This is a genomic window from Brevundimonas sp. EU05-FHT14B11 (assembly GCF_058790835.1).
Map to the genome: position 1 here is coordinate 712,675 of NZ_JBYTCY010000001.1, position 226,771 is coordinate 939,445.

The following is a 226,771-nucleotide window of genomic DNA, read 5'->3' on the forward strand; positions in this document are numbered from 1 at the left end:
AAGTTCCAGGAAGCCGTCACCGGTGGCGACGCCACCGCCGCCAAGGGCGCCTTCGTGGAGGCTCAATCGGAGCTGATGCGCGCCGTCTCCAAGGGCGTGGTTCACAAGAACACGGGCTCGCGCAAGGTGTCGCGTCTGGCCGCCCAACTGAAGAAGATGTCGGCCGCCTGATTTTTCGGGCTCCGGACGGCCTTTCATAGGCCTGTCATGGTAAATAGCAGTGAATTCAACGGCGAGGGCGCACACGCTCCCTCGCCGTTTGCACGTGTCGCGGTAACCGTTGTCACGCGAATTCGCGCTCGCGTCTGTGGCGAAATCAGGATTTCCCAAGGCCGCGACGCGCTTTAGCGGAGTCAACAATTTTAACTGCATTTTGAGTCGCGAATCAGCGTTGACCCACCCTTCGCCGAGCGTAAGTTCAAGGGGCTGACGCACTTCCATCCCCACACGGATGAAGACGGCGCGGAACCCTGTTTCGCTCCGGCGTGAGCCGTCTGATCGAGAGAACGACCCCAATCCGGGCGGCGGTTGCGCCGCACCGGGCAGGAGAAGTCGTCCCTGCGCCAGCCGGCTCTGAAGGGTGTCACGGTGATGGATTTTTGCGGCGGGTGGCTGACCGATGATGGGGAGCGCGAGGATGGCGGGGATGACGGATCCGGATCATATCTGGACCGAGGCGGCCGGTCGGCTGCGCGGCGAGATCGGCGAGGGGGCGTTCAGTTCCTACATCGCGCCGTCGGCTGTGCGCGTGGACGGCGCCGGCCAACTGATCCTGGTCACGCCGACCGCCTATGCGCGTGACTGGGTGCGCAAGAACGCCCTGCGCCGCATGAACGAGCTGTGGCTGGGCCTGGATGGCCTCAACCGCCGCCTCGACGTGCGCTGCCGCGCCGAAATGGGCTCGGTCGCCCCGGCCTCGCAGGTCGCCGCCGGCCGCGCCGCCTCGGCGATCTCGGGCAATGTGGTGGCCATGCCCCACGCCTCCATGCCCCTGGCCACGGTGCCCCCGGTCGCCGACGGCGCCCGTGCTGTGCGCGCCGCCGGCCTGCAGGACCGCCTGACCTTCGACAGCTTCGTGGAAGGGCAGGGCAACGCCTTCGCCCTGGCCATCGCCCGCCAGGCCGCCGCCTGGGCCGACGGCCACTTCAACCCGATCTTCTTCTGCGGCCCCTACGGCTACGGCAAGACCCACCTGCTGAACGCCGTCGCCTGGGAGGCCCAGCGCCTGCGTCCGGACGCCAAGGTCGTCTACCTGACCGCCGAACGCTTCCTGTCGACCTTCGTGCGCGCCATGCAGGACCGCTCGACCGCGGCCTTCAAGGACAGCCTGCGCAGCGCCGACATGCTGCTGATCGACGACGTGCAATTCGTCGGCGGCAAGACCTCGACCCAGGAAGAGCTGCTCTCGACGCTCACCGCCCTGATCGAGGACGGCAAGCGCATCATCCTGTCGGCCGACAAGCCGCCGATGGCCCTGACCGAGATCGAGCCGCGCCTGCGCAGCCACCTCGCCTCGGGCCTGACCTGCCCGGTCGAGCCCGCCGACCGCACGCTCAAGCTGGCCGTGGCCCGCAACCGCATCGAGGCGCTCGCCAAACTCGGCGTCGTCTCGGGCGAGGTCCGCCCCGACGTGCTGGAGCACCTGGTCGATCGCACCCCCGGCTCGATGCGCGAGCTGGAAGGCGCGGTGAACACCCTGGCCGCCGTCGCCGCCACCCGCCTGTCGGCCCTGACCGTGGACGAGGCCCAGAGCCTGCTCGGCTCGGCCCTGCGCGGCGGCCCCGAGCGCCGCATCACCGTCGACGAGATCCAGAAGACCGTCGCCGAGCATTTCACCCTCAAACAGGCCGACCTGCTGTCGGAGCGCCGCACGCGCTCCGTCGCCCGTCCGCGCCAGATCGCCATGTGGCTGTGCAAGCAGCACACGACCCGGTCCTATCCGGACATCGGCCGCCGGTTCGGCGGGCGCGATCACACCACGGTCCTGCACGGCGTGCGCAAGATCGAGGAACTGATCGCCCAGGACGAGCAGATCGCCCGCGACGTCGAAGCCCTGACCCGCAAACTGCGCGGCTGACCGAAGGCTCTCCCTCCCTTTATGGGGAGGGTGGTCGCGCAGCGACCGGGTGGGGAATTCCAGACTTGCCCCACCCTGTCGCCGCTGCGCGACGACATCCCTCCCTATAAAGGGGAGGGAGAAGTCTGTGGACCGCGTTCCAGACCGTTGCTCCGCCCCACCAATCCGCTAGTGTCCAAGGCCCTCTATTCGCGGTGACGCTTTGAGTCGCCGCACCCCGGGCGAGACGACATGCAGCTGACCATCGAACGATCCGCGCTCCTGAAGGCCCTCGGCCACGTCCAGAGCGTCGTCGAGCGCCGCAACACCATTCCGATCCTGTCCAACGTCCTGCTCAGCGCGGGCCGGGACAAGCTGGCCTTCGCGGCCACGGACCTGGACATGGAGATGGTCGATGAGGCCGAGGCGACGGTGAACGTCGAGGGCCAGATCACCGCCCCGGCCCACACCCTGTACGAAATCGTCCGCAAGCTGCCGGACGGCGCCGAGGTGTCCCTGTCCTATTCCGGCGATGACCCCCGTCTGGTGGTCCAGGCCGGCCGGTCGAAGTTCAACCTGCCGGTCCTGCCGGCCGGCGACTTCCCGGTGATGTCGACCGAGACCTCGGGCTCGCGCTACGCCCTGTCCAAGGAAGACCTGGCCCGGCTGATCGACAAGACCCGCTTCGCCGTCTCGACCGAAGAGACCCGCTATTATCTGAACGGCCTGTATCTCCACACGGTGGCCGAGGGCGGCATTCCGCTGCTGCGCGCCGTGGCCACCGACGGCCATCGTCTGGCCCTGGCCGAGACCCCGGCCCCCGAGGGCGCCGCCGGCGGCCCGGGCGTCATCGTCCCGCGCAAGACCGTGGATCAGGTCCGCCGCCTGCTCGACGACGGCTCGGGCATGGTCGAGGTCCAGGTCAGCCCGCAGAAGATCCGCTTCGAGTTCGGCCAGGCCTCCCTGACCTCCAAGGTCATCGACGGCGCCTTCCCCGACTACATGCGCGTCATCCCCAAGGGCAACGACAAGCAGGCCGACATCGACAACGCCGTCTTCGCCTCGGCCGTCGACCGCGTCGCCACCATCTCGGCCGAAAAGAGCCGCAGCGTGAAGCTGGCCTTCGAACTGGACCGCGTCACCCTGACGGTGCGCAACATGGAAGCCGGCCAGGGCGTCGAGGAGGTCGAGATCGGCTACTCCGAAGAGCCCTTCGAGATCGGTTTCAACGCCCGCTACCTGCTGGACGTCGCCGGCCAGATCACCGGCGAAACCGCCCACTTCAAATTCGCCGACCCGGCCAGCCCGACCCTCGTCCTCGATCCGGGCGATCCCGGTGTCCAGTACGTGCTGATGCCGCTGCGGGTGTGAGGCGAAGTGATTGGTGGTTAGTGATTAGTGGTTGCTGGACCGCAGACAGGATCAGTCCTGCCGCCAGCGGTGACGCGCCAACCACTAATCACTAACCACTAATCACTCCCTTGATCACCGCCCTCACCCTCACCGATTTCCGCTCCTACGCGAGCGCGACCCTGCCCATCGCGGCGGGGGCGGTGGTGCTCCACGGCCCGAATGGGGCGGGCAAGACCAATCTGCTGGAGGCCCTCAGCCTGTTCACCCCCGGCAAGGGCCTGCGCGGGGCCTCCGCGCCCGAGATGGGCCGGCGTGAGCCGGGGGAGGCGACCGGCCGCGCCTGGGCCGTCGCCGCGGTCCTCACCGGCGACGGCGACGAGACGAAGCTGGGCACCGGCGTGCAGTCGCCCGGCGCCGCCCGTCGCATCGTCCGCATTGACGGCGAGACGGCCCAGCCCGGCCGCCTGCTCGACTATCTGCGCCCCGTCTGGGCCACGCCCGAGCAGGACCGGCTGTTCTCCGACGCCCGGGCCGAGCGGCTGAAATTCTTCGACCGGCTGGTCTTCGCCGCCAATCCCGATCACGCCGCCGCCGTCTCCGGTTACGAGAAGGCCCTGCGCGAGCGGTTGCGCCTGCTCACCGACGGCGCAGAGGGGCGGCCCGCCGACCCCCTGTGGCTCGACGCGCTGGAAATCCGGCTGGGCGAGGCCGGGGCCGCCGCCGCCATGGCCCGCGCCGCCGCCCTGACCACGCTCCAGGCCGCCATCGACACCCGCGGCGACCGCCTCTTCCCCCAGGCCGATCTCGGCCTGGCCGGCGAGGCCGAGGCTTTGGCCGCCTCGGGCGCCGACGCCGACGCCATCGCCGGCTCCATCCGCGAGGGCATGGCTCGCTCCCGTCCGCGCGACGCCGCCGCCGGCCGCTCCCTGTTCGGCCCGCACCGCTCCGACCTGACCGCCCTGCACCGCGAGAAGAACCGCCCCGCCGCCGAAGGCTCCTCGGGCGAGCAGAAGGCGCTGGTCCTCAATCTAATCCTGGCCCAGATCGCCCGCCTCTCGGGCCAGGCCGCGGCCCCCGTCCTGCTCCTGGACGAGGCCCCGGCCCACCTCGACACGGCCCGTCGGGCCGCCCTGTTCGACGAGATCGAGGCGCTGGGCCTGCAGGCCTTCATGACCGGCACCGAGGCCGATCTGTTCGCCCCTCTCCAGGGCCGCGCCCAGTTCGTGCCGGTGGCGGACGGCGGCTTCGGCTGAGCGTCCAGGCCAGACCCGGAAGGCTGGCGCCGGCGTTCTCCCTCCCCTCCTGGGGAGGGTGGCCGAGCAAAGCGAGGACGGGTGGGGAGCGGCCGCACAAATGAGGCTGGCCAGACTTGCCCCACCCTGTCGTCGCTGGCGCGCCGACATCCCTCCCCACAAGGGGGAGGGAGATCCGGACGTGCATCCTCGAAAGATACGCGGCGGTTCATCCTGAACCCGCACATCCGGGCCGCGCAGGCCTCTGTTATCAAAGCGGAAATTTTCCACCCACCGACCTAAGTCCGCCTTGGGAGCGGGCTCCGCTAGACTCCGCCCATTCCCTCCGTCGCGGATGTCGTAGTTTATGTTTTAGCCGACTTTGGAAACGCGTTTTCACCGCCCGAACCCTCGACGATCCGATGCACGGGCGCGGGGCCCCGGCGCCGGTCCGAAGGGGGCGGATCCGCCCACCGGAAACGCCCTTAAAACCTCGCATTCCCGTGGAAATTTCCTATATTCTGACTGCTTCGGCGCGGATCGGATTCGCGCCGCCTTCCGGGCCCTTCGCCGGGCCGCTTTACCGACCGATTGAATGACCGATCAGACCCCCGACGACGCTGTCGCCCCGGCCGAATACGGCGCCGACTCCATCAAGGTCCTCAAGGGCCTGGACGCCGTGCGCAAACGCCCCGGCATGTATATCGGCGACACCGACGACGGCTCCGGCCTGCACCACATGGTCTATGAGGTGGTCGACAACGCGATCGACGAGGCCCTGGCCGGTCACGCCGACCTGGTCGAGGTCATCCTGAACGCCGACGGCTCGGTCACCGTCACCGACAACGGCCGCGGCATCCCCACCGCCATCCACGCCGAGGAAGGCGTCTCGGCGGCCGAGGTCATCATGACCCAGCTGCACGCGGGCGGTAAGTTCGACCAGAACTCCTACAAGGTCTCCGGCGGCCTGCACGGCGTCGGCGTCTCGGTCGTCAACGCCCTGTCCGACTGGCTGAAGCTGGTCATCTTCCGCGAAGGCAAGCGCCACGAGATGCGCTTCGAGCGCGGCGACACCGCCGAGAGCCTGAAGGTCACCGGCGACGCCCCCATCCGCACCGAGGGCGCCAAGGCCGGGGAGCTTCTGACCGGCACCCAGGTCACCTTCTTCCCGTCGCTGACCACCTTCTCGCACATCGACTTCGACCTGAAGACGCTGGAGCACCGTCTGCGCGAGCTGGCCTTCCTGAACTCGGGCGTGGTCATCAAGCTGCGCGACGACCGGCACGCCGAGAAGTTCGAGGAGATCCTGCACTACGAGGGCGGCGTCGAGGCCTTCGTGCGCCACCTGGACAAGTCCAAGTCGCCCATCCTCAAGGACGTCATCGTCATCCGCGGCAAGAAGGAGGGCATCGAGCTCGATCTCGCCCTCTGGTGGAACGACAGCTACCACGAGACCATGCTGTGCTTCACCAACAACATCCCGCAGCGGGATGGGGGCACCCACCTGTCGGCCTTCCGCGCGGCCCTGACCCGCGTCATGGGCGGCTATATCGAGGCTGCCGGCGCGGCCAAGAAGGAGAAGGTCTCGGTCTCCGGCGAGGACGCCCGCGAAGGCCTGACCTGCGTCCTGTCGGTCAAGGTTCCGGATCCCAAATTCAGCTCCCAGACCAAGGACAAGCTGGTCTCGTCCGAAGTCCGCCCGGCCGTCGAGGGCCTGTGCCAGGAAGGTCTCGCCACCTGGTTCGAGGAACACCCGGTCGAGGCCAAGCTGGTGGTCGGCAAGATCATCGAGGCCGCCGCCGCCCGTGAGGCCGCCCGCAAGGCGCGCGACCTGACCCGCCGCAAGACGGCGATGGAGATCAGCTCCCTGCCCGGCAAGCTGGCCGACTGTCAGGAACGCGATCCGGCCAAGTCCGAACTGTTCATCGTCGAGGGCGACTCCGCCGGCGGCTCGGCCAAACAGGCCCGCAACCGCGAGAACCAGGCCGTCCTGCCCCTGCGCGGCAAGATCCTGAACGTCGAGCGCGCCCGCTTCGACCGCATGCTGTCGTCGGAACTGATCGGCACCCTGATCCTGGCGCTCGGCACCGGCATCGGCCGCGACGACTTCAACGCCGACAAGCTGCGCTACCACAAGATCATCCTGATGGCGGACGCCGACGTCGACGGCGCCCACATCCGCACCCTGCTGCTGACCTTCTTCTACCGTCAGATGCCGGAGCTGATCGAACGCGGCCACGTCTACATCGCCCAGCCGCCGCTCTACAAAGTCTCCAAGGGCAAGCAGTCGCGCTACCTCAAGGACCAGACGGAGATGGACTCCTACCTCATTGAGGAAGGCTCCTCCGACGCCGAGCTGGACCTGCCCACGGGCGAGCGCCGCACTGGCCTGGACCTGCAGGCGCTGGTGCGCGAGGCCAAGGCCTTCAAGGCCGGGGTCGATCGCCTCAGCCAGCGCGCGCCGACCTTCGCCATCGAACAGTCGGCTCTGGCCGGCCTGTTCGCGGAAGCGGGCGGCGATCCGGTCAAGGCTGCCGCCCGCCTGAACCTCTATGCCGAGGAGGGCGACGGTCCGTGGACCGGCGGTCCGGGCGCCCAGGGGGCTGTGGCCTTCGAACGCGTCCGCCGCGCCGTCACCGAGCGCATCGTGCTGGAAGAGGCCCTGATCCGGTCGCTGGACGCCCGCCGTCTGGCCGAACGCGCCACCGCCTTCGAGGGCCTGTTCGACAAGCCCGCCGTCTTCCGCCGCAAGGACAAGTCGGTGACCATCCGCGGTCCGCTCGACCTGCTTGAGGCCGTTCTGGACGCGGGCAAGAAGGGCATCGCCATCCAGCGCTACAAGGGCCTGGGCGAGATGAACCCCGAGCAGCTGTGGGAGACGACGCTGGACGTCAACGCCCGCACCCTGCTGCAGGTCAACGTCGCGCACGAGGAAGAGGCCTCCGACCTCTTCGCCAAGCTGATGGGCGACGTGGTCGAACCGCGCCGCGAGTTCATCCAGGAAAACGCCCTGGACGCCGCCGTCGACGCCTAACGAAATCGGCCTCGATGGGCAGTGTCCATCGAGGCCTGGATTCCGTTCCGCTCAGAAGGGCTACGGCCGTCCGGCTTCGATGAAGGCCCGGATCGTCGGGAAGGAGCCTGAGCTCGACCGCGAGCCGTCGCAGGCGATCTGCTTCAGGAAGTCGGGATTGGTGTTCGGCCGCAGGGGCTCCCAGGCGGCGCCCTCTTCGGGATAGTCCTCGTGGGTGCCGTCGGCCTCGAACTCGCTGGACCCGGCGGTCCGCCATTTTCCGGCCGCGCAGTCGAACTGATAGGTCTCTTCGGTATGGGTCAGGTCGCCCGGCGGCGCCGTCATCGGCACCGAGGCGGCGCGGATCGACGTGATCGCGTCAGTGACGACGATGCTGTCCACGTCTGTCAGATAGGCCCGCGCCGCGGTCCTCGAATAGGGTTGCCAGTTTTCCGCCAGGACAGGCGTCGCCGTCGTGGCCAGGGCGACCGCGGCAATCAGCATGAATTTCATTGGATGATCTCCCCAGATCCTCTTTGTCCGCCATGATGCGCCAGACGCGGCGTTTGGCAAGCGGAGTGAGCTCAGGCCGCCTCGCGGGCCGCGCCTTTCGTTCCCGCCAGCGGTTCGAAAAGCCAGCGGGCCAGATGCCGCACCACCGGCGCGGCCACCCCGTCTCCGGTCAGCTTGCAGGCGGCGCTGTACGAGCCGGGCAGGCGATAGGCGTCCGGCAGCCCCATCAGCCGGGCGGTCTCCCGCGCCGTCATAAGCCGCGAACGCACCCGCCCCGCCTCGATCACCAGCAGGGTTTGGCGGCTGGAGCCGCCGCCCGGCGTGCGCAGGCAGCCGGCCATGTCGAAGCGCACCTCGGCCCGCTGCAGCCGGCGGCCGTCCGCGTCGCGCCGGGTGCGTCGGTACAGGGCGCCGACCTGACGCCCGCCCGCCGCGCGCGCGGCCTCGACCTTGGCCCGGTTGACCGGCGACATCAGGCTCAGCAGCCGCGCCGTCTGCGCCTCGGAATGCCAGTTCAGGTGAGCGCCCTCCGTTTCGGTCACGGCGGCCAGGCCGGCCACCGGTTCGACCGGCTCGGGCAGCCGCCACCACAGCATCCGCCGGCGCAGGGCCTCGGGCAGCCGCTCCGTCGCCCGCCGCAGATTGGCCGGGTGGAAGGGCGCTTCGGGTCCGTCGGCCAGCAGGGCCGGGTCGATGGCCACGTCGCCGCGCACCCCGATCACGAACAGGCGCGGCCGCGACTGGGGCACGAAGCGGTCGGCGTTGATCACCAGGGCCCCGACGGCGTAGCCCGCCTCATCCCAGGTCCGGCACAGGATCTCGAAATCCCGCCCGCCCCGCGAGGTCAGGGCGCCGCAGACATTCTCGATGGCCACGATCCTGGGGCCTCGGCCCTCGCGCGCCAGGCCTCTGGCCAGATCCCAGAAGGCGTGGAAGGTCCCCGAGCGGGCTCCGCCCAGCCCGGCCCCCGCGCCCGCCAGCGACAGGTCCTGGCAGGGGAAGGAGCCCCACATCAGATCGGCCTGCCCCGGCAGGTCGGCGGGCGTCACCGCGCCGATGTCGCCGACCGCCAGTTCCTCGCCGCCCCAGTTGGCGCGATAGGCGACGGCCTTCTGCGGGTCGATGTCGTTGGCGAAGGTGCAGCGCCAGCGCTCGCCCAGCCCGGCGCGGAGCATCCCGCCGCCGGCGAAGAACTCATAGGCCTCGAAGGCGGCGGAGCGGGGCGATTCGATCATTCGGCGCACAGTCTGCGGCCTCGGCGGCGCCGGGTCCACCAGAGCGCCCTCCAAACCCGCCCGGAAGGCGAAGTGCGTTGATCCGACAACGGAAACGTGGCTTTCTCGGCGCGTTCTGGAGTCCCCTGTGCCGGTCGACGATCGCTCCCGCCCCGTCTCGTATTCGTGGGACGTCACGACGCAGTCCGACCCGGATGCGTTCGACGGCTATCACCAGAGCATGCGTGACATCTACGACGTCGAGGGCGTCGACCCGGACGCCCGCGCCGGATTCGTCAGCCGCACCATGGGCTCGGTCTTCGACAACGGCAGCATCGCGCGCGGCTATTCGGTGCCGCAGACCCTGCGCCGCACAGCCGGCACGGTGCGCGCGTCCGGGCTGGACGCCATCAACGTCTTCGTCCTGTTCGCGCCGCTGGTCGGCGACGCCGACGGCGCCGATATCCGCTCTTCGGCCGGATCGATCCATTTCCGCGATCTCTCGCGGCCGTCGGTGTCCCGGGCCGAGGCCATCGATCTGGTCACCCTGATGATCCCTCGCATCGCCGCGCCGCTGTGGATGCGCGACGGCGGGATTCACGGGCTGGCGATCTCGCCCGACAATCCGATGGGCCGGCTTCTGGCCAGCCATCTGTGCCTGCTGGCCGATACGGCTGCGAACCTGCGCCATGACGAGGGCGCGGCCGCCGTCGAGGCCGCCCTGCTCATCGCCGAGCGCGCCGTGGGCCGTCACAGCACCGCCACGCCCGAGCAACTGTCCGCCATCCACGCCACGGTTCGCCACCGCGCGACCCGCTTCATGCGCCAGCGGCTGCTCGACCCCCAGGTGACGGTGCAGGACATCGCGGCCGCGTCGGGGGTGTCGCGCACCACCCTGTTCCGCGCCTTCGCCCCAGGCGGCCTGCGCCGCTACATGCTGGACCTGAGACTGGACGGCGCGCGCGCGGCGCTCGGCGGCCGGGACCCGCGCCGCCAGACGGTGGCCGAGGTCGCCTATCGCCACGGCTTCGCCAGCGCGGCCCATTTCGCCCGCCTGTACCGCGAACGGTTCGGCCATGCGCCGGGAGAGATGGCGGCGCGCCGGCTCGAGACCCGGGCCCTCGCCGAGACCCCGCGCGGCCCCTTCCGGCACGACATGGTGGTCAACTGGCTGCGCGGCCGCACGACGCTCGGCGCGCGCGCGCCGCGGGTCCTGCGCTCAGCCTGACGGTTCGCTCTCGCGCCGGGCGCCGGGCGACGAGCCGAAGGCCTTGCGAAAGGCGCGGCTGAAGTGGGAATCGCTGGCGAAGCCGCAGGCCTGGGCCACCTCGCTCACGGTCGGACGCGGTCCGGTCCGGCGCATCAGCAGGTCGCGGGCATGCTCAAGCCGCCTTTGCCGGATGTAGGCCTGCACCCCGCCGACGGGTTGAAACGCCCGATACAGGCTGGAGCGCGAAAGGCCGAGGGCGTGCATCAGACTGCCGGCGTCCAGGTCCGGATCCAGCAGCCGCTCCTCGATCAGCCGCGCGGCGGCCAGCATCTCCGGATCGCCCGCCATCCCCGCTGGGGCGGCCGGCTCCGGAGGCCGCTCCAGGGCGGTTCGCGCCAGCATCAGGATGGACTCCACCACCACGGAGGCGTCGTCGGCGCGGGGGCTCGCGGCCAGCCCGGCCAACTCCTCGATCAGGTTGATGATCAGGGTGGTGAAGGCCGAGGGCGTAACCGGGCGCGGGGGCTTCAGGTCCGCCAGCCATTTCGGCGCCGAGGCGCGGTCCGTGGCGAGGATCAGCCGCCCGCCGCCGTCGGGTCCGGGCTCCAGCGCCGACAGCGCGCCCATGCGCAGCCGCGCCGTATCGCCGCGCCCGTCGACCACCAGGCCGACGCGCTCTTCCGACCCAGCATCCGGCGCGGAGAGGGCCTCGCGATCGAGGAAGACCCAGGAGGTCGGTCCGGCGTCGGCCGACGCCGTGGAAGCCTCCTGATACGCGCTCATGCTGCTCCCCATTCATCAGGCCGCCGTGGCCGCGGAACGGGTCCCCGCCCGATGCCGGCGGGGGACCATGCCGGACGCCGCGGGATCCTCGCAAGTCCTTATGCTGAAACAGGAAAGCGAGGCGCCGACGGTGGAACGCCGGGACAAGCGGTTGGGACGGACGGGCATGGCGAGCGGCTCGGCGAGGCGTCTGGCAAGGCCTGTGTTCTCCCGCTGTCCGGACCCCATCTCCAGCGCCTCGCCGCCCGGCGCGCTGACGAGATCGACAACACCCTCATCGCCGCCGCCGCATAGCCTTGGTCGCGTGTCCCGGCGGACGCCGCCGGGACACCTTCAGAACGCGATGCGCTGAAGGCGTGAGCCGGGATCGTCATGTCTGGAAGGGATGGCTCCGGCCTGGATCACGGATCCAGGAGAAGCGAATGGCGCACCCGAAGAGATTCGAACTCCTGACCCCCAGATTCGTAGTCTGGTGCTCTATCCAGCTGAGCTACGGGTGCGCACGGCCGCGAACGGCGAGGGCGGGTCTCTACCCCACGTATGCCGGGGGGGCAAGACCCGGATCGACTGTTTTCCGGGACGATTTCATGGCGGGCGCGTCAGGGGTTTCGTTCGGGGCGTTGAAGCGGCAGGGTGCCGCCCCGATTTAGGGCGTTCCTCCCCGCCGCATCAGCCGAGTTCTCCATGCCGTTTCGTCCGACCCGTCCCCTGCGTGTGCTGGCGGCGACCGCCGTCGTTCTCGGGATGGCGCTGTCGGGCTGTACGGGCTGGACCGCTCCCGCCGCCCCGGCGCCCGCGTCCGTGGCGGCGGTCCAGGCTCCCGTCGCCCCGCAGGCCAAGGGGCCGTTCATCGCCGCCGCCAATCCGTTGGCGGTGGAGGCGGGCATGCGGGTCCTGAACGCGGGCGGCTCGGCGGTCGACGCCGCCGTGGCCGTTCAGGCGGTGCTGGGCCTGGTCGAGCCCCAGTCGTCCGGCCTGGGCGGCGGCGCCTTCATGATGGTCTATGACGCCGCCACGGGCGAGGTGACCAGCTACGACGGCCGGGAGACCGCCCCCGCCGCCGCGACGCCTGAACTGTTCTACGAGAACGGTCAGCCGCTCGACGTCATGTCCGCCGTGCTCAGCGGCCGCTCGACCGGCGCGCCCGGCGCGGTGGCCATGCTGGCCATGGCCCAGAAGGAACACGGCCGCCTGCCGTGGAGCGCCCTGTTCGGCGACGCAGAGCGTCTGGCCCGGGACGGCTTCACGGTCAGTCCGCGCCTCGCCGGCATGATCGCCCTGACCCGGGGGCAGGCCCGCACCCGCTGGGCCGACGCCTATTTCACCAAGGCGGACGGGTCCCGCTACGTCGCCGGCGACACCCTGAAGAACCCCGAGTACGCCCGCACCGTCGCCGATCTGGCGGCGCAGGGGACGGAGGTCTTCTACCGCGGCCGCATCGCGCGGGAGATCGCCGCCACGGTGGCGCAGGACCCCCGCCCGGGCGCCCTGACCGCCGCCGACATCGCCGCCTACCAGCCGATCGAGCGGGGGGCCCTGTGCCGCCCCTACCGCATCTATGTGGTCTGCGTGCCGCCGCCGCCGTCCTCGGGCGTGGCGGTGCTGCAGCTGCTGGCCATGGCCGAGCGGACGCCGGACATCGACGCCGGCCCCGACAGCGTCGCCGCCTGGACCGCCTTCGCCCAGCTGCAGCGGCTGATGTACGCCGACCGCGACCGCTATGTCGGCGATCCGGCCTTTGTCGGTGTGCCGGTGCAGGGGCTGCTGGACCCGGCCTATGTCGCCTCGCGCGCGGCCCTGGCCCCCGGCCTGACCGGCGCCGCCCAGCCGGGCACGCCGCCGGGCGGAGCGCTGACCGGACCGGACGCCACGCGTGAGCCCGCGGGCACCAGCCACATGGTCATCGTCGATGCGGCCGGGAACGCGGTCAGCATGACCACCACGGTCGAGAGCATCTTCGGCTCGGGCCGGATGGCGGCGGGCTTCTTCCTCAACAACCAGCTGACCGACTTCTCCTTCTCGCCCGCCCGCGCCGACGGCGGCCCCGCGGCCAATGCGGTGGCGGCGGGCAAGCGGCCGCGCTCGTCGATGTCGCCCATCATCGTGCTGGACCGCGAAGGCCGGCTGGTCGGCGCCTTCGGCTCGCCCGGCGGTCCTTCGATCCTGGCCTACAACACCAAGGCCCTGATCGCCGTGCTGGACTGGAACATGCCGGTCGCGGAGGCCTTCGCCCTGCCCAATCTGGTGGCGCGCGGCGACGGCTTCGGCGCCGACACGGACCGCTTCAGCCCGGCGCTGCGGGACGGCCTGAACGCCGGCGGCATCACCCTGCGTCCCAACGCCAGTGAGAACTCCGGCCTGCACGGCGGCCTCTGGCGGCAGCGGGCGGACGGCCAATGGGCCTGGGACGGCGCGGCGGACGACCGGCGCGAGGGCGTGGCGAGGACGCAGTAGGAGGCAATAGGCAGTAGGCGGATAGGCGATAGGGAAGGCCGAGGCGGACGAGCAGCGGGCCTACAGCCTACTGCCTCACTCGGGCTTGATGCTCAGCTGGAAGGCGATCAGCCCCTCGGACACGTCGGTGTCCACCCCGGGCCCGGCCCGCAGGCCTTCGACGCCGATCTCGCGATAGACCAGGCCGACCGAGCTCTGGACCGCGCCCCGGCGCATGGCCACGCCGATGGAGGCGTCGCCCATGAAGTTGCCGCTGTCATGGCTGACGCCCGAGCGGGCGTAGTCGCCGTCGCGGTTGCGGGCGAAGTTGTAGCCGACGGCCCGGCCCGAACCCGCGGCGTAGATGTACCAGCGCTGGCGTTCGCCGAAGGCTTCCGTCCCGTCGGGCACCATCCGATCCAGATCCGGCCCGATGCGCAGAGTGGCGCCGGCCTCGGTCGAGCCGCCGCGGCTGCCCACGCCCACGCCGATATGCGGCGTCAGGGTGACGTCGAGGCCCGAGCCGGTCTGGCCCAGGGTCTCGGTCCAGCCGCGCACATAGGTCAGGTCATAGTGCTCGGCGTCATAGGCGGCGGGATCCAGCGGTCCCGGAGGCAGGGGCGCGCCGTCCTCGCGGCGGACGCGGCCCTCGGTGCGCAGGCGCAGGCGGTCGTTGTAGGCGCCGCCCTCGAACCAGACGTCCCGGTTGGACGCCGCCCAGGGCGAGGCGCGGTCGCGCGGCGCATAGCCGGTGCGGTCGGCGACGGTGTCGAACCCGCGCGCGTCCGCCTCGGCGAAGCGCTCCTCGCGGTCCAATTGGGTCAGAAGGTCGGAGACGTTGGTGGGCCGGTCGCGGGCCACGGCCCAGGGATCCGGAACGGCGACCTGTCCGGACACGGCTTCGCCCGCGACGGCCGGTGCCGTGCAGGCTGCGAACACCAGAAGTCCGGCCATGGCCGTAATACGCATCAACGGTCCCCTCAGTCCGTTAACAGCCTCGACCCTGCACGATCCGGGGCGGCCCGCCAACAGACATTTTCACGACACTCTTCCGCCCCTTGAACGTCAGCCTTTGGACGCGGTTCCTGACGGCCGCCGCTTCCCGTCAGGGCGACAAGAGAGAACCCGCCGCGGCGGGGCCGGGCGGGTTCCTGTCTCATGGCGATGTCGGAGGCCTTACTGGCAGGCCAGGCACTCGTCGTAGTCGGTGCGGGCCGCCGAGAAGAGGTCCGGCTGGTTCGGATCGACCTCGGCCTCGACCTTGTCTTCCGAGCCCGCGAAGGACGCGCGCTGCACCGACTTGGAGCGCAGGTAGTAGAGCGACTTCACGCCGGTCTCCCACGCGCGCCAGTGCAGCATGTGCAGGTCCCACTTATCCACGTCGCCGGGGATGAACAGGTTGATCGACTGGGCCTGGCAGATTTCCGGGGCGCGGTCGGCCGACAGTTCGACGACCCAGCGCTGGTCCAGTTCGAAGGCGGTCTTGAACACGCCCTTCTCGTCCTCGCTCAGCTGGTCCAGGTGCTGCACCGAACCTTCGTGTTCGAGGATCGAGTTCCACACCGCCTCGGTGTCGATGCCCTTCTCGCCCAGCAGGCGCTGGAGGTAGGGGTTCTTGACCGCGAACGAGCCCGACAGGGTCTTGTGGGTGTAGATGTTGGCCGGGATCGGCTCGATGCCGGCCGAGGTGCCGCCGCAGATGATCGAGATCGAGGCGGTCGGGGCGATGGCCAGCTTGTGCGAGAAGCGCTCCATGACGCCGCGCTCGGCGGCGTCCTCGCAGGCGCCCTTCTCTTCAGCCAGCAGGCGGCTGGCCTTGTCGGCCTCGCGGCGCAGGTGCTTGAACAGGCGCATGTTCCACGACTTGGCCATGGCGCTTTCAAAGGCCACGCCCTGACCCTGCAGGAAGGAGTGGAAGCCCATCAGGCCCAGGCCTACCGAACGCTCGCGCTTGGCCGAATAGACGGCGGCGGCCATGGCGGGCGGGGCGCGGCGGATGAAGTCTTCCAGCACGTTGTCGAGGAAGCGCATCACGTCCTCGATGAACTTGGGCTCTTCGCGCCACTCCAGGAAGGTCTCGGCGTTGACCGAGGACAGGCAGCAGACCGCGGTGCGGTCGACGCCCAGGTGGTCGCGGCCGGTGTGCAGCATGATCTCGGCGCACAGGTTGGACTGCTTGACCGACAGGCCCAGGTCCTTCTGGTGCTGCGGCATCTGCCGGTTCACCGTGTCGGAGAAGATCAGGTAGGGCTCGCCGGTCTGCAGGCGGATCTCGAGGATCTTCTGCCACAGGGCGCGCGCGTCGACCGTCTTCATCACTTCCTTGTTCTTGGGCGACAGCAGGTCGAAGGTCTTGCCGTCGCGAACCGCCTCCATGAAGGCGTCGGTGATCGAGATGCCGTGGTGCAGGTTCAGGGACTTGCGGTTGAAGTCGCCCGACGGTTTGCGGATTTCGAGGAACTCCTCGATCTCCGGGTGGTGGATGTCCAGGTAGACGGCGGCCGAGCCGCGGCGCAGCGAGCCCTGCGAGATCGCCAGCGTCAGCGAGTCCATCACACGGATGAAGGGGATGATGCCCGAGGTCTGGCCCGCGCCCTTGACCTTCTCGCCGATAGAGCGGACGCCGCCCCAGTAGGTGCCGATGCCGCCGCCGTTCGAGGCCAGGGCCACGTTTTCGTTCCAGACGCTCTGGATGCCGTCCAGCGAGTCGCCGACCGCGTTCAGGAAGCAGCTGATCGGCAGGCCGCGATCCGCGCCGCCGTTCGACAGCACCGGCGTCGCCGGCATGAACCACAGCTTCGACATATAGTCGTAGACGCGCTGGGCGTGCTCGGCGTCGTCCGAGAAGGCCGTGGCGACCCGGGCGAACATGTCCTGGTAGCTCTCGCCGGCCAGCAGATAGCGGTCCTCGAGGGTCTTCTTGCCGAAGTCCGTGAGCAGATCATCCCGCGAACGGTCGATCTGGATCGAGGGAACGACCGACAGATGCGGGCGGGCTTCGCCGTCGGCGTCCGCAACCGTCTGGAATTCCATCGTCTTCAACGCTTCGCCGCCAGCCATTTGATCGTCGCCCTGAACAAAAATCTAAGAGGTATCCCCGCACTCCGAACCACAAGACCTAGTGGCTGAAGCGCTCCCCAAGCCCACATATGGGGCGCAGATGGCTAACCAACCGTCAACGGGCTTGACGATCACTTTCTATCCGAATCGGCTTCAAGGCGGGGGATGAGCCTGTGGACAGGCCGCGACGCGGGCATGACAAGGCGCTGTAGATTTGAATCACGAACGCGTGAGGGGAACGTCCCACAAACGGGACCGTTAGCTTGGCCATGACCGGGGAACAGCAAGTCGTTTTTTGGCGCCGCGCACTGCGCATCGCCCGCACCGAAATCGCCGCCTTGAGCGCGCTTCTGATCATCGCCTTGGGCGTCATGACCTTTGTCGAGGTCGCCGACGACATGACCGAGGCGGACGGCCAGATGTTCGACCAGGCGGTGCTGCACTGGCTCCAGCCGGTCGCGGGACAGCCGCGCGGGCCGTGGTGGCTCCAGGAGGCGGCGGCCGACCTGACATCCCTGGGCGGCATCTCCGTCCTGACCCTGTTCGCGGTGATCGCCTTCAGCTTCCTGCTGATCCAGCGCAAGCGGCTGTCGGCCCTGCTGCTCGTCGTCGGCCTGGCCGGCGGCGTGGCCCTGAGTGAAGGCCTCAAGGCCCTGTTCGAGCGCGCCCGCCCGCCCGCCGTCTATCAGGCGGTCGAGACGCTGAACGCCAGCTTCCCCTCGGGCCACGCCCTGCTGTCGACGGTCTTCTACCTGACGCTGGGCGTCATGCTGACCCGGGCCTTCCCCCAGAAACGATTCAAGGCCTTCGTGCTGGGCAGCGCCATCCTGATCGCCCTGCTGATCGGCCTGACCCGCGTCTACCTCGGCGCCCACTGGGCCACCGACGTGCTGGCCGGCTGGTGCGCCGGCGCCGCCTGGGCCATGGCCCTGTGGCTGGTCGCCTATGCGGTCGAGCGCCGGCAGGTCGTCCACCACGCGCCGCTGCAGGACGATGAGCCGGGCTGAGCCCTAGACCTGGAACACCCGATAGGGCTGATCCCCCAGCGTTCGCAGCACCGGCAGGGCCACGTTGTAAACCGGCACGCCCTTGTGGGTCCGGCCCTCGGGCGCGCCGCGGTGGGCGTGGCCGTGAACGACCAGGCTGACGTTGTCATAGCGGTCGATGGTCTCGCCCAGACGCGAGGAGCCGAGGAAGGCGTGGATCTCGGGCGGCTCGCCCATCACGGTGTCGACGACGGGGGCGTAGTGCAGCAGCACCACCGAGCGCTCGGTGCGCAGCATGCGGATCGAGTTCTCGATCTGGTTGGCGTCCTCGACCGCCTCCTGCACGAAACTCTTGATCGTCGCCTCGCCGAAGGGGCTCAGCATGTAGCGGCCGAAGCCGCCGACGAAGCCCTTGCCGCCCGCGAAGCCGACGCCCTCGATCTCGAAGGCCTGGCCGGTCAGCATCTGGACCCCGGCGTCGCACAGCATCTTGGTCACATGCTCGGGCTGGCCGCATTCGTGCTCGTGATTGCCCAGCACCCCGACCATGGGAATCTTGCAGGCGCGGATGTCCTCCAGGAGGATCTCCACCTCGCGCGTCTTGCCGAAATTGGTCAGGTCGCCGCACAGGCACAGCACGTCGGCGTCGTCGGACACGCGCTCGAACAGTTCGCGGTGCGGCCGCTCATGGTTTTCGCCCACATGCAGGTCGCCGACGGCGGCCACGCGCAGCTTTCTGGTCGGTCCCGGCTCGAGGCCGGGCTGGGGCGTCTGGGGATCGACGGGGGCGTCAGTGGATGGGGTCATGCCGCTCCTCAAGCCCCTTGCCGACGATGTCGCCGAAGCCCCATTCGGTGATGTCGGCGATGTAGTCGCGCGGACTGAACAGGCGGCCGCGGCAGACCTTCACCCGCGGCGCCGGCAGGTCGACCTGGGCGCGCAGCCGCTCGTTCAGCTCGACGATCAGCCAGGCCGGAACATTGTCCCGCTCGGTGGGGTAGGCGAAGCGGAAGTTCAGCAGATGGGCGAACAGCACCTCCCAATAGAGGTCCATCTGGTCCAGCAGGCTCTTCCAGTCGATGGCCGCGGACTGTTTCAGGATGACGTGGTTCACATCGGCCCCGTCGTAGCGGTAGCGGTCCTGGATGAAGACCTTGGACAGGATCAGGGCCGTCGGCGGGGTGATGCCGACCGTGTGGCCGTAGACCTCGATCGTGTCGCCGCCGAACCAGCTGTCGTTCACGGCGATGGTGCCGTTCGACATGGCGAAGATCACGTCGAAGAAATGCTTCTCGTCCTTCCAGACCTTGGCGATCCAGCGCTCGTCCTCGACGTCGGTGCGGTACCCGCGCGCCTGGAAGTAGGCGAGGATGCGCGGGTAGTCCCCGGGCTTGCAGAAGACGTCAAGGTCCTTGGTCGGGCGGCTGATGCCCGTATAGGCCGTCACCGCATAGGTGCCGGACAGCAGGAAGGGTATGCCGCTCTCCTGCAGCAGCCGAAGCGACTCCTCGTAGAAGGCCAAGGCCTCCTTCGGCGGATGGAAGCTCGGGTCGGCGACGGTGTCTGACATTCACGCACTCCTCCCGCGACGGGGAACCGGCGCGGCGAAAAAACGGCTCCGCCGGTCCGGGGGTTCCGTCTCGTCGGGGGACTCCCGCGTTACGTGAAGTCCCTCATTCGCCCTCAGGCCAGTTTGTTTACGGATTGACCTTAACCGTAGTCGCTCGGGTTGGAGCCGGGAGGGCTTCGGGTTGAAGGGTCGTTGGCGTCTGTTCAGACATGAGGCAGGCCGGGTCGCAGGCCCGCCGCCCTGGCTCTATGTGCTGCTCTTCGCCCTGTCGCAGCTGATCGGCCACTGGAGCGTCGCGACCTACGGAACGGTCGCCGTCTGGTTGTCCAACGGCGTCATGGTCGCGGCCCTGCTTCAGCTGCACCGTCGCCCCGCGATGATGGTGCTCACCGCCTGTTTCGCGATCAACCTGCTCTCCAACACCTTCCGGGGCGATCCCGGCGTCTTCCTCTGGATCAATGCGGTCCTGAACCTGGGCGAAGCGGTGCTGGCCGCCCTGATCGCCCGCCGCTACTGCGGCGCCGCGCTGGACATGCGCCGCCCGTGTCGGCTGTTCCGCTTCATGGCCATCTCCGTCACCGCCGTGGCGGCCACCGCCATGGTCGGCTTCAGCCTGGCCTGGGCCCTGCGCCATCCGCCGCTGACGATCTGGCTGTTCAATCTGCAGTCCTTCCTGATCATGGAGGTGATGGGTCTGCTGCTGGTCACGCCGGTGCTGCTGCTGTTCGCCCGCGCCCATCGCTTCAAGGGCTTGGCCCGCGCCTCGGCGCCCGAGGCCGTCGTCCTGATCGCCGTGATGACCGTCGTCACCGCCGCCGTCTTCCTGCAGAACGACTACCCCCTGCTGTTCCTGACCCTGCTGCCCATGCTGCTGATCGGCCTGCGCCTGTCGCCGACCATGACGGCGACGGCCCTGATCATCACGTCGGCCATCAGCGGCGCCGCCACCCTGACCGGCTATGGACCCGTGCAGCTGGCCCACCTGCTGGACATTCCGGGGCTGGAAGCCGTTCCGGACCTGCTGCGCCGGCTGGGCATCTACAACCTCTACATGCTGGCCATGGTGGCGACCGTCCTGCCGCTGTCGACGGTGATGAGCGAGCGCCGCCGGCTGGAGGCGCGCCTGCGGGCCCGCACCCTGGTCGCCCAGGAGGCCCGCCGCCGGGCCGAGGACGCGGCCGCCGCCCGCTCGCGCTTCCTGGCCGTGATGAGCCATGAGATGCGCACGCCCCTGAACGGCGTCGCGGGCTTCGCCGACCTGCTGGCCGCCCGCCCCGGCCTGGACGCCGAGGCCCTGCGTCAGATCCGCCAGATCCGCGAGTCGAGCGATGGCCTGCTGATGCTGGTCGAGGACATTCTGGATTTCGCCCGCGGCGACGACGCCCTGTCGCCCGAGCCGCTCGACCTGGCCGCCGTGGCGCGCGAAGCCATGACGCCCAGCCGCGCCGCCGCCGACGCGCGCGGCCTCACGCTGACCGTCGATGACCGCCTGCCGATCCGGGCGCGGTTCGCCTGCGATCGCCGCGCCCTGCGCCAGGCCGTGCATCCGCTGATCGCCAACGCCGTGAAATTCACCGAGGCGGGCGAGGTCTCCGTGCGTCTCGACCGCGTGGCCGACGGCGTCGTCATCCGTGTCGCCGACACCGGCTGCGGCATCCCGCCTGAAGTCCTGCCGGACCTGTTCGAAGCCTTCGCCCAGGGTGACGCCTCGATCCGCCGCCGTCACTCCGGCGCCGGCCTGGGCCTGGCGCTCGCGGCGCGTCACGTGGGCCGCCTGGGCGGCCGCATCGACGTGGACAGCGTTCCCGGCGAGGGCGCGACCTTTACCCTGCACCTGCCGCTGGTCCGTCTGGCCGACGCGGAGCCCGAGCCGGCTCCGGTGGTCGAACTGCGCCCGGTCCCCGAGGTCGAAACCGAAGCGGCGATCGAGCGGGCGCCGCGCATCCTCGTCGTCGACGACCATCCCGTGAACCGCGAGATCGCCCGCATCATGCTGCAGGCCTTCGGTTGCGAGGTGATCGAGGTCTGCGACGGGGTCGAGGCGGTCGAGGCCGTTCAGGCCGAGGTCTTCGACCTGGTGCTGATGGATGTCCGCATGCCGCGCATGGACGGGCTGGAGGCCACCCGCCGCATCCGCGCCCTGCCGGGCGCCGCCGGACAGCTGGCCGTCGTCGCCATGACCGCCGACGCCATGCCCGAGGACGTGGTGCGCTGCCTCGCCGCCGGCATGAACGCCCACCTGGCCAAGCCGGTGAACCAGGCCGGACTGTTCGACGCCGTCAACCGCGCCCTCACCGGCGCCCTGCCGCAGGCCCGCGTCAGCCGGGCGGCCTGATCTATTCCGCCGGAAACCGTTCGGCCCAGAACGTCTGAAGTTCGGGCAGGGCGTCGACCCGTCTCACGACCTCGGCCATTCCCGGCGCGACCTCGGCGAACCGGCCGCGGCCCGGGGTCCAGCGGCTGGCGGTGGCGACATACAGGTCCAGCACCGTCAGCTCGTCGCCCAGCAGCCAGCGGCCGGGCGCAAGCTGGCTGTCCATCACGCCCCAGCAGTCCGCGATCCGTTCGGCGGTGCGGGTCCGGATCGTCGTCTGCGCCGACGGATCGTCGCCGCCCAACCGGGACGGGACATCCCGGACCCAGAACATCGAATAGATCGAGGCGGGGATGAAGCTCATCCAGCGCAGGAATTGCGCCCGGCGCGGGTCGCCGGGTTCGGGCGCCAGCACCGCCTCCGGGTGCTGCTCGGTCAGCCAGATCAGGATGGCCGCGCTCTCGGTGATCGTCTCCCCGTCGGGGGTGACCAGAGCCGGGATCTGCCGCATCGGATTGACCGGGGCGACCTTGTCGCGCTCCCGGTCGCCCTCCCAGGTGACCGCCTCGATCACCTTGTAGGGGGCGCCGATCAGGGTCAGGGCGGCCTCGACGGGCACCGAGCCCGAGCCGGCGGCGCCGTAGACGGTGTAGGTCATGACAGTCCTCCTTGGGTCGGAAACCTGCACCCGGCGGCGGGGCTCCGCACCCAAGTCCTTGGCCTGGCGGCATAAGTCCGGCTTGAGACTGTCCCCGGCTCCATCCCCAGAAGACTATGGCTCAGCTACTACATCTAGCGTCTGTGAAAAATGTGATCGCAAAATAGCCTTGTTTCGGCTTGGCGCCGGGGCCGCTCGCCCGCATGGTGAAAACCACTTCCACGGATTCGCCGTCAGAGCTCCCACGATGAACGCGCATGTCTCGCCCACCGGTCTGATCTCGCCGGGCCTGTTGACCCCTTCGGCCGCCTACAAGCCGTTCCGCTACCCGTGGGCGTTCGACATGTGGAAGAAGCAGCAGCAGGTCCACTGGATGCCTGAAGAGGTGCCGCTGGGCGAGGACATGAAGGACTGGGCGGTCAATCTGACCGACAGCGAGCGCAATCTGCTGACCCAGATCTTCCGCTTCTTCACCCAGGCCGACATCGAGGTGCAGGACAACTACATGGAAAAATACGGTCGGGTGTTCAAACCGACCGAGGTCAAGATGATGCTGGCGAGCTTCGCCAACATGGAGACCATCCACATCGCGGCCTACGCCCTGCTGCTCGAGACCATCGGCATGCCCGAGAGCGAGTTCGGCGCCTTCATGGAATACGAGGCCATGCGGGACAAGCACGACTACATGGGTCAGTTCGGGGTCGAGACGAACGCCGACATCGCCCGCACCCTGGCCATGTTCGGCGGCTTCGCCGAGGGGCTGCAGCTGTTCGCCTCGTTCGCGATGCTGATGAACTTCCCGCGCCAGAACAAGATGAAGGGCATGGGCCAGATCGTCAGCTGGTCGGTGCGCGACGAGAGCCTGCACTGCGAAGGCATCATCAAGCTGTACCACGCCTTCAACAAGGAGACGGGCGCGGTCACCCCCCAGGTCGCCGCCGACATCGTCGAGTGCTGCCGCACCGTGGTCGAGATGGAAGACAAATTCATCGACCTGGCCTTCGAGATGGGCCCGGTGAACGGCATGGTCGCCGACGACATCAAGCAGTACATCCGCTTCATCGCCGACTGGCGCCTGCGTCAGCTGCACCTGCCCGAGCTGTTCGGCGTCAAGGAAAACCCGCTGCCCTGGCTGCAGTCGCTGCTGTCGGGCGTCGAGCACGCCAACTTCTTCGAAGCCCGCGCCACCGAATACTCCAAGGCCGCGACCAAGGGCTCGTGGCACGGCGCCGAAGGCGTCTGGGGCTCGTTCGACGCCCTGATGAAGAAGCGTCAGGAAGAGACGGAGGCCTGAGCCTCCGTCTAGCGGCTCGCCGCCGCCGTCACTCCCCGGTGACGGCTTCCGGCAGTTCGGTGCTGCACGAATAGGCGGCGCAGTATTCGGTCCGCATCCGGGCGGCCATGCGCTCGTTGGCGGCGAAGAACTCGGGGCTCTGGGCCTCCATCTGGTGCAGCGTCGGGAACATCACGTAGCCGGTCGGCTTGGCCAGCTCGCGCCGGTCCGCCGGCAGCAGGGTCTGCACCACGGCCAGCGGCATGACCGCCCGCCGGGCGGCGCCGTCGGCGGCGTAGGCCCGGTCGACCATCCCGCCCACGGCGGTCATCCGATCCAGATCGACGCTGCGGCTGGCCCGATACTGGGCCGACCGGTTCTCGGCCTCGCCCATGTAGGACAGGCTGCGGCGGACCACGGCCACGTCGGCGTCGCGCACCGGCTCGCCGGCGTAGGGGCCGGGCGCCGGCGGCGGGGTGAAGCTGATGACGAAGGTGATGGGCGCGGGCGCCGGACGGCCGTCATAGGTCTGGGGCAGGACCGTGTATTTCGACAGCAGGCGCGGCACGCCGGCCTCGAAATTCAGCCCTTCCGGCGCGACGGCGACCTGGCGGCAGCGCTGCAGCGTGCCCGAGATCGAATATTCGCAGCGCATCTTCACCTTGCCCGGAATGCGCGCCATGCGGGCGAAGGCGGGATAGGCCTCGGCCAGTTCGTCGGCCGACGGCCGGGCGGTGAATTTCGCCGGGACGATCTCGGGCCCCTTCTCGCATGCGGTCAGGCTCACGACGACCGCCAGCGCGGCCAGTCCCGGAAGCGTCCGGTTCAGCATGGATGTCCCCCTTGAGCCGGCGCCGTCCCCTCCGGCGGCGCGGTCCGGTTCCTTATCGCGTCGATATCGCCGCTCTGGCAAGCCGGACATGGCGCCGAACGTGACCCCCGCCGGGGCGGCGGCTGCGCTAGAAAGGCGATCATGACCGCACCCAACGTCGCCCTCGTCGGCTTCGGCTACGCCGGACGGACCTTCCACGCCCCCCTGATCGCCGCCTGCCCGGGTCTGCGCCTCCACACCATCGTGACCAGCCGGCCGGCCGAGGTCGCGGCGGCCTGGCCCGGCGCCCGCGCCGTCCCGGCCTTCGAGACCGTGCTGGCCGATCCGGAGATCGCCTTGGTCGTCCTCGCCACGCCCAACGCCCTTCACGCGCCGCAGGCCCGGGCCGCGCTGGAGGCGGGCAAGGCGGTGGTCGTCGACAAGCCCTTCGCCCTGTCGCCGGCCGAGGCGCGCGCGGTGGCTGATCTGGCCCGGGCGAAGGGGCTGTTCCTGTCGGTCTTCCACAACCGTCGCTGGGACGCCGACTTCCTGTCGCTGCAGCAGCAGATCGCCTCGGGCGTTCTTGGGGCCGTCCGCACCTTCGAGAGCCATTTCGACCGCTTCTGGCCTGAGGTCCGCGACCGCTGGCGCGAGCGGGACGGCCCCGGCGGCGGCGTCTGGAACGACCTGGGTCCCCATCTGATCGATCAGGCCCTGGTCCTGTTCGGCCGCCCGCTGGGCGTCTCCTGCGACCTGGCCGTGCTGCGCGAGGGCGGTCAGGCCGTGGACTGGGCCCACGCCGTGCTGCGCTATGCGGACAAGCGGGTGATCCTGCACGCCGACATGACCACCCCGGCGCCCGACCTCCGCTTCGCCGTCCACGGCGCGAAGGCGAGCTGGCTCAAGTCCGGCCTCGACGTGCAGGAGGACCAGCTGAAGGCGGGCCTGCCCGTCGGCGGGCCCGGCTGGGGCGTTGATCCCCGTCCCGCCATGGTCGTCGACGGCGCCACGGGCGCGCGGGCGCCGGCGCCCTGTCCGCCCGGCGACTATCCCGCCTACTACGCCGCCGTCGCCGCCGCCCTGACCGGCCAGGGACCGAACCCCGTCCCGCCCGAGCAGGCGCTGGCCGTCATGGAGGTGCTGGAGGCGGGGATCGAGAGCGACCGGCTCAGGGCCGAGGTTGCGCTCGCCTAGGGGCGGACGGAATCGGCGGGCGGGGCGGACAGGACCGGGCACTCGAACTGGGTGCAGTACAGGGCCCTCAGGCGATCCATTTGCGCCCGGCTGACTGCTTCGGACTGATCGCTCGCGCTGGCGATGGCCTCGTCGGAGGGAGTCGTCGGAGGCGGGCCTCCGGCAGCCATGACGGCCAGCTGGGCGGGTGACAACAGACGGGCCATCGTGAGGACGGTCGCTGTCTTGTCGCGTTCGAGGAACTCCTCGTGGGCCTGCACCAGCATCGCGCGCACCTTGTCGACCCGATCCGCATCGACGTCGATGTGCTCCAGCGAGTCGAGGAAGTCGGCCCGGATCGCCGGCGCCAGACGGTCGGCGATGACCCGGGCCGCGGCAAGATGCGCGGTGTCGGGTTCGGGGCCTGTCCAGGGCGCGATGGGATCATACGGCCGCGTCCGGAAGCGGATGGGGAATTGGACGGTCGACTTGGTGTCCTGGCCGTCGACCACCCGCGGGTTCACGCGGTACAGCGACGACAGCGACAGACCCGCGCGATCAAAGCCCAGACCTCGCGGCTTGACGTCCACGACCTCGCAACGGTCCAGCCCGCCGCTGGCCAGAGCCGTGCAGCGTAATGTCACCTCGCCCTCCTGGCCGATCGCAGTGGCGAACTCCGGATAGGCCGCGCTCAGCTCTTCTCCGCTGGGAACTGAGGCCCAGGTCGGATCGGTGACCGTCGCGGGGCGCGGCGGCGCGGGCGGCGGCGTCTGGGCGCTCGCCGTTCCCGTCATCAGCATCAGACCGGCCGGCAGGGCCGCCATCCACGTCGCACGCATTCCTTCCCCCTCAGGTCCCCGGCTGGATATAGGGGATTCGGCCGAAGAAGCGCCGCTCGTCACCGCGCGGATCGTTCTCCATCCGCGAGGCCCGGTCCAGCACCATCGTCTCGCGGCGTTCCAGCGAATAGGGCGTCCAGCGCGGCAGGCCGGGATGGTTGGGGTCGCCGGTGCGGGCGAAGGTCAGCAGGGCGTCGGCCATCCGGTCGGCCATCGCCTGTCCCTCCGGCCCGGAAGCGCCAGAGCCTTCGGCCTCGACATTGTCCAGCATCAGCGGGATGTCGGAGGTGTGCCAGGCTCCCGTGCGGCCGTTGCTCCGGCGGCTGGGGAAGTCCAGCTGGTAGACATACGCCGGCGCCCCCTGCGCGGCCCGCGCCTCGGCCTCGATCACCGCCGCGCGCCACGACCGCGCCGCCGTCGTGGCCCGGATCAGCACGTCGTCGGGGCTCAGCTCGGGATGTTCGGCGCGGTACCAGGCGACGACCTCCTCGGGCGCCACGTCGATGCGCATCTGCGACGGCGTCAGCCTGGCGGGCAGGCTTTCCCACGTCAGCCCGGCGTTGGCCGGATCGTCGCCGAGGAAGGCCAGGGTCTCCTCGCGGCAGTTGCCGATCATCATCGGAATTGACGCCGACTGCGCCGGGGCGTCGGGCCAGAACGGGTGCCGCGTCAGGCTGCGCCCATCCAGCACCGGCCCGAAATAGAGGGAGCCGCCGAGGATGGGGTCGGTCGCGCCCGCCGCCTCGATCAGCCGCTCGACCGGCAGGGTGCGCACCTCTTCGATCCGGTCAGGCGTCAGCCCCAGCGCCTCCAGCCAGACCTGCCCGCGCCGGGTGGCGTTCAGCGGCCCGGACGCCGTCACCTGCTGACCGCTCATGGTCACGGCGCGGTGAAACAGGCCCGCCGCCGCGGGCATGGCCATCAGGGTGGCGATCTTGGCCCCGCCGCCGGACTGGCCCACCAGGGTGACGCAGCCCGGGTCGCCGCCGAAGGCCGCGATATTGTCCCGCACCCACTCCAGAGCCAGCACGAGATCAAGCTGGCCCAGATTGCCGCTGTCCTCGAACCCCGGCGCGATCCGCGCCAGAGGCGCGTAGCCGAACGGACCCAGCCGGTGGTTGACCGTGACCACGACCACGTCGCCCCGGGCCGCCAGCCGCGCCCCGTTGGTCAGCGGACTGGAGCCTGAACCGGTCGAATAGGCCCCGCCATGGATATAGACGATCACCGGCCTCGCTCCGGCGTCGGCGGCGGGCGTCCAGACGTTCAGACGCAGGCAGTCCTCGGACTGGAAGGGCTCGGCGCCGCGCTGGGGCGAAGCCGGACCGTAGCGGGCGACGACCAGATCGCCTTGCCAGGGGACGGCGGGACGGGGCGGCTTGAACCGCTCGGCCTGCCCGTAGGCAACGCCCTTGGCCGACAGGACGGCGCCGTCGCGGACCAGCCGCATCGCGCCTGCGCGCGTACGCACGCGCGGGCCGGGAGTCTGCGCCACCGCCGGTCCCGCGATCAGCACGACCCCCGCCGCCAGCCCCAGTCCTTGCCCCAGTCCCCGACGGGTCAGATCCCCGCGTACCACTCGTACCCCCGGTCTTCCCAATAGCCGCCCTTGCCCCGGCCGAGGTGGGCGAAGCTCTCCACCACCTCGATGCGGCGGATGTATTTGGCGTGCTTGTAGCCCAGCTGCCGTTCGACCCTGAGCCGCAGCGGCGCCCCGTGCGGCACGGGCAGGGTCTCGCCGTTCATCAGGTAGGCCAGGATGGTCTGCGGATGTCGGGCGTCGATCAGGTCGATGCTCTCGTAATAGCGCTCGCCGTCCTCGCGTTGATCCAGCGCGTCGAAACAGTGGAAGACCACATAGCGGGCCTCGGGCTTCAGCCCGGCCTCGTCCAGCAGGGTTTCCAGCCGCACGCCCGTCCATTCGGCGATGGAGGTCCAGCCCTCGACGCAGTCATGCTTGGTGATCTGGGTCTGGGCGGGCCGCCGCTTCAACTCCGCCAGCCCCAGCGACAGCGGCCGTTCCACCAGCCCGTCGATGACCAGCCGGTAGTCGCTGAAGCCGTTCGCCTTCAGCGCCAGATAGTCCGACGCCGCCGGATCGACCGAGCCGTTGGGCCGGAAGTCAGGCGAGATCTCGGCCTTGCTGTAGGTCGGCGCCAGGGCGTCCCGGGGCACCACCAGCCGCTGCGCCCGTCGGGTCAGCCCCTCGGCCATCCGCCGCGCCTGATCCGTCACGGCGTAGACGGCGCGGTCGCAGGCCGACAGGGCGGCGGCCCCGGCGGTCGCCAGCGCTCCGATGAGCCATCGGCGGCGGTTCATTCCCTGTCTCCGGCGCTGGGCTCGATCCGGAACCAGCCCGTGACCATCGCCCGCATGTTGTTGGCCAACCCGGTCCAGATCACCAGCCCGACGTGGACCAGGATGAAGCCGACGATCAGCCCGGCGGAGATGAAATGCAGCGTCCGCGCCGACTGCCGTCCGCCCATGATCTCCAGCAGCACCCCGCCGATGGCGTTGAAGCCCGGCGACATGGACAGGCCGGTGATCAGCATCATCGGCAGGACGATCAGGACCATCGCCAGATAGGTCAGCTTCTGGATCACATTATAGACCCGCGCCCGGTCGTCCTTCGGGAAGTCGAATTTCGCATGCTCGATCACCGAATGCGGCAGGTCGCGGATATCCGCCTTCGTCGGCCACAGCCGGCGGGCGAACCGGCGCGAGAGGAAGCCCCAGGCCAGATAGACCAGGCCGTTGGTCACGAAGATCCAGGCGAACAGGAAATGCCAGCTGCGCGCCGTGGCCAGGTCCCGCACCGACGGCAGCATCAGCCATCCGGGCGGCGCCGGCGGGCTGAACCATGGATCCGCGAAGGTCGAGCGCAGGCCCCAGTACAGGTGCGGATGCGCCTGCAGGATGTTCAGCCCCGTCATCAGCAGCACCACCACCGCGACGACGTTCAGCCAGTGGGTGATCCTGACCCACGCCGGATGTCGGAACGTCTCGACCCGCCCATCCGCCAGCAGGCGGTCGGCGTACGGATCAGGCGGCGGGGCCGGGGTCTCGGTCATGTGGGCCGGACGGTGTCACGCCCCAGCGGCGTGTTCAATCGGTTCAGTACCGAGGCGCGACCGGCGCGGCGGGCGTGATGCACTGGCGGCGACTGGCGCGGCAGGCGGCGACTTCGGCCTCCCAGGCGGCGCGGTCTCGCTCCCACTGGGCCTGGGCCGCGTTGGCGGCGGCCACGTCGGCCTCCCACTGGACGCGGGCGGTGCTGGAACGGGCGCTGTCCGCCTCCCAGCGCTGGGTCTCGCTGTCGAAGCGGGCCTGATCGGCGGCCTCGGCCTGTTCGGCGGCGGCGTTGCGGGCCGCGATGCTCTCGTTCAGCTTGGCGGTGGCTGAAATCTCGGCCGGATCCTGAGCGGACTCCGGGGCCGAGTGATAGGTCTCGCCGCGCAGGCGCAGCCACTCGTCCGAGCCGGGCGCCGGCGCGGCCGCCTGCGGTTCCGCGACCGGCTTTGCGGTCTGGGCTGCGGTCTGGGCCACGGCGGGGGCGGCTGCCATCGTCAGGGCGGTAATACAGGTCAGGACGATACGGATCATGTCAGGTCTCCTGAAGCGGGACGTCGCGGACAAGCTGGACCGTTTCGAGGCGCTCCGCGAGCGATAACGCCGGTCACGCGATTTGGCTCAGTTCGGCAGGCGCAGTTCGAACGTCGTGCCCGACGGCCCAGTCTCGACCAGGGTCAGGGTTCCGCCGTTGTTGACCGCCAGCTCGCGCGAGATGGTCAGGCCCAGCCCGCTTCCGCCGGACGCCTTGCCGCTGACGAAGGCCTCGAACAGCTTCTCCGACAGGCGCGGCGGGATGCCCGGCCCATCGTCGCTGACCAGGATCACGCAGTCGCCGTCGGCGGTCGAGCCGCTCACCCGCACCGTGCCGCGCTTGTCCGTCCGCGTGGCGTCGCCCTCGATGGCCTGCCGGGCGTTGCGCATCAGATTGACCAGGATGCGGTACAGCTGGTCGGGATCGGCGTGGACGTTGAACCGCGGGGGCAGGCTCTTCACCAGCCGCACTCCGTCCGGGGACAGCCCCGCATCCTCGGCGGCGAGCGTCAGGGCGGCGGCCAGCGGCGCGCGCACCTTCTGCGGCTCCGGCTCTTCGCTGCGCCCATATTCCAGCACGTTGCGCGACAGGGCAGCGGCGCGGCTCAGCGCCCGTTCCAGCCGCGGCAGGGCCTTGGCCACCGCCGGGTCCGGCGAGTCCGCCAGCCGCTCGGACGCCATCTGGGCCGAGGTCAGCATGTTGCGCAGGTCATGATTGATCTTGGCCACCGCCTCGCCCAGGGCGACCAGTCGGGCGCGCGAGCGCAGGGAGTGGCGCACTTCTTCCTGCATGCGGGCCAGTTCGCGCTCGACCCGACCGATCTCGTCCTGCCGGTCGCTGGGCGGATCGCCCTCGCTCTCGGGGTCCTCGGCGAAATGCTCGATCGAGCGGGTGACCCGCCGCAGCGGCTGCAGCACCAGGAAGGCCAGGCCGGCGTACAGCAGGGCGCCCGCCACCAGGGAGACGAACAGCGAGGTGATCAGGCTGTTCAGCAGGAAGGTCTTCAGCTCCACCTTCAGCGGCTGGGCCGGGGCCAGGATCTCGATGAAGTCGCCCGAGCGGTAGCGCGGCCGCGCCTGCACCCGGATCGAGCGGTCGGGGTGGCCGAACAGGGTCTGCCACGGGTCGATCAGCCGCGCGACGGGCCGTTGCCTGCGCAGGTCGATCAGGTCCGGCGTGCGGGGCAGGTTGGGGGCCTGCAGCAGCAGCCGCCGCACGCCCTGATCGCCGACCACCACGGCCTGCACCCCGCCGATGGCCAGCAGCTGTTCGGCCGTGTCGTCCTCGACCGCCGAATAGGGCAGGGCCTCGACGCCCACGGACGCCAGCTCCGCCGACTGCAGCCGGTCCAGCAGCCAGCGCTCGTGGAAGCTGGCGGCGCTCGGCGCGATGATCAGCACCTCGACCGAGGCGGCGAAGACGAAGGTCAGCAGCAGCAGCCGCCACGCCAGCGCGTCCGGCGCGTGGAATTTAACGTGCTCGCGCCAGTCGGCGGGAACACGCAATCCCTTGCGGACATCGCTCAGAAGGGCGCGCAGGCGCGTCATGCTCCCCCTAACGCAAGGCTTGGCTGAAGGGCTGCTTGTCTCACGTCGCGGCCTTCCGGCCCAGAGCCGCCTGCAGCCCCTTCATCGCGAACGGCAGCACCACCGCCAGCACGAAGACCCCGGTCATGGGCGCCCAGAACTGGCCGAACAGGGCCTGGAAGTCCGGGTTGGGGTCGGTGGCCAGCAGGCTGTTCAGCCGGGCGCCGATCCAGCAGTAGATAATGTGCGCCGGCAGCAGGCCGATCACGGTGGCGATGGTGTAGGGCGTCAGCCGCACCGCCATGACGCCCGCGGCGATGTTGATCATGTGGAACGGCACCACCACCGCCAGCCGGCTGGCCAGCACGTACCAGAACGTATCCTTGTCGATGGCCGCGCAGACCTTCTGCATCAGCCCCTGGTCGCGCTCGGCCTTCTCCCGAAGACTGCGGCCCAGCGCCGTGCGCGCCACGCCATAGACGATCAGGGCGCCCACCGTGGCCGCGATGGAGGTCGACACCCCGCCCACCCACGGCCCGAACAGATAGCCCGCGGTGATGGTGACGAAGAAGACGCCGGGCACCACGCTGGCGGTCAGAATGGCGAACACGGCCATCAGGGCCAGCAGGCTCAGGATGTAGTTGTCGGCGGTGAAGGCCCGGAATTCGGCCCCGTGGTCTCGGATGGTATCCAGGGACAGGTAGCGATTCCAGCCCATGCCGAAGATCAGGGCGATGACGGCTCCGAGCACGATCAGGGGCAGGAAGCGCTTCAGGCGGGCCATATTCTCTCCGTACAGGGGCGGCTGGAGGGACGCTACGGCGTTGACTCCGGCGGATCGTCCCCTTATACGCCCGCCCTTCCTGCGGCGGACGCGTTCCGTCGTATCTCAGTCACTTAATCCCAGGAGCCGACCGTGAAGCGGACCTATCAGCCGTCGCGACTCGTGCGCAAGCGCCGTCACGGCTTCCGTTCGCGGATGGCCACCAAGAACGGTCAGAAGATCGTTCAGCGCCGCCGCGCCAAGGGCCGCAAGCGCCTGACGGCTTAAGTCGTCGGCGCTCGCGCGGGCGCATGACCGATGACCTCAAAATCCATCGCCTGACGTCGCGGCCCCAGTTTCTGGCGGCCGCGAAAGGCGTTTCAGAGGCCCGCGGCGCCGTGGTCGTGCAGCGCCTCGACCGCGCCGACGGAAACGCGGCCGTCGGCCTCGGCTTCACCGCCACCCGCAAGATCGGCGGGGCCGTGGTCCGCAACCGCGCCAAACGCCGTCTGCGTGAAGCCGCCCGCGCGCTTGCGCCGCAGTTTGGCGTGGCCGGAAGCGACTATGTCTTCATCGCCCGCATGGGGACGGCCGACCGCCCCTGGGACCGTTTGCTTGACGATGTGAAATCGGCGCTTACAAGGCTGGCGACCCCGCGGTCGGCGCCTCAACCCGCGCCCTCGACGCCCGCGCCCGCCGGCCAGGATTCCTGATCTCCATGCCCCCTCAGTCCAATAGCCGTAACACGATCATCTTCTTCGTGGTCGCGGCGCTCCTGTTCGCCGCCTACGTCATGCTGGTCGTGCCCGCTCAGACGGCTCAGCGCCGCCAGGCGCAGCAGGCCGCCGCCGAGAAGGTCGGCGACGCTCCGGCCGCTGGCGGAGCCGCCGGCACGGCGTCGCCCCCGCCCGCGACCTTCGTCGCCGATCGCACGGCCGCGCTCGGCGCCGGCCCCCGCGTCCGCATCCAGACGCCGACCCTGACCGGCTCGCTGTCGCTGACCGGCTCGCGCATCGACGATCTGTTCCTGACCAAATACCGCGAGACGATCGACAAGGACTCGCCGCCGGTGGAGCTGTTCCGCCCGCAAGGCATGCGCCACGCCTTCTTCGCGGAATTCGCCTGGGGCGGCCCGAACATCCCCGGCGGGGTGCCGACGGCCGCGACCGCCTGGCAACTGACCGAGGGCTCGGTCCTGACGCCGACGACCCCGATCAAGCTGGTGTGGGACAACGGTCAAGGCCTGCGCTTCACCCGCCAGATCACCGTGGACGAACAGTATCTGTTCACCGTCACTGACACGGTCTCCAACTTCAGCCCGCGTCCGGTGACCTTGAACGCCGTCTCCGGCATTCAGCGTCAGGGCATCCCCGACGACCTGGGCAAGAACCAGGTCCTGCACGAGGGCGCCATCGGCACCTTCGGAACCGACGGTTCGTACACCACCACCCAGCTCAAGTACGGCGCCTGGGCCAAGAAGCCGAACCAGGAGCACAGCTCCACCGGCGGCTGGATGGGCATCACCGACAAATACTGGCTGGCGGCGCTGATCCCGAGCCAGGACGAGAAGATCGAGGGCGCCTTCCGTGTCGTCGATTCGGCCCATGCCGACATCCACCAGGCCAACATGGTCGGCGAAGCGCGGACCATCCAACCGAACGCCACGATCACCGAGACGACCCGCCTGTTCGCCGGCGCCAAGCGCAACGAGATCCTGGCCGGCTACGAGAAGAGCCTCGATCTGCCGCGCTTCATCTACGCGATCGACTGGGGCTTCCTGTTCTTCCTGACGCGGCCGATCTTCCTGCTGGTCGAGTTCTTCTACGGACTGGTCGGCAACTTCGGGATCGCCATCCTGCTGCTGACCCTGACCGTGCGCCTGATCATGTTCCCGCTCGCCAACAAGAGCTACGAGAGCATGTCCAAGATGCGGAACCTCCAGCCCAAGATGGAGGAGATCAAGAAGAAGCACCCTGACGACGCGCAGAAGCAGCAGCAGGAGCTGATGGCCCTGTACCAGAAGGAGAAGATCAATCCTCTGGCCGGCTGCCTTCCGCTGCTGCTCCAGATCCCGGTCTTCTACGCCGTCTATAAGATGCTGTTCGTGACCATCGAGATGCGGCACGCGCCCTTCTTCGGCTGGCTGCGCGACCTGTCGGCGCCGGATCACACCACCATCTGGAACCTGTTCGGCCTGATCCCCTGGGATCCGTCGACGGCGCCCCTGATCGGCAATCTGCTGGTCAGCCATCCGGGCGGCGGCTTCAGCCTGGGCCTCAGCGTGCTGGCCATCGTCTACGGCGCGACCATGTGGCTGCAGATGGCCATGAGTCCGCCCGCGCCGGATCCCATGCAGCGCAAGATCTTCCAGTTCATGCCGGTGGTGTTCACCTTCATCATGGCCAACTTCCCGGCCGGCCTGCTGATCTACTGGGCCTGGTCCAACGTGCTGACCATCTTCCAGCAGTACATCATCATGCACCGCTTCAAGGCCGAGAACCCGATCGACACCTTCCTGGCCCGGTTCCAGAAGGCGAAGGTCTAGTTGGACGCTTTCACCCCAGAGGAACTGGAACAGGCGCGCATCCTCTTCGCGCGTCCGGCGACCTTCGTCATGGGCTGCGCCAAGATCGAGCAACTGCCCGATCCCGACCTGCCCGAGATCGCCTTCGCGGGTCGGTCGAACGTGGGCAAGTCCAGCCTGATCAACGGCCTGGTCGGCATGCACAAGCTGGCCCGGGCGTCGAACGAGCCGGGGCGCACGCGCGAGGTCAATTTCTTCGACCTCGACGGCAAGATGCGCCTGGTCGACCTGCCCGGCTACGGCTGGGCCAAGGCGTCCAAGTCGACGGTCAAGAAGTTCCAGGACCTGGGCCGCGACTACCTGCGCGGCCGGGTGACCCTGAAGCGGGTCTATCTGCTGATCGACGCCCGCCACGGGCTGAAGTCGGTGGACACCGAGGCGCTGGACGCCCTCGACCTCGCCGCCGTCAGCTACCAGATCGTCCTGACCAAGGCCGACAAGCTGAAGAAGGGCGAGGCCGAGAAGGTCCAGGCTGAGACCCTCAAGGCCATCGCCAAACGCCCCGCCGCCTTCCCGGCGGTCATCGTCACCTCGGCGGAAAAGGGCGACGGCATGCCCGAACTGCGCGCCGAGATCATGCGCACCACGGGCGTCGAGCTCTAAACGGCTTGCGCCTGTTCGCGCCCGGTGATCGGGTGCGTCCATGCAGACCCGCCACATCCAGACCGACGGCCTGACCCAGCAGATCCTCGAGGCCGGCTCCGGCCCGCTGGTCCTGCTGATCCACGGCTTCCCCGAACTCGGGATCAGCTGGCGCGCCCAGGTGCAGGCCCTGGCCGGGGCCGGCTATCACGCGGTCGCCCCCGACATGCGCGGCTATGGCGGGACCGACAAACCCGCCGAGCGCGAGGCCTATTCCATCCTCCATCTGGTCGGCGACATGGTCGATCTGGTCCGGGCGCTGGGCCATCAGGCCTGCACCGTCGTCGGGCACGACTGGGGCGCGCCGGTGGCCTGGCACTGCGCCCTGATGCGGCCCGACGTCTTCACCGCCGTCGCCGCCCTGTCCGTGCCGCTGCAGCCGCGCCGGGCCAAGGGGCCGCCCACCGTCGCCATGGCCGCCATCACCAAGCGCGCGGGCCTGGGCGAGCTCTACATCAACCAGTTTCAGGCCCCGGACGCCCACGCCGTCTTCGAGACCGACGTGGCGGCGGGCCTGCGCAAGGGCTTCTGGGCCTATGACGGCGCCACCCCGCCGGAGCTGCAGTCGACCGGCTTCATCCAGCCCGGCGAAAACTTCATCTCCACCGTCCCCGAGGACGCCCCCCTGCCGCCGTGGATGAGCCCGGAGCATTTCGCGGAATACGTCGCGGCCTTCTCGGCGGGCGGCTTCCGCGCCCCGCTGGACTGGTATCGATGCATCGACCTGAACTGGTCGCTGACGGCCTTCCTGCAGGAGGCGCGGGTCCGCGTCCCGGGCGCCTTCATGGTCGGCGACCGCGACCCTGTCCGTCATTATTCGGGCCAGCACGAGGCGGGACTGAAGGACATCGTCCCCGACCTGCGCTCGCAGGTCGTCGTCCCCGGCGCCGGCCACTGGATCCAGCAGGAACGGCCCGAGGCGGTGAACGCCTGGCTGATCGATTTCCTGAAGGGGCTCTAGAGCCCGCCGATCGCCTCGGCCGTCACCTCGAGGCTGTGCAGCCGGGCGTCCAGATCGTGGATCATGCCGGTGACCATCACCTCGTCCACCTTGGTCAGGGCGATGAACTCGGCCAGCTTGGTCCGCACGGTCTCCACCCCGCCGACGGCGGCGTAGGTCAGGCGGCTCTCGACCGCCGCGATCTGACGGGCGTCCAGCACCGTGGTGATGTCGTCCACCGCCGGCTTCAGCTTGCCGGGCTTGCCGGTGACCACCGCGGCGAAGGCCTGCTGCATCGAGGTCGAGACGCGCTGCGCCTCCGCGTCGCTGTCGGCGGCGAAGACGTTGATGGCGGCCATCGCATAGGGCGCGGCCAGTTGCTTCGACGGCCGGAACCCGGCGCGATAGGTCTCCAGCGCCTGGAGCAGAAGCTCGGGCGCGAAATGGCTGGCGAAGGCGAAGGGCAGGCCCAGGTGGGCGGCCAGTTCGGCGCTGAACAGGCTGGAGCCCAGCAGCCAGACCGGCACCTTGGATCCCGCCCCCGGCCAGGCGGTGACCCGCTGACCCTCGACCGGATCGCCCAGGAAGTTTTGCAGCTCCATCACGTCGCGCGGGAACTGGTCGGCGGCCTCGAAATAGCGGCGCAGCGCCCGGGCGGTCTCGCCGTCGGTGCCGGGCGCGCGGCCCAGCCCCAGGTCGATCCGGTCCGGATAGAGGGCGGCGAGGGTCCCGAACTGTTCGGCGACCACCAGCGGCGCATGGTTGGGCAGCATGATCCCGCCCGATCCGACGCGGATGGTTTGGGTCTGGCTCGCCACGAAGCCCAGCGCCACGGCCGTGGCCGCGCTGGCGATGCCGGGCATGTTGTGGTGTTCCGCCAGCCAGAAACGCTTGAACCCCGTCCTTTCGGCGGTTCGGGCCAGTTCGGCGGTTTCCAGCAGGGCGCGGCGGGCGTCTCCGCCCTCCACGATGGGCGACAGGTCGAGCACGGAGAAAGCGGTCATGGCCGACAGATCGGGTCCCGCCGTCGGCTTTCAAGACCCGGGGCGGTTACGGATTGCGATCATCGCCATTCCAAGCGTCGCGCCTTGGCGACCGGCGGCCCGCCGCCTAGGTTCGGCCCACGGAGGACTCCATGACCATTCTCGCGCTGACCCTCGCCGCCGCCGTGTCCATCGCCGGGGCCCAGACCCCCGCCGGAGAGCTGGCGGGCCGCTGGGAAGGCCGCGTGAACGTCGGCGGCCAAAGCCTGCGCGTGGTGCTCAACGTCGACGCCGTCGGCGGGGCGACGATCGACAGCCCGGACCAGGGCGTCAACGGCCTGCCGGTCAGCGGCCTGTCGGTGCAGGGCGGGGTGGTCCGCTTCGCCGTGCCCGCCGCGGGTGGAAGTTTCGAAGGCACGCTGACCGACGCCGGCCGGACCGTGAACGGCGTGCTGAGCCAGGGCGGGGCCAGCCTGCCGCTGGTCCTGACCCGGGTGATGGAGCTGGCGCCGTCCGCGCCGCCGCCGCCGGTGATCACGCCCGCCGCCGCGCCGTCACGGCCGCAGACGCCGGTCCCGCCCTTCCCCTATCGCAGTCAGGACGTGGTCATCGCGACCCCGACCCCGGGCGTGCAGCTGGCCGGGACCCTGACCCTGCCGGAGGGCGCCGGCCCTTTTCCCGCGGTCCTGCTGATCACCGGTTCGGGCCAGCAGGACCGCGATGAGACCGTCTTCGGCCACAAGCCCTTCCTGGTCCTCGCCGACGCCCTGACCCGGCGCGGCGTCGCCGTGCTGCGCGTCGATGACCGGGGTGTGGGCGGCTCGACCGGTCCGGTCGCGGAGGCCACCAGCGCCGACTTCGCCGTCGACGCCGAGGCCTCGGTGGCCTTCCTGGAGGCGCGCGCCGACATCGCGCACGACCGCATCGGTCTGATCGGCCACAGCGAGGGCGGGACCATCGCGCCGCTGGTCGCCGGGGCCGATCCGGACGTGGCCTTCCTCGTCATGATCGCCGGGCCGGCGGTGTCCGGCGGCGACCTGCTGGTCGAACAGTCGCGCGCCATCCAGCAGGCTTCGGGCCTGCCGCCCGCGACGGTCGAGGCCAATGTCGCCCTGCAGGCCCGGATCATGGCGGCCGTCGCGGCCAACGCCGGATCGGCGCGGGATGTCGCGGCGGCGGTCGATCCCATCTTCGCCGAAGCCGGCCTGCCCGAGGCCCAGCGCCAGGCCGCCGCCGCCCAGGTCAGCGCCCCGTGGACCCGTTGGTTCGTCGCCCACGACCCCCGGCCGGCGCTGGCGGCGCTGCATATCCCCGTGCTGGCCCTCTACGGCGGCAAGGACGCCCAGGTCCCGGCCGAACAGAACGCGACGGCCCTGCGCGCGATCCTGCCCTCGGCCGAGATCGTGGTCCTGCCGAACCTGAACCATCTGATGCAGCCGGCCGTGACCGGGCTGCCGGCGGAGTACGCCGGCATCGCCACCACCCTCGACCCCCAGGCCCTGAAGACCATCGTCGACTGGGTGGCGGCGCGATAAACGCCGCGCCCTGGATGGCGGATCAGACGGGGTGGGTCGGTTCCGGCTTCGTCGGCGCGGGCTCCGGCGTCGACGGCGTGTCGGGCAGGGGGATGAACTCCAGGTCGTCCTCGGCGGGCAGGGCCATCCGTCCGGCCTTCCAGTCTTCCTTGGCCTGGTCGATCCGGGCCTGGGTGGACGAGACAAAATTCCACCAGATCACACGCGGCCCGACCGGCTCGCCGCCCAGCACCATGACGGTCGAGGGGCGGATCGCCTTGACCGTGGGCTCGGCCGTGGGCTCCAGCACGATCATCTGGCCTTCGTGGAAGACCCGGTCGCCGACCTCGATCTCGCCCTTGGCGACATACAGGGCGCGCTCGGAATAGCCGCCGGCTCCCGTGCCCGGCGGCGGCGCGGTGCGCACCCCCTCGGCCAGCTCCCAGTGGACGTAGAACAGCGGCGACGAGATCGGCGCGGCGGCCTTGGCGCCGTAGGCCTCGCCGGCCACCAGTCGCGCGAACAGGCCGCCGTTCTCATAGGCGGGCTGGCCGTCCTCCCCCAGGTGGTGGAAGGCCGGAGCCGTCTCCTCATGCTCGGTCGGCAGGGCGATCCAGGCCTGCATCCCGTGCATGGGACCGCCCTGGCTCTTCTTCAGCGGATCGGTGCGTTCGGAGTGGACGATGCCGCTGCCCGCGGTCATCCAGTTGACCTCGCCGGGCCGGATCGCCTGCGTCACGCCGGTGTTGTCCCGGTGCATGATCTCGCCCTCGAACAGATAGGTCAGGGTCGACAGGCCGATGTGCGGGTGCGGCCGCACATTGATCGCCTCGGCCCCCGGCGCGAACTCGGCCGGCCCCATCTGGTCCAGGAAGATGAACGGGCCGACCATGCGGCGCGAATGGAACGGCAGCACGCGTCCGACCTCGAACCCGCCCAGGTCCTTGCGCCGCGCGTCGATCACCATCTCGATCATGTCAGTCTTCCCCGTCCGGCCCTGTCGAGCCGAACGGCACTATCCGACGTGCGGGGTCACGATGCCAAGAGGCAGGGTGGTCACATTCTTCACGCCGCGCGTGACGATGTGGCTCTCGCAGTCCGACACGATGGCCAGGCTCAGCAGCTTCTCGCGCAGGAATTTGTCGAAGGCGTGCATGTCGGAGGTGATGATCCGCAGCACATAGTCCTCGCGGCCGGTGATGGTGGCGCACTGCACCACCTCGGGCCAATGGGTCACGGCGGCCTCGAACAGGTCCAGGTTCTCGCGCGACGGCAGGCTCAGCTTGACGATGGCGTAGACCTCGAAGTCCAGGCCCAGCTTCTCGGCGTCCAGCAGGGTCACCCGCTTGCGGATGAAGCCCGTATCCTCCAGCCTCTTGATCCGGCGCCAGCACGGCGAGGCCGACAAACCGACCCGGTCGGCGACCTCGGCGACCGACAGGCCGGCGTCCTGTTGCAGGATGTCAAGAATCCGGGCGTCGACGGGATCCAGCTCTTCGGCCAAGGCGTTTCTCCACTTGTTATTATGACGCAATAAAATACCCCTGATCGGCATAGTGCAAGGTCGAAATCGAGCGAGCCTTGGCACGGGCCTCGTGCTAGATCGAGGCTTGAGGAAAACGCGGTCGGATCAACCGGACAGCAGGACGGAATGAAGAAGCCCAATACCCCCCAATTGTCCCTGCGCGTGCCCGAGCCTTCGGGCCGTCCGGGCGACGCCCCTGACTTCAGCCATCTGCGCTTCGACCCCGCCGGCGCGGTCGACCGCCCGGACGTGGCGACCACCCCGTACGAGATGCGCGACCACGCCTTCAAGCTGGTCCGTGTCCTGGACGACGACGGCAAGGCCGTCGGTCCGTGGGATCCGAAGCTGGACCCGGAGACCCTGCGCAAGGGTCTGAAGGCCATGATCCTGACCCGCGCCTTCGACGACCGGATGCACCGCGCCCACCGTCAGGGCAAGACCAGCTTCTACATGAAGTGCACGGGTGAAGAGGCCATCGCGGTCGCTCAGGGCATGATCCTGGGCCGCGAGGACATGGGCTTCCCGACCTACCGCCAGCAGGGCCTTCTGATCGCGCGCGGCTATCCGCTGGTCGAGATGATGAACCAGATCTATTCGAACGCCGCCGACCCCATCAAGGGCCGCCAGCTGCCGATCATGTACTCGTCCAAGGAGTACGGCTTCTTCACGATCTCGGGCAATCTGGGCACCCAGGTGCCGCAGGCCGTCGGCTGGGCCATGGCCAGCGCCTACAAGGGCGATGACAAGATCGCCATCAGCTGGATCGGCGACGGCGCCACGGCCGAAGGCGACTTCCACAACGCCCTGACCTTCGCCGCCGTCTACCGCGCCCCGGTGATCCTGAACGTCGTCAACAACCAGTGGGCCATCTCGTCCTTCATGGGCATCGCCGGCGGGCTGGAGACGACCTTCGCCTCCAAGGCCATCGGCTACGGCCTCCCGGCCCTGCGCGTGGACGGCAACGACTTTCTCGCCGTCTGGGCCGCGACCAAGTGGGCCGAAGAGCGCGCGCGCACCAACCAGGGCGCGACGGTCATCGAGCTGTTCACCTACCGCGGCGCGCCGCACTCCACCTCGGACGACCCCAGCCGCTATCGCCCGGGCGACGAGCACGAGAAATGGCCGCTGGGCGATCCGGTCGAGCGCCTGAAGCAGCACCTGATCGCGCTCGGCGAATGGTCCGACGACCAGCAGGCCGAGGCCGAGAAGGACGCGGTCGAACAGGTCCGCGCCGCCGGCAAGGAGTCCGAGGCCATCGGCACGCTCGGCCAGTCGCGCCCCAGCGTGAAGACCATGTTCGAGGAGGTCTATGCGACCGAGGACTGGCGCCTGATCGAGCAGCGCCGCGAGGTGGGAGTCTGATCATGAGCGAGCAAACCACCTTCACCGAAGCCGACCGCAACGACGGCGTCGAACCCGACATGGTCACCGCCTCCAACGCCCCGGCCTCGACCGCGCCCAAAGGCGACGTCGTGCCGATGAACATGATCCAGGCCCTCAACTCGGCCATCGACACCAAGATGTCGGAAGACCCGAACGTCCTGTCGTTCGGCGAGGACGCCGGCTATTTCGGCGGCGTCTTCCGCGTTACCGACCAGCTGCAGCAGAAGCACGGCCTGACCCGCAGCTTCGACGCCCCGATCAGCGAATGCGGCATCGTCGCCGCCGCCATCGGCATGGGCGCCTACGGCCTGCGTCCGGTCGTGGAGATCCAGTTCGCCGACTACATCTACCCGGCCTACGACCAGATCGTCTCGGAAGCGGCCAAGCTGCGCTACCGCTCGGGCGGCCAGTTCACCTCGCCGATCACCGTCCGCAGCCCCTACGGCGGCGGCATCTTCGGCGGCCAGACGCACAGCCAGTCGCCGGAAAGCCTGTTCACCCACATCGCCGGCCTGAAGGTCGTGGTGCCGTCCAACCCCTATGACGCCAAGGGCCTGCTGACGGCCTGCATCGAGGACGACGACCCCACCATCTTCTTCGAGCCCAAGCGCCTCTACAACGGCCCCTTCGACGGCTGGCACGAGAAGCCGGTTTCGCCGTGGAAGGCCCAGGACCTGGCCCAGGTCCCGACCGGCAAATACGTCGAGCCGATCGGCAAGGCGCGCATCATGAAGGAAGGCCCCGACGTCACCATCCTGGCCTGGGGCACCATGGTCTGGGTGAGCCTCGCTGGAGCCGAGCACGCGGGCGTGGACGCCGAGGTCATCGACCTGCGCACCCTCGTGCCGCTGGACATCGAGGCCATCGAGGCTTCGGTGAAGAAGACCGGCCGCTGCGTCATCGTGCACGAGGCCCCCAAGACCTCGGGCTACGGCGCCGAGCTGTCGGCCCTGGTGCAGGAGCGCTGCTTCTACCACCTGGAGGCCCCCATCGCGCGCGTGACCGGCTGGGACACCCCCTATCCGCACGCCTTCGAGTGGGAATACTTCCCCGGCCCGCAACGCGTGGCCGACGCCCTGAAAGCCACCATGAGCGGAGGTCGCTGACATGGGTCGTTTCGTCTTCAAACTGCCCGACGTGGGCGAAGGCACCGCCGAGGCCGAACTGGTCGGCTGGCACGTCAAGGTCGGCGACGTGGTCGCCGAGGACCAGATCGTCGCCGACATCATGACCGACAAGGCGACGGTGGAGATCACCGCCCCGGTCAGCGGCAAAGTCCTGGCCCTCCACGGCCAGCCCGGCGAAATGGTCCCCGTGCGCGGCCCCCTGGTCGAGTTCGAGGTCGAGGGCGCCGGCAATGCGTCCGACGCCGAACCCGCCCCGGCGCCGAAGGCCGAAGCCGCGCCGGCCCCGGCCGCCAAGGCCGATCCGGCGCCCGTCGCCGCCGCTCCGGACGTGCAACCGGCCACCGGCGCCAACTATGTCTTCAAGCTCCCGGACGTGGGCGAGGGCACCGCCGAGGCGGAGCTGGTCGGCTGGCACGTCAAGGTCGGCGACAGCGTGTCCGAGGACCAGATCCTCGCCGACATCATGACCGACAAGGCCACCGTCGAGATCACCTCGCCGGTCACCGGCGTGGTCGTGGCCATCCACGGCGAGGCCGGTCAGCAGGTCCCCGTCGGCGGCCCGCTGGTCAGCTTCCAGGTCGAGGGCAAGGGCAATGTGGCCGCGGCCGCGGCCCCTGCGCCGCAACAAGTCGAGGCCGCGCCGGCGCCCGCCGCCAAGCCCGCGCCTGCGCCCAAGGCCGCCCCGGCTCCGGTCGCCTCCGACAGCAAGCCGCGCACCCTCTCCGACCGCAACCAGCGTCCGCTGGCCTCGCCGGCCGTGCGCAACCGCGCCCGCGACCTGGGCGTCGAGCTCCAGTTCGTGCCCGGCTCCGGCCCCGCCGGGCGCATCGAGCACGCCGACCTGGACGCCTTCGTGGCCTCGGGCGGTTCCGCATCGTCCGCCTCCGGATCGACCGGCTCGACCTACGCCAAGGCCGAGGGGACGACCGAGGTCCGCATCATCGGCCTGCGCCGCAAGATCGCGGAGAAGATGGCCGAGAGCGTCAGGCGCATCCCCCACATCACCTATGTGGAGGAGATCGACGTCACGGCGCTGGAGGAGCTTCGCGCCCACTTGAACGCGACGAAGTCCAAGGACCAGCCCAAGCTGAACGTCCTGCCCTTCATCGCCCGCGCCATCGTCGTGGCCCTGCGCGACCAGCCGCAGATCAACGCGACCTACGATGACGAGGCCGGGGTCCTGACCCAGCACGCGGCCGTGCATCTGGGCATCGCCGCCCAGACGCCGAACGGCCTGATGGTGCCGGTGGTCCGCCACGCCGAGGCGCGTGATCCCTACGATACCGCTCTTGAAATCGCCCGCGTCTCGGGCGCCGCTAAGGACGGCTCGGCCAAGCGCGACGAACTGTCGGGCTCGACCATCACCATCACCTCGCTGGGCACCCTGGGCGGCCTCGTCCACACCCCCATCATCAACCACCCCGAGGTGGCCATCGTCGGTCCGAACAAGATCGAGGAACGCGTCGTGGTGCGGAACGGCCAGATGGTCGTGCGCAAGATGATGAACCTGTCCTCCAGCTTCGATCACCGCATCGTCGACGGCCACGACGCGGCGGTCTTCGTGCAGCGGATCAAGGGGCTTCTGGAGCATCCGGCGACGTTGTGGATGGGGTGAGGGCGCTACGCTCTCACGATGGAGGCTTCGATGCAGTTAGAGCAATATACTCCTGACGCGGTCTGTCGCGCTCTCGGCCTTCAGGGGTTCAATGAGCCTTGGCAGAGGGGGAAGCCCCTTCGCGCGTTGAGGCTCTTGCTTCAACCGTCATTCTCGCCGGAATGCTGCATAGACATCTTCGAGGAAGCTGATCAGACGATCGTGGAGCTTCGGGTCGCGCATACGCACATATGGCATCTGGTCGCGCCGCGGCTCGTCGCGGTGGATCGTTACCGACTGGTGATCGCTGAGCGAATGGAAGACATTGCGGCTTCCTTTCGACAGGTTGCGGTCAATCCGGCTCACAGGGTGGTCATGCTCGACGGGATGCCTGTACACGGCGTGTTCCGGAGCCCTGACGAGACGATCTCGACCTCGGACGGTCCCGGGAAAGGTACACCGTTCGGCGACCTCATTTCGCACCTATTGAACCAGATGTTCGCCGCATGCGACGTCGCTTCTGGTCGAAATGCCATCGCTGAGGTCGGGAAGTATGTCGGGCTAAAACTTCCGCAGGAAGCTGAGCCGGAGCGACCTGTCAAAACCACCATCACCATGCTTGGCGATGTGGTTGAACAGGAGGCGTTGCTCGGAGCTCTGGATGCAGTTTCGAGGCGCCGCCTCAATCAGCCGATCGATTAAAAAAGCTTCTCATGACCCAGACCCTCAAAACCAAAGTCCTCATCATCGGCGCCGGCACCGGCGGCTATGTCGCGGGCATCCGTTGTGGCCAGCTGGGCCTGGACACCGTGCTGGTGGACGGCGGCGACGGCCTGGGCGGCACCTGCCTGAACGTCGGCTGCATTCCGTCCAAGGCCATCATCCACGCCGCGGGCAAGTTCGAGACCGTGTCCAAGGCCGCCGCGGGCGGCACCCTGGGCATCACCGCCGCCACGCCGGCGATCGACCTCAAGCAGACGGTCGCGTGGAAGGACGGTATCGTCCGTAAGCTGAACAACGGCGTCGCGGCCCTGCTCAAGAAGGCCAAGGTCAAGGTCATCAACGGCTGGGCGACCTTCGCCGACGCCAAGACCTGCACGGTCAAGACGGCCGACGGCGACATCACCATCACCGCCGAGCACGTCATCCTGGCCACCGGCTCCGAGCCGGTCGAGCTGCCCTTCCTGAAGTTCGGCGGCGACGTCATCTCCTCCACCGAGGCCCTGTCGCTAGATGCTGTGCCGACCAAGCTGGTCGTCGTCGGCGGCGGTTATATCGGGCTGGAACTGGGCATCGCCTTCCGCAAGCTGGGGGCCGAGGTCGCCATCGTCGAAATGGCCGACCGCCTGCTGCCGCTCTATGACAAGGCCCTGACCGACCCGGTCGCCAACTGGCTGAAGAAGCACGGGGTCGAGCTGCATCTCGGCGCCAAGGCGGGCTCCTTCGAGAACGGCGCGCTGAACGTCACCGGCGCTGACGGCCAGGCGATTAAGATCGCGGCCGACAAGGTCCTGGTCACCGTCGGCCGCAAGCCGCGCACCCAGGGCTGGGGGCTGGAGAACATGGGCGTTGCCATGGCCGGGCCGTTCGTGAAGATCGACGACCGCTGCGCCACCAGCATGAAGAACGTCTGGGCCGTCGGCGACCTGACCGGCGAGCCCATGCTGGCCCACAAGGGCTCGGCCCAGGGCGAGGTGGTCGCCGAGATCATCGCCGGCCATGACCGCAAGTTCGACCCCGTCACCATCGCCGCCGTCTGCTTCACCGAGCCGGAGATCGTCTCGGCGGGCCTCGGTCCGCAGGACGTGGCGGGCCGCGACGACGTCATCCAGGCGGTCTTCCCCCTGATGGCCATCGGCCGCGCCCTGGCCATCGAGGCGGGCGACGACGGCGGCTTCGTGCGCGTCATCGCGTCGAAGGCCGACCACCGCCTGCTCGGCGTCCAGGCCGTCGGCCAGCATGTGTCCGAGATGGCCAACAGCTTCGCCCAGATGCTGGAGATGGGTGCGGTGCTGGAAGACGTCGCCGGCGTCATCCACGTCCACCCGACCCTCGGCGAGGCCTTCCACGAGGCGTCCCTGCGCGCGCTGGGACACGCCATCCACATCTGACAGCTTGACCACGCGTCAGGTCTCATCAGCCCGTACGGGTCCCCTGAGGCCTAGGATGGCGGCTTAAAGGAGATCGCCATGCTGATTCTCATGCTTGCCGCCCTCGTTCAGGACCCCGCTCCAGTCAAAGGCCCGTGGGTGGATTTTTCGACAGGGGCGAACCGCGTCCATGCGGACAGGGCCTCGATTTTGACTCAACACGACCGCGTCCGTCTGACCCTGACGGTCCAGGGTCCCGATGGCGCGCGACGTGAACGGGACTACTGGTTCGATTGCGCGGCGAGAACCTATTCGTCCGCGACCTGGCGAACGCTGAACGCGGCGGGCGAGGTGGACATGCGCGGTCATAGCCAGCTCCGGCCCGCCTACCGCCCCGTCAGCGGCGAAGTGGAATCCTATCGCGCCCTGGCGTGTGACGGTGACGACGGCGGCCGCCCGACGGTGGCGGAACTGCCGCGCTGAACCTTCGCCCAACCGTCACAAACCTCTGGTCTAAGCGGCGCACCTCACCCGTTGTCCGGAGACTGACGATGACCCGCACCCTGCTCGCCGCCGCCTCGGCGGTCGCCCTTCTCGCCCTCGGCGCCTGTGGCGACAACGCCGGCGCCCCCGGTTCGCAAGCGCCGCGCGCGGGCATCTGGGCCGCCGGCTCCTCGACCGTCTTCCCCTTCTCCACCCGCGTGGCCGAAAACTTCCAGCGCACCTCGGGCGGCGCCGCCCCGCGCGTCGAATCGCTGGGCACGGGCGGCGGCATCCAGGCCTTCTGCCAGGGCGTCGGCCCCTCGACCCCGGACATCGCCAACGCCTCGCGTCCGATGAAGAAGTCGGAGTTCGAGCTGTGCCAGAAGAACGGCGTCACCGACATCGTCGAGATCAAGATCGGCTTCGACGGCATCGTCATCGCCACCGCCCGCAGCGGCAATAGCTTCAACTTCCGCCTGGAAGACCTCTACCTCGGTCTGGCCAAGGAAGTTCCGGGCGCCGGCGGCGCCCTCGTCGCCAACCCGGCCACCACCTGGCAGCAGGTGAACCCGGCCCTGCCGGCCCAGCGCATCCAGGTCTACGGCCCGCCGCCCACCTCGGGCACCCGCGACGCCTTCCTGGAGCTGGGCATGGCCCCGGGCGCCAAGGAGATCCCGTCGCTGGCCGCCCTGGCCGCCGCTGACAAGGACCGCTTCGAGACGCTGGCCCACACCGTCCGCGAGGATCAGCTGTGGATCGACTCGGGCGAGAACGACAACGCCATCGTCCAGACCCTGACCCGCACCCCGGGTTCGCTGGGCGTGTTCGGCTTCTCGTTCCTGGAGCAGAACATGGACACGGTGAAGGCCGAGACCATCGACGGCGTCGCCCCCTCGGCCGACACCATCGCCGACGGCTCCTACCCGCTGGCCCGCAGCCTCTACATCTACGTCAAAAAGCAGCACGTGGGCGTGACCCCGGGCCTCGAGCAGTTCGTGATGGAGTTCATGTCCGAGGCCGCCGCCGGTCGTGGCGGCTACCTGCAGGACCGCGGCCTGGTGCCGCTGCCCGAGGACCAGCTGGTCGCCCAGCGCGCCATCGCCCAGGCGCTGACGGTCATGACCGCGCCGACGAAGTAGGATCGGCCTCGCCGATACGAGAAAGGCCCCGGAGCGATCCGGGGCCTTTTCTGTCTCTGGTCTTCGCCCGTCGCCCCGGGTGACCATCCATGTAACTAAAGGATGTGTCGTTAACCTGACGCGTGCTATAGGTTGTGTGCGGCTCGTTTGCCGATGGGCCGGCCCGTCGGCGTCGTCTCGAACTCCCCCCTGACCGCGAGGCGGCGCCGACGGAAGGGGCCGGCGCTTTTACGCCGCCGCCTTGCGCCGCAGCCGCGCGATCCGGCGCAGCCGTCGCCAGAAGCGCCCGCGATCCGGTTCCGGATAGGGCTGCAGGTTCTCGATGAATTGCTCGGCCGAGGCCCGCCAGCTGAATTTCTCGGCATAGGCGCGCACCGTGGCCCGGTCGCACTTCAGCGCCTCCAGGCATGCGGTCCGCAGGTCCTTGTCGATCGCCCCGGCGTCGGAGCCCGGGATGATGTCGATCGGGCCGTGCGCCGGATAGGCGGCCACCGGCGTGCCCGTGGCCATGGCCTCCAGGATCACCAGGCCGAACGTGTCGGTCCAGCTCGGGAAGACGAAGACGTCCGCGTCGCGGAAGCACCGCGCCAGCTCCTCGCCGAACCGGGCGCCCAGGAATTTGGCCTCCGGGTATTTCTCCTGCAGCTCGGCGCGGGCCGGGCCGTCGCCGACCACGATCTTGGTGCCGGGCAGGTCCTGCTCCAGGAAGGATTCGATGTTCTTCTCGACCGCCACCCGGCCGACGTTCAGGAAGAAGGGGCGCGGCCAGTCCTTGCCGCCCAGCTCGTCATAGATGCGCGGCAGGTCGGGGTTGAACTGCTCGGTGTCCACGCCCCGCGTCCACGGCGAGACGTTGCGGAAGCCGTGCGCCGTCAGCTCGTCGCGCAGGGTCGGGGTGGCGACCATCAGCCGTCCCGACGGCTTGTGGAACCACTTCATGTAGGCGTAGCCGACCTGCACCGGGATCGGGAACCGGGCCGAGACGTACTCGGGGAATTTGGTGTGGTAGCTGGTCGTGAAGGGCAGCTTCCATTCCACGCAGATGCGGCGCGTGGCGATGCCGATTGGGCCCTCGGTGGCGATGTGAACCGCCTCGGGCTCGAAGGCGCGCAGGCGTTCGCGGATCTCTTCCTCGGCCCCCAGCGCCAGCCGGATCTCCGGATAGGTGGGGCAGGGGATGGTCTTGAACTGGCTGGGCTCGACGACCTCGACCTCATGGCCCATGGCTCGGCATTCCGCCGTGATCCGGGACAGGGTGCGGACGACGCCGTTGACCTGGGGCTCCCAGGCGTCGGTGGCCAGAACGATGCGCATGTGGGCCGGAAGGCTCCGCCGTTGATCGGGCAACCGGTCTAGCGGTTTGCGACGACGTTGGCGAGACGCGGTTAAAGCGGCAACGCCGTCGTCGCCTTCACCTCTTCGAGAACGGCGTAGGTTCGGGTCTCGCGCACGCCGGGCATCCGCACCAACACGTCGCCCAGGAAGGCGCGGTAGGCGTCCATGTCGCCGACCCGGGCCTTGATCAGATAGTCGAAGCCGCCGGCGACCATGTGGCACTCCAGCACCTCGGGTTGGCGGCGCACGGCCTCGGCGAAAGCCTCGAACATGTCGCCCGTGGTCCGGTCCAGCAGCACCTCGACGAAGATCATCAGCCCCCGCCCGACCTTGGCCGGATCGATCAGGGCGGCGTAGCCGGTGATCACTTTCTTTTCGCGGAGCCGCCGGACCCGCTCGAAGCAGGCCGCGGCCGACAGATTGCACCGCCGGGCCAATTCCGCGTTGGACAGACGGCCGTCCTCCTGCAGCGCCTTGAGCAGCCGGCGGTCCACCGAGTCGAGATTATCCATCGTCAGAACAGTCCTTGTGCCGAACGATCTTCGGCTCCCGAGAGTATCATACGATGCACATTCGGCAGTGTCCGCCATATATGCGCTTCAAGCTCAGGACATCCCGCCCATGACGACCGCCTTCTCCCCCTCCAGCGTCGCCGGCTGGGACACCCTGGATCACGGCAAATTCGCCGACGAGACCGCGACCGTCCGCGGCCTGCTGGACCGCATTCCCCTCGACACGGGCGAGCGCGCCGCCGTCCTGGCCTCCGCCACCGACCTGGTGGAACGCGCCCGCGCCAGCGTGAAGAAGCAGGGCGTGGTCGAAAGCTTCCTGCAGGAGTTCAGCCTCGGCACCCGCGAAGGCCTGGCCCTGATGTGCCTGGCCGAGGCCCTGCTGCGCACCCCGGATGAAGAGACCCGCGACCGCCTGATCGCCGAGAAGATCGGCTCCGCCGACTGGGCCAGCCACCTGGGCCAGTCCGACAGCCTGTTCGTCAACGCCTCGACCTGGGGCCTGATGCTGACCGGCAAGCTGGTCGACGTGGACGAAGAGGCCCGCACCGACCTGCCCGGCTTCCTCAAGCGCATCGTGGGCCGCCTGGGCGAGCCGGTGATCCGCGAGGCCGTCGCCGCCGCCGTCCGTATCATGGGCGAGCAGTTCGTGGTCGGCCGCACCATCGAGGGCGCGCTGAAGCGGTCCAACAAGGAAGGCTGGCTCTGCTCCTTCGACATGCTGGGCGAAGGCGCCCGCACCGCCCACGACGCCGAGCGCTACGAGAAGATCTACGCCGACGCCATCGAGGCGGTGGGCAAGACCTCCAAGGGCCAGGGGCCCGAGGTCGGCCACGGCGTCTCGGTCAAGCTGTCGGCCCTGTCGCCCCGCTACGAGGCGACGCATGAGGCCCGCGTCTGGTCCGAGCTCTATCCGCGCATCAAGCGCCTGGCCCTGATCGCGGCCAAGTACGACATCAACTTCACCATGGACGCGGAGGAGGCCGACCGCCTCGCCCTGTCGCTGAAGCTGCTGGACCGTCTCGCCCGCGAGCCCGAACTGGGCGGCTGGACCGGTCTGGGCCTGGCGGTGCAGGCCTATCAGAAGCGCTGCCCCGAGGTGATCCGCCGCGTGGCCGAGCTGGCGAAGTCGTCGGGCCGCCGCCTGATGGTCCGTCTGGTCAAGGGCGCCTACTGGGACACCGAGATCAAGCGCGCCCAGCAGTTCGGCCGCACCGACTATCCGGTCTTCACCACCAAGGCCGCGACCGACCTGAACTACCTGGTCTGCGCCCGCCTGATGATCGAGGCGTCGCCGCACATCTACAGCCAGTTCGCGACCCACAACGCCCACTCCCTGGCCGCCGTCTACAAGATGGCGTCCGAGCGCGGCGTGAAGATCGAGTTCCAGCGCCTGCACGGCATGGGCGAGGCCCTCTACGACGCTGCCCGCGACGCCTTCGGGCCCGTTACGGTGCGCGCCTACGCTCCCGTCGGCGGGCATGAGGACCTGCTGCCCTATCTGGTGCGCCGTCTGCTCGAGAACGGCGCCAACTCCTCCTTCGTCCACGCCCTGCTGGACGAGCGCGTCCCGGCCTCCGCCGTCGCCGCCGACCCCATCACGACCGTCGAGGCCCATCCCGACCGTCACGCCAAGATCCCGACCCCGAAGGATATGTACATGGACCGCCAGAACTCGCTGGGCCGCGACTACAGCCAGGCCGCCGACCGCGAGCGCCATGCCCGCGCCCTTGAAAAGGTCGACAGCGAGAAGCTGACCTCCGGCCCCCTGATCGGCGGCAAGCTGAAGGCCGGGACCCACGCCCAGGACGTGACCAATCCCTTCGACACGACCCAGGTCCTCGGCCACGTCTCCGAAGCCACGGCCGCCGACATCGACGCCGCCGTCGACGCCGCCGCCCGCGCCCAGGTCGCCTGGGACCGCAAGGGCGGCCTGGGCCGCGCCCCGGTGCTGCGCGCCATGGCCGACGCGCTCGAGGCCGACATGGATCGTCTGGTCGCCCTGCTGTCGCGCGAAGCCGGCAAGACCCTGAACGACGCCGTCGCCGAAATCCGCGAGGCCGCCGACTTCTGCCGCTACTACGCGATGCTGGCCGAACGCGACTTCGGCGGCCCGACCGAGCTGAAGGGCCCGGTCGGCGAGATCAACCAGCTGGTCCTGCATGGCCGCGGCGTCTTCGCCTGCATCAGCCCGTGGAACTTCCCGCTGGCCATCTTCACCGGCCAGATCGCCGCAGCCCTGGCCGCCGGCAACGCCGTCCTGGCCAAGCCCGCCGAACAGACCCCGCTGATCGCCGCCGAAGCCGTGCGCCTGTACTACAAGGCCGGGCTGAACCCCGACCTGCTGGCCCTCGTCCCCGGCCGGGGCGAGACGGTCGGCGCGACCCTGGTCTCGCACCCCGGCATCGACGGCGTCGCCTTCACCGGCGGCACCGACACCGCGACCCTGATCAACCGCTCCCTGGCCGCCCGCCCGGGCGCCATCATCCCCTTCATCGCCGAGACCGGCGGCCTGAACGGCATGTTCGTGGACACCACGGCGCTGAAGGAACAGGTCATCGACGACGTCATCCTGTCGGCCTTCGGCTCGTCGGGTCAGCGCTGCTCGGCCCTGCGCCTGCTCTATGTCCCGCATGACGCCGCCGACGCCCTGATCGAGGGTCTGAAGGGCGCGCTGGCGGCCCAGGTCGTGGGCGACCCCTCCGATCCCGCCACCGACATCGGCCCGGTCATCGACGCCGACGCCAAGGCCGCGCTCGAGGCCCACCTGACCCGTCTCGGCGGCGACGCCAAGATCATCGCCCGCGCCGAACTGCCGGCGGGCGCGGAGAAGGGCCACCTGTTCGCCCCGACCATCGCCGAGATCCCGACCCCGGACTATCTGGAGCGCGAGGTCTTCGGCCCGATCCTGCACGTCTGCCGCTACGAGCCTCCGAAGCTGAAGGAGACGGCGTCCAAGCTGGCCCAGCGCGGCTACGGCCTGACCCTCGGCGTCCACAGCCGCATCGAGGCCTTCGCCGACGAGGTCGCGCGCCTGGTCCCCGCCGGCAACGTCTACATCAACCGCTCGATCATCGGCGCGGTCGTCGGCGTCCAGCCCTTCGGCGGCGAAGGCCTGTCGGGCACCGGTCCCAAGGCGGGCGGCCCCTACAGCCTGATCCGCTATGCGTCGGAAAAGGCCATCAGCAACAACATCTCCGCCCAGGGCGGCGACCCGGCGCTGCTGAACCTGTAGGCGCGAGGCGTCAGTTCCCGGCGCCTCATGGCGGCTTTCCGGTCACGGCTTTCCTCCCTAGTCTGGAGACAGTCCCACGGAGTTCGTCATGAAACGTCTGGTCGCCGCCGCCGCCTTCGCCGTCCTGGCGTCCGCCTGCACCGCCGCTGAAAGCGAAGCGCCCGCCGCACCCGCGGAACCCGCCCCGCCGGCCGCGGCCGCGGCCGGCGCTCCTGTCGCCCAGGCCGCGCCGCCGCTGTCGGCCTATGTCGGCAAATATCCATTCGACGAAGTGGACGGGGTCGCCTTCATCGACCATCCCGACGTGCGCCGGGCCCTGGAGACGTCGGGCGCTCCGGCGGAGGCGATCGCGCTGGCGCGTGACCGCGACACCGTGGTGGTTCCGATCTTCCGCACCGAGACCGCCCTGGTCGCCTCGGGCTACGACCCACGCGCTGGCGGCAGCGTGAACTGGAATCTGGCCATCACGCCGAACGGCGAACAGGCGGTCGTCTGCTATCAGTCCGAACCGATCGGCCACATGTACGAGAACGGCCGCCGCACCCATCCGGTGCAGCCGCGATGCGCCAGCGACCTGGAGTCGGCCGGCGACCAGCTGTTCGAGTGGCCGTCGAACTGAGCGGGCCTGCGCTGTCCATCTTGAACTGGATCGGCGGGGATGGGGCTCAGCTCTCCGCCGACCACGGCGGCGGCGTGTTCGCGGGGCGCCAGCAGGGTTCGATCACCGCCGCCAGATCCACGGCCCAGCCAGCGGGCGTGCCTTCCCCGGCGTCCCCGATGTAGGTCGAGCGCCTGAAGTGTTGCTGGAACTCCACCCGGACAGCGTCCGCGTGGAGCGTAAGACCCTCCAGGTAGTCGGCCACAGTGGGATCGTGATCGAAACGGGTGACGGCATTGGGCGTCCACCGTGCATCGGATGCGCGCCCCAGCGCCGCGACGGCCCCGGGGCAGGCGCGCAGGTCGGCCTCCAGCCACTCCGTCCCGAGCTCAGCCAGGGCGGCCCGGATCAGCGGGGTAGAGGTCGCGCCCCGTTTGCCCAGCTCATTGAGGAGGTAAAGGCCCCGTTGGCGGAGCCGCTCCATCCCGGGCGGGGCGGGCGCCCGCACCATGCGGGCTCTCAACCGCGAAGCGCACTGATCCCCGACCGCTTCTCCGTCAACGCAGCCTTCGGCGACGGCGATGGCGTAGACAGGCCATCCATAGTCGTCCCCGGTGTAGACGATCCTGATGATCGAACGATCCCGGATGGATGGGGACGGAAAGTATGCGGTCGGGTCGAACGCCAGCGCCCGAACGGGATCGCGGAGGTCGAAGACGGAGACGCTCTGCTGATCCTGCGCCAGAACCGGCTGCGCGAGGGCGCCGAGGACTAGTGGCCACAGGGCGATATGGAGCGGAAAACGCATGGCAGGCACCCTGCCTCCGACGGCCGGTATCCGCAACGCGGCGTGGGCGGCCCCGCCCTTGGCCCGCGTCAGCGTCGGAACATGTCCATCGTGCCCAGATGGATGCTGCCGACGGGGATCAGGTTGGCGCTCAGGCGGACGTTCCCGGTGAAGCCGCCGGTCCGGCGTCCGTTCAGGGTGTAGATCATCCGGGCGCCGTCCGTCCGCATGGTGACCACCAGCCCGCCCCGGCGCAGCTGGCAGTCCGTCGGCGCGCCGTCGAGCGCGCAGGCGATACCGGACGGTCCCCGCGGGGTGACGCTCAGGGCCATCTCCACGCGTCCGCTGTCGGTCTTCACCGTGACGTTGGCGCCTTCCGCCGGCGTCATCCGCAGGGTCCAGTTTCCCAGGACCTCGGTGCGATGCAGCGCCTGAGCGTTCGCCGCTCCCGCCGCCATGCAGGCCGACAGCAGCACCGCCACGCCCCGTCGCCGGTATCCCGCCATGCCCGTTCACCCCTGCGTTCAACCGAAGGCTAGGGCGCGCGCTGACGTTGTGGCGAGTTAACTTTTGGACAGGCCCCTCGGCGGGTCAGACCTTCGGCCAGCCCCCCGCGCGGCTGAGGGCGCTGGGGGCCGGGCGGCCGATCTTCTCGCCGATCCAGCGGGCGGTTCCGATCAGGGCGTCCAGGTCGTAGCCGGTCTCGAACCCGGCCCGTTCCAGCATGTAGACGAGGTCCTCGGTGGCGATATTGCCCGTGGCGCCCGGGGCGAACGGACAGCCGCCGATGCCGCCGACCGAGGCGTCGAGGATATCGACCCCGGCTTCGATCCCGGCATGGGCGTTGGCCAGGCCGGTGTTGCGGGTGTCGTGGAAATGCAGGCGCAAGGTCGCGTCCGGCGCCGCCTTGCGCGCCGCCTCGACCTTGCGGGTGACGGCCCAGGGGTCGCCGACGCCGACGGTGTCGGCCAGGGCGATCTCGCCGACGCCCAGCGCCGCGATCCGGCCCACCAGATCGGCGACCTGATCGACCCCGACCTCGCCGTCGAACGGGCAGCCCCAGACGCAGGACAGGGTGGCGGACAGGGACGGCGCGGCGCCCGAGGCGGCCCCGGCGTTGGCCCGGCCGGCCACGATGGCGGCCAGCATCTCGACCTGCTGGTCGACGGTCAGTCCCTGGTTCTTCAGGCCGAAGCCGTCGGTGGCGGACATGGCGACGTTGACCTCGTCCACCGCCGTGCCCAGCGCCCGGTCATAACCCTTGCCGTTCAGGACCAGCCCGATGCGGCTGCGGCCCTCCTGATGGGGCAGGGCGGCCATGACCTCCTCGGCCCCGGCCATCTGGGGCACGTATTTGGGGTGGACGAAGCTGACCGCCTCGATCCGCCGCGCCCCGGCCGTCTCCAGCCGCGTCACCAGGTCGGCGCGGACGGCGGGCTCCAGGATGGCCTTCTCGTTCTGCAGGCCGTCGCGGGGACCGACCTCGACGATGGTGATCCTGCGGCTCACCGGACGGGCTCCGCGGGGTTCAGGGTCGGGGCGGGCCCGTCGCCGGGCGGGGCGTAGACGAACAGGTCCACGTCGTCGCCTTGCGAGTAGTTGTAGCCTCGGACCTCGCCGACGGCCCGGCCGGGGACGCCCGTACGCGCGGTGGCGGCGCGGAAGGCCTCAGCCTCGCGTTCCTCGACGATGGCGGGGCGGCCCTCGGCCAGGGCGCGGGCGGCGCCCTCGGCGTCGGTCAGTTCGGTGTCCCGACCGGTCAGGAAGACGAAGCTGGGCTCATGATAGCCGGCGATGGCCACGGGGCCGGGCCGTCCCTGACGCGGGTGCAGGTCGGCGCGGTACAGGACCTTGTCCAGCTGGGGCGAGACCGACAGCGGGCGCAGCTGACGCAGCGTCCCGGCCAGCGCCCCGTGGGCGACGACGCCCAGCACGATGCTGACCAGAACGGCCGTCACCGCCGCCCGGTGCATCAGCAGGAAGGCCCCGATCAGGGCCGCCAGCACGGCGAAGACGATGGTGATCGTGGCCCAGGTCTGGGCGGTCGACTTGCCGTATTCGGTCAGGCCGTAGACCACCCCCGCGGCCAGCAGCACGCCGACCAGCACGGTCAGGGCGGCGCCGACGTAGCGCGACAGGTTGCCGATCGGGCGGGTCAGGGCCGCGCCCGCCAGCAGGGCCAGGGCTCCGTAGGCGGGCAGGGTGTAGTGGGCCAGCTTGGTCGGGGTCAGCTCGAAGATGATCCAGGCCGGGACCAGCCAGCACACCAGGAAGCGGATCGCCGGCTCGGCGCGACGGCTCCACCCGGTCGACAGGGCGGCGGGCAGCAGCAGGGTGGCGGGGAAGAACATCACCAGCGCGCCCAGCACATAGTAGCCCGGAGGCGCGCCGTGGCTCTCGTGGCCGCCCGCGATCTTGGGCGCCAGGTCGCCGGCGATGGCCTCGCGCCAGAAACCGCCGTCGGTGGCGATGGTGATGGCGATCGCCCAGGGACCCACCAGCAGGGCCACCAGCGGCAGGCCCCAGCCCCAGCCCAGCCGCTTGAGCCAGCGGAAATCCCGGTCCCATGCCGAGACCGCCAGCATGGCCGGTGCGATGACGATCAGGCCGATGGGTCCCTTGATCAGGATCGACAGCCCCAGGCCCAGCCAGAACATCAGCTTGTGCGGTCTCTGTGGCGTCTCCCCGGCCCGGGAGGCCAGGTAGATGCGCGCCAGCCCCGCCATGGCCAGGGTCACGGCTCCGCACAGCATGGCGTCGGTCTTGGCGATCCCCGCCTCGGTCGACAGCAGGAAGGAGGCCCCCATGATGGCCCCGGACAGGAAGCCCGCCCGGGCGCCGAACATGGCCTGCCCCACCCAGGCGATGGCCGCCGCGGCCATCATGGCCCCGAGGATGGAGGGGATGCGGTAGGGCTGGATGTCCCGGTTCTCGACCTGGGAGGTGGCGGCCACGGCCAGGGCCTGCATCCAGTAGATGCCGACCGGCTTCTTCCAGCGCGGATCGTCCTGGAAGCGGATGTCGACATAGTCGCCGCTCTCCAGCATCTGCGAGGTCGCCTGGGCGTAGCGGCTTTCGTCGCGGTCCAGCGGCGGCAGTAGGGCCAGGACGGGCAGGCCGGCGAACAGCGCGATCAGCGCCGCCAGCACGGGGCCCCGCCATCCGGCGATGTATCGGTCGAGGTCAGGGCGCGTGATCGGAAGCGTCATGCGAGCGTCTTATCACGCCGGTTCCGCCGCCGTCATGCGTGTGCGGAGCATGTCTCCCGCGCGGCGTCAAAACCGGCTAGACAGCGGTCATGACCGAAGCCGTTCCCGACATCTCCGTCGTCGTCCCCGTCCATGACGAACAGGGCGCCGCAGGCCCGCTGGCGCGCGAGATCGCCGCCGCCTTCGCCGGGCGTTCGTTCGAGATGGTCTTCGTCAATGACGCCTCCAGGGACCGGACGCTGGAGGAGCTGCGCGCCCTGCAGGCCGAGCTGCCGCAACTGCGGGTGCTGAGCCACGGCTCCAACGCGGGCCAGAGCCGCGCGGTGCGCACCGGGGTGCTGGCCGCCCGCGGCGCCATCGTGGTGACCCTGGACGGCGACGGCCAGAACCCGCCGGCCGACGCGCCGAAGCTGGCCGACCTGCTGGCGGCCTCGCCGCCCAACGTCGCCCTGGTCGGCGGCGTCCGGGCCAAGCGGCAGGACTCGGAGGCCAAGCGCTGGGCCTCGCGCTGGGCCAACCGGATCCGCAAGAAGCTGCTGGGCGATGACGCCGACGACACCGGCTGCGGTCTGAAGGCCTTCCGCCGCGACATCTTCCTGCGCCTGCCCTACTTCGATCACATCCACCGCTACCTGCCGGCGCTGATGATCCGCGAGGGGTATGAGAACCGCTACCTGGACGTCGATCACCGCCACCGCGAGACGGGCCAGTCCAAGTACACCAACTGGGGCCGGCTGATGGCCTCGTTCTCGGACCTGCTGGGCGTGATGTGGCTGAAGTCCCGCTCGCGCCGCCCCGGGGCGATCAGCGAGTTCTAGGCCTCCGCGCCGGGACGTTCGCCTGTCAGGCGACCGGGCGTAGCCGTATGGAGCGAACCGGGTTATCTATCGTTAACAAGCGCGGCCGTTACCGGCCGTGGATGCTGGAGCCCCGCCCATGTTGGTCGCCCTGCCGCTGCTGGTGATCCCGGTGATCCTGTACAACATCGTGGTGCTGTCGAGCCTGTTCACCGGCGGCGACCACGTGAACCTGGCCGCGGGCGGCGCCGACGCCATCCTGCGCGATCCGATGTTCTCGATCCCCATGGCCTCGGGGACCAGCTGGAACGTCGGCGTGGGCGACCTGATCCTGTTCCTGTCGCTGATCCTGCTGTTCTTCGAACTGCTGAAGTCGACCTCCAGCCAGAAGGTCGCGATCGTCAACCACGCCCTGTCGATGGTGCTGTTCATCGTCGTCCTGGTCGAGTTCCTGCTGATCAAGGGCTTCGCCACCTCGACCTTCTTCCTGATCGTGGCGATGGTCATGCTCGACGTGCTGGCCGGCTTCATCGTGACCATCATCTCGGCCCGCAAGGATCTTGATTTCGGTGGGGCGGCGTAGCCACTCCTCGAAGGGGCCTAACGCTCGGCTCGCGGAGCCTCGCTGCTTGAGGCCGGCCCCCTCCACCACCCCTCGCCTGCGGCTACGGATGGTCCCCCTCGCCCGGTGGGTGAGGAGCGGCTGCGATCGCGCTCAAGCAGCGAGCCGCCGCGCGGCGAGCGGTAGCGCCCTCTCTTATGAGAACCCGACGAAGATCAGGGCGACGACGGTGATGTCGAAGGCGCGGGTCAGGAAGGTCAGCATGGCGGGGTCCGGAAACGGGTCGATCTGACCCGGTTTCAGCAAGGACCGTGCCGGTTTCCCTAGATGTCCGTGTCTTCCGTCCGACCCGGTTTGGGGCGGCGTTCGCCGGCGCCGGAATACTCGGCGCCGAGGTAGGCGCTGCGGGCCGCGTCGAGGACGGGCGGGCCGCCCTTGAGGCCGCGCCGCTGGCCTGTCTGACCGATCACCTGGGCCGCGAAGATCGCCGCCGACCCGTCCGAGGGCGGGGTGGGGGCAGGTCTTGCCGGGGGCTCGGCGTCTTCTGCCGGAAACGCGACCGGGACCAGGGCGCGCGAGGCCGAGGCCGCGCGACGTTCGGCCGCCCGGCGGTCCGCGGCGCGGCGATCACGGCCTTCGACCGGGCCGACGCTGCGGATCTCGTCCGTCATCCCTTGGACAGCTTGTCGAGCTGGGCGCGCATCTCGTCCATCTGGCGGCGCATCTCGTTCAGCGGATCGGCGGCCGGAGGCGGCGTTTCAGTCTCGGCCGGGGCCGGCTGGCGGGCCACGGCGCTGAAACCCGGCCACATCTTCATCGCCTCGGTGAACAGGGCCATGTTGCGCTTCACCGCCTCGTCCATCAGCCCGGCGCCCGGCGTGCCGCCGAAGGCCCGCGAGAACTGGCCGCGAATCTGCTCCTGCGAGCGCGAGAAGTTGTCGAGCGACATCTCCAGATACGAGGGCAGCACGCCCTGCATCTGGCCGCCGTAGAAGCCGATCAACTGACGCAGGAACTGGACGGGCAGCAGGGCCTCGCCGCGGCTCTCTTCCTCGAAGATGATCTGGGTCAGGATCTGACGGGTCAGGTCATCGTTGGTCTTGGCGTCATAGACCACGAATTCGGTGCCCTCGCGGACCATCCGCGCCAGGTCTTCCAGTGTGACGTAAGCCGAAGTCGCCGTGTTGTAGAGCCGCCGGTTGGCGTACTTCTTGATGACGACGTTGTCTCCCGCACCGGACTTCTTGTCAGCCACGCGCTGTCCCCGTTCCTGTTGCAACGCCACAGTGTCCGCGCTGCGCGTGCGAAAGTCTAGCCGACCCCGGCGGCGGCGGGCGCGAGGACGACGCCGACCAGCACGGCGGCCCAGTGCACGGTCGCGCCGGTGACGACGAAGCCGTGCCAGATGGCGCGGCGGTACTTCACCTTCGGGCTGACGAAGACGAAGACGCCGGCGGTGTAGATCAGCCCGCCGATCACCAGCAGGGCCAGGGCCGCGGGGTGGACGGTGTCGACCATGGGCTTGAGCGCGACGACCGCCAGCCAGCCGAAGGCGACGTAGACGCAGCTCCAGAAGACATCGGACAGGCGCGGCAGCAGCACCTTGGCGAAGGCCCCCGACAGGCCCACGGCCCAGACCAGAAGGGTGAAGCCGACGGCCCAGGCCCCCTCGAACCGCTGGGTGGTGAAGGGGGTGTAGCTGCCCGCGATCATCAGGAAGATGGCCGCCTCGTCCAGCCGGCGCAGGACGGGCCGCGCGGCGCAGGGGCGGATCTGGTTGTAGACGGTCGAGGCGGTCAGCATGGCGACCAGGCACAGGGCGTAGACCGCGATGGCGACCGCGGCGCCGACGCCCGCATAGAGGGCCGCCAGCACCGCCAGCAGGCCGCCGCCGACGACCGCCAGGGTCAGGCCGACCACATGGACGATCAGATCCGCGGTCTTCTCGGCGGGTGACAGATAGTGCTCGATCATGTCGAGTTCGTCCGGCGTGCAGACGTGGCTCAGCAGGCGTTTCAGACGCATCTTCATGGTCCCTTCTAAGACCGGACGTCGTACTTCGTTCCGGGAAATGTAAGCCTGGGCCAGTGACCATCAGGTGAATGGCGGGAAGGGGGCTGACGAAGCGACGGCGATGCGGCAAAAGCGCCACAAGATTATTCCCCGTGGAGTGAAATCATGTCCCAGGTCGTCATCGTCTCCGCCGCCCGCACCCCCGTGGGCAGCTTCATGGGCGCGCTGGCCGGCCTGCCCGCCTCGCAGCTGGGCGCCGTCGCCATCAAGGCCGCGCTGGAGCGGGCCGGGGTGGCGCCGGACGAGGTCGACGAGGTCATCCTGGGCCATGTGCTGCAGGCCGCCGCCGGGCAGGGACCGGCGCGTCAGGCCGCCATGGCCGCGGGCCTGCCCAAGGAGGTCCCGGCCTGGAGCCTGAACCAGATCTGCGGCTCGGGCCTGCGCGCCGTGGCCGTCGGCGCCCAGCAGATCGCCACGGGCGACGCCCGCATCGTGGTGGCCGGGGGCCAGGAGAGCATGAGCCAGGCGCCGCACGCCCAGCAGTTGCGCGCCGGCCACAAGATGGGCGACGTGGCCTTCGTCGACACCATGATCAAGGACGGCCTGTGGGACGCCTTCAACGGCTATCACATGGGGCAGACCGCCGAGAACGTCGCGGCGAAGTTCGACATCACCCGCGAGGCCCAGGACGCCTTCGCCCTGGCCAGCCAGCACAAGGCCGAGGCGGCGCAGGCGGCGGGCCGCTTCGACGAGGAGATCGTCCCGGTGGTGATCGCGGGCCGCAAGGGCGAGACCGTGGTCGACAAGGACGAGTACATCCGCCCCGGCGCGACCCTGGAGGCGATGGAGAAGCTGAAGCCCGCCTTCAACAAGGAGGGCAGCGTCACCGCCGCCAACGCCTCGGGCCTGAACGACGGGGCGGCGGCCCTGGTGCTGATGAGCGCCGAGGACGCGAAGGCGCGGGGGCTGACGCCGCTGGCCCGGATCGTCTCCTCGGCCACGGCGGGCGTCGATCCGGCGATCATGGGCACCGGCCCGATCCCGGCCTCGAGGAAGGCGCTGGAGAAGGCCGGCTGGACGGTGGCCGACCTGGACCTGGTCGAGTCCAACGAGGCCTTCGCGGCCCAGTCGCTGTGCGTGGTCAAGGAACTGGGCCTCGACCCGGCCAGGGTGAACGTCAACGGCGGCGCCATCGCCATCGGCCACCCCATCGGGGCGTCGGGCGCGCGCATCCTGACCACGCTGCTGTTCGAGATGAGGCGCCGCGACGCCAAGAAGGGCCTGGCGACCCTGTGCATCGGCGGCGGCATGGGCTTGGCGATGTGCGTCGAGCGCGACTGAGGTCCGATCAGTCGGGGTCGCGGGCGAAGACCTCCAGCCGGCGTCCCGCATGGTGCAGCTCGACCCGGCTGTAGTCGCGGGTCAGCAGCAGGCGGACCCGCGCCAGCTCGCGCGCCTCGGCCTCGTCGCTCGCGTCGAGCGGTTCCTCGATGGGGGCGCCGCCCGACAGGTGATGCAGGCGCAGGCTGTATGCGGACATGAGGCTTTCGCGCGGCGGAGGCGGAGGATCGGTGAAGTCGTGGTCGAGGACGCCGCGACCCGTGTCACGGGGACACCTCAGCTCACGACCCGCCCAAGCTGCGGCATTCCGGAATGAATAGATAGGGAATTCCGTCCCGTATAACTACTTACATTTCTGTGTGTCAACCTGACCGGCCCAGGGCGGACCAGCCGAAGTCGAGCAGGGGGCGGGTGTCGGCGGCGAAGGCCGCCAGGGTGTCGGGCAGGTCCGGCGAGGCGATCTCGGGGCCGGTCAGCGGACGGGTGACCAGCCAGCGGGTACGCTTTAAAGTCGTATCCAGCGGGCCGCCGGCCTGGGCCTCGAAGCCCTTGGGCATGCGCTTGACCGGGTCGCCCGGGCCGAGCGCCAGCCCCGCCTTTGCCAGGGCGGCCTCGACCGCCGCCCAGCGGGCCGGGTGGGCGACGATGGCGCGGCGCATGGCGTCGATGTCGGGCCGCTCATCCAGATAGAAGCCGGCGGCGGCGAAGGGGCCCTTGCCGAACGGCCCGTCATCCGCGCCCGCCGCCTCGGACGGGTGGGTCGAGGGATCCAGCGGGTCGATGGCGTCGGGATCGAAGCCGGGCCGCGAGCCGCCCTCGGGCTCGATATGGATGTAGATCATGCCCGGGCTCATCCTGGCCCCGTCGCGCGTCAGGGTGGCCGAGACGTGGGTCTTGTAGGGACGCTTGTCCCTGGAGAAGCGGGTGTCGCGGTGGATGCGGAACACGCTCTTCTTCGGATCGCCCGACAGGGGCAGGCCGCGCGCCTCGCAGGCCGCCGAGGTCGCGGCGATCAGCGCCGCCAGGGCGGGCTTGAGCCGCGCGTCGTAGGTCCCGCGATGGGCGGCGAACCAGTCGCGGTCGTTGTGGGCGGCCAGGCCGCTCAGGAAGGTCAGGTCGGCGGGGTCGAAGCCGTGGAAGGGGTCGGTCATGGCGCGATCCTGATCCTTTCCGGCCTTCAGGAGAAGATGGGGATGGCGCCCGGCGGAGCGGCTCCCATATGTGATCGACACCGTTGCGGAACCCGGAGGCCCGACCATGACCCAGCCCCTGAAGATCGATTTCGTCTCCGACGTCGTCTGTCCATGGTGCGTCGTCGGACTGGGCGGGCTGGAGACCGCGCTGGAGCATCTGAAGGCCGAGGGCGTCGAGGCCGAGGTGGCCTTCCGCCCGTTCGAGCTGAACCCGCAGATGGCGCCCGAGGGCGAGAACATCGTCGAGCACATCGGCCGGAAATACGGCTCCACCCCCGAACAGTCGGCCCAGAACCGGGCCATGATCACCGAGCGCGCGGCGTCGGTGGGCTTCGACATGCGCATGACGTCGGACAGCCGGATCTGGAACACCTTCGACGCCCACCGCCTGCTGCACTGGGCGGGCGAGACGGCGCCGGACAAGCAGGCGGACCTGAAGAAGGCCCTGTTCCGCATCCACTTCACCGAGGGCCGCAACCTGACCGACGCGGGCGAGCTGACCACGGCCGCCGAGGCCGCCGGCCTGGACCGCGCCGAGGCCGCCGAGGTGCTGACCTCGGGCCGCTATGTGCAGGCGGTGCGGGCCGAGCAGGACCTGTGGCGCTCGCGCGGCATCAGCTCGGTCCCCGCCGTGGTGGTCGAGGGCAAATACCTGATCTCGGGCGGCCAGCCGCCGGAGGTGTTCGAGGACGCCCTGCGCAAGATCGCGGCGGAGACGCGGGGCGAGGCCGTCCAGGCCTGAGGTCTTCGCCGGGGCGCCGGCCTTCGACGCCGCGCGCCCGACCTTTCACGCAGCCGCTTTTCGCCGCCGTCGCGGCGCCGCCGGGTCCCGGCCTTCGCCGGGATGACGATAGCGTTGGAGGCGGGTCGAAGGCCCTCACGGAGGGCCGGCGGGGGCCTTTCCAAAGGGCAGGCCGGGCAGGATGAAGCCGGCCGAAGGCTCGGCGGCCGGGCCGGATGGAAAAACACCGTCCGATGCGTCCGATGCGTCCGATACTTCCGCCAGCGCGGCTTCGTAATCGGCCCGGGCGGCGGCCACGATGGCGTCGCCCAGCGCGCGGGTCTCGCGGCTCTCGGCCTTCCGGCGCTCGCTCTGGGCCTTGTCGTAGAGCCGGTTCAGATGCGCGTCCTCGGCGTCAACGGCCATGCGGACGCGGCGCCAGCGCAGGGCCTCGGCCGCGTCGCCGTGCAGCACCGCCCGCATCATCCGGCGGAAGGCGACCAGCGCCAGCTCGCCCAGCGGGATCTGGTCCAGGTCGCCGTTGACCCGCTCCTCCAGCGCCAGCCCCTCGTCGTCGGGATCCAGCCGCGCATTGGGCGGCGTCCACGGCTGGTCGATCCGCCGCCAGCCCTCGTCCGCGGCCCGCGCCCGCAGGGCGCTCAGGCCCACGCCGTGCCGGCGGCAGCATTCAGGCGCCGAGACCCCGGACAGATAATCGTCGCGGACCTGTTCCCAGACCTCGTCGGGAGCGGTTCGGCGGCCGTCGCCGGAGCCGGTGAAGAGGGGGGCGTCGTCCATGAGGGGCTCCCGTGGGTGGATACGGGGCGGAGTATGGAACGGCGGTACGTCAGATTTGGACGGGGGCTGCCCCTAGCCGCAGGCGCAGACGGCTTCCCGGACGCAGGTGGAGGCGTTGCCGGACCCCGGCGCGGCGTAGCGGGTCACGCCGGAGGCGCACCGGGCCGGACTTCCGACGGCGCAGGTGGCCGTGCAGCCGCCGCAGACGCCGGTCGGGGCCGCGGTGCAGACGCCGCCCTGGCCCGCGCCGGCGCCGGCGTCGACCCGGGTGATGACGGCGTTCGCCTGCGAGGGATGACTGTCCGTCGGCTGGCCAAAGGTGCCCATGAATTCGAGGCCGGGAACGCCGCCGGCGGGCACACAGCCGGCGAGCGCCAGGGCGAGCGTTGCGATAGCCAGGACGCGTTTGAACATCTGATCCTCCCCAGGATGGTCCTTAAGGGGTAGGCGATCACGGGTATTCGAGCAAGGCGGAGGGATGAGGGGGCGCTGACCTCAACATCGCGCTTGATCCGCCCAGTCCAACCGCTGGCGCGACCCCTCATCCGTCAGCCCCCCGATCAAGTCGGAGGGCTGCCACCTTCTCCCGCAGGGGGAGAAGGGAAGGATCGTCCGGATTTACGACCGGAACGCCTCCGCGCGTTGGCGCAGGAAGCGGTTGATGAAGGTGGTCTTCCCGGCGCCGTCGGGGCCGGCGAGGAGGACGAGGGTGTGCATGGCTGACTAGTGTTTGGCGCGCGACTGCCTTCTTCGAGCGATGGTCAACCCTTGTCTGTGAAACTCAGCTGACTACGCCGGTTACTACTGATTTGACCGATAGCGTCAGAGATCTCTGACAACCCAGACGGCCCCGCGTAGGCCGAAGAGGTAGCTATTCCTGCGAGCCTTTCGGTGGGTATTTGCAGCAGTACAGTCAGCACTTGCTTGAAGGCATCTGAACGATCTTTGATCGCTTTCGGTTTTTTGCCTGCCAGGATGAGAAATTCTCGAGCGTCTGCCGAGGTGGGTAGGAACGCCCGTTGATCGAAGCGTTTAGCAATCTCTTCCACGTGGGTCCGTCGAGAATTTGGGACGGTCACTTTCTTCGCGAGCTCAAGCGCGGACAGCTTGGGGCTGCGCTTTCGTTGCTCCAAAGATGGCATCGACCCATCGGCCCGACGGGACTGTGCGGTGTCTCCGCGCAACCCGCTTTGGGTGCCGTCCAGAGCCTGCCGTACAGCGTCCCGACCATAGGCGCTGATCAGGACTTGGATCATATCGCTTAGAAGGCGATCACTGTTCGTAGCCATAGCGCGCAGTCTACACTCCGATCGCGGCAAAAATCTCGTCAGCCACCCAAGGAAAATACTTTGCGTCGCCTGAGTAGGAGTTATCACCCCGCATAATTTTGGGGTAGCCGCGCGAGTGGTACATTTCGCGCTGGAAAACCGGCCATCCGTTTTTGGCGGCCTCAACGTGAATCTCAGCCATCGCACGGGCCTTTTCCGGCCCGCCGTCATTTCCGCCATGATAGAAATTGTTATTCACGACGATGCCGCACACGTCGATTGTGTGCCCGCGGTTCTGGTTGCGGAAATTGACCAGGGACTGGTTGAGAAGCGGAAAGCCGATGGTGGCGAAGTACTCTGGCTTCACCGGAACCAAAACCTTCCCGCTGGCATGGTACGCCGCCAACGTCAGAACCGACTCTGTCGGCGTGCAGTCGATTATGATAAGATCTTTGTGCTGATAGTTCGCCGCGAGGTGTCTGGCTAGGACCCGAGGATCAGGCCTCACCGCTCCAATAAGGTTGTCTGAGAAGTCAAACCTTGAGGGGATGAGTTCGAAAGAGCGGCCTCCGACAGAGCCGAGGACTTCAGAAGGCGCGGCCGTCAACGCGCTCGCGCTTGAAGAAATCGCTGAAGGCGGCACGTATCCGGCAAAAATTTCGACAATCGACGGACGTTTAGCGTTGAGAAATGCAGCATAGCCGCCGTGCATCAAGCCTTGGCTTAGATTGGCTTGTGGGTCGAGATCGATCGCGAGAACGTCAAGTTGTCTGTGCGTGAAGGCTCGTCGAGCCAACAACGCAGATATTGTGGATTTTCCCACACCACCTTTTAGGTTGATTACGCACAGCGTGATTGGTCCGTTCGGTCTTGCCATATCGCCCCCCTTAGTTATGCAGCTCACGCTACACGTGTGGATGACTGATGCAATCAACTCACGCCTTCGCCTCCACCACCCTGCCCCCCGGCTCTAAATTTCGCGCTCATCTCCGCCGTCCCGCCGTCCCGGCGTCCGCTAGGCTCGCGCCCGCATCTTTCTGTGTGCCCCGCCGGATGTTCTGACAGATCTTCATTGAGCAAAATTTCGGGCCGTACATGCTGTAGAAGTAGAGGCGGATCAGGCCCCCACCCCGCCCGCCCTACGGCTAGGGATCGCCGGCCGCGCGGGCGATGAAGTCGTAGTGGAAGGAGTCCTCCGCCGCGTCGGCGAAGGAGACGCCGTCGGCGCCGAGGTCCAGCCGGTCCGCCGCGACGGCCCAGTCCAGATGGGCGAGGACATCATGGACGGCGGCCTGGCGTTCCGCCTCCAACAAGCGGGCGATGATCTCGCGGCTGTCCCGGTCCAGCGAGAGGAGCAGGGCCTTGCGGGCCTGTTCCTCGGGCGACAGGGGCAGGTCGCGGGTGTTGGTCCGCTCGGCGTGGCCGTTGGCGCGGATCTGGTCCGCCTCGACGTTGAGGCGCGAGACCTCGACCAGGCCGTCGATGAAGGCGCGATAGGGGGTGCGGTCGGTCATGGCGGGAGCGTGCACCGGGATGGGGGCGGCGTCAGCCCCCCTATGCTGCGCGGGTTCCCCCTCCACCACGCTGCGCGTGGTCCCCCTCCCCCAGAAGGGGGAGGAGACGCGGGTCTTCCTGGTGGACTCCGGGCGCCGCCGCCTCAAGCCTTCCTTAGCGCCGCCGCCCCCACACTGCGTCCATGAGCAACGACTCCTTCATCCAGGGCCTGATGGCCGCCTTCGTCGCGGCGGATCATCTGGTGGTCTGGGCCTCGATCGCGGGGGTGGCGGCGCTCGTGGTGCTGGGGGTGGTGCTGGCGGTGAGGCGGGTGTGGGTCGGGGCGGCGGCCTGCTTCGCGCTGGCGGCGGCGCCCTATGCGATCCATGCGATGATGACGGCGCGGCAGACGGACGGGCTGGATCGACGGGCGGCGTATCTGGCGGGGCTGGAGCGGACGCCGCTGACGGCGGACCATCCGCGCGTGCTGGAAGTCCAGATGGGTCGCGGGATCGCGGCGGAGGTGCTGTGGAGGGGCTGGTTCGACGCCGTCCATGTGCACGGCCAGGCGCTGTGGCCGAACGACGAGCCCGGCGCACGGGTGATCTATCGGTGGAAGCAGACGCCGGCGTGCGCGGCCCAGGCCGAGGCGACACGGGCCGGACGGCGTGCGCAGGGGGAGGCGGCGCGGGCGGATTGCGTGACGGAGGAGAACGTCCATTGGACGGGGCCGCTTCCGGACGCGGTGATCCTGATGCGCGACGGCGAGACCACGCTGCGGACGCCGGGCGGAAACCACTGGATGAACGGGGCGCTGGAGCTGCGCGTGCGGCGCGGCGGACGGGACACGCTGGTGGACTATTGGGAGACGCCGTACGTGAAGCGGCCCACCTCGCCGGCCCTGGGTCAGCGGATGCTGGAGACCCGCGCCGAGCGGCCCGAGGCGCGCGATCCCCTCGACTTCCTGAGGGACGCCCTCCCGGGCGCGGAGGGAACGCCGGCCCCCACGGAGTAGGGGCGCGGTTCCCCCTCCACCATCCTTCGGATGGTCCCCCTCCCCCAGAAGGGGGAGGAGACGCGACGGACGCTAGACCTTCACCTCGATGGCGCCGCCGCCGGCGCGGAATTTGGCGCTCATCTCCGCCATCCCGGCTTCCGCATCCGCCAGCGAAGCCCCCGCGTCGTTCTGCGCCTGCGCGTCCCGGCGGATGTCCTGGCTGATCTTCATCGAGCAGAATTTCGGGCCGCACATGCTGCAGAAGTGGGCGGTCTTGTGGGCCTCTTTCGGCAGGGTGGCGTCGTGGTATTTGCGGGCGGTCTCCGGGTCGAGGCCGAGGTTGAACTGGTCTTCCCAGCGGAACTCGAAGCGGGCGCGGGAGAGGGCGTCGTCGTGGGCGCGGGCGGCCGGGTGGCCCTTGGCCAGGTCGGCGGCGTGGGCGGCGATCTTGTAGGTGATGACGCCGTCCTTGACGTCCTGACGGTCGGGCAGGCCGAGGTGCTCCTTGGGCGTGACGTAGCAGAGCATGGCCGTGCCGAACCAGCCGATCATGGCCGCGCCGATGGCGCTGGTGATGTGGTCGTAGCCGGGGGCGATGTCGGTGGTCAGCGGCCCGAGCGTGTAGAAGGGCGCCTCGTGGCAGTGCTTCAGCTGCTCATCCATGTTGGCCTTGATCTTGTGCATCGGCACGTGGCCGGGGCCTTCGATCATGACCTGGCAGCCCTTGGCCCAGGCGATCTTGGTCAGTTCGCCGAGGGTGCGCAGCTCGGCGAACTGGGCTTCGTCGTTGGCGTCGGCGATGGAGCCGGGGCGCAGGCCGTCGCCGAGGCTGAACGACACGTCGTAGGCGCGCATGATGTCGCAGATGTCCTCGAAGTGTTCGTAGAGGAACGACTCCTTGTGGTGGGCCAGGCACCACTTGGCCATGATGGAGCCGCCGCGCGAGACGATGCCCGTCACGCGCTTGGCCGTCATCGGCACGAAGGGCAGGCGCACGCCCGCGTGGATGGTGAAATAGTCCACGCCCTGCTCGGCCTGTTCGATCAGGGTGTCGCGGAACACCTCCCAGGTCAGGTCCTCGGCGACGCCGTTCACCTTCTCCAGCGCCTGGTAGATGGGCACGGTGCCGATGGGGACCGAGCTGTTGCGGATGATCCAGTCGCGGATGTTGTGGATGTTGCGGCCCGTCGACAGGTCCATGACGTTGTCGGCGCCCCAGCGGGTGGCCCAGACCAGCTTGTCGACCTCGTCGTCGACGGAGCTGAGGACGGCGCTGTTGCCGATGTTGGCGTTGATCTTCACCAGGAAGTTTCGGCCGATGATCATCGGCTCGACTTCGGGGTGGTTGATGTTGTGCGGGATGATGGCGCGGCCGCGGGCGATCTCCTGACGCACGAACTCAGGCGTCACGAAGTCGGGGATGGCGGCGCCGAAGTCCTCGCCGTCGCGGATGCAGGGGGCGTTCTGCTCGCGGCGCAGGTTCTCGCGGATGGCGACGTATTCCATCTCGGGCGTGATGATCCCAGCCTGGGCGTATTCGTACTGGGTGACCGGACGGCCCTCGACGCCCTTGAAGACCTGGTGGTTGGAGACGTCGAAGCGGGGGGCCAGATGCTTGCCGCTGGCGTGGCCGTTGTCCTCGGGCTTGACCTCGCGCGGGTGCTCGACACGGGCGATGTCGCCGCGGTCCAGCTGCCAGCTGGACTTCACCAGGGGCAGGCCCTTCTTGATGTCGATCGTGACGGTCGGGTCGGTGTAGGGGCCGGAGGAGTCGTAGATGGTCACCGGCGGCTCATTGGCCGACGGGTGGACGGCGACCTCGCGGAAGGGGACGCGGATGTCCGGGTAGAGCTGACCCGCCACATAGACCTTGCGCGATCCCTCGCGCTCGCCGGTGGGGATGGACCCCGTCTCCTTCATCACCGCCTCGCGGGCGTCTTTCAGAGCCAGCTCGACATTTGGTTCGTGGCTATCGCTCGCGACGCGGTCGCTCGCTGCTCGAGCCAGGTTGGGCTCTTCGGGCAGGGCGGTCCCGGTCTTGGGGGGCGTGACGGAGATGTTCATGGCGGCCTCGAATGTGGAGGTCCGCCGACGTCGGGCGCGGTGGTCCTGTCGCGTGGACCAGAAGCGTACTCATCCCTTCGCCGGCATGACCCGGATCAGGTTCGACGGGTCAGAGGAGAAACCTCTATCTCAGCCGCTCGCTTGCGACCCCCCGGAGAACGGAAGCAGCCTTACGCCTCCGGGGGGATCGGTTCAACGGTCGGGTCAGTTGCGGCTGGGGAAGTTCCCCTCGATGCAGATGCAGTAGCTCAGCGTCAGATAGGGCTGCATCAGCGAAAGGGGCTGGGACATGCCGGCCAGGCCGATGGAGTCGGGCGCGAGCGGGCCGCGAGTCCCCTTCTCCCTGGGCGCATAGATGTTGATGTCGTTGCCGCTGGAGTCGGCGGCCTTGCCCAGGATCAGGCCAGGTCCCGGCGCGGCGGATTCGGCCGAGGCGTCCGTGGTGACCAGGCCGTGGGTGTGGCGCGGCATCTGCGCCTCCTGCAGGGTGGTCTTTTCCATGCCGCCTATCGAGGCCATCAGATAGTCGCCTCCGCCCAGGGAATGGCCGTCGCCGAGCACGGTGCGGCCGGCGAGGTTCGGCAACATGAAGGTCTGCCGTCCATCGCCGCCGTACATGGTGCCGAGCAGCGCGAACAGGGCGCTCTGCTGCGAGATGCTCATGATCTGTCCCTGGCATTTCTGCCAGCCGCGCGGCGCGAACGTGAACGCGAACGATTGAACCGTGCCCATAAAGGCGTCCATTGTGTCTTCCCCCTGCCGGATGCGGGCGCGCCCGTCCGGCCCTGACGTCGATGTAACGTCCAGTTGCCAAAGGCTTATCCCAACACGCCAGCCGGGTCCCGGCAATGCCCGGGCGTCCCAGGGGTTGCGAATTCAGACCCGCCGGGCAGGGTGAGGCATGGATATCGCCCGCCCCTATGACACCGCCGACCGCGAGGCCTGCCTGGCCCTGTTCGACAGCAATACGCCGCGCTTCTTCGATCCGTCGGAACGGGCGGACTTCGAGCGGTTCCTGGACGAGATGCGCTGGCCCTATCAGGTGATCGCGCGTGACGGGCGCGTTGTGGCCTGCGGCGGCCATGCGATGGAGGCCGACGGGAAGACCGTGGCGCTGTGCTGGGGCATGGTCGAGCAGGGACTGCACGGGCAGGGGCTGGGGCGCAGGCTGACCGAGGCGCGGCTGGCGGCGGCGCGGGCCGAGCCGGGCGCGACCGGCGCGCGGCTGAACACCGGGACCTTGACTACCGGCTTCTACGAACGGTTCGGCTTCGTCGTGGAGCGGGTGGTCAAGGACGGATACGCGCCGGGCAGCGACCAGCACGACATGACGCTGAGCTTCTGATCAGTTGCGGCTGGGGAAGAAGCCCTGGACCGCGATGCAGTAGTTGTTGACCAGGAAGGGCTGCATGATCGGCGCGGGCTGGTTGCCGCCAGCCGGCCCGACGCCCTGCAGAGGCTCGGCGGCTCCGGCGGGGGCGTAGACATGGACGGTGACGGCGTCGCCCGAGGTCGGGTCGCTGCCGTTCGCTGTGCTCAGCCACTCGTTGGAGCCCGGCGCCGACGCGGTGGAGCCGTTCACGGAGGCCATCATCAGGTGCATGTGCGCGGGCAGGTTCTGCACGGTCAGGGTCACGGCCTCCGACCCGCTGGACTCGCCGATGGTGTAGGTGGAGCCCCCCGGCAGGCGGCCCTGCCCCAGGAGGATGCGGCCGCGGGTGTCGGGGATGGCGAAATTGGTCGCGCCGTTCCCGCCGTAGGTGGTGCCGATCAGCGCGAACAGCGTCTGGTACTGGGCGATGGGCAGCAGGGAGCCGTCGCAGATCTTCCAGTTGCGGGGCGCGAACGGGAAGGCGAACGGCTGCAGCACGCCGATAAAGACCTCACTCATGGATCGTCTCCCTGGACAGGACGAGGGGGGTCAATTGCGGGACGGGAAGATGCCCGAGATCGCGATGCAGTAGTTGATCACGAGGTAGGGCTGCATGATGTTGAACGCCTGAGAGCCGCCGGCGATGCCGATCGACTGGGGCGCCAGGGTCGTGTTGGCCGGGCCGGGGCCGTAGACCTGGACGGTGAGGGCGTCGCCGCTGGTCGGGTCGGACCCGTTCGCGGCGGCCAGCATCAGGCTGGAGCCGGGCGTGGCCGAGGTGGCGGCGCCCGTCGCGGCCATCAGGCCGTGGGTGTGCTGGGGCATCTGCGACTGCAGCAGGGTTTCACGTTCGACGCCCGCCGCTTCACCCATGACATAGCTGGCGCCGGTGGTGCTGGTCCCCTGGCCGGTGGCGGTGCGGCCGTTGAGGTTGGGCAGGGCGAAGGTGGTGACCCCGTCGCCGCCGTAGGTGGTGCCGATCAATGAGAACAGCGCCGAGTTCTGCGCGATGGACAGCAGCTGGCCGCTGCAGAACATCCAGCCTCGCGGCGCCCACTGGAAAGCGAACGGCTGGATCGTACCGAGGTAGACTTCCATAGACCCTCCCTGCCGGGACGCTTGAATGCGTCCTTCCGGCGCCTGGCGTCGGGTAACGTCAGGTTGCTGTGGAGCATACGAACACCCGAATTCCGCGCACGGCAATGCCCGAAAGGCCCGCAGTGCGTGAATTCGTACCGGCGTTACTCGGGGAAGGCGATCAGAAGGCGGTCGAGCGCGGCCTCGATGCGGGCCCAGCCGGCGTCGTCCAGGGCCACGCCGCCGACGCCGGGACGGGCGTCCGCCGACAGGGCCAGGTGCTGGACGGCGGCCAGCAGCACGGCGTTGAGGGCGACGGGATCGCCCTCGGGCGGGACGCGCAGGCGCGGACGGCGCTCGCGCATCCAGGCCTGCAGAACGGTGGAGCGATCGGCCTCGATCCGGTCCAGCAGGGGCGAGGCCTCGACCAGGGCCCAGGCCATCAGGCGCAGGGTCAGGGGACTGGCCCGGAGCGCGGCGACCCAGGCCGACAGGCTGAGCCGGGCGAAGGCGCGCAGGGACTCGGATTCAGCCGCCGGCGCGGCGTCCAGGCTGCGGACCAGGGCGCCGTGGGCGCGGGCCGCGATGCGCGTGACCACGCCGTCGACGCCCTCGAAATAGCGATAGACCAGCTTGCGGTCGCAGCGCGCCTCGGCGGCCAGGGTCTGGACGTTCAGGCCGGGAAAGCCGTCGCGCAGCAGGATGCGCTCGCCCGCCTCGACGATGGCGGCTTCGGTGGCGCTTCGGTCGCGCAGTCTGATCGGCGATTCGCCCATGGGGGCAGTCTCGGACCGGTCGCCTGAGTCGGACAAGGGGCCGATGACAAGGAAGGGGGAGAAGGTGCGGCCCCGGTCTGCGTCGGGGGGCGTGGCAGAGACCGGGGCCGCGAAAGGACTCTGTCGAGCGCGCATCGCCGCAAGGTCCAATGCGATAACAGGGATCGCAAAGAACGGTTCCGGACATACGAATCATTTTTCGCGCGGGGTGCGCGGCGCGGTAGAGAGGGGCCTCGCCACGGAGCCGCCCCATGCATCTCGCCCGTTTTCCCCGCGTCCGCCTCGCCCACCTGCCGACCCCGCTGGAGCCCCTGCCCCGACTGTCGGAGGAGCTGGGCGTCGAGCTGTGGATCAAGCGCGACGACTGCACCGGCCTGGCCGGCGGCGGCAACAAGACCCGCAAGCTGGAGTTCCTGCTGGGCGAGGCCTTCGAGCAGGAGGCCGACACCCTGGTGACCCAGGGGGCGGTGCAATCCAACCACGTGCGCCAGACCGCGGCCGCCGCGGCGGCGCACGGGCTGAAGTGCGAAGTCATCCTGGAGGAGCGGACCGGGTCCAGGGCGACCGACTATGTCGACAACGGCAACGTCCTGCTGGACCGGCTGTTCGGGGCGGTGATCCGCCGCGTGCCGGGCGGGACGGACATGGCGGCCGAGCTGGAGAAGACGGCGGCCGAGGTGAGGGCGCGCGGCGGGCGGCCCTATGTCATTCCGGGCGGCGGCTCCAATCCGGTGGGGGCGCTGGGCTATGTCGACTGCGCGCGCGAGATCGTGGTCGGCGCCGACGAACTGGACCTGAGGATCGACCGGATCATCACCGCGACCGGCAGCGCCGGGACCCACGCGGGCCTGGTGGCCGGGCTGGCGGTGATGGGGGCGGACATCCCGGTGCTGGGCATCGGGGTGCGGGCGCCGAAGGCCAAGCAGGAAGAGAATGTGCTGAAGCTGGCGCGCGAGACGGCGGCCCTGCTGGGGCGGCCCGATGCGGTGACGGCGGAGATGGTCGTGGCCGACTGCGACTACGTCGGGGAGGGCTACGGCCTGGTGGACGATGCAGTGATCGAGGCGCTGAAGCTGGCGGCCCGGACCGACGGGATCGTGCTGGACCCGGTCTACAGCGGCAAGGCGATGAAGGGCCTGATCGCCCTGGCCAAGGCGGGCCGGTTCGAGGGCGAGACGGTGGTCTTCCTGCACACCGGCGGGGCGCAGGGCCTGTTCGGCTACGAGAGCGAGATCGGGGCGTCGCTGTGAAGACCCTCGGCGTCCTGGGCGGCATGGGGCCCGCCGCGACGGTGGCCTTTCTGGCGCGGGTGCAGGCGCTGACGCCGGCCGAAGGCGATCAGGACCACATCCGCATCATCGCCGACATCAATCCGCAGGTGCCGGACCGCAACCGCGCGCCGGACGCCGCCGAGGCGGTTCTGGCGGGGATGGCGTTGCGGCTGCGCGACGCCGGGGCGCGGGTGCTGGCCATGCCGTGCAACACCGCCCACGCCCAGGCGGCGGGCATCCGCAAGGCGGGCCTGCCCTTCATCGACATGATCGCCGAGACGACGGCGGCGGCGACCGCAGGCGGGGCCAAGAAGATCGGCGTGCTGGCCACCCCGGGCGGGGAGGCGCTGTACACCCGGTCGCTGCAGGCGACGGGGGTGAAGATCGTGCGGCTGGGCGGCGCGGACCGCGAGGCCTTCATGGGCTGCGTCTATGCGGTGAAGCGCGGCGACGTCGGCGAGGGCCCGCGCGCGGAGATGAAGCGGCTGGCGGCGGCGCTGGTCACGGCCGGGGCCGAGGTGGTCATCGCCGGCTGCACCGAGGTGCCGCTGCTGCTGGGGACGGATGACGTGACGGTCCCGCTGGTGGACTCGGCCGAAGTGCTGGCCGCGGCCTGCGTGAAGGCCTGTTTGTGAGCGAGACCGGGACGCGTGCGGCCCGCAAGCGGGCGGCGGCGGTGCAGGCCCTGCTGACGCCCGGCGAGACCGTGGTCTGGGCCGGCGCGCCGCAGGGGCGGCTGTTCCTGTCGCGGCGGCAGGGCGCGGCGATCGCCTTCAGTCTTGTGTGGTGGTTGGTCCTGCTGTCGGCGGCCTGGTCGATGCGGGCCTTCGCCGACAGCCCGCTGCTGATCGTCATCGGCCTGTTCGTGGCGATCGGGGCGCTGCAGGACAGCTGGCGGACCGGAAAGTGGTTGGCCGGCCGGATCGGCGAGCACTATGCGCTGACCGACCGGCGCGTGCTGGTGCTGGACCGCAAGGGCGGGCTGAAGGCCGAGGTCGTCCTGCTGACGGCGCATCCGTTCCGCGCCGCTCCCGCCACGGGCGCCCGGGGCGCGATCCTGCTGGGCGAAGACGCGCCGCTGGTCGACCTGACCCAAGGGCGGGTGTTGCGGATCAATCCGGAAGAGGACGCGCCCCGGCTGTCGGACCTGGCGGGGCATCTGGCGGTGCTGGAGCTGATCCGGACGACGGCGGCGGCGTGGGAGGTCCAGTGGGCCGCATCCAGCGACGAGGCGACGACCGAGGCGCCATGACCGGCTTGAGGCCGGGCGGTTTCGGCGGCATCGTCCGGGTTTCACGGGAGCCGTCCATGCGCATCGCCCTCGCTATCCTGACCCTTGGCCTGAGCGCCCCGGCGGCGTCGGCGCAGGACTATCCGCGCCGCATTCCCAGTTCGGGCGGCGAGGTGATCATTCCCTCGGCGCCGCATCAGCGCGGCTATGACGAGGTCGGCTACGCCCCGGCGCGGCGCGCGGGCGACGTGCTGTACGTCTCGGGCGCCATCGTCGGCAGGGCGCCGGACGAGGGGGCGGACGTGGCCGCGTTCGAGACCCAGGTGCGGCGCACCCTGCGCCAGCTGGACGCGACGGTGCGGGCGGCGGGCGGGACGCTGGACGACGTGGCGATGATCCGCAGCTTCCACGTCTGGGAAAGCCCGAACTTCACCGGCGACCGCATGCAGCAGATCGAGGTGATCGCGAAGGTCTGGCGCGAGTTCGCGACCGGGCCGCATCCGGCCTGGACTGCGGTGGGGACGACGGGCCTGCTGGCGCCGAACGGGATCGTGGAGATCGAGCTGATGGTGCATTCGCCGGCGCCGGCGAACTGATCGACCGCTTGCCCACGGACGCGGCGCGCGGCAGTGATGCCCGGGTGAACAGACAATCGCTGATTATCGACTGCGACCCCGGCGTGGATGACGCCGTGGCGCTGATGCTGGCCTTCGGGGCCGAGGAATTCGAGCTGCTGGCCGTGACCACGGTGGGCGGGAACGTGCCGGTCGAGAAGACGGCGCGGAATGCGCGGATGCTGCGCCAGATCGCCGGTCTTCAGAATCCCGAGCGCGAGGACGTGCCGGTGTTCATGGGCGCGGAGGAGCCGCTGCGCCGGACCCTGGGCACGGCGGCGGAATTCCATGGGCCGGAAGGGACGGGCGACCTTGAGCCGTTCGAACCCGACGCGCCGGTCGCGGACGGTCATGCGGCGGACGCCATCATCGCGCTGGTGAACGGGCGGCCGGCGAAGTCGGTGGCGCTGGCGGTGCTGGGGCCGCTGACCAATCTGGCGCTGGCGCTGCGCAAGGATCTGGCGCTGGCCGGGCGGCTGGGGCCGGTGGCGGTGATGGGCGGGGCGCGGTCCGAGGGGGGCAACATCACCGCCTCGGCCGAGTTCAACATCTGGGCCGATCCGGAGGCGGCGGCCGAGGTGCTGGCGACCGAGTGCGATGTCGTGATGTTCGGACTGGACGCGACCCATCAGGTGCGGGCGACGGACGAACGGATCGCGGCCCTCGAGGCGCTGAAGACGCCGATGGGCGGCACGGCGGCGGCGATGATGCGTTTCTCGCAGGCGGTGGAGCGCCGGATCGTGGGCTGGGACGCGCCGCCGGTGCACGACCCCTGCCCGGTGGCCTGGCTGCTGAAGCCGGAGCTGTTCGTACTGCAGCCGTGCCGGATCCGGGTGGAGACGGACAGCGACCTGACCCGCGGCCATACGGCGGTCGAGTTCCGCGAGGGCGTGGCGGGCGAACCGCTGCGCCACCGCTGGGCGGTCAGCGCGGACGCGGACGGGGTGTTCAGCCTGATTGCGGAGAAGTGTGCATGAGGATCACCGTCGTCGGGTCGATCAATCTGGACTTCGTCGCCTCGGCGCCGAAGCTGCCGCGCGCGGGCGAGACCGTGACGGGCGCCGAGCTGGCGCGGCATCCGGGCGGCAAGGGCGCCAACCAGGCGCTGGCGGCGCAGCGGCTGGGGGCGGAGGTGTTCCTGATCGGCCGGGTCGGGCGCGACGCCATGGCCGAGGAGGCGCTGGCGCTGCTGCTGGCCGACGACGTGGACGCCGGCGGGGTGGTCGCCGACGCCGAGGCGCCGACGGGCGTGGCTCTGATCGCCGTCGCGCCGGACGGCGAGAACCAGATCGTGGTGGCGGCCGGCGCCAACCACAGCGCCTTCCCCGAACAGCTGCCGCAGCGGATCGAGACCCCTCTGATCCTTCAACTGGAGTTGCCGATCGAGACGGTCGAGGCGGCGGTGGGGCGGGCGACGGACTTCGTCTGCGTGAACCTGGCCCCGGCCCAGCCGGTGTCGGACCAGCTGCTGCGCCGGGCCGACCTGATCGTGGTCAACGAGACCGAGGCGGCCTTCTACGGCGATCTGCTGCATCACGGCGGCGGACGGGTGGTGGTGACCCTGGGGGCCGCCGGCGCGGTCATGTACCAGCGCGGGGCCGAGATCGCGCGGGCCGCCCCGCCCCGGGTGCGGGCCGTCGACGCCACCGGCGCGGGCGACTGTTTCGTCGGCGCGATCTGCGTCGCCCTGCTGGAGGGGATGGAGCCCGAGGCGGCGCTGCGCTTCGCCTGCGCGGCGGGGGCCGTCGCCGCGACCCGGCCCGGCGCCCAGCCCTCGATGCCGACGCGGGACGAGGTCGAGGACCGGCTCTAGCCCCCCGGGGATGGAGCGACGGACTTCCGCCCGCCCCCGCGTGAAAGGATCGCCGGTCAGGATCCGGCGGCCGACCTTTTCATTACGAACTTGAAATCCGACCCGGGCTTCGCCGCTGTTAGGGTCGCGAGGTTCAGATCACTGTCCTTGGGGGACCCCATGATGACCCGCACCGCCGCCCTGCTGGGCGCCTCGCTGCTCGCCCTGACCGCCCCGGCCTTCCCGGCCCTCGCGCAGGACGCGGCGACCATCACCGTGCCGCCGCTGCAGTACACGCATCGCCAGCTGGCCAACGGGCTGAATGTCTATTCCATGCCCGACGCGACCGCCGGAACGGTGACCGTGCAGGTCTGGTACGACGTGGGCGGCAAGGACGATCCTGAGGGCCGCTCGGGCTTCGCCCACCTGTTCGAACACATCCTGAGCCGCAAGACGGTCAACCTGCCCTACGGCCAGATCTCGACCCTGGTCGAGAACGCGGGGGGCAGCCGCAACGCCTCCACCGGCCAGGACATGACCAACTACTACGAGACTGTGCCGCCGCAGTATCTGGAGACGATGCTGTGGACCCACGCCGAGCGGATGGCGCGGCCGGTGGTCGACCAGGCCGTGTTCGACGCCGAGCGCTCCATCGTGAAGGAAGAGCTGCGCCAGCGGGTCTATGCGCCGCCGTACGGCCGGCTGGACCGCTTCGTCATCGGCGACAACGAGTTCGACCGGTCCATCTATCGCCGCAGCGTGATCGGCTCGATCGAGCAGCTGGACAGCGCCACCATCGACGACGCGCGCGCCTTCCACGAGGCCTATTACCGCCCGGCCACGGCGACCCTGATCGTGTCGGGCAATTTCGATCAGGCCCAGCTGGACCGCTGGGTCGACCAGTATTTCGCCGACATCCAGAACCCCGCCCGCCCGGTGCCGGTGTTCGAGCGTCCGGTGTCGCCGCCGCGCACCCAGCCGCGTCTGGTCGAGGCCTATGCGCCGAACGTGCCCCTGCCGGCGATCGCCGCCATCTTCCCCGGCGTGAAGGCGTCGGACCCGGACGCGGCGGCGCTGGACGTGCTGTCCGGCATCATGTCGCGTGGCGACAGCTCGCGCCTGCACCAGGCGCTGGTCTACGGCAGCCAGCTGGCCACCAACGCCAGCTTCGGCGCCGACCAGATGGAGGAGGCGGGCACGATCACCGTCCAGGCGACCGTGGCCCAGGGCAAGGCGATCCCCGACGTGGAGGCGGCGCTGAACGCCCAGCTGGCGCGCATCCGCGACCAGCCGGTGACCGCCGCCGAACTGGCCGAGGCCAAGATGGAGATCGTGGCGTCGGCCCTGCGCCAGCGCGAGACGGCCTCGGGCCGGGCCTTCATCCTGGGCCGGGCCCTGGTCGACGAGGGCGATCCCACGGCGCCGGACGCCAACCTGGCCGCCGTGCAGGCGGTGACCGCCGCCGACGTGCAGCGCGTGGCCCGCAAATACCTGGACGAACAGGCGCGGGTCTCGATCCGCTATCAGGACGAGAGCCAGCGTCCGGCGGGCGTCAGCGAGGACAGCTATCGCAACCCGGTTCCGGTCCCGACCTTCCTGAGCGTGCCGCCGGCCGTCCTGCCGCCGAACGAACTGCTGCCCGAGGGCCAGCGGATGGCGCCGCCGGCCGCCGGCGCGCCGCGTCCGATGGCGACGCCGCATGTGGTGGAGCGGACCCTGTCCAACGGTCTGCGGGTGATCGTGGCCAAGTCCACCGACCTGCCGATCGTCAACGCCCAGCTGGTCATCGGCGGCGGCGCGGCGGCGGATCCGGCGGACCGTCCGGGTCTGGCCTCGATGACCGCCGGCCTGGCCACCGAGGGCGCGGGCGGACGCTCGGCCCCCGAGATCGCGCGCACCCTGGAGGCGCTGGGCGCCAACATCGGCGGCGGCGCGGGACAGGATGCGTCGGCGGTCTTCATGTCGGCGCCCGTGGCCGCGGCCGATCAGGTCGGGGCCGTGCTGGCGGACGTGATCCAGCGCCCGGACTATGCGCCTGAAGAGGTGGCGCGCAACCGCACGCGGGCGGTCAACGCCCTCAGGGTGAACCTGCGCCAGCCGGGGCCGCTGGCCAATCTGGTGCTGAACCGCCTGGCCTTCGGCGCCTCGCCCTACGGCGCGCCGACCTCGGGCACGCCGACCTCGATCGGGGCCGTGACCCGCGAGGAGATCGTCGCCTTCCACGACCGCTGGTGGCGGCCGGACAACGCCGCCCTGATCATCACCGGCGGCATGGAGCCGGAGGCGGCCTTCGCCTTCGCCGAGCGGACCCTGGGCGGCTGGGAGCGGCCCTCGGGCGCCGTGCCGGTCACGGGACCGCGCGCGGGCGCCGTGCCGGGACCGCGCGTCGTCGTGATCGACCTGCCGGGCGCCGGTCAGGCGGCGGTGGCGGCGGCGGTGCGCGGCCCGCGCCGGGCCGACGACAGCTACTACCCCCTGTCGGTGGTCAACAGCATCATGGGCGGCGGCCAGAACGGCCACCTGTTCCAGGAAGTGCGGGCCAAGCGCGGCCTGAGCTACGGCGCCTATTCCTCGCTGGGCGCGCGGCTGGACGGCGGCATGCTGAGCGCCACCACCCAGACCAAGAATGAGAGCGCCGCCGAGGTGGTCGGCCTGGTGCTGGCCGAGTTCGACCGGCTGAAGACCGAGGCAGTGACCGAACAGGCCGTGACCGACCGCGAGGCCTTCCTGACCGGCGGCTTCTCGCGCAACGTTGAGACCACCGGCGGTCTGGGCGGGGTGCTGGCCGAGGCCGTGACCTACGGCCTGCCGCTGACCGAGATCGGGACCTACGCCGGCAAGATCAACGCCACGACGCCGGAGACGGTGCGCGCGGCGGCGCAGGCCATCGGCTCGGACCAGGCCTATGTGGTGGTGGTCGGCCAGGCCTCGATGTTCATCGACGCCCTGCGCGCGGTCCATCCGGACGTGGTGGTGATCCCGGCGGCGGAGCTGGACTTGGACAGCGCGACGCTGGGGCTGTGAAGCCAGTGGTTGGTGATTAGTGGTTCGTGGCTGGTAGGCAGCGGGGTGTCGTCGGGTGCGGCGCTGCCCCCCGTCCAGACCATCCGCTGATCACTAGCCACTAATCACTTTCAGCTAAGCGACTGACCGCAGGGTGGGCGGCGGCGTTGCGCGTCGTCCACCGGGTGCGAAATCCTGCGAATGGGAAATTGCGTTCGGACGGAAACTGGGGCTGTCTGAGCTCCGGAGGCGCCCCTTGATCAACCGCCCATCGCCGGTCCTGGTTTCGCTCGCGACGTTTGCGATGCTGGTCGGCTGCACGGCTGAAGAAGGACGGGCGGGAGGGCAGGCCGACAAGGCGGCGCCCCGCCGCGTGGCGCCTATCGCCCCGGATCAAGTCAGGTTCTACCTGGCGGGCGCGACGATCCCGCCGCCGGAAACCGTTTCCGACTTCCCCACCGAAATGTTCTTCGACAACGGCCACTACCGGCTCCAGGGCCGCGGAGCCGAAGAGGGGGTGTACGACGTCTCGGGGAACCGGGTCTGTGTGAGGCTTCAGGCGGCCGACGACCCGGTCTGTCGGTATGCCTATCTGATCGACGGCAGGGCCGTCCTGTCGACGGCCGCCGAGGCGGCGGCGGTGACGGCTGAGAATTCCGGATACCTCAAGCGGGGGCCGCCCTCGTCGGTCCGTCGGGGGGCTTCAGGGCGGTCCGCCGGGGCCGTTCCGATCAGCGAGGAGCGGGCGCGCGCCACCCTGGTCGGGCGGACCATCTCCAGATCGCCGGAGGTCACCGAGAGCGGATCCGAAAGGTTCGCCGCGGACGGCGGCTGGCTGCTGATGGCGCTGGATGGCGCCGAGGGCCGCTACACGATCAGGGACAACCAGGTGTGTGTGAAGGTGGCGGTCGGCAATGCCCGCCCAGGCTGCCGCTACCTGTACGCGGCGGACCGCGGGCTGGTGCTATCGACCTCGCCGGACCCCGCCGAAATCGCGCCGTCCAACTCCATCCCCATCGTTTACGACAGTCCCGATTGAGCAAGGAAAACGCATCGGGGGTCGGCCCGAGTGGCTGGTGGGTGGAGGGCGCAGCCGGACGTGGTCGTGATCCCGGCGGCGGAGCTGGATCTGGGCAGCCCGACGTTGGGGCTGTGAGAGCGAGTGAAGAGTGAGTGGTGAGTAGTGATTAGAGACGAGCGGGGCGGCTCCGAAGGGCGCGCCGCTCTTGGGCCAGCCGCCTCACCACTCACTACTCACTAGCACTCTTCACTTCGACGCCCGGAACGCCGCAATGGCGTCGACCGTCTTGCGGACCTGCGCCTCGATGCCCGTCCAGTCGCCCGACTTGACGGCGGCGTCGGTGATCAGTTTGGAGCCCATGCCGGCGGCGACGATGCCGCTGCCGAACCATTTGGCGATGCTGGCCTCGTCGGGATCGACGCCGCCGGTGGGCATGATCTTGGTCCAGGGCATGGGGCCGAGCACCGCCTTGACGAAGTCGACGCCGCCGACGGACGCGCCGGGGAACAGCTTGACGATCTCGCAGCCCAGCTCGTGCGCCTGGCCGATCTCGGTGACCGAGCCGCAGCCGGGGAAGTAGGCGGTCATGCGGCGGTTGCAGACCTTGGCCACATCGGGGACCAGGCAGGGGCTGACGATGAAGCGCGCGCCCCGGTTCAGATAGAGGCTGGCCGTGCCCGCATCGATCACCGAGCCGATGCCCAGGATGATGTCCGGATCGGTCTTCTGCAGCTCGCGCGCGATGTCGCCGAACAGGTCGACGGCGAAGTCGCCCCGGTTGGTGAACTCGATGGCCTTGGCCCCGCCGCGCGAACAGGCGCGGATGACGTTCAGGCAGACCTCGGGGTCCGGGTTGTAGAAGACGGGGGCCACGCCCTGCGCTTCGAGGGCGGTGAGGACGGCGAGGCGGTCGTGGCGCATTTCAATCTCCGCTCATCCCGGCGAAAGCCGGGATCCAGTCCTTTGGGCGACCGGTAGAGCCCATGATCCGTCATGCTTATCCCACCCGGACCGCAAGGCGAAAGCACTGGGTCCCGGCTTTCGCCGGGATGAGCGGAACTTATTGTTTCGCCAGCGCCACGATCCGCCGCACCAGCGCGCTCTCCGGATCGAACAGCGGGCCCAGGACGGTGAAGTGGTTCAGGCCGGGCAGGGCCTCGTACCGGGTCTGGACGCCGTTGTTTCCCCAGTGGTCGGCCATCATCCGCGACTGGCGCAGGAACTCGGGGCTTTCGTCGGCGCCGACGACGCAGTCCAGGATCGTGCCGCCCGGCGTCGAGCCGTCGGGAATCGGCCAGAAGATCGGCGACAGGGCGGCGGCCTCGTTGGCGTCCAGGTCCAGCGCCGTGTTCAGCGAGGTGTGGATCAGGGGGCGCAGGTCGAAGACGCCGCTGATGGCCACGGCGGCGGAGGCGCGAGCCTCGGAAAGCATGCAGGCCGCCATGTGGCCCCCGGCGGAATGGCCGAAGACCACGGGGCGCTTGCCGCCGTTGCGGGCGCGGATCAGGTCCACGGCGGCGCGTACCTGCTTCAGGATGGCGCCCAGCCGCACGGCGGGGGCGAGATCGTAGGAGGGAATGGCGAGGCTGACGCCGTGCTGAAGGAAGGCGGGGGCGATCCCGCTGAACCAGTCCTTGTCCAGCGCCTGCCAGTAGCCGCCGTGCAGGAAGACGGCGACGGGAGCGTCGGGGCCGGCGGAGAACAGGTCCATGACTTGGCGGTCGCCGGGGCCGTAGGCGAGGGTCTCGGGCGCATGGGCCGCGACGGCGGCCTCGGCGGCGGCCTTCCAGCGGTTCAGGACGGCCGGATGGTCCGGCACGCGGGCGCGGTTATTGTACTCGGCCTCGTAGTCGATCTCGCCAACCGCCTTATCAGCCACGTCGCCATCCGCTAGACCACCCCCGAACCGCCAGGAGAGACAGCCGCCATGATGACCGCCATCTTCGTCTTCATCAAATGCGAGCTGGGCCACGCCAACGACGTGGCCGCCGACATCGTGGACAATGTCGAATACGTCTCGGAGGTCTATTCGACCTCGGGCCAGTACGACCTGCTGGCCAAGTTCCAGCTGCCGAAGGATCTGGACATCGGCACCTTCGTGACCCGGTCGGTGCAGACACGGCCGAACATCCGTGACAGCTTCACCGTGATCACCTTCTCGCCGTTCCTGCCGACCAAGGGCTAGGGTCCTGCAGGCATTCGGAGGACGTCGCGCGTGAACCGTATCCTCCTGAGTGTGATCGCCGTCGCCATGATCGGCTGCGCGCCACCGTTCGGGGGACCCGACCCGGTCTTTCCGATCAGCGCGCGGGACCGGGAGGGCGCGGCCTGGTTTCCGCAGGCTCTACAGGAGACGATCCTGCGATGCGGTCCGTTCGGACCGGGCGCCCGGCGGGCGCTGATGGACGAGCACAAGGCCGCCTGGTACGGCGGACATCTGGCCGCCGCGGGGGAGGCGCCGCTGTTCCGGAGCAACGGGCGGAGCCTGCGCTTCACCTGGCTGAGGACCTTCGATGCGCCGGTGGTGATCCGTCTGGACACGGGTGCTGACGGCGCGGTGACGATGGCGGCGACCGAACTGTCCGGGCACGGCGGCTATGAGCCGGGGACGATCGCGAGGCGGATCGAGCGCCGCCTGTCCACCGGCGAGGTCGCGGCCCTGAAGCGGGTGGTGGAGCATACCGGGGTCCTGAAACAGACGGCCGCCACGTGCGACGCAGGGCTGGACGGCGCTCAATGGGTTGTCGAGTCCAACGGGCCGGACGGCTATCGCTTCGTGGAACGGCAGTCGCCTGAGAGCGGGCCGGTGCGCGTGTTCGGGCTGCACCTGGTCGGGCTGACGGGCTGGGCCTACGACAGCGTGTACTGAGGCCAGGTCGTCAGGTTTTCGCCCGTTCAGGCCTGGTGCGGGCAGGGCGGGCGGGACGACCCTCGTCGCGGGCCTCTTCGGCGTCATCGTCGTCGCCGACCTTTTCCTCCACCGTGGCCGAGAGGCGCTGGAACACGCCGAGCCCGACCAGCACGAGAACGGCCGCGACGATCAGGGCGGTCGGATAGAGCATCTGGGTGATGTCCTCCCGGGCGGTCTTGAAGACCATGACCAGGCCTTCGAGGAAGAGGGCGATGATGATGGTGGAGAGGAATTTGGTCAGGCTGCGGCGCGCCTCGGAGGCGCTGCGCCGTTCTGACCCGCGACGGACCTCGTCCTCGAACAGGTATTTGGCCACGTCGAAGACGGCGATGGCGACGATGACGTAGCCCAGGGTGTCGAGGATGGCGTCCGCCGAGCTGTCGCCGGATGAGGTGAAGGCCCCCGCCGCTTCCCTGAGACCGAGGACGACGAGGCCGATGGCGAGCAGCATCAGCAGCAGGCTGGCCGCCGCGAAGACGGCGCGGGTGATGTAGGTCATGCAGGCTCCTTCTTCGGCGTAACGCGATCACGGGTTCGAGCGTTGCCGCGACGTCACCCGTGGTCAAACGCAACGGAGTGCTGCTAGCGTCGTCGAAAGAGGAAACGCGGCCCCCGCCTGCGGGGGGATGACGGGGATTCAAATGACCGATCTCGAGACCTTCCGCGCGGAGACCCGCGCCTGGCTGGAAGAGAACTGCCCGCCGGAGGTGCGCGGGCCGCTGGACAATGACGAGGACCGGGTCTGGGGCGGGCGCAATCCGACCTTCAAGACGCCGGCCCACAAGCTCTGGATGGAGCGGATGGGCGCGCGCGGCTGGACCGCGCCGGAGTGGCCCAAGGAATACGGCGGCGGGGGGCTGAGCCGCGAGGAGGCCAAGGTGCTGGGCTCCGAGCTGCGCCGCATCGGCGCGCAGATGGCGCTGTCCAGCTTCGGCATCTGGATGCTGGGCCCGGCGCTGCTGCAGTTCGGGACCGAGGAACAGAAGAAGCGCTTCCTGCCCGAGATCGTGCGCGGCGAGATCCGCTGGTGCCAGGGCTATTCCGAGCCGGGCGCCGGGTCGGACCTGGCCAATGTGCAGACGAAAGCAGAGGACAAGGGCGACCACTGGATCGTCAACGGCCAGAAGATCTGGACGTCGTACGCCGACAAGGCTGACTGGATCTTCTGCCTGGTGCGGACCGATCCGGCGGCGCCGAAACACCTGGGCATCTCGTTCGTGCTGTTCGACATGGCCACGAAGGGCGTGACGACCAAGCCGATCACCCTGATCAGCGGCAAGAGCCCGTTCTGCGAGACCTTCTTCGACGACGTGCGCGTTGAGAAGGAGAACCTGGTCGGGACGCTGAACCGCGGCTGGGACGTGGCCAAGGCGCTGCTGGCCCATGAGCGGACCATGATCGGCGCCATCGGCGAGGCGGGCGGCGGACGGCCGCTGGGCCAGGTGGCGACGGACTCCATCGGCAGCGACGACGAGGGCCGGCTGGACGACCTGATGCTGCGCGCGCGGGTGGCCGAACTGGAGATCGACGCCGCGGCCTTCCGTCTGGCGATGGAGCGGGCGGGCGATCAGATGAAGGCCCGCCAGGCCCATCCGGCCATCGCCTCGATGCTGAAATACTACGGCTCGGAGCTGAACAAGCGCCGCCACGAACTGCTGATGGCGGCGGGCGGCGCCGAGGCGCTGGAGTGGGAAGGCGAGCGGTCGCGCAACGGCACCGCGGCCCGCGACTGGCTGCGCACCAAGGCCAACTCGATCGAAGGCGGCACCAGCGAGGTGCAGCTGAACATCATCGCCAAACACCTTCTGCAACTGCCGGGAGCCTGACGCCCATGCCGCTGATCCTGACGGAAGAGCAGACCATGCTGAAGGAAGCCGCCGACGGCTTCCTGAGCGAGAACGCGCCCATCGCCCACCTGCGGAAATTGCGCGACAGCCGCGACGCCGACGGGGTGTCGCGCGACCTTTGGAAGGCGTTCGGCGAGATGGGCTTCGCGGGCGTGATCATCCCCGAGGAGCACGGCGGCTCGGGCCTGGGCGCGGTCGAGGCCGGGGTGGTGGCCGAGGCGTTGGGGCGGACCCTGACGCCGTCGCCCTTCATGGGCTCGGGCGTGCTGTCGGCCAAGGTGCTGACCGACGGCGGCTCGGCTGAACAGCAGGCGCTGTGGCTGCCGAGGATCGCGGCGGGCGAGGCGATCATGTCGCTGGCCGTCGACGAGGGCGCCAAGCATGCGCCGTCCAGGATCGCGACGGTGGCCGAACGCGCGGGCAACGGCTTCAAGCTGAACGGCGCCAAGGGCTTCGTGCTGGACGGCCACGTGGCCGACGCCCTGATCGTGGCGGCGCTGACGGAGACCGGCCTGACCCTGTTCCTGGTCGATCCGAAGACCCAGGGCGTGGAGATCGAGCGCACGGTGATGGTCGATGCGCACAATGCGGCGCGGGTGACCCTGACCGATGTCGAGGTCGATGCGGACGCGGTGATCGGTTCGGTGGACGGCGGCGAGGCCCTGCTGGAAGGCGCGCTGAACCTGGGCCGGGCCTGCGCGGCGGCGTCGCTGAACGGCGCGGGCGACCAGGCCTTCCAGGTCACGCTGGAGTACCTGCGGACCCGCCAGCAGTTCGGCAAGCTGATCGGCGAGTTCCAGGCCCTGCAGCACCGGGCGGCCCATCTGTACAGCGAGATCGAGATCGCCCGGGCGGCGACGATCGGCGCCCTGCAGGCGCTGGACGCCGGCAAGCCGAACGCGGCGCTGGCCGTGTCGGTGGCCAAGGCCAAGGCGGGCCGGGTGGCCGAACTGGCGGTGCAGGAAGCGGTGCAGATGCATGGCGGCGTGGGCATGACCGACGAGTTCGACGTCGGCCTGTTCATGAAGCGGGTGCGGGTGCTGAACGAACTGCTTGGCGACGCGGGATTCCACCAGGAGCGGATGGCGCAAAGCCAGGGGTTCTGAAGCCCCGAAAGCGTCACAATGGCGGGCGGAAGTAGGGCCCAGGGGGACTCTCATGCGCGCCTTGCTGCTTTCCATCATCCCGACGCTGATCGGGGGCGCCGCACTGGCCCAGGCCGGTCCGGGCCCGGCCGAAACCTTCGCCGAGGCCAAGGCGATCTGCGAGACCGACGGCGGAGCGCTGTGGGGCGCGCCCCTGTGCACGCCGGTGCTGCTGGTCGATCCGGCGACGCGCACCGTCCATACGGCCCGGCGCGGCGACAGCGACGCCCTGAAACCCGAGGGCGGTCTGTTCGTCGGAACCCTGCCGGAGACCGTCAACATCGCGAACACGGCGGTGGACTGGGACGGCGTGCGCTGGGCCATGCTGATCCGGCCCCTGCCCGAGGATCCGACCGAGCGCCGGGCGCTGCTGGCCCATGAGATCTGGCACGGGGTGCAGAGGGACCTGGGCCTGCCGGCGGGATCGCCGACGCCGGAACACCTGTCGACGACCGAGGGCCGGGTGCTGATGCGGCTGGAATGGCGGGCGTTGGCGGCCGCCTTGCGCGCCGGGGACCCGGCCGCCCGGGACCAGGCCGTGGCGGACGCGCTGGCCTTCCGCGCGGCGCGGCGGACCCTGACCGCGCAGGCCGGGGACCAGGAGCGGCAGCTGGAGATGAACGAGGGGCTGGCGCAGTACACCGGCGTGCGCCTGTCGGGCGGCGACGCCGTGGCGGAGGCGCTGAAGGGGCTGGCGCTGGCGGAGGAACAGAACAGCTTCGTACGCAACTTCGCCTATTTCTCGGGCCCACCCTACGGCCTGCTGCTGGACGCGGCCGCGTCCGACTGGCGGCGGGGACTGGGCGCCGGGGACGACCTGGGCGCCCTGCTGGCCGCGCGGACCGGCGCACCGGCCGTCGAGGCCCCGGCGGCGGAGGCCCGCTATGACGGCGTGGGGATCCGGGCCGACGAGGCGCAGCGCGCCGAACGGGCCCGCGCCGTGGCGGCGGCCTGGACGGCGAAGCTGGTGGACGGACCCCGCCTGACGCTGGCGTTCGAGGACATGAACATCAGCTTCAACCCGAGCACCATCGTGGTGCTGGGCGGCAACGGCGCCGTCTATCCGACGCTGCGGGTGGTCGACAGCTGGGGCGTGCTGGAGGTGACGGACGGGGCGCTGATCGACCCGAACTGGAAGCGCGTCACCGTCGCCGCGCCGACCTCGGCGGATGGGCGCGAGGGACCGGGCTGGACCCTGCGGCTCAATCCGGACCGGGCGCTGGAGCCGGGCGATCGTCCCGGGGACTTCCGGCTGCGCGCGCGATGACCGATAGGGGAAGTCAGCGATTCTGGAGAGGCGGGTATGGGCAGGATGATCGGCGCATTCGCGATCCTGACGTTGACCGGTTGCGCCAGTGCGCCGCCGGACGCGGTTCAGGACTCGAGACCGACGGTCATCGTCGAATGCGTCATGCGACCCAATCCGTCGCGCGATCAGCCTGCTGAGCGGTGCAAGGTGATATCGGTCAGCCCGGACACGCCGCACACCCGCCGCCTGGCGCAAGACCTCCTAGAAAAGCTTCCCGTAGCCGAGCGTCGATCGCCTTCGGAGGCGCTGATCGACGCGCAGACCATGCGGTTCAGGGTGCGCCTGAATCCGGACGGAGCGGTCGAAGAGACGACGACGGGTGACGAACCCGACGCGCCCCGCTAAACGTCCCGCAAGGGAGAACGCCACATGACGACGCGAGCCAACGCGCCTCAGTACCTGACCGGCTTCGGCAATCATTTCGCGACCGAGGCCGTGCCCGGCGCGCTGCCGGAGGGGCGGAACTCGCCGCAGCGGACGCCGATGGGGCTGTACGCCGAGCAGCTGTCGGGGACGGCCTTCACCGCGCCGCGCAGCGAGAACCGCCGCAGCTGGCTGTATCGCCTGCGGCCCTCGGCCCAGCACCCGGCCTATAAACCGTTCGCGCAGGGGCGGGTGCGCTCGGGGCCGTTCCATGAGGCGCCGCCGTCGCCCAACCGGATGCGCTGGGACCCGCTGCCGATGCCGGGCGAGCCGACCGACTGGGTCGAGGGGCTGGTCACCTACGGCGGCAACGGCGATCCGGAGGCCGGGATCGGCACGGGCATCCACCTGTACGCCGCCAACCGCTCCATGACCGACCGGGTCTTCTACTGCGCCGACGGCGAGCTGCTGATCGTGCCGCAGGAGGGGGCGCAGGCCTTCGTCACCGAGATGGGCCGGATCGACGCCCGGCCCGGCGAGATCGTGGTCATTCCGCGCGGGGTGCGGTTCCGTGTCGAGGTCTCCGGACCCGTGCGCGGCTATGTGTGCGAGAACTACGGCGCGGCCTTCCGCCTGCCGGACCTGGGGCCGATCGGCTCGAACGGCCTGGCCAATCCGCGCGATTTCGAGACGCCCGTCGCCTGGTTCGAGGACGTGGATCGGCCGACCGAGTGCGTGCAGAAATTCGGCGGGCGGCTGTATGCGACGACCTTTGATCACAGTCCGCTGGACGTGGTCGGCTGGCACGGCAACTACGCCCCCTGCAAATACGATACGGCCAGGTTCAACACGATCGGGACTGTCAGTTTCGACCACCCGGACCCCTCGATTTTCACGGTGCTGACCTCGCCCAGCGACACGCCGGGGACGGCCAACTGCGACTTCGTGATCTTCCCGCCGCGCTGGATGGTGGCCGAGGGCACGTTCCGGCCGCCGTGGTTCCACCGGAACGTCATGAGCGAGTTCATGGGTCTGGTGACCGGCGAGTATGACGCCAAGGAGGGCGGCTTCGCCCCCGGCGGCGCGTCGCTGCACAATTGCATGAGCGGGCACGGGCCGGACCAGGCCAGCTATGACAAGGCGGTCGCCGCCGAGCTGAAGCCGGTGAAGATCGAGAACACCCTGGCCTTCATGTTCGAGACGCGCATGCCGATCCGCACCACGGAATGGGCGCAAACCAGTCCGACGATGCAGCTGGACTACGACGACGTCTGGACCGGATTCACCAAGGGAGCCGTTAAATGAAACGACTGATGATCGCCGTGACGGCCCTGCTGGCCGCCGCCTGCCAGCCGATGCCGGCCACCGACGGCGCCGCGACCGCCGCGCCGCAACAGTCCCAGGCCAGCGCCGCGGGCAGCACCGACGCGGCCCTGTGCGCCTCCCAGGGCGGCAAGATGCTGCCGCAGGGCCGGATGCAGACCGTGCGCTGCGTGATCACCTACGCCGATGCGGGCAAGCGCTGCACGACCGGCTCGGACTGCCAGGGAGACTGCCGCATCGAGGACGTCGCCGGAACGCCGAACGCGGGCGCCCCCGCCGTCGGCCAGTGCCAGGCCGCCAGCGGCCGTTTCGGCTGCTACACCACGATCGAGAACGGCAAGGCGGAGCCGACGATCTGCGTCGACTGACGCGCTGAGCGCCGCGCAAGCAAAAGGCCCCGTCGCGAGAGCGGCGGGGCCTTCTTCGTTCGTCCGTGGACGGAACGGCTTAGTGGGCCGGAGCCGGGGCCGGCGGGGCGGTCATCTCGCCCGAGGGGGTGGTGCTCGGGGTGTTCGAGGTGGTCATGCCGCCGTCGGCGTTGCCCGCCTGTTGCTCGATACGGTCGGCTTCGGTGTTGAGGGCCTTCTCCTGGGCCTCGTTCGGGGTCGCGGCGGCCTGGGCCTCCAGCGCGTCGGCCTGGGTTTCGGCGGCCTTGTCGGCCGAGCTTTCCCCGCAGGCGGCGAGGCCCACGACGGCGAAGGCGGCGACGGCGGCGATGGTGAACTTGCGCATGTGAACTAACTCCCTGTGTTCGGGGAGGTAAACACCGTTAGGTCCGGAAGGTTCACGCGGCCGTGACACTTCCGTGACCTGTCAGGCCGCGAAGGCGACCCGCGCGGCGCCCAGAAGGGCGGCGTGCTTGTGCAGGATCACCTTCGTGGGAATGGCCGCCATATAGTCCTGGAACCGGCCCTTGCGCTCGAACCGCTCGCGGAAGGGACTGGCCTTCAGGAAGGGCAGGATGCGCGGGGCGATGCCGCCGGCGATATAGATTCCGCCGCGGGCGCCGGTGGTCAGGGCGATGTCCCCGGCCACGGCGCCCAGGATGGCGCAGAAGCGGGCCAGCGTGGCGCCGCACTGGCTGCGCGGATCCTCCAGCGCCTCGGCGGTGATCTGGGCCGGGTCGTCGATATGGGTCTCGCGCCCGTCGATCTCGGCCAGGGCCCGGTGCATGTTCAGCAGGCCGGGGCCGCAGATCAGGCGCTCGATGGAGACCCGATCATAGCGGCGGCGCAGGATGCGCAGGATCTCGTCCTCGACCGGATCGCCCGGGGCGAAGCAGGCGTGGCCGCCTTCGGAGGGCATGGCGATCTCATTGCCGTGCTGGTCCCGCACCAGGGCGGAGACGCCGAAGCCGGTGCCCGGCCCGAGCACGGCGATGGCCGAATGAGGGGCGCCCTCTTCCGGGCCGCCCAGCGAGGCCAGCTCGGACGGCGGCACGATCGGCGCGCCCCAGGCCAGGGCCTCGAAATCGTTGATCAGGCGCACCGGCTCCAGGCCCAGCGTGCCCAGTTCGGTCTCCGACACCCGCCAGGGCGAGTTGGTCAGGTCGATCTCGCCGTCGGTGACCGCGCCGGCCACGGCGATGACGCCGCCGGTGGGCTTCACCTCGCAGCCGTCGATGAAGGCCTTCACGCCTTCGAGGAAGGTCGGATAGCGCTCGGCCGGGAAGCTTTCGTGATGCTCGAGCACCGGCCTGCCCTCGATCATGTGGGCGATGGCGAAGCGGGCGTTGGTGCCGCCGACGTCTCCGACGAGCAGGGTGCGGTCCCAGTTGACGGTCATGAGCGCTGTCCTTGAATCCCTTGCCGCGCGGCGGCTTCTTCTTGATTGGCGTCAGGCATCGACGGCGCGGTCGACGATATTCGGGTCGGGCGGGGTGTCGATGCTGACCGGGCTGCCGGTCGGCGTGGTGAAGCAGACCGAGGCCCCTTCCTCGGCGGTCGAGACGGTCTGGCGGAAGACGCTGAACAGCTCGCGGCCATAGCCCCAGGCCGAGCCCTCGGCGTGGGCCTGGGTGCGGTGGGCGGCGGGGCGTTCGCGCAGGCCCGCGACGCCGATGGTGGTCAGCACCCCGGCCTCGGCGTCCAGCCGGATGATGTCGCCGTCCTTCACATGGGCCAGGGGGCCGCCGGCGAGAGCCTCTGGCGAGACGTGGATGGCGGCGGGCGTCTTGCCGCTGGCGCCCGACATGCGGCCGTCGGTGACGAAGGCGACCTTGAAGCCCTTGTCCTGAAGCACGCTGAGGGCGGGCGACAGGCTGTGCAGCTCGGGCATGCCGTTGGCCTTGGGGCCCTGGAATCGCAGGACCACGACCACGTCGCGGTTCAGCTTGCCGTCCTTGAAGGCCTGCAGCGCCTCTTCCTGGGATTCGAAGACCGCGGCGGGGGCCTCGACGATGCGGTTCTCGGGCTTGACCGCCGAGACCTTGATAACGGCCCGACCCAGGTCGCCCTGGACGAGGCGCAGGCCGCCGTCCTTCTGGAACGGGTCGGAGGCGGGACGCAGGATGTCGCGGTCCAGGCTCTCGGTGACGCCGTCGCGCCAGACCAGTTCGCCATCGACCAGCGAGGGCTCCTGGAAATAGTGCTGGATGCCCTCGCCCATGACGGTCGTGACGTCGGAGTGGATGTGGCCCGCCTGGGCCAGTTCGCGGGTGACGAAGGCGACGCCGCCGGCGGCCTGGAAGGCGTTCACGTCGGCTGAGCCGTTGGGATAGACGCGAGCCAGCAACGGGGTGGCGGACGACAGCTGGTCCATGTCGGTCCAGTCGATCAACACGCCCGCGGCGCGCGCCATGGCGACCAGGTGGATGGCGTGGTTGGTCGAGCCGCCGGTGGCCAGCAGGGCCACGATCATGTTGACGACCGACTTCTCGGAGATGACGTCGGCCATGCGGCCCCGGCCCGTGCGGGCCAGCTCGACCGCGCGCTTGGCGGCGGCGGCGGTCAGGGCGTCGCGCAGGCCGGTTTCCGGATGGACGAAGGCGGTCGACGGCAGGTGCAGGCCGCCCAGCTCCATCATCATCTGGTTGGAGTTGGCGGTGCCGTAGAAGGTGCAGGTGCCGGGCGAGTGGTAGCTGCCGATCTCGCTTTCCAGCAGGGTCTGACGGTCGACCTGGTTCTGGGCGTAGAGGGCGCGGACGCGAGCCTTCTCGGCATTGGGTATGCCTGAGGGCATGGGCCCGGCGGGGGCGAAGACGACCGGCAGGTGGCCGAAGGCCAGGGCGCCGATGAACAGGCCGGGGACGATCTTGTCGCAGACGCCCAGCATCATGGCGGCGTCGAAGGCGTCGTGGGTCAAAGCGACGCCGGTGGACATGGCGATCACGTCGCGGCTGAACAGCGACAGCTCCATGCCCGGACGGCCCTGGGTGACGCCGTCGCACATGGCGGGGGTCCCGCCGGCGACCTGGGCGGTGGCGTCGACCTCGCGCACGGCGGCGCGGATGATCTCGGGGAAGCGCTCGAACGGCTGGTGGGCCGAGAGCATGTCGTTGAAGGCGGTGACGACGCCGACGTTGGGGCGCGACCCCGACATGGCGTTGAGCTTGTCCTTGATCGGGGCGCCGGCGAAGGCGTGGGCCCAGTTGGCGCAGCTGAGCTTGGCGCGGCCGATCCCGCTGTCGCGGGCGGCGTCCATGCGGCGCAGGTAGTCGGCGCGGGTCGCGTGGGAGCGCTCGGTGATGCGGGCGGTGACCTGAGCGACGACGGGATGGAGCTTGGGCATCAGACGGTCTCCGTCCACAGGACATCGAGCGGGACGTTCGCGGCGATCAGGGCGGCGATGGGCTGGGTCGCCGGGTCGCCCGCGGCCTCCCGTTCGAACACGGCGCGCTTCTGCTTGCCGGTCAGGGCCAGGACCACGCGGCGCGCCTGCATCAGATAGGGCAGGTTGATCGACAGGCGTTCGAGGCTGGGAGCCATGCCGTCGCGGCCATGGGGCACGCCCAGGACGGTCGGCGCCAAGGTCGGGGTGAGCAGGGTCTTCAGCGTCGGGCTTTGGGGGAACATGGAGCAGATATGGCCATCCTCCCCCATGCCGAGAAGGACGGCGTCGAGGCGGCCGCCCTCGGCGGCCAGCGCATGGGCGGCGACGATGGCGGCGCGATCGACGGTGACCTCGGGCGTATAGAGGGGCACGAAGCGGGCGGCGGCGGCCGGACCGATCAGCAGGGTGGTCTTGAGCAGGGCCGCGTTGGAGTCCGGCGAGGTCTCGGGGACATAGCGTTCGTCGATCAGGGTGACGGCGACCTTGGACCAGTCGATACCGGCGGCGGCCATACGGGCGTAGATCGGCGCGGGGGTCGAACCGCCGGAACCGGCGAACACGGCCTTACCGGTTTCGGCGACGGCGCCCGACAGGGTTTCGGTCAGCCGGGCGGCGCAGGCCTCGGCCCATGTCGCGCCGTCGGCGAAGACTTCAATCTCAGGCATCCGACGAATTCCATTCCCGGCCGGTGCGGGCCATCAGCATGTCGGCGTCCGCGGGACCCCAGGTTCCGGCGACGTACTCCTGGGGCCTGATGTCGCCGTCGGCCCAGGCCTCGGAGACTTCGTCGACCCATTTCCAGGCCTGTTCGGCCTCGTCGCGGCGGACGAACAGGGTGGAGTCGCCGTGCAGGGCGTCCAGCAGCAGGCGCTCGTAGGCGATGCGGCGGCGGGGCGGCTTGTCGCCCTTGCCGCCCACGCCCCACGACAGGCTCATCTTGATCGGCTGCAGCTGCATGCGCTGGTCGAGGCCCGGCTTCTTGTTCATCACCGTCAGCGAGATGTCTTCCTCGGGCTGCAGCTCGATGACCATGCGGTTGGCCTGCACCTCGCCGCGGTCGTCGCGGTCGAAGATGGAGTGCGGCAGCGGCTTGAACTGGATCACGATCTCGGTGCGCTTCTCGGGCAGGCGCTTGCCGGTGCGCATGAAGAAGGGCACGCCCGCCCAGCGCCAGTTGTCGATGTCGGCGCGGATGGCGACGAAGGTCTCGGTGTCCGACGGCTGGCCGCGTTCCTCGTCATAGCCCTTGGCCGGCTTGCCCTCGCTGGTTCCCGCCACGTACTGGCCGCGCACGGTGACGCGCTCGGCCTCCTCGTGGGTGATGGGGCGCAGCGAGCGCAGGACCTTGACCTTCTCGTTGCGGACCGAGTCCGGGTCGAGGTCGGACGGCGGCTCCATGGCGACCAGGCAGAGCAGCTGCAGCATGTGGTTCTGCAGCATGTCTCGAAGGGCGCCGTACTCGTCGTAATAGGGCCAGCGGTCGCCGACGCCGACCGTTTCACCAATGGTGATCTGGACGTGGTCGATCGACAGGTTGTTCCACAGCGGCTCGAACACCGTATTGCCGAAGCGCAGGGCGATCAGGTTCTGGACCGTCTCCTTGCCCAGGTAGTGGTCGATGCGGAACACCTGGTTCTCGCGGAAGGCGTGGGCGACGGCGTCGTCGATCTCCAGGAAGGATTTCAGGTCGCGGCCGACGGGCTTCTCCAGCACCACGCGGTCGTTCGGCCCGGCCATGCCGGCCTCTTTCAGGGCGGTGACGATGCGGCCGTAGAGGGACGGCGAGACGGCCAGGAAGGAGGTGACTCCGGCGTCGCTGACCTTGGCCTTGAGCGGCTTCAGGCTTTCGGCGCTGGTGGCGTCGACCGGCAGATAGTCGAGGCGGGCCTCCATGCGGGACCAGGCGGCCTCGGACCAGGCGTCGTCGGCGCGGGCCTTGCCCTCGACCGAAGCGCGGACCTTTTCGACGTACTCGTCGCGGCTCTCGTCCGAGCGGGCGGCGCCGATGATCTTCAGATCGTCGGGCAGCAGGCTGTCATGCTCGAGGAAATAGAGCGAAGGCAGAAGCATCCGCATGGCGAGGTCGCCGCCGCCGCCGAACAGCACCAGGGCCGCCATTCGTGCTCCTTCACTTGTTGAACCCTTCGGGATGAAGGGTCTTTGGCCGCTTACGCCCGCCTAGCCAACAGTGGCGCGGCGGGCTGAAACACCATGTGACGGCCAAGGTGGAAAAGCGAAACGGGCGCCGGGTCAATCCCCGGCGCCCGCAGCGGTTCCGATTAGGGAGGCGCCGGGCCTACGGCACTTCGGTGATCAGCAGGGTGGCGGGCTGGTTGCCGCCGCCGTAGGTGCCGACCCAGATGTCGTAGGTGCCGGACGCCGGCTTGGCGAAATAGACCTGGGCGTTGGTGCCGCCGCCGCTGTCGTCGTCGCAGTACCACTGGCCGTCGGGGCCGTTGACCACCAGGGTGGTGTCCGTGTTCGCCTCGGTGCGGATGGCCAGCGGCAGCGAGCCGGCGCTGTAGGTGATCTCATAGTCCGGCGCCGTGGCGATCGAGCCCTGGCAGGACGAGGACACGTTCGAGGCCGAGAGGGAGCCGCCGGCCGTCAGGCTGACGCGGTGCGGATCGGGGGTGAAGCCCGAGCTCAGGCTGACTTCGCCGAAGGTCGCGGTCAGGGTGGTGTCGGGAGAACCGCCGTCGCCGCCTCCGCGGTCGCCGGACAGCTCGGTGATGTTCAGGGTCGCCGAGGTCGTGCCGCCGCTGAAGGTGCCGACCCAGATGTCATAGGTGCCCGAGCGCGGGCTGTTGAAGGTCACTTGCGGGTTGGTGCCGCCGTTGGAATCGTCGTCGCAGTACCACTGACCGTCCGGACCGTTGACCACCAGCGTCGTGTCCGAGCTGGACACCGCGTAGATGTAGAGCGGCAGCGAGCCGGAGCTGTAGGTCAGCTCGAAGTCGGGGGCGCGGGCGATCGAGCCGCGGCAGGGCGAGCCGATGGTCGAGGCGTCGATGGAGCCGCCGGCGGTCAGGGAGACCGAGTGAGGATCGGGGGTGAAGCCCGAGCTCAGGGAGACGTCGCCGAAGGTCGCCTTGGCGGACGGATCCTGCGCCTGGGCCGCGGGCGCAACCAGCAGCAGCGCGGCCGTGGCGGCGATGAGAGACCGGATCAGCATTTCCTTATTCCCCAGGAATAGTTTGAACGAACAGCGTTGCACGACAGCATCTGTCCGGCAAGGCGAGCGGCCTGTGCAGGGAGACTCTTGGCGTAAGACCCTGGATCGCACTACTTGCGAAACATGACAAAGGTTCTGATCATCGGCGCGGGGCACGCGGGCGGCACGGCGGCGGCGCTGTTGCGCCAATACGGCCATGAAGGCCCCATCGTGCTAGCGGGCGAGGAGCCGGCGCCGCCCTATCAGCGACCGCCGTTGTCGAAGGCCTGGCTGAAGGGCGAGGCCGACTTGGAGGCGCTGCTGCTGCGCCCCGAGAGCTTCTACGCCGAGCAGGCCATCGAACTGCGCACCGGGACGACCGCGACGGCCATCGACCCGGCGGGCAGGACGGTCGCCTTCGCGGACGGGACGGTCGAGACCTATGACGCGCTGATCCTGGCCACCGGATCGACGGCGCGGCGGCTGGCCCTGCCGGGCGCTGACCGGGCCGATCTGCTGGAGCTGCGCACCCTGGCCGACGCCGAGCGGCTGAAGGCGGCGCTGGGTCCGGGCAAAAAGCTGGCGGTCGTGGGCGGCGGCTATGTGGGTCTGGAGGCGGCGGCCTCGGCCCGGGCGCTGGGCGCCGACGCGGTGGTCATCGAACGGATGGACCGGGTGCTGGCGCGCGTCGCCTCGCATACGCTGTCCGAATTCTTCACCGGCTATCATCGCAAGCACGGCGTCGAGATCCTGACCTCGGCCGAGGTGACCGGGTTCGAGGATGCGGGCGTGCGGCTGGCGGACGGGCGGCTGATCGAGGCCGACGCCGTGCTGGTCGGCGTCGGCGCCCTGGCGCGCGAAGGGCTGGCGCGGACGGCCGGGCTGCACTGCCTGAACGGGGTGGTGGTGGACGGCGAGGCGCGAACCTCGGATCCGGCGATCTGGGCCGTCGGCGACGTGACCTACCGGCCCGTGTCCGTGCACGGCGGGACGATGCATCGGCTGGAGAGCGTGCCCAATGCGCTGGAACAGGCCAAGCAGGCGGCCTCGGCCATCGTCGGCCGGACGGCGCCGACGCCGGAGGCGCCCTGGTTCTGGTCCGACCAGTATGACCTGAAGCTGCAGATCGCCGGCCTGCCCGACGGGGCGGACCGTCAGGTGGTGCGCGGCGACGTGGAGGCGGGCGCCTTCGCCGTCTTCCACCTGGCTGGAGACCGGATCGTCTGCGTCGAGGCCGTCAACGCGCCGGCCGAGTTCATGGCCGGGCGGATGATGATCGGCAAGGCGACGCCGGTGGACGCGGACCGGCTGGCGGACCTGTCGGTGTCGATGAAGGCGGTGGCGGCGGGCTGAGGCCTGTTTCCATCGCGGCGACGCCGCGGCGATACAGTGACCAGAATTATGCGAATGTGTCGCAAAAGCGGTTGCGACATCCGGCAAAGATGATACTGCGAGCCGCTCGCAATATCTTCCTCCCCGGAATCGCTCCCATGACCCAACGCGCCGACGCGCTCCGCTCGCTCCTGTTCGCCTCCAGCGCCGCCGGCATGCTGCTGGCCGCCGCCCCCGCCGTGGCCGGCGATCCGGATCCGGCCGCCGATCCGCAGCAACAGGACACCACCACCCTGGGCACCGTGACGGTGACGGGCCAGCACGTCCGCCGCGAGCCGACGTCGCCGGAGTTCGTCGCGCCGCTGGTCGACACCCCGCGCGCGGTGACCATCATCCCGCAGCAGATCATCGAGCAGACCGCCGCGACCTCGCTGCAGGACATCCTGCGCACCTCGCCTGGCATCACCTTCGGCGCCGGTGAAGGCGGGCAGCCGCTGGCCGACCGTCCGTTCATCCGCGGCCAATCCTCGGGCAACAACATCTTCGTCGACGGCATCCGCGACTCGGGCGGCCAGCAGCGCGAGGTCTTCAACCTGGAACAGGTCGAGGTCGTAAAGGGTCCGGACTCGGTCTACTCGGGCCGCGGCTCGGGCGGCGGCAGCATCAACCTGGCCTCCAAGGCCCCGCGCCTGCAGGACTTCACCCACTACGGCCTGGGCGTCGGCACCGACGGCTACCTGCGCGGCGCCATCGACCAGAACTGGAACCTGGGCGGCACCGCAGCCCTGCGTCTGAACCTGATGGGCGCGGAGGGCGATGTGCCGGGTCGTGACTCGGTCGACTACGACAAGTGGGGGCTCGGCCTGTCGCTGGCGGCCGGCCTGGGCACGCCGACCACGGCGACCATGAGCTACTACCATCTGGAATCGAACCAGATGCCCGACTACGGCATCCCGCTGTTCACCAAGATCAACATCCGCACGACCGACAGCGGCGTGCTGGATGTGCCGTACGACAGCTTCTACGGCCTGCATTCGCGCGACTATCTGACCAATACGGTCGACACCTTCACCTTCGACGTGAAGCACCGCTTCGGCGAGCACGCGGAACTGCGCAACGTGACCCGGGTGTCCCGCACGCTGAACGACTATGTCGTCACCAATCCCGGCGACGGCGGCAGCATCACCGCGACGCCTCCGGGCGTGGCCCTGATCGGCGGCGTCTACTGGATGAAGCGCGGGACCAAGTCGCGCTGGAACCCGAACGACACGATCGCCAACGTCACCGACCTGCACGGCCGGATCACCACGGGCGGCCTGCGTCACAGCTATGACATCGGCCTGGAACTGGGGCGCGAGAAGAACCGCAACGCCTCCTACACCGTCACGACGATCAGCGGTTCGGCCTGCCCGGCGCCCCTGACCGGCTTCGACTGCACGCCGCTGTACGATCCCAATCCGCAGGATCCGTGGACCGGCACGATCACGCGCGGCCTGATCAGCACCAACACCACCGATACCGTGGGCCTGTACGCCCTTGACTCGATCGAGATCGGCGACCGCTTCATCGTCAACCTGGGCGTCCGCTATGACGACTATTCGGTCGAGGGGATCAACGCCACGGGCACCGTGGCCGCGCCGGTATACACGCCGGTCGCCGCCGACTGGGACTTCGTCAACTACCAGGTCGGCCTGGTCTACAAGCCGACCTCGAACTCCAGCGTCTACGTCTCCTACGCCACCTCCTCCACGCCGCCGCTGATCGCCGCAGGAGACCAGAACACGGGCGGCAACGGCACGGGCTCGGGCACGCTGACCGGCGTCCTGGATCCGGAAGAGACCGCCAGCTGGGAAATCGGCGCCAAGGCCAACCTGTTCGGCGACCGCCTGGCCCTGTCGGCCGCGGCCTTCCACCTGACCCGCGAGAACGCGCAGATCCTGGTCGGCCCGCTGCCCACCGACTTCGCCCAGGCCGGCGAAGTCGAGGTGCGGGGGATCGAGCTGGGCGTGTCCGGCAACATCACCCGCGAATGGCAGGTGTTCGGCGGCTACAGCTGGATGGACTCCGAACTGGTGAAGGGCGCCGTGACGATCGTCGGCGGCGTGCCCGTGCCGAGCGCCTTCGAAGGTCTGCCGCTGGCCAACACGCCGGAGCACTCGTTCAGCCTGTTCAGCACCTACCGGGTGACCCCGAAGCTGAGCCTGGGCGGCGGCGCCTATTATGTGTCCAAGAGCTTCGGCGGGAACCAGGGCGGAGCGGGCGGCGGCGCCAACCGCGTCTTTGCGCCGGAGTACACCCGGGTGGACCTGTTCGCCTCGTACGACATCACCGACACCGCGTCGCTGCAGCTGAACGTCCAGAACGCGGGCGACGAGGAATACATCCTCCGCACCAACGGCGTGCACCACGCCGATGTGGCGCCGGCCCGTCAGGCGATCCTGACGCTGAACCTGCGCTACTGAGGTCGCTGAATCTGCGCGGCGGGCTATTTCGGCCCGTAGGTCCGTTCGCGTAGAACCGGGGGTTCAGGTTGGTCTTCCCTGATGGCCTGACCCCCCGGGTCTTTCCGTGTCCGGATCTCGGGCGCGACCAAGGAGGCGGCGCATGCTGCTGCACATTCCAGAGGTGTTCTCCAAGGCGGAGGCGGCCAGCCTGCGCGCGACGCTGGACGCCGGGCCGTGGGCCGACGGCAATGTCACCTCCGGCCATCAGTCGGCCACCGCCAAGGTCAACCGCCAGCTTCCCGAGGACTCGCCCCAGGCGCGCGAGGTCGGGGCGCTGGTGCTGCAGGCGCTGAACGCCAATCCGATGTTCGTGTCGGCCGCCCTGCCGCACACGATCTTTCCGCCGCTGTTCAACCGCTATGAGGGCGGCGAGCATTTCGGCGTCCATGTCGACAACGCCATCCGCCAGCGCGGCGGGCTGCGCATCCGCAGCGACCTGTCCTGCACCCTCTTCCTGTCCGAGCCCGACGAATACGACGGCGGCGAGCTGATCATCGAGGAGATGTACGGGCCGCAGTCGGTGAAGCTGTCGGCGGGGGACCTGGTCCTGTATCCGTCCAAGAGCCTGCACCGGGTCACGCCGGTGACGCGCGGCGCGCGGGTGGCCAGCTTCTTCTGGCTGCAGAGCCTGATCCGTGACGACGCCGACCGCGAGACCCTGTTCCGGATGGATGTGGCCATCCAGCGGGTCAACGCCGAGAAGGGCCCCAAGGACCCCGCCGTACTGGAGCTGACGGCGGTCTATCACAACCTGCTGCGGCGGTGGGCTGAGGTCTGAGGGGCGGCTGGGGCCGTTGGCGGGGCGCGCAGTCGGTGGGGCCGGAGCGTGGGAAGTGATTAGTGGTTAGTGATTAGTGGGTGGCTGACCCGACGGCCTGAGTCAGAACCACCACCGCTCGTGACGCCGCGAACCACTAACCACTAACCACTAATCACTTGCTGGGCTCGCCGCCCGCCACATGAGCTGGGTCAAGCCGTCAGTAAACGTCCCGCCGGTACCGCCCGGTCTCGGTCAGATCGCGCAGGGCTTCGACGCCGACCACGGCTTCCAGCGCCTCGTGCACGCCCCTGGACATGCCTTCCAGGCTGCCGCAGACCATGAGGGTCGCGCCGCGCGACAGCCAGTCCCGCAGGGTCTCCGCCTGCTCCGCCACGACCGCCTGCACATAGCGGCCCCCCTCGCCATTTGGGCCGGCGTCGCGGGAGAAGACGCGGTCCAGCCGGGTCAGCAGGCCCGAGGCCTGCATCGCCTGAAGCTCGTCATCCAGGAAGGCGTCGTGGGCGCGGGTGCGCTCGCCGAACATCAGCCAGGCGCCGCCGTGGGCCTGACCCTCGCGGGCCTTCAGGTGGGCGCGCAGCCCGGCCAGGCCGGTGCCGTTGCCGATCAGGATCAGGGGCGTGGCGGCGTCGGGGCCGTGGAAGCTGCGGTTGGTGCGGATGCGCATGCCGACCTCGGCGCCGGGGGCGAGGTCGCGGGTCAGCCAGCCGGAGGCGAGGCCGGGCGTGCCGTCCGGGCGAGTCATCCGGCGGACGATGAACTCGGCGCGACCGGTCGAGGCCAGGGAGGCGACGGAGTATTCGCGGCTGCCCTGGGCCGGGTCGGGCAGGCCGATCTCGGCGATATCGCCCGCGGCCCATGACGGCGCGTGATCGATCGGCTCGAAGGCCAGCAGGTGCGCCTCCCCGCCGGGGCTGCCGGGATTGAGCAGGCGGCGCTCGGCCAGACGCCAGCGGTCGTAGGCGGGCGGGGTCCAGTCGGCCTGGACGGCCTGGCCGGTGATCAGGCCCAGGTGGTGCTGCCAGTGGCGGATCGCGCCGGTGTCGCCGTTGTCGACCTCGACATGGTCAAACAGGGGCGCGGCGCCCGAACGGCGCAGCCAGCCGTCCAGCGCCCGGCCGAAACCGCAGTAGTCGGCGTAGGTGCGGTCGCCCAGCGCCAGCAGGCCGTAGGACAGGCCCTGGAGGTCGGCGGGGGCCTTCATCACCTGACGCACGAACCACGACATGCTGTCGGGGGGATCGCCCTCGCCGGTGGTGGAGGCGACAACCAGCAGGCGGCCGGCGGCCTTCAGCTCGTCGGGCTCGAGATCGCCGAGCAGGGCGACGCGGGCCGGGGTTCCGGCGTCGGACAGGCTCTTGGCCGTCATCCACGCCAGCTCCTCGGCGAGGCCGGTCTGGCTGGCGAAGGCGACGAGGACGGCGTCCGCGCCCGCCGGCGGCGCCAGCGCGGCGGCCTTGCGGGCGGCGGCGCGTTTGGCCAGCGCCCGGCTGACGATGACCCAGAGGACGCTCAGCAGCCACAGGCCGACGGCCACGGCGGCCCATGTCAGACGCCCGGGATCGGTGGTCACGCGCCCTCGTCCAACATGGCGGCGAAGGCGGGGGTGACGATCTCCGTGACGCCGTCGTAGCCGCGCACGACGAAGGCGGCGGCGATCTTCATGGCGGTGGCGAAGGCGGGGCCTTCCGTCGGCCCCATGACGGTCAGGGCCGTGGCCATGGCGTCGGCGTACATCGCCGTTTCGGCCAGGACGGTGACGGAGGCGACGCCGTTGTCGACCGGCTGGCCGGTGCGGCCGTCGATGGTGTGGCTGTAGACCCGGCCGTAGGATTCGAAGCTGCGGATCCAGTCGCCGGAGGTGGCGACGGCGAGATCGAACAGGGCCGCGACGGTGCGCGGGCCGGGGGCGTCCGGCCCCTGCTGCAGCTCGACCCACCACGGATGGCCGTCGGGTTTCACACCCCGGCCGCGCAGCTCGCCGCCGATCTCGACCAGGTGATGGGCGGCGCCCAGCTCGGCCAGGCGGTCGGAGACGCGGTCGACGGCGTGGCCCTTGGCGATGCCGGACAGGTCGAGCTTGAGGCCGCCGATCTGCTGCACGGCGCGGCGGTCGCGGTTCAGGCGCAGGCGGCCCCAGCCGGACAGGGCCAGGGCGGCGGCGATGTCTTCCTCGTACGGCGTGGTCGGACCGGTGCCGAAGGCGTTCAGCGGGCGCGGGCCGGGCGGGCCGAAGCCCCACAGATTGACCAGGGCGCCCAGCGTCGGATCGACCGCGCCGTCGGTGTCGTCGGCGACGTCCATGGCCTGGTTGAGCAGCAGCCAGAAGGGCTCGGACACCGCCCAGAAGCCCTCGGGCGCGGCGTTGAACCGGGCCAGTTCGGAGCGCGGGTCCCAATGGCTGAACAGGCTGACGATGCGGGCCAGTTCGGCGTCGATGGCGGACTGGAAGGTCGCCCGCTCGGCGCCCTCGGGCGGAACCAGGCGGACGGACCAGTCGGCGCCCATGCTCGTGCCCGCGAAGTCCCAGATCAGCGTCGAGGGCGGGCGGGCCGGCGTCTGGCCGTGGGTCGGGATGAGGACCCGGTTGTCCGGGCGCGGCGCAGCGTCGCCGCCCACGATGACCGTGGGCGGCGCGCTTTTGCTGGACAGAGGGCCTCCGGGCCGGGTCAGGGCAGGACTTCCACGACGCCGTTGTACTGGGCGTTGTACGCCAGCTGCTGGCCCTGGGCGGGGATGCGGACCGAGGCGTTGACCCAGTACATGCCCGGCTCGGGCCAGGTGACGGTGAACGCGCCGTCGGCGCCGGTGCGGACGGTGATCTCTTCCGGATTGTCGCGGTAGCGGGTGCCGCCGCGGGCGATGGTGACTTCCAGGTCGGCGGCCGGCTGGCCGTCGCGCACCAGCTTGAAGGTCGCGGCCTCGCCGGCGACCAGGTCGTTCGGATGGGTCACCGGGACCAGCTCGATGCCCTGGCCGGTCGGGGCCAGCGCCGTGGTCGAGGTCGCGCCGAGGGTGACGAAGGTCTCGATGCGGCTGTTGTTGCGGGTGGCGACGACCTCGGTGGCGTCGGCCGGGATGTTGGCGGCCATTTCAGCCTCGGTCCCGCGCCAGCGCTTCTGCTCGCCGCCCTGCTTGTAGCTGACGATGACGCCGCCCATGACGTTGGCGACGCGGTAGGTGCCCTGCTGGGTCAGGTGCAGGTCGAAGGTCGAGCGGTAGCGGGCGCGGCCCATGTTCTCGGGCGCGACGGTCGAACCGTCCGGCGCGGTGATCACCAGGCCGGCGAGGTTCATGGCGGCGTGATCGGGGATGAAGACGCCGTTGGACATGCCGGCGTCGAAGCCGACCCAGGCATCGGTTCCCGACAGGCTGGTCGAGGTCGGGGCCAGCCAGGCGCGGTGGGCCTGGGCGGACATCGGCAGGGCGAGGGCGGCGAGGGCCGCGATGATGGCGATGGACTTCTTCATGGCGGCTTCCTTTAGCGGGTGACGGCGACGCTGACGGCGCCCAGTTCGGTGCGCCCGGTTCCCTGGGCGGTGTTGGCGCGGCCCCAGACGAAGGGCACGCGGACGACTTCACGGCCGCCCAGTTCGCGGGCCGCCTCGACGACCACGGAATAGTTGCCGGCGGGCAGGTCCCGCAGGCGGGCGGCGGGGATGCTGACGGTGTGACGGCCCGGAGCCTTGGTGGCGCTGGAGACGCCGTCGGCCGGCAGGGTCATGCCGCGCCCCAGACCGCGCCACCAGGTGCGCATGTCCTTGAGCCAGTCCTTGCCTTCGGCGACGTTGGAGACCTCGTACCAGACGGCCAGGGTGCGCACCGGCGTGGCGGCGGCTTGCCCGGCGCCCGCGCGCTCGATCCACAGCGCGACATAGGGGCGGTGATAGGCGGCGCCGGTCTGCTGCGGCACGGTCACCGTGACGTTCAGGTCGGCGGCCATCGCCGGGGCGGCGAAGGTCCCGAGGGCGGCGGCGGAGGCGGCGAGGGTCAGGGGACGCATGTCGGACTCGTCAGTGAATGAAGATCAGGGCGATGATGACGGGGATCAGCAGACCCAGACCCAGAAGGGGCCAGGTCGAGGGGCGCTGCTTGGCGTGCATCCAGGTCAGGGCGAAGCCGGTGACGGCGAAGACGATGCAGGCGGCGGCGAAGACGTCGATGAACCAGAACCACACCTTGCCGGTGTTGCGGCCCTTGTGCAGGTCGTTGAGGTAGGCGATCGGGCCGCGGGTGGTGCGCTCGCGCGCGGCCTCGCCGGTGGCGCGGTCGATGGTCAGCCAGCCGTCGCCGCCGGGCTCGGTCAGGGCGATGTAGACCTCTTCCGGCGTTGTCTCGGTGGGACGGCCCGCGATGGAGACCTTGAAGTGGTCCGAGGCCCAGCGGGCGACATAGTCGGGGGCGGGATCGGTGGTCTCCTGCGGGAAGGTCGACAACCGCTCCAGCAGGGGGGCGGGCAGGGTCCCGGCGGTCTCGACGGTGGAGACCTGACCGGGGATCGAGGCCGCGTGATTCAAGGTGATGCCTGTGACGGCGAACAGCATCAGCCCGATCAGGCTGACGGCCGCCGAGATCCAGTGCCACTGATGCAATTGCTTCAGCCAGAACGACCTTGCGGCGTTCAGGGCCTTCTTCGGCTTCGGAGCTGTCGCGGCGGCGTCGGTCACGCCCCGGCTTGTGCCGAAGTTGAGAACCGTTTGCAAGATGGCGCGCGTGCGACCTTTGGGAGCGCTTTCCGAGAGGCGAGGAGCATCGATCTCCATCAGTGGTTGATCTTGCCGCTGCTTTGGATTGAATCGGGGCGACGGGACGGATGCGGGAGGCGGCCTTGACCCATTGGACGGATCGTTTCGGCGGGAAGCTGGTGCTGGTCCTGCTCGACAACAAATTCAGTCCGTCGATCAAGAAGGGGCGCAGCCTGTGGGGGCTCCAGCGGGACCTGACGTACAGGACCGGGGACGGAGACGACCTGATCACCGTGCCCGCCGGCTTCGTGACCGACCTGACCTCCATACCGCGCTGGGGCTGGATTCTGCTGCCGCCCGACGGCCCCTGGGTGAAGGCGGCGATCGTCCACGACTTCCTCTACGCCACCTCGGGCACGGGACAGTGGAAGCGTCGCCAGGACGGGCGGACCCGCGCCGAACCCTACGACCGGGCCGAGGCCGACGGCGTCTTCAGGGAGGCGCTGGAGAACCGCGGCGTCGATCCCGTGCGCCGCTTCGTCATCTGGGCCGCCGTCCGGGTGGGCGGAGCCAAGGGGTGGGGAACGGACGATTCGCGCCAGCCGGTCTCGGCGGCCGACGAGGCCTTCGTCCTGGACCGATAACGGCTCAGCGCGTGAACCGCACGCCCGCGGCCAGGGTACGGGGCGGGGCGAAGCCGGCGACGCCGGTTCCGGTCTCGGACACCTCGATCTCCGCGTCGAACAGATTGGAGGCCGCGACCCACAGGACGGCGGCGTCGGTCAGGCTCCAGTCGGCGCGCAGATCGACGGTTCCGCCGGCGTCCAGCACCCGGCTGTTGAGGTCGTCCTCGAACCGGTCGCTCTCCCAGCGCAGGTCGGCGGCGAGGGTCAGGCGGTCCGTGGCCCGCCAGTCCGCCCCGGCGACGGCGCTGAACCGCGGGGCCTGGGCGGGGCGAAGGCCGGTCAGCTGGGCCGCGGCGGACCCCCCGTCCACCTCGGCGTCGGTCAGCGACAGGGCGGCGCGCAGGCTGAGGGCGTCGGTCAGGGTCAGGCGGCCGTCCAGCTCGATCCCCGTCGCCTCGATGGTCCCGGCGTTCTGGCGCTGGCGCAGGACGCCGCCCGCCGGAACGAAGCCGGCGCGTGGGAAGGTGGCCGGGCCGGTCCCGATGGTGACGTTGACGATGGCCTGGTCCAGCCGGGTCCAGAAGGCGGTGGCGGTCAGGGAGGCCCGGGCGCCGGTCCAGCTCCAGCCCGCCTCGACGCCGCTGAGGGTCTCGGGCTCAAGGGCGGCGTTGGCTTCGGTCAGGTCGTTGCCGACCCGGAAGGGACGGTGCAGCTCATTCAGGGTGGCGGGGCGGAAGCCGGTGTAGGCGGCGGCGCGCAGGGCCTGACCGCCACCGATGTCGCGCCGGACCCCGAGGCGGGCGCTGACCACCTCGCCCGAGCGGTCGGGGTCGGTCTCGTCCAGGGTCGGCAGGCCGGTGGCGAGGTCGCGCTCGAGGCGATGGCCGTCGGCGCTCTCCCAGCGGTCGGCGCGCAGGCCGCCGGCGACCAGCCAGGGGCCGTGGGTCCAGGAGCCCTCGGCGTAGAGGCCCATCACCGAGGTCTCGCCGCCGGCGATCCGGTCGCGGGTGAACTGGCCGCCCATGTAGCGGAAGCGCTCGTGGGTCTCGCCCTCGGTGAAGCGGGCGTCGGCGCCCAGCTCCCACTCCAGCCGGGCGACGCCGCTGAGCGTGACATGGCGCAGGGCGGCGTTGACGCCCCATCCGGTCGCCGGGGTTTCGTACTGGTCGTTGGCGGGGGTGGTGGTCGCGCGGTCGGCGGCGACGGCGACCGAGGTGTTGGCCAGGTCGCTCTCGCGGCGCCAGGCCTGCAGTCGCCAGCCGGGACGGTCGGCGGAGGGCTGGACGGCGGCGGTGGCGGACAGGGCGTTGCCGCTGGCGGTCGAACGGGCCCCCGCGAGGCCGGAGCCGCGATCCTCCTCGAAGGCGGAGGCGCGCAGGGAGACGACAGCCGGACCGACGGGCAGGTCGGCGCGCACCGCGCCGCTGCGGACCTCCAGATCCAGGGGCGTGTCGGCGGCGCCCGCGGCCGCGCCGCGCACCGGGACGTAGCCGTCGCTGGTCTCGTAAAGACCTGAAGCGACGATCCGCGCGGCGCCGACATTCGTCGCGCCCGAGGCCGACAGGCGCGCGCCGCCGCGTTCGGCCACGGAGGCGTCGATGGTCCAGCCCATGTCGCGCTCGCGCAACTGGATGACCCCGGTCAGGGCCCCCGCGCCGTAGGGACCGGCGCCGGCGCCGCGCACGATGTCGAGCCCGGCGAGGCTTTCGGTCGGGACCTGGGACCAGATCACCCAGCCGCCGAAGGGGTCGTTCAGCGGCGCGCCGTCCAGGGTCACCAGCGTCCGGCCCGCGCCGGAGGGGGCGATGGCGCGCAGGCTGATGCCTTGCGTGGTCGGATTGGCCGCGAGGCTGGAGGTTCGGCGGAACAGGGAGACGGCGGGAACGGAGGCCAGGGCCTCGTCCAGCCGCTGCTCGGCGCGCAGGTCGCGGCCGTCCAGGCGGATGACGGCGAAGGCGGCCTCGCCCGCCGCCGGGGGCAGGCGCGCCCCGGTGACGACGACTTCGGGCAGGTCGGTGGGCGGGGGCGGGGGAATCTGCAGCATGAAGCGCTACAATACGCCGGCGGCGTCGGGGTTGCGCCCCCTCAGGCCGCGACCGCCGCTTCCGCCCCGGGTGTGACCGACATCACGCGGCGGATGGCGTTGAGCAGGACGTCCGGCTGGATCGGCTTTTGCGCCACCCCGTCCATGCCGGCGGCCAGATAGTCGGCCTCGTCGCGGGGATCGGCGTTGGCGGTCAGGGCGAGGATGGGCAGGCCCGAGATCGGACCGGGCAGGGCGCGAATGGCGCGGGTGGCCTGGACCCCGTCCATCACCGGCATCTTCACGTCCATCAGGACCAGGTCGAAACGGGCGACCTGGACCCGCTCCACCGCCTCGCGTCCGTTCTCTGCGGTCTCGGAGGTGCAGCCGAACAGCTCCAGCACCTTGCCCGCGACGAAACGGTTGGTGGCGTTGTCGTCCACCACCAGCACATGCAGGGTCTCGTGCGGCGTCGGCGGGAGGGGGCTGTCCTGCGCCGTCGCGACCTCGGCGGAGGCCAGCGGCAGCCGCAGGTCAAAGGTGAAGCGGGCTCCGCCACACGGCGACCGCTCCACGGCGATCCGGCCCTCCATGCGCTCGACGATCTGGCGGCAGATGGCCAGGCCCAATCCGGCCCCGGCGCCCGCGCGGCCCGCGCGGCCTGTGTTGAAGGGGTCGAAGATGGAGGCGGCGGCGTCCTCGGTCACGCCCGGGCCGCTGTCGTCGACGGTGACGACCATGTGGGCGTCGCCGCCCTCGGGCGCCGCGGCGATCCGGACGGCGACCTGGCCCGCGGGGGTGAATTTGATCGCATTGCCGATCAGGTTGTTCAGCAGTTGCTTGAGGCGCACCTCGTCCGCGACGACGTGGCCGGCGTCCGGAGCGTCGCAGATCACGGTCAGGGTCAGCGCCTTCTCTTCCGCGCGCGGGCCCCACAGGGCGGTCAGGTCCCGGGCCACGGCCTCCAGCGACACCGCCCCGGTCTCGAAGGTCATCAGCCCGGCCTCGGCGCGGGACATGTCCAGGGCGTCGGTCAGCAGGCGCAGCAGGCTCTGGCCCGAATCGAGGATGGTGCGGACGTAGGGGCGCATGGCCTCCTGCGTCAGCTCGCGCTCCATCAGGGCGGCGACGCCGAGGACCCCGTTCAGCGGGGTGCGGATCTCGTGGCTCATGACCGCGAGGAATTCGGACTTGGCGCGGCTTGAGGTACGGGCCTCCTGCTCGGCGCGAGCCAGATCGCGGGCCAGGACGCTCATGGCCTGGGCGCGCTTGCGGTGGATGGCGCTGCCGGCCTGGAGCAGGTGGACCCCGGCGCCGACGCCGCTGTAGCGCCCCTTGGTCACCACCACGAAGCCGTTCAGCAGGGCGCCCAGGTTGGCGGCGTCGATCGACTCGAACAGGGTCTCGGCGTCCGCGTCGGCGTCGAGCACCCGCGGGGCCGGGTCCATGAAGCTGGAGGCCGGGCGGCGGGCGTAGAGGGCGCGCCCGAACTCGGCGGCCATGCGCAGGGTGAAGGCGTTGCGCTCGACCAGGCCGACCGGGCGCTGTTCCGCATCGACGACGGCGATGGCCAGGGTGTCGGGTTCGCGCTCGAAACGCTCGAAGACATGGGCACCCGGAGTCTCCGGAGAGATCGGCTCGGCGCCGTTGGCGAAGTCTCCGATTCTGGCCATGCACGCATACTCCCGATGTCCGGGAGTCCGATACGGGCCGCCACTTAATACGAGCTTTGCCGTACGTGAATGTTTCGAGATATTCTCTTGAAAATCAGTCCGTAAGCGGAGTTTAGAGCCGCGCCAGCAGGTCGGCGGCGAAGACCGACAGGGTGTCGTCGCGGGCGCCCATGACGATGACCCGGTCGCCGGGCCGGGCCAGGTCGACGATGCGGTCGCCGCAGGCGTCGCGGGTGGGCAGGGCCTCAGCCTTGCGGCCGGCGGCGCGGGCGCCCGAGGCGATGTCCTCGCTGTTCACGGACCTGTCGGTGGTGCCGCCGTAGTAGACGGGCTCCGGCATCAGCAGGACGTCGTCCTCGCGCATCAGGCCGGCGAAGCCGTCGATGAACTCAGACTTCATCAGCTTCAGCGGGCCGAAGCCGTGCGGCTGGAACAGGATCAGCAGGCGGCCGTCGAAGGCGTGCAGCGTCTTCAGGGTGGCGGCGATCTTGTCCGGGTTGTGGGCGAAGTCGTCGATGACGGTGACGCCGTTCGCGGTCCCGACCACCTCCATGCGGCGGCGGATGCCGGAGAAGGTTTCGAGCGCGGCGGTCGCCTGATCCAGCGGCACGCCCAGCGCGCGGACGGCGCCGAGGGCGGCCAGGGCGTTGGCGACATTGTGGGCGCCGGGGACGTTCAGGGTGACCGGATGTCTGGCTCCGCCCTGCTCGGTCAGGGTGAAGCGCATGCCCGTCGGCCGGGGCTCCAGGTCATGAGCGTTCAGGGTCGCGCTCTCTTCCCCCAGCGCGAAGGTGACGACCTTCTCCGGCGGCAGGGTCTGGGCCAGGGCGGCGGTCTCGGGATTGTCGAGGTTCAGCACGGCCATGGTCGCGCGGCCGGTGAAGCCGCCGAACAGGTCGCGCAGCTCCTCCATCGACTTGTGGTCCAGCGAGATGTTGGAGACCACGGCGACGGTCGGGTCGTAGCGGGCGATGGAGCCGTCTGACTCATCCACCTCAGACACGAACAGGTCGGGGCCGCCGACCAGGGCGCTGGCGAAGGGATGGTCGGCGTCGGCGAAATTCTTCATCACCGCGCCGTTCATGACGGTCGGCGCGCGGCCCGCCTCGTGGAGGATCCAGGCGATCATGCCGGTGATGGTCGACTTGCCGCTGGTGCCCGCCACGCCGATGGAGGTTCCGCCGGCATTGAACAGTTCGCTGAGCAGTTCGGGCCGGGTCTTGATGGTCGCGCCGGCGGCCCTGGCGGCGCCGATGTCCGGGACCGTGTCCTCGATCGCGCCGGTGGCGACGACGATCTGGTCCGCGCGGGTGACGCCCGAGCCGTCCTGGGGGTGCAGGGTCACGCCGTGCGCTTCCAGCCAGGCGAACTTGTCCGGCGTGCGGTTCTGGTCGCGCGAGCGGTCCGAGCCCTCGATCCGGTTCCCGCGCGCCTGCACGATCATCGCCAGCGGCAGCATCCCCGAGCCGCCGATCCCGCAGAAGAAATAGTCGTTCGCCATGAAGGCTGAGTAGAGGGCGAAAGCGGAGAGGGGAAGGGATTGGTTCGCGGGCGCGGCGCGGACTATGAAGGAGGTCGCACAGTCCGGGGATCGCGTCTTGAAGATCGGCATCGTCAACGCCAGCTCGCGCTTCTCCAAGGAACGCGGCGAGGCCATTCAGGCGTGGTTCGCGGCCAATGTGCCGGAGGACTCGATCAAGGTCGTCTTCCATCCGGCGACCTTCCAGAAGCACGGCCATTTCGGCGGGGACGACGCGACGCGCGCCAACGCCTTCGTCGAGTTCGCCAACGATCCGCGGCTGGACGCCGTCTGGTTCGCGCGCGGCGGCTACGGCTCGTGCCGGATCGCGGAGGCGGTGCTGCCGCGCCTGACGGATGAGGCGCGCAAGAAGCGGTATCTGGGCTATTCCGACGCCGGCAGCCTGCTGGCCATCCTCTACAAGGCGGGCTTCCCGCATCTGGCGCACGGGCCGATGGCCTCGGACGCGGTGCGCCATGACGACACCGCCTGGCGGGCGCTGAACTGGCTGAAGAGCGGGGCCTCGTCGTCGTGGGAGCCGTCGCTGCGCACGGATTCCCGCCCGGCGGTCGCCTTCAACCTGAGCATCCTGGACGCCCTGGTCGGCACCGCGCTGGAGCCGGACCTGACCGGCCATGTGCTGATGCTGGAAGACGTGTCCGAGCCGCTGTACCGGATCGACCGGATGATGTTCCACCTGACCGGCCAGGCCTCGATCCGGCGCGTGGCGGGCATCCGGCTGGGCCGGGTGTCGGAGATCGTGGAGAACGACCCGGACTTCGGCCTGACCGCCGAGGAGATCACCCGCTACTGGTGCCAGCGCTCGGGCATTCCCTATCTGGGCGCCGCCGACATCGGCCACGACGGGGCGAACAAGGTGGTGCCGTTCGGACACCGTTAGGACACATTTTGCTCGCGTCGGCGGCGAAGAGGATGGACAGCGGTGTCAGTCCTGGGCCATTAACGCGCCGGTAACCCTGAGGTCTTGGATCCGGGGTTCGCGGGGGTACGGGGGATGCCGGCCTCGCAGGCGGGCCGGTCGGCGTCGGGGGGCGCCGGCCGGTTCGTCGTTTCAGGACACGATCAGCGCGGCGTCACGCCGCTGGCGCCGGCCGTCCGCACGGGCCATCTTGGGCTCCGATGAACCGCCGCACCCTTCTGATCCGCGCCGCCGGGCTGCTCGCTGTCGCCGGCGGAGCATGGTGGGCGCGCGATCACCTGCTGTGGCCCAAGCCGCGCCTGACCTTCGGGCCCGAGGGGGCGACGCCCTGGCTGCCCTATGCGCGGCGCTCGCCCACGCCGACGGTGCGGATCGAGGTGGGCGGCCGCACGGTGCTGGCCCTGATCGACACCGGCGCCCAGTATTCCGTCATCGACCGCGCCCTGTTCGACGCTCTGCCCAGCGAGGGCCGCTCGCTGTTCGACATGCCGCTGGTGGCCTATGGCGTCGGCGGCGGGGCGCAGGTGGGGCGCGGGACCTCGCTGGACCTGACCCTGCCGGGCCTGTCGATCAAGGGACTGCGGGCGGCGATCCTGAACCTGGGGCCGCTGGCCTCGGAGGAGGGCCTGCGGACGCCGCTGATCCTGGGGCAGGACGTGCTGGGCGAGGCGGTGCTGGCGCTGGACCCGGCGCGCCGGTACGCGCGGCTGGTGCGCCGCGAGGCCTTCGTCCGTCCGCCTGACCTGATCGAGGCGGCGGTGCGGCGGCAGGGGACGGCCCTGGTCGCCGAGCTGACGGTCGAAGGGGCCGCCGTGAGCGCCGTGGTGGACACCGGCGCCTCGTCCCTGCTGGGGCTGAGCCGCGAGGCCGCGCACACGGCTGGACTGCTGGACGGGCGGCCCCAGCGCGAGGGGGTCAGCCTGGTGCTGGGCGGCTCGATGCGCTCGACCATCGTGGAGGCGCGGACGGTGACCTTCGCCGACCAGCTGTATCACCGCGTGGACGTGGGCGTGTTCGACCAGCCGCCGCTGCCCAACTTCCCGGGCGGCCTGGTGGGGATGGAGGCGTTCAGGGACCGGCGCGTGGCGCTGGACCTGGGCAAGGGCACGCTGCACCTGTCGCGGGCGCTGGACCTGACGGTGGGTTAGGGGCGGGTCTGGCCCGTGCCGCGGACCACGTATTTGTAGCTGGTCAGCTGTTCCGCCCCGACGGGGCCGCGAGCGTGCAGGCGCGAGGTGGAGATGCCGATCTCGCCGCCGAAGCCGAACTCGCCGCCGTCCGCGAACTGGGTGGAGGCGTTCCACATGACGATGGCGCTGTCGACGGCGTTCAGGAAGGCGGCGGCGGCCTGGGCGTCCTCCGTCACGATGGCCTCGGTGTGGCCCGAGCCGTAGCGGCGGATATGGTTCACCGCCTGATCGAGATCGTCGACCACGCGCACGGCGAGGACGGGGGCCAGGTATTCCGTGGTCCAGTCGCCTTCTTTCGCCGCCGCGATGGAGGGAACCAGCGCCCGGCTGTCGGCGTCGCCGCGCAGGCTGCATCCGGCGGCTTCGAGCGCGCTGGCCAGTCGAGGCAGCAGGGCCGAAGCGCAGGCGCGGTCGACCAGCAGGGTTTCGGTGGCGCCGCAGACCGAGACGCGGCGCATCTTGGCGTTCAGGACGATCCGCTCGGCCATGCCCGGATCGGCGGCGGCGTGCACATAGGTGTGGCACAGCCCCTCGAGGTGGCCGAGCACGGGCACGCGCGCCTCGGCCTGCACCCGGGCGACCAGGCTCTTGCCGCCGCGCGGGATCAGCAGGTCGACGGTTCCCTCGAGCCCGGTCAGCAGGGCGCCGACGGCGGCGCGGTCAGGCGTGTCGACCAGCTGGACCGCGTCGGCGGGCAGGCCGGCGGCCTGAAGCCCCTCGACCATCGCGGCGTGGATGGCCAGCGACGACGACAGGCAGTCCGAGCCGCAGCGCAACAGGGCGACATTGCCGGAGCGCAAGCACAGGGCGGCGGCGTCCGCCGTCACATTGGGGCGGCTCTCATAGATGATGGCCAGCACGCCGATGGGGGTGGAGACGCGGGCGATGTCCAGGCCGTTGGGCCGGGTCCAGCGGGCGGTCTCGCGGCCCAGCGGATCCGGCAGGCCCGCGACCTCCGCTACGGCGTCGGCGATGGCGGCGATGCGGGCGGGGCTTAGCGCCAGCCGGTCGATCAGGGCCTCGGACAGGCCGTTGTCGCGGGCGCGGGCGATGTCCTCGACGTTGGCGGCCAGGATGGCGTCCGAGCGGGCGCGCAGGGCGGCGGCGGCGGCGTGGAGCGCGCGGGTGCGGACCTCGGGCGGGGCCATGCGGATCGCCTCGGCGGCGGCCCTGGCGCGGCGGCCGCGCTGAAGCATCTGTTCGGCGATGGCGGTCATGCGTCGCCCTCCAGCACCAGGTCGTCGCGGTGGATGGCGACCTGAGGCCCCCTGTAGCCGACCAGTCCCTCGATCTCGCCGGTCTGGCGGCCCTGGATCAGGGTCATCTCCTCGGCGGAGAAGGCGGCGAGGCCGACAGCGGCGGACCGGCCGTCGGGGGTGACGACGCGGACGCTGTCGCCCCGGTCGAAGCGGCCCTCGACGGCGCGGACGCCCGAGGGCAGCAGGCTCTTGCCGGCGCGGAGCGCGGCCACGGCGCCGTCGTCGACGACCAGCCGTCCGGCCGGATCGACGCTGCCCGCGATCCACGACTTCCACGCCGCCATCGGACCGGCGGGGGCGGGGATCAGGGTGGCCCTCGCGCCGTCCAGGACGGCGGCCAGCGGGCGCTCGGTCAGGCCCGAGGCGATGACGGTGGCGCAGCCCGCCGAGCGGGCGATGCGGGCGGCCTCCAGCTTGGTGCGCATGCCGCCCGTGCCGACCGAGGCGGAGGCGTTGGCCTCGCCCGCCATGGCCATGACCTCGGGCGTCAGGGTCTCGACCAGCGGCAGGTGGGCGGCGTTCGGATTGGACCGGGGGTCGGCGTCGTAAAGGCCGTCGATGTCGCTGAGCAGGACCAGCAGGTCGGCGCGCGCCAGCTGGGCCGTGCGGGCGGCCAGGCGGTCGTTGTCGCCGTAGCGGATCTCCTCGGTGGCGACGGTGTCGTTCTCATTGACCACGGGCACGGCCTTGAGCCGCAGCAGGGCGTCCAGGGTCGAGCGGGCGTTGAGCCAGCGACGGCGGCGCTCGGTGTCGTCGCGGGTCAGCAGGACCTGGGCCGGGATCAGGCCGTGGGGCGACAGGGCGGTCTCCCACGCCTGCATCAGCAGGGACTGGCCGGCGGCGGCGGCGGCCTGTTTCTCATCCAGCCGGGCGGACTTGGACAGGCCGAGACGCCCGCGTCCCAGCGCGACGGCGCCGGAGGAGACCACGACCACCTCCACGCCCCGGGCGCGCAGGTCGGCGATCTCCTGCCCCAGCGCGGCCAGGCGCGGGCCGTTCGGCCGCCCGTCCGCGATCAGCAGGGCGGAGCCGACCTTGAGGACAAGGCGGCGCGAGGCGGCGAGGGCGGAGGCGGCGGAGGAGGACATGGATCGACCTTGCCGCGCCGTGTGCGCCGCAACAAGACGTTCTAGAGGTTGCTGAACGTGTCGCAGACCGCCGGATCGCCGCTGTCATAGCCGCGCCGCAGCCAGGCCATGCGGTCGGCGGACGAGCCGTGGGTGAAGCTGTCGGGCGAGACGCGGCCGCCCGAGCGGCGTTGCAGGGTGTCGTCGCCGATGGCCGAGGCGGTCTTCAGACCCTCTTCCATATCTCCGGCGGTCAGGGCGACCTGGCCGTTCGAGACCGCCGAGGCGTTGGCGGCCCAGACGCCGGCGTAGCAGTCGGCCTGGAGCTCCAGCGCGACGGAATAGCGGTTGGCCTCGGCCTCACCCGAGGCGCGCTGCTGGGCCCGCCGCACCTGATCCGAGGCGCCGGTCAGAGTCTGGACGTGGTGGCCGTATTCGTGGGCGATCACATAGGCGCGGGCGAAGTCGGCGCCCGAGGCCCCCAGCTGTGTCTCCATCTCCTGCCAGAAGCCGAGATCCAGATACACGCGGCGGTCGGTGGGGCAGTAGAAGGGGCCCATGGCCGACTGGCCCATGCCGCAGCCGGTCTGGGTGCCCTGTTCGTACAGGACCACGGTCGGCGGCTGATAGCCCTGCAGCTTGGTGCGCCAGACGTCGTCGATATTGGCGCCGATCACATCGACGAACTGGCCGGCCTGATCCTGCGGCGTGCCCGCCTTGCCTTCCTGCTGTTCAGCGCCGACGCCGCCCAGCTGGCTGGTGATCTGCTGGGTGGTCGAGGGATCGATCCCGAACACGAAATAGCCGATGGCCGCCAGAACCAGGGCGCCGACGCCCCCGCCGGCCAATCCCACCGGGCCCATGCCGCGCCGGTCCTCGATATTGCCGCCGCGGCGGCCGCCTTCCCAACGCATGACCCGTCCTCCCTCGCCTCAGACCGTGAGCGAAGCCGTAACGCGGTCCGGACGCAAGGGATGCGCCCGATTTCCGCCTGCTAATTCGGTCGGCGGTCCAGCCAGGCGTCGATCTGGCCTACGCCCGCTTCCGTGGCGCGGCGGCGCTCGGTCGCAGAGCGGCGCAGGGCCTGTTCGTCCTCCGGCGCGCGCAGGGCGCGGGGCGCGGAGGGAACGTAGGGGTCGGCGGTGCGGCGGCTCTGGAGATCCATACGGTTCAGCCGGGTCTCGAGTTCGAGCTGACGCGCGGTGGCCTCGCGCTGGTCCGCCTGCAGGCGCAGGCGATCCATCTCGTACCGGTGCTGCTCGGCCTGCCAACGGTGCTGCTCATAGGCGGACGCGCCTAGCGGCGGGATCTGGGCCAAGGTCTGGGCCTGGGCGACATTGGCCAGCAACAGCGGCGCGGCGACGGCGGCGAGGATCAGGGCGCGGGTCATGATCCGAAGGTGGTCCCGCGAGGCCGGATATCCAAGCGTGGCCGGAACCGGACCGGCCCGATTTCGGTTGTGGAAATGGAGCGTCGTCCGCAAAGGAGCCTGCCGTGACCACTTCCCCCGCTGATCCGGGCTTCAGCCGCGATCCGGAACTGGAACAGGCGCGCGGAACCGGGCGGCCGGCGAAGTCGGAGATGTCGGGCGAGGATCACGCCGACGACCCTGCCCCCAACCGGCACATCCATTTCTCGCCCGATCCCGAGCAGGATCAGGCCATCGACCAGACCGACGAGCGCTTGATCTCCTGATCCTCGAGCTCGCGCGTGGTCTTCACGCGGTATTCCGCGAGGAAGTCGAGGCCGGTCTTTGGGAAATAGGTCCGGCCTGGGTCGCCGATCAGGACGCGGGTTCCGTTGGCGCGGGCCTGGCCCAGCCAGCCCAGCACCCGTTCGGTCATCGGCGCCTCGTAGCAAACGTCGCCGGCGCAGATGACGTCGACCGGCGGCGGCGGGGCGTCGAGCAGGTTCCGGTCCGTGAAGGACAGGGCGACGCCGTTGGCCTGGGCGTTCAGCGCCACCGCCGCCGCGCAGAACGGATCGATATCCGCGCCGAGGGCGGAGACCGCGCCCGCCTTCATCGCCGCGATGCCGACCAGTCCCGAGCCGGTGGCGAAGTCCAGCACCCGCTTGCCGCGACCTCCTGAGGATTGTCGAGCAGCCAGCGCGCCACCGCCTGTCCGCCCGCCCAGGCGAAGGCCCAGAAGGGCGGCGGCAGGCCTAGTTCGCCCAGCTCTTCCTCGGTCAGGCGCCAGATCGGCGTGATCTCGTCGGCCAGCCACAGCGAAATCTCCGGCGCATGCGGCACGGCCTGCAGCCGGGTGTTGGCGAGGATGAAGGCGGTCGGATCAGTGATGGCCATGGGGCTCCCTAGCACGCCGGGCGACGCGGAACCCGGCTTGCCGCGCCGCAGACTCGGCTATATGAAGCGTATACGTATCGTATATTCAGGAGCGCCCGGTGGGGATCGTCAACATCGAGGATGAGCTGCACGAGCAGCTACGCCGGGCCAGCCGGGCGTCGTGCCGGTCGATCAACGCCCAGGCGGCGTTCTGGATCAGGATCGGCATGCTGGGCGAGCTGAATCCTGGCCTGACCTTCCAGGAGCTGGCGGCGCGCGAGCTGAAGGCCGCGGGCGTCGGCGCCGCCGATCTGACGGGCGCGGCGGCGTGATCAAGACGCCGGCCGAGGTCGAGGTGATGGCGGAGGCCGGGCGTCTGCTCGCCTCGGTGTTCGCCCATCTGGATGCGCTGCCCCTGGCGGGCATGGACACGCTTCAGGTCAACGACCTGGTCGAGGCCTTCATCGTGGAGCGGCTTCAGGCCCGCCCCGCCAGCAAAGGTCAGTACGGCTACGGCTTCGTGCTGAACAGTTCGCGCAACGCCGTCGTCTGCCACGGCGTGCCGTCGCGCGACGATGTCCTGCAGGACGGCGACATCGTCAATTTCGACATCACCCTGGAGAAGAACGGCTTCATCGCGGACTCCAGCAAGACCTATCTGATCGGCGAGGTGGCGCCCCCGGCGAAGCGGCTGGTCCAGACCACCTATGAGGCGATGTGGAAGGGCATTCGCGCGGTGCGTCCGGGCGCGACCCTGGGCGATGTCGGGCATGCGATCGAACAGCACGCCAAGCGCGCCGGCTATTCGATCGTGCGCGACTACTGCGGTCACGGCATCGGGCGCGAGATGCACGAGGCGCCGCAGGTGCTGCATTTCGGAAAGCCGGGGACCGGCCTGAAGCTGCGCGAGGGCATGGTCTTCACCATCGAGCCCATGCTGAACCAGGGCCGCCGGACGGTGCGCACCGAGGCGGACGAATGGACCGTCGTGACGGAGGACGGGAAGCTGTCCGCCCAGTTCGAGCACACGGTGGCGGTCACCCGCGACGGCGTCCGCGTGCTGACCCTGCGGGCGGAAGAGGCGCGGCCCACCCGCGAGCGGCGGCGCGCCGTGGGGGGACTGGTCGGCCGATAGGGCCGCGACGCCAGATGGCCTAGGAGGAGTTCCGGGCGCTGGCCGCGCGCAGCACCTCAATGTAGCCGCCGGCCACCTCCATCCGCTCGCCCTGCGGCTTGCTCCGTACGGCCCGATGAAGGGCCGGCAGCCGCCAGCAGGGGACGTGCATGAACAGGTGATGCTCGGCGTGGAAATTGACCCAGTAGGGGGCGATGAAGGCGCGCTCCCACCAGCTTGCGCGAGTGGTGCGGGCGGCGCGGAAGGGGTCTTCGGCCGAATCCTCGACGCAGGCGTGTTCGGCGATGTTGCGCAGGCGGGTGACCATCGGGAACCAGGTCGCCATCGGCAGCAGCCACAGCACGAAATACGCCCACCAGATCCCCGCCAGCGTCAGCCCCGCCAGCAGAGCCAGGTTCACCAGCAGGAAGGGCAGGATCGAGCGCCCGGTGACGATCGCCTCATAGTCGTGGTCGTCGGTGGCTCTTGCCGCCCTGGCGCCGCGCATGGCGGCCAGCGGCAGCAACACCCGCTGCTTGAAGAAGGTCTGGCCGGTCAGGTCGCGCACGATCTTGCGGCGCAGGGAGGCGGGCGAGACAGGGAAGGGCGCCGACAGCACCAGATCCGGGTCCTCCGGCTGCTGGGCGAAACGGTGATGCGACAGGTGATAGGGGCGGTAGGCGCCGAGCGAGGCGCCGATCGGCACGGCGCACAGCCAATGGCCGAGAAAATCGTTCAACCGCGTGTTCGTCGACAGGCCGCCGTGCGCCGCCTCGTGCATCAGGATGGCCAGACCCAGCTGGCGCGTGCCGATGACGGCCACGCAGAGCGGGATCAGCAGTGGCCACAGCACGCCGACGGCGACCGCCAACGCGATGACGCCCCAGCAGTGCGCGACCAGCAGCGGCCCGATCCAGGCGCGACGCGTCTGGAACGGCGCCCATTCCTGGGGCGTGAACAGATCGGTCGGACGGGCGCGGGGCGCGGTGGGCATGAGGCCAGGATACGTCCGTCCGGTCCGTGCGCAAAGAGGACGGTCCATTGTCGGGCGATCCTGACATGAAGTCAGGTTGACATGACATTTCGACGGTGTAAGGTCAGCCTTACATTCAGTCAGGAGAAGCTGTCATGATCAAATCCAGTCCCGGTTGGACGCCCGCCGCGCGCCGGTACGTCTTTCGCACCCTCGCCTTCATGGGCGGCTATGTCGCCATCATCATCGCGGTGTCGTCCAATGCGTTCGACGACATCCGGAACACCCCGGCGGCCTGGGCGCTGGCTCTAACCGTTTCGGCGCCCGTGATCGGCCAGATCTGGGCGACCTTGGCGCTGATGCGCGAGTCGGACGAGTTCGTACGGGCGGTGACCGCCAAGCAGTTCATCGCGGCCACCGGCCTGACCATGGCCGCCGCCACCGTGTGGGGTTTCGGAGAGACCTTCGCGGGCGCGCCACACATTTCAACCTGGCTGATCTACCCGGCTTTCTGGGCCTCGTTCGGGCTGGTCGCGCCGTTCATTCGGGCGTCCAACTGATGAAGAACCGTCTGAAGCTTCTGCGGGTCGAGCGGGACTGGACCCAGGAACAGCTCGGTCAGGCGCTGGGCGTGTCCCGGCAGGCCGTGAACGCGCTGGAGACCGAGAAACACGACCCCTCGCTGGACCTGGCCTACCGCATCGCGGTGCTGTTCGGCCGGCCGGTCGAGGACATCTTCGAGAACCCCCACGCCTGACGCCGTCAGGCTCATCTTCAAGGACATCGTCATGCTGCATCACCGCCACTTCGTCGGGCGTTCGACCTTCCGCGCCCTGTTCATGGCTTCCGCCGCCGTCGCGGCGATCGGCGGGGGCGTCCTGTTCGCCACCGATGTGTGGGCCGAACCGGCCGCCGCAACGGCGCCCGCCCCCTTCGTCTCAGACCGGCTGTCGGTCGAGGTCGTGGGCCAGGGGCCGGACCTGATCCTCATCCCCGGCTTCGGCTGTTCGCGGGAGGTGTGGCGCGCCGAGGCCGAGCGGCTGAAGGCGACGCATCGGGTGCACCTGGTGCAGCTGGCGGGTTTCGCCGGCGAGCCGTGGACCCACGGCGACGGCCCGTTCGTCCAGCCGGTCGTCGATGAGCTGGCCCGCTACATCCGCGATCAGGGGCTGACCGCGCCGGCCGTCGCCGGACACTCTATGGGCGGCCTCAGCGCCCTGATGCTGGCGCAGCAGAAGCCCGAACTGGTCGGCAAGGTGATGACGGTCGACAGCCTGCCCTTCTTCAGCGCCCTGTTCGGCCCGCAGGCGACGGTCGAGGGCGCGCGGCCCTACGCCGAGCAGGCCGCAGCCGGAATGCTGGCCGCCGACGACGCGAGCTTCCGGGCCGGGCAGGTCCGGGGCGCGGTCGGCTATTCACGCGATCCGCTGACGCGGGAGCGGATGGTGGAATGGAGCATGGCGAGCGATCGTCACGCGATGGCGGCGGCGATCCGCGACGTCATGCTGACCGACGTCCGACCCGGACTGGCGACAATGACCACGCCCGTCTGGGCGCCCTATGCCTCGGACGCCGACGGCGGCGCGCCCGCCGCGATGGCGGACGCCCTGTGGCGGCAGGAATACGCGACCTTGCCGGGCGTGCGCCTGACCCGGGTGGACGGCAGCCGGCACTTCATCATGAGCGACCAGCCGGCGAAGTTCGCCGAACTGATGGATCAGTTCCTGGCGAACTAATTAGCGGGCGGGGCCGGCGACGGGGGTGACGTCGCCGGCCTTGGCCAGCCGCCCGCCGAACTCATCGGCGTAGCCCACGGCCAGCAGCGACCGGAAGGTGGTCGCCGGGATGGCGATCTCATAGGCGCCCTCGACGCGCGGTCCGACCTGATAGGGGCCGATCAGGAAGGTCAGGCCCGCCGCCTTGCCCGGCGTATCGCCCGGCGTCAGCACGAACTCGGTGACCGCGGCGCGCGGGCAGGAGCCCGGTTTGTCGCCCAGGTTGATGGAGGCGCTGTCGGGCACGCGGGCGCGCTTGGCCGTGTTGATCGCCGAGCACAGGGCCTGATCCAGCACCGTCAGGTCGGCGCCGCGGCGGAACAGGTCAGTGAAGCCGATCTGCCGCTTCAGCGCCTTGTCCCACAGGATGCCGCCGGTCAGGGTGTTGGGATTGGCGCCGCCCGAATAGTCGAAGTCGACGCGCTTGAGGCTGAACAGCTTGCTGGTCTCGCCCGCGACGGTCAGTTCGACGATCTTCTGGTAGAGCGGAATGTCGGCGTCATCGCCGGCCTCGGTGCGGGCGCCCTGGGCGCCCTCGATGAACTGACGCAGTTTGCGGACTTCCTCGGCGTAGAGGCGGGCGTGCAGGTCCGTCTGGCTCTTCAGCCCCTCAGGCAGTTTCAGGCTGACGTCGGCCCACGGCGTCTTGGACGCGAAGGTCATGGGGGCGGCGGCGTCGGCCGGGGTCTCCACGGCGCCGGCGGCGGGCGGAGCGGCCGGGGCCTTGTCCGTTTCGCGGTCGCGGTTGCAGGCGGCCAGGGTGGCGGCGACCGCGGCGGCGATCAGAAGGGCGCGAACGGGGGAGGACATGCGGATCTCCTTCAAAGCGGAAGCTGCACAGAACCGAGGATGGTGGCGAGAAGCAGGACCAGCCCGGCCTCCCGGTTCGATTTGAACAGGGCCAGGGCGAACGGGCCGTCGTCGGGCCGGATGGATCGGGTCTGCCACGACAGATGCAGGGCGTAGCCGGTCAAGCCGACGTAGAAGAGCGGGCCGAGCCCGGCCAGCAGGCCCGCCAGCGCGGCGAAGACAACCGCCAGCAGGTAGAAGACGCCGACGCCGAGACGCACGTTCGAACCGAGGCGGCGGGCCGAGGACTTCACCCCGACCATGGCGTCGTCCTCGAGATCCTGCAGGGCGTAGATGGTGTCGTAGCCGAGGGTCCAGAAGACGCCGCCCGCATAGAGGGCGAGGGCGGTGAGGGCGAGAGGGCTTGTCGCCCCGAACGCCGAGACGACATTCAAGTTTCCGGTGTCGAGCACCACCGCCCAGCTTCCTGCCGCCGCCGCGAAGCCCATCAGGGCGCCCCAGTTGAAGGTCAGGCCCAGCCAGGCCTGGGGCCACCAGGTGATCCGCTTCATGAAGGGGTAGGCGGCCACCAGCAGCAGGGAAGCGACCCCGAGAAGGATGGCGGTCAGATTCAGGGTCAGCAGGATCAGCAGGCTGACCAGCGAGCAGGCGGCGGTGAAGGCCAGCGCCTTCTTGACGCTGATCCGGCCCGAGGCGACCGGGCGGGCGGCGGTGCGGGCGACCTTCACGTCGATGTCGCGGTCGACGATGTCGTTGAAGGCGCAGCCGGCGGCGCGCATCAGGCAGGCCCCGATGGCGAAGCCGGCGACGAGCCACAGGTCATAGACGCTGGAGGTCCGGCGCTCGGAGGCCAGCGCCAGCGCGATGCCCTGCCAGCCGGGCAGCAGCAGCAGCCAGATGCCGATGGGCCGGTCGAAGCGGCCGAGCTTGAGCCAGGGCTTCAGCCCCTCCGGCGCATGGCGGTCCACCCAGTTCGATCCGGCGTCAGGAAGCGGGGCGGAAGTCATGGCCGGGGTTGTAGCGGGTCGAGGTGGGAAGGGGAAAGGGAAGAGGCGGTTTCTCCCTCCCCCTCGTGGGGAGGGATGTCGGCGCGAAGCGACGACAGGGTGGGGTTCGTATCCGGGCGCCCGGCTCCCCACCCGTCCCGCTTCGCGGTCCACCCTCCCCAGAAGGGGAGGGAGAATTCAGAGCTCCAACCGCTTCAGCACCGGCCGCAGGTTGGTTTCGGCGGACCGGAAATCCTTCCAGGGGTCGGGCTTCTTCAGCAGGGCGGGCGCGTCCGGAAGCGTGAAGGCCCTCGGATCGAGGCCCTTCTTCACCTGCCCCCAGGACAGGGGGAAGGCGATGCCGGCGCCGGGGCGGGCGCGGGGGGACCAGGGGGCGACCGCCGTCGCCATGCGGCCGTTGCGCAGATAGTCGAGGAAGATCTTTCCGCCCCGGGCCTTCTTGGCCAGGGTCGTGGTGAAGCGGTCGGGATCGGCGGCGCGGACCCGTTCGCTGACGGCCTTGGCGAAGGCCTTGCACTGATCCCACTCGATGCGCGCCCTGGCGTCGGCGCGGATGGGGACGACGACGTGCAGCCCCTTGCCGCCGGTGGTCTTCACGAAGGGCGTCAGGCCCAGGGATTCCAGCTCGGCCTTCACCACCTTCGCGGCGGCGATAACGTCGTTGAAGTCCAGGCCCTCGTCGGGATCCAGGTCGAAGGTGACCTGTTCGGGCGTCTCGGGATCGCCCGGCTTGCAGCCCCAGGGGTGCAGCTCCAGCCCGCCCGACTGGCCGATGGCGACGAGGCCGCCGACATCGACGACGCCGACGTAGGGTTTGCGCTCCTTGACGTCGATCAGCTTGAGGCGAGGGTTGGAGCCGGGCATGGCGTGGCGCTGGAAGAACTGCTCGCCCGCGATGCCCTCGGGCGCACGGATGATGGAGACCGGGCGGTCCGCGACGTGGGGCAGGATGCGTTCGGCGGCCATTTCGTAGTAGCGGACGAGGTCGGCCTTGGTGATGGCCTCATGCCCGTCCGAGGCGGGCCACAGCACCTTGTCCGGACTGGAGATACCGACCCCCGCGACGACCAGCTTGCCGGGCTTGGCCTTTTCGCCGGGGATGGTGAGCTGGGGCGGAGCGGCGACCTTGCCCCCGGTCGCCTTGGGCTTTGCGGGCTCCTGAGGTTTGTCGATGACCTCGGCAGCGGACTTATCCTCGCGCAGGCCCTTGAAGGCCGCCTGGCGCAGGGTTCCACTGTCGGTATAGCCGCCGTGCTCGATCTCGGCGACCAGGACGGGCTTGAGCCAGTGGACGGTGTGCGGACCCGAGCGGGGGCGCTTTGGCGCCGCCTTGCCGATGAAGGGGCTGGTGTCCGACGCGGCCTTCTTCAGGGCGGGCATCAGGGTCTTGAGGATCGGGGCGGAATAGCCTGTGCCGACGCGGCCCAGATGGCGCAGGCCGCCCTTCTCCTTCACCCCGACGATCAGGGAGCGGAAGCGGTCGCCCTCGGCGGTCCAGCCGCCGATGACGACTTCATCGCCGCCCCGGCATTTCGACTTCAGCCAGGTCGAGGTGCGGCCCTCGCGATAGGGCGAATCCAGTTTCTTGGAGATGACGCCTTCCAGGTCCATGCGGCAGGCGCTTTCCAGGACCGCCGCCCCGGTCGAGGCGAAGTGGTCGACGTAGCGGATGCGCGACCGGGCGGCCTTGGGGATGCGGTCGATGTAGGCCTGCAGCCGCGCCTTGCGGTGAGACAGGGGCAGGCCGCGCAGATCCTCCGGCCCCTCAAACAGCAGGTCGAAGGCGAAATAGATCAGGCCGCCGGTGTCCTCGTCCGAGATCGCCGCCTGCAGGGCCGAGAAGTCGGGCATGTGGTCCGCGGCCAGGGCGCACAGCTCGCCGTCCAGCACGGCGTCGGGCCAGCGGGCGGCGTCGGCGGCGTGCTCCGGGAATTTCTTCGACCAGTCGAGTCCCTTGCGGGTGCGCAGGGTGGCGCGGCCGCCGCCGGCGGCGATCTGGAGGCGGTAGCCGTCGAACTTGATCTCATGCGCCCAGCCCGCGCCGCCGGGCGGATAGTCGGTGATCTTGCACAGCTGGATGGGGACGAAGGCGTGGGGCTTCTTCGCATGGGCGGCGACGGCGGGACGGGCCACGGGTTTCGCGGGCCCCTTGCGTGCGACCGGTTTTGACGAGGTCCACTGCGTCTTGCCTTCGGCGATCTCGGCGAGGCTGCGGCCGGTGGCGATCGAGGCGTCGATCTCCATGTTGGCGTCGCCCTCGCCCGGGACGGCGTACGGGTCCTTCTCCTTGATCAGCAGCCAGTTGGCGCGCTTGCTGGGCTTGCCGCGGTCGGTGCGCAGGCGGACCAGGACCCATTTGCCGGACAGGCGCTCGCCATGGAGCACCATCTTGATCTCGCCCTTCCTGAAGGCGGCGTCGACATCGTCGGACTGGGGCTCCCACTCTCCCGTGTCCCACATCTGCACCGTGCCCGCGCCGTAGTTGCCGGACGGGATGGTCCCCTCGAACGCGCCGTAGTCGAGCGGGTGGTCCTCGACCTCGACCGCGAGGCGTTTGACGGCGGGGTCGCGCGACGGGGCCTTGGTCACGGCCCAGGACTTGAGGACGCCGTCCAGCTCAATGCGGAAGTCATAGTGCAGCCGCGTCGCCGCGTGGCGCTGGATCAGGTAGCGCAGGCCGGTGGTCTTCGCCCTGCCCTTCTTGCCGGCAGGCTCGGGCGTGGCGGTGAAATTCCGCTTCTTCTTGTAGGTGTCGAGTTCGCCGCGAGCCGTCATGGCGAGTCGAACGCGGGTGGGACGGGAGCGTTGCCATTCCTCCCCCGTTGGGGACGGAGTGCTACTGGTGAATCGTCTCCCCGTGCTGGGTGTAGTCCAGCCCCTCGATCTCCTCCTCCTTCGGCACGCGCAGGCCGACGGTGTATTTGCAGATCATCAGGATCACGAAGGTGCCGACGCCCGACCAGGCGATGACGGCGGCCAAGCCGATGATCTGGTTCAGGATGTTGGCGTTGGCGGCCGCCGGATTGATGGCGGCGGTGGCCAGAAGGCCGGTCAGGACGGCGCCGACGATGCCGCCCACGCCGTGCACGCCGAAGGCGTCCAGGCTGTCGTCATACTTCAGGGCGCGCTTGAGCCAGACGGCGCCCGCATAGCAGGCCGGACCCGACAGGATGCCGATGATGAAGGCGCCCTTGGGGTCGACCAGGCCGGCGGCCGGGGTGACGCCGACCAGGCCGGCGACGATGCCGGACAGCAGGCCCAGCAGGGTCGGGCGCTTGTGGTCGATCCACTCCACGGCCGTCCAGCCGATGGCGGCCGCGGCGGCGGCCAGGATGGTGTTGAAGGCGGCCACGGCGGCGATGCCGTCGGCGGCCCAGGCCGAGCCCGCGTTGAAGCCCAGCCAGCCGACGAACAGCAGGCCGGTGCCGATGGCGGTAAAGGCCAGGTTGTGCGGCGCCATGTTGTCCCGGCCGAAGCCCTGGCGCGGTCCCAGCACCAGCGCGGCGACCAGGCCGGCGACGCCCGCGTTGACGTGGACCACCGCGCCGCCGGCGAAGTCGAGCACGCCCAGCGAGCCCATCCAGCCGCCGCCCCAGACCTGGTGGCAGATCGGCGCATAGACGATCAGGTGCCACAGGAAGAAGAACAGGATGGAGGCCGAGAATTTGATCCGCTCGGCGAAGGCGCCGGCGATCAGGGCCGGGGTGATGATGGCGAAGGTCAGCTGGTAGGCGATCCACAGGAACTCGGGCAGGCCGGGCGCCAGGCTGTGCGCGGTCGAGGGGGTGACGCCGTTCAGGAAGGCCGCCTGGAAGCCGCCGATGAAGCCGTTGGTCGCCTCGGGGCCCGTCCCGAACGACAGGCTGTAGCCGACCGCGAACCACAGCACGGTGACGATGGCCAGGGCCGCGGTGGAGTGGGCGATGGTGGCGATGACGTTCTTGCGCCGGACCATGCCGCCGTAGAACAGCGCCAGACCCGGCAGGGTCATCAGCAGCACCAGCGCCGTCGACGTCAGGATCCAGGCCGACGAGGCCTCGTTCAGATCCAGCGCCGCTTGGTGGGCCAGAAGCGGAGCCGCGGGCGCGGCGAGCGCCGGACCGGCGACCAGACAACAGAGGGCGGCGAGGGCGAGCGATTTGCGGATCATGGGCGCGGCGTCCGGAAGCGGGATGTCAGAAATCTCGGCCCGAACCGCGTTCGACGCCGCGGATAGGGATAGGACCCTATTGCGGCGCCGCAGGCAATTCATTTCGTGTGCGGTGCAATACTTCGTTTCTCGCTGCACGGATTGAGGTTGGAGCGCATCACTGTGCACGGACCGGTCTTTGGGCCTCGCAACTGCGAAATGAACCTCGGAAGGTTACGAATCTGAAATGTCATTTCGCTTGCGAGCGGATCGCAGCTGGATACCACTGTCATCGCCCGGCTCGCCGGGTCGTCTCAATGCAGGGGGTCTCCGCATGCGTTCGTTCCGTCCCGTTCTGCTGGGGGGCGCCGCCGCGGCCGTCCTTCTGGCGTCCGCCTTCCAGGTTCAGGCCCAGGTCGCCGCCTCCGTGGCCGCCTCGCCCGCCACGCAGGAACGCCTCGCGCCGCTGCCGGACGTCGACATCCCCTTCACCCGGTTCGTGCTGAACAACGGCCTGACGGTGATCGTCCACGAGGACCACAAGGCGCCGATCGTGGCGGTGAACATCTGGTATCACGTGGGCTCCAAGAACGAGCCGGCGCGCCGTTCGGGCTTCGCCCACCTGTTCGAACACCTGATGTTCAACGGGTCCGAGAACTTCAACAACGACTTCTTCAAAGCGACCGAACTGCTGGGCGCGACCGATCAGAACGGCACGACCAACAACGACCGCACCAACTATTTCCAGAACGTCCCGACCTCGGCGCTGGACAGCCTGCTGTGGCTAGAAAGTGATCGGATGGGCCACCTCGTCGGCGCGATCGACCAGGCGCGCCTCGATGAGCAGCGCGGTGTAGTTCAAAACGAAAAACGCGAGGGCGAGAACCAACCCTATGGCCGCGTGTGGGATCTGATCACGGCCGCGACCTATCCGTCGGACCACCCCTATGGCCACACGGTCATCGGCTCAATGGACGATCTGGAAGCGGCTTCCCTGGACGACGTGAAGGCCTGGTTCCGCGACTATTACGGCGCGGCCAACGCCACCATCGTCCTGGCCGGCGACATCACGCCGGAAGAGGCGCGCGCCAAGGTCGAGCAGTATTTCGGCGACATCCCTTCGGGACCCCCGGTCACCCAGCCGGCGCGCATGATCGCCCGCATGGAGGGCGCGCAACGCGAGGTCATGTACGACCGCGTCGGCCAGCCGCGCCTGTACAAGGTGTGGAACGTGCCGCCGGGCGGCGAGGCGGACACCCACTACCTGGGCATGCTCGGCCAGGTGCTGTCCTCGGGCCGCACGTCGCGTCTCTACAAGCGCCTGGTGTTCGATGACCAGGTGGCGACCAGCGTGTCCGCGCGGGTTTCGGAGCGCGAGATCGGCAGCCAGTTCACGGTCGTGATCACCGCCAAGCCGGGCCAGGACCTGGCCAACATCGAACGCATCGTCGACGAGGAGATGGCCCGCCTGCTGCGCGACGGCCCCACGGCCGACGAACTGGAACGCGCCCGCACGGCCGTCGGCGCGTCCTATGTCCGGGGCCTGGAACGGATCGGCGGGTTCGGCGGCAAGTCCGACCGCCTGGCCGCGAGCCAGGTCTTCCAGGGCGATCCGGCCGCGTGGAGAGTGGGTTACGAACGCCTGCTGAACGCCACGCCGGCCAATCTGACCGCCGCCGGACGCGAGTGGCTGACGGACGGCAGCTACGCGCTCGAGGTTCGCCCCTTCCCCGACTTCACGGTCGCGGCGACGGGCGCTGATCGGACCCACATGCCGACGCCGGGCGCGGCCCCGCAGGCCGACTTCCCCAATGTCGAGCATTTCACCCTGTCCAACGGGCTGAAGGTGGTGCTGGCGCCGCGCACCGGCGTGCCGACCGTCAGCATGAACCTGATCGTCGAGGCGGGATCCGCCGCCGACCCCGCCGGAAAGAACGGCGTGGCCGCGCTGACCCCCGCGGTAATGACCAACGGCACCGACAGCCTGACCGCGCTGGAGATCGGCGACCGGGCGCAACTGCTGGGCGCCTCCATCGGGGGGAGCTCATCGGTGGACTACACCAGCATCTCGCTGAACGCGATCGAGTCGCGACTCGAGCCGTCCCTGGCGCTCTATGCCGACATCATTCAGCATCCCGCCTTCCGCGCCGATGACTTCCAGCGTGCGCGAGCCCAGCAGATCTCCGGCATCCAGCAGAGCAACCGGAGCCCCGGCGCCATCGCCAGCCGCGTGATGGTGGCGTCCGTGTTCGGGCCGGAGCACCCCTACGGCCGCCCGGCCTCGGGGACGGAAGCGACGGTGAACGCTCTCAGCCCGAGCGACGCCGAAGCCTATCACGCCACCTGGTTCCGTCCGGACAACGCCACCCTGGTGGTGGTCGGCGACACCACACAGGCCGAGCTGGTTCCGGCGCTCGAACGAGCGTTCCGCACCTGGCGCGCGCCCGCCGCGCCGCTGCCGGTCAAGCCCGCCGCGCCGGCGATACCCGCCAGCCACGCCCCGCGGATCTACATCGTGGACCGCGCCGGTCCGCAGTCGTCGATCATCACGGGCCGCCTCGTCGCGCCCTTCGATCCGGCGACGGAAGGCCCCATCAGCGTCGCCGACACGGCGCTGGGCGGTGCCTTCACCAGCCGCATCAACATGAACCTGCGCGAGGACAAGCACTGGTCCTACGGCGCCGGCTCCTTCGTCGGCATCGCGCGCGGCGAGCGGCTGTTCCGCGTCTCCTCCGGGGTGCAGGCCGACAAGACCGCCGAAAGTATCGCGGAGATCCATCGGGAACTCAGCGAAGTGGTCGGGTCGCGTCCGCTGACCGAGGCGGAGATCGCGGCGGTGCGGTCTAACCTGGTGCTGGGCATGGCCGGAGGCTGGGAGACCAACGCCGCGGTCGCCGACGACCTGACCCGGATGGTCGTCTATGGCGTGCCGGAGAACTACTACGACGGCTACGCCGCTTCGGTGAACGGAACGACCCCGCAGTCGGCCTCCGTCGCGGCGCGCGCCCTGGTCGGCGAGGGTCCGACGACCTGGGTGGTGGTCGGCGACCGCGCCCAGATCGAGCCGAAGATCCGGGCGCTGGGGATCGGCGAGGTCGTGGTCGTCGATGTGAACGGCCAGCCGGTCCAGTAGGGATCGGTCAAAGGCTGAAACGGAAAGGCCCCGCCGGCGACGGCGGGGCCTTTCTCGTTCGGGATCAGACCCCGTAGAAGTCCCGGTACCAGTCCACGAACCGCTTCACCCCGACCTCGATGGGGGTGGAGGGAGCGTAGCCCAGGGCGGCGCGGGTCTCGGTCACGTCGGCCTCGGTGCGGGTCACGTCGCCGTCCTGGACCGGCATCAGGTTCAGCTCGGCCTTGCGGTCCAGCGCCTCTTCCAGCACCGCGATGTAGCGCATCAGCTGTTCGCGGCGGCCGGCGCCGAGGTTGAGAATGCGCCACGGGGCGACCCCGCTGGTGGCCGGGTTCGGCGCCTGCGGATTCCAGTCGGGATCGACGGCGGCGGGCTTGTCCAGCGCGGCGATCACGCCCTCGACGATGTCGTCGACATAGGTGAAGTCCCGCTCCATCTGGCCGTGGCCGTAGACGTCGATCGGGCGGCCTTCGAGGATGGCGCGGGTGAATTTGAACAGCGCCATGTCCGGGCGACCCCACGGTCCATAGACGGTGAAGAAGCGCAGGCCCGTCGAGGGGAAGCCGAACAGGTGGGAATAGGAGTGCGCCATCGCCTCGTTGGCGATCTTGGTGGCGGCGTAGACGGTCAGCGGATGGGCCACGCCCTGCTTCACTGAGAAGGGCAGGGCGCCGTTGGCCCCGAAGGCCGAACTGGTCGAGGCGAAGACCAGGTTCTCCGCCTTCACCGCCCGCGCGCCCTCCAGCACGGTCAGGAAGCCGACCACGTTTGAATCGACGTAGCTTTCCGGGTGTTCCAGGCTGTAGCGCACGCCCGCCTGCGCCCCGAGATGGACGATGCGGCGCGGCTTCATGCCGGCGAACAAGGCGGCCATGCCGTCGCGGTCCGCCAGATCGAGCGTGTGGTGCAGGTATTTCGGATGCGCCTGCAGCCGCTCCAGCCGGGCGTGTTTCAGCGCCGGGTCATAGTAGCTGTTCAGGTTGTCGACGCCGATCACGGTCTCGCCGCGCGCCAGCAGGCGCTCGGCGGTGTGGAAGCCGATGAAGCCGGCTGAGCCGGTGACGAGGACGGGGCCGGAGGTCATGGTCCTGCGTTACTCCGGGTTACGCGGCCACGCCAGTATCGGGAGCCAGCACACGGCCCGAAAGCGGCGCGACTGGCCCCTCGGGCCCATTTACCGCCTCCACGACGACCCAGCCCTCGGGCCCCGTCCAGTCGATGGTCTCGTGCCCGAGGTTGAAGACGCAGAGCCGTCGGTCGTCGCCGAGGCTCCGCTCGAAGACGAGCAGGCCATCGGGGGCCTCGAGCACCCGCATCGACCCGTGCGTCAGGGCGGCGTTCGCCTTGCGCAGGGCGATCAGACGGCGCGTCACGGCCAGCTGCGACGTCGGGTCGGCCTCCTGCCGGTCCACCGCCAGCGGCAGGTGGCGCGGGTCGATGGGCAGCCAGGGTTCGACGGTGGAGAAGCCCGCATGCGGCGCGTCCGCCGTCCACGGCATCGGCGTGCGGGCGCCGTCGCGGCCCAGGGTCTTGGGCCAGTTGGCGATGGCTTCGGGATCGACCAGCCGGTCGAACGGCACCTCGCCTTGCGGCAGGCCCAGCTCCTCGCCCTGGTAGAGGAAGACGGCCCCGCGCAGGCAGACCAGCAGCAGCGCCATCAGCCGCGCCATGGCCGCCCGGTCGCGGCCCTCGGCCCAGCGGGAGACGGCGCGCGGCGCGTCGTGGTTGGAGAAGGGCCAGGACGGCCAGCCCTGTCCCGGCCGCCCGTTCCAGACGGCGGCGGTCCCCTTGACCAGATCGGGCGTCAGGGCCGGGGCGTACAGATAGGTGAAGCCGTAGGCGCTGCTCAGCCGGTCCTGCCCCTCGGTATAGGCCTGCATCTCCGAATCGGCGCGGTCGCCCGGCACCTCGGCCACGGTGAAGCGGCCGCCGTGGCTGTCGGTCAGGGCGCGCAGCCGCTTCAGGAAGTCGACGATGCCCGGCTGGGACTGGTTGTGGATCTTGTCCTGGAAGTCGAAGGGCCGGGTGCGCGGTCCGCCCGGCGGCAGGGGCGGATTGTCGGTCAGCGCCGGGTCGTGCATGGCGAAATTGATGGCGTCGAGACGGAAGCCGTCCACGCCCCGCGCCAGCCAGAACCGCACCACGTCCAGCAGGGCGTCCTGCACCGCCGGGCTATGCAGGTTCAGCTGCGGCTGCTCGGGCAGGAAGTTGTGCATGTAGTACTGGCCGCGCCGGGCGTCCCAGGTCCAGGCCGGACCGCCGAACACCGACTGCCAGTTGGACGGCGGCGCGCCGTCCGGTTTGGCGTCGGCCCAGACGAACCAGTCGGCCTTGGGATTGTCGCGGCTCTGCCGGCTTTCCTCGAACCAGGCATGGCGGTCCGAGGTGTGGGCGAAGACCAGATCGATCAGGACCTTCAGGCCCAGGGCATGCGCGCGGGCGGTCAGGGCGTCGAAGTCGGCCAGGGTCCCGAACACCGGATCGACGTCGCAGTAGTCGGCGACGTCATAGCCGAAGTCCCTCATGGGCGAGGTGTAGAAGGGGCTGAGCCAGACCGCGTCCACGCCCAGCGAGGCGATGTGGTCCAGCCGGGCGGTGATCCCCGGCAGGTCGCCGACGCCGTCGCCGTTCGTGTCGGCGAAGCTGCGCGGATAGACCTGATAGATGACGGCGCCGCGCCAGGGGTCGGCGGTTTCGGCGGGGTAGGCGGCGGTCCGGTCGGTCACGCGGGGCTCTTGGTCAGCAGCCGGATCAACCGGAACGCCCATCTTCCCCGCCCTGATCGTGTCCGCAAGGGCCGAAACCAGCCCACTTTTGGTTACGAATTGCCTCAAAGCGCTGGACGCGGGCTTTTCTGGATGAAACCAAGGCTGTCAACGGCCGCGCAGAGTGAGGCGCCGGTCATGGGGAGTGAAATGACAGATCAAACCAGCGCGCCACAGCGTGGCACGGGTCTCGCCTTTGCCTATGTGACGACCCTCTTCTTCGCCTGGGGCTTCGTGACCTCGCTGATCGGTCCGCTGATCGCGGCGGTGCGGCGGGTGTTCGAACTCAGCTACGCCGAAGCGACCCTGACGACGTTCGCCTGGTTCATCGCCTACGGCATCGCGTCGATCCCGGCGGCGGCCATCGTCGGCCGGCTGGGTTACAGCCGTTCGATCATCGCCGCCCTCGTGACCATGGTCATCGGCTGCCTGATCGTGCCGGCGGCCACCCTGATCGACTGGTATCCGGGCGTGCTGATCGCCCTGTTCATCATCGCCTCGGGCGTCACCATCCTGCAGGTCGCCGCCAACCCGCTGGTGGCCGCCCTGGGCACGCCGCGCCATTCGCATGCGCGTCTGAACTTCTCGCAGTTCTTCAACTCCCTAGGCACGACGCTGGGGCCGGCGATCGCCGCGCCGATCCTGCTGACCGGCGGGGTTTTCGCCGCCGACGCCCTGATCACCGATCCGGCGACGCGGGCCGAATCCCTGCGCAGCATCGACTTCGCCTTCCTGGCGGTCGGCGCCTTCTTCGCCCTGGTCGCGGTCTTCATCTTCACCGCCCGCAAGGCCATCAATGCTTCGGCGCCCGCGACGACCGCCAGCGACCGCGCCTCGCCGTTCGTGGCGCTGAAGTCGCCGTGGGCCGTCTTCGGCGCCGTGGCCATCTTCTTCTACGTCGGATCGGAAGTGGCGATCGGCGATCTGCTGACCAACTTCCTGCACAGCCCGGACATCCTGAACGTGCCGCTGGCCACCGCCGGCGGGATGCTGTCCTGGTACTGGGGGGGCGCCATGGTCGGCCGTCTGATCGGCAGCGGCCTGATGCTGACCAAGGTCAAGGCCAGCGTGCTGCTGATCGTCAACACCACGATCGCCGCCCTCCTCTGTCTGATCGTGACCCAGACGAACGGACCGACGGCGGCCTACGCGGCCATCGCCATCGGCCTGTTCAACTCCATCATGTTCCCGACCATCTTCACCCTGACGCTGGAGCGGTCGACCGCCCCGGTGCCGGCGACCTCGGGCCTGCTGGTGTTCGGCATCATCGGCGGCGCCATCCTGCCGCCGATCGCCGGTCACATCGCCGACAGCTCGGCGACGCTGAACCCGGTCTTCTTCGTGCCGATGGTCGGCTACCTGATCCTGATCGTCTTCGCCTTCGCGGCGTCGCGGGCCAAGGTCCGCAACGCCGAGGCCGCGGCGACGCCCGGCGGTCACTAGCCAGGCGCAAAACGAACGCCGCATGGGCCGTCGGGGGAGACCCCGGCGGCCTTTGCGCATTCAGAAGGACGCGCCCTAGACTGCGGCGTGTCAGTCCCCGGGGTCCGCATGCTCTCTCGTCTCGTCCGCGCCCTCATTCCCGGCCTGGTGCTGGCCCTGCTGGCGGGACCGGCGCTGGCGGCTGTGACGGTGACCTTCTACGCCCACCCCGGCGCGCGGGTGCGGGGCGGATACCTGCTGTTCCCCCATGCCTATGTCCAGGCCGCCGGCACGCTGGACGAGACGGGCGAGGCGGTCGACTGGGCGGCGGGCTTTACCGCCCGCAACCCGGGGCCGCAGCTGCTGTTCATGCGCGACAAGGGCGTGGTCCTGTCGCCGGACGCCCGCTACGTCGATGAGGGAAAGCCCTATTTGACGCTGACGGTGAGCGACGCGACGTACCGGGCGATCCGGGACCGGGCCGACTGGTGGAATGGACCCGAGGGTTGGGTCTATGACCTGAGACGGCGCAACTGCATCACCTTTATCGCCGACCTGGCCCGGGTGGCGGGCCTGCGGACGGCGCCGGAGCCGTCGATGAAGCCGGGCAGCTTCCTGGAGGCCACGGCGGCGCTCAATCCGCAGGCGGCGTGGCGGGAAGAGGAAGGGACGCCGCCGGCCCCGGACATCGCTCCGGACGCGCCGATCACGGACTGAGCGGCCTCAGGCCAGTTCGCGGTCGGTCGGCTTTCCGGCTTTTTCGAGGATGGCGGCGCACAGGGCGAACAGGACCGCCAGGGTGGCCGTGCGCAACGGATAGTCGACGGCGGAATGGACCAGCATGGCCAGCAGGGCGATGCTGGCGGCGCGCTGCAGATCCCGCTCGCGCGACGGTCCGGCCTTCCACGCGGCCCACAGGCGGCGGCCGTACCAGACCAGGAAGGCCAGGATCAGCGCTGCGCCGGGCCAGCCGGCCTCCAGCCAGGTTTCCAGATACTCGTTGTGGGCGTGGTTGAAGAAGGTAGCGTCCAGCTTCTCCAGCGGTTCGACCGAGCGGAACACCGCGTCGAAGCTGCCGACGCCCGAGCCGAGCGGCAGGAAGGTCTCGGCCGCCGAGGCGACGACAGGCCAGCCCTCGAAGCGGCCCTCGGGCGCGGATTGAACGTCGAAGCGGGCCAGGATGGGGGGCAGGGCCAGGATGGCCACCGCGGCGACGGCCGCCGCGACGCCGCCGGTCAGGGCCAGCAGGCCGGGGCCCGGGCGGCCGCGGCCCGCCGCGATCCAGGCGGCCAGCAGGCTGACCAGGGCGATGGGGCCGAACAGGATGACGCCGGCGCGGGACCGGATGGCGGCCAGGCCGACGACCACCAGACCCATGAACAGGGCGCCGAACCACAGCGGCAGGCGCTGTTCGCTGCGTCGGCGCAGGACAGCGGCCCCGAAGACGGCGGCGAAGGGCAGGCAGGCCAGCAGCAGGGTCGCCAGATGGTTGCGGTTGGCGAAGAAGCCGGTCACCGACCCCGCCGAGGTGGTGGTCCACGGATAGAGCCGCTCGCCGCCGCTGGCCAACTGGGCGGCGCCCAGCAGCACCGCGATCACGGCGGCGGCCAGGTAGAAGGCCACCATCCGCGTGGTCTGGGCCTGGGACGACGACAGCACGGCCAGGAACAGGGCGGCGGGCGGCAGAATCGCCAGAACGGACTGCCACGTCAGGTCCGGGGTCAGGGTCAGCGGGGCCCAGCCGGGCTGGAGACCGGCCAGTTGCAGGGCGAGAACCATCTCGTCCCGTCCAGGCAGGCCGGTCCAGATCGCGGGCGGAAGCGGAATCAGCTGGATCAGGGGGATGGCGGCCAGGCCGCCCAGCAGAGCCAGGGCGAACCGATGCTCGCGCCACAGGCCGGAACGGATCAGCCGATCAGCGCTCATGATCAGCAGGGGCAGGGCGGCCAGTTCAACGACGGCCAGCCGCAGGGCGTGTTCGCGGCTGGCGCCGCCGAAGACAAACGAAAGGGCCAGCAGGATAGCCGCGGCGATTGCCACAGCGTCCCACTGGCCCTTCAAAACCTTATTCGGCACGCGTTACGACTGCATCAGGCGCAGCGCGGACCGGGTCGGCTTAGTCGCTTTCCGAGTCGTCGTCCGAAGCAACAACGACGACCGCCACGATCACGGCAGTGCCGATGAGCAGGACGGGCAGCGGAATGCCGGCGAATTCCGACGAAGCGTCGGCGCGAGCGCCAACGCGGTCACCCACGCGGGCAACGGCCGAAGTGTTGGCGGCGGCAGCTTGGCCAGCCACGAGCAGCAGGCCTGCCGTGACAGCGGCGATGGTCTTACGCATGCTAGATCCCCTTCTAATCAGGTCTTTGGTACGGGCTGGCCCGCGACGTATCGAGAATGGGTATAGGCGGCGAAGGTTTCAAAAGCAATACGATTCAGGTGCTCAGCGAAGTAAATGAGCCACGAAACCGCCCTTTAGTTCGCCTCCGGAGCGATTGGCGCGATCGCCACCCGGTCAAGCCACACGGCGGTTCGCTGACGCTTGTCGCCGGAACGGGTCTCGAGGCGCAGCCATTGGGCCGTGCAGGTCGAGGGCACCGAGAAGGTCGTGCTGAACGGGGTCCAGACCTGGGCGCCGGGCGCCGCCGCCGGCGCCGAAAGGATGCCCAGATCGCCGGGCGCGCAGGTCAGGGTCAGGGCGAGGCGGGCCGCCGGATCGCCTTCTTCGACGCGGGATTCAGCCGACAGACGGTAGCGGCCGGGCGCCAGGAACAGTAGCTGTTCGGCGATTCTCGAGGCCGAATAGCCGTCGTAGTCGACGCGTAGGGCCGGGTCGGCGGGGCGGACGTCGTCCGGCACGATCTCGGCGATCACCCCGGCGTCCTGGGCGAGGCGCCACTGGAAGGGTTCCGGCGCCGAGGCGTCGCCGAAGCCGCCGTTGCTGACGAGCGGCGGGCTCGGGGGGCGGTTCAGGCGTGTACGGACGACGCGCACGGCTTCCAGCTGCCCCTTCTCCACCAGCTGGTAGTAGAGCTGGCGCAACTCGTCATTGGTCAGTGGCGCCTTGCCGGCCTGCAGCAGGACGGCGAGGTTGACCGCCACCTGAAGTCCGCGCGCGTCCGCGAACAGGCTTTCCAGATAGGCCTGGCGCCATGGCGGCCGCGCGGACAGCAGCACCGCCACCTCCGGCAGGGCCCGGGCGGTGTCGACCGTGGCGGCGACGGTGAACAGCTCGAACACCCGGGGCTGGATGTCGTCGCGGCGCCGCACCAGGGTGTCGGCGTGAGCGAAGGCGGAGGCGTAATCGCCCTGCTTCAGGCGATGCTCGACCAGCCAGGCGTGGGACGGGTCATCGCGCAGGCTCCAGTTGCCGGCGAGAGTCAGGATGTCGTCAGCCACGCCCTCGCGCCCGGCCTTGGCCTCGGTCAGGCCGACCACGCGCAGCGCCCGCACATCGAAGGGCGACCGGGCCAGCGCTTCCCGCGCTAGGTCGGCGGCCTGCCTGAAGCGAACGGGATTGGAGCCTTCCTGCCCGGCGACGAGCTCGCTCTCGGCGGCGCGGCGCAGGACCAGGGGCGACGTGGGCGCCAGCCGAAGGGCGATCTCGGCTGGAGCGCGCTGGATCAAAGGCTGGATCACGACCTGCCAGCCCAGCAGAACGCCGCCGGCGATCAGGACCCAGGAGGCCGCTTCGGCTACCCGGCCGCGCTTGCGCGCCGGGGCGGCGGAAAGGTCCGCCTGATCCCTCAAGCGGGCTTGCCCTTCTTGCCCTTGGTCCCGCGCTCGCCTTCGGCGCCGTAATTGTAGTCGTATGCGTAGTCGTACCCACCGTAGGTGGTGGTCTTGGCGTTGAACTTGGTCAGCACGGCGCCGAGCAGACGGGCGCGGCCCATCTTCAGGCGACGCAGGGCGCCGCGGGCCTGACCGCGACGGGTGCCTTTCGATTCCAGCACGAACAGGACGCCGCCGACCGCGGCCGCCAGCAGGGGCGAGTCGGCGAAGCCGAGGACCGGCGGGCCGTCGACGACCACGTGATCGAACTTGTCGCGGGCGTCGTTGAGGAACTGACGCAGGCGGTCGCCGCCCCACAGCTCGGCGGGGTTGGGCGGCAGCGGGCCGCAGGGAATGAAGTACAGATTGTCCTGGCGCGTGCGCTGGACGACGGAGGCCAGGTCCGACGAGCCCGACAGCACATTGCTCATCCCGCGCTCGTTATCGACGCCCACGAGCCGGTGCATCGACGGATTGCGCAGGTCGCCGTCGACCAGCAGCACGCGCTTGCCGATACGGGCCAGGTTCAGCGCCACGGCGTAGGCCGTGGTCGACTTGCCTTCGGCGGGGCGGGCGGACGACACCAGCAGGCTGGCCGGCGCGCCCTCGGGCGTCGAGAACTGCAACGCCGTTCTGAGGGAGTAGTAGGCTTCGGAGAAACCGGATCGGATGTCGGCCAGGGCGGCCGCCGTGGTCTGGCCCTTGTCGAGCAGCGGCACCACGCCGAGCACCGGCACGGCCAGCTTCTTCTCGACGTCGTCCGGGGTGGCCAGGGTTTCGTCCAGCGCTTCCAGCACCAGGGCGGCGACGACGCCCAGGCCCAGACCGAACAGGGCGGCCAGCGCCAGATTGATCATCATGTTCGGCTTGGACGGCGTGGCCGGCGGCGTCGCGTTGTCGACGATCGAGATGTTGTTGGACGTCACGTTGCCGGTGACGCCGACTTCCTTGTAGCGCTGCAGCAGGCCCTCGTAGAGCGTCCGGGTCGTATCCAGCTCGCGTTGCAGGATGTTGTACTGGATCGAGCGGTCACGCAGGTCGAGCACGTCGCCCTTCAGGCCGTTGACTTGGCCCTGCAGCGAACGCTCCTGATTGGCGGCGACCACATACTGGCTCTGGATCGAGGAGCGGATGTTGGCGGCCAGCGTCTGGATCTGGCCGTCGATCTCGGTGATCTGGCCGCGCAGGCGGACCATCTCCGGATAGTCGGGCTGATAGAGGCTGGACTTCTGCTGGTACTCGGCCTCGAGCTGGGCGCGTTGCTCGCCCAGGCGCTGGATCGAGGGGTTCTGCAGCACTTCCGGCAGCGTCATGACTTCCGAGGTGCGGGCCGAGCGCCAGCGTTCCTCGGCGGCGACGCGGGCGGCGCGGGCCTGGGCGAGGGAGGAGTTCAGGGCCACCAGGTTGTTCGAGGCGAGCGACTGCGAGCCGCCGCCCGAGGAGTCGGCGCCGCCTTCGGACGGTTCGCCGACGTTGATGATCTGCTGGTTGGCGGCGTAGGCGACCAGCTGTCGCTCGGCCTCCTCGAGGCGGCCCTTGGTCTGGGCGATGCGCTCTTCCAGGAATTCGCGGGCATAGGCCGACGACTGGAATTTGCGGTCCAGGTTGGCCTGGATGAAGTTCTCGGAGAAGCCGTTGGCGACCCGCGCCGCGACGACCGGATCGGGGTTGTCGAAGCCGACGGCGACCAGGCGCGAACCGCGCACCGGCGTGACGCTGAGGTTTTCCTGCACATAGTCCAGGGCGGCGTTGCGGCGGCGTTCGGCCTGGGCGGCGGCCGAGCCGTTGCGGGCCGGAGGCTCCACGCCGAGGTTGGTCAGAGCCTGATCCGAGCTGGCCAGGCCGAGGCTCTCTACGACGCGCTCTGCCAGCGAGCGGCTGCGCAGCAGGCCGTACTGGGTCTGGAAGAACTCCTCCCCCTGCGCCATGCTTTCGCGCGGATTGACGTCTTCGGTCGAGTTGAAGATGCGCGCGGCCTCCCGATCGATCTGGAGGGTGGCCTGGGCCGTATAGATCGGCGTCATCAGCAGGGTCAGGGCGGCGCCGACGGCCAGGGCCCCGAGGAAGCAGCTGATGATCAGGATGCGATGCTTGAGCGCCAGACGCCAATAGGCCCCCAGATCGAAGACGGGCGCATCCTCGACTTCCTGATGCCAGGCGCCTTGGCGACCGTCTTCAAGAGCCGGTTCGCCGAAACCTGATGCGCGGCCGGAGCGCGCATTGCGATCGTCAGCGAAGTGATTGTCGCCCAGCATAATGCCATCCGCAAATCATGACGGCCGTCGCCGCCTGTAGAAACCTATCGGGCTGATACCGCAAAGCCCTACACCACGCACACGAATTCGAGCGTCCGGGACCTGCCCTCCGGCGTCATGTCGCGGAGGAGGGCGCCGTCGGTCAAGCGTGGCGCGAGGATCAGGTCGTCGGCGCCGGTTGCGGATCATCGGGCGCGGCGCGGGCTTGTCCGAAGGCCGATCGGACGGCGGGCGGGGGAGCCACTTCGCTATAGAGGCCCGCGCCCTTTCCAGAGTATGCAGCCGGTCCGGCGGCGCGAGCCGCCGTCCGCCGGTGGTCGAGCGCGTCGCTGATGCGTGTTGCCATGGATCAACCCTCCGCAGGACAGATAACGCAGGTCCATGACAGTGACGAATCACGGAAAGCGGCGCGTGTCCCCGAGCTCGAACCCCGTACTGAGGGATACGTTCCGTATCGGGACGGTCGCGTTTTCGTTGGCGGTGGCGTGGTTCGCTTTCAGGCCCGCCGCGACGATCGAAGGGGGGCTGCCGTGGGACAAGGCCAACCATGCCGTAGCCTTCCTGACTTGGACGGTTCTGGCCGCCTGCGGCTGGCCCCGGAACGGCCTGGTCCGGTCGGCCGGGATCATGCTGGGGGCCGGGATCGCGATCGAACTGATCCAAGGCCTGCCCGCCGTCGGACGGGACGCCGATGTCTGGGATGTGGTCGCCGACATGGTCGGCTTCGCCTTGGGCTGGGGTCTGCTGACCGCCGTGCAACTGCGGAACCGGCTCGGCCTCAGGGAATGAGGGCGCGGTTCGCCGCCTTGCGCGCGGCGATGTCGGCCAGGACGGGCTGAAGCGTCCGCCGCCGCGCCGGCGCGGACTCATAGATTCCGCCGGAATTGAACTGGGCGTAGCGCGCGCCCCGGTCGGCGGCCTCGAACCGGGTCAGGAATTCGACCGCGAGATACGGATCGAAGCCGGCCCGCGCCAGCAGGAACAGGCCCAGGCGGTCGGCATCGGCCTCGGCGCTCAACGACAGGCCCCGGCGCAGGGTGATGGCCCCGTTGGACGCGCCGCGCGCGCCGGTCACATCAGGCTGGGTGCGATGCTCGAGGACCGCATGGGCCAGTTCGTGCGCGAGGACGAAGGCCAGTTGGTCGTCGTCGGCGGCGACGCTGACCATGCCGTCGGAGATGAAGATGTTGCGGCCGTCGGCGCGGCTGCGGCGCGTGCCGGTCACCTCGACCTGGGTGGGATAGGCGCAGGCGTCGACCGGGCGAACGGTGACCTCGCGCTCGACGCCCGCCCGGCGGACCCGCAGGGTCACGGGCCCCCGCGCCGCGGCGGCGTCCAGCGTCGCCGCATTGGCCTGAAGACCCTCATAGGACTCCGTCGCGCCCTCGCCTCGCGACAGCGGCTGACCGTTGACCGACAGGATCAGGTCGCCGGGCGAAAGGCCGGCTTCGGCCGCCGGGCTGCCCCGCGGCGCGGCGAGGACGCCGGGCAGATCGCCCTCAAGGCCATAGCGGGCTTCGGCCGTCGGCCGCAGCGCGCCGCCGTACTGGCCGGCGGACTGCAGGGTCCAACCGGCGCGCGGGCGGGTGACGGGGCATAGATCGGCGTTGGACCGGGCGAGGGTCCAGGCCACTCCGGCGACACGGACGTCTACGGCGTTCAGCGCTTCAAGGCGCGCCTCGGGCCCGGCCTGGACGAAGGCTGTATCCGGCGCGGGATGGCCGCAGGCCGCCGCGTCCAGCCCGGAGGCCAGGACGACGGCGAGGATTTGCGCGCGGCGCGCCAACAGCCCTTAGAACGGACGGAAGATCGACAGCGCCGGCAGGGCGCCCACGACTTCCCGCAGGGCCGAGTTCAGGCGCGAGGTGTCGACCACGACGATGTCGTCCCCCAGCACGTTGGGGTCGTCGGCGCGGCCCTGACGGATCGCCTGCAGGTCGAACAGGGCGACCGTCCGCTGGCCGTTGATCGTGCGGAACACGGCGACCTTGGTCAGGTCGGCCACGCGGCTGGGACCCTCGGCCATGGCGATCGCCTGCAGCAGGGAGGTCGCGCCGCGCATCTCATAGACGCCCGGCTTGGTGACGGCGCCGTCGACCGTGATCTTCTGGCTGGCCGCCTCGGTGACCGTGACGGTGACCTGCGGGTTGCGCAGATACTGGGCGCTGAGCTTCTGGGCGATATCGGCCGAAAGCTCGCTGGAGGTCCGATCCGCCGCGCGGACAGCGCCGATCAGCGGCATCTGGAGATTGCCCGACGTATCGACGACCAGCTCATCGAACGACAGGTCCGCCACCTGGAAGACGCGAATCGACAGCTTGTCGCCGACGCCGATCCGATACTCGGTATGCGGCGCCGCATCGGGGTCGATACCCAGCTGGGGCGTAGGCTGGGCCGCCGTCATCTGGGTGACGTCCATCTTGGGGCCGCCGCAGGCGGAGAGCAGGAAGGCCGTGGCGATCAGGACCAGCGGGAGGGCGCGCATCATGCGACAGTCACCTTGAAATCAGGCGGCCTTGAACAGCCGTTTGAAGAAGCCCGGCCGGGTGGCCGAACGGGGGGCGCCGACCGCCGGAGGGACCGAAGCAGGCGTAGCGTTTTCCAGCACCGCTAGGGGTCGGGTCAACACCATGTCTTTCGCGGCCTGTTCGCCGAGGCGTTTCGACACGGCCTCGACCGCCTCGGAAAGCACCGGAGAACGGCTGCGCAGGTTGTGAGCGTCGGTGGCCAGGATGTGGACGATGCCCTCGTCCAGCATGCGCTCGGCCCAGTACTGGGTGCGTTTGCCGAAGCGGCCGGTGACCGAACCGGCGGTGATCTGCATCCAGGCGCCGCTCTGGGCCAGCTGGACCATCAGGTCATACTGCTCCTCGATCCAGCGCAGGCGCTCGGGGTGGGTGATTAGCGGATGAAAGCCCGCGGCCATGCAGTCGAACACGGCGTCGGCCATGCGCGGTGGGGCGGTGTTGTGTGGCGGTTCGAACAGGAAGTAGCGGGTGTCGGCCAGCGTCAGCTTGGACCCGTCGCGCAGGCCCGACGCCAGGCCGGGCACCAGATGCACGTCCGCGCCGGTCACCAGGCGCAGGGGGACGCCGGCTTGGTCCAGTTCGGCCTGAAGCGCGACCACGGCGGCGCGGACGCCGTCCGAGGTGTTCTCATAATAGCCCGGCATCATGTGCGGGGTGCAGGCGGTGACGGTGATGCCGTCGGCCACCGCGATCCGCGCCATCGCCAGCGAGGTTTCCAGGTCCGGCGCGCCATCGTCGATGCCCGGCAGGATATGGCAGTGGAGGTCGATCACATCGGTCTCGTGGTGCGGCGGCGTCTCTACAGGAGAGGCGCTGGCGGCTGAACAGGGGATGAAGGGCCGCCCCCGCGGCCCGCCTCAAACGTGGAACAGGAGCTTTAGTTCAATCCGGTCGGCGCGTCCGTAATGAGGCCGGCCGCGGCGGCGACGCAGACCTGATCGAAGGCTCCGACGATATGATAGAGCGAACTGGCGGGGGCCGGCTCGTCCACGAAGGCGCCGGACGCCTCCAGCTTGTCGCGCCAGGCGCCGTTGGGCCGCAGGTAGAGGGCCAGGCCCGCCGCCGCCTTGCGCGCCTCGGCCAGCCGCTGCTCGCGCTCGGAGCCCTCGGTCAGCTCGGCCATGGCCAGGGCGGCGCGCAGCCACTCGGTCTGGGGCCACAGGCGGGCGCGGGCGCTGCGCACCGACAGGCTGTCGTCCAGCTCGTCGACGGCGACGCCCCGGCGCGGATCGACCCCGCGCAGGCCGTGCATGTAAAGGCGCTTCGCCGCCGCCATGGCGCGGGCGTCGCCCCGGGCGAGGGCGTGCCGCGACAGCAGCCAGCTCCATTCGAACTGGTGGCCGGGCTCGACCAGACGGCCGTCCTCGCCCGGCGCCGGGCGCCAGTCAGCGTCGTAGAACTCGCGCAGGAAGCCGCCGTCGGCGTCGATGAAGCGGGTCAGGGCCAGTTCGGCCAGGGAATCGGCGATCGCGTCCCAGCGCGGATCGACGCCGCGCGCGGCCCAGGCCTGGGCCGCCTCGAACAGGTGCATGTTGGCGTTGGCCTGGAAGGGATGGTCGCCGGTCTCGCGCCAGCCGCCGCCGGGCAGGCGCTCGGCCAGAAGCCGGTCCAGCATGATCCCCGCCTGGGCTTCGCAGCGCGCGGTCTCGATCCCGGCGGCGTGGACGGCGGACAGCGCCAGCAGGGCGAAAGCCTGCTCATACTGCGGGGCGGCGTCGTCCAGCACCGAACCGTCGGTGTTCAGGGCGTTGCGCACCGCGCCGTCGGCGCGCAGGTAGCCGGCCAGGAAGCGCTCCAGTCCGCGTTCGACCCGCTCGCGCCACGGCCCCGCCCAACCCTGGGCGCCGGCGCGGGCGAAGACATAGATCTGGCGCGTCTGGACGCGGGCGCGGCGGCGGCTCTCCACCGCGCGGCCCTCCAGCGTCAGGGTCTCGACGAAGGCTCCGTCTGCATGCGTCCCGAGCGTCGCCCACAGCGGCAGGGCCGCGGCGCGCATCCAGTCGCCGAACCGCCGGTAGGGCGCAGGGTCGGCCGTCTCGGGCACGTCGGCGTGGCGCGGGGCCTCGGCCTTGACCCTGTCGACCACGGCCTTGACGTCCTGCGCCCGCGACAGGTCGCAGACCAGCACGGCGTCGTTCTCGGCGATGACCGCGATGTTGGACACGCCCAGGGTGGCCACCACCATGCCGTCGGCGGCGCGGACAAGGACGTTGTCGCTGTCGACGCCGATGTGCAGTCCCGTGTGGCCCGCGCCGGTCGCCAGCACCGAATCCCAGGCGCCCACGTCGGACCATTCGAAGCCGACGGGCAGGACGGAGGTGCGGTCGCTCTTCTCCATCACCGCATAGTCGATGGAGATGCGCGGGGCGGTGCGGAAGGCGTCGGTCAGGCGGATCAGGGGCCCGGTCAGGTCGGCGGGCAGGGCGTTGCGGGCGGCCTCCGCGATCTCGGGCGCATGGCGGGTCAACTCGTCCATCAGGGCGGCGCCCGAGACGATGAAATTGCCGCTGTTCCACAGGAAGCCGTCAGCCAGATAGCGGGCGGCGGTGGCGGCGTCTGGCTTCTCAACGAAACGCTTCACCGGCGACAGGCCGGCGCCCTGGGGACTGATGTAGCCGTAGGCCGGGGAGGGCCAGGTCGGGGTGACGCCCAGGGTGACGATACGGCCGCGGGCGGCTTCTTCAGCGGCGGTGCGGACGGCGGCGCGGAAGGCTTCCGCATCGGGGATGTGGTGGTCCGAGGCGATGATGGCGGCGACGCCGTCCGGGTCGCGCCGCTGGACGAAGGCGGCGGCGGCGGCCATCGCCGGTCCCGAATCGCGCGCCTCGGGCTCCAGCAGGATGGTGGCCTCGACGCCGATGGCGGCCAGTTCGCCGGCGATGGCGTCGGCATGCCCCAGGCCCGCGACCACCACCACGTCGCCGTCGGCGGCGAGGGGCGCGACCCGCAGGACGGTTTCCTGGAACAGTGACCGCGCGCCCGTCAGGGGCAGGAACTGCTTGGGCCGTCCGGGACGCGAGGCGGGCCAAAGGCGCGAACCGGCCCCGCCGCACATGATCACCGGATAGATATTCATCATTCCCCCGCGCAAGTCGCGACCGGATCAGCTTCTAGAGACAGAATGCGCCGCCGTCTCGGACCGGTTTCAACCGCCGCCGTCAATGCAGTCCGCGGACGTTAGAACGATTTGAAGAAATCGCGCTTTCTCCAAAGCTTTCACATCAGCAAATACTCTTGATGGGCGGCCTACCGGCGAGGCGTGACATCAGGGTGACAGGGCCCAAATAAGCGTCTAGAAGGCCGGAACTTTTCCGGTAGGCGACCATTGCAGCGCCTCGGGGCGGGCGTTTGACGCGATTCTGTCGGACGTTCCCGGATTTTTGAACGCCAAAGTGGAGGGCGGCGGAGATTCGTCACCATACTGAGATGGCCAGACAATATTACTCTGCTATCTCCACGGTTCGGACGAAGCCTGTCGGGCAGGACTAACTTGGGTAACAGCAACGCACTATTGATCCGTGGCCTGAAGGTCGCGGCGCGCGCCGGGGTTCGGGTCGTCGCGATGATCGGCGGGTATCTGGTGGCGTCCGGAAACGGGCTGACCCCGGATGCGATCCTGAACGCGACGCAGGACGCCTGGGTCTTCGCCCTTGTGTTCGCGGCCTTGGGCTTCGCCCTGGACCTATTCTTCCGCACCGACCGGGCGCTGTGGCGCTACGTCTCGATCGTCGACGTCGGTCCGATCGTGCGCACCTCCCTGCTGTCGGCGGCGGTCTTCCTGGTGTTCAGCTTCTTCCTTGAGCGGGGCGCGTCGCTGCCTCGCTCCACCCTGCTGATCGTGCCGGTTCTTGACATCGGGCTGACGCTGGCGCTGGTCCTGCTGCGCCGGATCCTGCACGACAAGGAAGCCCTGCGCGCCATCGCGCCGTTCGTCGGAGCCAGCGACGAGCGCAAGCCGCTGATCGTGGTCGGCGCCATGGACCGCGTCGAGACCTTCCTGCGCGAACTGGCCCGCAGCGGCGAGGCCTATCGCCCGGCGGGCATCGTGACCGACACCCGCGGAGCCGCGACGCGCGAGCTGCGCGGCGTGCCGGTGCTGTCCAACGCCACGGCGGCCTTCGAGATCCTGGAGGATCTGACCGATCACGCCATAGAGGGGGCGATCGTCTTCTTGGACGATTCCCTGACCCCGGTGGACTTCGGCGTCGAGCGGCTGGGTCAGCTGCGGACCCGCGGCGTGCACCTGCTGCGCGCGCCCAGCCTGGTCGAGATGGGCGGCAAGGCCGACGAGCCGGTCATGCGCAAATTCGAGCTGGAGGAGCTGCTGGCCCGTCCGCCGGTGCGTCTGGCCGACGGCCCGCTGCGGGCCCTGGTCGCGGGCAAGCGCGTGCTGGTCACCGGCGCCGGCGGCTCGATCGGGTCGGAGATCTGCCGTCAGGTCGCCAGCCTCGGCTGCGGCCATCTGGTGCTGCTCGACAACTCGGAATTCAGCCTGTTCCGGATCGACCAGGAGATCGAGCATCGCTGGCCGACCCTGTCGCGCCGCGAATATCTGTACGACGTGCGCAACAAAGCCCTGCTGAACGAGGCCTTCGCCGCCGAGCGCCCGGACATCGTCTTCCATGCCGCGGCCCTGAAGCATGTGCCGCTGATGGAGCGGCATCCGTGTGAAAGCGTGCTGACGAACGTCGTCGGCACCTGGAACGTCGCCGAGGCCGCCAACGCGGCCGACGTGAAGCACATGGTCTTCATCTCGACCGACAAGGCCGTGGATCCGCCGAACGTCATGGGCGCCACCAAGCGTCTGGCGGAGGCCGTGGTCCGCGCCCAGCAGACCGGCGACGGCGGGACCACCCGCTTCAGCGTCGTGCGCTTCGGCAATGTTCTGGGTTCGGCGGGTTCCGTCGTGCCGACCTTCCGGGCGCAGATCGAGCGCGGCGGGCCGGTCACGCTGACGCACCCGGACATCGAACGCTATTTCATGACCATCCCCGAGGCGGTCCAGCTGGTGCTGCACGCCACGGCCCATTCGGCCGGCCAGCCGGACGCCCCGCTGGGAGTCTTCGTGCTCGACATGGGCAAGCCGGTGAAGATCATCGACCTGGCCCGCCAGCTGATCGGCCTGTACGGCAAGATCCCGGGCAAGGACATCGAGATCGAGGTCACCGGACTGCGCCCCGGCGAGAAGCTGTTCGAGGAACTGGTCGATTCCAGCGAGGTCGCCGAGATGTGCGGCCAAAGCCTGATGCGCGTCACCGACCGCATCGAGGGCGCGCGGATGACCGAGCGCATGGTCCAGAAGCTGGAGCAGGTGGCGCGCCAGGGCGACAACTCCGACGCCCGCGCCCTGATCTTCGAGATTCTGGCCCGCGTCCGCACCGTCGGCGACGACCGGGCCCTGGCCGAGGTCGTGCCGATCAAGCGGGCCTGATCCCTCTCCCCACAGGGGGAGGGCCTAGTGCGAGATGTCGCGGGCGCGCAGCACCTTGCCGACCGTCATCCAGATGGTCTTCAGATCCATCGCGAACGAGCGGTTGTTCAGATACTCGGCGTCGAGCCGGACCTTGTCCGGAATGGGCAGTTCGTCGCGTCCGTTGACCTGGGCCCAGCCGGTCAGGCCGGGACGCAGCTTGTGGACGCCCTGTTCGGTGCGCAGGCCGATCAGGTCGTCCTGGTTGAACAACGCCGGGCGGGGGCCGACGATCGACATGTCGCCGACCACGATGCTCCACAGCTGCGGCAGCTCATCCAGGCTGCTCTTCCTCAGGAAGCCGCCGATGGGCGTCAGCCAGGCCGAGGTGTCGGTCAGCAGATGGGTGGCGACCGCCGGGGTCTCGATCCGCATCGAGCGGAATTTGGGCATCCGGAACAGCTTGTTGTCCCGCCCGACCCGGTCGGACCAATAGATGGCGGGGCCTCGCGATGTCACCCGCACGGCCACGGCGGTGGCCAGCAGAACCGGCGACAGGGCGACCAGGGCGCCGCCCGCCAGGACGAAATCGAACGCGCGTTTCACGGGATCACCGGACCTTCATGATGCCGCGCACGGCGTCGATGATCCGGTCGATCTCGGCCCGGGTCATGTTCGAGCCCGAGGGCATGCAGACGCCGTGTTCGAAGATCTGGTCCGAGACCGCCTCGTTGCCGTGGGCGAAGTGGCGGCAATGGGCGAAGACGGGTTGCTGGTGCATCGGCTTCCAGACCGGTCGGGCCTCGATCATCTCGTCGGCCAGCCGCCGGATGAGCTCGGGCGCGGTGACGCCCGTCGCGTCCGGATCCAGGGTCAGGGCCGAGAGCCAGCGGTTGGAGACGCTCCACTCCGGTTCCGGCTGCCAGATCAGGCCGGCGATGTTCGACAGGCCCTCGCGGTAGGCGTCATGGACCGCGCGGCGTGAGGCCACCCGGTCGCCCAGCACCTGAAGCTGCCCCCGGCCGACGCCGGCCAGGATGTTGGACATGCGGTAGTTGAAGCCGATCTGGCTGTGCTGGTAGTGCGGCGCCGGATCGCGCGCCTGGGTGGCCAGGAAGCGGGCCTGTTTGATCAGGTCCTCGTCGTCGGACAGCAGCATGCCGCCGCCCGAGGTGGTGATGATCTTGTTGCCGTTGAACGAGAAGACGCCCATCAGGCCGAAGGAGCCCGAGGCCTTGCCCTTGTAGGTCGCGCCCAGGCTTTCGGCGGCGTCCTCGATCATCGGCACGCCGTAGCGGTTACACAGCGCCAGGATCGGGTCCATGTCGGCGCTCTGGCCGTACAGGTTCACGACGATCACCGCCTTGGGCATCCAGCCCTCGGCCTTGGCCGCGTCGAAGGCCCGCTCCAGCGCGATCGGCGACATGTTCCAGCTGTCGGGCTCGCTGTCGATGAAGACCGGCTCGCCGCCCTCATAGACGATGGGGTTGGCCGAGGCCGCGAAGGTCAGGGTCGAACAGAAGACCCGGTCGCCGGGCTTCACCCCCAGCATGCGGACCGCCAGGTGGATGGCGGCGGTGCCCGACGACAGGGCGGCGGCGTGCGCCATCCCGGTCTGGGCCGCCATCTCGCGCTCGAAGGCGTCGACGTTCGGACCCAGGGGGGCGATCCAGTTGGTGCGGAAGGCCTCTTCCACGAAATGCAGCTCGGCCTCGCCCATGTGCGGCGTCGACAGCAGGATGGGCGCGCCGATGTCGCGGCGGTTCAGCACGCGGACGACCCGGCCTTCGCCGTCGATCAGGGGCAGGTGGTTGATCTCGTTGGCGTCCATCAGGGCCAGGGCGGCCTTGCGGCTGACCTCTTCCGGCGCGGTGACCGAGGTCAGGTCCGGCAGCGCCTCAAGCGTGTCGCCCATCTCGGAGCCCGCCAGCAGCAGACGGCGCAGGTCGCCGTCGGTGACGGTGCGCTGGAAGCGGCCGTCGGCGTCCACCAGCAGCAGCATCTGCATGCCGGACGCGTTGATGGTCGCCATCGCATCGCGAATGGTGGCGGTCCGGGCGGCGCTGAAGGCGTCGATCTCGGTCATTCAGGAGCCTTTCGGGGCGGCGGGGACGCCGGTCCAGGTCTGGGCGGAGGCCACGTCGCGGGTCACGACCGCGCCGGCGCCGATAGTCACGTCATCGCCGATGGTCATGCCGGGCAGGACGACCGCGCCGGCGCCGATCAGGCAGCGCGCGCCGACCCTGACGCCGCCGCCGAGGGTGGCGTTGGGGGCCAGGTGGCAGAAGTCGCCGACGGCGCAGTCATGGTCGACGACGGCGCCGTGATTGATGATGACGCCGCGCCCCACCACCGCGACCGGCCCGACGACGGCGCCGGCGGCGACGAAGCCGCCCTCGGCGATCGTGGCGAAGCGGGAGATTGAGGCGGCGGGGTGGAGAACGGTCAGGGCCGATCCACCCGCCGCTTCGGCTTCACCCTGCAGGCGTTCGCGAACGGCGGCGGCGCCGATGGCCACGTGGAAGGGCTGGCCCGCCGGGGGTGCGATCGCGGGCGTGGCGACCGGCAGGCCCAGCAGGTCGGGCGCGGGAGCGTCGGCGCGGACGGCGACGCCGGACAAATCCGTCCCGCCTTCCAGCAGGGCGTCCAGCACCACCTTCGCATGCCCGCCTGCGCCGATCAGATGGATCATCTCAGTACCCGTTGACCTTCATCAGCAGGGCCGCGTCCAGGGGGACGGAGGCCAGCAGGTTGGCGATGCGCGGTCCGGCGCGACCGTCGCCATAGACGTTCTGCGGCGCCCGGCGGCCTTGCGCCAGCAGATCGGCGATCCCGGCGGCCAGGGCCGCCTCGGTCGCCTCGACATCCAGCACATTGGCGTTGCGCTCACGCAGGTTCTGGCGCGGGCCGACGTTCAGCACCGGCGTGCCGAAGCTGGCGGCCTCGATGATCCCGGCGCTGGAGTTGCCGATCATCAGGTCGGCGTGCGCCATGGCGGCGACGAAGGCCGGGCGGGCCAGATGGGTGCGCACGGTGATGTCCTGCGCGCCCTTGGCTTCGGTCAGGACGGCGCGGACGCCGTCGCTGCCCGCGTCGGCGTTGGGCATCAGGGCCAGGACCTGCAGGCCCGCGTCGGTCAGGCTTTTCAGGATGCGGCGCGCGTCGTCCGCGGCGGTCGCGGCCTCCTGCAGCACGGGGTGATAGACCATCAGGGCGAACGGGCGCTCGGGATCGAGGCCGTGCAGGCGCATCACCTCGGTCTGGTCGGGCAGTTCGGCGTCGGTCAGGCCGTCCAGGCCGGGTGCGCCGGTGACATGGACGTTGGCGGCGTTCTCGCCCATCCGCACCAGCCGGTCGGCGGCTTCGCGCGTGGCGGCGAAATGCAGGTGGCTGAGCTTGGAGATGGCGTGGCGCACAGGCTCGTCCACCGTGCCCGACCGCTCGCCGCCGTGGATATGGGCGACGGGGATGTTCAGATGGATGGCCGCCAGCGCCCCGGCCAGCATCTCGCCCCGGTCGCCCAGCAACAGAACCGCATCGGGCCGCTCGCTTTCCAGCACATCGGTGAAGGCAGCGACCATGGTTCCCAGGTTGCGGGCCATGGTGGCGCCTGTCGCGGGCTCCAGCGGCACCGGCACGCGGGCGGCCAGGCGCAGGCCCGCGGCCTCGATCTCGTCCACCGTATGCCCGTAGGCGGGGGACAGGTGCATGCCGGTGGCGATCACCGCCAGGTCCAGCTCCAGATGGTCGCGCAGGATCAGCAGCGTCGAGCGCATCAGGCCGAAGTCGGCCCGGGTGCCGCTGATGTAGCAAACGCGCCGCATGGTCAGATCATCGCCTCGCCGGATAGCAGGTCCCAGGTCAGGGGCTGGCCCGCCTCGACATCCGCCTGCAGCGCGCGGCCGGGCAGGGTGTGGAAGAAGCGCGGTGCGATGCCCGAGGCGGGACGCAGCAGGATCAGGTCGGCCTCGGTCAGCACGTGGCCGGCGGGCAGGGCGGTGCGGGCCATGACCGAGCGGCGGGCCACGGCGCGAACGGGCAGTTCGGCCGCCGTCGGCGCCTTCACCGACGAGCCCAGCGCCTGCTCCACATCGCGGATCTGGCCGACCAGATCGGTCAGCTGCTGAACGGTCAGGGAGGCGCGGTGGTCGGGGCCGGGCAGGGTCACGTCGAGGGTGAAATGCTTCTCGATCACCGTCGCACCCAGCGCCACGGCGGCGGTCGAGACCGCCAGGCCCAGGGTATGATCCGAATAGCCGACGGGCAGGCCGGTGACCTCGCCGATGGTGCGCATGGCGCGCAGGTTCACATCGGACGGCGCCGCCGGGTAGTTGGACGTGCAGTGCAGGATGGTCAGCACCTGATCCAGCGGCGTGGTCAGGCCGTGTTTCGCGCGGGTCTCGGCGATGACGGCGACGGCGTCGGTGATCTCCTCCATCGTGGCCATGCCGGTGGAGACGATCAGGGGCCGGTCCTTCGCCGCCAGATGGCGCAGGAAGGGGTGGTTCACGATCTCGCCGGACGGGACCTTGATCCGCGCCATTCCCGAGGCGACCAGGAAGTCGGCGGCCTCCTCGTCGAAGGGCGTCGACATGAACTCGATGCCGACCTCGGCGCAGCGGGCGATCAGGCGGTGATGCAGGTCGTCCGACATCTCCAGCGCCTTCAGCATGTCGTGCTGATTGCCTTCGCCGGTCTCCCGCTTCTGGTAGTCGGCCTTCTCGGCACCCGGCGCGGCCAGCTTGTCGGCCGAGAAGGTCTGGAACTTGACCGCGTCCGCGCCCGCCGCCTTCGCGGCGTCGACCATGGCCAGGGCGCGGTCGGCGTCGCCGTTATGGTTCACGCCGGCTTCGGCTATGATGAAGACGCTCAATGGACCGCTCCGATCGGCGGGGAGGTGGGGGGACGCCAGCCCAGACGGTCGCACGTCGGCCGGATGTCGATCTCGAGGTCCCCGGTCAGCTGGCCCGCCATGCGGGACCGGCCCACGAGCGCGAGCAGGGCGCGGAGCATCGCCGGGGGAACGGGGATCAGCTGCGGGCGCGCGCCCGTTTCGGCGGCCATCCGCTCGACCAGCGCCCGGGTCGACAGCGGGGCGCCGTCGCTGACCATGAAGACCGCGCCCGGGGCCGACGGGTGGCTGACGCACACCGCCGCCAGATCGCTCAGGGTCTCCCGCGAGACGAGGTCGCGCCGGTTGTCGACCAGGTTGGCGAACGGCAGCGGCAGGCCGCGCCGGATCGCGCCGTAAAGACTGGCCAGATTGCCCTTCACCCCCGCGCCGATGATCAGCGGCGGACGGATGACGACCACGTCCAGCCCGGTCTCGTCGGCGATCCGGCGCAGGCCGGTCTCGGCCTCGAGCTTGGACTGGGCGTAGGGACCCGCGGGGTTGGGCGGATCGTCGGCCCGGAAGCCTCTGCCGGTCGTCTCGACCCCGTTCACATGCGCCGACGAGATGAAGATCAGCCGCCGGACGCCCGCTTGCGCCGCCTGGCGCGCCAGGTCGAGGGTCGCATCGACGTTGATACGCGTGAGGACGGCGTGCTCGGCGGCGTCCGCGGCCTTGCGCTGGTGCGCCCGCCCGGCCGTATGGATCACGCAATCGATCCCCTGCAGCGCGGCGGACCAGTCCACCGCACCGGCCAGGTCGCCGACCCCGACCGCCTCGGCGGCGCCGGACCACGTTCCCGGATCGCGCACGGCCACGCGCACAATGAAGCCGCGCGCGGCGAAGTCGTCCGCCATGGCCCGGCCGAGGAAGCCGTTCCCTCCCGTGATCAGGATCCGGCGACCGGAAGCGTCAGCCACCGGCGGCCTCTGCGGGGGCCGGTGCGGGCCGCCAGCGCATCACGCGGGCGGACATGAAGGCGGTCACGAGCCAGAGGTGGGTGATGAGGCCGTTCGAGAATCCGATCGGCGTGTTGATGACGCTCAGCAGGATGCCGATGACCACGATCGGCGCGGCCAGAAGCCATCGCGGATCGCGGCCCTGCTTGACCTTCTTGTAGGTGATCCCGGACAGCCAGCCCCAGAGGAAGCACGGCAGCAGGCCTAGGAATTTGAAGTCGACGTACAGCGACCCGAAGGCCGACGGCAGGAAACCGTAGGTGTTCAGCCCCAGAAGGTGGCCGAAGCCGGTGGCCAGGAACTCGCTGTCCAGGCGCCGGACGACCGCCGAGGAGATGTCGATGCCGTAGGCGCTCCACATCATCGGCCCGTCGTAGTTGGTGAAGATGGTGTTGGCCATCACGAAGCCCTGCACCACGTACCAGACGAAGACGAACACCAGATAGGTCAGGTCCGGCCCCAGCAGGGTGAAGTAGAGGTCAGCGAACGGGCCGTTGAAATTCACGCCCCAGGATGAGCTGGCGATGCCGAACATGGCGTCGATGCCGCCGACCACGTCTGCGCGGACGATGAAGACCCGCGCGAAATAGATGCCCATGCAGCCGACCAGCACGCCGATCAGCACGCGGGCGGGCATGTTGAGCTTGAAGATCGGCCGCCGCTTCGGACGCTTCCTGGCGCCGTCGGCGGCCAGGCGGTCGGCGAAGATGTGCCCGCGCAGGAGGTAGGACAGGCCGGCGCACAGGAAGGCGTAGAAGATCGGATTGCGCCCGCCGGACGCCAGGGAGACCATCAGGATCGGCCCCAGGCCGAACACGGCCGCGCGCCACAGGATCGGGCGCGGCCGGAAGGCGATTTCACGGATCAGGTACACATAGGCCGCGGGCGAGGTCAGGAAGGCGATCTGGAACCAGATGGAGCTTTCCGATTCCGCGGCGTTCAGCAGGCCGCTCGCCCGGTCCGACCGCACCTGGTAGGAATCGATCAGGTTGAACAGGTTGCGCCCCTGCACATCCATGACCGAGGCGGCCAGCGCGATCACCGTGGCGGCGATCAGGATGCGGTCGGTCATCCGGAAATCGACCGTCACGTGCGGGTCCATCGGGCGCTGGGGCAGTCGCCCCGAAGCGCTGGCCGCGCCCACGCAATAGACCGCGATGAAGACCAGCAGGACCATCACGCCGTACAGCGAGATCGTCCGGCTCTCCAACTGGAAGGGCAGGATGTAGAACAGCGCGATGCAGATGGACCAGACCATCAGCATCAGCGCGGCGGGATGGAATTTCATTGCGTCCCTCGCAATCCGGACCCCGGCAGGGTGTCCGGCCTCAGCCGATGACGCACGTGATTACCCGCCGTTCGCCGCTTTCCACCATGCCGCCACGGTGGATGCCCTTGGTGTCGAACAGGACGATCGAGCCCTTTCGCGCGCTGATCGCCCAGAGGCCGCGGGCGATGTCCTGGGCCAGCGGCGCGGTCGGCAGCAGGTCGTTGCCGAAGCTGCCCTTCTGCATGAACTTCCCCGGCAGGGCGGCGAAGCGCGCGCGCGAGCGGGCGTCGGTGCCGGCCAGGCCGTTGGAATCGTTCGCCTCGCAGATCAGGTCGTCCAGACGCGGGATATGCATCCGGTGTGATCCCACGACATAGCTGAACGGCCCGTTCCGGGGTTCCACGTCGGTCATGTAGATGATCGCCTTGAGGTCGCCCCCCGAGGCGTCGCGGTGGCAGTAGGCCGCGCCGGGCAGATCGGACGGCGGCGTGTCCGGGAAGATGTCCTTCCAGAAGGTGTCGCTGGTGTCGTTGATCTGGGGATTGACGTCGATCACCCGGCCCGGCCGCTGCATGTAGGCCGAGGCCACGTCCATGACCCCGGCGTCCTTCAGGACCCGCTCGATCACCTCGAACAGCGCCTGCTGTTCCTTGCGGGTCGTGCGACCGCGCGAGTCGTCGAAGGCGCGCTTGCCGGCGGCGCCCTGTGCACGGCGGCGGTTCAGTTCGTCGAACTGGGGCTCGGCGGCGGCGGCGAGGGCCTGGAAGTCGGCGTCCGGCACGGACACCACATGGATGCCGTCACGGCCCAGGCGGCCCGTGGTCTGATCGGCCTGCTGAACGCGGACCGCGCGCTCGCGGGGGCGGCTGACCATATTGCCCAGCGCATGTCCGACCATCTTCAGCCGCCCGCCGGCGGTGGCGTCGGAGCGCACGTCGTTCGGGATCATTTCGTAGCGGACCAGCCGCTTGACCAGCAGAACGGCCATGCTTTTCAAGAAGATCGCCAGCCCCGCGGCGCGATCGCGCGCGCTCGGACGCGCGACCAGATCGCGATAGGCGGGGTGGACGGAATAGTCGACCAGAGCCGGGCTCCAGGTCTGCTCCGGCAGCGGGATGATCGTCGGGGAAGGCTCGACGATCAGATAGTCATTACCGGCCATCTATCGATCCTCCCGGGAGTTCGGGGCCCGGCGCGAAATGCGCTGGAGCCGCTCAGGCTCTAACCAATGCCGCAGTCGCGGGTCAAGTTCACAACCGGCCTTCCGGGCCGCCGAGCGGCGAGCCGGCATGGCCGCCGACGCGGGCGGCGCCGACCTTGCCGTGCCAGTCCTCGCCCTCCGGGCCGACCAGACGCATGCGGCGTCCGAGTTCGCGGCCCATCTGCGTCACCTCGTCGTTCGGCGCATCCGCCTTGAAGCCGAACAGGGACATGAACGGCCCGTCGAAACTGCCCTTCAGGACGTGGCGGATGATCCGCGCGCGCCGGGCCTCGACGGAGTCCATCGGCGCATCGTTGAGCAGCCGGTCCGGCACGGTCGCCAGATCCTCCCACGTCCGCAGGACGACGAAATCGTCCTCGACGACGTAGTAGGCCTGCCCCGCGATGGAGGTGTTGCCGAGCAGGGCCGCCTGCAGGCCCAGGGTGCCGGTCGCCGTCACGCTGACGCCGCACTGGGCCAGCATCGCGTTGCCGGTGACCTCGTAGGGGACGAGCACCACGTTCGGGATCGCCTGCAGCGCCTCGAGCAGCGCCGTCTGGCGGAAGCCGAACTGAAGCGGGTGATCCTTGACCACGATCTGGAAGCCGGCGTCCGACAGACGCCGCGCCAGTTCCAGCAACATGTCCTCCTGCCGGATCAGCCGCAGGTCATCGATCCAGTAGTCGATGGACGCTTCGGGGAACATCTGCAGCCCGAACAGGACGCGGCGCTCCCGGGGGAAGGCCGCCAGTCTTTCCTGCCAGTCGTGGTCGATCATCGACAGGACGCGCACATCCGAGGCTCGGGCCTTGTGACCCAGCCAGGTCTGGCTATCGAGCGCGCGCAGATTCAGCGGGTCGCGCGCCGCCCGGGCCAGCAGGTTGAAGGCCCACGCGCGAAGCTGGAAATAGGCCTGGACCCGATGGAATTTGGCGCGGGTGAAGGTGCGGGCGTTCTGCACATAGATCGGCGCGAACTCCGGGTTGGAGATTTCCGCGGATCGCGCCGCGACCTCCTCCTCGTCCGGCGCGCCCTCGGTGGTGACCAGCGCGCCGCGATGCAGCAGCATGCTCAGCCCCGGCAGGGTGCCCGCGGTCAGTTCGAAATAGGGGATGCCGCGCGCGCGGGCGCGCCGTTCCAGCATGTCGGTGACGTAGCTGTCGATGGGCAGGCTGACGATGGAGTCCGGCGCCAGCGCCGCCAGCGCCTGGTCCATGGCCTGCGCCATGCCCAGGACCATGGCCGTGGCCTGGCGTTCGGGAAGCCAGCGCAGCACCCGGCAGCGGGCGATGGCGTCCCGAACCTCATCCCTGTCGACCAGGTCCGACTCGTGGACGTCCGCCTTCAGGAAGCGGCGATAGGCGGCGTAGAAGTCATCGGTGACCGAGCGGTCGCCGCGTCCACGCGTGTCGGTCAGGACCGTGACCCGGTCGACGCCCAGATGTCGCCCGACATGGGCCCACCAGGCTTCGGTGCGGAAGATCGCGAAAATCAGAACGTGGTTCACGCCGCGTCTCCGCGCAGGAACCACTCGGCGGTGCGGCGCACGCCTTCGGCGTTGGAAACGGTCGTCACGCCGTGGACGCCCTCGATCGGGGCGGTGTCGTAGAGGTATTCGGTCAGCATGTTCTTCAATCGGGCGGTGGTCAGCGGCGCGGGGAGGCCGAGGCGGGACGCCCCGTCGCCTACCATCGCCATCACCCGGGCGACAGGGAGGGGCAGGGTGAAGATGCGTTTGCCGAAGGCCTCGGCGAAGCCGTCGGCCCAGGCCCGCAGCTCCACCGGCTCGCTGTCGGCCAGATAGAAGGTGCGGCGATGGACCGCGTCAGCCGACGCCGTGGCCAAGGTCGCCAGCTGGGCCGTCAGATTATCGATGTAGGAATAGGACTTCCGCAGCGGCCGTCCCCCGACGTGGAAGTACAGGCCGCGCCGGATCAGCCGGAACATGCCGGTGTAATAGGGGCTCATGCCCGGCCCCCAGATGGTGGTCGAGCGGGTGATCACCCAGGTGCGGCCCGCGCCGTCGGCGGCGCGCACGCGGCGCTCGCCCTCGGCCTTGGACTCGCCGTAGCCGCCGATCGGATCGTAGTCCGTGTCAGAGGTCGGCGTGTTCCCCGGACGATGCACCAGCTGCGACGACATCCAGATCACGCGCTGGACGAACGGCGCCGCCGCGACGGCCTCGATCAGATGGGTCACGCCGTCGGTGTTGGCGCGATAGCCGTTCTTGGGCGGGCCCTTCAGGTCCGTCTCGGCCGCCAGGTTGAACACCACCTCGGGGCGGAAGGCCTCCAGGGCGGCGGCTAGCGAGGCCGGATCCATCAGGTCGCCCTTCAGCGACATCGGCCGGTCGCCGCGCGACAGGCCGCGAACCTCGTGCCCCTCGGCGACGAGCCGCTCCAGCAGGGCCTTGCCGACGAAACCGCTTGAACCGGTGATCAGAATCTTCATGCGGCGCCCGCCGGGGCCTGCAGGTCGGGCAGCCGGCGCAGGGCGATCCAGTTCAGGGTCGCGTACAGGGCGCTGGTCGCGACCATGGCCGCCGCCGCCCCCCACAGGCCCCACAGGTGGGTCAGGCCCACCAGCAGGGCGCCGCCGATCGCGAAGGCGATGGCCTGACGGTGCAGCACCAGCTTCTCCAGGTGTTTGGCGTTCATGATCATGGCCGGGAAGTCGGCCGCGCCGCGCAGCATGAAGCCCAGCAACATGACAGCCACAAGACCCAGTTCGATATGGAAGCGCGCCGTCCAGACGCCGCCCGTGAGCCGGTCGGCGGCCCACAGTCCCGCGAACAGCAGGGGCGCGCCGATCAGGGTGCGGGCGTACTCCTTCAGAACGATGCGGATCAGGGTCCTATTGGACTCGGTCTTGGCGGCGGCGAAGACGGTCGGCGTGATGCGGTTGAAGGAGGCGATGCTGAACAGCTGATAGGCCAGCGAGATCAGCAGCGCGTGGCGGAAATAGACCCCGGTCTGTTCCAGCGACAGCAGGCCCCCGACCGCCAGACGGTCGAACTGCAGCACCAGGATGGCGATCAGGCCGATCAGGAAATGGGTCATGGAGGCGCGGTGCTGACCCAGGATGTCCGTCTTCAGATTGAAGGCCGTCGTCTTCGGGGCCGCATTGCGGATGCGCAGGAAGCCGGCGGCCAGCATCAGGGTGCAGGCGACGGCGCCGATGGCCCAGGCCGTGATGACGAAGCTCAGGTCGAAGGCGTCCCGCATGAACAGGGCCACGCCCAACGCCAGGGCCGCCAGCGCCGCGTTCTTCAGGGCGACGATCACCAGCAGGGGCGCGTAGCGTGTGTCGATGAGGGCGTACTGATAGGCCTGGTTCGACAGATGCTCGCCGACGACGACCACGGTCGCCAGCAGCAGCACGGGCCACGGGGCGTGGGTCCACAACGCCACCGCCACGATGAACAGCGGGACCATAAGAGCCCAGTTGAACGCGAAGAATTTCAACGCCTGGACCACCATGCGGTCCATGACCGCATGCGGCTCGCCCGCCGACCGGCGCTGGATGTCGATGTGCCGCTCGAAATTGAAGGCGAAGGCGAACAGGCCGACCAAGGTCGCGATCAGGCCGAACTGGCCCGCCTGATCGACGCGCAGCCCGTAGGTCGCGGTGATGACGAAGCCCGCGCGCGCGGCCACGTCCATCAGCTTCACGACGACCAGATAGAAGTCCCGGTGAAGCCGGGGCAGGGTGACCGCGCCGCTCACCAGGCGGTCCATCCGCCGTCGACGGCCAGCACCTGACCGGTCACATAGGACGAGGCCTCGCTGGCCAGGAACAGCAGCGGCGGGGCCATCTCCTCGCCCCGGGCCATCCGGCCCATTGGGACGCGGGCGGAGTATTTGTCTCCGAACACGGAGTTCTGGCCGCTGGAGACGCCGCCGGGGACCAGGCAGTTCACGCGGATGCCCTTGTCGGCCCAGTGGGTCGCCAGCCATTTGGTCAGGCCGACCACCGCCGCCTTGGAGGCCGAATAGACCGCCGGGGTGTTGATCGGTCCGCCCAGATAGTCCGAGCCCTCGTAGATGCGGCTGTCGGGGCCGACCAGGCCGTAGATGGAGGCCGTCTGGATCACCCGCCCGCCGCGCCCGGCTTTCAGCATCTCCTTGCCGACGGCCTGGGCCATCAGGAACATGCCGTCGATGTTGACGCTCATCACCTCGCGCCAGACCTCCAGGCTGTAGGTCTCGAACGGCTCGAAGAAGGCGCGTACGTCGGCGGTCTTGGTGGCGGCGTTGTTGACCAGCACGTCGATCCGGCCGAACCGCGCCATGACCGCATCCACCGCCGCCTGCACCGAAGCCGGGTCGGAGACGTCGCAGCCGAAGCCCGCGGCGGCCTCGCCGATCTCGGCGGCGGCGGTCTTCGCCGCGTCCTCGAACAGATCGACCACGGCCACCTGCGCGCCCGCCTCGGCCAGCGCCCGGCAGAACAGCCGGCCCAGGATGCCCGCGCCGCCGGTGACCAGGGCGACCTGGCCGTCCAGCCGCGCGGCGGCGAAGGTCGGGGTGTCGGTCATCAGTTGTGCGTCCGGAAGACCGGCTTGATCGCCGGGCCGTTCAGCTGGGTCTCGACGCCCGCGTCCAGCGCCTGCTTGTAGACGCCCAGCGCGCCGTCGAAGGCCTCCAGCGTCAGGGCCAGCTCGGTCTCGCCATGCGCCTGCGAGATGGCCAGCCACGGCATCATCACGCCGCGCTTCAGCATCTCCTGCGCGAACAGGGTGCGCATGGGCAGGGACGGCGCGCCCGAGGCGTCGCGGGTCACATAGTTCAGCGACACCGCCGGACCTTCCATGAAGACGTGGTCCTGCAGGCCGTGACGGCCCGCGACCTCGGCGAGGCCCGCTTTCAGCTTCGCGCCGTAGGCCCACAGGTGGGCGGGCACGTCCTCGGCGGCGTTGATCCGCGTCGCTTCGACGAAGGCGCCCAGCGCCGGCATCTCGGCGCCGTGGGTCGAGGACAGCAGGAAGGTCCGCTCCATGCCCGGCTTGTCGATGGAGCCGACCTGCATGAACTCGCGCTTGCCGACCACGGCGGCCAGCGAGAAGCCGTTGGCCATGGCCTTGCCGTAGGTGGCCAGGTCCGCCTCGATGCCGAACACCTCCTGCGCCCCGCGCAGGTTCCAGCGGAAGCCGGTGATCATCTCGTCCAGGATGAACAGGGCGCCGTTGGCGTGGGCCAGGTCGCGCACCTGATGCAGGAAGCCGCCGGCGTGGCTTGCGGCCGCCCGGTCCGGCGTCGGCGCATCGCCCAGGGCGCCGTCCGCGCCGTGCGGCCAGATGTGGGTCGACGGCTCCAGCATCACCGCCGCGATCTGGTCCGGATACTGGTCGAACAGGGCCTTCAGCGAGCCCATGTCGTTGTAGTCGAAGACCAGGGTGGTGGCCGCGTGATCTTCCAGCGTGCCGCGCTTGATGGCGGTGACGCCGATGAACCAGTCGTCGAACGAGAAGAAGGGATGCTGGCGCGGCACGCAGACGTAGCGGCGGCCGGTGTAGGCGCGGGCGATCTTCACCGCCGCGGTGGTGACGTTCGAGCCGTTCTTGCCGAACTTCACCATCTCCGCGCAGGGGATCAGGTCACAGATCAGCTCGGCCGCCTCCAGCTCGATCTCGGTGGCGCGGGTCAGGTTCACGCCGTTCTCGATCTGCCGGATGGCGGCCGCATTCACCCGCTCGTCCGCATAGCCGATGGTCACCGCCCGCAGCGCCATGCCGTAGTCGAGATATCTGTTGCCGTGGGTGTCCCAGACATAGGCGCCCTTGCCCTTGCTGAGCACCGGCGGCGCGATCGACGGAAACTGGTCGTCCCCGCGCGAATAGGTGTGGGCGCCCCCGGGGATCGCCCGGTGCAGGCGCTCGCGCAGGGCGGCGAAATCGGCTTCGGCATTCCCCAGCGGGGTTCCGGATTCGGTCTTGGTGGGGATGACGGACATCAGACTTGCGCGCGAGGGGAGGGGGGCGGTGCGAAGGGGGAGAAGCTTACCGCGGCTCTAGGCCGTTGGTTTGATAGTAGGCCAGGGTCGGGCGGTCGAGGTCGAGATCGCCCTTGACCACATGCATCCGGCCCAGATCCGCCAATTCGGCCTGGGCGTCGCGGGCCCAGTAGATCAGCGAGGTCGTCTGCGGGTCGCGCAGTTCGGGCGGATGGAACAGGCTCAGGAAGGCGAACATCGGCTCGTCCACCGACGAGAACCAGCCGGCCGCGATGAAGTGACGGCCGAAGCCCGACGAGGTGCAGGTGAAGTCCATGGCCGCCAGGCCCCGGTCCCGGGCGTAGAACTCCAGGAACGACAGGACCGCCGGCATCTCCTCGGCCTCGGCGCCGATCTCGACCACATGGGCGAAGGGCATGCCGGGCAGGGCGTCGCGGCGCAGGATCACGTGCGCCTTGCCGATCGCATAGGTCTCATAGGTGTAGACGGGGTGCCGGTCGTATCGCCAGCCGAGGTGGGCGGCGTCCCGGACGTAGCCGTTCTTGTCGGCCAGCCCGCGGTCCGGAACGGCCACGTCGGCCGCCGCGACCAGACGGGCGCCGCCTTCATCCGGGGTGACGGCGTCGGCGCGGTGCCGGGCCAGCTTGAGGCCCAGCGGCGCGATGTTGCTGTATGGGGTGACGGCCTCGGTGTCCCAGACGCGGAAGAAGCGCGGGATGTAGCGCCAGTAGTTGAAGCCCTTGCGCAGATAGACGTTCAGCGCCTCATCGCTGATGCCGCTGCCCAGCATCACGTCATAGGTCGACTGCAGGTGGTCCAGCATGCGCGGCCCCAGGCCCTTGCCCTTGGCCTCGGGGGACACGATCCAGGTGGTCAGTTCGGCGGCGCGGCGGCGCTCTCCGCCCAGCATGAAGCTGTGCTCGTGCAGGCCCATCGCCCCGATGATGTTCGAGCCGGACACCGACACGCAGACCGAGCAGAGGTCGTTCTGTTCCGGCGCCGAGACGAACTGCCAGCGCGCGAACTCGGGCAGGCCCAGCGCCATCTTCCGGGGCCAGTGCAGGTCGTAAAAGGCCGCGATCTCCTCGACCGAAACGCCGAGGTCGCTGGCCGAGCCGGTGGTGATGGCGTCCATGGGGTCTCCTGAACAGGTCGCGGATCAGATGTCGCCGCGGGTGTCGTCGGATCGATCCCGCCACAACGGGTAGAAGGTTTCCTCACGCCTGACAACGGCGGTCCCGGGCGTGCCGATGTAGCGGCTGTTGTCCGGCAGATCGCGGTCGATCAGCAGGGATTCGGTGCCGATCTGGCATTGGCGTCCGACCGTGCAGTCGCCCAGCACGGCGGCCCCGGGCCGCAGCGTCACATGCTCGCCGAAGGTCGGATAGATATCGTGGTTGGAACCCACGCCGACCCGCTGGTAGCTGACGAAATAGTCGCTGTAGTTCGCCCGCCCCAGCACCGTCCCGAGGGGGTGGACCAGCAGGAAGATGCTGGGCAGCTCGACCTCGTAGAAGATGTCGCAGCCGTGCAGGGCCTTGTTCAGCAGGAACAGCTTGGCGCACAGGTCCGCCGGCGCCTTCTGCCGGAACAGCTCGTTCGACAGCAGGTACAGCCACATGGCGTACTGGTCGCCGTGCAGGTGGCTGAACCGCGCCTGCCCGCCGTCGAAGAAGTATTTGTTGTCCACGCGGCTGAAGCAGTGCTCGAGCCGTTCCAGCGCCCTCGGCATGGCCGGGCGCAGGTCGTCGACCGACACCTCGCCGTCGGGGAAATTGTGGCTCACCTGCCGTGCGACATAGGCGGCCAGCAGGTCCGGCGTCAGGCTCATCGCGATCCGCGTGGTCATCGCCGTCTCCGCTTCAGGCCACCGGCAGGTGGATGGTGTCGACGCGCGGCAGCTCCAGCGGATCGTCGACCGCCAGATCCGCCACCGCGTCCCGCGTCGTCACGCCCAAAGCCCCGCCGCGGGCCCGCACGATGTCGAGCGTATCGCGGTTGTAGCCGCCGTAGGGATAGCAGATCGACCAGTCGGCCTTCGGCACGCCCAGCTCACCCAGGAAGTCCAGCGACCGGTCGATGTCGCGCGCCTGCTCCTCCGGCGTCATGGAGGACAGCCACTGGTGGCTGTAGCCGTGACTCCCGAAGGTCATGCCGGCGCGCATCATGGTCAGCGCCTGGTCGGTCGACATGTACAGTTCCGCCGCGAAGGCCGCCTCGTCCGCGCTGACGATGCGCGCGAACAGGGTGTCGCAGATGTCGTTGCGCACCGCCTCGGGCAGGCCGGTCTGCAGCATCAGCTTGATGAACAGCACCTCGGGCGTGTCGAGGTGACACTCGCCCATGAACTCATCCACATAGTCCTGCCACGGACGAAGCGCCGCGCCGGCCTCCCGCGCCTGCTCCACCGCCTCGCGCAGCAGGGCGACCAGCTTGGTGGCGTCCGGCTCCGAGGCGAGGATGAAGTGGATCCGGTTCACGTCCAGCAGGCGGCCCTCCAGGATGGGCTGGGCCGGCGGGAAGAAGGTCCCCTGCCAGCCGCGCTCGTCCAGCAGGGGGAAGACGTTCTGGTAGTGGTCCAGGTAGCCGTCGTCGAAGGTCAGCCAGCAGGCGTTGTCCGGCAGGCGCTCGTCGCCGCGCCGCGCGGCCAGGATCTGCTGGGTGGTCACGACCTCGTAGTTCGCGCCGATGTGGTTCAGCTGGCCCCGGAAGGCCTCGGTCGTCCGCCCCTTGATCGCCGGATAGCGGGACCGGGCCAGGTCACGGACGTAGTGGTACATGACGATGGTCAGGGACATTAGTCGGCCCCGCCTTTGTTGGCCACAAGGCTGAAGCAGTGCTCGAGACGCGGCTGGGCCGCCTCCTTCGGACCCGGAAAAGGCTTGTTCCGGATCAGCCGGACGATGCCGACCACGGGAGCGAGGTTCTGGCGCCAGAAGCACTCGGGCACACGCTCATGGGCCAGTCCGTATTTCAGCGGCTCCGTTCCGCGTTCGGCTACCGTGCCGAACATCCGGTCCCAGACAGTCAGCAGGTTCCCGTAGTTGCGGTTGATGTGCTCCGGCGCGCGCGAATGGTGCACGCCGTGGAAGGAGGGCGACACGACGAGCAGTCCCAGCGGCCCATAGGTCCAGTCCAGTCCTGAATGCTCAAGCATCGAGCGGCACACCCTGAGCAGCAGGAGGACCAGGGGCAGTTCCGCCGACCCGGTGATGACGCCCAAGGGGAAGAGCAGCAGGAAATCCAGGAACCGGTCCAGCAGCGGAAAGCGGAAATGGGTCAGGATGGTCAGGTGCTCCTGCGAATGGTGCACCTTGTGGAACTGCCACAGCCAGCGGTTTTCGTGCTTGAAGCGGTGGATCCAGTAGCCGCAGAAGTCGGCCGCCAGCAGGCTGACGATCAGGACCGCCCAGGCCGGCGCCTGCGTCGCCTGGTCCAGTCTCAGCCACGGCGCCAGCGCGTCGACGTAGCCGTTGAGGGAGGCGGCCACCGGCGCGATCACGATCAGCGCCTGGATGTGGCTGAGCTCGAACAGCCCGTACAGCATGTCGGTGCGGGCGTTGCGCGATCCGTATTTCGACAGCGCCTTGCGCCGCTGCACGATGTCGACGACAGCGACCACCACCAGCGCCGCGGCCAGCACCGAATAGAGCGGCCATTCGGCGCTCACGTTGCGGGCGATGCTCTGCATCACGACCCCGGCGCTGCTCGCAGGATCGCTCACCAGACGCTCCACGCTCAGCGCGGTGAGCCCGGTCACGAACGGCTGCCCTTCTGGTTCCGGACGTACACCCCGTTGGTGGCCAGATAGGTGCGCACCTTGATCGGGCTGTGGTCGGTGAAGATGAACATCGACGAGATGGTGATCGCCGAGGCCCCGGCGTCCAGCGCCGACTTGCAGTCGTCCAGGCTGCCGGCGCCCGATGAGGCGATCAGCGGGATCGACAGCTTGTCCGACAGGTCGTTGATCAGCTCCAGGTCATAGCCGTTCATCATCCCGTCCCGGTCGATGGACGACATCAGGATCTCGCCGGCGTGCAGGTCCTGCATCCGCTGGGCGAACTCGACGGGGTCGTGGCCGGTCTCGGTCGTGCCGCCGCGCCCGAAGACGCGCTTCCGGCCGGACTCGTCGGCCCTGTAGTCGATGGACACCACGATGCATTGGTCGCCGAACCGGCTGGCGGCCTGGGTGACGAAGTCCGGGTTCTCGATGGCGGCGGAGTTGATGCTGACCTTGTCGGCGCCGCTTTTCAGAAGGGCCTCGATCTGCGCCAGGGTGGTCACGCCGCCGCCGGCGGTCAGGGGCACGAAGACCTCTTCAGCCACCCGCTCGATGATGTTGCCCGTCACAACCCGGCCCTCGGCCGAGGCGTCGATGTCGACGAAGATCAGCTCGTCCACGCCGTAGGAGTCATAGACCTTGGCCGTCGAGACCGGGTTGCCGGCCTCGCGCTGATCGTCGTGGAACCGGCGCATCTTCACCAGACGGCCGCCGCGGATCAGGAATTTCGGGATGATCCGTTTCTTGAGCATCAGAACTCGTGCGCCAGCCAATTCTGCAGAAGCTGCAGGCCGTTGTCCTGGCTCTTTTCCGGGTGGAACTGGGCCGCGACCAGATTGCCGCGCCGCACCGCCGCGGTGAACGGGCCGCCGTGGTCGCAGGTTCCGGCCACGTCCGCCGGATCGGCGCAGACCATGTGGAAGGAGTGGACGAAATAGTAGTCGCTCTCGCCCGAGGGCAGACCCTTGAACAGCCATTCGTCCGGGGCGAACGAGACGGCGTTCCAACCGACGTGCGGCACCTTGGCGGGCGGCAGGACCTCCAGCGGGCGGATCTCGGCGTCCAGCCAGCCCAGCCCGTCGTGGACCCCGTGCTCCAGGCTGCGCTTGGCGAACAGCTGCATGCCCAGGCAGACGCCCAGCACCGGCTTCTTCACCTCCAGCGCCAGTCGGTTCAGCACGGGACGCAGTTTCTTGGCGTCGATGGCGGCCATGGCGTCCCCAAAGGCGCCGACGCCGGGCAGGACCAGCCGGTCCGCCTCTTCCAGCTCATCGAAGTCGGCGGTGACCACCGCGTCCTCGCCGATGTACTCGAACGCGTTCATCAGTGAACGGACGTTGCCCATGCCGTAGTCGATGATGGCGATGGTCATCGGGCGTTCACTCCGCGGCCTTGGGCGGTCCGACCTTGAGATCGCTCAGGTCGGTGCGGTCCCATTTGTCGAAGTCCGGCATGACGTTGCCGGTCTCCAGGTTCTTGCGGTCGAACTTCCACGGGTGGACCTGGTGCGGGGCCAGGATGTCGTAGAACTCGTCCTCGCTGATCTGCAGGTGCTGCAGGAACCAGTCCATCGAGGCGGGTCGCTTGCCGTCGTACTTGGCCTCGATCTCCAGCGCCTCTTCGCGCGTCTTGCGGCCGTTGCGGATGTCGATCGACAGCAGGTGGTTCGCCCGGCCGTAGCCGCGCTTCACGTATTTCGACCAGTCGCGCATGCCCTGGAAGGTGCACTCGATCTTCTCGTAGTCGTACTCGGGCGGCACGCCCTCGACTTCCTGGCCCTTCCAGCCGAGCTCTTTCTTGATCAGCTCGACGTTCGCCTTGGTGTCCCACTCGATGTAGTTGCCCAGGCAGATCGACTGGACCTTCAGTTTGATCAGGTCCTTGCGCTTCGGATAGTCGAACATCCACAGGTCGCGGCGCTCCACGCGCCCCTGCAGGAATTCGTACATGTCGTCCGCCGTGATCCCCTGGTTCATCAGGCGGTTGAAGCGCTTCTCGTCGACCTCCTCCATTTCCTCGAAGGTGTACCAGCTGTGGTACTCGGCCGTGCTCTCGCCCCAGAACAGCAGCGGGACCTCGAAGCGGACGGCCATGTGCATGACGCCCGAATAGATGCCGGTGTGGCAGTGCCAGCAGAAGTCGCCGCGCCGCTTGAAGCTCTCCAGCATCAGCTCACGCACGACGTGGAAATTCGGCGTGAACTCCACCACGTCGCAGCCCAGCTGCTTGAAGACCGAGGTGTTGTTGTCCTCGACCAGCGGGCGATAGCCCCAGTGGTTGTAGCGGACCACCAGCGGCTTAAGCTTCAGCACCTTGATGATGTAATAGAGCTGGAAGACCGAGTCCTTGCCGCCCGAATAGGGGACGATGCAGTCGTACAGGCCCTTGCCCTTGTGGGCGGCCACGATCTCGTCCAGCTGGCGCTGGCGGTCGGCCCAGTCGATCTTGTCCTGCTTGAACTGGACCTGACGGCAGACAGAGCACACGCCCTCGTCGTCATAGGTGATGGTGTCGACCGTCTCGGGGGTCAGGCAGCGGGTGCATTTGCGCATGGTCATTCCGTGCCGGAGGGGGAGGCCCGGCCTTCTTCGAGGATCGTATCAAGGTTCGAGGCGATCGCCTCAATGCAGATGAAGTCCACCAGGTCGTCGACCTCGTGCGCCTTGTGCCGCGCGCTCTCATAGCCGAGCGTACGGGCATGACAGAAGCCCCGCTCGCGCCGCAGGGCGTCGACGGTCGAGACATAGAGGGCGCCGTCCAGCACGAACAGCGGCTCGATATCCTGCCGGCGCGGCATCTCGCCGAAGCTGGCCGCGGCATAGGGGGTGATCGCCCCCTCGTCGTCCTTGCGCACGGCGAAGGCGGGGTGGGCGGCTTCCAGCTTCGAGACGCCGACGATGGCGTCCGCGTCGGCGGCGGCCAGCTGGGTCAGCGCCGCGTCCACGTCCGAGCCCTCGGTCAGCGGCGACGTCGGCTCCAGCAGGACGACATAGTCATAGACGTCGCCCGCCGCCGCCAGCGTATCGACGGCGTGCAGGATGAAGCCGATGGAGGGGGCCGTGTCGCTGGCCAGCTCGGCCGGGCGCAGGAATGGGGCGTCGGCGCCGTGGGCGACGGCGATGTCGGCGAAGCCCTGGTCGTCGGTCGAGATGATCACCCGGTCGACGTGGGCCGAGGCGAGCGCGGCGGCGATCGGCCAGGCCAGCAGGGGTTTGCCCGCCAGCGGCCGGATGTTCTTCAGCGGCAGGCCCTTGGAGCCCTTGCGCGCCGGAACGATCGCGAGAACGCGCTTGCCGTCGATCATGACGCCGCCATTCGTCCGCGCAGCCGCTGCTGCACGCGGTCGACGATCTTGTGGAAGGCGAAGCCGGCCAGCGGATAGCGGATGCCCAGGTCGCGCTGGGCCTGACGCACGGCGCGGTTCTGGCGCATGATGCTGGCCATGTCTCCGCCGGTCGCGCCGCCCGAGCGCATGCGCACCATGATGCCGGGGATGTAGACCCATTTCAGGTCCAGCGTCTGGAAGACCCGCATCATGAACTCGACGTCGCCCGCCTGGCGGTATCCCAGGTCGAACACGCCGGCCTGATCGTAGACCCGGCGCCGTAGGAACAGCGTCGGGTGGGCCGGATGATGGCCGCGCGCGATGTTGGCCTTGGTCGGCGGACGTGAGCGCCAGACCCGTTCGATCTTCGCCGTATCGACCGGATCGACATAGGTCAGGTCGCCGTAGACGACGTCCACGGTCTCGTCCTCGAACGCCGCCATCACCTCGGCCAGCACCGTATCGGAGGCGTAGAAGTCGTCGGAGTTGAGGAAGCCGATGACCTCGCCGCGCGCGCGGGCCAGCCCCTTGTTGTAGGCGTCGAAGATGCCCTTGTCGGGCTCCGACACCGCCGAGGTGACGCGCCGGCCTTCGCGGGCCACGATCTCCATCGTGTCGTCCTTGGAGCCGCCGTCGATGACCAGATACTCGAAATCCCCGAGGGTCTGGCTGTTCACCGAGCGCAGGGTGTCGCCGATGGTGCGGGCGCTGTTGTAGCTGGCGGTGATCAGGGAAAGCTTGGTCATCATTCTGCTCCGGGCGCCGGCAGGGGCGGGGCCGCCCGGTCCTTGTCCGACAGGATCACCGTCTCCACGCCCAGCAGGGCGGGCAGGCGGTCGGCGATCGAGAACGCCTCCTCCGACGCCTCATCGTACCCGCCGTCGCAGACATACTCAAAGAGGGTGTCTTCCAGCGCATAGAAGCCGTGGGCGTATTCGGCGTCGATCCGCACCCAGCCGTCGGCAGGGGTCAGGGTCGTGGTCTTCAGTTCCCGGGCCGGGTCGTCCATCGAGACGACCACGTCGACGATGGCGCCTTCGACGACGCGGATGACCTTGGTCTGGGGCGAGGGCGCCCGCTGCACGTGCAGGCCGCGGAAGACGCCCCGCCTCGAGAACGAGCGCTTCAGCACCATGGCGTCGCTCTCGTACAGCACCTCCAGCCAGCCGCGATTATCCTCGCGGCGCTGCGTCGTACCGTCCAGGCGAACGAAGGGATCCAAGGCGGTCAGCTCCAGTCGGCGGTCTTGAGCAGCACGGCCTTGCGGGCGGCCAGCAGGTCGGCCTCCATCATCTCGTCGACCATCTCCTCGAAGGTGATCTCCGGCTCCCAGCCCAGCTGGGCCTTGGCCTTGGACGGATCGCCCAGCAGGGTCTCGACCTCGGTCGGACGGAAGTAGCGCGGATCGACGCGGACGATGGTCTGGCCCGGCTTGATGGCGGGGCAGCGGGTCACGGCCTGGGCCGGATCGACGCTCTCGACCACGCCGATCTCGTCCACGCCCTGGCCTTCCCAGCGCAGGGTCACGCCGATGCGGGCCGCCGAGACCTCGACGAACCGGCGCACGCTGTACTGCTTGCCGGTGGCGATGACGTAGTCATCCGGGGTGTCCTGCTGCAGCATCATCCACTGCATGCGGACGTAGTCCTTGGCGTGGCCCCAGTCGCGCAGGGCGTCCATATTGCCCAGGTACAGGCAGTCGCTCAGCCCCTGGGCGATCTCGCCCAGGCCGCGGGTGATCTTGCGGGTGACGAAGGTCTCGCCGCGCCGCTCGCTCTCGTGATTGAACAGGATGCCGTTGCAGGCGAAGATTCCGTAGGCCTCGCGGTAGTTCACGCACATCCAGTAGGCGAACATCTTGGACACGGCGTAGGGGCTGCGCGGGTAGAAGGGCGTGGTCTCCGACTGGATTGGCTCCTGCACCAGGCCGTAAAGTTCCGAGGTCGAGGCCTGGTAGAACTTTGTCTTCTTCTCCAGCCCCAGCAGGCGGATCGCCTCCAGCAGCCGCAGCGTGCCCAGCGCGTCGACGTCGGCGGTGTACTCCGGCGTCTCGAAGCTGACGGCCACGTGGCTCTGGGCGCCGAGGTTGTAGATTTCGTCCGGCTGCACCTCCTGGATGATGCGCACCAGATTCGAGGTGTCGGTCAGATCGCCGAAATGCATCTGGAACCGCACGTCCGCATCGTGCAGGTCCTGATAGATGTGGTCCACGCGGTCGGTGTTGAACATCGACGACCGGCGCTTGATGCCGTGGACGCTGTAGCCTTTCTCAAGCAGGAATTCAGCAAGATACGAGCCGTCCTGGCCGGTGACCCCAGTGATCAGGGCGGTTTTTCTCATGTGGTCTCCAGTGTCGGCTCCGCGCGCCCTTTGGGGCGACGGCCTTCAAAATCAGCATGACGCGGCTCGATGACGCCGACGGGTGGTCCTATCGCAGGGCGCGTCTTTTGGACAAGGGGAGCTTTTGTGACGGTCGACCTCACGCTGTTACGCTTGTCGTATGCTCGCAGCGCGTTAGGTTGCGTGAAAGTTCATTGGGGGACGCCACATGTTTGATACCTTCACCGCCGGTCGCTCGGGTCTTCTGGACGCCGGAGGTTCCGACAACGGCTCGGTCGGGGGAGGTACGCGGTTCGTCGAGGGCGGCGGGTCTACGGCGAACTCGTTGTTCGGCGGGATCTCGAGCTATCAGCCGTGCGCCTGCTGCATGCGGTTCCACGGCGCGAACGCCACCGGTGACGGCGGCGGTCTCGGCGCGCTCCTGAACGGCGACGATCGCGGCGTCGTCGGCAGCACGAACAACAAGCCGTCGCTGTCGACCACCGACGCGGGCTCCCAGATCACCCGCACCAACAACAGCTGGGCCGCCGGCCTGGGCCAGGCGGCCACGGTCACCTTCGCCTTCCGTGTGTCCGCGCCGACCATGCCGACCGACACCACGGGCTTCAGCCAGTTCTCGGCGCAGCAGATCGCGGCGACCCTCCAGTCGCTGGCGGCGTGGTCCGACGTCGCCAACATCACCTTCACCCAGGTCACCGACCCGGGAAGCAATTATTCGAACAACGCCACCATCCTGTTCGGCAACTACTCGTCGGGCCAGGACGGCGCAGCCGCCTTCGCCTACCTGCCGGGCACGTCGCCGGGCTTCTCGGGCGCGAGCGCGGTCCAGGGGGATGTCTGGGTCAACAACTCGCTGTCCTACAACGCCGCTCCGGTGCTCTACGGCTACGGCACCCAGACCCTGCTGCACGAAATCGGCCACGCCATCGGCCTCAGCCACCCGGCGACCTACAACGCCAGCGCGGGGCAGAGCATCACCTATGGCGCCAACGCGATCTATTTCGAGGATTCGCGCCAGTACACGGTGATGAGCTATTTCCGTGAGCAGGAAACCGGCGCCGATTTCCGGCTGGGAGGGACGCAGCATTTCGCCTCGGCGCCGCTGATGGACGATATCGCCGCCGCCCAGCGCCTGTACGGCGCCAACACCACCACCCGGACCGGCGACAACACCTACGGCTTCAATTCCAACGCCGGCATGCCGTGGTTCTCGGCCACCACCTCGTCCAGCCCGCTGATCTTCTGCGTCTGGGACGCCGGCGGCACGGACACCTTCGACTTCTCGGGCTACACCGTCGCCCAGGTCATCGACCTGCGTCAGGGCGCCTTCTCGAGCGTGGGCGGCATGATCGGCAACGTCTCGATCGCCCTGGGCGCGGTGATCGAGAACGTCATCGGCGGCACCGGCGCGGACACCATCCGCGGCAACTCGGCCGACAACATCATTCGCGGCAACGGCGGCGCCGACGTGATCGACGGCGGCCTGGGCAGCGATACGGTCGTCTTCTCGGGCGCGCGGTCCAGCTACACCATCACCTGGAACGGCCGGGTCGGCACGGTGACGGCGACGGGCCAGGCCGCGGTGACGGTCACCAACGTCGAATTCCTTCAGTTCTCCGACATGACCATCGCGGCGGCGCCGACCGGCGGCCTGATCGTCGGCGGCGACGCCACCAATGAGACCATCTCGGGCACGGCCTTGGGCGACACCCTGGGCGGTCTGGGCGGCAATGACACCGTGAACGGCCTGGACGGCGACGACTATCTGGACGGCGGCTCGGGAGCCGACATCCTGAACGGCGGCGAAGGCTCCGATATCCTCATCGGCGGCCTGGGCAACGACACGCTGAACGGCGGCAACGGCATCGACACGGCGGACTATTCGGGCGCCCGGTCCGGGATCACGGTCAATCTGGCCACCGGACTCGCGACCGGCGGCGCCGGCGCCGATACGCTCTCCGGCGTCGAGAACGTGACCGGAACGGCCCAGGCCGACACCCTCACCGGCGACTCCAACGCGAACATCCTGCGCGGCGGGGGCGGCGCCGACACCATCTATGGCGGCGGCGGCGACGACCAGCTGTTCGCCGGCGCGCCGGGCGAGGGCGGCGGCGCCCCCGATATCGTGAAGGGTCAATCCACGGCGAACGCGACGATCGGGACCGCGGTGTCTCTCGCCGGCGGGTTCGACATTCGGAGCCGGGACGATGTCGCCAACTCGACGACCATTCCCCATGCGACGGTGGTCGCGACGGCCCATGGCGGCGTCGAGTACTACGCCTTCACGGTCAACGGCACGAATGTCGCGGTGACCTTCGATATCGACAACGCCAACTTCGATTCGACCCTGCGTCTGTTCGACGGCGCCGGCACCCCGCTGGCGAACAACGATGACGGCTCCGTCGTCGACGGCGCGGAAAGGGATGCGCAGCTGACCTACGTCTTCCCCGTGGGCGGCACCTACTACATCCAGGTCGGCCTGTGGCTGAGCAACAACGGCAACGGAACCTTCAACTCGGGGGCTCCCGTCGCGGGCAGCAGCTATACGCTGCATGTTTCCATCCCGAACCAGGAGGTCGTTCCCACCACGCTGGCGGGGTCCGAGCTCAACGGCGACGCGGGCGCGGACGTTTTGACCGGGGGAACCGGCAAGGACACGCTGAACGGCGGCGCGGACAACGACATCCTGAACGGCGGCGGCGAGAATGACACGCTGAACGGCGGAGACGGCGTCGACACCGCCGTGTTCTCGGGCGACCGCTCCGCCTATACGATCAGCACCAGCTCCGGCGTGACCACCATCACCGGGCCGGACGGCACGGACACCCTGACCAACGTCGAACGGCTGCAGTTCGCCAACGGCCTGTTCGACATCGCGGGCAACCCGATCACCACCGCCTCCATCGACGGGACGGCCAACGCCGACACCCTCGTCGGCACGGGGAACGCGGACGTGATCAACGGCCTGGGCGGGGACGACGTCATCACCGGCGGCGCCGGCAACGACACGATCGACGGCGGCCAGGGCAACGACACCGCCGTCTTCAGCGGCACGATGGCCCAGTCGACCGTCGTGACCAACGGCGCGACGACCACGGTGACCGGCCCCGACGGCACGGACACCCTGACCACTGTCGAATACCTGCGCTTCTCGGACGGCACCCTGATCGTGGGCGCCGGCGGCGGCCAGCTGTTCACGGGCACGGCCAACGCCGACACCCTGACCGGCACCGCCTTCAACGACCAGATCAACGCCGGCGACGGCGACGACACCGTCAACGGCGGCGCGGGCAATGACGTCGTGGACGGCGGCATCGGCACCGACACCGCCGTGTTCTCGGGCAATCGCTCGGCCTACACCCTCAGCACGACCGCGGGCGTGACCACGGTGACCGGACCGGACGGCACGGACACCCTGACGGGGATCGAACGGCTGCGTTTCGCCGACGGCCTGTACGACACGGCCGGCGCGCCGATCGTCAACACGATCACCGGCACGCCGAACGCCGACACCCTCGTCGGCACCGCGGAGGTCGATTCGATCGACGGCGGCTCCGGCAATGACGTGATCACCGGCGGTCTGGGCAATGACACCATCACCGGCGGCCAGGGCGTGGATACGGCGGTCTTCGCCGGTCTGTCCTCCGCCTATACGGTCTCGACCAACGCCGGCGTGACCACGGTCACCGGGCCGGACGGCACGGACACCCTGACAGGCGTCGAACGGCTGCGCTTCGACGACATCGTGCTGATCGTCGGCGCGGGCGGCGGCCAGTATTTCGCGGGCTCCGCCGGCGCCGACACCATCACCGGCACCGCCTTCAATGACTGGATCGAAGCCGGCGCCGGCGGCGACGTCATCTCGGCGGGCGATGGTTCCGATGTCATCTACGCGGACCGGGACGCCGCCGGCGCGATCTTCGCGGGCAATGACGTCGTCAACGGCGGCGCGGGCATCGACTGGCTGTACGGCGATGGCGGCGACGACTACCTCAACGGCGGCGCTGACAAAGACTATCTTTACGGCGGTGACGGCGACGATGTCCTGGTCGGCGGCGGCGGAGCCGATTTCGGCCAAGGCGGAAACGGATTCGATACGCTCGACTATTCCGAGGCGACCTTCGCCTCAGGCGGGATTACGATCAACTTCGCCACGGTGCCCAGCGGCGCACAGGCTGGTTTGATGATCTTGACCGGCAATGGCGGCGATGCCGAAGGCGACAATTTCCAGTCGATCGAGCGGCTCATCCTCACCGACTTCGATGACACCGTCTTCGCCTCCAACATCCATACAACCGACGGCGTCATCGTCTTCGGCCGGGGCGGTTCCGACTATCTCTGGGGTAGCCAGAACGCCGACCGCTTCGACGGCGGAAACGACAACGACTTCCTGCGGGGGATGGACGGCGACGACACCCTGATCGGCGGTGGGGGCAACGACCTGCTGGACGGCGGCGCCGGGATCGACACGGCGGACTACTCCGGCGCGGCGGCGGGGGTCACGGCCCAGCTGAATACGGGCCAGGCGTCCAACGACGGCGACGGCGGCGTGGACACCTTCACCTCCATCGAGAACCTGACCGGTTCGGCCTTCAACGACGTGCTGCTGGGCGACGGGGGAAGCAACGTCCTGCGCGGCGGAGCCGGCTATGACGTGCTGATCGGCCTGGCCGGGAACGACGTCATCCACGGCGGCGCGGGCGCGGCCAACGAGCTGTACGGCGGCGAGGGCGACGACCGCTATGTCGTCGAGGCCGAGGACACCATCGTCGAACAGGCCGGTGAAGGCGTCGATCTGGTCGAGACCGGCCTGTCGCGCTTCCGCCTGTCGGCCAATGTGGAGAACCTGACCTACACCGGCACGGCCGGCTTCGAGGGCCAGGGCAACGCCGGCGACAACGTCCTCCGCGGCGCCACGGGCCGCGACGTGCTGATCGGCTTCGGCGGCAACGACATCCTGTACGGCGGCGCCGGCACGGCCAATGAGCTCTACGGCGGGGCCGGCGACGACTACTATGTGGTCGAGGCGGGCGACACCGTCGTGGAGGCCGAGAACGACGGGATCGACACGGTCGAGTCGCGGCTGGATACGTTCGTCCTGCGCGTCAACATCGAGAACCTGGTCTATAACGGAACCGGGAACTTCACCGGCGTCGGCAACGCGTCCAACAACCTGATCATCGGCGGGGCGGGCAATGACCGCCTGGTCGGCGGGGCCGGCCTCGACACCCTGAACGGCGGCGACGGCCGCGACATGGCGGACTATTCCAGCGCCGCGGCCGGGGTGACGGTCCGCCTGGACCGCAACCAGGCGTCCAACGACGGCGACGGGGCGTCCGACGTGCTGAACGGCATCGAGGACGTGCGCGGCTCGGCCTTCAACGACGTGATCTTCGGCGACGCGGGCGCCAACACCCTGTGGGGCGGGGACGGCTATGACGTGCTGGCCGGCTTCGACGGCGACGACGTCATCCACGGCGGGACCGGCGCGGCCAACGAGCTCTACGGCGGCGCGGGCAACGACCGCTATGTCGTCGAGGCCGAGGACACCATCGTCGAACAGGCCGGCGAGGGCGTGGACCTGGTCGAGACCGGCCTGGCCCGCTTCCGTCTGTCGGCCAATGTCGAGAACCTGACCTACACCGGCACGACCGGCTTCGAGGGCCAGGGCAACGCCGGCGACAACGTCATCCGCGGGACCACCGCGCGCGACGTGCTGATCGGCTTCGACGGCAACGACATCCTGTACGGCGGCTCCGGCGCGGCCAACGAGCTCTACGGCGGCGCGGGCGACGACTACTATGTGGTCGAGGCGGGCGACACGATCGTGGAGGCCGAGAACGGCGGCGCCGACAGCGTCGAGGCGCGCCTGAACGTCTTCTACCTGGGCGCCAACATCGAGAACCTGGTGTTCGGCGGGGTGGGCGATTTCGTGGGGACGGGCAACAGCCTGAACAACCTGATCATCGGCGGCGGCGGCGACGACGTGCTGGCCGGCGGCGGCGGCTCGGATCAGATCCAGGGCGGCGGCGGCCACGACCGGCTGCTGCTGCGCGGGGTCCAGGCCGACTACACCATCACCGCCGAGGGCGCCGGCTGGCGGATCATCGACAACACCGCCGGCCGCGACGGATCGATCCTGGCCACCAGCATCGAGGTCCTCGAGTTCGGAGACCGCTCCACCCGCGACCTGACCCCGCCCGCCGCCCCCGCCGACGTCGGCGACAAGGACCAGGGCGCCGACGCCCTGGTCTCGCCGCTCGTCGCCGACGACTTCCTGCTGGGCGGACCGCAGGTCCAGCCGGTCGCGCCGTCGGCCGACACGGTCAAGATCGTCGACGCCGGACCGCAGGTCCTGCCGGCCGACGTCGAAGCGCCGGCCGCCAAGGCGACCGCGGACATGCCCCTGGTCCTGCCGGGCGTGCTGGACGACGGCTTCGTGAACTACAAGGGGATCGGCGACGGCCCCCTGGTCCTGCCGTCGGAGGTCGGAGACCGTCTCATGATGGAGCCGGCCGGCTTCTTCGGCGGGCTGGAAAGCCATGCCTTCCTGTTCAACCCCGGCTCGGCGATCGACTTCTGGAACCTGGAGCACGAGATGCAGCGCGCCCTGGATGATTTCCAGGGCCGGTCGCACACCGGCCGTCCCGCGGATCACGATCCCTGGGGCTGAGCCTGATCTCTCCGTGACCTGTGAACCGCCGCCGGACCTCCGGCGGCGGTTTTCGTTTCAGGCGCCGCTCAACCGCCGGCGCGGTTCTTCACCAGATCCTCGACCACCGACGGATCGGCCAGGGTCGAGGTGTCGCCCAGCGATCCGACCTCGTTCTCGGCGATCTTTCTCAGGATCCGGCGCATGATCTTGCCCGAGCGGGTCTTGGGCAGGCCCGGGGCCCACTGGATCACGTCCGGGGCCGCGATCGGCCCGATCTCCTTGCGGACGTGGGCGATCAGCGCCTTGTGCAGGTCCACGGTCGGCTCCACCCCCTTGTTCAGGGTGACGTAGGCGTAGATGCCCTGGCCCTTGATGTCGTGCGGGAAGCCGACCACCGCCGCTTCGGCCACGTCGTCGTGCAGCACCAGGGCGCTTTCGACCTCGGCGGTGCCCATGCGGTGGCCCGAGACGTTGATCACATCGTCCACCCGCCCGGTGATCCAGTAATAGCCGTCCTCGTCCCGGCGGCAGCCGTCGCCGGTGAAATACTTGCCCGGATAGGCGCTGAAATAGGTGTCGAAGAAGCGCTGGTGATCGCCCCAGACGGTGCGCATCTGCCCCGGCCAGCTGTCGGTGATGACCAGATTGCCCGAGGTCGCGCCCTCCAGCACCGCGCCGTCCGCGTCGACCAGTTGCAGCTCGACGCCCGGCAGGGGCTTGGTCGCCGAGCCGGGCTTCAGGTCCGTCGCGCCGGGCAGGGGCGAGACCAGCACCCCGCCGGTCTCGGTCTGCCACCAGGTGTCCACGATCGGGCAGCGGCCCTCGCCGACCACCTCGTGATACCAGCGCCAGGCCTCCGGATTGATCGGCTCCCCGACCGTGCCCAGCAGGCGCAGCGATGAGCGGCTGGTCGCCTGCACCGGCCCGTCGCCCTCGCGCATCAGGGCCCGCAGCGCGGTGGGGGCGGTGTAGAAGATCTCGACCTGGTGCTTGTCCACCACCTGCCAGAAGCGGCTGACCGTCGGATAGTTGGGCACGCCCTCGAACATCAGGGTCGTCGCGCCGTTGGCCAGCGGGCCGTAGACGCAATAGCTGTGGCCGGTGACCCAGCCCACGTCGGCGGTGCACCAGAAGACCTCGCCGGGCCGGTAGTCGAACACCAGCTCGTGCGTCCAGGACGCCCAGAACAGATAGCCGCCCGTGGTGTGCAGCACGCCCTTGGGCTTTCCGGTCGAGCCCGAGGTGTAGAGGATGAACAGCGGATCCTCGGCGTTCATCGGCTCGCACGGGCAGTCGTCGCCGGCGCCCTGCCTGGCCTCGCCGTAGGCAACGTCGCGGCCCTCGACCATCGGCACGTCGGCGTGGGTGTGCGAGACGACCAGCACCTTGTCGACCGCCACCTTCTCCAGCGCCGCGTCGACATTGGCCTTCAGCGGCACCCGCTTGCCGCCGCGCATTCCCTCGTCGGCGGTGATCACGACCTTGGAGCCGCAGTCCTCGATCCGCCCCGCCAGACTGTCCGGCGAGAAGCCGCCGAAGACGACCGAATGCACGGCCCCGATCCGCGCGCAGGCCAGCATGGCGACCGCCGCGGCCGGGATCATCGGCAGGTACAGGGTGACGCGGTCGCCCTTCACCACCCCGAGGCCCTTCAGCACATTGGCCATGCGGCAGACTTCGGCGTGCAGCTCGCGATAGCTGAGCTTGCCCGACTGGGTCGGTTCGTCGCCCTCCCAGATAATCGCGGTCTCGTCGCCGCGCGTCTCCAGGTGCCGGTCCAGGCAGTTGTACGCGACGTTCAGCACGCCGTCCTCGAACCAGCGGATGTGGAAGTCCGCCTTGTCGAACGAGACGGCCTTGATCACCGACGGGGTCGTCGTCCAGTCCAGCCGGCGGGCCTGCTCGCTCCAGAAGGCGTCCGGCGTCTCGCGCGCCGCGACCCGCGCCGTCTCATAGCCCGCCTTGGTCATCCGGGCGCGCTGGGCCCATTCGGACGGGACGGGATAGAGTTCGGGGTCGGTCGTCATGGGCGGCTCCTCGCGTCGGATCGCCCACGTTAGGCCGACAGCCGAGGCAAGGGGAAGCGCCGACTCCCGCGCCTCGCTCCGGCGCCGCTGGCGAACCTCGACCGGATCACGTATCGCGACGCCAAGGGACAAGGGCGCCGCCAGACGCGCCCATCAGGAGATGACCCATGACCTACCGCCACCGCGCCCGCACGCTCGGGACCCGCACGCTCGCGCCCGAAACCCTGATGATGGGCTTCGGCTATGATCCCGCCCTGTCGGAAGGCTCGATCAAGCCGCCGGTCTTCCAGACCTCGACCTTCGTGTTCCGCTCGGCCGAGGACGGCAAGCGCTTCTTCGAGGTCGCCTACGGCCTGCGCGAGAAGGATCCGGAAGAGGCGCTGGGCCTGATCTATTCGCGGATCAACAACCCCAATCTCGAAATCCTCGAGGACCGTCTGGCGGTCTGGGACGCCGCGGACAAGGCGCTGGTCTTCTCCAGCGGCATGGCGGCCATCTCGACCACCATCCTGGCGCTGAGCCGGCCCAATGACGTGGTCATCTACACCGCCCCGGCCTATGGCGGCACCGAATACCTGTTCGACCGCATCTTGCCGCGCATGGGCGTGGAGACGATCAGCGTGTCGGAATGCGACGGCGGCCGGACCCTGGTCGACGCCATCCCCGAAGCGGCCGCGCGTGCGGCGGCGCGCGGCGGACGGCTGGCGGCGGTCTATGTCGAGACTCCGGCCAACCCCACCAATCAGCTGATCGATCTGCGCGCCGCCGCCGACGCCATCCGCGCCCTCGGCCAGGCCGAGCCGCCGCCGCTGGTGGTCGACAACACCTTCCTCGGCCCCCTGTGGCAGAAGCCGTTCGAGCATGGCGCGGACCTGATCCTCTACTCCCTGACCAAATACGTCGGCGGCCATTCGGATCTGATCGCCGGCGCCTGCCTGGGGCGCGCGGACCTGATGGGTCGGGTGGCGGAGATGCGCACCATCTGCGGCACGATCACCGACGCCCACACCGCCTGGTTGCTGACCCGCAGCCTGGAGACCCTGCAGATCCGCATGGAGCGGTCGCAGCAGAACGCCTCGGAACTGGTCCGGCGCCTGCGCGGCCATCCCAAGATCGAGGCGGTGCTCGACGCGGGCGGCGCGGAAAGCTCGGCCGAACAGCAGGCGATCTTCAGCCGCCAGTGCTCGGGCGCCGGATCGACCTTCTCGTTGCGGCTTAAGGGCGGCGAGGCCGAGGCCTTCCGGATGCTCAACGCCCTGCAGCTGTTCAAGCTGGCGGTCAGCCTCGGCGGCACCGAGAGCCTGGTCTCCCACCCGTCCAGCACCACCCACTCGGACTACACCGCCGAGGCCAAGGCCCGCTGCGGCATCGGCGACAATCTGGTGCGCCTGTCGGTCGGCATCGAGAATGTCGAGGACCTGTTCGCCGACCTGTCCCAGGCGCTGAACGCCGTCTGAGGCGCCGGGCGGGAACGGTTCAGACGCGGGTCAGGGCGGCGGCCCAGGCCTCGCGCCTTGGCCCGTCATAGGCCTGCAGCGCCGGCGCCAGCTCCTCGACCAGGGGTCGGGCGTCCCAGTCCATCGGCAGGAGCGGGTCGCCGGCGATGGCCCTGACGACGGCCGCGCCCAGCGTCAGGCTCTCGCGCGCCGCCGCCGAGGGGGGCAGCGACCCCAGCTGCGCCGAACTCCGCACCAGGCGGGCGAGAAGCGCCTTGCGCGCCTCGCCCATGCCCGACACGTCCCACAGCGACGCGGCGGTCCGCGTGACGGCGCCGTCCAGCCGGTCCAGGCGCGCGGTGAACAGCGTCGGGGGGACGCCGGCCTCGCGCAACCGGTCCCGGCAGGCGTCCAGTCCGCCGACGATGGTGTCGGGCCGCAGCCAGAAGCCTTCGGCGGTCCGGCGGAAGCCTTCGACCTGAAGCGCTTCGGCGGCGGTCGGGGCGTCCGCCGCCAGCAGCCAGCAGCCGGTCCACACCCGGCGGCGGAACACCGTCTCGCGCCATTGCCGCAGACGGCGGGCCGAGACCGCGTCCGGTCCGCTTTCCACGAAGGACCCGTCTTCCGTCCGCGTCAGCCGGCCTTCGCTGACCAGCCGCGCGGCGGCGTCGGTCATTGCGGCCGCCGACTGGTCGAAAACGGCGCCGGCCGCTGCCAGCTCGTCGGAGGACGCGCGGGCGTCGTCCGCCATCAGCAGCAGGTCGAGGATCAGCGCGCCGGGATCCGTGGACGGGGCGCCGCCGGGATCGGGGTCGGTGGTCCTCATGACGGCGCGCTCCCTCAGGCGTGGATGTCGACGTCCTTGCGATCCCGGATCAGCAGTCCGCCGACGACGACCGTCAGCAGGGCCACCACGATCGGGTACCAGAGGCCGTAATAGATGTTGCCCGTGGCCGCGACCATGGCGAAGGCCGTGGTCGGCAGGAAGCCGCCGAACCAGCCGTTGCCGATGTGATAGGGCAGGGACATGGAGGTGTAACGCACGCGGGTGGGGAACATTTCCACCAGCGCCGCCGCGATCGGCCCGTAGACCATGGTCACGTACAGCACGAGCACGAACAGGATGCCGACCACCAGCGGCTTGTTCACCAGGGCGCTGTCCGCCTTGGCCGGATAGCCGGCGGCGGTCAGGGCGGCGCCGAGGCCCTTCTCCCATTCCGCCTTGCCGGACGGGTCGGCAAGGCCCGGCACGACCGTGTCGCCGATGCGGACCTCGGCGACCGTCCCGGCGGGCGCGGCGACGGTCTCATAGGTGACGCCCGCCTTGGCGAGGTAGGACTTGGCCATGTCGCACGAGCTGTCGAACCTAGCCTTGCCCACAGGATCGAACTGGAAGGCGCAGTCGGCCGGATCGGCGACCACGGTCACCGGCGCGCTCGCCGTCGCCGCCGCCAGCCGCGGATTGGCCGCGCCGGTCAGGGCGTGGAACAGCGGGAAATAGGTCAGGGCCGCCAGCAGGCAGCCGATCAGGATGATCGGCTTGCGCCCCACCTTGTCCGACAGCCAGCCCCAGAAGACGAAGAAGGGCGTGGCCAGCGCCAGCGAGATGGCGATCAGCACATTGGCCAGCGCCGGATCGACCTTCAGCGTCTTCTCCAGGAAGAACAGGGCGTAGAACTGGCCGGTGTACCAAACCACGGCCTGACCGGCGGCGAGGCCGAACAGGGCCAGCAGCACCAGCTTCAGATTGGGCCATTTGCCGAAGCTGTCCTTCAGCGGCGTGGTCGATCCCCGCCCTTCGGCTTTCATGCGGGCGAAGGCCGGGCTCTCGGCTAGCTTCAGCCGGATCCACAACGACACGCCCAGCAGCAGGATCGAGACCAGGAAGGGGATGCGCCAGCCCCATTCCTTGAACGCCTCCTCGCCGATCGCCGAACGCACGCCCAGGATGACCAGCAGGCTCAGCATCAGGCCCGCCGTCGCGGTGATCTGGATGAAGGAGGTATAGAAGCCGCGCTTTCCGGGCGGGGCGTGCTCGGCGACATAGGTGGCCGCGCCGCCGTACTCGCCGCCCAGCGCCAGGCCCTGCACCAGCCGCATCAGCACCAGCACCACCGGCGCCGCCACCCCGATGGCGGCGTAGGACGGCAGCAGCCCGACCACGAAGGTCGACAGCCCCATCAGCAGCATGGTCACCAGGAAGGTGTTCTTGCGTCCCCACAGGTCGCCCAGCCGCCCGAAGAAGACGGCCCCGAACGGCCTGACCGCGAACCCGGCGGCGAAGGCCATCAGGGCGAAGATGAAGCCGGTCGTCTCGTTCACGCCCGAGAAGAACTGGGCCGTGATGATCGCCGCCAGCGACCCGTACAGATAGAAATCGTACCACTCGATCACCGTCCCGACGGACGAGGCGAGGATGACCAACCGGTCGCTGCGGTCCACGGTGCGCCCTTCGGCGGCGGCTTCGGTCATGGTCCCTCCCCGGACAGTGGCGAAAGGGAGCGTGGACCGGATTTCCGGAGGACGCCAGCCGCCTTGCGACCGGTTTTGACGCATCGGCGTGCGATCCTGCGGTCCGTCGATCCACGACTTGGAGGAGTCCGGATGGTCCGGAAATCCACCCTCAGCAATAACAAGGACTTGCGTTCTCCATCCGGACGCATCGGACGGATCGGACGGTGCTTTTCAGCCTCGGCGGAACGGTGCGCCCGGATAGGAAAAGGGCCCCCGCCGTTCGCACGACGAGGGCCCCGGGTCGGGAAGGATGTCAGTCCAGGCTCAATCGCTGTCGCTGTCGTCGTCCGAGGCGACCAGGACGGCGATGATCACCACGCCGGCGGCGATGGCGGCCAGGGGAATGCCGGCGAATTCGCTGGCGGCGTCGGCCCGGGCGCCCACGCGGTCGCCGACGCGAGCGGTGGCGGTGGCGGTGGTCTGGGCGGCGACGGCCTGGCCCGCGACGAGCAGGGCGCCGACAGCGACGGCGGCGATGGCTTTCTTCATTGGGGTTCTCCTGGGCGGTCGGGAATCGTGACCACCGAGGTCGCACGACAGGAACGGAATTTCCATCGCCAAGGGGAATTTGAGGAGAGTCCCGGCGCCCGATCTAGCGGACGGCGGCGGCGCCCTTGCCCTCGACCCGTCCCTGCACCTCGGCCAGCGAGGTCATGGCGTTGTCGCCGGGCGTGGTCATGGCGATGGCCCCATGTGCCGTGCCGAAGTCCACCGCCGCCTGCGGCCCGAGTCCGCTCATGAAGGCCCAGGCCAGCCCGGAGACGAAGCCGTCCCCGCCGCCGACCCGATCCAGCACGGCGACCTCGCTGACCGGCGTGGCGTAGCGCTCGCCGCCCAGCCACAGCACTCCGCCCCAGCGGTTGACCGAGGCCGAGACCGGGTCGCGCAGGGTGGCGGCGAAGACCTGCACCTTCGGCAGCTCCTTCGCCAGACGGGCCACGAGGGCGTCGAAGGGCCGGCTGTCCGCCGGATCGGCGCGGCGGTCCGCCGTCTCGATCCCCAGGCAGGAGGCGTAGGCGTATTCGTCGCCGACCAGCACATCGACCAGCCCGGCGATCTCGCGGTTCACGCGGCGGGCGGCGTCGGGGTCCGGATGGCTGGACCACAGGCTGGCGCGATAGTTCAGGTCGTAGCTGACCACGACGCCGTGCCGCTTGGCGGCGCGGATGGCGGCCAGGGTCGTCTCGGCGGTGGCCTCGGACAGGGCGGCGAAGATGCCGCCGGTGTGCAGCCAGCGCACGCCTTCCGAACCGAACAGCGCATCCCAGTCGACCTCGTCCGGCCGGATCTGCGAGGCTGAGGAATTGGCCCGGTCGGAGCAGCCCAGCGCCCCGCGCACGCCGAAGCCGCGCTCGGTGAAGTTCAGCCCGACCCGGGTGTTGCGGCCCACGCCGTCGGCTTCGCGCCACAGGATGTGGGACGTGTCCACGCCCCCCTGCAGGATCAGGTCCTCGACCAGCGCCCCGGTCTCGGTGCGGGGCAGGGCGGTGACGACCGAGGTCCTCAGGCCGAAGGTCTTCCTCAGGCCGCGCGCCACATTGTACTCGCCGCCGCCCTCCCAGACCTGGAAGGATCGGGCGGTGCGGATGCGGCCCTCGCCCGGGTCCAGCCGCAGCATGACTTCGCCCAGGGCGACGGCGTCCCAGCGGCAGTCCGCGGCGGGCTTCAGGCCCTTCAGATCGGTCATTTGAGCAGCGAGGGCAGCCACAGCGAAAGCGCCGGTACGAAGGTGACCAGCATCAGCACCGCGGTGCAAGCCAGATAGAAGGGCCAGATCGAGCGCAGGCTGTGGGTCATCGGCACCTTGGCGATGGCGCTGCCCACGAACAGCACCGAGCCCACCGGCGGGGTGATCAGGCCGATGCCGCAGTTGAGCAGCAGGATGACGCCGAACTGCACCGGGTCCACGCCGAAGGCCTTGGCCACCGGCAGGAAGATCGGGGTGCAGATGATGATCAGCGGCGCCATGTCCATGAAGGTGCCCAGGATCAGCAGGATGACGTTGATCAGCAGCAGGATCAGGATCGGGTTGTCGGTCAGGGTCTGCAGCAGGCCGACCATCATCGACGGCACCTGAAGATAGGCCATCAGCCAGCCGAAGGCGCCCGCGCAGCCGATGATGAACAGCACCGCGCCCGAGGTCCGCGCCGCGCCTGTGCAGGCCGCCTTGAAGGCGTCCCACTTCATGTGGCGGTAGACGATGCCGGTGATCACGGTGGCGTAGACCACGGCGATCGACGCGCTTTCCACCGCGGTGAAGATGCCCGCCCGGATGCCGCCGAAGATGATGCCGACCAGCAGCAGGCCGGGAATGGCGGCGACCAGCCGGCTGGCGACGACGCGGAAGCCGGGGAAGGGCTCGGCCGCATAGCCGCGGCGGCGCGCCATCACATAGGAGACGATCATCAGCGAGACGGCCAGCAGGCCCGCCGGGATGATTCCGGCCGCGAACAGGTCCGAGATCGACACCCCGCCTCCGGCCGAAGCCGAGTACAGGATCATGTTGTGCGACGGGGGCACCAGCAGGGCGACCAGCGCCGCCGAGATGGTCACGTTGACGGCGTAGTCGCTGTCATAGCTGCGCTTCTGCATCTGCGGGATCATGGTGCCGCCGATGGCCGAGACGTCGGCGATGGCGCTGCCCGAGACGCCGCCGAACAGGGTCGAGCCGACGACCGTGACCTGGCCCAGGCCGCCGCGAACATGGCCCACCATCGAGGAGGCCAAGGCGATCATGCGGTCGGACAGGCCGCCCTTCATCATCAGTTCGCCGGTGAAGATGAACAGTGGGATGGCCAGCAGGGCCACGGAGGTGATGTCGGACCCCATCTGCTGGAACACCACGATGGGCGGCAAGGCCAGGTAGAGCACCGTCGCCAGCGTCGCGGCCAGCAGCGAGAAGGCAACCGGCACGCCGATGACCAGCAGCACAGCCAGCAGGCCGAAGAGGATGATGTACTCCATGGTCAGTCCCCGGCTTCGGTGGTTTCGGGCGCGTGGTAGTCGCCGGTCAGCAGACGCTCGATCGAGAACAGCAGGATCAGCGATCCGCCGACGCACAGACCCGCGAACTTCAGGCCCGCAGGCAGGGGCGCGCCCGCCATGGTGACCGGCCACTCGTCGATCATCAGGGTCCCGCCCAGCACCATCAGGCCCGCGCCGGACGCCGCTGCGATCAGCCGCGACAGGGACTTGAGCAGCCATTGGGGGCGTCCGGGCAGGGCGTGCAGGACGGTCTGGAAGGCGAAATGGGTCTCGCGCCGCACGGCGACCGCGGCCCCGAACATGACGGCGAAGCTCATCAGCAGAAGGGCCAGGGGCTCGGTCCAGCCGGGGCTGTCGTTCAGCACATAGCGGGCGAACACCTGCCAGGCCTGGATCAGGGCCATGGCGACCAGCGCCGCTCCCGCCAGTCCCAGGACGAAGACGGCCAGCCCGTCGAGCGCGCGGGTCAGACCGCGTCGGGATTCAGACATTCGGGCCCTCCCTGAGCGCCGATAGGGTGTGCGCGGCCGTTCAGGCGACCGCTGCGATACGTTCGTGGAGCGCGCGCAGACGCGGCTCGGAAAGATACTTGTCCAGCACCGGGCGGACCGTGGCGGCGAAGGCGGCCTTGTCGACCTCGCTCACCTGCACCCCGGCGGCCAGCACGGTCGCCCGGGCCTCGGCCTGCCGCTTGTCCCACGCGACACGCATGACCTGCACCGACCGGCGGGCCACGTCGCGGACCAGGTCGCGGTCGGCGGGCGTCAGCTGTTCGAAGCTGGCCCTGGACATCAGCAGGGCGTCTGGCGCGAAGGAATGCTCGGTCTGGCTCCAGTACCGGGCCACCTCGAACTGGCGGCTGGACTGATAGCTGGGCCAGTTGTTCTCGGCCCCGTCGATCAGATGGGTCTGCAGCGACGAAAAGACCGCGCCGAAGGTCAGCGGCGTCGGGTTGGCGCCCATGGCCCGGATGGAGTCCAGGAAGATGTCCGACTGCGGCGAGCGCATCTTCAGCCCGCGCATCTGGCCCGGCTCGCTCACCGGGTGGCGGACGTTGTAGAAGCTTCGCGGCGCGGCGTCGTAGTAGGCTAGGCCGACCAGGTCGCGGCCCTCGAACACGTTCAGCAGCTCGGCGCCAATCTGCCCGTCAATGACTGCCCGCACATGGGCGACGTCGCGGTAGACATAGGGCAGGGCCAGCAGGCGGGTCTCGGGGAAGGCGTTGTTCAGCGCGGCTACGGCGACGCGGCAGATGTCCACCGCCTGGAAGCGGGTCAGGCCGATGGAGTCGTCCTCGGTGCCCAGCTGCCCGGCCGGGAACTGGCGGATGCCGATGCGGCCGCCGGTCAGTCGGCCCAGCTCCTCGCCCATCCATTTGACGGCGGCGACGGTGGGGTAGTCGGCGGGGTGGACGTCGACGGCGTTCAGCACCGTGCGCCCGCCCGTCGCGCGCGGCGAACAGGCGGCGAGGCCGAGGCCGGAGATCCCGGCGAGCGCGAGGGTGCGGCGGGTCAGGCTCATCTGGCGTCTCCCACGGCCGGGATGGCCACGCAGGCGATCCGGCCGTCCGGGCCGAAGTCGGCGACGGCCGACTGGCCGATGGCGATCGGATGCACGCCGGTGGCGGCGCCCGTCGAGATCAGCTGTCCGGCCTCGAGGCGGCGGCCCCGGCGGTGCAACAGGTTCAGCAGGAAGGCCAGCGAGTCCAGCGGGCCGTTGGGGATCGAGGCGGCGCCGCCGGCGCCGACGATCGCGCCGTCGATGGCGGTGGTGCAGGTCAGGCCCGCCAGCCGCTCGCGCCAGTCGGCGATCTCGGCGCCCAGGATCAGGCCGGCGTTGTTGCCGAAGTCCGAGGCGGTGACGGCGGGGCCGTGGTCGTTGATGCCGGGGAAGGGGCTGCCCGCGATCTCGACGCCGGTGAAGACCCGGCTCACGAGGGTGGCGACGGTCCCGGCCGTCCAGTCGTCGCGATCGGGAGCGGTCTCAGCCAGCTCGATCACATATTCGGCCTCGACGGCGGCGAAGCCTCCCGCGATCACGCCGAAGGGCGTCGGGCGATCGGCCTCGGCGGCCCAGACGGCCTTCGAGAAGATCGGTCCCGCCAGGCGTCCGACGCCGAAGCGGGCGTCCCACGGCGCGTTGATCCGGCCCAGCTTCCAGCCCGCGATCCGGTCCGGCCACAGGGCGATGGCCTCGTCCTGGACAGCGTAGGCCGCCTCCAGCGAGTCGGGGTGCGCGCCCGGATAGGACGGCACGGCCCGCGCCGTCCGTCGGGCGTCGGTGAAGGCGCGCGCGATCGGCGAACCGCTTGAATTGTCGTGTGCGTGGCTCACGCCGCCTCCCATTTGCAGTGGACATTGCGCAGGAAGGAAACCGGTGTCAATTTGAATCCGGCGACGCCCGTCCGGCGGCGCTTTCAGCACAAGGCCGCGGTCACAGTCGGTCAGGCTAAAGGATGGAAACATGACCCTCGCCCGTCTGGCCGCCCTGGCGGCCGCGTTCCTGCTGCCGGTAACGGCCCCGTCCGCCGGTCTCGCCCAATCGCCCACATCGACTCCGGCCGAGGCCGCGCTTCCCGCCTTCCCCGGCGCCCTGGGCTGGGCCGCGCGGACGCCCGGCGGACGCGGCGGACGGATCATCCGCGTGACCAATCTGAACGGGGAGGGGCCCGGCTCCCTGCGCGAGGCGATCGAGGCCGACGGTCCGCGCATCGTGGTGTTCGAGGTCGGCGGGGTCATCGACCTGAACCGCAGGACGCTGAAGATCACCAACCCCTTCATCACCATCGCCGGCCAGACCGCGCCCTCGCCGGGCGTCACCCTCATCCGCGGCGGCATGGACATCGGCGGCCATGACGTGATCGTCCAGCACATCCGCATTCGCCCCGGTTCGGCGGAACAGGGCTGGATGAGCGGCTGGGACGAGGACAGCATCTCCACCCAGGCGGCGTATAACGTCATCGTCGATCACTGCAGCCTGGAGTGGGGCACGGACGAGAACCTGTCCGCCTCCGGCCCGCGCTTTACCGGCGCGACGCCCGAGGAATGGCGCGCCGGAACCAGCCACGACATCACCTTCTCGAACAATCTGATCGCCGAGAGCCTGGCCTATTCGACCCACGCCAAGGGCGAGCACTCCAAGGGCTCGCTGATCCACGACAACGTCACCGGCCTGCTGATCATCGGCAACCTGTACGCTCACAACTATGAGCGCAGCCCGCTGTTCAAGGGCGGGGTGCACGGGGTCATCGTCAACAACCTGATCTACAATCCGGGGCCGCGCGCCCTGCACTACAACCTGGCCCCCGAGGAGTGGCTGGATCACCCTTATGAGGTCGGCAAGATGACCGCGATCGGCAACGTCCTGCGCGCCGGGCCGTCGACCCCGACCGATCACCTGGCCTTCCTGATGATCGGCGGGGCGGGGGATCTGGCATACTACGGCCGCGACAACATCGCCGTGGACCAGGTCGGCGAGCCGATCCGCATGTTCGGCCGCTACACCACCGCCCCGGCCCGCATCATCCAGACCCGCCGTCCGCCGGTCTGGTGGGAGGGACTGACCCCCATTCCGGCCGAGCAGGTGCAGGTCGCGGTCCTGTCGCAGGCCGGCGCCCGCCCGTGGGACCGCGATATGCGCGACGTGCTGCTGGTCGCCGAAGTCGCCGAGGGCCGCGGCCAGATCATCGACCATGAGCGGCAGGTCGGCGGCTATCCGCCGATCCGCGAGGCGACCCGCAAACCCTTCAATCCCGACGATTGGGACCTGCGTTTCATGACGCCCCTGCGCGACGAGGTCCTGGACCGCCCCGCGTCGAGGAACCACACCTGAGCCGCTGACACGGGACACGGCTCAGTTTAAGGACGGTGTTCGGCCAGAGAGACTTGACGCGTGAATGACACCAAGCGACCCGGCGGCAAGCCCGCCACCATCAACGACATCGCCCGCCTGGCCGAGGTGTCGAAGAAGACGGTGTCGCGTGTGATCAACAACTCCCCCTTCGTGAAGGAGGAGACACGCAAGCGGGTCGAGGCGGTGATCGCCGAGCATGGCTTCAGCCCTGATCCGCAGGCGCGGGGATTGGCCTTCCGCCGGTCCTTCCTGGTCGGGATGATCTACGACAACCCCAGCCCCAACTACGTCGTGAACATGCAGCAGGGCGTGCTGGACGCCGTGCGCGGCGCGGGCCTGGAACTGGTCGTCCATCCCTGCAACCGCGCCTCGCCGACCTTCCTGGACGAGGTCCGCGCCTTCGTCGTGCGCCAGAAGCTGTTCGGCGTGGTCATGCCGCCGTCGGTGTCGGAAGATGACCGGGTCATCGAGATCCTCAAGGACGCCGACTGCCCCTATGTCCGCATCGCCTCGGTGTCGCTGGACGAACCGGCCTGCATGGTGGTGACGAACGACAGCCGCGGCGCGGCCCAGGCGGCGCGTCACCTGGCCGAGCTGGGCCACACGCGGGTCGCCTTCATCTCCGGCCCCGACACCTTCCGCTCGTCGTTCGAGCGGGGCAGGGGCTTCCGCGAGGGGCTGGCCGAGCATGGCCTGTCGATGGACGACGCCTATGTCCGCGCGGGCGCCTACACCTTCGAGTCCGGAGCCGAGGCGGCGCAGAGCCTGCTGGCTATGGCCAAGCCGCCGACCGCCATCTTCGCGGGCAACGACGAAATGGCCATCGGGGTCATGAAGGCCGCGCGCGACGCCGGCCTGGACGTGCCCGGCGACCTGTCCATCGTCGGCTTCGATGACCTGCCCATGGCCTCGCGCGTCTGGCCCAACCTGACCACCGTCCGCTTGCCCATCCGCGACATGGGCCGCATGGCGGCCGAGAAGCTGACGGCCGGCCTGCGTGGACTGGACCCCGCGACGCTGGTCCAGCCCGAGGTCGATCCATCGCTGATCGTGCGGGAATCGACCGCACCGCCGAGGGGCTGAAGACCGAAGGTTCTTGACGACTACAGATGTAGATGCAAGATCGTCTACAGATGTAGTTGAAGGTCGTCCGATGGAACGGATCAGTGAAGGCGAGCAGGCGGTGCTTGAGGTGCTGTGGCGTCAGGCCCCGCTCTCGGCGACCGACATCATCGACCGGATCGAACCATCCCGCGACTGGAGCGCCAGCACGGTCAAGACTCTGCTGGCCCGGCTAGTGGCCAAGGGCGCCGTGTCGCACGAGGGCGAGGGGCGCCGCTTCCTCTACTCGCCGCTGCTGACCCGGGACGCCTTTCTCGCCACCGAGTCGCGCCGGATGATCGACCGCCTGTTCGGCGGTCGGGCGGCGCCGCTGGTCGCCCATCTGGCGGAACAGGATCAACTGTCCGATCGGGACCTCGCCGAGATCGAGGCGCTGCTGCGGTCGTTGAAATCATGACCGACTGGCTGCTTCAGGCCCTGCTCGGTTCGACGGTTCTCGGCGCCGTCGTCCTGCTGGTCAGGCCCTGGGTCCTGCGCCGTCTGGGACCCCGGATGGCCTATGGCCTGTGGCTGCTGCCCGTCGTTCGGCTAGGGCTTCCGCCGATGCCGGCCTGGAGCGTGCACAGTTCCGCCGTGGCCGCCCTCGGGGAGGAGGCGACAGGCGTCGCGGCCCAGATCGTTCGGCCTGACGCGCTGGTCCAGATGCTCGTCGTGCTCTGGGCGGCCGGGGCCCTGGTCCATCTCGTTCGGGGGCTGTTCGACTATGTCCGGTTCATGCAGCGCGCCGGGGCGGCGGTCGTCGGCCCGGACGAGACCCTCGACGGCGTCGCGGTGCGGACCAGCGCTTTCGTGACCGGGCCCGTGGCGGCCGGGATCTGGAAGCGGCGCATCTTCCTGCCGCTGAACTTCCGTCAGCGGTTCGACCCGGATCAGCGCGTGCTGGCCCTCGCCCACGAGCGCGCCCACCATCGCCGGCACGACATCGCCTCGAATTTCGTCGCCCTGGTCGCGCTGTCGATCCACTGGTTCAACCCGTGGGCCCACCACGCCTACCGCCTGTTCCGGCTGGATCAGGAGCTGGCCTGCGATCGGGACGTCATCGCCGCCTCGCCCATGTCCCCTGAAGCCTACGGCAGGCTGATCGCGAGCGCCTCCCGGACCGGCGGCGTCAGCCCGGTCTGCGCGCTGAGCAAGGCGGACCTGATCAAGCAGAGGCTGGTCGCCCTGACCCGGCCCGCCGGTCTTTCGCCGAGATGGGCGGCGGCGTCCCTCGCCCCCGCCGTGATCCTGGCCCTGGCGGCGACCGCCCCGATCAGCATCAGCGGGGCCGATGGCGTGGCGGCCATCGTATCGGCGGCGGCCCGGCCGAAACCCGCCCCATCCCCCGCGGCGTCGCCGGCGCCTGAGCCGGACAGCGCCCCGTCGGTGGCTCGCCGGCCGCCGTCTCGCCACCGTGCGTCGCCCGCACCCGTGCCTACACCAGCGACGCAGCGCCTCACCGCCCGGGCCGTCGCCGCGGAACCGACGCCCTCGGTAGATGAAGACCGCACCTCCCCCGACTATCTGGCCCGACGACGGGCGATCGGCTTGGCCAGAAGCCGGTGGCGGATGGAGCATCCGGCCGAGGCCGCCCGGGCCCGCGGCCGCCCCATCCGCGCATCCCTCTCGCTCGCGCCCTGACCACGCCGCTTCGCGGCCGTCTCCAGCAGGACAACCGACCATGCAGATTCTATCGACGGGCGGACTCCGCCCGGCCGGATCCTCGCGCCTGATGCGCATCCTTCGACGGGCGCTAATCGCGATCGCGCTGATCGTTCCAGGGGCGGCGGCCGCCCAGAACGGCGCCGGACCGGCGGATGCGACGGAGCAGGTTGATCGGTATCTGCAGATGCAGATGCAGCGGCTGCAGATCCCGGGCCTGGCCGTCGCGGTGGTCAAGGACGGCCGGCTGGTCCTTGAGCGCCATTACGGAACCGCCAGCATCGAGTTCGGCGTTCCCGTGTCCACGGACACCGTTTTCGCCATCAACTCCGTGACCAAGGCCTTCACCGGCGTCGCCGCCATGCGTCTGGTGGAGGCGGGGCGGCTGGACCTTTCGGCGCCGGTCGACCGCTACCTGGCCGATCTGCCCGAGGCCTGGCGCGCCGTCACCATCCGCCAGTTGCTCAGCCACACGTCCGGCCTGCCCGACGTCCTGCGCGCGCCCACGGTGGAGACCGATGCGGCTGCGGCCTGGGCCTGGGTCCTGGCCCAGGACATCCGTTTCCCGCCCGGGGAGCGCTTCAACTACTGCCAGACCAACTACACCCTGATCCAGCGGGTGGTGAACCAGCTCGAGGGCCGGGCGCGGGACGCGCCCCTGGCCGAGGAACAACTGGCCATCGCGGGCATGGCGGACACCCGTTATGGCGACGCCTACTCCGTTATCGCGAACCGGGCTCCGACCTATCGCTGGACCCTCGGCGGGCCGATGATCGCCGGCTATCGCGCCGCCTCGGCCACGAACCCCGGCGTCATGACGGCCGTCTCCGAACGGTTCCTGCCGTTCCGCCGCGCCTCCTCGGGCCTGAACAGCTCGGCCGGCGACCTGGCGCGGTGGCTGATCGCCCTCCAGGACGGGAAGATCCTGAGTGCGGCCAGCCTGGAGACGCTATGGACCCCGGTCGCCTTCAACGACGGGAGCAAGGGCCAATGGGGACTCGGATGGCAGGTCCTGGCCCGCGGAACCCATCGGTCGGTGGGCATGACCGGCGGCGGCCGGGCCGCGGTCTCCCTCTATCCGGACGACGGCGTCGGGGTGGTCATCCTGACCAATCTCACCGGTTCGTATCCGGAAGACATGATCGACAAGATCGCCTCGATCTACGCCCCCGATCTGGACCTGGCCGGCGTGCCGGCGCTGCGCATCGCGCTTGAGGAGGGGGGCTATGACCAGGTCATGGCCGCCGCCTCGGCGATCGAGCAGGGCCATCCGGGCCTGATCTGGCCGGAGGCCGAGCTGAACGACTGGGGCTACCGCCTGCTCAGCACCGGCCGCCCCCGTGACGCGCTGCAGGTCTTCCGCCTGGCGGCCGATCGCTATCCCGACAGCGGCAACGCCCATGACAGCCTGGCCCAGGCCCTGCTGGTCAACGGCGACGACGGCGGCGCGGCGGTCCACTATGCGCGCGCCGTCGCGCTGGACCCGGCCAACACCAGCGCGGCCCGGCATCTGGCCGAGCTGCGCGCCGGCCCGCCTCGCTGAGGCGCGACCTTTCGCCGGTCTCAGGCGGTTTCGAGCGCGGGGCTTTGGACCAGGCCATTGATGTAGGCGCGGATGCCTTCGTCCGTGGCGTTGGCGAAGAAGTATTCCTGGAAGCGCTCGCCCGCGACGGCGGCCTTCAGCAGGTCCTGATCGACGGTCTTCAGGACGGTCAGCATGTCATGGCAGGCGACGGCCTTGAGGTCCTTCAGGACGCCCCGGTTCTTGCGCATGATCTCGGCGCGTTCCTTGGGATAGCCCAGGCCGCGCTCACCCTCGAACAGCTTGCGATAGACGTCCTGCAGGTTCAGCTCGGCCGCCCAGCCGAAGCCCTTGGCGTAGGGCATGGCGATGGCGTTGCCGTCGTTGATCTGGCCGAACAGGAAGGCGTCGGTGGGGTCGATGATCAGGCCGCAGAACACGCCCGGCATGGCGTTGGCGGCCAGCATCGAGCCCGTGCCGGTGCCGCAGCCGGTCACCACGAAGTCGGCGGCGCCGGAGTTGAGCAGGATCCCCGTCAGCAGGCCGTTCATGACGTAGGTCAGAGAGGCTTTATCCTCGGGCGTGTACATGCCGTAGTGGAACACCTCATGGCCCAGGGGCTCGGCCACCGCGGTCAGGGCCGCATGGACCGTCTCGCTCTTGGCGGCCTGGCTGTTCTCGATGATCAGGGCGATTTTCATGGCGTTCCTCCGGTGGAGACAATGGGCGGAGCGGCGCGTCGGCTCCAGCCCAGTCCCCGTTTGCATCGGATTATGACACCGGTTACCTATGCATTCAATCTGCATCAGACAAGCCGGGGAGGGAAAGCATGTCGACGAGCGCGCGTTCGTGCGAAATCCTCCTGACCGGCGCTGTGTCCGCCCCTCGTGAGGTCCACTGAAATGAACCCCTTCGACCTCTCGGGCCGCACGGCCCTCGTCACCGGCGCCAACACCGGACTGGGTCAGGCCATCGCCGTCGGTCTGGCGCAGGCGGGAGCGGATATCGTCGCCGTCGGCCGTTCGGCGCCGACCGAGACGGCCGCCCTGGTGCAGGCCGCCGGCCGCGCCCTGCACGCCATCCCGGCGGACCTGTCCACTATCGCCCCGATCGCCGACGTCGTGGCCAAGGCCGTGGACGCGGTCGGCGCGGTCGACATCCTGGTGAACAACGCCGGCATCATCCGCCGCAACGACAGCCTGGACTTCACCGAGGACGACTGGGACGCGGTCATCGACACCAATCTGAAGACCGCCTTCTTCCTGAGCCAGGCCGTGGCGCGCACCTGGGTCGACGCCGGGCGCGGCGGCAAGATCATCAACATCTGCTCGATGCTCAGCTTCCAGGGCGGCATCCGGGTGCCGTCCTATACGGCGTCCAAGAGCGGTCTGGCCGGGCTGACCCGCCTGCTGGCGTGCGAATGGGCGTCCAGGGGCATCAACGTCAACGGCATCGCGCCCGGCTATTTCTCGACCAACAACACCGAGGCCCTGCGCGCGGACGAGACGCGCAACCGCGACATCCTGGCCCGCATTCCGGCGGGGCGGTGGGGCGACCCGTCCGACCTCGGCGGCGCGGCCGTCTTCCTGGCGTCCGACGCCTCCGCCTATGTCCACGGCACGGTGCTGGCGGTGGATGGCGGCTGGCTGGCGCGCTAGCCCGCCAACGCGTTCAACCAGTCCTCGAGATTGGTGAAGCCGTCGCCGTTCCGATCAGCCGGGCCGTCGGCGGCGTCGGCCGGATCCAGCCCGTGCGCCTGCTCCCAGTCGTCGGGCATGCCGTCGCCGTCGCGGTCGATCCACGGCGTTCCGGCCTCCAGCTCCGGCCAGCCGCCGACCTGGCTCTGGCTGTCGATGATCCTGCCCGTGCGGCCGCGGACGCCCGCGACGATCCGCAGGTCCACGGCGTCGCGCACCCGGCCGGCGCCCGCCCGGTCCAGCACCGCCAGCGCCGCGGCCTCCGGCGTCTCCGCCGCCGCCTCCGCCCAGTCGGGCCGCGCGGGAAGGCGATAGTCGGGCCGGCCTGAATCCTTGACCAGCGTCCACGGGTCGGCGGGGATCGCGCCGTCCATGCTGTTGGCCTCGAACCAGGCCCTGGCCAGCGGATTGGATTCCTCGAACGCCCAGCGTCCGGCCGAGTCCGGGCCTGGGATGTAGGCGTTGCCGATGAAGGCGTAGGCCGAGCGGCTTTCGGTGTCGGCGTTGTAGCCCGCATGCGACCCGCCCCAGTCGTAGAAGACGTTGGCGCGGAACTCGAAGCGCGGCCCCTCGGGATCGACGGACGGCGGATTGTAGTTGCCCGGGCGGGGCATGCGCGCCCGGTGGGCGGCCCACAGATTGTGATGGAAGGTGAAGCGCGCGCCGTGCCCGCCGCGCACCAGCGAGCCATAGCCGTGATCGCCCTTGGCGTGGCCCGACCGGTTCAGCGATTCGGCGATCAGGGACCACTGCACGGTCACGTCGTAGACGCCGCGCTCGGGCGGGTCGTAGCGGCTGCCGACCGACAGGGTCTCGTCCACCGACCAGGAGGCCGAGACGTGGTCCAGGATGATGCGGCGGCCGCGCTCGATGGTGACGGCGTCCGACTCGATGCGGCTCTCGTCCCCCAGCCGCGAGCGGATGTGGCGCACCACCACATCGTCGGCGACCACGATCAGCGCGTGGTCGCGCAGGGTGATCCCGCCGCCCGGCGCGGTTTGGCCGGCGATGGTGATGCGGCCCCGGCGGATGCGCAGCGGCGTCTCCAGCCGGATCGTCCCGCCGATGTCGAACACGACCGTGCGCGGACCGTCCGCCTCGACCGCGGCCCTCAGGCTGCCGGGACCGGCGTCGTTCAGGTTGGTCACCCGCAGCACCGCGCCGCCGCGCCCGCCCGAGGCCAGACGCCCCGCGCCCTCCGCGCCGGGGAAGGCGACGACCGGCTCGGGCCGGGCCTGGGCCGAGACCGTGTGTGCCCCAAGCGACACGGCGAACAGCGTCACGGCGAAGCCTGTGACCGCTTTGTGTCGAAGGCCGCTTGCGAAAACGCCGATCATCAGGTTAGGCTCGTGATTGCTACCGGTGTCAGGGCGCATTCCGCACGAATATGACACCGGTGTCAAACGGAACGGCCAGCGATGTCGGACCGCAAAAACAGATAGACCGGGGTCACTCCGGCGTCCTGTATGCCCATTGGGAGGAGGCATATGTTGCAAGCTATCCAGCCGGGGATGACCCGTGCCCTTCGTCGTCGCCTGTTCGTCGGAGCGTCCGGTCTGGCCGTCGCCCTGTCGTTGGGAGTCGGCGCCGCCGCCGCGCAGACCGCGCCGCAACCCGCACCGCAGGACGAGACCGTCGAGATCGATGAAGTCGTCGTCACCGGGTATCGCGCCAGCCTGAACGCCGCCCTCGACGCCAAACGTCGCGAGACCAGCATGGTCGACGTGATCATGGCCGAGGACATCGCCGATTTCCCCGACCTGAACCTGGCCGAGTCGATCCAGCGGGTCCCGGGCGTCGCCATCGACCGTGACGCCGGCGAAGGCCGTTCGATCACCGTTCGCGGTCTGGGCGCCGACTTCACCCGCACCCGCATCAACGGCATGGAGGCCCAGGCCACCGCCGGCGGCACCGACTCCTCGGGCGGCGCCAACCGGGGCCGTGGCTTCGACTTCAACGTCTTCGCCTCGGAGCTCTTCAACTCCATCACCGTGCGCAAGACCGCGGCGGCCGAGACGGAAGAGGGCTCGCTGGGCGCCACCGTCGACCTGCAGGCCACGCGCCCGTTCGACTACGACGGCTTCACCGCCGCCATGTCGGCCCAGGTCGGCTACAACGACCTGTCGGAGCAGTACAATCCGCGCATCGCCCTGCTGCTGAGCGACCGGTTCGGCGCCAATGACGAGTTCGGCGCCCTGATCTCGCTCGCCTACAGCGAACGCGACCTGCTCGAAGAAGGCTTCAGCTCGGTGCGCTGGGCGCCGGCCGTCGGCACCAACAGCTCCGGCGGTTTCGCCTCCGCCGGATCGAACGCCACGGCCTTCGCCCTGGCCAATCAGAGCAACGTCTTCATCCCGCGTCTGCCGCGCTATGGCCGCCTGACCCACAGCCAGGAACGCCTCGGCGTCACCGGCGCCCTGCAATGGCGCCCGGCCGAGACCACGGTGCTGTCTCTGGACGTGCTGTATTCCTCGCTGGACGCGACCCGCCAGGAGGACTTCCTCGAAGCCCTGTCCTTCAGCCGCAACGCCGCGGCCGGCGGCCAGCCCCAGGTGACGGTCCAGGACGCCGCCGTCCAGAACAACATGCTGGTCTACGGCGTGTTCAACAACGTCGATGTCCGGTCCGAGAGCCGCTACGACGAACTCTCGACCGACTACCTGCAGGTCAGCCTGACGGCCGAGCATGACTTCACCGACCGCCTGCACGGCCGTTTCTACTACGGGCGCGCGGAGTCGAATTTCGAGAACCCGATCCAGACCACGGTCACCCTCGACCGGAACAATATCCAGAACTACTCCTGGGACTTCCGCGGCAACGCCAACGCCCCGGTCATCAGCTACGGCTTCGATGTCGCCAACCCGGCCAACTGGGAATGGCGCCCGTCGACCGCCGTGGTGCCGCGCTCGGAAATCCGCATCCGTCCGAACGGCGTCGACACCGTGTTCGAGTCGGCCCAGGCCGACTTCGCCTATGACGCCAGCGACTGGTTGACGATCAAGGCGGGCATCAACTGGAAGAGCTACACCTCGGACTCCTATGAGTTCCGCCGCGCGGACGAGACCGTGGTTCCGGTGCTTCCGGCCGGTACGACGATGGCCGACATCACCAATGTGCTGACCGGCTTCGGCGCCGACCTGATCCCCGGGGGCACGGCCAGCAGCTGGGTCCGTCCCAACCTCGGCGCCCTGGCCAGCCTGTTCAACATCTACTGCAACTGCGACACGGGCGTGCCGGGAGGCGACTTCCGCCTGACCAGCATCACCAACGGCAATGCGCGCGGCGGCAACCGGTCGATCACCGAAGACGATCTGGCGGTCTATCTGCAGGCGGACTGGGACACCGACCTGTTCGGCCGTCCGTTCCGCGGCAACGTCGGCGTGCGTCAGGTCAGCACCACGCTCAACGCCTCGGGCTACAGCTCGACCGGCGGCGGCACCCTGGTCACCGGCGAGAACCAGTACGACAACACCCTGCCGTCGCTGAACATCAGCTATGAGCCGATCGAAGACCTGATCGTCCGCTTCGGCGCGGCCACGGTCATGGCCCGTCCGCAGATCGGCAACACCCTGGCCGGGACCAACTATCTGGTGCCGACCACCTCGCTGGCCGCCACCGGGCCGAACTACACGGCCTCGATCGGCAACGTGAAGCTGGAGCCGTTCCAGGCCAACACCTACGACTTCAGCATCGAGTGGTATTTCGCCCGCGAAAGCCTGCTGTCCTTCGCCTATTTCTACAAGGACATCGACACCTACATCCAGATCGTGCGTCAGGACCTGGCCTATTCGGACCTGACCGCGCTGAACCCGTCGGCCTTCGCGCCGGGCTTCTGCACGGGCACCTGCTCGTCCTCGACCATCTTCCAGCTGACCGCCGCGGTGAACACCGAAGGCGGCCCGCTGAAGGGCTTCGAGATCAGCTACCAGCAGCCCTTCACCTTCCTGCCGGGTCCGCTGGAAAACCTCGGCGTGCAGCTGAACTACACCCACGTCGAATCCGAGATCGACTACTGCAACAACGCCCTGTGCACGACCTTCGTGACGGCTGACCTGATCAACCTGTCGCCGGAATCGTGGAACGCCACCGTGTATTATGAGGACGACACGTTCTCGGCGCGGGTCTCGGGCGCCTTCCGCGACAGCTACATCCAGAACGTGCCCGGCCGGAACGGCAACAATGTCGAAGGCAAGATGGAGACGTTCAACCTGGACGCCTCGGCCTCGTACAATCTGACCGACGAACTGGTCCTGACGCTGGAGGCCCTCAACCTGACGGACGAGGAGAACCATCAGTACGTCGGCGACGGCGCGGATCGCCAGAGCACCTCCGTCTACCACCACACCGGCCGACAGTTTTACTTCGGCGCCCGCTATCGCTTCTGATCACTCCTGAACCGAAGCGCACTCTCCGCCGCCGACCCACCCGGGTCGGCGGCGCTTTTTTATCCGGCGACCAGATCGGTCAGGTCGGCCCAGACGCTCTCGGTCGTCGGGATGCGGCCGGCGCCCCGCCCACGGGCGGTGAAGACGCGGCCGTCGCCGGTGGTGACGCGCAGGGCGTTCCACTCATCCGGCAGGTCGGCGAACAGGGGGTCGCCGTCGGCGGCGGCGAAGGCCACGTCGGCGCGGTCGGTGCGCACGTCCAGCCGCGCCAGTTGACGCACCCGGCCCGGCGGCAGGACCGCATCGGCGGCCAGGGTCGCGCGGGCGATCCGCTCGGGCGTCAGGCCGCCGTCCAGCGCCTCGTGCGCCAGGATGGCCAGTTTGGCCGCGGCGTCCAGGCCGCTCAGATCGGCGGTCGGATCCTCTTCCGCGAAGCCCGCCTCCCGCGCGCCGGTCAGGGCGTCGTCGAAGGCGACCCCGTCGGCCAGCCGGTTCAGGATGAAGTTGCAGGTGCCGTTCAGCACCGCCTCGATCCGCACCACCGGCGCATGGGCGCGGGCCCGGCGCACGGTCTCGATCAGGGGCGAGCCGCCGCCGACGCTGGCGGAGTAGAGCAGTCGCGCGTCATGGGCCTCGGCCAGGGCGGTCAGGGCCGGCAGGTCGCCGCCCACCGCCTGCTTGTTGGCGCTGACCACATCGACGCCGCGCGACAGGGCGGCGCGGATCAGGGCCAGTCCGGTGGACGCGTCCGAGATGGCCTCGACCAGCACGTCCGGTTCGCGGGCCAGCAGGGCGGCGGGATCGGCCAGCAGCAGGCCTTCGGGCGCGGCCGGGTCGCGCGGCTTCTTCGGATCGCGCACCAGCACCCCGACCACGGTGAAGCGGTCGTCGTCCAGCAGCCGCGCCAGCACGCCGCCGCCGACCACGCCGCAGCCGGCCAGCGCCACGCGCAGCGGACGCTCGGGCCTGGACCGGGCATGGGCCACGGCGGCCTCGGGACCCGCGACGATGGAGACGGGGGCGTTCAGCAGCGCCTCGCCCGGACCGGGCCGGGCCGAGATCACGCCGATGGCGTCCAGGGCGGCGGCCAGGCGGGCGGCGGCGCCCGAGGCGACGGCCACGACCCGGCGTCCGCGCCGTACTTCGCGATAGACGGCGCTGGCGGCCTCGGCCGCGTCGGCGACGTCGAGCTGGAGCAGGGCGACGGGCTCCTCGGCGCCGTGCGGGACGGCGTCCGCCCCGGCGGCGGGGCGGGGAAGCGGCAGGGAGGCGGCGGTCATCAGGCGGCCTCGGCTTCCAGCGGAGAGGCGGCCAGGACGGCGTCCAGCGCGGCCGACAGATCGGTCAGCAGGTCTTCCGGATGCTCCAGCCCGATCGACAGGCGCAGCAGGCCGTCGGTGATGCCCGCCGTCAGGCGCGCTTCCGGCGTCATGGCCGCGTGGGTCATCAGGGTCGGGTGGGCGATCAGGCTTTCGACCCCGCCCAGCGACTCCGCCAGGGTGAAGACCTCCAGCTGGTCGACGAAGGTCCGCACCGCGTCCAGGTCGGCCAGCTCGAAGCTCAGCATGGCGCCGAAGCCCTTCTGCTGGCGCGAGGCGATCTCATGGCCCGGGTGGCTCTTCAGGCCCGGATAGTTGACGGTCTTCACCGCCGGATGGGCTTCCAGCCATTCGGCGACGCGGCCCGCCGTGGCCTGCTGGCGCTCGACCCGGGCGAACAGGGTGCGCACGCCGCGCAGGGTCAGATAGGCGTCGAAGGGCGAGCCGGTCACGCCCAGGCAGTTGGCCCACCAAGTCAGCTGCTCCAGATCGGCCTGGTCCTTGGCCACCACGCAGCCGCCGACCACGTCGGAGTGGCCGTTGATGTATTTGGTGGTCGAGTGGATCACGAGGTCGGCGCCCAGGGCGATGGGGTTCTGTAGGGCCGGCGACAGGAAGGTGTTGTCCACCGCCGCCTTGCAGCCGACGGCGTGGGCGCGGGCGCAGATGTCGGCCACGTCGACCACGCGCATCAGCGGGTTCGAGGGCGTCTCGATCAGGATCAGCTTGGGGTTCAGGGCGAAGGCGGCGTCCAGCGCCTCGCGGTCGTTCTGGTCGACGAACTGGACGTCGAAATGGTTGCGGCGCGCCCGGGCGCACAGCAGGCGATGGGTGCCGCCATAGAGGTCGTGCGGGGCCAGCAGCAGGTCGCCGGGCTCCAGCGAGAACAGGGCCAGGTCCACCGCGGCCATGCCGGTCGCGGTCACCACCGCGCCTGCGCCGCCTTCCAGTTTCGCCAGGGTCTCGCCCAGCACGTCCCGGGTCGGATTGCCCGAGCGCGTGTAGTCGTACTTCCGTTTCCCATCGAGCCCGTCGAAGCTGTAGTTCGAGGACAGGTACAACGGCGGCATCACCGCCCCGTGCGCCGGATCGTTGTTCACGCCGTGCCGGGCGGCGGTCGTACAGGGGTGGGCTTCACTGGAACAGGTCATGCGGCGATCTCGCGGGGCTGGCGGGCGTACAGGGGGGAGAGGGCGTCGTGGAGCGTGCGGCCGACCAGCTCGCGCTCCTTCAGGAAGGCGTCGTGGCCGAAGATGGAGCCGGCCTCGCCGAAGCGGCGCAGGGCGGGGGCGCGGCCGGCCAGGTCGCGCAGGTCCTCGATCGGCACCAGGCGGTCGCTGGTGAAGCCGAGCAGGGTCAGGGGGCAGGTCACCGCCTCGGGCGCGACCGCGTGGCGGTCCAGCGAGTCCGACAGCGAGATCCAGCGGTCGGCGCTGGTGGCTTCGGCGTAGTCGGCGCCGCGGGCGATCAGATAGTCGCAGACGGGGTAGGGGCCGCCGGCCTGCGCCGGGGCCGTTCCGGCGAAGCGCCAGTCGAACTCGTCGGCGGTGCGATAGGTGGTCATGGCCAGCTCGCGGGCCAGTGAAACGCCCTCCGCCTCGCGGCCGCAGTCGCGGGCGAAGGCCAGCACGCGGCGCTGCACTCCGCGCCAGGCGGTGGCGGCGGGATGGGCGCGGTGGGCGGCGGAGATGACCACCAGCTCGCCGATCCGCTCGGGGAAGTCCGCCGCGAAGGCCAGTCCGATGCAGCCGCCGTAAGAGGCGCCGACGAAGGCGTCGATGCGCGGCTCCTCCAGCGCGTCCAGCAGCAGGACCAGCAGGCGGGCCTGATCGGCGGTGGTGATGGTGACGCCCGGATCGGTCTTGCCGGGCAGCAGGTCGAAGGCCAGCACGCGGGCGCGGTCCAGGTCGATGGGGCCGCCGTGACGGACGGCCCACGACCACCAGTTGGCGGCGAAGCGGCCGCTGGAGATGCCGCCGGCGACCACCACCAGCGGGCCCTCGGTGGGGCCGTGCAGGCGTCCCGTCAGGGTGTCCGCCGCCAGACGCTCGCCCGAGGCCAGCCGGAAGTCGGCCGGAATCACGGCCGTCACGTCACGGCCGGGAGCCTCGTCGATGATCCATTCGGTGGACGCCACTGTCCGCTCCGGTTCCGCTCAGCGAAACCGATGGGGCGAACCAACACCTGTGACGAAAGACCCGTGAAGTCCGTCGGACCCGCAAGGGTCCTGTCGCTTCACTCATCTCTCGCGGCTTCCGAAGAGGCCTCGCAGGAGTTGGCACCTTTCCAAGGATCGGGTGGATCCTGGGTAGGTTGCCCCGGCGTCAAAGGGCCTATCCCTCAGCCGGTCTTGATGAGTGTCCTTACGGTGAAGAACGCGGCCGCTGTCGTCAATCCCCCAAAATTGCTGCGACTGCGAATTGCCAAGCGTGGCCGCAGCGTGGGTAATTTCGTCCCTTATCATCATTATTGAAGCATCGGTAATGCTGATGTTGGATTCAGGTGCGCTACAGACGCAACAAATTTCCCTGAATCTTCCTCCGCCCACTTGCGTATCTCGCAAGTGCGGTAAACAGTTCGCAAATGCGTAACGGCGTCCTTTTGGGGGATTGAGATGACTCGACTTCGCAACGGCCTGGCTCTTGGGCTCGGCCTTTTGACCATGGTGATCGCGACGGGGGCCCAGGCGGCGCCCGCGCTTCTGGGGCACCAGGTTCCACTGGAACTGGACGGCGCCGGCACGGCCTGGCTGTCCACCTCGACGGCCCTCGTCCTGCTCATGACCCTGCCGGGTCTGGCGCTCTTCTACGGCGGCATGGTGCGCCGCAAGAACGTGATCGCGACCATCACCCAGTCCGTCGGCGTCTTCGCCGTGGCGACCCTGGTGTGGTTCATCGCCGGCTATTCCATCGCCTTCGGCAAGGCGGGCGGCCTGGGCGGCTATCCGGCCGACACCGTCAACCAGTTCGTCGGCGGCTTCGAGGCCGTCTTCCTGAACGGCGTGGGCATGGAGACGGCGCACAGCCTGCTGCCGGGCATTCCCGAGTTCGTCTTCCTGTCCTTCCAGCTGACCTTCGCCATCATCACCCCGGCCCTGGTCACCGGCGCCTTCGCCGAACGGCTGAAGTACACCGGTCTGCTGCTGTTCACGGCGCTCTGGTCGCTGTTGGTCTATGCGCCCATCGCCCACTGGGTGTGGGGCGGCGGCTTCCTCGGCTCGGCCGGGGTGCTGGACTTCGCCGGCGGCGCGGTGGTGCACGTCAACTCCGGCGTGGCCGGTCTGGTCTGCGCCCTCTTCCTCGGCGCCCGCAAAGGCTACGGCAAGGAGCCGATCGTGGCGCACAATCCGGTGCTGACCATGATCGGCGCCTCCCTGCTGCTGGTCGGCTGGATCGGCTTCAACGCCGGTTCGGCGGGCGGCGCCAACGCCCTGGCGGGCGTGGCCCTGATCAACACCATCCTGGCCGCCGCGGCCGCCTCCATCACCTGGAAGATCGTCGAGGTCATCGAGAAGAAGAAGGCGTCGCTGATCGGCGTGCTGTCCGGCATCGTCGCCGGCCTGGTCGCCATCACCCCGGCCGCCGGCTTCGTGGATCCCAAGGGCGCCGTCCTGATCGGCCTGATCGCCGGTCCGGTCTGCTACGCTTCCTCGGTCTGGATCAAGAAGCTGCTCCGCTACGACGACAGCCTGGACGCCTTCGGCATCCACGGCGCGGGCGGTCTGGCCGGGGCCCTGCTGACCGGCGTGTTCGCCTCCACCGCGATCAACAGCCTGTCGGACGGCGCCAATGTCATGACCCAGCTGATCGGCCTGGGCTGGACCATCGCCTACAGCGCGGTGGGCACCCTGGTCGTCCTGATCATCTGCAAGTTCACCACCGGCCTGCGCGTCAGCCCGGCGGCGGAAGAAGAAGGGCTGGACACCCACCTCCACGGCGAGGCGCTGGAGTCCGTCTGATCCCGTGAGACCCGGCGCGGGCTCTCTCCCCGCGCCGGGCCGCCAGTAAGCGTTCGCGTGCCGACATCGAGAACATTGGGGATACGACTATGAAACTCGCCTTCGCTAGCGCGGCCGTCGCGGCCGCCCTGTTCGCCACCGCCGGCGCCGCCCAGGCCCAGACGCCCGAGGTGGCCTGGAACGTGGCGGTGACCTCCGACTATGTCTTCCGCGGCTTCAGCCAGTCCGACGAGCATCCGGCGCTGCAGGGCGGCGTCGACGTGACCTTCGCCTCCGGCTTCTACGCCGGGGCTTGGGCCTCCAACATCGACTTCGGCGACGACACCGACGCCGAGGTCGACGTCTACGCCGGCTATCGCACCGAGGCGGCCGGGTTCGCCGTCGACGTCGGAGTGATTGGCTATCTCTACGCCGGCGCCGGCCGCGACAACGCCTACGACTATCTGGAGGTCAAGGCCGCCGCCTCGCGGGCTGTCGGTCCGGTGACCCTGGGCGCCGCCGTCTACTTCTCGCCGGACTTCTTCGGCGTGGACGAGGAGGCCACCTATGTCGAGGCCAACGCCAGCTTCACTCCGGCGCCCAAATGGACCGTCAGCGGCGCGGTCGGCTACCAGGCGCTGGACGTGAGCGACGACTACACGACGTGGAACGCCGGGGTGGCCTACGCCATCACGGACAAGATCATCCTCGACGGCCGCTACCACGGCGCAGACGTCGACACGCCGCTGGCGGACGATCGCGCCGTCGCGACGATCAAATTCCTCTTCTAGACCTCCGGACGCCCCTCCCGTCCGACCGCGACCGGCAAGGTCTTGCCTTCTTGGCAGGCGTTGCCGGTTTGTCTTTTCCTGAAGCTCATCATTTCGCGCACAATCCGGATGGAAATTGCGCGCCCTTTCCAAAGACCCTACAACTTGTGCAGTTGCGAAGAGGGCTTGCCTTGGCGTCCGTGAATCAGACTTTCGTTGTCGTCCCCAGGACAGGACCGGCCAAGACGCCGGCCGCTGACCGCGTGCAGGATCACGCCGAAATCTACGCCAATTTCGCCCCCGAGGCCGGCAAGGGCCAGGCCGGCCGCTGCGCCCAGTGCGGCGTGCCCTTCTGCCAGTCCGGCTGTCCGCTGCAGAACAACATTCCCGACTGGCTGAGGCTGGCCGCCGAGGGCCGTGCGGAGGAAGCCTGGCGTCTGTCCGAGGCCACCTCGACTCTGCCCGAGATCTGCGGCCGCATCTGTCCGCAGGACCGGCTGTGCGAAGGCTCCTGCACGCTGGAACAGTCGGGCTGGGAGACGGTCACCATCGGCTCGGTCGAGCGTTGGCTGGGCGACATGGCGTTCGAGAACGGCTGGGTCGATCCGATCCGCCCGCGCGCGGAGAAGGGCCAGTCAGTCGGCATCGTCGGCGCGGGCCCCGCGGGCATGGCGGCGGCGGACCGGCTGCGCTCGGCGGGCTATGCGGTCACCGTCTATGACCGGCACGACCGCGCGGGCGGCCTGCTGACCTACGGCATCCCCGGTTTCAAGCTGGAGAAGCATGTCGTCGGGCGTCGGGTGGACCGCCTGATCGACGGCGGTGTCGAGTTCCGGCTGGGCGTCGATGTCGGCGGGACCCTGCCCTTCGCCGAGGTGCGCGCCGCCCACGATGCGGTGCTGGTGGCGACCGGCGTCTATCAGGCGCGTCGGCTGACGGCGCCGGGCTGCGGCTCCGACGGCGTGGTGGCGGCGCTCGACTATCTGATCGCCTCGAACCGCAAAGGCTTCGGCGACGCCGTGCCCGCCTTCGACGACGGCCCGCTGAACGCGGCGGGCAAGAAGGTGGTCGTCATCGGCGGCGGCGACACCGCCATGGACTGCGTCCGCACCGCCGTCCGCCAGGGGGCGACCTCGGTCACCTGCCTGTACCGCCGCGACCGCGAGAACATGCCGGGCAGCGCGCGCGAGACCCAGAACGCCGAGGAGGAGGGCGTGGTCTTCGAATGGCTGGCCGCCCCCCGCGCCGTGCTGGGCGGCGCCTCGGGCGTCACCGGCGTGCGCGCCCAGCGCATGGCGCTGGCGGCCCAGTCCGCCGACGGCCGCTGGTCGGTCGAGCCGGTCCCGGGCGGAGAGTTCGACCTGCCCGCCGACCTGGTGATCGAGGCGCTGGGCTTCGAGCCCGAGGACATGCCGGCCCTGTTCCAGGAACCCGATCTGGCCCTGACGGACTGGCGCACCATCCGCACGGCGGGCCACACCAAGGCGACGACGCTGGAGGGGGTGTTCGCCGCCGGTGACATCGTGCGCGGCGCCTCGCTGGTCGTCTGGGCCGTTCGCGACGGTCAGGATGCGGCCGCTGAAATCGATACCTGGCTGTCCTCGCGCCGGAGGGCTGCTGCGTGACCTTTGATCCCGTTCAATATGAAGCCGATCGGCAAAAGCTGGTCGACGCCCACGCCTACGATCCCGCGTCCGAGCGCGACGCCTGCGGCGTCGGCCTGGTCGCCGCCATCGACGGCCAGCCGCGCCGCGAGGTCGTCGATCTGGCGCTGAAGGCCCTGTCGGCCATCTGGCACCGGGGCGCCGTGGACGCCGACGGCAAGTCCGGCGACGGCGCGGGCATCCTGATCGGCCTGCCGCGCGCCTTCTTCGAGGCCCAGGTGCGCGACGCCGGGCATGAGCCGCGTCCCGGCCCCATCGCCGTCGGCATGGTCTTCCTGCCGCGCGTCGATCTGGGCGCCCAGGAGCAGGCCCGCACCATCGTCGAGCGCGAGGTCATGGCCGCCGGCTTCTGGCTGTACGGCTGGCGTCAGGTGCCGCACCGCGCCGAAGTGCTGGGCCAGCGCGCCGCCGCCACCCGGCCCGAGATCGAACAGATCATGCTCAGCGCCCCCGACGGGCTGGAGGGCGAGGATCTGGAACGCGCCCTCTACCTGCTGCGCCGCCGCATCGAGGCGCGCGCCACGGCGGCGGGGCTGCAGCATTTCTACGTCTGCTCCCTGTCGGCGCGGTCGGTGATCTACAAGGGGATGATGCTGGCCGAGGCGCTGGGGGACTTCTACCCCGACCTGACCGATCCCCGGGTCGAGGCCAATGTCGCCCTGTTCCACCAGCGCTATTCGACCAACACCTTCCCCGAATGGCGGCTGGCCCAGCCGTTCCGGATGCTGGCCCACAACGGCGAGATCAACACCCTGCGCGGCAACGCCAACTGGATGCGCAGCCACGAGATCCGCATGACCGCCGAAGCCTTCGGGGCCGACGACGCGACTGTGAAGCCCGTCATCCAGGCCGGCGGCTCCGACTCCGCCGCGCTCGATAATGTCTTCGAGGTGCTGGTCCGCGCCGGCCGTCCCGCGCCCATGGTCAAGGCCCTGCTGATCCCCGAGGCGCCGATCGAGGGCGTGATCTCGGACGATCACCGCGCCCTCTACGCCTACTGCAACTCGGTCATGGAGCCGTGGGACGGCCCGGCGGCGATCTGCGCCACCGACGGCCGCTGGGTGGTGGCGGGCAAGGACCGCAACGGCCTGCGTCCCCTGCGCGTCGCCGAGACCGTGGACGGCCTGCTGATCTGCGGCTCCGAGGCGGGCATGACCGGCGTGCCGGACGAGCGGATCGCGCGCCGCCTGCACATCGGCGGCGGCCGCATGATCGCCGTCGATCTGGAAGCGGGCCAGCTCTACGACGAGACCCAGACCATCGACCGTCTGGCGGCCCAGCACCCCTACCGCGAATGGCTGGCCAACATGGTCGAGCTGGAGCCCGAGGTCGGCCCCGGCCCGGAGCCGCGCAAGCTGTCGGGCGAGGCGCTGACCCGCTTCCAGGCCGCTGTCGGCTGGACCCAGGAAGACATCGAATCCCTGCTCGACCCCATGGCGGGCGAGGGCAAGGAGGCGGTCGGCTCCATGGGCGACGACGCCCCGCCGGCGGTGCTGTCGGAACAGTCGCGGCCCTTCGCCCACTACTTCCGCCAAGCCTTCGCCCAGGTCACCAACCCGCCCATCGACTCCCTGCGCGAGGCGGGCGCGATGAGCCTGCGGACCCGGTTCAAGAACCTGGGCAACATCCTCGCCCAGGACGAGACCCAGACGAAGGTCTTCGTGCTGGACAGCCCGGTCCTGACCAACGGCATGTACGAGCGGATGCTCGATGTCGTCGGCGCCGGCGCGACCACGGTGATCGACTGCACCTTCGCCGCGCCGCCCGAGGACGACCGCGCGGGCCTGGCTCTGCAGGGCGCGCTGGACCGCATCCGCGACGAGGCGGTGGCGGCGGCCCGGGGCGGGGCGGGCCTGATCGTCCTGACCGATGAGCGGGCGGGCGAGGACCGGCCGCTGATCCCGATGATCCTGGCCACGGCGGCGGTGCATGGCCGTCTGGTCGACGAGGGGCTGCGTACCTTCTGCTCGCTGGTCGTGCGCTCGGCCGAGGCCATCGACGCCCACGCCTTCGCCGTCCTGGTCGGCTGCGGCGCCACGGCGGTCAACGCCTGGCTGGCGCAGGAGACCTTCCTGGAGCGGCTGGAAGGCGGGCGCTATCCCGGCCTGACGCTGCGCGACGCCTGCCTGAACCACAAGGCCGCCGTCGAGGCGGGCCTGATGAAGATCCTGGCCAAGAAGGGCATCTCGGTCATTTCGGCCTATCGCGGCGCCTGCGAGTTCGAGGCCCTGGGCCTGTCGCGCGCCCTGGTGGCCGAGTTCTTCCCCGGCATGACCTCGCGCATCTCGGGCGTGGGTCTGGCGGGTATCGAGCAGTCGTCGGTGGCCAAGGCCCAGCGCGGCTTCTCCGCTGATAAGGCCCGCCTGCGCATCGGCGGCGCTCACCGCATTCGGGCAGGGGAGGAGACCCACGCCTGGGACGCCGAGATGATCCACCGCCTGCAGGACGCCACCACGCGCGGCGACTACAAGCGCTTCAAGGCCTACAGCCGCCGGGCGCGCGACCTGCCCGCCACGGCCCTGCGCGACCTGCTGGACTTCCGCGAGGCCCTGCCGATCCCGGTCGAGGAGGTCGAAAGCGTCAACGAGATCCGCAAGCGGTTCGTCACTCCCGGCATGTCCCTGGGCGCCCTCAGCCCCGAGGCGCACGAGACGCTGAACATCGCCATGAACCGCATCGGCGCGCGCTCGGTCTCGGGCGAGGGCGGCGAGGATCCGGAGCGCTACCGCCCGCGTCCCAACGGCGACAACCCCAACTCGGCGGTCAAGCAGATCGCCTCGGGCCGCTTCGGCGTCACCGCCGAATACCTGAACCAGTGCCGCGAGATCGAGATCAAGGTGGCCCAGGGCGCCAAGCCCGGCGAGGGCGGCCAGCTGCCCGGCTTCAAGGTCACCGAATTCATCGCCCGCATGCGTCACTCGACGCCGGGCGTGGGCCTGATCTCGCCGCCGCCGCACCACGACATCTATTCGATCGAGGACCTGGCCCAGCTCATCTACGATCTGAAGCAGATCAATCCGGTCGCGCGGGTGACGGTCAAGCTGGTGGCCTCGTCCGGCATCGGGGCGGTCGCCGCCGGCGTCGCCAAGGCCAAGGCGGACATCATCCTGGTCGCCGGCCACAACGGCGGCACCGGCGCCTCGGCCATGGGCTCGATCAAGCACGCGGGCATGCCGTGGGAATTGGGCCTGTCCGAGGCGCATCAGGTGCTCAGCCTGAACGGCCTGCGCGGCCACGTCCGTCTGCGCACCGACGGCGGCATCAAGACCGGCCGCGACGTCGTCGTCGCCGCCATGCTGGGCGCCGAGGAGTTCGGCATCGGCACGGCGTCGCTGATCGCCGTCGGCTGCCTGATGGTGCGCCAGTGCCATTCCAACACCTGCCCGGTCGGCGTCTGCGTCCAGGACGAGCGGCTGCGCGCCATGTTCACCGGCACGGCGGACAAGGTCGTGAACCTGTTCAGCTTCATCGCCGAGGAGACGCGCGAGATCCTGGCCTCGCTGGGCCTGCGCTCGCTGGACGAGGCGGTGGGCCGCACCGACCTGCTGCGTCAGGTGTCGCGCGGCGGGGCCCAGCTGGATGACCTGGACCTCAACCCCCTGCTGGTGCGGGTGGGCGAGGGCGATCAGCGCATGCCCGTCGACGCCCCGCGCAATCCGGTGCCGGACGCGCTGGACGCCCGTATCGTGCTGGACGCCGAGCCTTTCCTGGCGCGGCGCGAGAAGATGCAGTTGACCTATTCGGTGGCCAACACCCAGCGCACCATCGGCACGCGCATCTCGTCCCACATCGTACGCAAATACGGCTCGGAGCTGCCGGACGGCCACCTGACCCTGAACCTGCGCGGCGCCGCCGGGCAGTCGCTGGCGGCTTGGGGCATGAAGGGGCTGCGCATCATCCTGGACGGCGAGGCCAACGACTATGTCGGCAAGGGCCTGTCGGGCGCGGAGATCATCGTCCGGCCCCCGTCATGGGCGGCGGGCGCGGCGGTCATCGGCAACACCTGCCTGTACGGCGCGACCAGCGGCAAGCTGTTCGCGGCGGGCGCGGCGGGCGAGCGTTTCGCGGTCCGCAACTCCGGCGCCACGGCCGTCGTCGAGGGCGTCGGGGCCCACGGCTGCGAATATATGACCGGCGGCGCCGTCGTCGTGCTGGGCTCGACCGGCTGGAATTTCGGCGCCGGCATGAGCGGCGGCGAGGCCTTCATCCACGACCCGGAAGGCACGGCCCATCAGCGCCTCAGCGGCGTCTCGGTCGTCACCGGCGCGGTCATGGGCGACGCCAGCCGGCGCCTGCATGAGCTCGTCACCCGCCACGCCGTCGAGACCGGCTCCCCGCTGGCCCGCCGCCTGCTGGAGACCTGGCCGGTCGCGGTCACCCATTTCCGTCATGTGCTGCCGAGGGAAGAGGCGTCGGCGGCGAAGGCGAAGCGGGCCTAGCGGGCCGTCAGCAGCCCGCCGACCCAAATCTTCAGCGCTTCGTCGTCCGCCATCGGGCCGGGATAGGGGGTGTCGGGCGCATAGGGGCCGAAGTCTGGCAGGCCGACCGCGACCTTCTGCAGGGTGGAGAAGTCGCGCAGGCCGGATGGCAGGACGATGGTCCGGACCTCCATGTACCGGCTCGAGGAGTCGGTCGCCTCGCCGACATGAAGGGCGCCCAGTCGGCGGAACAGATCGACCGTCATCAGGCAGGAGCTGAAGCAGTGCCGATCGGTCACCACGATCACCTTTCTGTCCGGCGTCGCGCGGGTCTGAGCGTCGCCGGGGGCGGCGGTCGCGGCGCAGCCGGGCAGGTCGGGCCAGAAGCTCTTTCCTCCGGCGGCGGACGCCTCCATTCCGGCGATCACCTCGCCCAGCCGGGCCGCCGTGTCCGGGTTGCGCCCCGCCATCTCGTCTCGCTGGACTTTCAGGGCGGCGATGTTGTCGGGCGAAGCCCGCCAGTAGGCGCCCTGGCACGCCGAAGCCCTACCCTTGGCCGTCTCCACTCGCGCTTCCCCGAACAGGACGGCGGCGATGGCGTCGCCATACCGGGAATCGCCTCCACCGTTGCCCCGCAGGTCCAGCACTACGCTCTGGGCGTCACGAAGTTGTGGGGCGGCTTCGCGCACCTGCGTGACGACCGCCTCGGCATCGCTGTCCAGCCCGCTCAAACGGATCCATGAACCGCCCGCCCACGGCGTCAGCGCATAGCCGGCGTCCGCCGTCTTCTGGAGCGCGTCGATCCGTCCCTGGATGAAGGCCACGGGGCTTCGGCCCCAGTGGAAGGTGATGGTCTGCCGCGACCCGTCCGCGCGTTCGAACTCGCACTGGTCCGGCCGCTTCAGGAAAGGATTGCCGTCGTCCGTCAGCAAACGACCGGCGGCCTCGGCCCGCTGCGCCTCATTGGGCGATCCGGCCACGAAGGTGCCGATCCGCGCATCCGCCCACGCTTCAGCCTCGGTCCCGTCGCAGCTGATCAAACGGGCGTCCTGCACTTCCGGCAATCGGGCCTCCGTCAGGACTGAGCCCACCCGCCAGACCTGACCTTCACGCTTCAGCAGGATGCCGGTCCACCGCAACCTCGCTGCGGCCACGCTCGGTCGTGACCAGATGTGTCCGTCCGAGAAGTCCGCAGCCAGGCCGGCCATCACGGCGCTGTAGCCCTCGAAGCTGCGCACCTCGGGCAGCCGCTCCCGTACATGAGCGTCCGCCGCCGCCAGCCGCTGCTGGAAGGCCGTGTCGCCGAGTTCATGCTGCGCGCCCGGATGGTTCTCGGTGATCAGTTTCAGCGCCGCCGCGCTATCGACCTCGGCCATCTGCCGCCACAGGGCGGCGGCGTCCTGCGCCTGCGCGGGCACGGCCGCCATCGTCATCGCCGTCGCCAGCGCCGCGAACGTCTTCGTCATCTCGATCCCCTGTCGCCTTGCATTGATGACCAAAGGCGGCGGGCGGGGTCCAGTTAAACTCCGGTAAGGGCGGGCGACCGCGCATGAAAAAGGGGAGGCCGTTTCCAGCCTCCCCTTCGTCAGTCCAGTTCTGGTCCGAAAGCCTCAGCCCTCGTTGGTCCAGCCGCCGGCCAGCGCCTTGAACAGGGCGATCTGGTAGGTGGTGACCAGCGCGCTCGACGACGCCAGCTGGGCGTCGGCGGCGGCCAGGGTCCGTTCGGAGTCCAGCACCGTCAGGAAGCTGTCGGCGCCGGCGTCGAAGCGCAGGCGCGACAGGCGGGCGGCGTTGGCGGCCTGGTCCCGCGCCGACTGCAGGGCCGACCGGCGGTCCAGCTCGTTGGCGTAGTTGGCCAGGGCCGTTTCCGTCTCCTGAAGCGCGACCAGCACCGTCTGGTCGAACGTCGCCAGGGCGGCGTCCGACGAGGCGCCCGCCTGTTCGATCCGCGCGCGGGCGGCGAACACGTTCGGGAACGACCAGCTGATCAGCGGACCCACCGAGAAACGGAAGTTCTCGTTGTCGCCCAGGCCGCTCGCGTCCAGCGCCGTCGCCCCGGCCGAACCGCCCAGGGTGATGCGCGGGTACAGGTCGGCGGTGGCCACGTTCACCCGCGCCGCCGCGGCGGCCAGGTTGCGCTCCGCCTGACGGACGTCGGGACGCCGCGCCAGCATGGCCGCGCCGTCGCCGACCGGGATCGGCTGGGTCAGTTGCGGCGGCGCCGCGCACGCCCGGGCCGCTTCGCTGGTCTCCGCCGGGGTGCGCCCGGTCAGGGTGGCCAGACGGAACAGGGCGCCGTCGCGCTGGGCCCGCAGGGGCGGCAGGGTCGAACGGGTCGACTCCAGCGCCGAGCGGGCGCGGGCCACGTCCAGTCCGTTGCCCGAACCGGCGTCCAGCAGACGCTGGGTCAGGCCGACGGTATCGGTCTGCAGCGTGATGGTCCGCTCGGCCACCGCGATCTGGGCGTTGCCCGAGCAGGCGTCGGCATAGGCCCGGGCCGTTTCGGCCGCGACCGTGACGCGCACCACATCCAGTGCGGCCTCGGCGGCGGAAGCGTCGGCGCGGGCGGCGCGGATGGTCGACTCCACGCGGCCGAACAGGTCGACCTCGTAGGAGACGTCCAGACCGGCGCTGTAGGTGTCGGACTCGGGCGCCTCGGTCCCGGCGGGCAGGCCGGGCACGGTGGCGGCCGAAGGCCGGCCGGTGGTCACGCCGGCCGAGGTCGTCGTCGACGGGAACCGGCCGACCCGAGCCTCGCCCAGCGCCGCGCGAACGCGACGCAGGTTGGCGGCCGCGGCCTCCAGCTCGTTGTTGTTGGCCAGGGCCTCGCCGACCAGGCCGTCCAGGACCGGGTCGTTGTACAGCCGCCACCAGTCGTCGCGGGCTGTGGTGTTGGCCGAGACCGCCGGTGAGGCGGCCCCGATGAAGGCGCCCGACGCTGAGGGGGGAAGGGTAGCGTCAGGCGCCTTCGGCCCGACCGCGCACGAGGCCAGCAGAAGGCTGGCTCCGGCGGTTGCGGTCAGGAACCGGAGAGAGGGTTTCAGGGTCATCATCAGGCGTCTCCCAGCCGCGGAGTGGCGGGCTCGGCTTCATGCGGCGGCAGGCCGCCGGTGGTGGGGATCTCGCGCTCCTTCTGCGGCGCGCCGGGCAGCTTGGAGGCCACCCACCGCATCACGACGTAGAAGACGGGCGTGAAGATCAGGCCGAAGAAGGTCACGCCCAGCATGCCGGAGAAGACCGCGGTGCCCAGCGACTGGCGCATTTCGGCGCCGGCGCCGGTCGCCAGCATCAGCGGCACGACGCCGAAGATGAAGGCGAACGAGGTCATCAGGATCGGACGCAGACGGGTCTGGGCAGCCCGGACGGCGGCGTCCCAGCGGTTCAGTCCCTCGTCCTCGGCCTGTTTGGCGAACTCCACGATCAGGATGGCGTTCTTGGCCGCGAGCGCGATCAGCACCACCAATCCGATCTGGACCAGGATGTTGTTGTCCAGTCCCCGGATGTTGATCCCGATCATGGCCGCCAGGATGCACATCGGAACGATGAGCACGACCGCCATGGGAAGCGTGAAGGCCTCGTACTGGGCCGCCAGCACCAGGAAGACGAAGATCACGGCCATGATGAACACCACGGTCGCCCCGCCCGCCGACTGCTTCTCTTGCAGCGCCAGGCCGGTCCATTCGTACGAGAAGCCCGGAGGCAGGGTGGCCTCGGCCAGCTGCTCCATGCTCGCGATCGCCTGGCCGGACGAGACGCCCGCCGCGGCCTGCCCCTGAAGCTCGGAAGCCGGGAACAGGTTGTAGCGCACGATCCGCGACGGGCCGGAGTCTTCGCGAAGGTTGGCGACCGAACCGATCGGCACCATGGCGCCGGTGGCCGAACGCGTCTTCAGGTTGGCGATGTCGGCGATGTCGTCACGCGACGTCGGTTCCGCCTGCGCCGTCACCCGGAAGGTGCGGCCCAGATAGTTGAAGTCGTTGACGTAGGACGAGCCGAGATAGACGCCCAGCGTGTTGAACACGTCCGACGGCTGCACCCCCATCATCAGCGCCTTGTCGCGATCGACGTCGGCGGCGATGCGCGGCGAACCGGTGTTGTAGGTCGAGAAGACCTGCTGCACCTGGTCCGGCGCCTGGGCGGCGGCGCCCATCATGGCGAAGGTCGCGCCTTCCAGCGGGCGGTAGCCCGCGCCGGTGCGGTCCTGCACCATCATCTGGAAGCCGTTGCCGTTGCCCAGACCCTGAACCGCGGGCGGGGCGATGACGAAGATGTTGGCGTCCTCGATGCCCATGGTCGCGCCGGTGATGGCGCCGGCCAGGGCGGCGGCGCTTTGCTCGGCGCTCTTGCGCTCATCGAAGGCGTCCAGTCGAACGAAGATGGTCGCCGAGTTGGAGCCGAACGAGAAGCTGGAGCCGTCCAGGCCGGCGAAGGCGACAAGGCCTTCCACGCCCTCGGTCTTCTTGATCGTATCCGAGGCCCGGCGCATGACCGCCTCGGTGCGCTCCAGCGAGGCGCCCGGGGGCAGCTGGATGACGCCGATCAGGAAGCCCTGGTCCTGCTCGGGGATGAAGCCGGACGGGGTGTCCATCAGGCGCCAGCCGGTCAGGCCCAGCAGGGCGACATAGACGATCAGCACGATGCCGACGGTCCGCACCAGGCGGGCGGTCAGGCGGCCGTACTTGTCCGACAGCCAGTCGAAGCCCTCGTTGAACTTTCGCCCGGCGTAACCGCCGTAATAGGTCACCGAACCCCACACGCCCGGCTTGCGATGCGTGTCATGCTCCTTGTGCGGCTTCAGCAGCAGCGCGGCCATGGCCGGCGACAGCGTCAGCGACACCAGCAGCGACACGACCGAAGCCGTGGTGATGACGATGGCGAACTCGCGATAGAAGATGCCCGGGATGCCCGGCACGAACATGGTCGGCACGAACACCGAGACCAGCACCAGGCCGATCGAGATCAGCGCGCCGGAAACCTCCTGCATGGAGCGGTAGGCGGCTTCCTTGGGCGTCAGTCCCTCGCGGATGTAGCGTTCCACGTTCTCGACCACGACGATGGCGTCATCGACGACGATGCCGACCGCGAGGACCAGAGCGAACAGGCTCAGCGAGTTGATCGAGTAACCCAGCATCAGCTGGACGGCGAAGGTCGCCACCAGCGCCACCGGGATGGCCACGATCGGAATGATCGCCGCCCGCCAGGTCTGCAGGAAGACGATGACCACCAGCACGACCAGGATCACGGCTTCGAACAGGGTGTGCTGCACGGACTCGACCGAGGCCGCGACGAACTCCGTCGGGTTGTAGGCGACGGAAAGGTCCATGCCTTGCGGCAGTTCGGCCTTCACGGCCTCCATCTCGGCCATCACGCGCTCGGCGGTGCCCAGCGCGTTCGCGCCCGGCTGCTGCACGATGGCGATGCCGACGCCGCGCTCGCCGTCAAAGAAGCCGCGGATGCCGTAGTCCTGGGCGCCCAGCTCGACCCGAGCGACGTCGCGGACGCGGGTCACGCGGCCTTGAGCATCCGTCTTGATGACGATGTTGGAGAACTGATCAGGATCGCTGAGGCGGCCCTGCACCTGCACCGGCAGCTGGAAGGCCGCGGCGTTGGTGGGGAAGGGCGGCTGGCCGATGGCGCCGGCCGCGGCTTGCACGTTCTGGGCGCGCAGGGCGGCGATGATGTCCGGACCGGTCAGGCCGCGTTCGGCGGCCTTGGACGGGTCGATCCAGACCCGCATCGAATAGTTGCCGCCGCCGAAGATCTGGACGGTGCCCACGCCTTCGAGGCGCAGCAGGCGGTCCCGCAGCGTCGAGTTGGCGTAGTTGCCGACGTAGTCGTTATCCAGCGACTTGTCCGGGGAGGTCAGCCCCAGGATCATCAGGAAGCCGCTCTCCTGCTTGTTCACGACCACGCCGGTCTGGCGGACCTGTTCAGGGAGGCGGGGTTCGGCCAGGGCCACCCGGTTCTGGACCAGCACCTGCGCGGCGTCCAGGTCGGTGCCCGGCTGGAAGGTCACGGTGATCGACGCCACCCCGTCCGAGGTGGACGAGGAGGACAGATACAGCATGCCCTCGACGCCGTTGACCTCTTGTTCGATGGGCGCGGCGACGGTCTCGGCCAGGGTTTCGGCCGAGGCGCCGGGATAGGAGGCGTTGATGGTGATCGTCGGCGGCGCGATCTCCGGATACTGCGATAGGGGCAGCAGCGGATAGGCGAAGACGCCGATCAGGGTGATGAACACCGCGATCACGGCCGCGAAGATCGGCCTGTCGATAAAGAAGCGTGAGATGTTCATTGTCGGATCAATCGCCCGAGACGCTGGCGGCGAAGGTGGCCGTGGACGCCGGAGCGGCCTGGGTCACCGGGACTTGCGCCTGCTGGACCACCGGCGTGATACGGCCGTTGCTGGCCTGCACCTTCATGCCGGGCGCCTGGATGCGCTGGACGCCGTTGATGATGACGCGATCGGTCGGCTGCAGACCCGAGCGGATCACGCGCAGGCCGTCGACCAGCGGACCCAGCTGCACCGGCTTGGGCGCGACCGAGCCGTCGGCGGCGACGACGTAGACGATGCGGCGGGCCTGGTCGGTGGCGACGGCGGCGTCGGGCACCAGCATGGCCTGATAGGTGCCGGCGCCGGCCAGGCGGGCTTGGCCGAACATGCCCGGCTTCAGGAAGCCGTCCGCGTTCGGGATCAGGGCGCGCAGGCGGATGACGCCCGAAGCCGTGTCGACCGCGTTGTCGGTGAAGTCGAGCGTGCCGGAGCGCGCGTAGCTGCTCTCGTCCTGCAGGCGCACCTGGATCGGGGCGGCGCCGTTGCGGGCCTGGCGCTGATACTTCAGCAGCACGGCTTCGGAGCCGTCGAAGACGAAGTGGATCGGCGCGCTGGAGACCACGGTCGTCAGGACGTCGGCCTGCGACGAGCCGCCGGCGACCAGATTGCCCGGATCGACGCGGCGGTCGGACACGCGGCCCGAGATCGGCGCGGTCACGCGGGTGAATTCCAGGTCCAGCTGACGGGCGCGGACGTTGGCGTTGGCGGCGGCGATGGCCGCTTCCGCCGTCTGCAGGGCGCCGCGGCGGGTGTCGACCTCGGCCTGCGAGACGGCCTGCGAGGCCAGCAGGGTTTCCGAACGGGTCAGTTCCGTGCGGGCCAGGTTCACCTGCGCCTGCGCCTGCGCCAGCTGGGCGCGGGCCGAGGCCAGGGCGGCCTGGGCCGGACGCGGGTCGAGGGTGAACAGCAGCTGGCCGCGGCTGACATAGTCGCCGTCGCGGAAGTGAACGCCCTGGATATAGCCGCCGACGCGCGCACGCACCTCGACGGACTGGGTCGCCTCGAAGCGGCCCGTGAACTCATCCCAATCTTGAACAGCCCGGACCAGCGGCGTCGCCACGGTCACCGCCGGCGCCGGCGGCGCCTGGGCTTCGCTCGGCTGGGAACAGCCATAGAGCGCGACGGCCATGAGGGCCGACGCGGTCACGATCTTCACCGTGCGCATGAATGCTAGTCTCCGAATGGGAGCAAATCCCTGTCTCTGTCGACCATGGCGTTCGGGGAGGAAGCCGCTAGTCAACGCCCGGTGACTTAATGGTGATCCGCCCCTCACTTGTCAACGGGTGATGACAAAGCCATATTGATCTTGGGGCTATTCCGGAGACCTAACCCGTTGTTTTGTCATGTCGCGCCACGGCCAAGAAATGCCGAGGCGACTCGCGCTGCTATTTTGTCCGCCGCGCAGGAACGCTTCTCGCGCGAAAGCTACGACGACGTCGGCATGCGTGACATCGCCGGCGACGTCGGCGTCGACGCCGCCCTGGTGTCCCGCTACTTCGGCTCGAAGGAAGATCTTTTCACCTCCGTGCTCGACAGCTGTTCGAACGGCAGCGAGCTTATGGACGGCGAGCGTTCCGAGTTCGGCCGCCGCGTCGCCCATGCGGTGATCTTCGAGCCCAAGAAGGAGGGCAAGCTCAAGGGCCTGCTGATCATGCTGCGCTCGGTCGGTTCGACCAAGGCGATGGAGCTGGTTCAGCGCACCGGCAGCGAGCGCTTCTTCGATCCGTTCACCGAATGGGTCGGCGGAGAGGACGCCCCGGTCCGGGCCCGGCTGGCCGCGGCCACCATCATGGGCATGGCCGTCAGCCGCGAGATCACCGCCGGCTTCGGCCTGAGCCATGAGGAATGCGAGCGCATGGAGGCCCGCATGGCGGTCATCCTCCAGGGCATCATAGACGACGGCCCGGCGCTCAGCCGCGCGGCGTGAATTTCCGGATCACGCCCGAGAAGGTCATCAGGATGCGCTCGCCGACGCAGATCTGACCGCGCACGAAGATCAGGCTCTTGCCCGCGCGGACCACCTCGCCCGTCGCCTCGACCAGTTCGCCCACATAGGCGCCGTCGATGAAGGTTGAATCCAGCGACACGGTCACGCCCGAGGCGCCCTCCATCTCCTGATAGGCCGTCTGGAACAGCGAGATGTCGGCGAAGGTCATCAGGCAGCCGCCGTGCATCCGGTCGCCCGCGTTCATGTGCTTCTGCTCGGCCCGGAAGGCGCAGCGCATCCGCCCGTCGGCGTCCGGCTTGAAGTAGAAGGGCCCCACCACCTGGTCGAAGGTGCCGTGCAGGTCATAGGTCTGCCAGCCGCTGAACTCGCCTTCCGTGACCGTGATTTTCGCGACCATGATGATCCCTGCCTTCTTCTCGCTCTCGCAATGCAGCATATAGGCCCGATGAGCGACCCCATCGAAACCGCCATCTTCGAAAAACTGGCGAAGGCCGACCCCAAAAGCGTCGGCGGAAAAAGCATTGAACCCTCGGATGTGGCCAAGGAGCTGCAGCCCGAACAGTGG

General features: G+C 69.6%; 199 protein-coding genes, 1 tRNA gene, 1 pseudogene and 2 riboswitches (2 of these 203 running past the window's edge). Of the genes and pseudogenes, 80 read left to right on the top strand and 121 right to left on the bottom strand.

Annotation, left to right across the window (positions count from 1 at the left end; genetic code table 11):
* The 5 genes from rpsT to gyrB form a co-directional block, all read left to right on the top strand.
* Positions 1-171, top strand: partial view of a 30S ribosomal protein S20 gene (rpsT, locus tag AC3WRV_RS03665; protein WP_291841218.1) — the 3' portion only. The gene continues 99 nt to the left of window position 1, outside the view; 171 of the gene's 270 nt are visible here — the last part of the coding sequence; its start codon lies off the left edge, out of view; the stop codon is at positions 169-171.
* Positions 172-619: 448 nt separating this feature from the next.
* Positions 620-2,077, top strand: a complete 1,458-nt coding sequence (gene dnaA / locus AC3WRV_RS03670; RefSeq protein ID WP_492312176.1) for a chromosomal replication initiator protein DnaA — start codon at positions 620-622, stop codon at positions 2,075-2,077.
* Between the two features lie 231 nt (positions 2,078-2,308).
* A complete protein-coding gene (dnaN, locus tag AC3WRV_RS03675) occupies positions 2,309-3,427 on the top strand; it encodes a DNA polymerase III subunit beta (RefSeq protein WP_492312177.1) in 1,119 nt (372 codons plus the stop codon).
* Positions 3,428-3,537: 110 nt separating this feature from the next.
* Entirely contained in the window at positions 3,538-4,662 is a 1,125-nt protein-coding gene (gene recF, locus AC3WRV_RS03680) for a DNA replication/repair protein RecF (protein WP_492312178.1), read from the top strand.
* Between the two features lie 574 nt (positions 4,663-5,236).
* Positions 5,237-7,675 (top strand): DNA topoisomerase (ATP-hydrolyzing) subunit B, encoded by a 2,439-nt coding sequence (gene gyrB, locus AC3WRV_RS03685; protein ID WP_291837566.1) that lies wholly within the window; start codon positions 5,237-5,239, stop codon positions 7,673-7,675.
* Positions 7,676-7,735: 60 nt separating this feature from the next.
* Here gyrB and AC3WRV_RS03690 read toward each other — a convergent pair whose 3' ends face one another.
* Both AC3WRV_RS03690 and AC3WRV_RS03695 read right to left on the bottom strand, forming a co-directional pair.
* Positions 7,736-8,167 carry a surface-adhesin E family protein gene (locus tag AC3WRV_RS03690; RefSeq protein WP_291837563.1) on the bottom strand — a complete coding sequence of 144 codons (432 nt, stop codon included), beginning with the start codon at positions 8,165-8,167 and terminating at the stop codon, positions 7,736-7,738.
* 71 nt (positions 8,168-8,238) lie between these two features.
* Positions 8,239-9,402, bottom strand: coding sequence for a DNA cytosine methyltransferase (locus AC3WRV_RS03695; protein ID WP_492312179.1), 1,164 nt, complete (start codon positions 9,400-9,402; stop codon positions 8,239-8,241).
* A gap of 127 nt (positions 9,403-9,529) precedes the next feature.
* On the opposite strand from AC3WRV_RS03695, the gene AC3WRV_RS03700 reads away from it, so the two are divergent.
* The gene (locus AC3WRV_RS03700; protein ID WP_492312180.1) at positions 9,530-10,609 is read left to right on the top strand and encodes a helix-turn-helix domain-containing protein; all 1,080 of its coding nucleotides are present in this window, start codon (positions 9,530-9,532) and stop codon (positions 10,607-10,609) included.
* On the opposite strand, the gene AC3WRV_RS03705 is transcribed toward AC3WRV_RS03700, so the two are convergent.
* Both AC3WRV_RS03705 and AC3WRV_RS03710 read right to left on the bottom strand, forming a co-directional pair.
* Positions 10,601-11,374, bottom strand: coding sequence for a helix-turn-helix transcriptional regulator (locus tag AC3WRV_RS03705; protein WP_492312181.1), 774 nt, complete (start codon positions 11,372-11,374; stop codon positions 10,601-10,603). The two genes, AC3WRV_RS03700 and AC3WRV_RS03705, sit on opposite strands and share 9 nt — an antisense overlap.
* A gap of 423 nt (positions 11,375-11,797) precedes the next feature.
* Positions 11,798-11,874, bottom strand: a tRNA-Arg gene (locus tag AC3WRV_RS03710).
* Positions 11,875-12,058: 184 nt separating this feature from the next.
* On the opposite strand from AC3WRV_RS03710, the gene AC3WRV_RS03715 reads away from it, so the two are divergent.
* A complete protein-coding gene (locus AC3WRV_RS03715; RefSeq protein WP_492312182.1) occupies positions 12,059-13,828 on the top strand; it encodes a gamma-glutamyltransferase family protein in 1,770 nt (589 codons plus the stop codon).
* A 75-nt stretch (positions 13,829-13,903) separates the two neighbouring features.
* Here the strand turns inward: AC3WRV_RS03715 and AC3WRV_RS03720 are convergent, their stop codons facing one another.
* Together AC3WRV_RS03720 and AC3WRV_RS03725 are read right to left on the bottom strand one after the other, a co-directional pair.
* Complete coding sequence (locus AC3WRV_RS03720) at positions 13,904-14,776, bottom strand: lipid A-modifier LpxR family protein (protein WP_492312183.1); 873 nt, start codon at positions 14,774-14,776, stop codon at positions 13,904-13,906.
* A 207-nt stretch (positions 14,777-14,983) separates the two neighbouring features.
* Positions 14,984-16,867 carry a ribonucleoside-diphosphate reductase subunit alpha gene (locus AC3WRV_RS03725; RefSeq protein ID WP_492312184.1) on the bottom strand — a complete coding sequence of 628 codons (1,884 nt, stop codon included), beginning with the start codon at positions 16,865-16,867 and terminating at the stop codon, positions 14,984-14,986.
* Between the two features lie 269 nt (positions 16,868-17,136).
* Here AC3WRV_RS03725 and AC3WRV_RS03730 point away from each other — a divergent pair, with 269 nt between their 5' ends.
* On the top strand, positions 17,137-17,874 hold the full coding sequence (locus AC3WRV_RS03730) for a phosphatase PAP2 family protein (RefSeq protein ID WP_492312185.1): 738 nt from the start codon (positions 17,137-17,139) through the stop codon (positions 17,872-17,874).
* A 3-nt stretch (positions 17,875-17,877) separates the two neighbouring features.
* Here AC3WRV_RS03730 and AC3WRV_RS03735 read toward each other — a convergent pair whose 3' ends face one another.
* Together AC3WRV_RS03735 and AC3WRV_RS03740 are read right to left on the bottom strand one after the other, a co-directional pair.
* Positions 17,878-18,660, bottom strand: a complete 783-nt coding sequence (locus AC3WRV_RS03735; protein WP_492312186.1) for a metallophosphoesterase family protein — start codon at positions 18,658-18,660, stop codon at positions 17,878-17,880.
* The gene (locus AC3WRV_RS03740) at positions 18,644-19,423 is read right to left on the bottom strand and encodes a hypothetical protein (RefSeq protein WP_492312187.1); all 780 of its coding nucleotides are present in this window, start codon (positions 19,421-19,423) and stop codon (positions 18,644-18,646) included. The genes AC3WRV_RS03735 and AC3WRV_RS03740 overlap by 17 nt, the downstream gene beginning before the upstream one ends.
* Before the next feature lie 181 nt (positions 19,424-19,604).
* Here AC3WRV_RS03740 and AC3WRV_RS03745 point away from each other — a divergent pair, with 181 nt between their 5' ends.
* Positions 19,605-21,758, top strand: coding sequence for a response regulator (locus tag AC3WRV_RS03745; protein WP_492312188.1), 2,154 nt, complete (start codon positions 19,605-19,607; stop codon positions 21,756-21,758).
* 1 nt (position 21,759) lies between these two features.
* Here the strand turns inward: AC3WRV_RS03745 and AC3WRV_RS03750 are convergent, their stop codons facing one another.
* Positions 21,760-22,395: a glutathione S-transferase family protein gene (locus tag AC3WRV_RS03750; RefSeq protein WP_492312189.1), complete on the bottom strand. Its 636-nt coding sequence runs from the start codon at positions 22,393-22,395 to the stop codon at positions 21,760-21,762.
* Positions 22,396-22,642: 247 nt separating this feature from the next.
* On the opposite strand from AC3WRV_RS03750, the gene AC3WRV_RS03755 reads away from it, so the two are divergent.
* Positions 22,643-23,689, top strand: coding sequence for a ribonucleotide-diphosphate reductase subunit beta (locus AC3WRV_RS03755; protein ID WP_492312190.1), 1,047 nt, complete (start codon positions 22,643-22,645; stop codon positions 23,687-23,689).
* A 28-nt stretch (positions 23,690-23,717) separates the two neighbouring features.
* Here the strand turns inward: AC3WRV_RS03755 and AC3WRV_RS03760 are convergent, their stop codons facing one another.
* Positions 23,718-24,500: an energy transducer TonB gene (locus AC3WRV_RS03760; protein ID WP_291838093.1), complete on the bottom strand. Its 783-nt coding sequence runs from the start codon at positions 24,498-24,500 to the stop codon at positions 23,718-23,720.
* Between the two features lie 141 nt (positions 24,501-24,641).
* Here AC3WRV_RS03760 and AC3WRV_RS03765 point away from each other — a divergent pair, with 141 nt between their 5' ends.
* Positions 24,642-25,673, top strand: coding sequence for an oxidoreductase (locus tag AC3WRV_RS03765; RefSeq protein ID WP_492312191.1), 1,032 nt, complete (start codon positions 24,642-24,644; stop codon positions 25,671-25,673).
* Here AC3WRV_RS03765 and AC3WRV_RS03770 read toward each other — a convergent pair.
* From AC3WRV_RS03770 to AC3WRV_RS03800, 7 genes are all read right to left on the bottom strand, one after another.
* Positions 25,670-26,491: a TonB family protein gene (locus AC3WRV_RS03770; protein WP_492312192.1), complete on the bottom strand. Its 822-nt coding sequence runs from the start codon at positions 26,489-26,491 to the stop codon at positions 25,670-25,672. The two genes, AC3WRV_RS03765 and AC3WRV_RS03770, sit on opposite strands and share 4 nt — an antisense overlap.
* Positions 26,492-26,501: 10 nt before the next feature.
* Entirely contained in the window at positions 26,502-27,941 is a 1,440-nt protein-coding gene (locus AC3WRV_RS03775) for a carboxylesterase/lipase family protein (protein WP_492312718.1), read from the bottom strand.
* 110 nt (positions 27,942-28,051) lie between these two features.
* Positions 28,052-28,810 carry a molybdopterin-dependent oxidoreductase gene (locus AC3WRV_RS03780; RefSeq protein ID WP_492312193.1) on the bottom strand — a complete coding sequence of 253 codons (759 nt, stop codon included), beginning with the start codon at positions 28,808-28,810 and terminating at the stop codon, positions 28,052-28,054.
* Positions 28,807-29,562, bottom strand: a complete 756-nt coding sequence (locus tag AC3WRV_RS03785) for a cytochrome b/b6 domain-containing protein (protein ID WP_492312194.1) — start codon at positions 29,560-29,562, stop codon at positions 28,807-28,809. Before AC3WRV_RS03785 ends, AC3WRV_RS03780 begins: the two co-directional genes overlap by 4 nt.
* Before the next feature lie 43 nt (positions 29,563-29,605).
* Positions 29,606-30,094, bottom strand: a complete 489-nt coding sequence (locus tag AC3WRV_RS03790) for a cell wall hydrolase (protein WP_492312195.1) — start codon at positions 30,092-30,094, stop codon at positions 29,606-29,608.
* An 87-nt stretch (positions 30,095-30,181) separates the two neighbouring features.
* Positions 30,182-31,642, bottom strand: a complete 1,461-nt coding sequence (locus tag AC3WRV_RS03795; RefSeq protein WP_492312196.1) for a sensor histidine kinase — start codon at positions 31,640-31,642, stop codon at positions 30,182-30,184.
* A 40-nt stretch (positions 31,643-31,682) separates the two neighbouring features.
* On the bottom strand, positions 31,683-32,405 hold the full coding sequence (locus AC3WRV_RS03800; protein ID WP_492312197.1) for a TVP38/TMEM64 family protein: 723 nt from the start codon (positions 32,403-32,405) through the stop codon (positions 31,683-31,685).
* A gap of 132 nt (positions 32,406-32,537) precedes the next feature.
* Between AC3WRV_RS03800 and rpmH the strand changes: the two genes are divergently transcribed.
* From rpmH to AC3WRV_RS03825, 5 genes are read left to right on the top strand one after another with little or no spacing between them, the layout of a single operon-like run.
* Complete coding sequence (gene rpmH, locus AC3WRV_RS03805) at positions 32,538-32,672, top strand: 50S ribosomal protein L34 (protein ID WP_123288089.1); 135 nt, start codon at positions 32,538-32,540, stop codon at positions 32,670-32,672.
* A 23-nt stretch (positions 32,673-32,695) separates the two neighbouring features.
* A complete protein-coding gene (rnpA, locus tag AC3WRV_RS03810) occupies positions 32,696-33,097 on the top strand; it encodes a ribonuclease P protein component (protein ID WP_492312198.1) in 402 nt (133 codons plus the stop codon).
* A gap of 5 nt (positions 33,098-33,102) precedes the next feature.
* Positions 33,103-34,929 (top strand): membrane protein insertase YidC, encoded by a 1,827-nt coding sequence (gene yidC / locus AC3WRV_RS03815; protein ID WP_492312199.1) that lies wholly within the window; start codon positions 33,103-33,105, stop codon positions 34,927-34,929.
* Positions 34,930-35,571, top strand: coding sequence for a ribosome biogenesis GTP-binding protein YihA/YsxC (gene yihA, locus AC3WRV_RS03820; protein WP_291840783.1), 642 nt, complete (start codon positions 34,930-34,932; stop codon positions 35,569-35,571).
* A gap of 40 nt (positions 35,572-35,611) precedes the next feature.
* Complete coding sequence (locus tag AC3WRV_RS03825; protein ID WP_492312200.1) at positions 35,612-36,571, top strand: alpha/beta fold hydrolase; 960 nt, start codon at positions 35,612-35,614, stop codon at positions 36,569-36,571.
* On the opposite strand, the gene AC3WRV_RS03830 is transcribed toward AC3WRV_RS03825, so the two are convergent.
* Positions 36,568-37,554 carry an LLM class flavin-dependent oxidoreductase gene (locus tag AC3WRV_RS03830; RefSeq protein WP_492312201.1) on the bottom strand — a complete coding sequence of 329 codons (987 nt, stop codon included), beginning with the start codon at positions 37,552-37,554 and terminating at the stop codon, positions 36,568-36,570. The two genes, AC3WRV_RS03825 and AC3WRV_RS03830, sit on opposite strands and share 4 nt — an antisense overlap.
* 131 nt (positions 37,555-37,685) lie before the next feature.
* Between AC3WRV_RS03830 and AC3WRV_RS03835 the strand changes: the two genes are divergently transcribed.
* Positions 37,686-39,068, top strand: coding sequence for an alpha/beta hydrolase family protein (locus tag AC3WRV_RS03835; protein ID WP_492312202.1), 1,383 nt, complete (start codon positions 37,686-37,688; stop codon positions 39,066-39,068).
* A gap of 22 nt (positions 39,069-39,090) precedes the next feature.
* Here the strand turns inward: AC3WRV_RS03835 and AC3WRV_RS03840 are convergent, their stop codons facing one another.
* Both AC3WRV_RS03840 and AC3WRV_RS03845 read right to left on the bottom strand, forming a co-directional pair.
* On the bottom strand, positions 39,091-40,023 hold the full coding sequence (locus AC3WRV_RS03840; protein ID WP_291839546.1) for a pirin family protein: 933 nt from the start codon (positions 40,021-40,023) through the stop codon (positions 39,091-39,093).
* A 39-nt stretch (positions 40,024-40,062) separates the two neighbouring features.
* Complete coding sequence (locus AC3WRV_RS03845) at positions 40,063-40,551, bottom strand: Lrp/AsnC family transcriptional regulator (RefSeq protein ID WP_291839544.1); 489 nt, start codon at positions 40,549-40,551, stop codon at positions 40,063-40,065.
* 147 nt (positions 40,552-40,698) lie between these two features.
* Between AC3WRV_RS03845 and AC3WRV_RS03850 the strand changes: the two genes are divergently transcribed.
* The 7 genes from AC3WRV_RS03850 to AC3WRV_RS03880 all read left to right on the top strand — a co-directional run bounded on the left by AC3WRV_RS03850 (position 40,699) and on the right by AC3WRV_RS03880 (position 48,388).
* Positions 40,699-41,934, top strand: a complete 1,236-nt coding sequence (locus tag AC3WRV_RS03850) for a 3-methyl-2-oxobutanoate dehydrogenase (2-methylpropanoyl-transferring) subunit alpha (protein WP_492312203.1) — start codon at positions 40,699-40,701, stop codon at positions 41,932-41,934.
* A 2-nt stretch (positions 41,935-41,936) separates the two neighbouring features.
* Positions 41,937-43,061, top strand: coding sequence for an alpha-ketoacid dehydrogenase subunit beta (locus tag AC3WRV_RS03855; protein WP_492312204.1), 1,125 nt, complete (start codon positions 41,937-41,939; stop codon positions 43,059-43,061).
* Position 43,062: 1 nt separating this feature from the next.
* Positions 43,063-44,697 carry a dihydrolipoyl dehydrogenase family protein gene (locus AC3WRV_RS03860; RefSeq protein WP_492312205.1) on the top strand — a complete coding sequence of 545 codons (1,635 nt, stop codon included), beginning with the start codon at positions 43,063-43,065 and terminating at the stop codon, positions 44,695-44,697.
* Positions 44,698-44,727: 30 nt separating this feature from the next.
* On the top strand, positions 44,728-45,378 hold the full coding sequence (locus AC3WRV_RS03865; RefSeq protein ID WP_492312206.1) for a hypothetical protein: 651 nt from the start codon (positions 44,728-44,730) through the stop codon (positions 45,376-45,378).
* Between the two features lie 11 nt (positions 45,379-45,389).
* A complete protein-coding gene (gene lpdA / locus AC3WRV_RS03870; protein ID WP_492312207.1) occupies positions 45,390-46,787 on the top strand; it encodes a dihydrolipoyl dehydrogenase in 1,398 nt (465 codons plus the stop codon).
* A 78-nt stretch (positions 46,788-46,865) separates the two neighbouring features.
* Positions 46,866-47,249 (top strand): hypothetical protein, encoded by a 384-nt coding sequence (locus tag AC3WRV_RS03875; RefSeq protein ID WP_492312208.1) that lies wholly within the window; start codon positions 46,866-46,868, stop codon positions 47,247-47,249.
* Positions 47,250-47,317: 68 nt separating this feature from the next.
* Positions 47,318-48,388: a substrate-binding domain-containing protein gene (locus AC3WRV_RS03880; protein WP_291838327.1), complete on the top strand. Its 1,071-nt coding sequence runs from the start codon at positions 47,318-47,320 to the stop codon at positions 48,386-48,388.
* Positions 48,389-48,616: 228 nt separating this feature from the next.
* Here AC3WRV_RS03880 and AC3WRV_RS03885 read toward each other — a convergent pair whose 3' ends face one another.
* Together AC3WRV_RS03885 and AC3WRV_RS03890 are read right to left on the bottom strand one after the other, a co-directional pair.
* Entirely contained in the window at positions 48,617-49,702 is a 1,086-nt protein-coding gene (locus tag AC3WRV_RS03885) for a glycosyltransferase family 4 protein (RefSeq protein WP_492312209.1), read from the bottom strand.
* A gap of 71 nt (positions 49,703-49,773) precedes the next feature.
* Complete coding sequence (locus AC3WRV_RS03890) at positions 49,774-50,235, bottom strand: Lrp/AsnC ligand binding domain-containing protein (RefSeq protein WP_492312210.1); 462 nt, start codon at positions 50,233-50,235, stop codon at positions 49,774-49,776.
* A gap of 109 nt (positions 50,236-50,344) precedes the next feature.
* Here AC3WRV_RS03890 and putA point away from each other — a divergent pair, with 109 nt between their 5' ends.
* Together putA and AC3WRV_RS03900 are read left to right on the top strand one after the other, a co-directional pair.
* The gene (putA, locus tag AC3WRV_RS03895) at positions 50,345-53,467 is read left to right on the top strand and encodes a bifunctional proline dehydrogenase/L-glutamate gamma-semialdehyde dehydrogenase PutA (RefSeq protein ID WP_492312211.1); all 3,123 of its coding nucleotides are present in this window, start codon (positions 50,345-50,347) and stop codon (positions 53,465-53,467) included.
* Positions 53,468-53,555: 88 nt separating this feature from the next.
* The gene (locus AC3WRV_RS03900; protein WP_492312212.1) at positions 53,556-54,086 is read left to right on the top strand and encodes a hypothetical protein; all 531 of its coding nucleotides are present in this window, start codon (positions 53,556-53,558) and stop codon (positions 54,084-54,086) included.
* A gap of 46 nt (positions 54,087-54,132) precedes the next feature.
* Here the strand turns inward: AC3WRV_RS03900 and AC3WRV_RS03905 are convergent, their stop codons facing one another.
* The 4 genes from AC3WRV_RS03905 to AC3WRV_RS03920 all read right to left on the bottom strand — a co-directional run bounded on the left by AC3WRV_RS03905 (position 54,133) and on the right by AC3WRV_RS03920 (position 58,061).
* The gene (locus AC3WRV_RS03905; RefSeq protein WP_492312213.1) at positions 54,133-54,873 is read right to left on the bottom strand and encodes a hypothetical protein; all 741 of its coding nucleotides are present in this window, start codon (positions 54,871-54,873) and stop codon (positions 54,133-54,135) included.
* Between the two features lie 68 nt (positions 54,874-54,941).
* Positions 54,942-55,358: a hypothetical protein gene (locus AC3WRV_RS03910; RefSeq protein WP_492312214.1), complete on the bottom strand. Its 417-nt coding sequence runs from the start codon at positions 55,356-55,358 to the stop codon at positions 54,942-54,944.
* 85 nt (positions 55,359-55,443) lie between these two features.
* Positions 55,444-56,361, bottom strand: a complete 918-nt coding sequence (locus tag AC3WRV_RS03915; RefSeq protein WP_492312215.1) for a hydroxymethylglutaryl-CoA lyase — start codon at positions 56,359-56,361, stop codon at positions 55,444-55,446.
* Positions 56,358-58,061 carry an ArnT family glycosyltransferase gene (locus AC3WRV_RS03920; protein WP_291837437.1) on the bottom strand — a complete coding sequence of 568 codons (1,704 nt, stop codon included), beginning with the start codon at positions 58,059-58,061 and terminating at the stop codon, positions 56,358-56,360. Before AC3WRV_RS03920 ends, AC3WRV_RS03915 begins: the two co-directional genes overlap by 4 nt.
* An 89-nt stretch (positions 58,062-58,150) precedes the next feature.
* On the opposite strand from AC3WRV_RS03920, the gene AC3WRV_RS03925 reads away from it, so the two are divergent.
* Together AC3WRV_RS03925 and AC3WRV_RS03930 are read left to right on the top strand one after the other, a co-directional pair.
* Positions 58,151-58,879: a glycosyltransferase family 2 protein gene (locus AC3WRV_RS03925; RefSeq protein WP_492312216.1), complete on the top strand. Its 729-nt coding sequence runs from the start codon at positions 58,151-58,153 to the stop codon at positions 58,877-58,879.
* 118 nt (positions 58,880-58,997) lie between these two features.
* Positions 58,998-59,441: a hypothetical protein gene (locus AC3WRV_RS03930; RefSeq protein ID WP_291837441.1), complete on the top strand. Its 444-nt coding sequence runs from the start codon at positions 58,998-59,000 to the stop codon at positions 59,439-59,441.
* A 302-nt stretch (positions 59,442-59,743) separates the two neighbouring features.
* Here the strand turns inward: AC3WRV_RS03930 and AC3WRV_RS03935 are convergent, their stop codons facing one another.
* The 3 genes from AC3WRV_RS03935 to trhA are packed head-to-tail and all read right to left on the bottom strand — an operon-like array spanning position 59,744 to position 61,451.
* The gene (locus tag AC3WRV_RS03935; RefSeq protein WP_291837443.1) at positions 59,744-60,091 is read right to left on the bottom strand and encodes a hypothetical protein; all 348 of its coding nucleotides are present in this window, start codon (positions 60,089-60,091) and stop codon (positions 59,744-59,746) included.
* A complete protein-coding gene (phaR, locus tag AC3WRV_RS03940) occupies positions 60,088-60,675 on the bottom strand; it encodes a polyhydroxyalkanoate synthesis repressor PhaR (protein ID WP_492312217.1) in 588 nt (195 codons plus the stop codon). Before phaR ends, AC3WRV_RS03935 begins: the two co-directional genes overlap by 4 nt.
* 56 nt (positions 60,676-60,731) lie before the next feature.
* On the bottom strand, positions 60,732-61,451 hold the full coding sequence (gene trhA / locus AC3WRV_RS03945; RefSeq protein WP_291837447.1) for a PAQR family membrane homeostasis protein TrhA: 720 nt from the start codon (positions 61,449-61,451) through the stop codon (positions 60,732-60,734).
* A 147-nt stretch (positions 61,452-61,598) separates the two neighbouring features.
* Between trhA and AC3WRV_RS03950 the strand changes: the two genes are divergently transcribed.
* Complete coding sequence (locus AC3WRV_RS03950; RefSeq protein ID WP_492312218.1) at positions 61,599-62,774, top strand: acetyl-CoA C-acetyltransferase; 1,176 nt, start codon at positions 61,599-61,601, stop codon at positions 62,772-62,774.
* Positions 62,775-62,781: 7 nt separating this feature from the next.
* Here the strand turns inward: AC3WRV_RS03950 and AC3WRV_RS03955 are convergent, their stop codons facing one another.
* Positions 62,782-62,973: a hypothetical protein gene (locus AC3WRV_RS03955; RefSeq protein WP_492312219.1), complete on the bottom strand. Its 192-nt coding sequence runs from the start codon at positions 62,971-62,973 to the stop codon at positions 62,782-62,784.
* 163 nt (positions 62,974-63,136) lie between these two features.
* Positions 63,137-63,925, bottom strand: a complete 789-nt coding sequence (locus AC3WRV_RS03960) for a DUF2461 domain-containing protein (RefSeq protein ID WP_492312220.1) — start codon at positions 63,923-63,925, stop codon at positions 63,137-63,139.
* Positions 63,926-64,031: 106 nt separating this feature from the next.
* Between AC3WRV_RS03960 and AC3WRV_RS03965 the strand changes: the two genes are divergently transcribed.
* Positions 64,032-64,709, top strand: coding sequence for a DsbA family oxidoreductase (locus AC3WRV_RS03965; RefSeq protein ID WP_492312221.1), 678 nt, complete (start codon positions 64,032-64,034; stop codon positions 64,707-64,709).
* 135 nt (positions 64,710-64,844) lie between these two features.
* Here the strand turns inward: AC3WRV_RS03965 and AC3WRV_RS03970 are convergent, their stop codons facing one another.
* The 5 genes from AC3WRV_RS03970 to AC3WRV_RS03990 form a co-directional block, all read right to left on the bottom strand.
* Positions 64,845-65,486 (bottom strand): hypothetical protein, encoded by a 642-nt coding sequence (locus AC3WRV_RS03970; RefSeq protein WP_492312222.1) that lies wholly within the window; start codon positions 65,484-65,486, stop codon positions 64,845-64,847.
* Positions 65,487-65,558: 72 nt separating this feature from the next.
* The gene (locus AC3WRV_RS03975) at positions 65,559-65,900 is read right to left on the bottom strand and encodes a hypothetical protein (RefSeq protein ID WP_492312223.1); all 342 of its coding nucleotides are present in this window, start codon (positions 65,898-65,900) and stop codon (positions 65,559-65,561) included.
* A gap of 347 nt (positions 65,901-66,247) precedes the next feature.
* A complete protein-coding gene (locus tag AC3WRV_RS03980; protein ID WP_492312224.1) occupies positions 66,248-66,742 on the bottom strand; it encodes a hypothetical protein in 495 nt (164 codons plus the stop codon).
* A gap of 43 nt (positions 66,743-66,785) precedes the next feature.
* Complete coding sequence (locus AC3WRV_RS03985) at positions 66,786-67,631, bottom strand: ParA family protein (RefSeq protein WP_492312225.1); 846 nt, start codon at positions 67,629-67,631, stop codon at positions 66,786-66,788.
* A gap of 268 nt (positions 67,632-67,899) precedes the next feature.
* Positions 67,900-68,268 (bottom strand): DUF6547 family protein, encoded by a 369-nt coding sequence (locus tag AC3WRV_RS03990; RefSeq protein WP_492312226.1) that lies wholly within the window; start codon positions 68,266-68,268, stop codon positions 67,900-67,902.
* A 182-nt stretch (positions 68,269-68,450) separates the two neighbouring features.
* Between AC3WRV_RS03990 and AC3WRV_RS03995 the strand changes: the two genes are divergently transcribed.
* Complete coding sequence (locus AC3WRV_RS03995) at positions 68,451-69,263, top strand: hypothetical protein (RefSeq protein ID WP_492312227.1); 813 nt, start codon at positions 68,451-68,453, stop codon at positions 69,261-69,263.
* A gap of 72 nt (positions 69,264-69,335) precedes the next feature.
* Here AC3WRV_RS03995 and thiC read toward each other — a convergent pair whose 3' ends face one another.
* A complete protein-coding gene (thiC, locus tag AC3WRV_RS04000) occupies positions 69,336-71,165 on the bottom strand; it encodes a phosphomethylpyrimidine synthase ThiC (protein WP_492312719.1) in 1,830 nt (609 codons plus the stop codon).
* A 198-nt stretch (positions 71,166-71,363) separates the two neighbouring features.
* A riboswitch (TPP riboswitch) is annotated at positions 71,364-71,473 on the bottom strand.
* Positions 71,474-71,513: 40 nt separating this feature from the next.
* Positions 71,514-72,053, bottom strand: coding sequence for a phage tail protein (locus tag AC3WRV_RS04005; RefSeq protein WP_492312228.1), 540 nt, complete (start codon positions 72,051-72,053; stop codon positions 71,514-71,516).
* Positions 72,054-72,210: 157 nt separating this feature from the next.
* Between AC3WRV_RS04005 and AC3WRV_RS04010 the strand changes: the two genes are divergently transcribed.
* Positions 72,211-72,654, top strand: coding sequence for a GNAT family N-acetyltransferase (locus tag AC3WRV_RS04010; protein ID WP_492312229.1), 444 nt, complete (start codon positions 72,211-72,213; stop codon positions 72,652-72,654).
* Here the strand turns inward: AC3WRV_RS04010 and AC3WRV_RS04015 are convergent, their stop codons facing one another.
* From AC3WRV_RS04015 to AC3WRV_RS04025, 3 genes are all read right to left on the bottom strand, one after another.
* The gene (locus AC3WRV_RS04015) at positions 72,655-73,200 is read right to left on the bottom strand and encodes a phage tail protein (protein WP_492312230.1); all 546 of its coding nucleotides are present in this window, start codon (positions 73,198-73,200) and stop codon (positions 72,655-72,657) included. It abuts the gene before it with no gap.
* A gap of 30 nt (positions 73,201-73,230) precedes the next feature.
* Positions 73,231-73,779, bottom strand: coding sequence for a phage tail protein (locus tag AC3WRV_RS04020; protein ID WP_492312231.1), 549 nt, complete (start codon positions 73,777-73,779; stop codon positions 73,231-73,233).
* 143 nt (positions 73,780-73,922) lie between these two features.
* Positions 73,923-74,534, bottom strand: coding sequence for a TetR/AcrR family transcriptional regulator (locus AC3WRV_RS04025; RefSeq protein WP_492312232.1), 612 nt, complete (start codon positions 74,532-74,534; stop codon positions 73,923-73,925).
* Positions 74,535-74,785: 251 nt separating this feature from the next.
* Here AC3WRV_RS04025 and cuyA point away from each other — a divergent pair, with 251 nt between their 5' ends.
* The 8 genes from cuyA (at position 74,786) to AC3WRV_RS04065 (ending at position 83,484) form a co-directional block, all read left to right on the top strand.
* The gene (gene cuyA, locus AC3WRV_RS04030) at positions 74,786-75,784 is read left to right on the top strand and encodes a D-cysteate sulfo-lyase (protein WP_492312233.1); all 999 of its coding nucleotides are present in this window, start codon (positions 74,786-74,788) and stop codon (positions 75,782-75,784) included.
* Positions 75,781-76,440, top strand: a complete 660-nt coding sequence (gene cuyB, locus AC3WRV_RS04035; protein WP_492312234.1) for a cysteate racemase — start codon at positions 75,781-75,783, stop codon at positions 76,438-76,440. The genes cuyA and cuyB overlap by 4 nt, the downstream gene beginning before the upstream one ends.
* Entirely contained in the window at positions 76,437-77,057 is a 621-nt protein-coding gene (locus AC3WRV_RS04040) for a hypothetical protein (protein ID WP_492312235.1), read from the top strand. The genes cuyB and AC3WRV_RS04040 overlap by 4 nt, the downstream gene beginning before the upstream one ends.
* Before the next feature lie 56 nt (positions 77,058-77,113).
* Positions 77,114-77,632 carry a Rid family hydrolase gene (locus tag AC3WRV_RS04045; RefSeq protein WP_492312236.1) on the top strand — a complete coding sequence of 173 codons (519 nt, stop codon included), beginning with the start codon at positions 77,114-77,116 and terminating at the stop codon, positions 77,630-77,632.
* A 44-nt stretch (positions 77,633-77,676) separates the two neighbouring features.
* The gene (locus AC3WRV_RS04050; RefSeq protein ID WP_492312237.1) at positions 77,677-78,627 is read left to right on the top strand and encodes a nucleoside hydrolase; all 951 of its coding nucleotides are present in this window, start codon (positions 77,677-77,679) and stop codon (positions 78,625-78,627) included.
* A complete protein-coding gene (locus AC3WRV_RS04055) occupies positions 78,624-79,463 on the top strand; it encodes a ribokinase (RefSeq protein WP_492312238.1) in 840 nt (279 codons plus the stop codon). The genes AC3WRV_RS04050 and AC3WRV_RS04055 overlap by 4 nt, the downstream gene beginning before the upstream one ends.
* A 159-nt stretch (positions 79,464-79,622) precedes the next feature.
* On the top strand, positions 79,623-82,466 hold the full coding sequence (locus tag AC3WRV_RS04060) for a M16 family metallopeptidase (RefSeq protein ID WP_492312239.1): 2,844 nt from the start codon (positions 79,623-79,625) through the stop codon (positions 82,464-82,466).
* 133 nt (positions 82,467-82,599) lie between these two features.
* Positions 82,600-83,484 carry a hypothetical protein gene (locus AC3WRV_RS04065; RefSeq protein WP_492312240.1) on the top strand — a complete coding sequence of 295 codons (885 nt, stop codon included), beginning with the start codon at positions 82,600-82,602 and terminating at the stop codon, positions 83,482-83,484.
* A 228-nt stretch (positions 83,485-83,712) separates the two neighbouring features.
* Here AC3WRV_RS04065 and AC3WRV_RS04070 read toward each other — a convergent pair whose 3' ends face one another.
* Together AC3WRV_RS04070 and AC3WRV_RS04075 are read right to left on the bottom strand one after the other, a co-directional pair.
* On the bottom strand, positions 83,713-84,387 hold the full coding sequence (locus tag AC3WRV_RS04070; protein WP_492312241.1) for a bifunctional 4-hydroxy-2-oxoglutarate aldolase/2-dehydro-3-deoxy-phosphogluconate aldolase: 675 nt from the start codon (positions 84,385-84,387) through the stop codon (positions 83,713-83,715).
* A 139-nt stretch (positions 84,388-84,526) separates the two neighbouring features.
* Entirely contained in the window at positions 84,527-85,345 is an 819-nt protein-coding gene (locus AC3WRV_RS04075) for an alpha/beta hydrolase (RefSeq protein ID WP_492312242.1), read from the bottom strand.
* Positions 85,346-85,393: 48 nt separating this feature from the next.
* Between AC3WRV_RS04075 and AC3WRV_RS04080 the strand changes: the two genes are divergently transcribed.
* Together AC3WRV_RS04080 and AC3WRV_RS04085 are read left to right on the top strand one after the other, a co-directional pair.
* A complete protein-coding gene (locus AC3WRV_RS04080; RefSeq protein ID WP_291838610.1) occupies positions 85,394-85,651 on the top strand; it encodes an Lrp/AsnC ligand binding domain-containing protein in 258 nt (85 codons plus the stop codon).
* Between the two features lie 30 nt (positions 85,652-85,681).
* The gene (locus AC3WRV_RS04085) at positions 85,682-86,335 is read left to right on the top strand and encodes a hypothetical protein (RefSeq protein ID WP_492312243.1); all 654 of its coding nucleotides are present in this window, start codon (positions 85,682-85,684) and stop codon (positions 86,333-86,335) included.
* A 10-nt stretch (positions 86,336-86,345) separates the two neighbouring features.
* On the opposite strand, the gene AC3WRV_RS04090 is transcribed toward AC3WRV_RS04085, so the two are convergent.
* Positions 86,346-86,876: a GNAT family acetyltransferase gene (locus AC3WRV_RS04090; RefSeq protein ID WP_492312244.1), complete on the bottom strand. Its 531-nt coding sequence runs from the start codon at positions 86,874-86,876 to the stop codon at positions 86,346-86,348.
* Positions 86,877-87,018: 142 nt separating this feature from the next.
* Between AC3WRV_RS04090 and AC3WRV_RS04095 the strand changes: the two genes are divergently transcribed.
* From AC3WRV_RS04095 to AC3WRV_RS04120, 6 genes are read left to right on the top strand one after another with little or no spacing between them, the layout of a single operon-like run.
* A complete protein-coding gene (locus AC3WRV_RS04095; protein ID WP_291838619.1) occupies positions 87,019-88,203 on the top strand; it encodes an acyl-CoA dehydrogenase family protein in 1,185 nt (394 codons plus the stop codon).
* Positions 88,204-88,208: 5 nt separating this feature from the next.
* Positions 88,209-89,330, top strand: a complete 1,122-nt coding sequence (locus AC3WRV_RS04100; protein WP_492312245.1) for an acyl-CoA dehydrogenase family protein — start codon at positions 88,209-88,211, stop codon at positions 89,328-89,330.
* A gap of 52 nt (positions 89,331-89,382) precedes the next feature.
* On the top strand, positions 89,383-90,636 hold the full coding sequence (locus AC3WRV_RS04105) for a hypothetical protein (protein WP_492312246.1): 1,254 nt from the start codon (positions 89,383-89,385) through the stop codon (positions 90,634-90,636).
* 36 nt (positions 90,637-90,672) lie between these two features.
* On the top strand, positions 90,673-91,023 hold the full coding sequence (locus tag AC3WRV_RS04110) for a hypothetical protein (protein WP_492312247.1): 351 nt from the start codon (positions 90,673-90,675) through the stop codon (positions 91,021-91,023).
* Positions 91,024-91,047: 24 nt separating this feature from the next.
* A complete protein-coding gene (hmgA, locus tag AC3WRV_RS04115) occupies positions 91,048-92,346 on the top strand; it encodes a homogentisate 1,2-dioxygenase (protein WP_492312248.1) in 1,299 nt (432 codons plus the stop codon).
* Complete coding sequence (locus AC3WRV_RS04120) at positions 92,343-92,732, top strand: hypothetical protein (RefSeq protein WP_291840974.1); 390 nt, start codon at positions 92,343-92,345, stop codon at positions 92,730-92,732. The genes hmgA and AC3WRV_RS04120 overlap by 4 nt, the downstream gene beginning before the upstream one ends.
* Before the next feature lie 79 nt (positions 92,733-92,811).
* Here AC3WRV_RS04120 and AC3WRV_RS04125 read toward each other — a convergent pair whose 3' ends face one another.
* The 6 genes from AC3WRV_RS04125 to AC3WRV_RS04150 form a co-directional block, all read right to left on the bottom strand.
* Positions 92,812-93,096, bottom strand: a complete 285-nt coding sequence (locus AC3WRV_RS04125) for a hypothetical protein (protein ID WP_291840976.1) — start codon at positions 93,094-93,096, stop codon at positions 92,812-92,814.
* An 81-nt stretch (positions 93,097-93,177) separates the two neighbouring features.
* Positions 93,178-94,149, bottom strand: a complete 972-nt coding sequence (gene glk, locus AC3WRV_RS04130; RefSeq protein WP_492312249.1) for a glucokinase — start codon at positions 94,147-94,149, stop codon at positions 93,178-93,180.
* Positions 94,150-94,200: 51 nt separating this feature from the next.
* Positions 94,201-96,093, bottom strand: coding sequence for a phosphogluconate dehydratase (gene edd / locus AC3WRV_RS04135; RefSeq protein ID WP_492312250.1), 1,893 nt, complete (start codon positions 96,091-96,093; stop codon positions 94,201-94,203).
* Entirely contained in the window at positions 96,093-96,800 is a 708-nt protein-coding gene (gene pgl / locus AC3WRV_RS04140) for a 6-phosphogluconolactonase (protein ID WP_492312251.1), read from the bottom strand. Before pgl ends, edd begins: the two co-directional genes overlap by 1 nt.
* On the bottom strand, positions 96,793-98,253 hold the full coding sequence (gene zwf, locus AC3WRV_RS04145; protein ID WP_492312252.1) for a glucose-6-phosphate dehydrogenase: 1,461 nt from the start codon (positions 98,251-98,253) through the stop codon (positions 96,793-96,795). Before zwf ends, pgl begins: the two co-directional genes overlap by 8 nt.
* Before the next feature lie 178 nt (positions 98,254-98,431).
* Positions 98,432-99,310: a peptidase gene (locus tag AC3WRV_RS04150; RefSeq protein ID WP_291837201.1), complete on the bottom strand. Its 879-nt coding sequence runs from the start codon at positions 99,308-99,310 to the stop codon at positions 98,432-98,434.
* Positions 99,311-99,433: 123 nt separating this feature from the next.
* Between AC3WRV_RS04150 and AC3WRV_RS04155 the strand changes: the two genes are divergently transcribed.
* The 3 genes from AC3WRV_RS04155 (at position 99,434) to AC3WRV_RS04165 (ending at position 103,903) form a co-directional block, all read left to right on the top strand.
* A complete protein-coding gene (locus AC3WRV_RS04155) occupies positions 99,434-100,642 on the top strand; it encodes an NAD(P)/FAD-dependent oxidoreductase (RefSeq protein WP_492312253.1) in 1,209 nt (402 codons plus the stop codon).
* Positions 100,643-100,779: 137 nt separating this feature from the next.
* Entirely contained in the window at positions 100,780-103,083 is a 2,304-nt protein-coding gene (locus tag AC3WRV_RS04160) for a TonB-dependent receptor (protein WP_291837197.1), read from the top strand.
* 142 nt (positions 103,084-103,225) lie between these two features.
* Complete coding sequence (locus AC3WRV_RS04165) at positions 103,226-103,903, top strand: Fe2+-dependent dioxygenase (RefSeq protein ID WP_291837195.1); 678 nt, start codon at positions 103,226-103,228, stop codon at positions 103,901-103,903.
* Positions 103,904-104,102: 199 nt separating this feature from the next.
* On the opposite strand, the gene AC3WRV_RS04170 is transcribed toward AC3WRV_RS04165, so the two are convergent.
* The 5 genes from AC3WRV_RS04170 to AC3WRV_RS04190 are packed head-to-tail and all read right to left on the bottom strand — an operon-like array spanning position 104,103 to position 108,570.
* A complete protein-coding gene (locus tag AC3WRV_RS04170) occupies positions 104,103-105,476 on the bottom strand; it encodes a sulfite reductase subunit alpha (protein ID WP_492312254.1) in 1,374 nt (457 codons plus the stop codon).
* A complete protein-coding gene (locus AC3WRV_RS04175) occupies positions 105,473-106,522 on the bottom strand; it encodes an FAD:protein FMN transferase (protein ID WP_492312255.1) in 1,050 nt (349 codons plus the stop codon). Before AC3WRV_RS04175 ends, AC3WRV_RS04170 begins: the two co-directional genes overlap by 4 nt.
* Positions 106,523-106,572: 50 nt before the next feature.
* Positions 106,573-107,373: a DUF4198 domain-containing protein gene (locus tag AC3WRV_RS04180; protein WP_492312256.1), complete on the bottom strand. Its 801-nt coding sequence runs from the start codon at positions 107,371-107,373 to the stop codon at positions 106,573-106,575.
* A gap of 11 nt (positions 107,374-107,384) precedes the next feature.
* Positions 107,385-107,906, bottom strand: a complete 522-nt coding sequence (locus AC3WRV_RS04185) for a DUF2271 domain-containing protein (protein ID WP_291836109.1) — start codon at positions 107,904-107,906, stop codon at positions 107,385-107,387.
* A 10-nt stretch (positions 107,907-107,916) separates the two neighbouring features.
* On the bottom strand, positions 107,917-108,570 hold the full coding sequence (locus tag AC3WRV_RS04190) for a PepSY-associated TM helix domain-containing protein (protein WP_492312257.1): 654 nt from the start codon (positions 108,568-108,570) through the stop codon (positions 107,917-107,919).
* Positions 108,571-108,731: 161 nt separating this feature from the next.
* On the opposite strand from AC3WRV_RS04190, the gene AC3WRV_RS04195 reads away from it, so the two are divergent.
* The gene (locus AC3WRV_RS04195; RefSeq protein WP_492312258.1) at positions 108,732-109,232 is read left to right on the top strand and encodes a DUF1353 domain-containing protein; all 501 of its coding nucleotides are present in this window, start codon (positions 108,732-108,734) and stop codon (positions 109,230-109,232) included.
* 4 nt (positions 109,233-109,236) lie between these two features.
* Here the strand turns inward: AC3WRV_RS04195 and AC3WRV_RS04200 are convergent, their stop codons facing one another.
* From AC3WRV_RS04200 to AC3WRV_RS04210, 3 genes are all read right to left on the bottom strand, one after another.
* Positions 109,237-111,258, bottom strand: coding sequence for a TonB-dependent receptor (locus AC3WRV_RS04200; RefSeq protein ID WP_492312259.1), 2,022 nt, complete (start codon positions 111,256-111,258; stop codon positions 109,237-109,239).
* 41 nt (positions 111,259-111,299) lie between these two features.
* Entirely contained in the window at positions 111,300-112,910 is a 1,611-nt protein-coding gene (locus AC3WRV_RS04205) for an ATP-binding protein (RefSeq protein ID WP_492312260.1), read from the bottom strand.
* Between the two features lie 112 nt (positions 112,911-113,022).
* Positions 113,023-114,411: a UDP-N-acetylmuramate--L-alanine ligase gene (locus AC3WRV_RS04210; RefSeq protein ID WP_492312261.1), complete on the bottom strand. Its 1,389-nt coding sequence runs from the start codon at positions 114,409-114,411 to the stop codon at positions 113,023-113,025.
* Positions 114,412-114,508: 97 nt separating this feature from the next.
* On the opposite strand from AC3WRV_RS04210, the gene AC3WRV_RS04215 reads away from it, so the two are divergent.
* Together AC3WRV_RS04215 and AC3WRV_RS04220 are read left to right on the top strand one after the other, a co-directional pair.
* A complete protein-coding gene (locus tag AC3WRV_RS04215; protein ID WP_492312262.1) occupies positions 114,509-115,330 on the top strand; it encodes an LD-carboxypeptidase in 822 nt (273 codons plus the stop codon).
* A gap of 239 nt (positions 115,331-115,569) precedes the next feature.
* Positions 115,570-116,517: a retropepsin-like aspartic protease gene (locus tag AC3WRV_RS04220; protein WP_291836086.1), complete on the top strand. Its 948-nt coding sequence runs from the start codon at positions 115,570-115,572 to the stop codon at positions 116,515-116,517.
* Here AC3WRV_RS04220 and AC3WRV_RS04225 read toward each other — a convergent pair.
* The 4 genes from AC3WRV_RS04225 to AC3WRV_RS04240 all read right to left on the bottom strand — a co-directional run bounded on the left by AC3WRV_RS04225 (position 116,514) and on the right by AC3WRV_RS04240 (position 120,275).
* Positions 116,514-117,776 carry a glutamate-5-semialdehyde dehydrogenase gene (locus tag AC3WRV_RS04225; RefSeq protein WP_492312263.1) on the bottom strand — a complete coding sequence of 421 codons (1,263 nt, stop codon included), beginning with the start codon at positions 117,774-117,776 and terminating at the stop codon, positions 116,514-116,516. The two genes, AC3WRV_RS04220 and AC3WRV_RS04225, sit on opposite strands and share 4 nt — an antisense overlap.
* Positions 117,773-118,906, bottom strand: a complete 1,134-nt coding sequence (proB, locus tag AC3WRV_RS04230) for a glutamate 5-kinase (protein WP_492312264.1) — start codon at positions 118,904-118,906, stop codon at positions 117,773-117,775. Before proB ends, AC3WRV_RS04225 begins: the two co-directional genes overlap by 4 nt.
* A gap of 41 nt (positions 118,907-118,947) precedes the next feature.
* Positions 118,948-119,799: a KPN_02809 family neutral zinc metallopeptidase gene (gene ypfJ, locus AC3WRV_RS04235; protein WP_291832247.1), complete on the bottom strand. Its 852-nt coding sequence runs from the start codon at positions 119,797-119,799 to the stop codon at positions 118,948-118,950.
* Positions 119,800-119,879: 80 nt separating this feature from the next.
* Complete coding sequence (locus AC3WRV_RS04240) at positions 119,880-120,275, bottom strand: hypothetical protein (RefSeq protein ID WP_492312265.1); 396 nt, start codon at positions 120,273-120,275, stop codon at positions 119,880-119,882.
* Between the two features lie 104 nt (positions 120,276-120,379).
* Between AC3WRV_RS04240 and AC3WRV_RS04245 the strand changes: the two genes are divergently transcribed.
* A complete protein-coding gene (locus AC3WRV_RS04245; protein WP_492312266.1) occupies positions 120,380-120,580 on the top strand; it encodes a hypothetical protein in 201 nt (66 codons plus the stop codon).
* Here the strand turns inward: AC3WRV_RS04245 and AC3WRV_RS04250 are convergent.
* A pseudogene (locus tag AC3WRV_RS04250) lies at positions 120,541-121,190 on the bottom strand (class I SAM-dependent methyltransferase). The gene AC3WRV_RS04245 and the pseudogene AC3WRV_RS04250 overlap by 40 nt on opposite strands.
* A gap of 98 nt (positions 121,191-121,288) precedes the next feature.
* Between AC3WRV_RS04250 and AC3WRV_RS04255 the strand changes: the two are divergent.
* Positions 121,289-121,501: a ParD-like family protein gene (locus AC3WRV_RS04255; RefSeq protein WP_291832251.1), complete on the top strand. Its 213-nt coding sequence runs from the start codon at positions 121,289-121,291 to the stop codon at positions 121,499-121,501.
* Positions 121,498-122,304 carry a type I methionyl aminopeptidase gene (gene map, locus AC3WRV_RS04260; protein WP_492312267.1) on the top strand — a complete coding sequence of 269 codons (807 nt, stop codon included), beginning with the start codon at positions 121,498-121,500 and terminating at the stop codon, positions 122,302-122,304. The genes AC3WRV_RS04255 and map overlap by 4 nt, the downstream gene beginning before the upstream one ends.
* Before the next feature lie 19 nt (positions 122,305-122,323).
* On the opposite strand, the gene AC3WRV_RS04265 is transcribed toward map, so the two are convergent.
* Positions 122,324-123,277, bottom strand: coding sequence for a fatty acid desaturase family protein (locus AC3WRV_RS04265; RefSeq protein WP_492312268.1), 954 nt, complete (start codon positions 123,275-123,277; stop codon positions 122,324-122,326).
* A 134-nt stretch (positions 123,278-123,411) separates the two neighbouring features.
* Here AC3WRV_RS04265 and AC3WRV_RS04270 point away from each other — a divergent pair, with 134 nt between their 5' ends.
* From AC3WRV_RS04270 to AC3WRV_RS04280, 3 genes are read left to right on the top strand one after another with little or no spacing between them, the layout of a single operon-like run.
* On the top strand, positions 123,412-123,816 hold the full coding sequence (locus tag AC3WRV_RS04270) for a hypothetical protein (RefSeq protein WP_291832254.1): 405 nt from the start codon (positions 123,412-123,414) through the stop codon (positions 123,814-123,816).
* Positions 123,816-124,013, top strand: a complete 198-nt coding sequence (locus AC3WRV_RS04275) for a helix-turn-helix transcriptional regulator (protein WP_492312269.1) — start codon at positions 123,816-123,818, stop codon at positions 124,011-124,013. The genes AC3WRV_RS04270 and AC3WRV_RS04275 overlap by 1 nt, the downstream gene beginning before the upstream one ends.
* Before the next feature lie 31 nt (positions 124,014-124,044).
* Positions 124,045-124,992 carry an alpha/beta fold hydrolase gene (locus AC3WRV_RS04280; RefSeq protein ID WP_492312270.1) on the top strand — a complete coding sequence of 316 codons (948 nt, stop codon included), beginning with the start codon at positions 124,045-124,047 and terminating at the stop codon, positions 124,990-124,992.
* On the opposite strand, the gene AC3WRV_RS04285 is transcribed toward AC3WRV_RS04280, so the two are convergent.
* From AC3WRV_RS04285 to AC3WRV_RS04300, 4 genes are all read right to left on the bottom strand, one after another.
* Positions 124,993-125,841, bottom strand: coding sequence for a DUF3298 and DUF4163 domain-containing protein (locus AC3WRV_RS04285; protein ID WP_492312271.1), 849 nt, complete (start codon positions 125,839-125,841; stop codon positions 124,993-124,995). It lies immediately after the preceding gene.
* Positions 125,842-125,852: 11 nt separating this feature from the next.
* Positions 125,853-126,848, bottom strand: coding sequence for a 4-hydroxybenzoate octaprenyltransferase (ubiA, locus tag AC3WRV_RS04290; protein ID WP_492312272.1), 996 nt, complete (start codon positions 126,846-126,848; stop codon positions 125,853-125,855).
* Between the two features lie 177 nt (positions 126,849-127,025).
* Complete coding sequence (gene ligD, locus AC3WRV_RS04295; protein ID WP_492312273.1) at positions 127,026-129,623, bottom strand: DNA ligase D; 2,598 nt, start codon at positions 129,621-129,623, stop codon at positions 127,026-127,028.
* 61 nt (positions 129,624-129,684) lie between these two features.
* Positions 129,685-130,998, bottom strand: coding sequence for an ammonium transporter (locus tag AC3WRV_RS04300; RefSeq protein WP_492312274.1), 1,314 nt, complete (start codon positions 130,996-130,998; stop codon positions 129,685-129,687).
* A 313-nt stretch (positions 130,999-131,311) separates the two neighbouring features.
* On the opposite strand from AC3WRV_RS04300, the gene AC3WRV_RS04305 reads away from it, so the two are divergent.
* On the top strand, positions 131,312-134,110 hold the full coding sequence (locus AC3WRV_RS04305; RefSeq protein ID WP_492312275.1) for a M16 family metallopeptidase: 2,799 nt from the start codon (positions 131,312-131,314) through the stop codon (positions 134,108-134,110).
* Between the two features lie 64 nt (positions 134,111-134,174).
* On the opposite strand, the gene AC3WRV_RS04310 is transcribed toward AC3WRV_RS04305, so the two are convergent.
* Together AC3WRV_RS04310 and AC3WRV_RS04315 are read right to left on the bottom strand one after the other, a co-directional pair.
* Positions 134,175-135,194: an NAD-dependent epimerase/dehydratase family protein gene (locus tag AC3WRV_RS04310; protein ID WP_492312276.1), complete on the bottom strand. Its 1,020-nt coding sequence runs from the start codon at positions 135,192-135,194 to the stop codon at positions 134,175-134,177.
* A gap of 19 nt (positions 135,195-135,213) precedes the next feature.
* On the bottom strand, positions 135,214-136,878 hold the full coding sequence (locus AC3WRV_RS04315; RefSeq protein WP_492312277.1) for an alpha-glucosidase: 1,665 nt from the start codon (positions 136,876-136,878) through the stop codon (positions 135,214-135,216).
* Positions 136,879-137,025: 147 nt separating this feature from the next.
* Between AC3WRV_RS04315 and AC3WRV_RS04320 the strand changes: the two genes are divergently transcribed.
* The gene (locus AC3WRV_RS04320; protein WP_492312278.1) at positions 137,026-138,318 is read left to right on the top strand and encodes a sugar MFS transporter; all 1,293 of its coding nucleotides are present in this window, start codon (positions 137,026-137,028) and stop codon (positions 138,316-138,318) included.
* A 108-nt stretch (positions 138,319-138,426) separates the two neighbouring features.
* Positions 138,427-139,014, top strand: coding sequence for a hypothetical protein (locus AC3WRV_RS04325; RefSeq protein ID WP_291832266.1), 588 nt, complete (start codon positions 138,427-138,429; stop codon positions 139,012-139,014).
* 6 nt (positions 139,015-139,020) lie between these two features.
* On the opposite strand, the gene AC3WRV_RS04330 is transcribed toward AC3WRV_RS04325, so the two are convergent.
* The 4 genes from AC3WRV_RS04330 to AC3WRV_RS04345 form a co-directional block, all read right to left on the bottom strand.
* Entirely contained in the window at positions 139,021-140,337 is a 1,317-nt protein-coding gene (locus AC3WRV_RS04330) for an O-antigen ligase family protein (protein ID WP_291832267.1), read from the bottom strand.
* 76 nt (positions 140,338-140,413) lie between these two features.
* Positions 140,414-140,638, bottom strand: coding sequence for a hypothetical protein (locus AC3WRV_RS04335; protein ID WP_291832268.1), 225 nt, complete (start codon positions 140,636-140,638; stop codon positions 140,414-140,416).
* A 134-nt stretch (positions 140,639-140,772) separates the two neighbouring features.
* Positions 140,773-142,047 carry a hypothetical protein gene (locus tag AC3WRV_RS04340; protein ID WP_492312279.1) on the bottom strand — a complete coding sequence of 425 codons (1,275 nt, stop codon included), beginning with the start codon at positions 142,045-142,047 and terminating at the stop codon, positions 140,773-140,775.
* The gene (locus AC3WRV_RS04345; protein ID WP_291832270.1) at positions 142,044-144,323 is read right to left on the bottom strand and encodes a GumC family protein; all 2,280 of its coding nucleotides are present in this window, start codon (positions 144,321-144,323) and stop codon (positions 142,044-142,046) included. The genes AC3WRV_RS04340 and AC3WRV_RS04345 overlap by 4 nt, the downstream gene beginning before the upstream one ends.
* A 480-nt stretch (positions 144,324-144,803) precedes the next feature.
* On the opposite strand from AC3WRV_RS04345, the gene AC3WRV_RS04350 reads away from it, so the two are divergent.
* Positions 144,804-145,112, top strand: a complete 309-nt coding sequence (locus tag AC3WRV_RS04350; protein WP_492312280.1) for a VanZ family protein — start codon at positions 144,804-144,806, stop codon at positions 145,110-145,112.
* Here the strand turns inward: AC3WRV_RS04350 and AC3WRV_RS04355 are convergent.
* The 4 genes from AC3WRV_RS04355 to AC3WRV_RS04370 form a co-directional block, all read right to left on the bottom strand.
* Positions 145,102-146,109 (bottom strand): M48 family metalloprotease, encoded by a 1,008-nt coding sequence (locus AC3WRV_RS04355; RefSeq protein WP_492312281.1) that lies wholly within the window; start codon positions 146,107-146,109, stop codon positions 145,102-145,104. The two genes, AC3WRV_RS04350 and AC3WRV_RS04355, sit on opposite strands and share 11 nt — an antisense overlap.
* Before the next feature lie 6 nt (positions 146,110-146,115).
* A complete protein-coding gene (locus AC3WRV_RS04360) occupies positions 146,116-146,811 on the bottom strand; it encodes a polysaccharide biosynthesis/export family protein (RefSeq protein WP_291832273.1) in 696 nt (231 codons plus the stop codon).
* A gap of 18 nt (positions 146,812-146,829) precedes the next feature.
* Positions 146,830-147,624 (bottom strand): tyrosine-protein phosphatase, encoded by a 795-nt coding sequence (locus AC3WRV_RS04365; protein ID WP_492312282.1) that lies wholly within the window; start codon positions 147,622-147,624, stop codon positions 146,830-146,832.
* A gap of 104 nt (positions 147,625-147,728) precedes the next feature.
* Positions 147,729-149,927: an AGE family epimerase/isomerase gene (locus AC3WRV_RS04370; protein WP_492312283.1), complete on the bottom strand. Its 2,199-nt coding sequence runs from the start codon at positions 149,925-149,927 to the stop codon at positions 147,729-147,731.
* Between the two features lie 435 nt (positions 149,928-150,362).
* Here AC3WRV_RS04370 and AC3WRV_RS04375 point away from each other — a divergent pair, with 435 nt between their 5' ends.
* Positions 150,363-152,282, top strand: coding sequence for a polysaccharide biosynthesis protein (locus AC3WRV_RS04375; RefSeq protein ID WP_492312284.1), 1,920 nt, complete (start codon positions 150,363-150,365; stop codon positions 152,280-152,282).
* A gap of 24 nt (positions 152,283-152,306) precedes the next feature.
* Here the strand turns inward: AC3WRV_RS04375 and AC3WRV_RS04380 are convergent, their stop codons facing one another.
* The 24 genes from AC3WRV_RS04380 to gmd all read right to left on the bottom strand — a co-directional run bounded on the left by AC3WRV_RS04380 (position 152,307) and on the right by gmd (position 175,980).
* On the bottom strand, positions 152,307-152,867 hold the full coding sequence (locus tag AC3WRV_RS04380) for a sugar transferase (protein WP_291832317.1): 561 nt from the start codon (positions 152,865-152,867) through the stop codon (positions 152,307-152,309).
* Positions 152,868-152,871: 4 nt separating this feature from the next.
* A complete protein-coding gene (locus AC3WRV_RS04385; RefSeq protein WP_492312285.1) occupies positions 152,872-154,347 on the bottom strand; it encodes an aminotransferase class I/II-fold pyridoxal phosphate-dependent enzyme in 1,476 nt (491 codons plus the stop codon).
* The gene (locus AC3WRV_RS04390) at positions 154,348-154,953 is read right to left on the bottom strand and encodes a NeuD/PglB/VioB family sugar acetyltransferase (protein ID WP_492312286.1); all 606 of its coding nucleotides are present in this window, start codon (positions 154,951-154,953) and stop codon (positions 154,348-154,350) included.
* A 1-nt stretch (position 154,954) separates the two neighbouring features.
* Positions 154,955-156,085, bottom strand: coding sequence for a UDP-N-acetylglucosamine 2-epimerase (gene neuC / locus AC3WRV_RS04395; protein ID WP_291832321.1), 1,131 nt, complete (start codon positions 156,083-156,085; stop codon positions 154,955-154,957).
* A gap of 2 nt (positions 156,086-156,087) precedes the next feature.
* The gene (gene neuB / locus AC3WRV_RS04400; RefSeq protein WP_492312287.1) at positions 156,088-157,134 is read right to left on the bottom strand and encodes an N-acetylneuraminate synthase; all 1,047 of its coding nucleotides are present in this window, start codon (positions 157,132-157,134) and stop codon (positions 156,088-156,090) included.
* Positions 157,131-158,072: an NAD-dependent epimerase/dehydratase family protein gene (locus AC3WRV_RS04405; RefSeq protein WP_291832325.1), complete on the bottom strand. Its 942-nt coding sequence runs from the start codon at positions 158,070-158,072 to the stop codon at positions 157,131-157,133. Before AC3WRV_RS04405 ends, neuB begins: the two co-directional genes overlap by 4 nt.
* The gene (locus AC3WRV_RS04410) at positions 158,065-159,399 is read right to left on the bottom strand and encodes an oligosaccharide repeat unit polymerase (RefSeq protein ID WP_492312288.1); all 1,335 of its coding nucleotides are present in this window, start codon (positions 159,397-159,399) and stop codon (positions 158,065-158,067) included. The genes AC3WRV_RS04405 and AC3WRV_RS04410 overlap by 8 nt, the downstream gene beginning before the upstream one ends.
* Positions 159,400-159,439: 40 nt before the next feature.
* On the bottom strand, positions 159,440-160,543 hold the full coding sequence (locus tag AC3WRV_RS04415; RefSeq protein ID WP_492312289.1) for a phytanoyl-CoA dioxygenase family protein: 1,104 nt from the start codon (positions 160,541-160,543) through the stop codon (positions 159,440-159,442).
* An 88-nt stretch (positions 160,544-160,631) separates the two neighbouring features.
* Positions 160,632-162,089, bottom strand: a complete 1,458-nt coding sequence (locus AC3WRV_RS04420) for a capsular polysaccharide export protein, LipB/KpsS family (protein WP_492312290.1) — start codon at positions 162,087-162,089, stop codon at positions 160,632-160,634.
* Positions 162,086-163,033 (bottom strand): NAD-dependent epimerase/dehydratase family protein, encoded by a 948-nt coding sequence (locus AC3WRV_RS04425; RefSeq protein ID WP_492312291.1) that lies wholly within the window; start codon positions 163,031-163,033, stop codon positions 162,086-162,088. Before AC3WRV_RS04425 ends, AC3WRV_RS04420 begins: the two co-directional genes overlap by 4 nt.
* Complete coding sequence (locus tag AC3WRV_RS04430; RefSeq protein ID WP_492312292.1) at positions 163,030-164,319, bottom strand: lipopolysaccharide biosynthesis protein; 1,290 nt, start codon at positions 164,317-164,319, stop codon at positions 163,030-163,032. Before AC3WRV_RS04430 ends, AC3WRV_RS04425 begins: the two co-directional genes overlap by 4 nt.
* Entirely contained in the window at positions 164,304-165,119 is an 816-nt protein-coding gene (locus AC3WRV_RS04435) for an SDR family oxidoreductase (RefSeq protein ID WP_291832337.1), read from the bottom strand. The genes AC3WRV_RS04430 and AC3WRV_RS04435 overlap by 16 nt, the downstream gene beginning before the upstream one ends.
* Entirely contained in the window at positions 165,119-166,534 is a 1,416-nt protein-coding gene (locus AC3WRV_RS04440) for a glutamate-1-semialdehyde 2,1-aminomutase (protein WP_492312293.1), read from the bottom strand. The genes AC3WRV_RS04435 and AC3WRV_RS04440 overlap by 1 nt, the downstream gene beginning before the upstream one ends.
* Before the next feature lie 46 nt (positions 166,535-166,580).
* Positions 166,581-167,669, bottom strand: a complete 1,089-nt coding sequence (locus AC3WRV_RS04445; RefSeq protein ID WP_492312294.1) for a GNAT family N-acetyltransferase — start codon at positions 167,667-167,669, stop codon at positions 166,581-166,583.
* 24 nt (positions 167,670-167,693) lie between these two features.
* The gene (locus AC3WRV_RS04450; protein ID WP_291832343.1) at positions 167,694-168,383 is read right to left on the bottom strand and encodes an LbetaH domain-containing protein; all 690 of its coding nucleotides are present in this window, start codon (positions 168,381-168,383) and stop codon (positions 167,694-167,696) included.
* A gap of 13 nt (positions 168,384-168,396) precedes the next feature.
* The gene (locus AC3WRV_RS04455) at positions 168,397-169,332 is read right to left on the bottom strand and encodes a polysaccharide deacetylase family protein (RefSeq protein WP_492312295.1); all 936 of its coding nucleotides are present in this window, start codon (positions 169,330-169,332) and stop codon (positions 168,397-168,399) included.
* Positions 169,332-170,258, bottom strand: a complete 927-nt coding sequence (locus AC3WRV_RS04460; RefSeq protein ID WP_492312296.1) for a sterol desaturase family protein — start codon at positions 170,256-170,258, stop codon at positions 169,332-169,334. Before AC3WRV_RS04460 ends, AC3WRV_RS04455 begins: the two co-directional genes overlap by 1 nt.
* Before the next feature lie 32 nt (positions 170,259-170,290).
* Positions 170,291-171,067: an imidazole glycerol phosphate synthase subunit HisF gene (gene hisF, locus AC3WRV_RS04465; protein WP_492312297.1), complete on the bottom strand. Its 777-nt coding sequence runs from the start codon at positions 171,065-171,067 to the stop codon at positions 170,291-170,293.
* Complete coding sequence (hisH, locus tag AC3WRV_RS04470; protein ID WP_492312298.1) at positions 171,067-171,687, bottom strand: imidazole glycerol phosphate synthase subunit HisH; 621 nt, start codon at positions 171,685-171,687, stop codon at positions 171,067-171,069. The genes hisF and hisH overlap by 1 nt, the downstream gene beginning before the upstream one ends.
* Positions 171,688-171,694: 7 nt before the next feature.
* A complete protein-coding gene (locus AC3WRV_RS04475) occupies positions 171,695-172,867 on the bottom strand; it encodes an N-acetyl sugar amidotransferase (RefSeq protein ID WP_291832353.1) in 1,173 nt (390 codons plus the stop codon).
* Between the two features lie 2 nt (positions 172,868-172,869).
* Complete coding sequence (locus tag AC3WRV_RS04480) at positions 172,870-173,619, bottom strand: acylneuraminate cytidylyltransferase family protein (RefSeq protein ID WP_291832356.1); 750 nt, start codon at positions 173,617-173,619, stop codon at positions 172,870-172,872.
* Positions 173,616-174,386 carry a glycosyltransferase family 2 protein gene (locus AC3WRV_RS04485; RefSeq protein WP_492312299.1) on the bottom strand — a complete coding sequence of 257 codons (771 nt, stop codon included), beginning with the start codon at positions 174,384-174,386 and terminating at the stop codon, positions 173,616-173,618. Before AC3WRV_RS04485 ends, AC3WRV_RS04480 begins: the two co-directional genes overlap by 4 nt.
* On the bottom strand, positions 174,386-174,862 hold the full coding sequence (locus tag AC3WRV_RS04490; RefSeq protein ID WP_492312300.1) for a dTDP-4-dehydrorhamnose 3,5-epimerase family protein: 477 nt from the start codon (positions 174,860-174,862) through the stop codon (positions 174,386-174,388). Before AC3WRV_RS04490 ends, AC3WRV_RS04485 begins: the two co-directional genes overlap by 1 nt.
* A gap of 5 nt (positions 174,863-174,867) precedes the next feature.
* A complete protein-coding gene (gene gmd / locus AC3WRV_RS04495; RefSeq protein WP_492312301.1) occupies positions 174,868-175,980 on the bottom strand; it encodes a GDP-mannose 4,6-dehydratase in 1,113 nt (370 codons plus the stop codon).
* Positions 175,981-176,188: 208 nt separating this feature from the next.
* On the opposite strand from gmd, the gene AC3WRV_RS04500 reads away from it, so the two are divergent.
* Entirely contained in the window at positions 176,189-182,653 is a 6,465-nt protein-coding gene (locus AC3WRV_RS04500) for a M10 family metallopeptidase C-terminal domain-containing protein (protein ID WP_492312302.1), read from the top strand.
* Positions 182,654-182,721: 68 nt separating this feature from the next.
* Here AC3WRV_RS04500 and acs read toward each other — a convergent pair whose 3' ends face one another.
* Positions 182,722-184,662 (bottom strand): acetate--CoA ligase, encoded by a 1,941-nt coding sequence (gene acs / locus AC3WRV_RS04505; RefSeq protein WP_492312303.1) that lies wholly within the window; start codon positions 184,660-184,662, stop codon positions 182,722-182,724.
* A 167-nt stretch (positions 184,663-184,829) separates the two neighbouring features.
* On the opposite strand from acs, the gene AC3WRV_RS04510 reads away from it, so the two are divergent.
* Positions 184,830-186,119, top strand: a complete 1,290-nt coding sequence (locus tag AC3WRV_RS04510; RefSeq protein ID WP_492312304.1) for a cystathionine gamma-synthase family protein — start codon at positions 184,830-184,832, stop codon at positions 186,117-186,119.
* Between the two features lie 19 nt (positions 186,120-186,138).
* Here the strand turns inward: AC3WRV_RS04510 and AC3WRV_RS04515 are convergent, their stop codons facing one another.
* The 8 genes from AC3WRV_RS04515 to AC3WRV_RS04550 form a co-directional block, all read right to left on the bottom strand.
* Positions 186,139-186,924, bottom strand: a complete 786-nt coding sequence (locus AC3WRV_RS04515) for a hypothetical protein (RefSeq protein WP_492312305.1) — start codon at positions 186,922-186,924, stop codon at positions 186,139-186,141.
* Positions 186,925-186,938: 14 nt separating this feature from the next.
* Positions 186,939-188,570, bottom strand: coding sequence for an MFS transporter (locus AC3WRV_RS04520; RefSeq protein ID WP_492312306.1), 1,632 nt, complete (start codon positions 188,568-188,570; stop codon positions 186,939-186,941).
* Between the two features lie 306 nt (positions 188,571-188,876).
* Positions 188,877-189,101, bottom strand: coding sequence for a hypothetical protein (locus AC3WRV_RS04525; RefSeq protein WP_492312307.1), 225 nt, complete (start codon positions 189,099-189,101; stop codon positions 188,877-188,879).
* A 103-nt stretch (positions 189,102-189,204) separates the two neighbouring features.
* Positions 189,205-190,299, bottom strand: a complete 1,095-nt coding sequence (locus AC3WRV_RS04530) for a sugar kinase (protein ID WP_492312308.1) — start codon at positions 190,297-190,299, stop codon at positions 189,205-189,207.
* Complete coding sequence (locus AC3WRV_RS04535; RefSeq protein ID WP_492312309.1) at positions 190,296-191,576, bottom strand: TRAP transporter large permease; 1,281 nt, start codon at positions 191,574-191,576, stop codon at positions 190,296-190,298. The genes AC3WRV_RS04530 and AC3WRV_RS04535 overlap by 4 nt, the downstream gene beginning before the upstream one ends.
* Positions 191,577-191,578: 2 nt before the next feature.
* Positions 191,579-192,088, bottom strand: coding sequence for a TRAP transporter small permease (locus AC3WRV_RS04540; protein ID WP_492312310.1), 510 nt, complete (start codon positions 192,086-192,088; stop codon positions 191,579-191,581).
* A gap of 40 nt (positions 192,089-192,128) precedes the next feature.
* Complete coding sequence (locus AC3WRV_RS04545; protein ID WP_492312311.1) at positions 192,129-193,118, bottom strand: TRAP transporter substrate-binding protein; 990 nt, start codon at positions 193,116-193,118, stop codon at positions 192,129-192,131.
* Positions 193,115-193,930 (bottom strand): 2-keto-4-pentenoate hydratase, encoded by an 816-nt coding sequence (locus AC3WRV_RS04550; RefSeq protein ID WP_492312312.1) that lies wholly within the window; start codon positions 193,928-193,930, stop codon positions 193,115-193,117. The genes AC3WRV_RS04545 and AC3WRV_RS04550 overlap by 4 nt, the downstream gene beginning before the upstream one ends.
* 130 nt (positions 193,931-194,060) lie before the next feature.
* Between AC3WRV_RS04550 and AC3WRV_RS04555 the strand changes: the two genes are divergently transcribed.
* The 5 genes from AC3WRV_RS04555 to AC3WRV_RS04575 all read left to right on the top strand — a co-directional run bounded on the left by AC3WRV_RS04555 (position 194,061) and on the right by AC3WRV_RS04575 (position 199,755).
* Positions 194,061-195,428, top strand: a complete 1,368-nt coding sequence (locus AC3WRV_RS04555; protein WP_492312313.1) for a pectate lyase family protein — start codon at positions 194,061-194,063, stop codon at positions 195,426-195,428.
* Between the two features lie 60 nt (positions 195,429-195,488).
* Positions 195,489-196,532: a LacI family DNA-binding transcriptional regulator gene (locus AC3WRV_RS04560; RefSeq protein WP_492312314.1), complete on the top strand. Its 1,044-nt coding sequence runs from the start codon at positions 195,489-195,491 to the stop codon at positions 196,530-196,532.
* A gap of 70 nt (positions 196,533-196,602) precedes the next feature.
* Positions 196,603-196,968, top strand: coding sequence for a BlaI/MecI/CopY family transcriptional regulator (locus AC3WRV_RS04565; protein WP_492312315.1), 366 nt, complete (start codon positions 196,603-196,605; stop codon positions 196,966-196,968).
* Positions 196,965-198,191: a M56 family metallopeptidase gene (locus tag AC3WRV_RS04570; RefSeq protein ID WP_492312316.1), complete on the top strand. Its 1,227-nt coding sequence runs from the start codon at positions 196,965-196,967 to the stop codon at positions 198,189-198,191. The genes AC3WRV_RS04565 and AC3WRV_RS04570 overlap by 4 nt, the downstream gene beginning before the upstream one ends.
* Before the next feature lie 91 nt (positions 198,192-198,282).
* A complete protein-coding gene (locus AC3WRV_RS04575) occupies positions 198,283-199,755 on the top strand; it encodes a serine hydrolase (RefSeq protein WP_492312317.1) in 1,473 nt (490 codons plus the stop codon).
* A 20-nt stretch (positions 199,756-199,775) separates the two neighbouring features.
* On the opposite strand, the gene AC3WRV_RS04580 is transcribed toward AC3WRV_RS04575, so the two are convergent.
* Positions 199,776-200,435 (bottom strand): RpiB/LacA/LacB family sugar-phosphate isomerase, encoded by a 660-nt coding sequence (locus AC3WRV_RS04580; RefSeq protein WP_492312318.1) that lies wholly within the window; start codon positions 200,433-200,435, stop codon positions 199,776-199,778.
* Positions 200,436-200,636: 201 nt separating this feature from the next.
* On the opposite strand from AC3WRV_RS04580, the gene kduD reads away from it, so the two are divergent.
* Positions 200,637-201,392 (top strand): 2-dehydro-3-deoxy-D-gluconate 5-dehydrogenase KduD, encoded by a 756-nt coding sequence (gene kduD, locus AC3WRV_RS04585; RefSeq protein WP_492312319.1) that lies wholly within the window; start codon positions 200,637-200,639, stop codon positions 201,390-201,392.
* Here kduD and AC3WRV_RS04590 read toward each other — a convergent pair.
* The gene (locus AC3WRV_RS04590) at positions 201,389-202,714 is read right to left on the bottom strand and encodes a pectate lyase family protein (RefSeq protein ID WP_492312320.1); all 1,326 of its coding nucleotides are present in this window, start codon (positions 202,712-202,714) and stop codon (positions 201,389-201,391) included. The genes kduD and AC3WRV_RS04590 overlap by 4 nt on opposite strands.
* A 228-nt stretch (positions 202,715-202,942) precedes the next feature.
* Here AC3WRV_RS04590 and AC3WRV_RS04595 point away from each other — a divergent pair, with 228 nt between their 5' ends.
* Positions 202,943-205,816 (top strand): TonB-dependent receptor, encoded by a 2,874-nt coding sequence (locus tag AC3WRV_RS04595; RefSeq protein ID WP_492312321.1) that lies wholly within the window; start codon positions 202,943-202,945, stop codon positions 205,814-205,816.
* Positions 205,817-205,875: 59 nt separating this feature from the next.
* On the opposite strand, the gene AC3WRV_RS04600 is transcribed toward AC3WRV_RS04595, so the two are convergent.
* The 3 genes from AC3WRV_RS04600 to metX are packed head-to-tail and all read right to left on the bottom strand — an operon-like array spanning position 205,876 to position 209,272.
* Positions 205,876-207,096 carry a homoserine dehydrogenase gene (locus AC3WRV_RS04600; protein ID WP_492312322.1) on the bottom strand — a complete coding sequence of 407 codons (1,221 nt, stop codon included), beginning with the start codon at positions 207,094-207,096 and terminating at the stop codon, positions 205,876-205,878.
* Positions 207,096-208,286: a cystathionine gamma-synthase gene (gene metB, locus AC3WRV_RS04605; RefSeq protein ID WP_492312323.1), complete on the bottom strand. Its 1,191-nt coding sequence runs from the start codon at positions 208,284-208,286 to the stop codon at positions 207,096-207,098. Before metB ends, AC3WRV_RS04600 begins: the two co-directional genes overlap by 1 nt.
* Positions 208,283-209,272 (bottom strand): homoserine O-succinyltransferase MetX, encoded by a 990-nt coding sequence (gene metX / locus AC3WRV_RS04610; protein WP_291832241.1) that lies wholly within the window; start codon positions 209,270-209,272, stop codon positions 208,283-208,285. The genes metB and metX overlap by 4 nt, the downstream gene beginning before the upstream one ends.
* A 99-nt stretch (positions 209,273-209,371) precedes the next feature.
* Positions 209,372-209,495, bottom strand: a riboswitch (SAM riboswitch).
* A gap of 254 nt (positions 209,496-209,749) precedes the next feature.
* On the opposite strand from metX, the gene AC3WRV_RS04615 reads away from it, so the two are divergent.
* The 4 genes from AC3WRV_RS04615 (at position 209,750) to gltB (ending at position 217,945) form a co-directional block, all read left to right on the top strand.
* Positions 209,750-211,093: an ammonium transporter gene (locus tag AC3WRV_RS04615; protein WP_492312324.1), complete on the top strand. Its 1,344-nt coding sequence runs from the start codon at positions 209,750-209,752 to the stop codon at positions 211,091-211,093.
* A gap of 89 nt (positions 211,094-211,182) precedes the next feature.
* Positions 211,183-211,863, top strand: a complete 681-nt coding sequence (locus tag AC3WRV_RS04620) for a TorF family putative porin (protein ID WP_492312325.1) — start codon at positions 211,183-211,185, stop codon at positions 211,861-211,863.
* A 170-nt stretch (positions 211,864-212,033) separates the two neighbouring features.
* Positions 212,034-213,467 carry an NAD(P)-dependent oxidoreductase gene (locus AC3WRV_RS04625; RefSeq protein WP_492312326.1) on the top strand — a complete coding sequence of 478 codons (1,434 nt, stop codon included), beginning with the start codon at positions 212,034-212,036 and terminating at the stop codon, positions 213,465-213,467.
* Positions 213,464-217,945, top strand: a complete 4,482-nt coding sequence (gene gltB / locus AC3WRV_RS04630; RefSeq protein WP_492312327.1) for a glutamate synthase large subunit — start codon at positions 213,464-213,466, stop codon at positions 217,943-217,945. Before AC3WRV_RS04625 ends, gltB begins: the two co-directional genes overlap by 4 nt.
* On the opposite strand, the gene AC3WRV_RS04635 is transcribed toward gltB, so the two are convergent.
* The 4 genes from AC3WRV_RS04635 to AC3WRV_RS04650 all read right to left on the bottom strand — a co-directional run bounded on the left by AC3WRV_RS04635 (position 217,942) and on the right by AC3WRV_RS04650 (position 225,423).
* Complete coding sequence (locus tag AC3WRV_RS04635) at positions 217,942-219,390, bottom strand: S41 family peptidase (RefSeq protein WP_492312328.1); 1,449 nt, start codon at positions 219,388-219,390, stop codon at positions 217,942-217,944. The genes gltB and AC3WRV_RS04635 overlap by 4 nt on opposite strands.
* Before the next feature lie 144 nt (positions 219,391-219,534).
* The gene (locus tag AC3WRV_RS04640; RefSeq protein WP_492312329.1) at positions 219,535-220,977 is read right to left on the bottom strand and encodes an efflux transporter outer membrane subunit; all 1,443 of its coding nucleotides are present in this window, start codon (positions 220,975-220,977) and stop codon (positions 219,535-219,537) included.
* Positions 220,977-224,219, bottom strand: coding sequence for an efflux RND transporter permease subunit (locus AC3WRV_RS04645; RefSeq protein ID WP_291832234.1), 3,243 nt, complete (start codon positions 224,217-224,219; stop codon positions 220,977-220,979). The genes AC3WRV_RS04640 and AC3WRV_RS04645 overlap by 1 nt, the downstream gene beginning before the upstream one ends.
* A 7-nt stretch (positions 224,220-224,226) precedes the next feature.
* Positions 224,227-225,423 carry an efflux RND transporter periplasmic adaptor subunit gene (locus tag AC3WRV_RS04650; protein WP_291832233.1) on the bottom strand — a complete coding sequence of 399 codons (1,197 nt, stop codon included), beginning with the start codon at positions 225,421-225,423 and terminating at the stop codon, positions 224,227-224,229.
* 225 nt (positions 225,424-225,648) lie between these two features.
* On the opposite strand from AC3WRV_RS04650, the gene AC3WRV_RS04655 reads away from it, so the two are divergent.
* Complete coding sequence (locus AC3WRV_RS04655) at positions 225,649-226,185, top strand: TetR/AcrR family transcriptional regulator (RefSeq protein ID WP_492312330.1); 537 nt, start codon at positions 225,649-225,651, stop codon at positions 226,183-226,185.
* Here AC3WRV_RS04655 and AC3WRV_RS04660 read toward each other — a convergent pair.
* Positions 226,169-226,603 carry a PaaI family thioesterase gene (locus tag AC3WRV_RS04660; protein ID WP_492312331.1) on the bottom strand — a complete coding sequence of 145 codons (435 nt, stop codon included), beginning with the start codon at positions 226,601-226,603 and terminating at the stop codon, positions 226,169-226,171. The genes AC3WRV_RS04655 and AC3WRV_RS04660 overlap by 17 nt on opposite strands.
* Before the next feature lie 48 nt (positions 226,604-226,651).
* Here AC3WRV_RS04660 and AC3WRV_RS04665 point away from each other — a divergent pair, with 48 nt between their 5' ends.
* Positions 226,652-226,771: the 5' end (the start) of a DUF3253 domain-containing protein gene (locus tag AC3WRV_RS04665; protein ID WP_492312332.1), read on the top strand. 198 nt of this gene lie beyond the right edge of the window; 120 of the gene's 318 nt are visible here — the first part of the coding sequence; it begins with the start codon at positions 226,652-226,654; the stop codon falls past the right edge of the window.

Bases quoted from the DNA above. Each gene is read 5' to 3' on its own strand.
- AC3WRV_RS04575 (WP_492312317.1), top strand. From the start codon at position 198,283: ATGCGCATCCTTCGACGGGCGCTAATCGCGATCGCGCTGATCGTTCCA.
- AC3WRV_RS04225 (WP_492312263.1), bottom strand. From the start codon at position 117,776: ATGACCGCCATCGCCGAACAGATGCTTCAGCGCGGCCGCCGCGCCAGG.
- AC3WRV_RS03770 (WP_492312192.1), bottom strand. From the start codon at position 26,491: ATGCGTGCGACGTGGATGGCGGCCCTGCCGGCCGGTCTGATGCTGATG.
- AC3WRV_RS03900 (WP_492312212.1), top strand. From the start codon at position 53,556: ATGAAACGTCTGGTCGCCGCCGCCGCCTTCGCCGTCCTGGCGTCCGCC.
- AC3WRV_RS04080 (WP_291838610.1), top strand. From the start codon at position 85,394: ATGATGACCGCCATCTTCGTCTTCATCAAATGCGAGCTGGGCCACGCC.
- AC3WRV_RS03935 (WP_291837443.1), bottom strand. From the start codon at position 60,091: ATGACGGACGAGATCCGCAGCGTCGGCCCGGTCGAAGGCCGTGATCGC.
- dnaA (WP_492312176.1), top strand. From the start codon at position 620: ATGATGGGGAGCGCGAGGATGGCGGGGATGACGGATCCGGATCATATC.
- AC3WRV_RS04660 (WP_492312331.1), bottom strand. From the start codon at position 226,603: ATGGTCGCGAAAATCACGGTCACGGAAGGCGAGTTCAGCGGCTGGCAG.
- AC3WRV_RS03790 (WP_492312195.1), bottom strand. From the start codon at position 30,094: ATGATCCGTATCGTCCTGACCTGTATTACCGCCCTGACGATGGCAGCC.
- AC3WRV_RS04475 (WP_291832353.1), bottom strand. From the start codon at position 172,867: ATGCGCAAATGCACCCGCTGCCTGACCCCCGAGACGGTCGACACCATC.
- AC3WRV_RS04095 (WP_291838619.1), top strand. From the start codon at position 87,019: ATGACCGATCTCGAGACCTTCCGCGCGGAGACCCGCGCCTGGCTGGAA.
- AC3WRV_RS04110 (WP_492312247.1), top strand. From the start codon at position 90,673: ATGGGCAGGATGATCGGCGCATTCGCGATCCTGACGTTGACCGGTTGC.
- AC3WRV_RS03800 (WP_492312197.1), bottom strand. From the start codon at position 32,405: ATGGCCCGCCTGAAGCGCTTCCTGCCCCTGATCGTGCTCGGAGCCGTC.
- AC3WRV_RS04535 (WP_492312309.1), bottom strand. From the start codon at position 191,576: ATGGAGTACATCATCCTCTTCGGCCTGCTGGCTGTGCTGCTGGTCATC.
- AC3WRV_RS03780 (WP_492312193.1), bottom strand. From the start codon at position 28,810: ATGAACCGCCGCCGATGGCTCATCGGAGCGCTGGCGACCGCCGGGGCC.
- AC3WRV_RS04285 (WP_492312271.1), bottom strand. From the start codon at position 125,841: ATGTCCTCCCCCGTTCGCGCCCTTCTGATCGCCGCCGCGGTCGCCGCC.
- kduD (WP_492312319.1), top strand. From the start codon at position 200,637: ATGAACCCCTTCGACCTCTCGGGCCGCACGGCCCTCGTCACCGGCGCC.
- AC3WRV_RS03990 (WP_492312226.1), bottom strand. From the start codon at position 68,268: ATGACCGACCGCACCCCCTATCGCGCCTTCATCGACGGCCTGGTCGAG.
- metB (WP_492312323.1), bottom strand. From the start codon at position 208,286: ATGACCTGTTCCAGTGAAGCCCACCCCTGTACGACCGCCGCCCGGCAC.
- AC3WRV_RS03980 (WP_492312224.1), bottom strand. From the start codon at position 66,742: ATGATCCAAGTCCTGATCAGCGCCTATGGTCGGGACGCTGTACGGCAG.
- AC3WRV_RS03885 (WP_492312209.1), bottom strand. From the start codon at position 49,702: ATGCGCATCGTTCTGGCCACCGACGCCTGGGAGCCCCAGGTCAACGGC.
- AC3WRV_RS04160 (WP_291837197.1), top strand. From the start codon at position 100,780: ATGACCCAACGCGCCGACGCGCTCCGCTCGCTCCTGTTCGCCTCCAGC.
- AC3WRV_RS03995 (WP_492312227.1), top strand. From the start codon at position 68,451: ATGAGCAACGACTCCTTCATCCAGGGCCTGATGGCCGCCTTCGTCGCG.
- AC3WRV_RS04120 (WP_291840974.1), top strand. From the start codon at position 92,343: ATGAAACGACTGATGATCGCCGTGACGGCCCTGCTGGCCGCCGCCTGC.
- edd (WP_492312250.1), bottom strand. From the start codon at position 96,093: ATGCCCAAGCTCCATCCCGTCGTCGCTCAGGTCACCGCCCGCATCACC.
- AC3WRV_RS03880 (WP_291838327.1), top strand. From the start codon at position 47,318: ATGACCCGCACCCTGCTCGCCGCCGCCTCGGCGGTCGCCCTTCTCGCC.
- AC3WRV_RS04645 (WP_291832234.1), bottom strand. From the start codon at position 224,219: ATGAACATCTCACGCTTCTTTATCGACAGGCCGATCTTCGCGGCCGTG.
- hisH (WP_492312298.1), bottom strand. From the start codon at position 171,687: ATGACCATCGCCATCATCGACTACGGCATGGGCAACGTCCGTTCACTG.
- AC3WRV_RS03840 (WP_291839546.1), bottom strand. From the start codon at position 40,023: ATGATCGAGATGGTGATCGACGCGCGGCGCAAGGACCTGGGCGGGTTC.
- AC3WRV_RS03860 (WP_492312205.1), top strand. From the start codon at position 43,063: ATGGGTCGTTTCGTCTTCAAACTGCCCGACGTGGGCGAAGGCACCGCC.
- AC3WRV_RS03905 (WP_492312213.1), bottom strand. From the start codon at position 54,873: ATGCGTTTTCCGCTCCATATCGCCCTGTGGCCACTAGTCCTCGGCGCC.
- AC3WRV_RS04480 (WP_291832356.1), bottom strand. From the start codon at position 173,619: ATGATCGACGGCAAGCGCGTTCTCGCGATCGTTCCGGCGCGCAAGGGC.
- gyrB (WP_291837566.1), top strand. From the start codon at position 5,237: ATGACCGATCAGACCCCCGACGACGCTGTCGCCCCGGCCGAATACGGC.
- AC3WRV_RS03715 (WP_492312182.1), top strand. From the start codon at position 12,059: ATGCCGTTTCGTCCGACCCGTCCCCTGCGTGTGCTGGCGGCGACCGCC.
- hisF (WP_492312297.1), bottom strand. From the start codon at position 171,067: ATGCTCAAGAAACGGATCATCCCGAAATTCCTGATCCGCGGCGGCCGT.
- AC3WRV_RS03920 (WP_291837437.1), bottom strand. From the start codon at position 58,061: ATGACGCTTCCGATCACGCGCCCTGACCTCGACCGATACATCGCCGGA.
- rnpA (WP_492312198.1), top strand. From the start codon at position 32,696: ATGACCGATGACCTCAAAATCCATCGCCTGACGTCGCGGCCCCAGTTT.
- AC3WRV_RS03875 (WP_492312208.1), top strand. From the start codon at position 46,866: ATGCTGATTCTCATGCTTGCCGCCCTCGTTCAGGACCCCGCTCCAGTC.
- AC3WRV_RS03910 (WP_492312214.1), bottom strand. From the start codon at position 55,358: ATGGCGGGATACCGGCGACGGGGCGTGGCGGTGCTGCTGTCGGCCTGC.
- AC3WRV_RS03765 (WP_492312191.1), top strand. From the start codon at position 24,642: ATGACCGCACCCAACGTCGCCCTCGTCGGCTTCGGCTACGCCGGACGG.
- zwf (WP_492312252.1), bottom strand. From the start codon at position 98,253: ATGGCGGCCCTGGTGCTGTTCGGCGGCGGCGGCGACCTCGCCATGCGG.
- AC3WRV_RS04640 (WP_492312329.1), bottom strand. From the start codon at position 220,977: ATGATGACCCTGAAACCCTCTCTCCGGTTCCTGACCGCAACCGCCGGA.
- AC3WRV_RS03965 (WP_492312221.1), top strand. From the start codon at position 64,032: ATGACCCAGCCCCTGAAGATCGATTTCGTCTCCGACGTCGTCTGTCCA.
- AC3WRV_RS04635 (WP_492312328.1), bottom strand. From the start codon at position 219,390: ATGACGAAGACGTTCGCGGCGCTGGCGACGGCGATGACGATGGCGGCC.
- AC3WRV_RS04060 (WP_492312239.1), top strand. From the start codon at position 79,623: ATGATGACCCGCACCGCCGCCCTGCTGGGCGCCTCGCTGCTCGCCCTG.
- AC3WRV_RS03830 (WP_492312201.1), bottom strand. From the start codon at position 37,554: ATGACCGCTTTCTCCGTGCTCGACCTGTCGCCCATCGTGGAGGGCGGA.
- AC3WRV_RS04125 (WP_291840976.1), bottom strand. From the start codon at position 93,096: ATGCGCAAGTTCACCATCGCCGCCGTCGCCGCCTTCGCCGTCGTGGGC.
- AC3WRV_RS04600 (WP_492312322.1), bottom strand. From the start codon at position 207,096: ATGACCGCCGCCTCCCTGCCGCTTCCCCGCCCCGCCGCCGGGGCGGAC.
- AC3WRV_RS04325 (WP_291832266.1), top strand. From the start codon at position 138,427: ATGCTCTCTCGTCTCGTCCGCGCCCTCATTCCCGGCCTGGTGCTGGCC.
- AC3WRV_RS04555 (WP_492312313.1), top strand. From the start codon at position 194,061: ATGACCCTCGCCCGTCTGGCCGCCCTGGCGGCCGCGTTCCTGCTGCCG.
- AC3WRV_RS04090 (WP_492312244.1), bottom strand. From the start codon at position 86,876: ATGACCTACATCACCCGCGCCGTCTTCGCGGCGGCCAGCCTGCTGCTG.
- AC3WRV_RS03955 (WP_492312219.1), bottom strand. From the start codon at position 62,973: ATGTCCGCATACAGCCTGCGCCTGCATCACCTGTCGGGCGGCGCCCCC.
- AC3WRV_RS04240 (WP_492312265.1), bottom strand. From the start codon at position 120,275: ATGACCCGCGCCCTGATCCTCGCCGCCGTCGCCGCGCCGCTGTTGCTG.
- AC3WRV_RS04310 (WP_492312276.1), bottom strand. From the start codon at position 135,194: ATGACCTCCGGCCCCGTCCTCGTCACCGGCTCAGCCGGCTTCATCGGC.
- AC3WRV_RS04045 (WP_492312236.1), top strand. From the start codon at position 77,114: ATGCGCATCGCCCTCGCTATCCTGACCCTTGGCCTGAGCGCCCCGGCG.
- AC3WRV_RS03705 (WP_492312181.1), bottom strand. From the start codon at position 11,374: ATGAGCGCGTATCAGGAGGCTTCCACGGCGTCGGCCGACGCCGGACCG.
- AC3WRV_RS04615 (WP_492312324.1), top strand. From the start codon at position 209,750: ATGACTCGACTTCGCAACGGCCTGGCTCTTGGGCTCGGCCTTTTGACC.
- AC3WRV_RS03755 (WP_492312190.1), top strand. From the start codon at position 22,643: ATGAACGCGCATGTCTCGCCCACCGGTCTGATCTCGCCGGGCCTGTTG.
- AC3WRV_RS03925 (WP_492312216.1), top strand. From the start codon at position 58,151: ATGACCGAAGCCGTTCCCGACATCTCCGTCGTCGTCCCCGTCCATGAC.
- AC3WRV_RS04275 (WP_492312269.1), top strand. From the start codon at position 123,816: ATGAAGAACCGTCTGAAGCTTCTGCGGGTCGAGCGGGACTGGACCCAG.
- AC3WRV_RS04530 (WP_492312308.1), bottom strand. From the start codon at position 190,299: ATGACCGATCTGAAGGGCCTGAAGCCCGCCGCGGACTGCCGCTGGGAC.
- AC3WRV_RS04280 (WP_492312270.1), top strand. From the start codon at position 124,045: ATGCTGCATCACCGCCACTTCGTCGGGCGTTCGACCTTCCGCGCCCTG.
- AC3WRV_RS03785 (WP_492312194.1), bottom strand. From the start codon at position 29,562: ATGACCGAGACCCCGGCCCCGCCGCCTGATCCGTACGCCGACCGCCTG.
- AC3WRV_RS03825 (WP_492312200.1), top strand. From the start codon at position 35,612: ATGCAGACCCGCCACATCCAGACCGACGGCCTGACCCAGCAGATCCTC.
- AC3WRV_RS04265 (WP_492312268.1), bottom strand. From the start codon at position 123,277: ATGCCCACCGCGCCCCGCGCCCGTCCGACCGATCTGTTCACGCCCCAG.
- AC3WRV_RS04210 (WP_492312261.1), bottom strand. From the start codon at position 114,411: ATGGCGAACGACTATTTCTTCTGCGGGATCGGCGGCTCGGGGATGCTG.
- AC3WRV_RS04445 (WP_492312294.1), bottom strand. From the start codon at position 167,669: ATGGACGCCATCACCACCGGCTCGGCCAGCGACCTCGGCGTTTCGGTC.
- AC3WRV_RS04485 (WP_492312299.1), bottom strand. From the start codon at position 174,386: ATGACCAAGCTTTCCCTGATCACCGCCAGCTACAACAGCGCCCGCACC.
- AC3WRV_RS03775 (WP_492312718.1), bottom strand. From the start codon at position 27,941: ATGCGGCTGGTCCGCGACGGCGCCGTCCTGTCGGCCAAGGGCGTTGCC.
- AC3WRV_RS04410 (WP_492312288.1), bottom strand. From the start codon at position 159,399: ATGAAATTCCATCCCGCCGCGCTGATGCTGATGGTCTGGTCCATCTGC.
- AC3WRV_RS04435 (WP_291832337.1), bottom strand. From the start codon at position 165,119: ATGACCGACACCCCGACCTTCGCCGCCGCGCGGCTGGACGGCCAGGTC.
- AC3WRV_RS03725 (WP_492312184.1), bottom strand. From the start codon at position 16,867: ATGGCTGGCGGCGAAGCGTTGAAGACGATGGAATTCCAGACGGTTGCG.
- AC3WRV_RS03970 (WP_492312222.1), bottom strand. From the start codon at position 65,486: ATGGACGACGCCCCCCTCTTCACCGGCTCCGGCGACGGCCGCCGAACC.
- AC3WRV_RS03850 (WP_492312203.1), top strand. From the start codon at position 40,699: ATGAAGAAGCCCAATACCCCCCAATTGTCCCTGCGCGTGCCCGAGCCT.
- AC3WRV_RS03740 (WP_492312187.1), bottom strand. From the start codon at position 19,423: ATGTCAGACACCGTCGCCGACCCGAGCTTCCATCCGCCGAAGGAGGCC.
- AC3WRV_RS04360 (WP_291832273.1), bottom strand. From the start codon at position 146,811: ATGATGCGCGCCCTCCCGCTGGTCCTGATCGCCACGGCCTTCCTGCTC.
- AC3WRV_RS03985 (WP_492312225.1), bottom strand. From the start codon at position 67,631: ATGGCAAGACCGAACGGACCAATCACGCTGTGCGTAATCAACCTAAAA.
- AC3WRV_RS04015 (WP_492312230.1), bottom strand. From the start codon at position 73,200: ATGAGTGAGGTCTTTATCGGCGTGCTGCAGCCGTTCGCCTTCCCGTTC.
- AC3WRV_RS04565 (WP_492312315.1), top strand. From the start codon at position 196,603: ATGGAACGGATCAGTGAAGGCGAGCAGGCGGTGCTTGAGGTGCTGTGG.
- AC3WRV_RS03855 (WP_492312204.1), top strand. From the start codon at position 41,937: ATGAGCGAGCAAACCACCTTCACCGAAGCCGACCGCAACGACGGCGTC.
- AC3WRV_RS04415 (WP_492312289.1), bottom strand. From the start codon at position 160,543: ATGGCCGGTAATGACTATCTGATCGTCGAGCCTTCCCCGACGATCATC.
- AC3WRV_RS04205 (WP_492312260.1), bottom strand. From the start codon at position 112,910: ATGGCCAGAATCGGAGACTTCGCCAACGGCGCCGAGCCGATCTCTCCG.
- AC3WRV_RS03835 (WP_492312202.1), top strand. From the start codon at position 37,686: ATGACCATTCTCGCGCTGACCCTCGCCGCCGCCGTGTCCATCGCCGGG.
- AC3WRV_RS03730 (WP_492312185.1), top strand. From the start codon at position 17,137: ATGACCGGGGAACAGCAAGTCGTTTTTTGGCGCCGCGCACTGCGCATC.
- AC3WRV_RS04390 (WP_492312286.1), bottom strand. From the start codon at position 154,953: ATGATCCATCTGATCGGCGCAGGCGGGCATGCGAAGGTGGTGCTGGAC.
- AC3WRV_RS04320 (WP_492312278.1), top strand. From the start codon at position 137,026: ATGACAGATCAAACCAGCGCGCCACAGCGTGGCACGGGTCTCGCCTTT.
- AC3WRV_RS04155 (WP_492312253.1), top strand. From the start codon at position 99,434: ATGACAAAGGTTCTGATCATCGGCGCGGGGCACGCGGGCGGCACGGCG.
- AC3WRV_RS04025 (WP_492312232.1), bottom strand. From the start codon at position 74,534: ATGGGCGAATCGCCGATCAGACTGCGCGACCGAAGCGCCACCGAAGCC.
- hmgA (WP_492312248.1), top strand. From the start codon at position 91,048: ATGACGACGCGAGCCAACGCGCCTCAGTACCTGACCGGCTTCGGCAAT.
- AC3WRV_RS03975 (WP_492312223.1), bottom strand. From the start codon at position 65,900: ATGTTCAAACGCGTCCTGGCTATCGCAACGCTCGCCCTGGCGCTCGCC.
- thiC (WP_492312719.1), bottom strand. From the start codon at position 71,165: ATGAAGGAGACGGGGTCCATCCCCACCGGCGAGCGCGAGGGATCGCGC.
- pgl (WP_492312251.1), bottom strand. From the start codon at position 96,800: ATGCCTGAGATTGAAGTCTTCGCCGACGGCGCGACATGGGCCGAGGCC.
- AC3WRV_RS04595 (WP_492312321.1), top strand. From the start codon at position 202,943: ATGACCCGTGCCCTTCGTCGTCGCCTGTTCGTCGGAGCGTCCGGTCTG.
- AC3WRV_RS04220 (WP_291836086.1), top strand. From the start codon at position 115,570: ATGAACCGCCGCACCCTTCTGATCCGCGCCGCCGGGCTGCTCGCTGTC.
- lpdA (WP_492312207.1), top strand. From the start codon at position 45,390: ATGACCCAGACCCTCAAAACCAAAGTCCTCATCATCGGCGCCGGCACC.
- yidC (WP_492312199.1), top strand. From the start codon at position 33,103: ATGCCCCCTCAGTCCAATAGCCGTAACACGATCATCTTCTTCGTGGTC.
- ypfJ (WP_291832247.1), bottom strand. From the start codon at position 119,799: ATGCGTTGGGAAGGCGGCCGCCGCGGCGGCAATATCGAGGACCGGCGC.
- AC3WRV_RS03795 (WP_492312196.1), bottom strand. From the start codon at position 31,642: ATGACGCGCCTGCGCGCCCTTCTGAGCGATGTCCGCAAGGGATTGCGT.
- AC3WRV_RS03890 (WP_492312210.1), bottom strand. From the start codon at position 50,235: ATGGATAATCTCGACTCGGTGGACCGCCGGCTGCTCAAGGCGCTGCAG.
- AC3WRV_RS04165 (WP_291837195.1), top strand. From the start codon at position 103,226: ATGCTGCTGCACATTCCAGAGGTGTTCTCCAAGGCGGAGGCGGCCAGC.
- AC3WRV_RS03690 (WP_291837563.1), bottom strand. From the start codon at position 8,167: ATGAAATTCATGCTGATTGCCGCGGTCGCCCTGGCCACGACGGCGACG.
- AC3WRV_RS04440 (WP_492312293.1), bottom strand. From the start codon at position 166,534: ATGTCCGTCATCCCCACCAAGACCGAATCCGGAACCCCGCTGGGGAAT.
- AC3WRV_RS03950 (WP_492312218.1), top strand. From the start codon at position 61,599: ATGTCCCAGGTCGTCATCGTCTCCGCCGCCCGCACCCCCGTGGGCAGC.
- AC3WRV_RS04370 (WP_492312283.1), bottom strand. From the start codon at position 149,927: ATGAATATCTATCCGGTGATCATGTGCGGCGGGGCCGGTTCGCGCCTT.
- neuC (WP_291832321.1), bottom strand. From the start codon at position 156,085: ATGCGGCGCGTTTGCTACATCAGCGGCACCCGGGCCGACTTCGGCCTG.
- AC3WRV_RS04385 (WP_492312285.1), bottom strand. From the start codon at position 154,347: ATGACCGAGATCGACGCCTTCAGCGCCGCCCGGACCGCCACCATTCGC.
- AC3WRV_RS04305 (WP_492312275.1), top strand. From the start codon at position 131,312: ATGCGTTCGTTCCGTCCCGTTCTGCTGGGGGGCGCCGCCGCGGCCGTC.
- AC3WRV_RS03930 (WP_291837441.1), top strand. From the start codon at position 58,998: ATGTTGGTCGCCCTGCCGCTGCTGGTGATCCCGGTGATCCTGTACAAC.
- glk (WP_492312249.1), bottom strand. From the start codon at position 94,149: ATGACCGTCAACTGGGACCGCACCCTGCTCGTCGGAGACGTCGGCGGC.
- AC3WRV_RS04430 (WP_492312292.1), bottom strand. From the start codon at position 164,319: ATGGACCGCCTGGTGAGCGGCGCGGTCACCCTGCCCCGGCTTCACCGG.
- AC3WRV_RS03735 (WP_492312186.1), bottom strand. From the start codon at position 18,660: ATGACCCCATCCACTGACGCCCCCGTCGATCCCCAGACGCCCCAGCCC.
- trhA (WP_291837447.1), bottom strand. From the start codon at position 61,451: ATGAAGATGCGTCTGAAACGCCTGCTGAGCCACGTCTGCACGCCGGAC.
- AC3WRV_RS03760 (WP_291838093.1), bottom strand. From the start codon at position 24,500: ATGCTGAACCGGACGCTTCCGGGACTGGCCGCGCTGGCGGTCGTCGTG.
- AC3WRV_RS04315 (WP_492312277.1), bottom strand. From the start codon at position 136,878: ATGGGCGTTCCGGTTGATCCGGCTGCTGACCAAGAGCCCCGCGTGACC.
- AC3WRV_RS04100 (WP_492312245.1), top strand. From the start codon at position 88,209: ATGCCGCTGATCCTGACGGAAGAGCAGACCATGCTGAAGGAAGCCGCC.
- AC3WRV_RS04540 (WP_492312310.1), bottom strand. From the start codon at position 192,088: ATGTCTGAATCCCGACGCGGTCTGACCCGCGCGCTCGACGGGCTGGCC.
- ubiA (WP_492312272.1), bottom strand. From the start codon at position 126,848: ATGACTTCCGCCCCGCTTCCTGACGCCGGATCGAACTGGGTGGACCGC.
- AC3WRV_RS03720 (WP_492312183.1), bottom strand. From the start codon at position 14,776: ATGCGTATTACGGCCATGGCCGGACTTCTGGTGTTCGCAGCCTGCACG.
- AC3WRV_RS04185 (WP_291836109.1), bottom strand. From the start codon at position 107,906: ATGCGTCCCCTGACCCTCGCCGCCTCCGCCGCCGCCCTCGGGACCTTC.
- AC3WRV_RS04200 (WP_492312259.1), bottom strand. From the start codon at position 111,258: ATGCTGCAGATTCCCCCGCCCCCGCCCACCGACCTGCCCGAAGTCGTC.
- AC3WRV_RS04180 (WP_492312256.1), bottom strand. From the start codon at position 107,373: ATGAAGAAGTCCATCGCCATCATCGCGGCCCTCGCCGCCCTCGCCCTG.
- AC3WRV_RS04070 (WP_492312241.1), bottom strand. From the start codon at position 84,387: ATGCGCCACGACCGCCTCGCCGTCCTCACCGCCCTCGAAGCGCAGGGC.
- AC3WRV_RS04345 (WP_291832270.1), bottom strand. From the start codon at position 144,323: ATGCTGGGCGACAATCACTTCGCTGACGATCGCAATGCGCGCTCCGGC.
- AC3WRV_RS04510 (WP_492312304.1), top strand. From the start codon at position 184,830: ATGACCTACCGCCACCGCGCCCGCACGCTCGGGACCCGCACGCTCGCG.
- AC3WRV_RS04055 (WP_492312238.1), top strand. From the start codon at position 78,624: ATGAGGATCACCGTCGTCGGGTCGATCAATCTGGACTTCGTCGCCTCG.
- AC3WRV_RS04005 (WP_492312228.1), bottom strand. From the start codon at position 72,053: ATGGACGCCTTTATGGGCACGGTTCAATCGTTCGCGTTCACGTTCGCG.
- AC3WRV_RS03750 (WP_492312189.1), bottom strand. From the start codon at position 22,395: ATGACCTACACCGTCTACGGCGCCGCCGGCTCGGGCTCGGTGCCCGTC.
- cuyA (WP_492312233.1), top strand. From the start codon at position 74,786: ATGCATCTCGCCCGTTTTCCCCGCGTCCGCCTCGCCCACCTGCCGACC.
- AC3WRV_RS04580 (WP_492312318.1), bottom strand. From the start codon at position 200,435: ATGAAAATCGCCCTGATCATCGAGAACAGCCAGGCCGCCAAGAGCGAG.
- dnaN (WP_492312177.1), top strand. From the start codon at position 2,309: ATGCAGCTGACCATCGAACGATCCGCGCTCCTGAAGGCCCTCGGCCAC.
- AC3WRV_RS03865 (WP_492312206.1), top strand. From the start codon at position 44,728: ATGCAGTTAGAGCAATATACTCCTGACGCGGTCTGTCGCGCTCTCGGC.
- gmd (WP_492312301.1), bottom strand. From the start codon at position 175,980: ATGAGAAAAACCGCCCTGATCACTGGGGTCACCGGCCAGGACGGCTCG.
- AC3WRV_RS03960 (WP_492312220.1), bottom strand. From the start codon at position 63,925: ATGACCGACCCCTTCCACGGCTTCGACCCCGCCGACCTGACCTTCCTG.
- proB (WP_492312264.1), bottom strand. From the start codon at position 118,906: ATGTCCTCCTCCGCCGCCTCCGCCCTCGCCGCCTCGCGCCGCCTTGTC.
- AC3WRV_RS04425 (WP_492312291.1), bottom strand. From the start codon at position 163,033: ATGAAGATTCTGATCACCGGTTCAAGCGGTTTCGTCGGCAAGGCCCTG.
- AC3WRV_RS04650 (WP_291832233.1), bottom strand. From the start codon at position 225,423: ATGCGCACGGTGAAGATCGTGACCGCGTCGGCCCTCATGGCCGTCGCG.
- AC3WRV_RS04500 (WP_492312302.1), top strand. From the start codon at position 176,189: ATGTTTGATACCTTCACCGCCGGTCGCTCGGGTCTTCTGGACGCCGGA.
- putA (WP_492312211.1), top strand. From the start codon at position 50,345: ATGACGACCGCCTTCTCCCCCTCCAGCGTCGCCGGCTGGGACACCCTG.
- ligD (WP_492312273.1), bottom strand. From the start codon at position 129,623: ATGACGGCTCGCGGCGAACTCGACACCTACAAGAAGAAGCGGAATTTC.
- AC3WRV_RS04010 (WP_492312229.1), top strand. From the start codon at position 72,211: ATGGATATCGCCCGCCCCTATGACACCGCCGACCGCGAGGCCTGCCTG.
- AC3WRV_RS04150 (WP_291837201.1), bottom strand. From the start codon at position 99,310: ATGCTGATCCGGTCTCTCATCGCCGCCACGGCCGCGCTGCTGCTGGTT.
- AC3WRV_RS04545 (WP_492312311.1), bottom strand. From the start codon at position 193,118: ATGAGCCTGACCCGCCGCACCCTCGCGCTCGCCGGGATCTCCGGCCTC.
- AC3WRV_RS04520 (WP_492312306.1), bottom strand. From the start codon at position 188,570: ATGACCGAAGCCGCCGCCGAAGGGCGCACCGTGGACCGCAGCGACCGG.
- AC3WRV_RS04525 (WP_492312307.1), bottom strand. From the start codon at position 189,101: ATGAAGAAAGCCATCGCCGCCGTCGCTGTCGGCGCCCTGCTCGTCGCG.
- AC3WRV_RS04620 (WP_492312325.1), top strand. From the start codon at position 211,183: ATGAAACTCGCCTTCGCTAGCGCGGCCGTCGCGGCCGCCCTGTTCGCC.
- AC3WRV_RS04450 (WP_291832343.1), bottom strand. From the start codon at position 168,383: ATGACCACGCGGATCGCGATGAGCCTGACGCCGGACCTGCTGGCCGCC.
- AC3WRV_RS04020 (WP_492312231.1), bottom strand. From the start codon at position 73,779: ATGGAAGTCTACCTCGGTACGATCCAGCCGTTCGCTTTCCAGTGGGCG.
- AC3WRV_RS03695 (WP_492312179.1), bottom strand. From the start codon at position 9,402: ATGATCGAATCGCCCCGCTCCGCCGCCTTCGAGGCCTATGAGTTCTTC.
- AC3WRV_RS04335 (WP_291832268.1), bottom strand. From the start codon at position 140,638: ATGCGTAAGACCATCGCCGCTGTCACGGCAGGCCTGCTGCTCGTGGCT.
- AC3WRV_RS04455 (WP_492312295.1), bottom strand. From the start codon at position 169,332: ATGTCCCTGACCATCGTCATGTACCACTACGTCCGTGACCTGGCCCGG.
- AC3WRV_RS04570 (WP_492312316.1), top strand. From the start codon at position 196,965: ATGACCGACTGGCTGCTTCAGGCCCTGCTCGGTTCGACGGTTCTCGGC.
- AC3WRV_RS04515 (WP_492312305.1), bottom strand. From the start codon at position 186,924: ATGAGGACCACCGACCCCGATCCCGGCGGCGCCCCGTCCACGGATCCC.
- AC3WRV_RS04105 (WP_492312246.1), top strand. From the start codon at position 89,383: ATGCGCGCCTTGCTGCTTTCCATCATCCCGACGCTGATCGGGGGCGCC.
- AC3WRV_RS04270 (WP_291832254.1), top strand. From the start codon at position 123,412: ATGATCAAATCCAGTCCCGGTTGGACGCCCGCCGCGCGCCGGTACGTC.
- acs (WP_492312303.1), bottom strand. From the start codon at position 184,662: ATGACGACCGACCCCGAACTCTATCCCGTCCCGTCCGAATGGGCCCAG.
- AC3WRV_RS04300 (WP_492312274.1), bottom strand. From the start codon at position 130,998: ATGATCCGCAAATCGCTCGCCCTCGCCGCCCTCTGTTGTCTGGTCGCC.